The sequence below is a fragment of the Streptomyces sp. NPDC040405 genome (assembly GCF_055595765.1).
Genome location: NZ_JBVIVI010000014.1, coordinates 1 through 195,998, shown reverse-complemented (window position 1 = coordinate 195,998; position 195,998 = coordinate 1). Strand labels below are relative to the sequence as shown.

Sequence of the window (195,998 nt, the reverse complement as noted above, 5' to 3'; positions counted from 1 at the left end):
TCTCCACGTACATCGACGCGATCACTTCGGCGGCCTCCTGCACGAGTACCGGCACGCCGCGTGACCAGCACGGACGCAGTTCTTGGCACCTACAACCTCGCCCCGACCCCGGGCCATCCCCAGGGCCGGGGTCGAGCGATCCCCTGGTCCTCGTCAAGGTGCGGCGCGGCGCCTCGACCGAGACTGCAGGCCGTCAGCCGCCGCAACATAGACGACGATCACCGGTTACCCAAACCGGCGATCGTCGCGACACTTGAAGCTCCCCATCAGCCGCGAATCCCAGCGGCCTGACACGCGCGCGGCCTCTGCCGCCACGCCAGAGGAGTCGCTTCATACCACATCCACACCCGTGCGCCTTCAGAGAGCAGGACAGCGCACGCTACCCAGCGCTACCGCCCAAGCAGGAATCGCCAAGGATTCTGCTCATGATCAGGAGACGAACCCCGCAGTCAAGAGTGCTCACCAAACCCAACGCCCCAGGTAAGCAGACCGAGAATGCCCATGAAACTGCGGAACCTACAGACCTGTGTAGTTCCGCGATTCCGTGAGCGCTGTACCCGTGAGATGCGCACCGAATACGCAATTCCAGGAATCTGTGCGCGCTGACTCCGGACTGTAACTACAGTAGCTTCTCTCGTCCGGGGCTACGGCCCCACGCCTGCGTACGACGGTCTGCCCCGCCCGGAGGGCAAGAGCGGTGCGGCTCGACCTGTCCAAGTCGCCCCGGGTGACATGTGGTTGTCGGGGAGGGAGTCGCTACGATCTCCGCTCCCGAGTAGATGGAGGAGAGTCATGAGCGACCGTCCTGTCCGCACCGTGGAGGTTCCTCTGGGTGACGGCAGCAACGAGTCCGTCCGTGTTCAGATCCGGGAGGTGGACGAAACGCTCGTCCGCGTGGGCAGGGGAGGCCGCTCCATTGCGTGCGCCGAACGTTCGTTCGGGCAAATGCTGGATACGGTACGTCCCGTGGCGGAGAGCTTCGTCGGGCGGTTCAGGGGTCTTGCGAATGCGCCGGACGAGATCACGCTGGAGTTCGGGGTGTCACTGTCGGCCGAGGCTGACGTGGTGATTGCCAGCACGGCAACAGCGGCCAATTTCTCTGTGAGCCTGACCTGGAACAGGAGTGACGCTGCAGACTCCAACGGGGATACTTCCCAGGTTAGTTGACCCAGTCAGGGCGCCACGGGGCACGGAGATCACAGTGACGGAGTTTCAAGAGCGGGACACCGAGGCAGCGGAGCCAGCCTTGATCTCGGCGGTCGTCCGAGTCAAGGGGCCGGACGGCGTGATAGGCGGCGCAGGTTTCCTCATCGCTCCGGATCTGGTGCTGACCTGCGCCCACGTGGTGTCGGACGCGCTGGACCGGCGCCGGGAAGACACGGTTGAGGCCGGAACCGAGGTCACGATCGACGTGCCGCTGGCTGGGAACGCCGACGGTGTCGACGAGGGCGACCATGGCTCCGAGGTCCAGCGCTGGATACCGATCAGACCCGATCAGACCGGGGACATCGCCGTCCTGCGATTGCGGCACCGGATTCCCGGAGCCCGTCCGCTTCCCGTGATCGACTCCCATCGTGGCGTATGGGACCACGATGCCCGTGCCGTGGGCTTCACCGACGACAACCCGGATGGAATCTGGCAAAGCGGCAGGTTCCGTGGGCCCACCCGCCAGGGCTGGATCCAGCTCTCGCGGACCAACGGTGAGGCGGTTTACGTCAAGGGAGGCTTCAGCGGCAGCCCTGTCTGGGACAACGATCTGGGTGCCGCCGTCGGAATGATGGTAGCGGCGCAGCCGGTGCGCGAGGCCCAGCAGGCGTTCGTCCTGCGCATGAGAACCCTGCTGAAGGAAGCGCCCGAACTCGCCCCGTTCGTCAGCCCGGCCACGCCCTTCCGCGGCCTGTCCACCTTCCAGGAAGACGACACGGAGGTCTTCTTCGGCCGGGACGACGACATCGATCGAGTCGTCACCGCACTGCGGGGCGATCAGCCCATCATCACGGTGTACGGGCCGTCGGGCTGCGGCAAGTCGTCGCTCGCACTGGCCGGTGTGGTACCGAGGATGCGGCAGGACGGCTACCTGATTGTGCAGGTGAACGCCGCACATTTCTCTTCTCTGCGGGCCGCGCTCGCCACCGAACTGTTCGAGATCGTCAGGTCGAGGCAGCATGAGCCCCCGCGCGCGGAGAGCGCCGACCAAGTGGAGTCGTGGCTTGCCGAACTAGGGCTGGCAGACACCCTCCACCGTGCCCTCGGTTCGTCGGCCGGCCGACTCCTCGTCGTACTTGACCAGGCCGAAGCCCTCCTGGACGGATCCGATGCAGTGGCCGAGGAAGTCGCTGGTCTACTTTTCCCCGAGCGGCAGCAGAATATGTTAAAGGTGCTGGTCACGCTGCGGGCTGATTTCATGGAAGCGGCACTGAACCACGCTCGCCTCGGCTCCGCGCTGAAGAGGGGTGTGACGGTCCCGCTCACACCCATGTCCCGGGACCAGCTCGCACAAGTGATCAGTGAGCCGGTCAAGCGCATCTCGGCCGTGGAGTACGAGCCAGGCTTAGAGCGACGCATCGTCGACGACGCGGGCGACGAACCGGGAGTCCTGCCCCTGCTGGGATTCGTCCTGGCCCAGCTCTGGGAGCACCAGGCTGCTGGACGGCTGCGGACCTCGACCTATGAAGAGAACGACGGCGTATCCGGGGCCCTGAAACTCCATGCCGAGCAGGCGTGGAAAGAGTGCGTCGAGAAGCAACACAAGGGCAACGGCAGGGACAAAGCCGCGGAGACCGAGGACGAAGGCAAGGACGGGGACGGGGACAAGAAGGAAGCGTTGCGGCTACTCACCGGCCTGGTCCGGGTGCTCCCGGGCAGCGAGGCTCCCCTACGCCGCATGCTCACCCGGGAGGAAGCCGGGGAGGAGCGGTGGCGGATCGCAAAGTCACTCGCCGCGCGAAGGCTGCTCGTATTGCACGGGGACGAGGGAGAACCGCAGAGTGTCGAACTTGCCCACGAGGCGCTGATCAGCGCCTGGTCGACGCTCGCGCATCAGGTGAAGATCGACGGAGAGTTCCTGGCCGGCAGGGCGGAACTCGGGCACGACCTCGACCGCTGGCAGAAGGCGAACCGGTCACCAGACCTGCTGCCCGCCCCGCTGCAACTTCATTCCCTGCAAAGCCGGTTGCGTGCACATGAGACGGACATGACTGCGGCAGAGCGGGGCTTCCTCGACCTCGCCCGGCGGCATCACCGTACGCGGCGAAACCGCGTACGTGCAGCATGGACCGCTGCCGCACTGGTGCTTGCGCTGATCGTTGGCCTGGGTACCTTCCTCGTCTACCAGTCGCAGGTCAGCGCGCAGCGGGAGGCGGAAGGGCGGTCGCGGTCGCTGGCCTCCCTCTCGGAGGAGCTGGCGAGGCGGGACCCGGGGCTTGCCGCGCTGGTCGCCATCGCAGCTCATGACGTCGCACCGACCCGGGAGGCCCGCAACTCCCTGCTGCGCAGGTACGACCAGTTCAAGGACGACTCCTGGGTACTGACCGGCACCGAGTCACCGGTGAAAGACGTGGCGATGAGTACAGATGGGGCGGTGACCCTCGTGACGACCGAGATCGGAGGGTCGCTGAGCGGGAAGAGTGGGGCGGTGTTATTCGTCCGCCGTGCCGGGGGAAGGGTTCATCGCGAATATCTGCGTCTCGCCCGGGAGGTCCTCTACCCACTGGTCAGCAGGGACGGTCGGAGGATTGCCTACTTCTCGGCGCAGAAGGGTGGCGCCCTCGTCTGGCATGACGTCCATCGCGGCGCCGAGAAAATGCTGGGACCTGCGCATACGATCCGCAACAGCGACTTCGACATCGAGGTGAGGTCGTTCGGTCAGAACCTCGGCCTCGCGGACTTCTCCCCGGACGCCGGAGAAGTGGTCATGATGGTGGACGGGCAGGCCCGGATCTGGGACCTGGCCGCGGAAAAGGGGCGGGGGATGCCCTCAGGCGTGCCCGCGCTGGAGACGGCATGGTTCGGTCCGGACGAGAACACACTCGTGGCCCAGCCGCAGTACGGCGATGAGACGGATGCGGACTCGGCGGTGATGGCCGTCGACATCGGTACCGGAAAGACACGTGAGCTGGCGAGCGGCGTACGCACGTCGGTGAGGCCCAGCCTCGCCCTGTCGGGGAACGGCGGCGTGTTGGCCTTCTGCCAGAATGGGCAAGGCAAGCATGGTGCCGTCTACCGAGCGGTGCGCGTTGCGGACGGACGAGTGCTCACCGCGTATGAGCCCGACTCGACCAGTACCCACTGCAGCCGCATCGCCATGGACGCGACGGGAGAGCATTTCGCAGTGAAGAAGGCCGGGGCCGAGTGGGCACTCGTTGGCACTCGGCCGGGCAAGGAAGTGGAAGTGGCGGGGGGGCCCAGCGAGGTCCCCGAACTCGACGACTTGACCCTGGTCGGGGAGCCGGGGGATTTGGCCCTGGTCATCTGGGACGAGACCGCCGTGACCGCTCGGCCGCTGAGTGTCGGCTCCATGGACGCCGACAGTCCTCCGGTGCTACTCGGCAACAAGAACACGATGCTGTTGCGCGAAGGCGCCAACGGCGAGGGGCTGGCCCTCGTCAATATGGACGAACGCGGAAACACGAACACCCTCAAGAAGGTGAAGAGGCCCCCGAGGGACCAGTCGATGGACATGGTCCGAGAACCTCCGCGAATCAAGGTCAACCGGGCCCAGACACTCGCTGCCGACCTTGTCGGCCGAAACAAGGTCCGCATCTGGGAGGTCCCGTCCCTGCGGCAGGTCACGGAGATTACGACCGCCAGACCTCCGGTCGACAAAGCCGGGAAGGCAACGGACGGGGTGGAACTCTACTTTGTCGACGACGACGAGTTGCTCACGGTCTCTGGCAGCCGCATCGAGCACTGGAACACCCGGACCGGCCGACGTCTGTCGAAGACGATCGACGTACGCGACCTGGGACTCACCAAGAAAGACCCGCCGCAGTTCTTCCTGGACCCGTATCCAAAGCAGGGTTACACGCAGATCATGATCAAGGGAAGTCCGGTCGTCCATGCCGTGGACCTGCGAACGGGCAAGGAAGACAAGGCGCTTAGGCTCCGCTTCGATCCGATCGTCGACCATGCCGTACTTGACGGCAGCGGACGATACGCAGCCGTGCAGACCACGGGCGACATGGTGGAGGTGTGGTCTGTGGGACCCGGGCGACGCATGGAGAGGGTAGTCGGTCCCTTCGGTCCCCTCCAGGCGTACGACCGGTACCAAGCTGGGTTCCTGCAAGGCGGCCCGGAGTTCCTTCTGGCCAACGGAAACTCCGTGCGGTTTGAGAACGTGGCCGATCCCAGCGGCGGAGATTCCTACGACTTCGCGGAGGACCAGGAGTTCCTTGCCGCCTCGAAGGACGGGAAGACTCTGCTGCGGCTCACCAACCGCACTTCCGTGAACATCCTTCACCTCGCCCCCGAGCTATGGAAGGACCAACTGTGCGACATCTTCGGCCGCGACCTCACCGAAGATGAGCGCCAGGGCCTTCCCACATGGCTGCCGCACGGAATCTGCCCGGCCTGAACTTGGACAAATGCCTCACGCCTGAGCTACAAGCGCGGTTGCGCCGTACTGCCGCACAGATAAGCGATGCCGTCCCTACGAGTTCGAGCGAGTACCACGACAAGGGCAGGACGGTGGCCGACATCGCCCGCGAACTGGCCGCACCCGACACGAACGTCCCACAGCTCCTCGACGCGTGGGAGATCCCCCGCCACGCGGCTGGCCACAGTGCGCCTCCGGCGTGGCAGCCGAGCCCCTTCGCCGGCCTCGGCGTGCCGCTGTCGCCAGACATGGAACGGATCAGCACGCGCGCGGGCGCACTGGAAGAACTGCGGACTGCCCTGCTGCTTCCCGGGTCTCGCACCCTGTGCCGCTCGAAAAGTCATCGCCGCAGCTGAGCGGGGTGCGGCCAGTTCGCTGGGATCATGCCTTGCATGACCGTGTCCTTGTTGTACAAGGTGACCCGGAAGCTGCTGACCGTTCCATCGGTACTCCTCCGTCGTGGGACGGCGAAGGACGCGGAACTGCTGGTGCTGCGGCACGAGAACGCGGTCCTGCGCCGCCAATTGACCGGACCGGTCCGCTACGAGCCCGCCGACCGGTTCTGGTTCGCCGCCCTGTCCGGGCTGATACCCCGGCGTCACTGGCATGAGGTCTTCCCTGTCACTTCCGGCACCCTGCTGGCCTGGCATCGTCGGTTCGTCGCCGCGAAGTGGGACTCCACCGCGCGCCGACGCACCGGACGCCCGCCCACCCCGGCAGCGGTCAAGACACTCGTCCTACGGTTGGCCCGGGAGAATCCGCGGTGGGGGCACAGGCGGATCCAAGGAGAGTTGACCCGACTCGGGCATCGGATCGCCGCCTCGACGGTCTGGGAGATCCTCAACGCGGCCGGCATCGACCCCGCGCCACGTCGCTCAGGCCCCACGTGGCGCGAGTTCCTGACCGCACAAGCCGAGGGCATCATCGCCGCAGACTTCTTCCACATCGACACCGCCCTCGGCAGGCGGTTGTACGCGCTGGTGTTCCTCGAGCACGGCACCCGGCGGCTGCACATCACCGGGGTCACAGCCCACCCGGCCCGGGACTGGACGGTGCAGCAGGCGCGGAATCTCACCGCCGACCTGGGCCTACGCATCGAGTCCCTGCGCTTCTTGCTGCGCGACCGCGATGGCAAGTACGGCGAGGCCTTCGACGCCGTCTTTCAGGCCGAGGAGATGGAGATCCTCAACAGTGCGCCACAGGCTCCCCGTATGAACGCGCACTGCGAACGCATCATCGGCAGCATCCGACGCGAAGCCCTCGACCACGTCCTCATCATGAACGAGACCCACGCACGCCACATCCTCACGGCCTACGAGCGGCACTACAACGAGCACCGCCCTCACCAAGCACGCAACCAGTTACCACCCGACGCCCCCGAACATCCCGCCACGGCGCATGACCTCAACACTCACAAAATCCTGCGTACCCGGATCCTCGGCGGTCTCATCAACGAGTACAGATATGCAGCATGACGTGCAGCGATGACTTTTCGAGCGGCACAATCGCCAACGCCCGACCGCTGCACCCACTGCCCACACCGATCGACGATCCGGACAAGTTGAGCCGCCTCGACATACGCCGCCGCGACCACCTCGGCGGCATCCTCCACGAATACCAACATGCGGCATGACCTGCACGGATGAGGTATTCGGCAGGGACAACGCTCATCTCATGCTGCTGCCGTTGGGTTCACTGATTCGGCGTTGAGGCGCTGGGCTTCCTCGAGCTGGTCTTCGAGGATGACGATCCGGCAGGCGGCCTCGATGGGGGTCCCGTAATGGCCGTGCACGACGGCAGTCGGCAGGCGCCACGCATGCGCACCCCTGACCTGAGCGGCGGCACCGGGGGGTTCGGCTGGCCTATGGTCAACCGCCTCGCCCGCGCCACCGCGGTCACCCGCCGGGCCTCCGGCGGCAAGACCGTGAGTGCCCTTCTTGCCCGGTAGCGCCACCGCTCGAGCAGCCGGATGGCCGGTGAATACAATCTGCCTCATGTCAAAGCCTGACGAGCTCCTGGTTCACGTCGCCGCCTTGGTGGAGTCCGGGCGGAGCAATCAGATGTCCCTGACCGTGGTCACCGGTGGTGCTGTCATCACCGGTCGGCTGGCTTCCGAAGCAGTGTGGAGGCAGAGGGTGTCGGAGGTGCTGACGGATTCGGACCGCTTGGGCGAGTTCGCCGCCGTCTTCGACGCCCCCGTGAAGGAGGACGGGCCATCCACGCATCTGCACTTCCATGTCGCCCGGATCCTGCAGGGCACGGTGGGGATCCCGGAGACGGGCGGAATGTACCGTGTCGCGATTGAGGACGTCAGCGCCTGGACCGTGGGCGACTTCAGCTATTCCGACCACTGAGCGACGGCGACAGGAACCGGCTGCACGCAGTGTGGGCCCGACCGGCGTACCGGTCGGACCCACACTGCTGGCCAGGTGTCGGCTCGTGTCTGTCTACCCGGTCAGACCGTGACGGGGGTGCCGAGCATCGCGGAGGCGTGCTGCATCGGGCTGAGAATGCCCAGGGGCGCTGGCTTGGGAACGGCGCGGCAGGTGAAGCCGAGCTGAGCCATGGCCCGGAGGACTTCGGCGGCACTGAAGTCACGGCGGTCCTGGCGCGTGATGACCTGGCCGACCTGCTTGACGGGGTAGTGGCGGCGGCCGATGATCACCGATTCACCGGTGACCGGTTCGGGCTTGACGCCCTTCATCGATTCCAGCACGCCGCCCTTGGTGAGCTCGAAGGGGAAGCGGGCGATGACGCAGCGCATTTGGCCTCACAGGGAGAAGGGAAGAACGGTCCGACCAGGGGCGAGGCGTTTCAGCGGGAGAGGGCGAGGATGCCCAGGGCGCTGCCTTGCTCGTCGACCACCGGCAGGACACCGAGCCGACGGGTGCGCATCGCGTGCTCGGCTTCGGCCATCGTGGTCATGGGTGAGGTGAACGAGCCGTGGTCGCCGAGGATGTCGCGCAGGCGGACACGGTCCGTGTAGTCGGAGCTGTCACGGACGGCGGCGAGTTCGGTACGGGTGACCAGGCCGGTGCACTGGCCGTCCAGGTCGCAGACGACCAGTCGGCCCGTGCGGGCGGCGGCCATGACGGCCAGCGCCACCTCGACGCTCATGTCGTCACAGACCTGCGGCCCGGCCGCGTCCATGACCTCGACCACCGTCCTGCGCACGGGGTTGGCGCCCGCCGGGCGGGGCTGTGTCTGAACCAGCGTCAAAGGGTACCTCCTGCAGAGATGAGTCAGCTTCCTGATCACGAAAGTTCTAGGCCACCGCGCTGAAGCCGGACTGGCGTACGGGGGCGCGCCGGCTCGCCGAAGCGGGGCGGCGCCGGCCGCGCGAGGAGGCGCTGCGCTTGGGGCGTTCGGCCGCGGGTGCGGTGATGACGACCGGGATGCCGGACGGGGCCTGGGCGCCGGTGATCCGGCGCAGGGCCTCGTCGCCCAAGCGGATCTGCGTGGTCTGCGGCCGGATCCCGGCGTCCGACATGAGGCGGACCATGCCTCGGCGCTGGTTCGGTGTCACGAGGGTGACGACGCTGCCGGACTCGCCGGCGCGGGCGGTACGGCCGCCCCGGTGGAGGTAGTCCTTGTGGTCGGTCGGCGGATCGACGTTGACGACAAGGTCGAGGTTGTCGACGTGGATGCCGCGCGCCGCGACATTGGTCGCCACCAGCACAGTGACGTGCCCCGTCTTGAACTGCGCCAGCGTGCGGGTGCGTTGCGGCTGCGACTTGCCGCCGTGCAGCGCGGCGGCGCGTACCCCGCTGTTGAGCAGGTCCTGGGTCAGCCGGTCGACGGCGTGCTTGGTGTCCAGGAACATGATCACGCGTCCGTCGCGGGCGGCGATCTCGGTCGTGGCGGCGTGCTTGTCGGCACCGTGGACGTGCAGGACGTGGTGCTCCATCGTCGTGACCGCACCGGCCGACGGGTCGACCGAATGCACGACGGGGTCGGTCAGGTACCGGCGCACCAGCAGATCGACGTTACGGTCCAGGGTGGCGGAGAACAGCATTCGCTGCCCCTCCGGGCGCACCTGGTCGAGCAGCGCGGTGACCTGGGGCATGAAGCCCATGTCGGCCATCTGGTCGGCCTCGTCCAGCACGGTGATGCCCACGTGGTTCAGCCGGCATTCGCCGCGGTCGATGAGGTCCTTGAGCCGCCCCGGCGTCGCGACGACGACCTCGGCTCCGCCGCGCAGCGCGCTGGCCTGCCTGCCGATCGACATGCCGCCGACCACGGTGGCCAGCCGCAGCCGCACGGAGCGGGCGTACGGGGTCAGCGCGTCGGTCACCTGCTGTGCCAGCTCACGCGTGGGTACGAGGATCAGCCCCAGCGGCTGGCGGGGCTCGGCACGCTGTCCAGCGGTGCGGGCGAGCAGGGCGAGGCCGAAGGCCAGGGTCTTGCCGGAACCGGTGCGGCCGCGGCCCAGGACGTCACGGCCCGCCAAGGAGTTCGGCAGCGTCGCTCCCTGGATCGGGAACGGTGCGGTCACACCCTGCCTGCCGAGTTCGGTCAGCAGGTGCTCGGGCAGGTCGAGGTCGGCGAAGCCTTCAACGGCGGGCAGCGCGGGGGTGATCGTCCTGGGCGGCGCGAACTCACCTTGCACTGCGGCGGGCCGGCGGCCGTAACCGCCGGAACGGGCAGGCCCGCCGGAACGGCGCGGTGCCTGCGAGGCCCTGCGGCTGCCGCCCTTTCCGGCGTCGGCATTGCCATTACGGGCGCGGGCGGGGCGGTCGTTCGTGTATGTGTGGTTCATGCGGAACCTTCCTCGATGTGGCACATATCAAGGAATTCCCGCAGCGATGAGCGGCATGGAGAATTACAAGTATGGACCGGCGGCAAAAGAAAGCAGATCTGGCCGGCGGAAGATCTCCGGGGCGCAGGTGCTGAAATGAGTGACGCGATGGAAACCTTGAGATCCGGGCGTCGGCTGCGGTGCAGCTCGTCAGGATGCGCCTGCATCCCTGAAGGAAGAGCCGCGTGTGGTGAGACTGCGGATTCCTCAGAGTCGCCCCGCGGGTGAAACCGCTGCGGGAGATACGTGCAGCTGGGGCCCGCACCCCGAAGGATGCGGGCCCCAGCTACAGATGGTGCGTGAGCGTCAGGCCGGAACGATGTTCTCGGCCGTCAGGCCCTTCTGGCCCTGCGCGATGTCGAAGTTCACCTTCTGGCCTTCGAGCAGCTCACGGAAGCCCTGCGCCGCAATGTTCGAGTAGTGGGCGAACACGTCGGCGCCGCCACCGTCCTGCTCGATGAAGCCGAAGCCCTTTTCCGCGTTGAACCACTTCACGGTACCAGCAGCCATGTCATATCTCCTTTGGGGCAGTGCATCGGCATCCGCACTGCGCGGACGCCGTGTCGCCGCGATGATTACCCCGCCCGGAAATGACCGGAAATACAAAAGTGCTCCTGACCGGCAGAAGCCTGGTGGGGGCACTTGAAGTTTCGGGAACCACAACTGCAACTTGGATCGACAGTAGCACGCCGGAACGGCCCGTGCGCGTTGGATGATTCCACTCTACTCTTCGCGACAAAAACTCCCACTGCGCGGTCCGTCAAAATTTGATCTCCCGGGCACAGATATTAATTCACTCGGAGTGCAACGTTTCAGGAAGAGTCACCAACGGCACCAGAGCTCCCAGCGTCGGACGACGTACGCGGCTTTCCGTAAGACGCCACTCGGAAGGGGTCCAGCAGCTCGTATCGACATGCTGGGGGCCAGATCGCGCGGTACGACTACTCCCGCACTGACCGCCTGAGGATCTGCTTCAGCGGTGGGTTGCCACACCGGCCGGCCAATGAGCTGCCACGGCTGTACGTGCCAGAAACCTCATCCATGCTGGTCACGACGGGCGAGCGCTGCGGTGGGTCCGCCGGTCAACCGTGACCGTAGAGGCCCCCGTTGCCGACCTAGCCTCCCCACACCAGCATTGTGGAGTGCTGCTGCGACTGCTCTACCTGACCTTGACGAGCATGCTCACCCTGATACGGCTCCTACCGAAGAGTGACCGCAGCAAGGAGGCAGAGATTCTGGCGCTGCGCGACCAACTCGCCGCGCTGCAGCGACAGACCGACAAACCAAAGTTCACCTGGCCAGACCGCGCCCTGCTGGCCGCTCTCCTGCATCGCCTCCCCCGGGCACGTCTTCGCCAACTACCGCTGATCGTCACACCTGACACGGTGCTGCGATGGCACCGTGAGCTACTGCGCCACCGTCACGCGAAGGCATCCCGCCCCAAACGGCCCGGACGGCCCCGCACCGTACGTTCCATCCGTTGCGGCTCGCGCAGGAGAATTCCAGCTGGGGCTACCGGCGCATTCACGGCGAGCTCGCCTCCCTCGGCATCAAGGTCGCCGCCAGCACCGTGTGGAACATCCTCAAGGAGCACGGCATCGGCCCCGCACCCGAACGGGACCACACCACGTGGGCGACGTTCCTTCGCTCCCAGGCCCAGGCCATCCTCGCCGCAGACTTCTTCGAGACCAAGACCCTGACAGGGGCCAGGCTGTACGTCCTCGCGGTGATCGAGCACGCCACCCCCCGCGTGCGAGTCCTCGGCGCGACCGGAACGCGATCATGGAGCGTGGGGTCCGGTCATGCCGAACCGAGCTCCTCGACCGCACCCTCATCTGGAACCAGACCCACCTCCTCCGCGCACTGCGTGAGTACGAGGCGTTCTACAACGAGCACAGACCCCACCGCACTCTCGCAAGCGCCGCACCGCTCCACCCACTGCCCGAACCTGTCACCACCCCCGACCAGCTCGCCGATCTCCATGTCCATCGGCATGATCGTCTCGGCGGCATCCTGCACGAGTACCGACATACTGCGTGACCAGTACGGACGTATTTCTTGGCACCTACAGCGTTCGCGCTCGGTGGGTACCGGGAGTGCGGCGATCCGCGCGATCCGCGGGTTGAGGCGCTCGGTGACCCGTTTGATCGTGCCGCCCTTACCGGCCGCGTCCCGTCCTTCGAAGACCACCACGAGCCGTTCGTCCTCGGCCCGCACCCATTCCTGGAGCTTCACCAGCTCGATCTGGAGGCGAAGCAGCTCCCTCTGGTACCGGGATCGGGACAGCCGACCTGACCCGCTCCCGCCCTGCGGTGTGGCGCGCGCCATCCGTTCTCCCTTTCCTCAGGCGGACGACCGCGTGTCGTCAGTCATGGGGTACGACGGCGACGGGGCACGCGGCGTGGTGGAGGAGGGCGTGGGTGACATGGCCGAGGCGGGGGCTCACGGCGGGCCGGTGGGTGGGGCGGCCGACGACCACCAGGCCGGCCCGCGAGGCCGCCGTCAGCAGGACCTCCGCGGCGTGACCGTGCTCGACGTGCTCGGTCACCGGGACATCGGGATATTTCTCCTGCCACAGCTCCACCGCTTCGGCCAGCCGCTTAGGCTCCGCATGTCCGGCACCCTCGCCAGGAAGTGTCCGCGGGCCGTGGGGGAACACGGCCGGCGGCGCCAGTACCCGTACGGCACGCACCCCGGTCCCGTGTGCGGCGGCGGTGGCGAAGGCGAACTCGATCGGTACGGCCGACTCCGGCGGATCCTGGATGCCCACGACCACCTCGCCCCCTCCGGGCCCGGTCCGTTCCTCGCTGCCTCGGCGCACCATCACCACCGGGCTCGTCGAGGACCCCAGCACGTGCAGTCCGACGGATCCGAGCAGAAAGCCGGCTGCCCGGCCCTGCCCGTGCGACCCCAGCACCAGCATCTCCGAGGCAGCGCCGCGGGCCACAAGACCCTCGACGGCCGTGCGCGGGACGAGTTCGGCGGAGACCGGCACCTTTGGGTAGCGGGCCATGAGACGCGCTTTCGCCGCGTCCAGGGCCTCCTGTGCCCAGAGTTTGCGGATTTCGGGTGCCTGGGCGGTACGAGCCGTCTGCGCAGGCAGCATCCACGCGTGCATCAGGAGCAGCGGCACATGCCTGCACCGCGCTTCCCTCGCCGCCCAGTCGGCGGCGGCCAGGCTTTCGGGCGACCCGTCCAGCCCCACGGTGATCGGGCGCGCCAAGGGGGTCTCCGTCATCGGGTCTCGCCCTCCTCACGGATTCGGGTGCCGTCGTGGCCAAGCGATCGCCGCGGGTCCGCGCACGTCACCGCGCCGACGAGCCGACCATGGTGGTCCGTGACGAGTGACGAGTGGCCGCACGGGACGGGAGCGTGCGGCGATCCGGTCGGCCTCGGCGACCGGGTGGACCGTGACCGCGAGGTGGTTCCCCAGCTGTCCTCTCGGGGCTCCCGCCCTCGGGTATCCGGGGGCCGAGGGAAGAGCCGAGCAGGGTGCCCCGCCCGCGCCACGGCGCTCGGAGTCGCTCACGGCAGCCTCCCCACGAGTGCGGTCGGTCGCCTCTGCGGCCAGTGTCGCACCGATGGGGCGGCCACGCCGCCGAGCCGCGGCGCCCATGGACGGCCCAGACCGTCAGCCCGTCCGGGACGTACGGTCCCAGTGGCGGACCGCCCTCCCAACGGTGGACCATGGTCGTGCAAGCGGTTCGGTGAAGCGAGTTTTGAGGGCCGGACCATGGACCGAGAACAGCGCCGCGGCGCGTACGGACTCGACATCCGCACGTACATACGCCTGTCCGCGTCCGGAAATCCCCTGTTGCGGCGCTCCGACCGGGTCCAGTTCTGGGTGTCCGTTCTGCTGATGGTCCTTCTTGCTGTCGGGCTTCCCGCCGCATCCGTGAGCGCCGGACGGGCCGCCTACACGTCCCAGATGCACACGGCCCACGTCCAGGCGGCGCAACGGCACCAGGTCACCGCACACCTCATCGGCGATCCCCTGGACCCCGGAACCGGCAAGCGTCTGGGCCGGGTCCGCTGGACCGGAGCGGACGGCACAGAGCACACAGCCGTCGCCCACGTGGCACGCAGCGCAACCCGGGGCGCTGAGGTGACGGTCTGGGTGGACCGCCACGGAGACGTCGTCGAGGCACCCTTGCGACCGACTGCCGCGAGGACCACCGGATGGATCGCGGGCACCGTCACGGCTGGTGCCGTGACACTCGTCGTCCTCAACCTCCGGACGGGTGTCGGCCGTTCCATGGACCGCCGCAGGCAGGCCCAGTGGGGCGCCGAATGGGACCTGCTGGAGCCCCGGTGGTCCCGAAGGCTTCCCTGAACGTGAGGCACGGGCCCGCAGCCGAGCACGCCCGCACCCGGGCGTCGCCGCGGTCCCGTCCGCCCCGGCGCTCACGCGGCCGCGGAAGGGCCCTGTGTGTCATCGGTGCGGAAGGAGATGTGCTCGCTGACCGAGACCACCCCGTCCACGCTCCGGCACAGCCGGACGATGATCGGAATGAGACTCCTCATCTCCACCGATCCGCTCAGTGCGACCTCGCCTTCCCGCACCTCGGCCGTCACGGACGAGGGAGCCAGCCTAAGGGTCCGGTGAAGCACATCGCGGCAGATCTCGTCGTGGATCGCGTCGTCGTGGCGCAGGAAGATCCGCAGCAGGTCACCGCGGCTGACGATGCCCAGCAGCGTGTCGGTCTCGTCCACGACGGGAAGCCGTTTGATGTCGTGGACCGCCATCAGGCGAGCGGCCTCGGCGACCGTCCACTCGGGGCGTACGCACACGGCGGGGGCCGACATCAGCTCCTCCGCCCTCGCTCCCTCGGCCTTCGCCCGCTCCCATGCCTCCGGATGCGGGAGCAGTACCCGGCCGGACGGATCGGCCTGCCCCGACACCTTGCGCAACAGGTCGGCCTCGGACACCACGCCCATAGGGCGGTCGGAAGCGTCCACGACCGGCACCGCTGTGACGTCGTTCTCCGCGAGGAGCGTGACGAGTTCCTTGAACGGCATGTCGAGTGGAGCCCGGACCACCCCGCGGGTCATGAGTTCTCCGACTGTTCTGTGGTGCATCTGCCGCCTCCTTCTAGGGACTCGTACGCACGGTCGGCCCATTGCCAGCTGCCCGGAGTGGCAGCTCGCGACGGCCGCAGGATGAGCCTCACGGTCCCTCCGGCCGACCATTCGGCCCAGGACAGGGCCCGCCCGCCGTGCCATGGTGGAGGAAGGAGCGAAGGGGACGGGAGGCGGAAAAGTGATGCGTGCCCATGTCGGTGACCAACTGATCGTCGAAAGCCCGACCACAGGCGCGACCAGGCGGGACGGTGAGATCATCGGGCTTCATCATGACGACGGAACACCACCTTACGACGTGCGATGGTCGGATTCCGATCGAGTCAGCCTCGTGTTCCCCGGCCCGGACGCACACATTCACCACATCGAGCACGCGTCGGAAAGACCTCGGGGCCCCATGGCCCCCGGATATCAGTGAGGGTTCAACCGCCGTCCGACGAGGTCGTCACGGCGCTGGTACGGGACGCCGCAGCCGCCCCCTCGATGCACAACGCCCAGCCATGGCGGTTCCAGCACTTCCGAGACAGGCGCGTCTTCCACATACGCGGAGACCTCCGGGGTTCCCTGCCGCATTCCGATCCGGAACAGCGCGCCCTGCACATCGGCTGCGGCGCGGCCCTGATGAACCTGCGGGTCGCGGTCGCGCACCGGGGCTGGCAGACGGCGACCCGCTTGCTTCCCGTACCCGCCGACCCGATGCTGCTGGCCTCTGTGGCGCTGACCGGTCCGCTCGACGACGGCGACGACGATCCGGCGCCCCTGTACCCCGCTGTGCACACCCGGCACACCAGCCGTTACCCCTTCGCCGAGAGGGCCCTACCCGATCCGGTGCGCACCGCTCTTGCCGACGCCGCGCACCGGGAGCACGTATCGCTGTCGTTCGCGTCAGGCTGGCATCTGCAGGCCGTCCTGGACCTGGCGCTGGAGGCCGAAGCCCGCAATCTCACCGATCCCGGTGTTGCGGCGGACCTGGCCCGCTTCACCCGCCGGGCGGACGACACGCGACCCGCCACCGAAGGCGTCCCGGAGCACGCCTTCGGGCCCCGCCGCCGCATGGGCAAGGCCCCCATGCGGGACTTCGCGGGCGGCAAACCGATGCCCGGACGCCCGGACGCCGATTTCGAGACCGCCCCCCACCTGGCCCTGCTGAGCACCAGCCGCGACCGGCCCGAGGACTGGCTGCGCACCGGCCAGGCGATGGAACGGGTGCTGCTGCGGGCCACCCTCGACGGGCTGGCCACCTCGTTCGTCACCCAGGGCCCTGGAATGGCACGACCTGCGCTGGCCGCTGCGCGACCCGATGTCGGGCGAGGCGTATGTGCAGATGGCGCTCCGGCTGGGCTACGGACCTCCCGGCACACAGACCCCCCGACGACCGGTCCACGAGGTACTGGACATCGAGCCGTAGTCCTGTTGATGTCGCTACGAGAGCCGCCTTCAGGACGAGCGCGTCGCTTCGGCATGCCCAGCGGCCTTGAAGTGGCATTCGACGTCCACGACGCCTTCCACGGCCCGGGTGAGGCGTGCGGCCACGGGAATCAGCGTGGTGTCGCCGAGCTGCCCGCTGAGCGTGACCACGCCCTCGTCCACCGTTACGTGGACGGCGTCTCCGAAGCCGGGGAAGAGGTAGGACACCACCGTGCGGCGGACTTCCTCCGCGATGTCCTCATCCGGCCGGAGGAAGACCTTCAGCAGATCACCCCGGCTGACGATTCCTTGCAGCTTCCCCTCGGCATCGACCACGGGAAGCCGCTTGACCCGTCTGACGGCCATGATCCGCGCTGCTTCGGCCAACGTTGCGTCCATGTGCACGGTCACCGCCGGGGTGCTCATCAGCTCCTCCGCCGTCACCGCCCTCGCCTTCGCGAGGTCGGGCAGGCGCCGCATCTGCTCGAAACGGCCCGGATCGCTGTCCCGGAACTCCTCCTTGGGCAGCAGGTCCGCCTCGGAGACGACTCCGATCACCCGCCCTTCGCCCTCCAGGACCGGCATGGCACTCACATGCCACTGGCCCAGGGTCTGCACCATTTCCTTGAACGGCGCGTCCCGCCCGACGGCGACGACCGTTCGCGTCATCACATCGCTCACGATGTGCGGAGTCTCCGGCATGGGCCCCTCCTCGCGTCGGTTCCTCCGGTGTCTTTGATGCGCCACCACTGCAAGTGTCCGGCGGGCGGGTGCCCCCGGCCACAGGAAACGGCGGCCGATGGGGGTCGAAACCCTTCGTGAGCTGCGTCGCACGCTCAGCAGATCCGGGGCAGTTGCTCACCGAGCGGGAGGTCCACGATGCGGGTTCCGCCGAGGCCGGTGCGGGCCACGACCATGCCCGGATGTTCGGCCACGCACTCGCCGATGACGACCGCCTCCCGTCCGCCGGGGTGCGCGTGCATCGCGTCCACGACCGCTTCGGCGTGCCGCCGCGGCACGAATGCCACCAGACGGCCCTCATTGGCCACGTACATGGGGTCCAGGCCGAGGAGGATACAGGCGGTCGCCACCGCGTCCGGGACGGGCACCGCTCCCTCGTCCAGGACCACGCCGGTGTCCGACGCCGCCGCGATCTCGTTGAGCGCGGCGGCCAGGCCACCTCTCGTCGGGTCGCGTAGGACATGGATCTCAGGGGTGACGGCGAGCATCGCCTGGACCAGTCCGGCCAGGGGCTCCGTGTCACTGGCCACCTCGGTACCGAACGTCAGTCCTTCGCGGACGCTGAGGATGGCGATGCCGTGCTGACCGATCGGGCCGCTGACGATCACCGCGTCGCCCGGCCGGGCGCGCTGCGGACGGATGTCCACACCGTCGGGGATCAGCCCGATCCCCGACGTGTTCACGTACACGCCGTCGCCGTGGCCGGAGTCGACCACCTTGGTGTCGCCGGTGACGACGGTGACGCCCGCCGTACGGGCAGCGGCGCCGAGCGCCTGTGCGACGCGGCCGACGGTGTCCAGCTCCGTACCCTCCTCCAGGATGAAGGCGCAGGACAGGTACGCGGGAACGGCGCCGCTCATGGCGAGGTCGTTCACGGTGCCGTTGACGGCGAGATCCCCGATGGAGCCGCCGGGGAAGAACAGCGGGCGGACGACGTAGGAGTCGGTCGAGAAGGCCAGCCGGGCGCCGCCGAGCGTGACGGCGGCCGAGTCGGTGAGCCCTGCCGGTACCCCGGGGCCGTAGGCCGGGAGGAAGAGGTGCCGGATCAGCTCGGCGGACAGCGCTCCCCCGCCACCGTGGCCCATGACCACCAGCGGGTGGTCGCGCAGTGGCAGCGGACAGGACCAGCCGGTGGTGGTGTCAGTCAACGGACGTCGTCTCCTCCGTGCGGGGCATGGTCATGCGGCGGTACAGGTAGTAGGCGGCGCACGCGCCCTCGCTGGAGACCATGGTGGCGCCCAGCGGTGTGCGTGGCGTACAGGTGGTGCCGAAGGCCGCGCACTCGTACGGCTTGACCAGCCCCTGGAGCACCTCACCGCTGCGGCACACCGCGGACTCCTCGGCGACCAGACCGGTGACCTCGAACCGGTGCTCGGCGTCGTAGTCGCGGTAGGCGTCCGACAGCCGCCAGCCGCTGTCCGGAATGGTGCCGATACCTCGCCAGGCACGGTCGGTGGTGGTGAACACCTCCCTCAGCACGTCCAGCGCGACCGGGTTGCCCCGCGCGCGCACGGCGCGCGGGTAGGCGTTCTCGACGCGGTGTTCGCCCCGTTCGAGCTGGCGGACCGCCCTGCGGATGCCGTCCAGGATGTCCAGCGGCTCGAAACCGGTGACCACGATGGGCACCCGGTAGGCGTCGGCGAGGGCCGGATACTCGCTGGTGCCCATCACGCTGCACACGTGCCCGGCGGCGAGGAACGCCTGCACCCGGCAGTCCGGCGACCGCATGATCGCCTCGATGGCCGGTGGCACCCGCACGTGCGAGACCAGCAGGCTGAAATTGCCGACGCCGAGCCGCCTTGCCTGATGGGCCGTCATGGCGATGGCGGGGGCGGTGGTCTCGAAGCCGACGCCGAAGAACACCACCTGCCGGTCCGGGGTCTGCCGGGCGACCCGCAGCGCGTCCAGCGGTGAGTAGACGACCCGGACGTCACCGCCCTCGCTCTTGACGCGGAACAGGTCCCGGTCGGTCCCCGGCACCCGGAGCATGTCACCGAACGAGCAGAAGATCACGTCCGGGCGGGAGGCGATTTCCAGCGCCTTGTCGATCACTTCCAGCGGGGTGACGCAGACGGGACACCCCGGCCCGTGGATCAGCTCGATGTCCCCGGGCAGCAGCTGGTCGATGCCATGCCGGATGATCGAGTGGGTCTGCCCCCCGCAGACCTCCATCATCGCCCATGGGCGGGTGACGGTCCGGGCGATGTCGTCCAGGAGCCGCCGGGCCAGGTCCGGATCCTGGAACTCGTCGATGTACTTCACCGGTTCTCCTCCTCGTGCGGGCTTTCCGCCTCGGCCGCCGCTCGCGCCCAGGCGTCGCCGAACTCCTCCTCCAGTGCGCCGATCTCCTCGAAGAGCCGGAGGGTGGCCAGGGCCGACTCCTCGTCGAGCCGCTGGATCGCGAAGCCGACGTGCACGATCGCGTAGTCGCCCACTTCGATATCCGGCAGATAGGCCAGACAGACGTCCTTGACCACTCCGCCGAAGTCGACCCGCGCCATCGGCGTGCCGTCGCGTTCCTCGACGCCGACCACGCGGCCGGGTACCGCCAGGCACATGCGCTCCTCCTCGGTTCCTCAACGGTCGGCGAGACGGGCGGCGACGACTGCCTGCCCCAGGGCCAGACCGCCGTCGCCGGGCGGGACCATCGTGTGCCGGACGACGGTGAACCCGTCCTCCGCGAGCCCGGCGGTGCACATCTCGTCCAGGAGGGCGTTGGTGAACACCCCGCCGGTGAGCACGACCGTCCGCACGCCCGTGGCCCGGTACGCCGTGCGACAGGCGGCGCGCACCGCGCCGGCGACCGCCCGATGGAATCGGGCGGCGATCAGTGGGGGCTCCGTCCCCGCGCGCAGATCGGCCACGATCGCCGCCAGCAGCGGCGCGGGCTCGCCGAGTTCGAAGGCATAGCCCTCCCGCACCCGGCCGGCGGTCACCGCCGCGGCCTCCAGTTCCACGGCGGCCTGGGCCTCGTAGCCTGCCCGATGGCAGATGCCCACCAGCGAAGACACGGCATCGAACAGCCGCCCCACGCTGGACGTCGGCGTGCAGCCGAGGCCACGTGCCAACTGGATGTCCAGCAGGCTCAGTTCCTCCGGCGAGCAGGCGGTCGCACACGGCAGGTCGGACGACCAGGCGATACCGGCCGCGCGCAGGTGCGAGAGGGCCATCCGGTACGGGTTGCGCACCCCCGCGTCACCGCCGGGCAGGGGTACGTACGCCAGATGCGCCAGGCGGCGATAGCCCGCGTAGCCGGCCAGTAGCACCTCGCCGCCCCACACGGCGCCGTCGTCACCGTAACCGGTGCCGTCGAAGGCGACACCGATGACCGGCTCGTCCAGTCCGTGCTCCGCCATGGCGGAAGCGATGTGGGCGTGGTGATGCTGGACCAGGGTGAGCGGCCGGCCATCGCGGCGTGCCCAGCGCGTGGACCGGTAGCCGGGGTGGCGGTCGGCGGCGACGCGGACCGGCTCGACGCCGGTGAGCGCCCGCAGATGGCTCTCAGCGCGCTCGAAGGCCCGCTGGGCGGCCGGGCCGTCCAAGTCGCCGGTGTGGGCGGACAGCCAGGCGGAGTCGCCATCGGCCAGGCACAGGGTGTTCTTCAGGTCGCCACCGACCGCGAGAGTCGGCCGGACCGCCACCGGAAGGCGGATCCGCGCCGGGGCGTAGCCTCGCGAGCGGCGGATCGGCAGCGGCGAACCGTCCGCGCGGACCCGGACCACCGAGTCGTCACAGGCCACCGCGATGGGCCGGTCGTGCCACAGCCACGCGTCGGCCAGTCCGTCCAGGCGGAGCATCGACTCCCGGTCGTCGGTGACCAGTGGCTCGCCGGAGATGTTTCCGCTGGTCACGACCAGTACATCGGGGCCGGGTGGATCGCCCGGAAGGCCGAACAGAAGCCGGTGCACAGGGGTGTAGGGCAGCATGACCCCGATGTCCGGGCTGCCCGGACAGACCTGCGGTGCGAGCGGAGACGGGTCCCGGCGGCGCAGCAGCACGATGGGACGGGACCGCCCCACCAGAACGCGGCGCTCCCCCGGGCTGAGATGGCCGAGCCGGGCGGCGGTGCCGGGATCGGGCGTCATCACGGCGAACGGCTTGTCGCCACGGGCCTTCCGGCGTCGTAGTTCGCGCACGGCCGTCTGGTCGGTGGCGTCGCAGACCAGGTGGTAGCCGCCGATGCCCTTGACCGCGAGGATCGCTCCGGCCGCCAGCATCCGCCGGGCCTCGGCCGATGCGGCCCCGCCGTCCCGGCGTACGGCGCCGGTGAGTCTCAGGCGTGGCCCGCAGGCCCAGCAGGCGACCGGCTGGGCGTGGAACCGCCGGTCGGACGGGTCCGTGTACTCCGCCGCGCAGTGCGGACACTTCGGGAACGCCGCCATGGTGGTCGTGGCCCGGTCGTAGGGCGTCGCGGTGGTGATGGTGAAGCGCGGGCCGCAGTCGGTGCAGGTGATGAACGGGTGCCGGTGGCGGCGGTCGGCCGGATCGGCCAGCTCCGTCAGGCAGGCGTCGCAGGTGGCGGCGTCGGGTGGGACCAGGGTGCGGCCGTGGCCCGTCGTGGAGGCCACGATCGCGAAGCCGGTGGCGCCGGTCGGTGCCAGCTCGGATGTGGCCACCGAGACGATGTCCGCCAGCGGGGGTGCGTCCGCCGTCAGCCGGTGGCAGAAGGCGGCCACCGCGTCGGGACACCCCTCGATCTCGATGTGAGCCCCCGCTGGGTCGTTGGCCACCTGCCCGGACAGGCCCAGTTCGGTGGCCAGGGCATGGACGAAGGGACGGAAACCGACCCCTTGCACCACACCGCCGACCGCCACCAGACGTCGGACCGGCCGATGAGGCCCATTCGTCGTGTCCCGCTCCGCCGCGGCGGAGCGGGACACGACGAATGGCTGCTCCATGGGCACGGCGCTTCCGTCCGGTGTGGTCATGAGCCTGTTCGGGGTTCCGGCCATGGCACGAAGTCCGTCTGCCCAGGCCGTCCGTCATGTTAGGAACCGGACCAGCTGCCGTGGGAAACCACGCCCGCGCGGCGGCCCACGGCACCCCGAACGGCCCAGGCGGCGAACCACGTTGCCCAGCGGCGGACTACGCGCTTCCCCGGTCGTCGGTCAGCGCTCTCGCGTGCCGAAGCCGGTCGTGCGCATCGTCGACGGCCTCGGCCACGTGGCGGATCAGCTCGGGGAGCGCGTCGGCCACCGCGGTGCCGAGCCCGCGGCCGAGGCCGAAGTCGCCCCCTTCCACCGCGTGCACCACCAACTCTCGGGGCATCCGGCCGAGCGCGGCGGCCAGTGCGAACGTCTCGCCGAGCCCGAGAGCGTGGGTACTGGCGGAGCGTGCGGCGCATCGCGCGGCCTGCTCCGCCGTCAGGGTGTGCAGTCGCCCCGGCTGCCCGGGGTGGGCGTGCACCACCTCGACCACGACGACGGCGTCCTGAGGGCGCCACAGGCCGAGCATCCGGCCGGGCTCGCCATCGCTGTCGGTCAGCAGCGTGTCCTTGGGCGGGTTGGCACGCAGTGCCTCGATGACGGCCGGGCCGGCACCGTCGTCCCGGCGGAACGGATTGCCCACGCCGATGACCACCACCCGGCCCGTCATCCGTGCTCCACCGTCAGGTCCAGGAAGTGAGCGGAGCAGGAGATGCACGGGTCGTGGTTGCGGACGGCCCGCTCGCACAGTGCCGTCAGCTCCCCGTCGTCGGCCGGCTTCCCCGGCCCGTCCAGGCGGGACTGCACCTGGCGGCGGAGGTCGTCTTCGATGGCGGCCTGGTTCTGCGCGGTGGGCGGCACGATACGGGCGAGGGTCAGGCTGCCGTCCGCGTCCATGGCGTAGCGGTGGTAGAGCAGCCCGCGTGGTGCCTCGGTGGCCGCGCAGCCGGTCGCCCGGCGGGGTGGTACCTCGACGTACGGCCGCGGCGGCGGCTCGTAGGCGTCGGTGATCCGCAGCGCTTCGGCCACGGCGTGGACCACTTCGACGGCGCGGACGATGATGCTCCGGTACGGATTGCGGCACACCGCGCCGGTGGCCGGATCACCGAGCCCTGCCTCCCGCGCCGCGTCGAGGGCCGAGGGGTGGAGCCACTGTCCGCTGACCGCGTAGCGGGCCAGTGAGCCGGTCAGGTAGTGGTGGCCGTCCAGTCGGGACACCAGGGCGGTCGAGTGAGGGACCTGGTGTTCCACCACATGGCGCTCGAATTCCTCCACCGCGAACGCCCGTGCCGGGTCGGCGCCGGCCGAGCCCGCGTCGGCGGAGGCGGGCAGGACGGCCGGGGTTCCGGAGTCGATGGTGTACCGGCCGGGGTCGCACATCGCCAGCAGCGGGCCGTCGTAGGAGGCGTCGGGGAAGTCGAAGCCGGCCACCCAGCGCACGGTCTCCAGTGCGTCGTCGTGTGCCCGGCGCAGCCGCTCGGCCAGGGGAACCAGTTCGGCCGGGGCGGGCACCCGGTAGAAGCCTCCGACGCGAACGTTGATCGGGTGGATGGCGCGGCCGCCGAGCTGCTCCATGATGGCGTTGCCCGCTTGTTTGATCCGCAGACCGCGTTCCACCGCCGCGCGGTGCTCGCGGGCGAGTTCCACCGCGCTGGGGTGGCCGAGGAAGTCGGGAGCGTGCAGCAGATGGATGTGCAGGGACTGGCTCTCGATCCATTCGCCGTAGTAGAGCAGCCGCCGCAGCTCCGCGAGCCGGCCGTCGACCGTCACCCCGCAGGCCCGTTCGATGGCCTGGCAGGACGTCATCTGGTAGGCGACGGGACAGATCCCGCAGATCCGTGCGGTGATGTCGGGCGGCTCGTGGTGGCCGCGGCCGACCAGGAACGCTTCGAAGAAACGCGGCGGCTCGTAGATCCGCAACCGCGCCTCGGCGACCGCCCCGTCGCGGACGGCCAGGTGGAGGGCCGCTTCGCCCTCCACCCTGGCGAGTGCGTCCAGACGCAGAACACGGGATCCGCGGTGGCTCATCGGGGGCCTTCTTCCGCCGGGGGCTCGGGGACCTCCTGGGCCGCGAGTTCCGGTACGGGGCCGTATTCGGGTGAGGCCGCGTTGAAGGTGCGGAAGACCCGCACGATGTCCCGCTCGGTCATGCCGTCGTGCCGCAGCTGGCGCACCATGGACTCCAGATTGGGGTGGGTGACCGGCCCGAAGCAGCCGTAGCATCCGCGCCCGTAGGCGGGGCACAGGGCGCCGCACCCGGCGTGGGTGACCGGCCCCAGGCACGGGATGCCCTGCGCCACGGTGATACAGGTCGTGCCGCGCCGCTTGCACTCGAAACAGACGCTGTGGCCCGGGACGTTCGGCTTTCGCCCGGCCAGAAACGCGCTGATCACCTCCAGCAGCTGGCCACGGTCGATCGGGCAGCCGCGCAACTCGAAGTCGACCGGCACGTGCACCGAGATGGGGGTGGAGGTGTCCAGGGTGGCGATGTACTCCGGGCTGGCGTAGACCGCGGCCCGGAACTCCTCGACGTCCGCGAAGTTACGCAATGCCTGGACGCCCCCGGCGGTGGCGCAGGCACCGATGGTGACCAGGCGGCGGGAGATCCGCCGGATGTGGTGGATGCGCCGGACGTCCTCGGCGGTGGTGACGGACCCCTCCACCAGGGAGAGGTCATACGGCCCGGTCCCCGCGAGGGTGGCCGGCTCCCGGGAGTCCTCCGCGCCGGACATCTCCAGGAAGTGTGCGACGCGCACCCGGCCGGTGAGCGGCAGCAGTTCGTCCTCGCAGTCGAGCAGGGTGAGCTGGCAGCCGTCGCACGAGGCGAACTTCCACACGGCGAGGGAGGGACGGGGGTCGGGTTCCATGTCACAGCTCCCTGACGGCGAGCAGGGGCCGGGCGCGGTCGTAGCCGATCACCGGGCCGTCCCGGCACAGCAGCAGCGGTCCGAGCTGGCAGTGCCCGCAGTGGCCGGTGCCGCAGCGCATGTTCCGCTCCAGCGACACCTGGACGCGGTGTGCCGGGAGGCCGCGGGCGAGCAGCGCCCGGGCGGTGTGCCGGATCATCACCTCGGGTCCGCAGACCAGCGCGGTGGTCCGGTCCGGGGCCGGCTCGACCCGGTCCAGCAGGGTGGTGACCACGCCCACGCTCCCTCGCCAGCGGACGCCGGCCCGGTCCACGGTGACGTCCACCTGCGCCGAGGCGCGCCTCCAGTCCTCCAGTTCCTCCCGGTAGAGCAGGTCCTCGGGTGTGCGGGCCCCGATCAGCACGTGAAGGCGGCCGTAACGCTCCGGGTGGTCGAGTACGTGGCGCACCACGGGACGCAGCGGGGCGAGCCCGATACCGCCCGCGACCACCAGGAGGTCGGATCCGGCCGCCGCGTCGAGATCCCACCCGGTGCCGTAAGGGCCGCGCAGGCCCAGCGCGTCCCCCGGCCGGAGGCGGCTCAGCGCGCCGGTGACCGCGCCGACGGCGCGCACCGTGTGCACCAGGCGGTGGCCGCCCTGGATCGCGCTCACCGAGATCGGCACCTCGCCGACGCCGAAGGCGTACATCATGGCGAAGCGTCCCGGTGAGAAGCCGGGCAGCGCCCGTCCCGTGGGCGTCACCTCCAGCGAGACGCAGTCGGCGTTCTCCGCCGAGACGGCGCTCACCCGGTAGGGCAGGGGCACGGTGGTCATGGCGGAATGCTTCCGTGCGGTGTGTACAGGTCGAGCAGCCGCAGCCGGGTGGCCTGGAGCCGGTCGGCGATCAGCGCGGCGCAGCGCAGCATCAGCTCGTATCCGAGTTCCGGATCGGCCTCGCACAGCTCACGCACCTCGCCGGCGTCGAATTCCCAGGTCCGTACGGGTCCCAAGGCCCGGGCGCCCAGATGCCAGCGGTATGGCGGGAAGATCCACGACCATCCGAGCTGCTGCCGGGGCCCGAGGGTCTCCACCACTTGGGGCCGACGGCCGGGGACATACACGTCCAGGGCGACCTCGCCGGAGCGGATCAGCCAGAACCGGTCGGCGACGCCGCCCTCCTCGAACAGCCTGCTGTCCGGGCGGAAGTCGCGCTCGTCGGCGAGGCTGAACAGCCGTTCCCGCTGGAGTTGCGGGAGGGTGTCCAGCAGCAGTGGCCACGCGGTCATCGCGGCTCGTCCTCCGTGCGCCGGGTCCAGTCGTGCAGGGCCGCGGCCTCCTCGGTGATGTCGATGGCGACCGGACACCAGACGATGCACCGCCCGCAGCCGACACATCCCGACGAGCCGAACTGGTCGTACCAGGTGCCCAGTTTGTGGGTCAGCCACTGCCGGTAGCGGCTGCGCGGCGAGGCGCGCACCGGTCCGCCCGGCAGGTATGAGAAGTCCAGGTCGAAGCAGACGTCCCAGACTCGCCAGCGTTCGGCGTGGTCCCCGGTCAGGTCGGTGACGTCCTCGGTGGTGGTGCAGAAGCAGGTGGGGCACACCATGGTGCAGTTGCCGCAGGTCAGACACCGGGAGGCGACGTCGTCCCAGCGGGGTGCGTCCAGCGTCTCCGCCATGAGCCGGTGGAGGTCGGTCTCCGGCATCGTGCGGCCCATCCGGTCGGCCGCGGACGCGACGGCGCCCACGGCGGCCTGGCAGACGGCCTCGGATGCCGGTTCGCAGGGCAGCTCAGCGAGGATCTCGGCCCCCTCGGGGCTACCCGCGCGGATCCAGAACCGGTGCCCCTCGTCGTCGACCAGTTCGGTCAGCACCAGGTCGTAGCCGGGACCGGCGGCGGGCCCGGTGCCCATCGAGACGCAGAAGCAGGTCCCCCCGGGCTCGGTGCACTCGACCGCCACCAGGAACGCCCCGGACCGCCTGCCCTGATAGACCGGGTCGGTGTGCGGCCCGGCAGTGAGAATCCGGTCCTGGATGGCGATGGCCCGCAGATCGCAGGAGCGGACACCGAGGAACGCGAAGCGCGGAGGCGCGGTGTCGTCCGTCTCGATGACCAGCTCGCCGCCCGCCCGCTCGGCCTTCCACTGACGTACCCGGGCGGGGTGCAGGAAGGTCTTCCACGATTGGGGGCCGGCCGCGTTGGCGAAGGCCGCGCCGTCCGCCCGCGACCGCAGCCGGTACCGTCCGGCTTCGAGGTCCACGCCCCATCCGTAGGGCAATTGGCCGGCCGACTCCAGCTCGGCCAGCACGATGGCACCGTCCCGCACCGTGGGGCCGACCACGGTGAACCCGCGCGTCAGCAGTACGTCCACCAAGGCTGCCAGGCCGTCCTTGCCGAGCACGGCTCCGCCGGCCGGGGAGGAAATCGATGTGTTCACTCCGCCCCGCCCCACCCATCGACCGCGTTCGACAGGCACTCGCTGCCGCGGCCGGTGACTGTCCATGCCATCGTGCCCTCCTCGCCCGGCCGGACCCGCGTCCTGACGCCTCGGGGCTCGCCGTCAACACCTGCGGGACCCATCTGCGCACATCTCCCGTGAGACGCGCGGGAAGTCCGCCTCCGACACGGCCGTGATGGACCGGACCGGACCATCGGCACCACCCTGCGGGCGTATCGGCTCCCGCTCCCCCGCCGGCATGGTCGCTCGTGCCGTACCGACACGGACCGTGCGCCGCACCCCTGCCGGGGAACGGACGGGAGCGTCCGGGCCCCACGGCCGGGGCTGTGAGGAGGCACGGTTCGGGCCGAGGTCACCGGTCGCGCGCGTACGGGACGGTGATGACCGGGCAGCGCGCGTGGTGCAGGACGCCCTGACTGACGGAGCCCAGCAGCATGCCGGTGAAGCCGCCGTGCCCGCGTGTGCCCACGATCAGACCCAGGGCGTGTTCGGACGCCTCGGTGAGGACCTGGACCGGGTGTCCCCGCACGACCTCATGGTGCAGTTCAACCTCCGGATGAGTGGCGGTACGCCCGGCCACCGTCTCCGACAGCACTCGGCGGCACTCCTGGACGGCCGCCTCCTCGTCCAAGGCTCCGAGCATCGGAGGGTGCCACACGTAGAGGGCCCGCAGGACGGCGTTGCGCCGGGCGGCCTCATCGAAGGCGATGTCGACGGCGGCCGCGGAATGAGGGCTGCCGTCGACTCCGACCACGAAGTACGGCTGTTGCTGGGTGATGTGCTCCGGCTCCGGCACGACCACCACGGGGCAGGGCGCCTGGGCGATGAGCGGCAGTGTGACGGCGGCGGAGGCGAAGAGCTCCTGGAGAGCGCTCAGGCGCCAGGAACCGAGCACGACCTCGGTGGCGTTCTGCGCCTGCTCACGCAGCACCCACGCGGGGTGCCCCTCCGCCAGCAGCCCGGACACCCGCACCCGCGGGTGCCGGGACTCGACGAATTCCACCGCCTCGTTCAGCAGGCGATCCCCCGTCGCATGCAGCGCCTCGTTCCACTCCTCCCAGGTCGGGGGCCCGCCCGTCGGCCGGTAGCCGGGGGTCGGCACGTTCTGCGCGAGGACCAGCAGCAGCGGCAGGCGGCGCCGGTCCGCCGCGTCGGCGGCCCAGGCGAGCGCCGTGCGTTTGCCGGGGTCGGGATCGATACCGACCACGATCGGGGAAAGCCCTCCTGTACGCGTCATCGCCGACTCCCACGTTGGTTGTTCGACCGGCTCGTCGTCCCGGACCTACGGGCGGCGTCGGTCACGGCAGCCGTCTCTGTCCGGGCAGGGGGCCGGTCGTGGTCACGAACGGACATGCGCTTCCCGGCCCGATGGGCTCCGGTCGGCCCCTTCGCGGGCGGGGGTGCGAGGCATGCGCTGGAGAGCGGCATGGTTCCCATCTGGCGGGACGGACGAGGGCGTCCGTCCCCCCACAGTGCCGGTGCCGCGGCCGGCTCAGGCTTGGGTGATCTCAATGTGCTGCGGCTTGGCCGCCTGGGCCTTGGGCACGGTGACGGTCAGCACCCCGTCGACCAGCGTTGCCTTGATCTCGTCGGCCTTGACATCGGCCGGCAGCAGTGCCCGGTACTCGAAGCGGCCGGTGCGCCGGGTGCCGTGGCGCAGAACGCCTTCGCCCTCGCGTTCTTTGTACTCTCCGGAGATGCACAGCTCCCGCTGGCTGATTTCGACGTCGAGGTCCTCGCGCTTGATCCCGGGCAGCTCCGCCTCGACGAGGTAGGCGTCGTCCGTCTCCCGCAGGTCGGCCAGGGGCGGGAAGGCCCTGACCGTGGGCGCGGTACCGGTGGCCTCCAGGAAGCGGTTCATCCGCTCCACGATGTCGTCGAACTCGGCGGCCATCGGATCACCCCAGCCCAACGCGTGGAAGGGCCGTTCCAGCAACTGGCCGGGCCGGCGGTGTATGGGCAGTGCCATCGCGGTTCACCTCCGCGAAACAACGGGATTCGGATCATTTCCATGGTGCGCGCCTCCACCTGACCCGGCGAATCGAGCATCGAGGGCCGTGGCCACGCGCCTCTGCCCCGATTCCCGGCAAGCACGGAAGCCACGCCCTCGTCGTTCCTTCGCGCCCGGCCGGCGAACCGCCGGTCCATGAGCGAGCGGCTCATAGCGGTTGCGGCGCTGAACCGACGTCAATTTCTGCTCCGCGCCAGAAGCACCACTGTCGAGGAAGCCGGTCCGCGAGGGGCGGGGCGCTGGCCGTGCACGGAGAGCCTGTGGCGATGAGCATGGAAAGTGGAATATATCGATGCGAGGAGGGTGCCATGAAGCGATCGGCATCACTGCACGCTCCTGAGATCCACGTGGAGGCCCGGGGGCAGGTGCTGCCCGGCGCCGTCGAATACGCCCGAGAGAAGGTACGCACAGTCATCGGCCGGACACGGAGGCCAGTCCTGTTCGCCCGCATCAAGCTGACCCACATGGCCAACCCCGCCGTGGAACGACCGGCGCTCGCCCAGGCCAACCTGGACGTCAACGGGCAGCCCGCCCGCGCACACGTCGCCTCCGCAACCATGACCGAGGCCATCGACCTGCTCCAGGACCGGCTCGCCACACGGCTGGAGCGCCTGGAGGAGCGCTGGGAGGCTCGCCGAGGTCGCAGACCCGCGCCCGGCCCGCACGAGTGGCGGCACGGCAACGAGCCCGCCCACCGCCCCGACTACTTCCCACGCCCGGCCGAGGAACGCCAGGTCGTGCGGCACAAGTCCTTCTCCCTGGTCCGCGAGTCACCTGACGAGGCCGCCTTCGAGATGGAAATGATGGATTACGGCTTCCACCTGTTCACCGACATCGGCACCGGCGAGGACAGCGTGCTGTACCGGTCCGGCCCGACCGGCTACCGCCTCGCCCAGGCGCACCCCCACCCACACCTGGCCGGCCCGGTGGCCGTGCCGCTCACCGTCAGCGACGTTCCCGCCTCCCGGATGAACGTGGGCGAGGCGAAACAGCGGCTGGACATGACCGGGCTCCCGTTCGTGTTCTTCACCGACGACACCACCGGGCGGGGAAACGTCCTGTACCACCGCTACGACGGCCATTACGGCCTGATAGTCCCCACCGAGTAGCGGCCCCGGGACAACCGCCCCGCCGAACCCGTAAGGAGCCACGACATGGCACAGAACCACACCCCCGAAGCCGATGCCACCCCTGGGCTGGAAGCCCGCCTGAGCCAGCTTGAGGCACAGACGGCAACGCTGGCCGAGGCCGTGCGGGCACTCGCCCGCGGATTGGAGAACATCCCGTCCCAGGACACTCCGCCCGAGGAAGCGGCACACGGCGCACGACTCGCCCACGAGCTCCTGCTCTCCCAGGGACTGTAGCCGCGCTGTCGCGCCGCGAGACGACACCCAGCGGCCACACCGTCGCCCTCCGGCTGCCGGAACAGCTTCCCTACGTCCTGGCCGACACGGCCCTGCTCACTCGTTCAGAGAGGACCGGGGGATCGGGCAGCGTGCCCCGGGGACCGAGGTGCGGTCCGCCGAAGTCCCTCATAGTGGCCCAGGCGGAAGCGCCTTGGGCCCGGTCGGCAGGGTCGGCGGGGCCTTCGGCCCATGGCGCGTCCGTTCCCACCCGTCCGATCATGGGAGGGCGGGTCCGGAGACGAGGCGGTGAGGGACATGTCCGACGCGACCACGACCGACCTCTACGAGGTCACGATGGCGATGGCGTACCTGGACGAGGGCATGACGGCCCCGGCCACGTTCAGCCTCTTCGTCCGGGACCTGCCGCCCGACCGTGGTTTCCTGGTCAGTGCGGGTCTGGAGTCGGCTCTGGGCTTCCTCTCCGCCTTTCGCGTCAGATCCGAGGACGCGCGCACCTTCGCGGAGGTGCTGCACCGTCCGTCCCGGGACCTGGCGGCTCTGACCGGCCTGGAGTTCACCGGCGAGGTAAGGGCGATGCCCGAGGGGCGGATCGCGCTCGCGGGGGAACCACTGCTGGAGATCACGGCCCCGCTCCCCCAGGCGCAGCTGGTGGAAACGTACGTCCTCAACCAGCTCAGCCACCAGACGGCGATCGCCTCGAAGGCCGCGCGCTGTGTGCTCGCTGCGGCGGGCCACCCTGTCGTGGACTTCTCCCTGCGGCGGACGCACGGACCGGAGGCAGGATTCCAGTGCGCCAGGCTCGGCGCGATGGTGGGGTTCGCGGGGACCAGCAACGTGGCCGCGGCAGCCGCCTGCGGTCTGCCGGCCGTCGGCACGATGGCCCACTCGTTCGTGGAGGCGTTCGCGTCGGAGGAGGAGGCGTTCCGCGTCTTCGCCCGTACCCATCCCGGACCGGTGACCCTGCTGGTGGACACGTACGACACCAAGCAAGGCGTCCGCACGGCGGCACGCGTGCTGAGCGACCTGGGACGCGGCCCCGGCTCGGCCGTACGGCTGGACAGCGGCGACCTCGGCTCGCTGGCGGCCACGGCCCGCGCGATCCTGGACGCCGCCGGACTGCCGGAGGTGCGCATCATCGCCAGTGGCAGCCTCGACGAGCACGCGGTGGACCGGCTGGTCCGGTCCCAGGCTCCGATCGACGTCTACGCGGTAGGGACGCGGGTCGGCGTCTCGGCGGACGCCCCGTACCTGGACTCCGCGTACAAGATGGTCCAGTACGACGGTCGGCCGGTCATGAAACTCTCTACGGCCAAGGTGACCGCTCCGGGACCCAAACAGGTCTACCGCCGTCCGGGACACCCCGATCTGATCGCCCTCCGCGACGAACCGCCTCCACCTCACAGCACGCCCCTGCTGGAAACCGTGATGCGGCACGGACGGCGCACTGTCCCCCGCCCCACACTCGAGGAGGGCCACACGCGCTTGACCGCCGATCTGGCCGACCTCCCGCACGCAGCCCGGCTCATCGAGCACCCGATCGCGCCGGAAGCCGTCCAGTCCGCATCACTGACCGCACTCTCCCGGCAGGTACGCGACCGTATCCAGAGGCGCACTGCCACCGGCCTCCGTAGCGATCCGCATCGGCTTGACCGCGTCTGAAGCAATGCCCGCGGCCACCCCATGGAGCTCAGGCGGGTGCGTAGGTCAGGCAGTCGGCTTCGGTCTGCTGGTAGCCGACGGTGATGCCGGGGGCACGGCATTCGAAGTTGGCGTTGTGCCGGCAGTCGGACATCTTGCAGGCGCCGACCCGGCCGGTGGCGGACGCGTCGCCGCCCTTGGCCGGGGAGGTGAAGAAGGTATCGCAGTGTGCGTGACCGGGGTCGCCCACGGTGATGGCCAGAGCGTGGCAGGCGCGGTCCCTGTTGTAGGCGCAGTCCTCGACCGCGCATTCGCTCACGACGGGCATTTCCACGATGACGGTCTCCTCGTATCGGCAGGTCTCTGCGGCTCGTCGACGACGAGCGGCAAGCGGCTGATGTGAGCATGGGCCCACCTGGTCGAGCCTGGTCGTCAGCGCCGCCGACGACCGGCGGACTTCCTCCGAACGGGGCAACCGCGCCTGGACCGTCCCGGGTGCCCTGAACGGACGGCGTCCCTCGCGGCAGCGGCCCTGGCGGGGTGCCGGGCGGCGTGCGGCATGCCGCCGCGGCTCCTGTGACGGGGCAGTGGTGCAGCGCGGCGGAGTGCGCGGCCCACACCAGGGCACGCAGGCTGCGGCCGGAGCCGTCGACCCCGACCACGATCGGATCAGTCATTGCCTTGCTTCCAGCTACCGCAGGTGGTCCCCCAACTCCTCCGCGTCCGCGGTGCGGCGACGGCGGGGCCGCTCCGGCGGACCGTCATACTCGGGCGGCGGGTAGGGGCGCACGGAGTGGTGCCAGGTCCACGTCCACACCAGCAGCCCCCGACTCCGACGCCGGTCGGCGGCCCTGGGACGCCGCCGCGCGCACCGCGAGGCGCGACGTCAGCCGTCTCCTGTCCTCGGAACTCACCCCGTGCCAGAGGTGAGGAAGTCGGCGCAGCCGGACAGTGTGGTGAGCCGCGGCGTGTCCTCGTCCTCGATGCGGACTCCCGTGCGCTCGCTGAGCATCTCGATGAATCTCAGGAAGTCCAGCGAATCGAGTTCGAGGGCCTCGCGGAAGGGGGTGCCTGGGCGCAGTGCGGCGAGGTCGGCACCGGGCACGACCTGCGTAAGGGACTCCTTGACGACGTCGACTGCTTCGGTGCGGTTCACAGCTCCTCCGGATGCTGCAGGAAACGGTCGATCGCGGTCAGACAGCGGGCCCCGATGGCGCCGTCGGTCGCCCGGTGGTCGGCGGACAGGGTGGCAGTGACCGTCGGCCGCACGCCCAGCAGTCCGTCGACCGACGATGGGCGGTCGACGACGCGTCCGAACCCGATGAGGGCCACTTGCGGCGGGTAGATCACGCCGAAGACAGCTTCCACGCCCTGATCACCGAGGTTGGTGACGGTAACGGTGGGGTCGGAGACCTCGGACCCGCGCAGCCGCCCCTCACGGGCCCGGGTGACCAGGTCCTTCAGTCCGGCCATCAATTGCGGGAGGGCAAGTGTGTCGGCGTCGTGCAGCGCGGGGGCGACGAGTCCGCCACCGCGCAGGGAGACCGCCACGCCCAGATGCACACCATCACCCGCGGTGAAGTGGTCGTCGGTCCAGAAACCGTTCAGCTCGGGCACTTCCCGCGCCGCCAGGGCCGTGGCCTTCAGCAGCAGGGCCGCGGGGAGCAGCCGCTCACCCACCGGACTGCGCCTGTTGTGCTCACGCAGCCAGTCCATCGCGGTGGCCATGTCGACGGTCGTGGACAGGTAGTAGTGCGGGATGTCCCGTTTGGAACGCGCCATCAGGCCGGCGATCGTCCGGCGCATGGTTCCGGCTCGGTCGTCAGCCGTGCGCACCGGTGCCGCGCGGCCGCTCACCGGGGCGGCTACGGGACCGGGGGCAGCCTTGCGTACGTCATCGGCCCGGACAGCGCCGTTCTTACCGGTCCCCGTCACGGCGGCGAGGTCAACTCCCAGTTCACCGGCCAGCCGTCGCGCGAGCGGGGTGATCCGCACGCGTGACCCCCGGGCGGCGGCCCGCTCGACATCGGCGCGGGTGATGCGCCCCTGGGGCCCCGAGCCGAGGAGGGCCTCCAGGTCGACGCCACGCTCTTGCGCCAGTTGCCGGACCAGGGGCACGGCTTCATGAGGGGCGTGCCCTTCGGGGGGACGGGCGGCGGGCGGCTCGTGGACATCGGCGGAGACCGGCTCGGGCGGGGGTGGCGGGACCGGTTCCGGTGGGGGCGTGACCTTCGGCTTGCGGCGGTGCGGCCGTTTCCTCCCGGGCTCCTCCGGTTCCCCCGCCGCCGTTTCGATCAGCGCGAGCGGGGTGCCCACGGGCACCGTCGTTCCTGGCTCGACCAGCAGCTTTCCCACTGTTCCGGTCTCGAAGCACTCGACTTCGATCAAGGACTTCGCGGTTTCGACCACCGCGACCGCATCACCCCTCCGGACTCCCTCGCCGGGGCGCACCAGCCACTCCTGGAGCGTGCCCTCGTCCATGTCGGCTCCCAGTGACGGCATGGTGAACTCGGCCACGGTCAGTCCACCGCCCGGTGCGCCGCCGCCACGACATCGGCGGCCTGCGGCAACGCGGCCTCCTCCAGCCGTCGGGCATAGGGCATGGGGCACTCGGCGCTGCACACCCGTTCGACGGGCGCGTCCAGTTCGTAGAACGAACCCTCGGCGATCCGTGCGGACACTTCGGCGGCCAGGCTGCCGGTGCGCCAGGCTTCGTCGACGACCACCGCACGGTGCGTACGGGTCACCGAGGCGGCGATGGTCTCTCCGTCGAGTGGCCGCAGTGTCCGCAGGTCGACCACCTCTGCGCTGATGCCTTCGGCGGCCAGCTCGTCGGCTGCCATGAGCACCTTGGGCAGCGAACCGCCATAGGTGATCAGGGAGATGTCGGTGCCGGGTCTGCGGACCGCGGCGTGGTCCAGGTCCACCGGCGCGGCGGGCGGGCCGAGCTCGCCCGAGGCGTTGTAGAGAACGCCGTGCTCGAAAATCAGGACCGGGTCGGGGTCGGCCAGCGCGGCGGCCGGCATGTGGCGTGCGTCCTCAAGGGTCGCCGGGGCGACCACCCGGATGCCGGGAATGTGGGCGTACCAGCCCTCCAGGCTGTGCGAGTGCTGCGCCGCGAGCTGACGGCCCGCCCCCGTCGTCATGCGGATCACCAGGGGAACGGGCAACTGACCGCCGGACATGTGGAGCAGGGTGGCGGCGTTGTTGAGGATCTGGTCAAGGGCGAGCAGACTGAAGTTCACGGTCATGATCTCGACGATCGGCCGCATCCCGGCCAGAGCGGCGCCGATGCCCGCGCCGACGAACGCGGACTCCGACAGCGGGGTGTCGCGGACCCGCTCCGGTCCGAACTCCTCCAACAGTCCGAGGCTGACGCCGAAACAACCGCCGTACCGTCCCACGTCCTCCCCCATCAGGAACACGCGGTCGTCGGAGCGCATGGCCTCGCGGAGGGCCTCGCGCAGCGCTTCCCGGTAGGTGGTCTTCCGCTCATCCGTCCGGCTGGTTCCCATGGCCTCAGCTCACCTCCGCCGGTGCGCTGGTGACATGGCGCAGCAGGCTCTCGGCCGGCTCCTCCGGCGCCCGTTCGGCCGCTTCGACCGCGCGGTCCACCTCATCGCCGACCCGGCGTTGCCACGCGGCCAGCTCCTCGTCGTCCAGTTCGCCGCGGTCGCGCATCCGGTCCGTGAGCCGCCCGATCGGGTCCTGTGCCTTCCACTGCTCGATCTCCGCCTTGTCGCGGTAACGGTCCGGGTCGTACATCGAGTGCGCCCGGAACCGGTAGGTACGCAGTTCGAGGAAGTGGGGTCCGGCGCCCGCACGGATCGCCTCGGCGGCCCGGCGGGCCGCGGATTCGACGGCCTCGGCGTCCATGCCGTCCACGGCCCAGGAGACCATGCCGTACGAGGCGGCGCGCAAGGCAAGGTCGGTCTGTGCCTCGTGGCGCTCCAGGGCCGTACCCATGGCGTACCGGTTGTTCTCACAGACAAGGAGCAGCGGCAGATTCCACAGCGCGGCGAGGTTCGCGGTCTCGTGGAACTCGCCCTCCGCGAACGCGCCATCACCGAAGAAGCAACAGGTGACGAGAGGCTGTCCGCGCATCCGGTCGGCCAGCGCGAGCCCGGCAGCCAGCGGAATCCCGCCGGCGACGATCGCGTTCCCGCCGTAGAACCGGCGGCTGGCGTCGAAGAGGTGCATGGACCCGCCACGGCCCCCGCTGCACCCGGTCGTCCTGCCGTACATCTCGGCCATGACGGCTTCGGCCGGAATACCGCGGGCGAGTGCGTGGCCGTGCTCCCGATACGTGGAAACCACCGCGTCGTCCGGGGTCAGAGCCTCGTTGACGCCGACGGCAACGGCCTCCTCCCCGATGTAGAGGTGGACGAATCCCCGGATCTTCGCGGCGCTGTACAGCTCGACGCACCGCTCCTCGAAGCGGCGTATGCGCAGCATGGCGTGCAACAGGTCGCGGCGGTGTGCGGCCCCGGGCCGGCCGGCGGAAGAACCCTCGCCGCTCTTTCGCACGCTCTTCGATGGCCTGGCGTTCTTCGCCGGCTTCGACGCCTCGGTGGTTTTCGCGGTCTTGCGCGTCCGGGTCTCACGGGTCGGGCTCATGCTGGTCCCTCCAGGGTGGACAGGTCGCCGGTGGGCAGGCCGAGTTCCCGGGCGCGCAGCACTCGGCGCATGACCTTGCCGCTGCGGGTCTTGGGCAGGTTCTGGTCGAAGGCGATCTCGCGGGGCGCTACCGCCGGGCCCAGTCGCCGGCGGGCGAAGGCCAGCAGATCGCGTTCGAGAGCTGGGCTGGGCTCGATGCCGGGGCGCAGTGACACGTACGCCTTGACGAGGTTCCCCGCGACAGGATCAGGCCGTCCGATCACTCCGGCCTCGGCGACCGCGTGATGTTCCATGAGTGCGCTCTCCACCTCGAACGGCCCGATCAGATGGCCCGCGGACTTGATCACGTCGTCGGCACGGCCCACGAACCAGAACCAGCCGTCGGCGTCCTGGCTGACCAGGTCGCCCGTGAGATACCAGCCGTCGACGAACGCGGCCTCGTACCGCTCCTTGTCGTGCAGGTAGCCGCGGAACATCGACGGCCAGCCCGGCCGCAGCGCCAGTTCTCCCTCGGCCCCCGGTCGGTCCTCCACCCTCACCCGGCCGCCGGTGACCAGCGCCCGGCCGTCGTCCCCGCACTTCAGGACCGCCGCCTCGACACCTGGCAGCGGGCGTCCCATCGAGCCGGGGCGAATGTCACAGGCCACGAAGTTCGCGATCATGATGCAGCCGGTTTCGGTCTGCCACCAGTTGTCGTGAACCGGAAGTCCCAGCACCTCGCGTCCCCAGACCACCGCCTCGGGATTCAGCGGCTCGCCGACCGAGGCGATGAACCGCAGACGGGACAGGTCGTAGGAGGCCGGCAGGTCGTGGGAACCCTGGCGGGGCGTGGCCCGCATCAGCATGCGCAGCGCCGTGGGCGCGGTGTACCAGACGCTCACCCGCTGCTCCTCGAGGATCCGGTACCAGCGCCTGGCGTCGTAGTCGCCCTCGTCGACGACGAGCGTCACACCGTGGACGAGCGGGGCGATGATGCCGTACGACATGCCGGTGACCCACCCGGGGTCGGCGGTGCACCAATACACGTCCTCGGGGTGCAGGTCGAGCGCATAGGCGGCGGTGGCGTGGTGGGCGACCACCGCCTCGTGGACGTGTACCGCGCCCTTGGGGGTTCCGGTCGTGCCACTGGTGAAGTGCAGCAGCGCCATGTCCTCCGGTGAGGTCGGCGGGATGGTGAACCCTTCCGTGGCATCGGCCATCAGCTCGTGGAAGGAGAGTGTGCCGGGCAGTTCCTCGCCACCGGGACCGACGATCAGCACATGGTCCAGTCCCGCAAGGGACGCACGGCGTTCGCCTACCTTGCGCCGGTAGAGCGCCGCGGTGGTCACCAGGACCCGCGCATCGCCGAGCCTCAGCCGCTGTTCCACCGGGTCGGGGCCGAAAGCGGAGAACAGCGGACAGAGGACGCTGGTGTTCTTCAGCGTGCCCAACACCACCGTGTACAGCTCGGGGCAGCGGCCGAGCAATGTGAACACGCGGTCGCTCCGGCCGACGCCCAGCGAGCGCAGGACGTTCGCGAAGCGGGCGGTGCGCCGGGCCAGTTCGGCGTAGGTGACGGTGTGTACGCCGCCGTCCCGGGCAACACAGCGCAGCGCGCTCTTCTCGCCCTCGCCGGAGCCGACGTGCCGGTCCACCGCCTCATAGGCGATGTTCAGCCCGCCGCCGGGGAGCCCGGCCAGCGCGGCGCGCGCCCGCGACCAGGTGAACTGCGTCCGCGCCCGCTCGTAGTCGGCGAGATTCGGCGGGACCTGCGGCGCGGGGTCCTTCCGGAGCGTCTCCCAGGCCATACGGCGTCCTTCCAATCTCTGCCATGTACTCATTCGTGAGGGATCACGGCGACCGGGCACGGCGCATGGTGCGCGGCCGCCTGCACCACGGGGCCCAGGCGCGGCGCCAGAGCCTGCCGGTGCCTCCGCCGGCCGATCATCACCAGACCGCTGTCGCCAGCCGCCCGCACGACGGCCTGAGCCGGACTCTCGAGCCGGACCTCACCGATGGCACGCACCCGGGGAAACTTCTCGCGCCACGGCCGCAGCACCTCGTCCAGGTCCCGCTGGGCGCTCGCGGCGATGTCCTGGGCGGCACCGGCCTCCACACCCCACGGGCCGTACGCCTGCATCGGCAGGCTCCTGCCGTGGACGGCGAGCAGAGGCACGCCGCGGGTGAACGCGGTGACATAGGCAAACTCCAGGAGGTTGTCCTGAGGGCCGTGCAGGCTCAATCCGACCACCACAGGCCGCTCACGGCCATCGGATGCCCGTCCCTCCCCCTCCTCCGTGCCCGCGCGCACCAGGACTACCGGCCGCTCGGCCCGGGCCACGACGTACAAGCTGATGTCGCCGAAGAAGAAGCTCGCCGCCCGCTCCAGCCCTCTCGAGCCGAGCACCAGCATCCGGGACCGCGTCGCCGCGTCGAGCAGGGCCCTCTCGGCCTCCTCAGGGACCAGCTGCTCTTCGATGCGCAGAGCCGGGTGGAGTCCGCTGAGCTCCGCATGCGCGTCGTGCACGATCCGCTTCGCCCAGTAGTTCTGGTCATCCGCCGCAGGACTGTCGGGCGTGGGCGGGGACAGCAGAATCCAGGCATGCAAAAGCCTCAGCCCGAGTTCGCGCCGCTCCGCCTCATCGGCAGCCCAGCGAGCGGCGGCAAGGCTCTCGGCCGAGCCGTCGAGACCCACGGTGACGACTTGTTCCATGACGTTACTCCACCTCATGGGAAGCCCCTCACCTTGAGGAGTACCCCCGGGAACCGAAAAGCCTCGCACATCATGAAATGTGAATTTCGACACAAATAGGGTAATTCAGTCATCTCTGTGGGCCCCTTCGGCCCTGTCATGAGGTGCGCCCGTGCCCGACCGTAGGTGGGTAGGCAGCTCAGCTGCACGCGGTCGTCACCGTGGTCACCAATGTGCGAGCCGGCCTTGTCCACGTGCTGAACCGCCAGAGGTACGCGCGGTGGGGTACCGAGCGGGGATCTGCTGGAGCCTCAGTGGTCCGGGAGGCCACGCTGAGCGATGGCGTGCCTCGCCACCCACATCAGGCAAGGAGCGAACGATGCCGCACACGGTGGAATGGAAGGTCCGCCTTCACCTCTTCGAAGACGAGGGAATGACGAAGGCACGCGTGGTACTCGACACGAAAGACACCTCGCTCACCGGCCACGGGACGGCCCGGTGCAATCCCGAGGACACCGACGTGCCCGAGATCGGCGACGAGCTGGCGGCCGGGCGGGCACTGCACGATCTGGGTGACCAACTGATGGGCGCCGCGGAGCTCGATGTCAAGGGCGTCGGCGCCTCACCACGCCCCCAGGCTCATGCGGCGTGGGAATGGCCCGCCTGATCAACCGTCCCATCGCCGCATGCGACGTATCCCACCGGCCGCCGTCCTCTCAAGTGACGGTGGCGGGCCCCTCGGTGTCGCCGGTTCCGTAGGCGATGTGCTCCGAAATCAACACCACCCGTCCACTCCCGCCTGACGCGGGTGGAGCCGGAGCGCGGCAAGTCATCGCTGGGGGACGACCGCGACGGGGCAGCCAGCGTGGTGCGCCACGGCCTGCCCGACGGGCCCCAGCCGGGGCCCGAGGCCCGGCCGGTGCGGACCGCGGCCCACGACCATCAGCGCCGCCCCTGCCGAAGCGCCCACCAGTCGCCGGGACGGGCTGTCCGACACGATCTCCTCGAACACCCGCACACCGGGGAAGTTGTCCCGCCACCGCGCCAGCACATCACCCAGCGTCCGCTCCGCCTCCTCCTGCGCGTCACTCAGCTCCACGTCGACCGCCCAGGGCGCCACGTCCCGGATGGCGGGGACCTTGCCGGCGTACATGACCCGCAGCGCCGCACGACGCCAGGTGGCGGCCTCGAAAGCGAACTCCAGCACCTCGTCGTACGGCCCCCGGAGCTGTACGCCCACCACCACATCACCGCGCCGGATCTCGGCGCCCTGCGCCCGCACCAGAACGACGGGGCACGCGGCGCGGGCGGCGAGCTCCACTCCAACGGAACCGAGGAAGAACCCGGCGACCGACCCGATCGACCGGGAACCGACCACCACCATCTGCGAGCGCTCCGCCTCGCTCAGCAACACGGGCGCCGGGTGGCCGGGAATCTGGGCCGTGAGGATCTCCAGGCCGGGGTCCTCGATGTCCAGCTCAGCCCGTGCCGCGCGCAGAGCCTGTTCGGCCCAGTACTGCCAGGCCACCTCCCGGCCCGGGGCCGGCTCCCGCTGACCGGGTCCCGGCCATGCGTTCACCAGGCTCAGCGGCGCATCGCGCAGCCGCGCCTCACGGGCGGCCCAGCCGGCCGCGGCCAGGCTCTCGGGTGAACCGTCGAGTCCGACGGTGACGGGGCGCGCCATCGGTGCCTCCTTCATTGCGCAGACCTGGTTCCATGGGCCGCTTGACCGCGCGGCAGCCGGAGGGCGCAGTTGTCGCCGGGTGCGAGGGTGAGGGTCCGGTCGGGCAGCTCCAGCCGGATCGGCGCTTGCTCCGAATGGGGGACGTCGATGCGCAACCGGTCGCCGTCGAGGCGCAGGCTCACCCCCCGGTGTCCGCGGAACTGGAGGGAGAAGCGGAAGGCGGACAGTTCCGGCAGCGGGACCGGGTCCAGCCAGAGCGCTCCGTCGCGGGTCTCCAGGCCGGTGAGTCCGCGCTGCACGAGGTCCAGAGTGCCGGCCATGGCGCCCAGGTGGATTCCTTCCGGGGTGGTTCCCCCTTGGATGTCCGCGACATCGGACTCCAGCGCCTGTCGGCAGTACGTCCAGGCCGCCGAGCGCTTCGCCCGGGCGAGCACCCAGCCGTGCACCAGGCTGCTCAGGGTGGATCCGTGGCTGGTGCGGCTCAGGTAGTACTCCACGGTCCGGCGCCAGGTCTCGTCGTCCACCGCGTATCCCAGGCCGCGGAAGATTCCGGCCAGCTCCGCCGGTGGGAAGAGGTAGCCCAGCATGAGGACATCGGCCTGCTTCGACGCCTGGTAGCGGTTGACCGAGTCTCCCTCGGCCTCGAGGATGCGGTCGAGCCGTCGGATGTCGCCGTACCGCTCGCGGTAGGCGTCCCAGTCCAGCTCGGCGAGGTTGCCGTAGCGGTCGAACTGGCTGATGGTCCCCGCGTGGAAGGGGACGAACAGCCGCCGGGACACCTCGTCCCAGCGTTCGAGTTCACCGTGCTCCAGCTCCAGCCGCTCGAAGAGCTCCTGACGACGCCACGCCGGCAGGCTCCGGGCAACGTCGAGCGCCCGGCCGAGGACCCAGCCGGCGGTGACGTTGGTGTACGCGTTGTCGTCCAGGCCCGGCCGGGAGGCGCCGGGGTAGCCGTCGTGGTACTCGTCCGGGCCGACTACTCCCCGGATCCGGTAACGGCCGAGGGCGGTGTCGAATTCCGCTATGTCTGCCCAGAAACGGGCGATCTGCAGGACCATTTCGGCGCCCTCGGTGTGCAGGAACTCGGTGTCACCGGTGGCCTGGTAGTACTGCCACACGTCGTACGCCACCGCGGAGTTCACATGGTGCTGCAACCGGGAGTGGTCCGGCAGCCAGTGGCCCGACTTCGGGTTGTAGTGCAGCCGCGGTGTCTCCTCCCGGCCGTCGCTGCCGCTCTGCCACGGGTACATCGCTCCCCGGTGTCCCGCATCGCGGGCGGCGCGGCACGCCTGTGGCAGGCGCCGGTGGCGGTAGCGGAGCAGCCCCCTGGAGACCTCGGGAAAGTGCAGGTTCAGATAGGGCAGGACGAACAGCTCGTCCCAGAAGACGTGCCCCCGGTACGCCTCGCCGTGCAAGCCCCGTGCCGGGACGCCCACGTCCAGGTCGGCGGTGTGCGGTGAGAGGGTCTGGAGCACATGGAACAGATGGAGCCGGAGGATGCGGCCCGGTTCCCCGGGCACGTGGAGTTCGGCGCGCCGCCACAGCCTGGCCCAGGCCGCGGCGTGCGAGGTGAGCAGTTCCGGAAAGCCCCCGGCCGCCTCCGCACGCTCCACCGCCGCCCGCAGCGGATCGCCGATCGCGAGATCCCGTGACGTGTGCAGCGCGACGACCTTGTCCACGGTGACCGGCCGGCCCGGCTCGACGGGGATCACCAAGCCGTGGCCGATACGGCGGCGGCCGGTACGCAGACAGGACGACTCGGGCTCCGCCCCCACAACCCGTGTGCGCGCGGCGAGCGCGACGCCGACGTCCGACGTTCCGGTCCGACACCGCAGCCATACGGCGCCGGATTCGGCCTCACCGGTCCGCACCTCGGTCAGGTGCTGCTCGCTGAGCCCTTGGTAGCGGCGCACGTTTGCGTTGCGCACATCGCCGTCCAGCGCCGATTCGACCTCGACCCGTCCCGACCAGCCCTCCACCGTCAAAACGGTCCGCAGCGCGGCCACGTGGGGATCACCCATGTGGACCAGCCTGGTCTGCTCCACGCCCAGCCGGTGCCCGGAGTGGTCGCGGTAACTGATCGTCCGGGTGAGCGTCCCCATACCCATGTCCAGGACCTGCCGGTAGTCGAGCAGCAGGCAATGCTCCGGGGAGAACCACGCGCCGGTGGTGCCGTCCTCGGGCAGCGGCCGGAGGCGCAGCGGCAGCCAGTTCGGCAGGTTGACCATGTCCTCGTTCTCGACCTCGTGGCCCGAGATCTCAGAGCGCAGCCGGTCGTAGCAGCCCGCCACATACGTCCCCGGGTAGTGCACCGGGCCGGGCCTGCTCTCGGGCGCCGCGCCACGGGTCGCGGTATAGCCGTTCCCCAAGGTGCACAGCGCCTCCCGCAGCCGCTCGGCGGCGGGATCGTAGCCGCGGTACTCCCAGGTCCACTCCGACACGGGGCGCTCATCTCCTCGTCCAATGATGCGAACCCCGCGCCGTCGGCGCACGTCGGCTGCCTCGCCGGTGGCCGGCCTTCGGCTCGCAGCCACCGCCCGGCGAGCCTGCGTTCCCCGGTGGTCGCTGAGTCGTAGAGTCATGCCAGGCCGCCCTCGGTCGACGCGCCGAACAGCGCCGCGGGAGACGCGCATGGAGTGGTTGGTCTCGCTGACCGGAGCCGGGCTGGTCATGGCCGCGCTGCGGGACCTGTTCCATACACTCTGGCACCCGACTCGCCGGGGAGGCTTGAGCCGCCTGATCATGTCGGCATTATGGAGAGCGTCCCAGCATGTCCCTGCCCGCAAACGGGTGGCAGGGCTCGTCGGACCGCTGGCCATGGTCACCGTGGTCGTGATGTGGGCCTGCACCATCATCCTGGGGTGGGCCATCATCTACTGGCCACACATGCCGGAGGCGTTCTCCTTCGGAAGCGGCCTGAAAGCTGCCCAGCACGCGGACCTGCTGGACGCCCTCTACGTCTCACTCGTCACCATCGCCACCCTCGGGCTCGGGGACATCGTGCCGACCGAGGACTGGCTGCGCATCGTAGCGCCGCTGGAAGCCCTCATCGGCTTCGCACTGCTGACGGCCACGGTCACCTGGGTGCTCGAGATCTACCCGGCACTCGCCCGGAGGAGGGTCCTGGCGATCCGCTTGGCGCTGCTGCGCCAAGCGGACCCTTCGGCCCAACGACTGGATGGCGCTCTGGGAGCCTCGCTGCTGGAGAGTGTGGCAACCGAAGTGGTACGCGTCCGTGTCGACTTCACCCAGTACGCCGAGGCGTACTACTTCCACGACGGTGAAAACCACGCGTCCCTCGCCTCCAGCGTCGGGTACGCCGCTGAGCTCGCCCAGCGCGGGCAGGCGGCAGGTCGCCCCGACGTACGTCTGGCGGCGGGCATGCTCGCCGGTGCGCTGGAGGCCCTTGCCACCGTCCTCGACGAGCAGTTCCTCCACACCGGCGGAACACCGGCGGAGGTCTTCGCCGCGTACGAAGCCGACCACGCCTCAGGTCCCGTTCCCCCGCGGGGGTGAGCCGGTCGACGGTGGTCCGCCGGTCTTCGGGGAGAGCAACGCGGTGGTGGGCGGCACCCCGATCACCCGGCACGGCGCCGGCGGGCGGCCAGGAGACGGCGGGGTGACGGTTCTCCCGGGACTCGGACGACCGTGGCCCTCACTGGAAGGCGGCTTGGATTTCCTGCTCGGTCGCGGTGTGTGAGACCACCAGGAGTTCGTCACCCGGCCGCAGCCTCATCCCGGCGGCCGGGACGGTGGGTCGGCCGTCGCGGACGACGGTGGCGATGACCGAACCGGCGGGGAGACCGATATCGGCGAGGGCACGGCCGACGGCCCGGGACCGGTCGGTGATGGTGGTCTCGATCACGTTGACGCCCGCTTTGCTGAGCCGGAGAAGAGCGACGGTGTCGGTGACCCCGGTGGCTTCTTCGATGAGGGAGATCAGCGGTGTGGCGGCGGGGACGGCCACATCCACGCCCCACCGCCAGTCGAACAGCCAGGCGTTGTCCACGTCGTTGACGCGGGCGGCGACGCGCTCCACCTGGAACTGGCGCTTGGCGAGCAGGCTGATGACGAGATTGTCCTCGTCCCTGCCGGTGGCGGCGATCATCAGATCGGCGGTGAGCGCGCCCGCGTGTTCCAGGAAGGCCGGGTCACAGGCGTCCCCGACCACCAGGCGCACCGGAACACGGCCCCGGAGCTCGGCGATCCGGCCCTCGTCGACATCGACGAGGGTGACCTCGTTCCGTGCGGCGGCGAGCACCTGGGCGATCTGGGCGCCGAGCCGACCGGCGCCGGCGATGAGGGCTTTCACGTACCCAGCTCCTTGTCCAGGAAGGCCCGCAGCCTACCGAGCGCGGTGATGGCGACGGCGAAGGTGACCAGGTCGCCGGATTCCACCGGGGTGTCGTGGGCGGGCACGTGTGAACGGCCGGCCCGGGTGACCTCCACGACGCGGATCTCTCCGCCGACGTCGAACTCGGTCAGGCGCCGCCCCGTGAGGTAGGCCGGAAGCAGGCTGCGGACCAGCAGTGTCTCCCCGTTGCCGAAGGTGATCTCAGGGGTGAGATGGCGGTGCAGCAGCATCCGGTGGATCTCATGCACCGTCCAGCGCACGCTGGCGATGGTGGGGATGCCCAGGTCGCGGTAGATGTCGGCGCTGCGGGGGTCGTAGATGCGGGCCAGGACGAGCGGGACCCGGTAGGTCTCCTTGGCCGTCCGGGCGCTGACGATATTGCTGTTGTCCCCCGACGTGACGGCGACGAACGCGTCGGCGTGCTGGATTCCGGCGGCTTCCAGAACCGCCCGGCTGTATCCGTTGCCTTCGTGGAACTGACCGGGGAAACCGTCGGGCAGCAGCTTTCTGGCCCCGGGCGAGCGATCGATGAGCCGCACATCATGGCCTTCGGCGACGAGGTCGACGGCGAGCCTGGACCCCGCCCGCCCGCACCCCGCGATGATGACTCTCATCGTGCACTTCCCTTCGGATTCCGGGCGACGCGGCGTCGTACCCACCCCTTGCGGGTTTCCTCGGCGCCCAGGAGCAGAGCTCCGAACCCCGCCAGCACCGCCCAGTCAGACGGATCCAACGGAGCGGTGTTGAAGACGGCCTGGAGCGCGGGGAGGTAGCTGATCGCCGCCATCAGCGTGAGGGAGACGCATCCGCCGGCCAGCAGCCACGGGTTGGACAGCAGCCCGATCCGGAACACGCTCTGCTGCTCAGTGCGCACCGCCAGGGCGTTGAAGAACTGGCTGACCACGATTCCGCCCTGGACCATGGTGATCGCCTCCCGGTAGGCCGGGGTGTCCTTGGTGAAGTCCGCGTAAGGAATTCCGGAGGCGTGAATGTGCCAGAAGAACACCGCGCACACGCCGAGTGCCTGAATGCCGCCGAGGAACAGGATGCGGCCCACCACAGCGCCCGAGAACAGCCGCTCCCGCCGGGATCGGGGCGGCCGGTCCATCACATCGGGCTCCGGCGGCTCGGCCCCGAGCGCGAGGGCCGGCAGCACGTCGGAGCCGAGGTCGATCGCCAGGATCTGCACCGCGCTGATCGGGACCAGCGGAAACCCCGCGAAGGTGGCGGCGAGAATCGGGACGAGTTCGGCGAGGTTGTGGCTGAAGAGGTAGATCAGGAACTTACGGATGTTCTGGTAGACCGAGCGGCCGAGTTTCACCGCCGCGGCGATGGAGGCGAACGAATCGTCGAGCAGCACCATCACCGCGGCTTCCCGGGCGACATCGGTACCGGATGCGCCCATCGCGACGCCAATATCCGCGTGTTTGAGGGCGGGGGCGTCGTTGGCGCCGTCCCCGGTGACCGCGACGACCTCGCCGCGTCCCCGAAACGCGGTGACCACCCTCGTTTTGTGCTCGGGGCTCACCCGGCACAACAGCAGCTCACCCGACTCGGCGAGCAGCTTGTCCAGAGCCGGAGCGTCGAGCGCGTCCAGCCCGGCGCCCGTGATGACAGTGGGGGCGGGCCGCCGGACGATGCCCACCCGGCGGGCGACCGCCTCCGCGGTCAGCGGATGGTCCCCCGTGACCATGACGATCCGGACACCGGCCCGCCCGCATGCCTCGACCGCCTCGCGGACCTCCGGGCGCGGCGGGTCGAGCATGCCGACCAGGCCCAGGAGGGAGAGCCTCGATTCGACGTCGTACTGGGCCGGACGGCGATCGGGCACCGGACGCCATGCCACCCCGAGCACCCGCAGCCCTTGCGAGGCAAGTTCGTCGTTCGCGGCCATCACCGCCGCGCGCAGTTCATCCGTCAGTGGCAGCCGTTCGCCTCTCCAGTCGACAGTGTCACAGCGCGCGAGCAGTTCCTGCGGAGCGCCTTTGACAAAAGCGCGGTAGCTGCCCTCCGGGCCAGCGTGCACCGTGCTCATCAACTTGCGGACCGAGTCGAAGGGATACTCCGCCACCCGGGGGGACACGGCCTCCTCCCTCTCCAGGTCGAGGCCCGCCTTCGCCGCCACGACCAGCAACGCCCCCTCGGTGGTGTCGCCCAGGACGCGCCAGCCCTCCCGCCCGGACGGCGGGACCAGCCGCGCGTTGCAGCACAGCGCGGCCGCCCGGAGAACGGCCAGCACCGCCTCGGGGCCGGAGACGGCCCCCACCGGGGCATACCCGACACCGGAGACGGTGTGCGCCACTCCGCCGGCCCACACCTGGACGACGGTCATCTCCGCCCGGGTCAGCGTGCCCGTCTTGTCCGTGCACACCACCGTGGTGGATCCCAGAGTCTCGACGGCCAGCAGCTGTTTGATGAGCGCGTGCCGGCGTGCCATGCGCCGTACTCCGATGGCCAGCGAGACGGACAAGGTGGCGGGCAGCCCCTCGGGGACGAGTGCCACCATCACTCCGAGCGCGAAGATGAACGAGGAGACGAGCCCCTGCCCGGTGGGCAGACGCACCGCGAAGAGCGCCGCCCCGATCGCGAGCGCCGCCCCCGCCACCCGGCGGGCCATCGAGGCAACCTGGCTCTGAAGGGGTGTCCGCTGCCGCGGCGCCGCCGCGGCGAGCCGGAAGATGCGCCCGAACTCCGTTGCCGCACCCGTGGCGAACACCACGGCCTTCGCGGAGCCCGCCACGACATCGGTGCCCATGAAGACGCAGTTGCGGGCCTCGAGCACGGAGCCGGCCGCCACCGGTTCACCCGATCGGCCGACCGGATCGCTCTCCCCGGTCAGGGCGGCGTTGTTCACCATGACCTCGTGTGTCTCCACCAGCCGGCAGTCCGCCGACACCGCGTCCCCGGCCTCCAGTGCCACGACGTCCCCCGGCACCAGATCGCGAGCGGGCACCTCCACCCGCTCTCCGTCGCGCAGGACACGACTGGTGTGCGGCACCATCGCCCGCAGCGACTCGGCCGTGCGCTCCGCCGAGTACTCCTGGCCGAAGCCGATCGCCGCGTTCAGCACCACCACGCCGAGGATCGCCACGGCCAGCTGCAGCGTGCCCACATCATGGGGGCGTTCCAGTCCGTAGGCCAGAAAGGTGATGGCCGACGCGATGAGCAGCACGACCGCGAACAGATCGGTGAACTGCCTGAGGAGCCGCCGCCACACCCCCCGCCGCCGGGCATGCGGCAACTCGTTGGGCCCGAACCGTTCCCGCCTCGCCCGCGCCGCCGACGAAGCGAGCCCCCGCGGCGAGGATTCCAGGGCGGCGAAGACCTCCGCGGTCGGCAGGGTCTGTACCGCCGGGCCGTCCGCACCCGGAACGGCCGCCGGTCCGCGGCCGCCGTCACCGGGCATCAGCACATGGGGGCCGCTGCCCATCGGAAGGCATCGAGACAGGGAGCGGTGGCGGTCATGCGTTCATCCTCGTCTCGGCCGGTGGAAACCGCACCTGGGGCCGGTCCAGGCGGCGCATGCCTCCCGGTCACACAACCCGATCGGGTGTGGCGGGTTCGCCAGGAGCGGGCACGAGTGACCCGCGCCGGGCCGCCGCCTTGGAAGTGGCGACCGGGAAGGTCATCGGCTCCCTGCACCGCCGGCACCGGGCCGTGGAGTTCGAGAAGTTCCTGGCCAGGTTGGACAAGGAGATTCCAGCGGGTCTCGACGTGCACCTGATCCTGGACGACTACGCGACCCACAAGACGCCCGAGATCAAGAAGTGGCTGCTGGCGCACCCGCGCTTCCACCTGCACTTCACGCCCACGAGCTCATCCTGGCCGAACCTGGTCGAGCGGTGGTTCGCCGAACTCACGCAGAAGAAGCTCAAGCGCAGCGTCCACCGCTCCGTCCAGGCTCTCGAACGCGACATCCGGGCATGGCTAGCCGACTGGAACGAGCACTCGCGACCGTTCGTCTGGACGAAGACAGCCGACGAGATCCTCGACAAGATCGCCGCCTACTGACACCGAATCTCTGACTCAGGTCGCTAGATCGCCTCCTGCCGGTCAGCCGAGGCGTGGCGCAGGAACTCCTGCACCAGCGGCTCGTGCGTGTCGGCCCGGGAGACGAGGGACAGTTCGACGATGTCGGCAGGGTCGGTGAGGGGCCGGTAGACGATGGGTCCTTGGATCGAGCGGACGGCCACGTTCGGTACGAGGGTGACACCCAGGCCGCAGGCCACCATCGCAAGCTGGGTCAGGATCGAGTTGGCGATGTGGCGCGCCTCGGGGGTGAATCCGGCTCTGCGGCAGGTCGCCATGAGCTGATCGTGGTAGTCGGGGGACGCCTCGCGGCGAAGCCACGCCCAGGGCTCGTCCGCGAACCGCGCGAGATCGACGGGGTCCGGGGCGTCCCGGGCCAGCGCATGCCCGCTGGGTAGCGCGATCACGAACTGGTCGTGGCGCCAGGGCTGCACGCGCAGCCCGCGCACCGGCGCGCTGGGCCGGATGACGGCAAGGTCGATCTCGTGCCGGGCGACGGCTTCTTGGCCCTGACCGGTGTCGACTTCCGTGAGGTGCAGGTCGACGCGGGGCCGGGCGTGCCGAAAGGCTGCCAGCGTGCCCAGCAGGGGTTCGCTGAGGGCCGAGGTCACCACCCCGATCCGCAGCGTGCCCACCAGTCCGGCCTCGGCCTGGGCCGCCACCTCATGGGCGTGCCAGGCGGCCGCCACCAGCTTGCGGCACTCCTCGGCGAACACCCGGCCGGTCTCGGTGAGCCGGACCCTGCGTTCGTTGCGGTCGAACAGCCGCACGCCCAGTTGGCGTTCCAGCTGAAGGATCGCCTGACTCAGCGGCGGCTGCGACATGCCGAGCTGTTCCGCTGCCCGGCCGAAGTGGAGCGTCTCCGCGACAGCGAGGAAGTAGCGGGCCTGGCGGACCTCGATCATCAGTCGCTCCACATATCAGTAGGAGATGAAATCAGACCTTCAGCATATGAAGCCGCGTTGCTTGACTGAGGGGCATGACAGCTGGAACTTCCTTGTTGGCCCAGTTCGCGGCGTTGGACAGCGCGACCGTGTCCGATGCCCTCGATGCCTGCGGTCTCCCGCCCGGACAGGGCGGGCTGCGTCCGATGTGGGGCACGCCCAGCGTGACCGGGTTCGCGCGGACCGTCGAGCTCGAACCCCTGACCGGGGAGCAGGGCGGCGCCCACATCCTGACCGGCGCGATTGCCGAGGCCGGCCCCCAGGACGTCGTCGTGGTCGCCAACGGCGGCCGCACGGACGTGTCGTCGTGGGGCGGAATCGTCAGCGTCGGCGCCTCGGTGCGCGGCATCCGCTGCGTCGTCACGGACGGCGCCTGCCGGGACGTGAGGCAGGCGCGCGAACTCGGCTTTCCGGTGTTCGCCCGGGCCCAGGTGCCGGTGACCGCGCGCGGCCGGCTGCGGCAGAAGTCGTCCGGTGAGCCCATCCGGCTCGGAGAGGTGACCGTGCGGCAGGGAGATGTGCTGCTCGCGGACGAGGGGGGTGTCGTGGTCGTGCCCCGCGAGCGGGCTACCGAGGTACTGGAGGCCGCCCAGCGGCTCGCCGACCGGGAGGCGGTCATCGAGGCCGAGGTGCGGACCGGCGTACCGCTGTCACAGGCGATGCGAGACGCCCGCCTGGCGGGAACGGAGGCGAAGTGATGAGTGACCTCGTCGTGCGCCTGCGCGCGCTGCCCACCGCCGCGATCTCCGACGCCCTCGACCGAGCCGGGATCGAGGGCGCGTTGCACGGCCTCGCTCCCCTGTCCAACGACTTCCGCGCGGTGGGCCCGGCCTTCACTGTCCGCTACGCGCCCGTCGACGAGTCCAGCGCCGGCACGGTCGGCGACTTCCTCGACGACGTCCCGCCCGGAGCGGTCATCGTCATCGACAACGACGGCCGCACCGATGTCACAGTCTGGGGCGGGATCATGACCGGGGTCGCCGCCCACCGCGGCATCGCCGGTACCGTGATCAACGGCGTCTGCCGCGACGTGTCGGCCTCTCTGACGCAGAACTACCCGCTGTTCAGCCGCGGCCGGTTCATGCGCACGGGCAAGGACCGAGTGCGACTGGTCGCCGTCGGCGAGCCGGTGACCGTCTCCGGCATCGAGGTCCACCCCGGCACCCTGATCTGTGCCGACGCCGACGGCGTGGTCGCCGTGCCCGCCGACGAGGCCCAGCGGGTCACCGAGACCGCTGAACGCATCGAGCGCGTCGAGGCGGACATCGTCGCCGCCGCGCGCGCCGGCAGCCCCCTGCGCGAGGCGCGGGAGAAGTTCGGCTACCACAAGCTGCAGACCAGGAGGCCGGCATGACGGACGCGGCACGCGGACACAGCACGGCGACCCTGTACGAGGCGTCCACCTCGTCCGCCTACGCCTGCGACCCGGCCCTGCGCCCTGCTTGGCCGGGCGCCCGCGTGGCCGGTCCGGCGTTCACCGTGCAAGGCATCGCCGGCGACAACCTCGCCCTGCACCGCGCGGTGGCCGCTGCCCCGGCCGGCAGCGTCCTGGTGGTCGACCTCCAAGCAGCCGCGCACGGCCACTGGGGCGAGATCCTCGCCGTCGCCGCCCAGCAGCGGGGCATCCTCGGTCTGGTCGTGGACGGCGGCGTACGGGACACGGCGGAGCAGGCGGAGCTGGGCTTCCCGGTCTTCGCCCGCCACGTCACCGTGGTCGGCACCGGCAAGGACCACCCCGGCCAGTTCGACGTCCCCGTCCGCGTGGCCGACGTGGTCGTACACCCCGGAGACCTCGTCGTCGGCGACGCGGACGGCGTGGTGGTCGTACCGGCCGAGGCGGTGGCCAAGACCCTCGACCGGTCCGACGCCCGGGTCGCCGCCGAGCAGCGCGCGCTCGAAGCCATCCGCAGCGGTGTGACAACGCTCGAGTACTACGACTTGCCCAGCGACTCCGGGATCTCCGGGCCACGCACCTGAGAGAGGCTTTCTGCTGCTACCGGGCGCGGTGTCGGGCACGCCGCTCCCGGTTTCGGCTTTCGGCCGTGATCCCCGGGGTGCATCGACATGCACACAGCCCCCGGCCGCTCGTAGACGAGATCGGCATACGCCTCTCGCCGAGGACGATGTGTCTGTTGCCGTGATGGCCGTCGCCCCGCAGTGCCCGAGCGCGGGTGTGGAACATGCGAGGGAGAGGATCGGGCTCCGCGACAGATCCACGCACGTCGTCGCCCCGCACTCAGGTGCCTCGTAGGGAGGAACGGGCGCCCCGCGAAAGCGGGTGCCGCCTCAGTCCGACAGGGCCCGGCGATAGACCGCCGGATCGACGTTGCCGCCCGACGCCACGAGCGCCACGGTCCTGCCCCTTACGTCGGCTTTCCCGGACAGCAGCGCCGCCAGGGACGCGGCAGCGCCCGGTTCGACCACGATCTTCAGAAGGCGGTGGGCCACGCCCACCGCGGCCAGGGCCTGCTCGTCGGTGACCGTCAGGCCGGTCACGTCGTAGCCGCTGAGGATGGCCAGAGGGCGCGCGCCGGCCACCGGGCCGGAGATCGCGTCCATCACGCCGCCCGGCGGGCGCGGGTTGGAGCACACCTGGCCGGTCGCGAGGGACCGGGCCATCTTGTCGAAGCCGGCCGGCTCGACTACATGGTTGTCCAGGCTCTCGAACTCGTGGTTGAGGGCGGTGATCACACCGGAGGCAAGTCCGCCGCCGCTGCAGTTCACCAGGATCGTGTCCGGGGTCAGGCCCAGCTCGCGCGCCTGCTCGGCGATCTCCAGCCCGACGGTGCCCTGCCCCGCCATGACCCTGGGGTCGTCGAAGGGCGGGATCAGCGTCATGCCGCGCGTCTGGAGGATCTTCCCCGCGATCTCTTCGCGGTCCTCGGTCGCCGGGTCGTAGAAGACGGTCTCGGCGCCCCACCAGCGGCAGTTGTCGACCTTGGCGCGGGGGGCGGCGCGTGGCATGACGACGACCGCGGGGCAGCCAACGAGCCGCGCCGCGGCGGCCACGCCCTGCCCGTGGTTGCCGGCGGAGTAGGTCACGATCCCACTGCGGCGCGCTTCCTCGTCCAGGCTGAGCAGCGCGTTCAGCGCCCCACGCACCTTGAACGAGCCCGTCAGCTGGAGGCATTCGGCCTTGACCAGGACGCGGCCGCCGATGAGATCGTCCAGCATCGGGGAGTGCAGCAGCGGCGTCCGCACCACGCGGCCGGTCAGGCGCTGCGCGGCCTCGCGGATGGCGTCGATACCGAAGCCGGGCACGGTGTCGTCGGTCATTGCTCCACCTCGAAGAGGGTCTCGATCTCGACCGGCGCGCGGCGCGGCAGGGCCGCTGCCCCGACCGCGGCGCGGACGTGGCGGCCCCGTTCGCCCAGGGCCAGAACGAGTATGTCGGAGGCGCCGTCCATGACGAGCGGTGTGTCGGCGAAGTCGCTGCCGCACCGTACGAACCCGGTCACCTTCAGTACCCGCAGACGGTCGAAGTCGCCGTCGCAGGCGAGGCCGGCGATGGCCAGCGCGTTGAGCGCGCACAGCCCGGCGGCCTGCTGGGCCTCAGGGACGGTGAGGTCGACGCCCACGACCCCTTCGTACTGGAGCACTCCGTCGGTCAGACAAGTCTGTCCGGCCACGAGTATCTGGCGGCCCGACCGGGCGAAGGGGATGTAGTTCCCGTTGGGCTTCGGGGGCTCCGGGAGACGGAGCCCCCGTTCCATGAGACGGGTGTCGATGTCGGACAAGCCGCGTGTCCTTTCGGATGATCAGGGCCGAGGCCCTCGCCTGGGGGGAGACAACCAGCAGCGATTCCGCGCCCTCTGCCCCATCGTGATGGCAGGTGGCACCTCGCGGATGCTGTCGCCGCGCTCACTGCACCAGACGCCCGCCATAGAGGCAAAGTCTGATTCAGACTTTTATCGATATCGAGAGCGTCTTACTGGAGAGCCAGTCCTACATCCCCCCAGGTCAGCCCGGCTTCTCACGAGACCCTCAAAGGTTGGGCCTCCCACGCCTCGCGGACGTCGTCGGCGATCTCCTTCAGCAGCCCGACCAGGACATCGGCCAAGGGCACCAGGCCGGTGTCGGCCGGGGTGACGGCGTAGATCTCGCGTTTCAGACGCGGCTCGACCAGTTCCCTGTGCACGGCGCCGGGTGTGGGCGCGACGGTGAGTCTGGAGAGCATCGTCATCCCGATTCCGGTGCCCACGAGGGATTGGGCCACGTTGTAGTTCGCCGACTCGAAGGCGATGCGCGGAGTGAGTCCCGCCTGTTCGGCCGCTTCGTCGAACTGGCGCCGGGCGTCGTGGCCTGCCGTGATGACGATCCAGGGCTGATCGCCGAGTTGATCCAGACGTAGGCCACGCGGCTCCGGCTGACCGCGGATCACCGGGTGGTCGTCCGGCAGGCACAGGACGATCGGATCGCACAGCAGCCAGTGCGCCTGGAGACCGGGCGGAAGAGCCAATTCAGGACCCCAGCAGGCGACGATCGCCACATCCAGCACACCGGAGGCAACAAGGTCCAAGCCCTGCGCCGATCTGGTCTCGGAGATGGCCAGGTCCGCGTCGGGGTGCTGGTGGCGCAGCGCGGTCAGCGCGGGAGGCAGCAGATGCTCGGTCACAGCCTGGAAGGCACCCACGCGCAGTCGGCGCGACAGCGCACCCAGCAGTGAGGAGACCGTGTCAGCGACACGCTCGCACTGCTCGGCGATGACGTCTCCCGCGTCCGCCAACGCCTCGGCCAGTGGGGTGAGACGGGCACCGCGAGGCCCTCGCACCACCAGCGGCACCTTCCAGTCACGTTCCGCGCGGGCGAGTTGGCCCGTCACCGCGGCCGGACTGATCCCGAGGTCGCGCGCGGCTCCGGCCAAGGAGCCGTGCCGCCGTATGAGAGCCAGCATGACCAGCTGGGCCGGGTCCACCTGCATTAAGCCAGCTTAATGCTGACCGCCACATCCGCGACTTCTCCAGATGCCTGGCACGCCCCACCCTGTTCGGCAACAGACTGCAAGGGAAACAGCGGGCGCCTGCGCCGTACGGCTACCGCTCCGCTCACACCACCGAACAGCCCCCACGGGTGCCACCGGCCACAGCGCGGAAGCTCATGCGACCCACCTCCTCGCGCCCCTTCCGCCGACCAAAGTGCCCCGCCGCCGCGACCCGGCCGGATGAGGCTCCGCCGTCTGTTCCGCCCCGAGCCCGCACGTTCCCTCGCTCCCTACGGAGGCACCGGTATGAGCCCCACCGCCGAGCTCGTCGTCATCGACGGGGTAAACAAACACTTCGGTGAACTGCATGTGCTCAAGGACATCGACCTCACCGTGCACCGGGGCGAGGTCGTCGTCGTGATCGGCCCGTCGGGGTCCGGCAAGTCGACGCTGTGTCGCACCGTCAACCGTTTGGAGACCTTCGACAGCGGCACCGTGCTCATCGACGGCCTGCCCCTGCCCGAGGAGGGCGCGGAGCTGGCCCGATTGCGTGCGGACGTGGGCATGGTCTTCCAGTCCTTCAACCTCTTCGCCCACAAGACCGTGCTGGAGAACGTGATGCTCGGGCCCATGAAGGTTCGCAAGCAGGGCAAGGGCGAGGCCGAGGAACGCGCCCGTACGCTGCTGGACCGTGTCGGGGTCGCGGCCCAGGCCTACAAGTACCCCGCCCAGCTGTCCGGCGGACAGCAGCAACGGGTCGCGATCGCCCGGGCGCTGGCCATGGACCCGAAGGTGATGCTCTTCGACGAGCCCACCTCGGCATTGGACCCAGAGATGGTCAACGAGGTTCTCGAGGTCATGCAGCAACTCGCCCACGACGGCATGACCATGATCGTCGTCACGCATGAGATGGGGTTCGCCCGCCGGGCGGCCGACCGGGTCGTGTTCATGGCTGACGGCAAGATCGCCGAGTCCGACTCCCCCGACGCGTTCTTCCACTCCCCCCGCTCCGCACGAGCGCAGGACTTCCTCTCCAAGATCCTCAGCCACTGATCCTCCTCCCCCCCATGGCCCGGCACACGCACCGCCGCGACACGCTTCCATCGATACCCCGAGGATTTCCATGAACCTCCGCCGCACCCTCCCCGCCGTTGCCGGCGCCGCCGCGCTCTCCCTCGCGCTGACCGCCTGCGGTGGCGGCGATGACAGCAGCGCGCAGACGAAGGTCGCCGACGCGCCCACATTCCCCGCCGACACCACCATGGCGAGGATCGCCAAGGCCGGCGTACTGAAGGCGGGCATCAAGTTCGACCAGCCGGGCTTCGGCATGACCGGCCTGTCCGACAAGCCACAGGGCTTCGACGCCGAGATCGTCAAGATCATCGCGGCGAAGCTCGGGATCAGCCCCGACCGCATCGAGTACGCCGAAGCCCCCTCCGCCGTCCGCGAGGAGATCATCGACAGGAAGGAGGTCGACCTCGTCGCGGCGACCTACACCATCAACGACGAACGCAAAAAGCGGGTCTCCTTCGCCGGCCCCTACTACCAGGCCGGCCAGCGCCTGATGGTGAAAAAGGACAACAAGACCATCACCGGCCCGGACACCCTCACCAAGACGAAGGCCAAGGTGTGCAGCGCCACCGGCTCCACCCCTGCCGAAAACATCAAGCAATACCTGGCCGACAGCGGCCGGCTGGTGCTGTTCGACAACTTCAACAAGTGCGCCGACGCCCTGCGCACAGGCCAGGTGGACGCCGTCACCACGGACGACGTCGTACTCATGGGCCTGGCCGGCCAGTCGAACGGCGCGTTCAAAGTGGTCGGCCCCAGGTTCACCAAAGAGCCCTACGGCGTCGGCATCACCAAGGGCGACACCGCCTTCTGCAAGTTCATCAACGACACTCTTGCCGAGGCCGCCAAGTCCGGCGCCTACCAGAAGGCGTGGCAGGACACCGCCGGAAAGCTCGACAGCGCCCTCCCCGTCCCGCCCCTGCCGTCGCCCGACACCTGTAGCTGACCCGCGCTCACACACCACGAAGGAGGCGTCGCACATGGACGCCATCACCGACAATCTGAGCCTGTTCGGCTCCGGTTTCCTGCGGTCCCTCGGCATTGCGGCGTGGGGCCTGCTCGGCTCACTGACCCTGGGCGTCGTCCTGGCGGCCCTGCGCGTCTCCCCGATCCCCCCGCTGCGCACGTTCGCCGGCGGCTACGTCACGGTCCTGCGGAACACCCCGCTCACCATCGTCCTGTTCCTCATGGCCTTCGGCCTGCCCGAACTCGGCATCAACACCTCGTACTACGCCCTGGCAGTCACCGGGCTGGTGCTCTACAGCGCCGCGTTCGTCTGCGAAGCGGTCCGCTCCGGCATCAACGCCGTCCCCACCGGCCAGGCGGAGGCGGCACGTTCACTCGGACTGACCTTTCGCCAGTCCCTGACCACGGTGGTGCTGCCGCAGGCCCTGCGCACGGTGGTAGCGCCGCTCGGCGGCGTCCTCATCTCCATGTGCAAGAACTCCGCCGTCGTCGGCGCGTTCGGCGTGGGCCGCGACCTGTTCAGCGTCAGCGCCACCCTCACCAGCGCCCGGGGCTACGCCAACTTCCCGATCCTCGTCGGCATCACGTTCGGCTACCTGGCGATGACGCTGCCCGCCGCGCTGTTCCTCCACACCGTCGAGCGAAAGGTGGCGATCCTGCGATGAAGGCCGCACCGAGCGTCCTGTACGACGAGCCCGGCCCGAAGACCCGGCGACGCATCCGCAAGGGCAGCGCCGTCGCCTATGCCCTACTGCTCGCGCTGCTCGCCGCGGTTGTCGTACGCCTGGCCGACGCCGGGCAGTTCACCACCGAGAAGTGGAGCCCCCTCCTCTCGCCGGACGACGAGAACTTCGACGCGCTGTGGAGCGTGCTGGGCAACGGACTGCAGCGCACCCTGGTCGCGGCCGCTGTGGCCATCGTCTTCTCCCTGGCGATCGGCACGGCACTCGGAGTGCTCCGCCTCAGCCTCGGCCGCTTCAGCCGCATCCCGCTGATCGGCGCCATGGAAGTCGTCCGCGGCGTCCCTGTGGTGATCAGCATTTACTTCGCCTCACGCGTCCTGCCCGACCTGGGCCTGACCTTTGTCGAAGCACCCGGTGGCCGCTTCCTGTGGTACCTCGTCATCGGCCTGACCGCCTACAGCTCGGTGATCATCGCCGAGCTCGTCAGGGCGGGTGTCGAGTCACTGCCCCGGGGCCAGCGGGAGGCGGCGCTGGCCATCGGCCTCACCCACGGCCAGACACTACGGATGATCCTGCTTCCCCAGGCATTCCGAGTGATGCTGCCATCCCTCATCAGCCAACTGGTGGTCATCCTCAAGGACACCTCGCTGGCCGCCCTGATCCTCGGCCAGTACCAGGAGCTCCTCCGCGCCTCGAACCTCGCCGCCCAGCAGCTCGACAACCCCATCCCCATGTTCCTGGTGACCGGCGCGATCTACATCACCATCAACTGGCTGCTGTCCAAGCTGGCCCAGTACGCCGAACACCGTGGCGACCGAGTGGGGCGGATTGGCCGCAACCGGCAGCCTGAGGCCGCGCCCGGCAGCACACGGGGTCCGATCGCCGCTGCACAGCCCAAGGACAAGGTGGCCTCCTGACAAAACACAGGATTCGACCCGGCAAGCCACAGCACCAGGGCCGGACGCTGTCGCAACACGCTCACGTAGCTCCCCCACGTGGACGCGGTCTTGACGACCGTCCGGAGACGACGTGCCTTCTCCTCGTCCGTCTCTTCTTGACTGTCGAAGGTCCCTCATAGCCCGGGGTGCAAACGCCGCTATCGTTCCGGCACATGAACATCCCCTGGTCTGCTGTGGCCAGCTTCTCCGCCGCTGCCTTGAGTGCGGTCGCCGCAGTCGGTTCCTGGAAGGCGGCCAAGCGCGCGAACTCCACAGCCGATCCCGTTGCGCGCATCGAGCGGATCGATGGCACGCCGACCTCACGCCTCAGTTAGACATCACCGTCGAGCACGCTGAGGGCGACCGGGCCACGCTCAATGTTCAGCTCGTCGAGCCGACCGCGCTGACGTCAGTGGCCACACGGTGCGCCCGACCGCGATGAAGGTCGGCGGTCAGGCTCATACGATCAATCGTGTCCACCTGTGGCTGCGCCCGAAGCGTCCTCGCCAGGTGACGACGACGGCGTAGTTCAGCCGCGCTACCCATGTCGGGTGAGGGCCACCAGGTGGCTACCGACGCTACCCCCGCGATGACCCCTGCCGTGGAGCCAACCCATGTTGCCCAGTCCCCCAGTTCCACAGTTCGGCACGCTACCGGCTGAGGTGAGGAGACAGAACCTAGTGACGTGAGTCGGAGATTCTCTGGCAGTAGGCGGCGACTTTGTCGAGGATCTCGTCGGCGGTCTTTGTCCAGATGAAGGGTTTGGGGTGTTCGTTCCAGTCGGCGAGCCAGGCTCGGATGTCGCGTTCGAGGGCTTGGACGGAGCGGTGGACACCGCGGCGGAGCTTCTTCGCGGTCAGTTCGCCGAACCATCGTTCCACCAGGTTCAGCCACGATGAGCCGGTGGGCGTGAAGTGCAGGTGGAAGCGGGGATGCGCCAGCAGCCACTTCTTGATGGCGGGCGTCTTGTGGGTCGCGTAGTTGTCCAGGATCAGATGCACGTCGAGGTCTGCGGGTACTTCCTTGTCGAGCTTGGTCAGGAACTTCTTAAACTCGGCGGCCCGGTGCCGGCGGTGCAGTGAACCAATCACTTTGCCGCTGGCCACTTCCAGGGCCGCGAACAGGGTGGTGGTGCCGGCGCGGACGTAGTCGTGGCTGCGACGTTCGGGGACCCCGGGCATCGTCGCAACACCGGCTGCGAACGGTCCAGGGCCTGGATCTGCGACTTCTCGTCCACGCACAGCACCAGCGCCCTCTCCGGCGGGTCGAGGTAAAGGCCGACCACATCGCGAACTTTGTCGATGAACAGCGGGTCCGTGGACAGCTTGAACGTCTGGCAGCGGTGCGGGCCAGGGCGAAGGCCCGCCAGATCCTTGAGATGGCCGACTGGGACCTCCCGGTCGCCGCCGCCATCGACCGGGTCGACCAGTGCGTGGCGTTCGCCGGCTTCTCCTCCAGCGTCTTCACGATGACCCGCTCCACATCGGCATCGGTGATCTTCCGGGGGACACCCGGCCTGGGCTCGTCGGACAGGCCGTCCAGGCCACGGTCGAGGAAGCGCCTTCGCCAGGTGCGGACGGTGTCCGGAGCGACCTTCAGCTGCCTGGAGACCTCCATGATCGGGTGTCCCTCGGCGCACTCCAACACGATCCGGGACCGCAAGGCCAGAGCCTGGGCTGTCGAACGGCGACGCACCCACCCTTCAAGCACAGCCCGCTGGGCATCGGTTACCGGCAACGGCGGGATTTTCGGTCCACGGCGATTCACACCCAAACCCACGACGAACCTCTGACTCAGGTCACTAGCGACATTCCGCACCGCACGGGCCCATGTCCGCGAAGGTGTCTGGAAGTTGGCCGGAGAAGCGGGACCGAACGCTGGCGAGCAGGTGATCGCGTGCCATCGACGGGTGCTCGTGCTGGCCCACTCCGAGAAACAGGGTGCCGCCGCGACCTGGAAGTAGACGTTCGGGCACCACCCGCTGATGGCCTTCGTCGACCACGGCCGAGGCGGCAGCGGGGAGCCAGTCGCCGCCCTGCTGCGGCCCGGTAACGCGGGCAGCAACAGCGCCGTCGCCCACATCACCACCGCCCAACTCGCCCTGGCCCGACTGCCGAAGAAGTACCGGCGTGGGCGTCAGATACTGATCGGGACCGGCTCCGGTGGCGGTACCCACGAGTTCGTGGCCTGGCTGGCCAGACGCGGCCGGTGGCTGTCGTACTCGGTCGGCATGACCATCACCGAGCGGATCCACCACGCTGTCCTGTAGGTTCCCGCCTCGGCCTGGACGGCGGCCACCGAACCCGACGGAGAGATCCGTGACGGCGCCTGGGTCGCCGAACTCGACGGCGACGTGCTCAAGGGCTGGCCGAAGGCATGCGGCTGATCGTCCGCAAAGAACGCCCCTACCCCGGCGCCCAGTTGCGCTTCACCGACGCCGACGGACTGCGGCTGACCTGCTTCGCCACCAACACCACCGGCACGGCGATCGCCGCCCTCGGACTCCGCCACCGCCAGCGGGCGAGAGCAGAGGACCGCATTCGAGGAGCCCGTGCCACCGGCCTGCGCGACCTACCCCTCCACCACAGCGCGCAGAACCAGATCTGGCTGGAGATCGTCCAGCGTGCCCTGGAGCTGCTCGCCTGGATGCGGATGCTCGCCCTGATGGCAAGGCCCGGCTCTGGGAGCCCCGCCGCCGGTGGATCCGCCTGGTCTCCGCCGCCGCCCAGCTCGTCAGCACAGCTCGCCGCCCACACCTGGAATTCGCGACGCACTGGCCGTGGACCAACGTGATCACCAACGCGATCGAACGACTGCAGACCCTCCCGGACCCCGGCTGACCACCAGCGACAACCCACACCTACGACCAGAATCCGCACGCCGGATCCGTGGAACCCGGCTCCCACCCGACGCGACAGTCGGGCCACCGGCCTGCCCTCGCCCCACCCAACAAGCCAAAACGGCCTGCCAGATGAACCGGCAAGCCGTCACGCAAGATCGAGGCTAACGCGGCAGCCACTCCGGCCGCGAACTGCCCAGCCGCGGTGTCGTCCCCGACCAGCGGGGCGCCGTCTCCGACATGCGGATGACGGGGCCGAGGCTCTTCAGATCGCCGTAGGCGGTGGCGTCGTCGGCCACCGCGTAGCGCTCGAACTCCGTGGGCTCCAGCTGGCCCGCCGCGTCGTCGAAGTCGCTGATCCGCCCCTGCCGCTGGAGAAACATCGCGGACTGGCAGAGGGAGACGCTGACGCGGTACGTACCGCCTTCGCGGGCGCGGCGCGCGAGGGCAAGCATCGCGCCGTAGCTGCCCAGGAAGCCCGTGAGGAAGTCGCAGAGGAAGACCGGCGTGAGCTGTGGGCGGCCCGCCCCCGTCGCGCGTCCCTGGATGTCGCAGACGCCGGTCACGGCCTGCGCCACTTGGTCCCATCCGGCGCGGCCCCCGAACGGGCCGCCCGACCCGAAGCAGTTGACGCTGACGTACACCATTCCCGGACGTACGGCCGCGAGATCGGCCGGGCCGAAGCCGTGCGCCTCCAGGCGGTGCGGACGGTATCCTTCGATGAACACGTCTGCTTCGGAGGCGAGTTCGCGCAGGCGAGCGGCCTGGTCGGGGCGGGTGAAGTCCAGGTAGGCGCTGCGCTTGCCATGGCTGGTGTCGCGGACGAACGGCGGCACCTGGGGGAGGTGCGGCGCGGTGACCATGAGGACGTCGGCCCCGTGCTCGGCCATGCTGAGGGCGGCGGTGGGCCCCGCGAGAATGCGGGTGAGATCGAGTACGCGGAGGCCGGCGAGCGGTTCGGCGCCGGCGGGCAGGGGCTCGGGGGCGCTGTCACCGATCTTGGTGATCTCCACGACCGGGCGCCCGGCGAGATAGGCGCCCTGCGGGTGGTCCAGCCACTCCCGCGCGGTACGGACGACTCCGCCGCACGCGTCGGCGGCGGCGATCGCTTCTTCCAGGTCGTCCGCCTTCCACTTGCGGACCGCGGCCTCCACCGAGGCGGGCGTGGCCTCGCAGCCCAGCACGTCCAGCACGCGCTGTTCGAGGTGCGGAAGGTTGAAGTGCGGTACGAACCAGCGGTCGTCGGCGGTCCGCCAGGGCTGGGTGAGCGACGCCATGTGCTCGACGTCGGGCGATACCGGGATGGGCCGGTACGTGCCCGCCGCGTCGCGGACGAGAGTCATGTCCTCGCCGCCGAGGGCCGTGGCGGCCGCGGCCCGTACGTCGACCTCGGTCCGCTGCCGGCGGCCGGTCCGCATCTCCCACAGGTCGTTCGCGGCGACGGCACGGGCCGCGAGGGCGTCGGCGAGGGTCCGGCCGACGCGGAACGGCGAGGCGAACAGCGGGTCGGACCCCGTCGTCGTCACCTCGCCGGGCGTCGGCTGCTCGCCGCCCCGGAGCGCCATGAGTTCGTCGAAGGCGCGCGGCCTTTCCTCTGTGGTGGCCATGATGTTCTCCTTGTACGGTCCCTGCCTCGTCCGCCACGCGCGGTACCCCGTGGTGGTGTGCGGCAGGGGGCTGGTGCTTGAGTCGTCGGTTCCCGCGCGGCCGGGTCAGCGCGCGCGGACGTCGACGACGATGCGGCCCGTTCCCTGGCCGGCGAGCATGTCGGCGGCGGCGTCCTGAACGGCCGCGAGGGGGATGGTCCGGGTCACGCTGTCGAGCAGGGCCGGGTCGAGGTGGTGTGCGAGGAGCTGCCAGGCTGCCTCGCGACGCCCGCGCGGGGTGCGCACGGAGTCGATGCCGATCAGGCCGATGCCGCGCAGGATGAACGGCAGGACGTTCCCCGGGAATTCGGCGCTCGCGGCGAGTCCGCAGGTGGTGGCGGTGCCGGAGTACCGCACCCCGGCGAGCGCGCCCGCCAGGACGGGGCCGCCGACCGCGTCGACCACGCCCGCCCAGCGCTGCTTGGCGAGCGGCCTCCCCTTGGGGTCGAGTTCCGCACGGTCGACGATGTGGGCCGCGCCGATCGCGGTGAGCCGGTCGTGCAGGATCTCCGGACGGCCGGTCGCGGCGATCACCTCGTAGCCGGCGTGGGCCAGCAGCGCGACGGCGATCGAGCCGACGCCGCCGCCCGCCCCGGTGACCAGGACCGGCCCGTGCTCGGGGGCCAGCCCTTGCCGTTCGAGGGCGAGGAGGCTGAGCGCGGCGGTGAATCCGGCGGTGCCGATGGCCGCCGCCTGGGCCGGGGTGAAGGGGGCGGGCACGGGCACGAGGTCCCCGCCGTCGACGGCCGCGAGCCCGGCGAGGCCGCCGTGCCGGTCCTCACCGAGCCCGGCGCCGTTCAGCGTGACCAGGTCGCCCTGGCGCCAGCGGTGGTGCCTGCTGGTGAGGACCTCTCCGGTGACGTCGATGCCCGGCACCAGGGGATGGCGGCGGACCACGCCGGGACGGCCCTGGAGGGCGAGGGCGTCTTTGTAGTTGACGCTCGAATAGTGCACACGCACGGTGGTGTCGCGGTCCTCCAGCACGCCGCTGTCGAGTTCTTCGAGCGTGGCGCGGTGCCCGTCCGGGAGTTCGCGGGTGATCCAGCCGGTGAATCCAGTGAATGCAGTCATGGGGGCGGCCCTTCTGTCGCGGGTGCGGCGCGTGGCGGCCGGCCGGCCCCGGCTTCGTACGAGACCGGCCCGACGTACGGCAGCCCCGGCGCAGAGCCTCCGGCAGCCCTGCGGAGAACTCCCGGCAGCCCTACGGAGAGTGGGCCCAGCCGTCGTCAGGGGCCGGTGCCGCGCTGACCGCCAGTTGCACCCCCGACGCTAAAGACGGGCCGGGCCGGGGGGAAATGCCTGCCGCGACACATCCATGCGCGGCGGGCATGGCGGCTGGTGACCGGCCGGGCACGTCACTCGGACGCGCTCCGCAGGGCGGCGTCCAGAAAACGCCGGATCAGCGTCCGCTGGGCGTCGGGCAGATGGACGAGACGCACCGGGCTCGGGGGCGCGTTGGTGAGAGGGATGAAGCGCAGGGCCGGATGCTGCGTACGGCGCTCCGCGACCTCGGGGACGATGCCGATGCCCCGGCCCGCGGCCACCGTCTCCAGCCATTCGTCGTAGTTCGCCGTCTCGATGACCTGGGCCGGGCGCCGGCCGTCGGGCCACGACCCGGGGCCGGTGGTCCCGCTGACGGTGTTGACGACGAGAGCCCAGTGCGGGACGTCGGCCCACTCCAGATGGGTGAAACGGGTCAGGTCACTGTCGCGCGAGCAGACGGCGACCCGCGGCTCGTCGTACAGGCGCACCGTCCGCATCCCCGCGAGCACCTCGGCGTCCCCCCGGACGAGGGCGATGTCGATGGTGCGCTGCCGCAGCGCCTGGACCGGGGCGTCGGTGCGGCTCAGGCTGACCGAGGCGCCGGTGGCCTCCTCGAAGCGGCTGAACGTCCGCTGCGCCCAGGGGTCGGGCAGCAGCCAGCTGAAGCCGAGCCGGAGGGCGCCGCGGTGCTGGACCACGGCCAGGGCGTCGTCCAGGGCGGCGAGGACCCGCTCGGCGTGGTCCAGGAACCGCGCGCCGGTCTCGGTCACCTCGACGTGCCGGGAGGACCGGTCCAGAAGCAGGACGCTCAGCCTGTTCTCTAGCTGCGCGATCGTACGGCTGAGCGCCGGCTGCGTGATCAGGAGTTCCTCGGCGGCCCGTGAGAAGGAGCGGTGGCGGGCGACGGAGCTGAAGGCCCGCAGATGGCGCAGTTCGATGTCCATACCCGTAGCGGCCCCCTCACCGGCGTCCATGCGCGTCATGCATAGCGCCAGCCTATCGGGCATTTTTCAGGCGCGTACGGGCTGCCTAGCGTCGAAGGTGTCCCTGAACGCCACCAGGAAGGTGACCACAGCCGTGCACGTGTCAACCACGCCCCCGCCGCGTACGACATCTCCGTGGACGACCGTCGTCCAGGGAGCGGCGGCGCTCGCCGCGAGCATGGGGGTCGGCAGGTTCGTCTACACCCCCATCCTGCCGCTGATGCGCGATCAGGCCGGGCTCTCCTCGGCGCTCGGGGCGAACCTGGCCACGGCCAACTTCATCGGCTACCTCCTCGGCGCCCTCATCGGGATCGCCGCCCCCGCCGTCGTGCGGTCGGCGGCGGCGCTGCGCGGGTCGCTCCTCGTGCTGGTCGGCACGCTGGCGCTGATGCCGGCCACGCACGACGGCGCCCTGTGGTTCGCACTGCGGCTCGTGGCGGGCGCGGCCAGCGCGCTGACCTTCGTGATCGCCGTCAGCGCCATGCTCACCGGCCTACGGGCACACGCCCACCACCTGGTCGGCTGGGCCTTCGGCGGGGTCGGCGCCGGCATCGCCCTGTCCGGCCTGCTGGTCGTCGCCGTGCAGGCGGCGTCCACCTGGCAGGCGGCCTGGCTGACCTGCGCCGCCCTCGCCGCGGTGCTCGCCGCCCTCGCCTGGCCGCTGGCCCCACACCGGCATGCGAGCGAACACTCCGAAGGGGGCCGGCCGACCGACCGGCCGCGCACCCGCCGCTGGTTCATCGCCCTGCTGGCCAGCTACACCTTCGAGGGGATCGGCTACATCATCGCCGGCACCTTCCTCGTCGCGGCCATCCAGGAAGGCGTTCCGGGCCGGCTCGGCGGCGGGGCGTGGATCGTCGTCGGCCTCGCCGCCCTGCCCTCCTGCGCCGTATGGACCCGGCTGGCCCGCCGCTGGTCCCGGCCCGCCCTCCTGTTGACCGCGCTGATCATCCAGGCCGTCGGCATCGCGCTGCCGGCCGTCGTCGGCGGCGCGGTGCCCGCACTCGTCTCCGCGGTGATGTTCGGCGCCACCTTCATGGGCGTCAGCACGATCGCCCTGTCGATCGGCGCCCACCTGCGCGTGCCGCGCGCCGTGGCCCTGCTGACGGCCGGGTACAGCGCGGGCCAGATCCTCGGCCCGCTGCTCGCCGCGCCGCTGCTGAACCATGGCTACAACCAGGCCCTGCTGCTGGGCAGCGTCATGGTCGCCCTGGCCGGGGCCGCGGCGGCGGCCGTCTGCGTCCGCTTCCCGCACCACCTCGCCCCGGCGGCCCCGACCGCCTGACCTCGCACCTCAAGGAGCGCTCATGAGCACACTGCTGACCGGTCTCGGCATCGACCGTCCGATCCTCGCCGCGCCGATGGCCGGCGGGCCGAGCACACCCGCCCTGGTCGCCGCCGTCGCCCGCGCGGGCGGACTGGGCTTCCTGGCCGGAGGGTACAAAAGCGCGCAGGCGCTGGCCGGGCAGATCCACGCCGTCGAAGCCGAGGGGGTCCCGTTCGGCGTCAATCTCTTCGTAGGCAACCCCGTGCCCATCTCTCCCGAGGAGTACAGCCGTTACGCGCGTGAGCTGCGGGAAGAGGCCGACCGCTACGGGCTGACCCTGCCCGCCGCCGCACCGCTGGACGACGACCACTGGTCGGAGAAGATCGAACTGCTGAAGGCCCACCCCGTCCCCTGGGTGTCCTTCACCTTCGGCATCCCCGACGGCGACGTCATCACGAGCCTGCGCCGAGCCGGAACCACCGTCCTGCAGTGCGTCACCACGGCAGACGAGGCACGGCGGGCCGCCGATGCCGGGGCCGACGCGCTGATCGTGCAGGCGCCGGCCGCCGGGGGCCACTCGGCCACGCTCACCCCCGACCGGCCGCTCGCCCCCGCCGCCCTGCCCGACCTGGTCGCCGAGGTACGCCGCGCCACCGCCCTGCCGACCGTCGCCACCGGCGGGATCGCCGCCCCCACCGACGTGGCCGACGTCCTACGGGCCGGGGCGGACGCCGCCATGGTCGGCACCACGCTGCTGCGCACCGACGAGAGCGGGGCCTCCGCACCCCACAAGGCGGCGCTGGCGGACCCCGCCTTCGACTCCACCGTCCTCACCCGCGCCTTCACGGGACGGCCGGCCCGTGCCCTGCGCAACCACTTCACCGACCGGTACTCCGATCGCGCCCCGGCCGGCTACCCCGCCCTGCACCACCTCACCAGCGGGCTCCGCAAGGCCGCCACCGCGGCCGGCGACACGCGCCTGATCCACCTGTGGGCCGGAACCGGCTACCGAGAGGCCAGGATCGAACCCGTATTCCGCACCATCGAGCGGCTGACCAGCCGGCTCTGACAAGAACGGCCCGTACGGCCCACCCGGCGTGTCCGCCTCGTCGGGTGCGTCCTACGGGCCTGCTCCACCACCGTTCTCCTTCGAAGGGCTCCCCGTGCTGATCCGACGAAACGTCCACGTCCGCGGCCTCGTACAGGGCGTGTACTACCGCGACACTTGCCGCCGACTGGCCCGCGAAGCGGGCGTGAACGGATGGGTCCGCAACCTTCACAACGGCGACGTGGAAGCCGTCTTCGAGGGCTCACCGGGCGGCGTACAGCGCCTGGTGAACTGGGCCGCCGAGGGGCCGGGCGCCGCCGAGGTGACCGAGTGCGCCGTGGCCGCCGAGAGCCCTGAAGGCGATCGCGATTTCCGCGTCCTGGACGACGCTCCGGCCGCGTAGCGCGCGTTGCCCGCTCAGCGCGACCGGCGCCGTCAGGATATGTAGCGCCGTTCCAGCTGCTCGTACTCGGCGCGGCGGACCAGCCGCTGGCGTCCCGCCCAGGGGTGAGCCGGTCCATGACCGGCGCGAGGGAACCGGCGTCGCGTAGGCCGGTCAGCACGGTCCGGGTGCCGAGGATGGCTCCCTGCATCGCGGCGTTGGCGTACAGGAAGACGGAGTAGCCCATGGCCGTCAGCTCGTCGCGCGAGTGCAGCCCCTCGATGAACAGCTGGCGTCAACGTCACTTCCGCCAAGACCTGTCCCGTAAATGATCTGTGGCCCCAGGACCGAGACCCTGCCTCGGCCCGGCGAATAACCACGTGAGCGACCCGGTTCGAGATCCGTTTCGACCTCCTCAGATAAACGACGAGCTAAGCCAGCTGGGTAAATTGTGGTGGCACGACACCGGTCTATGGGAGGCACAGATGTCTGCAGAACCAGGCGAGTCGGCCGGGTTCATCAACTCGGCGGAAGGCGAACAGGAGAAGGGGGACCTCGTCGGTGAGGGATACGTCGGGACCGGCGGCTACGGGTACCCCCTCTCTGGGCTTACCGAGGTCGGGGTCACTGCTGTGGGCACTGCAGCCGTACTTCCCTTCATGCAGGCGCTTGCGACGCAGGCCGGCAACAGTACGTTCGAAGCAGCCCGCCGGATGGTGGCTCACTGGGTTCGGGATCCCGGATCGGGAACGCCTCCGGTGGTGGACGAAGGGGAGCGACTTCGAGTCACCGACGAAGGTGATGGGCGACTGTCCTTCGAGGTACCCGCGGGGCTTCCTGATGAGGCATTGGAAGCGCTGACTCAGGCCGACCTGGAGGCTCTTGCCGCCCCTTCTCCTGATGGCGGGCAGGTGCTGATCCGATGGGATCCCGAAGGCCGTGAATGGAAGAGGGCGGTCAATTAGCCGGCCTGCAGAAGACGTTCGGTGCTGGCCTGTGAGCACAGCGGGACAATCTGCCCTGTGAGCACGCCAACAAGGCTGCGAGACGTGCAGTATGGCCGGGGCCGTGGATTGCGGGGCATCCGACGGTGCCGTGGATGTCACCTGGGCTTGATGACGGCAAGAAGTGGGCCAGGCGGCACTCCACTCGTGTGCGAGGCCGCCGTGCCATATAACCCAGCAAGGAGACGGTCAGGAAGCGGTCTGGAAGGTGAGGTTTAGGTGGTCCACGCCGTATCCACCGACAGAGTCACACACCTTGAAGCGGCACGCGCGACCAGGAGCGAATCGGGCAATTCGTTGTCTGCCGTGGCCGACGCCTACCGCGCGACGGCCGGCCAAGCCGGTGCGCCCACCAGTGCCCGCAGTGTGACGCGGCAACGCGTGCCGAACTGGAGCAGAAGGAACAGGAGTGGCCCCTGCCGCGCAATGGTGGGCCACCTCCGGTGTCCTCGCAGTGCGACGCGAACCCGGGTCCGCGGGGGTCAAAGCTCGTGTACGCGGACATCCAACGGCCCGGCACTCTCGTGTAGGACGCGCGAGCTGAGTGACGTCATCGCTCCACCGCCACGAAGACCTTGAACTGGGGCAGCTCCGCGAGTTCCTGGCTCGCTCATCAGCACATTGAAGAGAAGCGGGCGCTGTTGTTATGACCGCTTCCGTCCACTAAGAGACCCACGGCGCCCGTGCCGCCGCCAAGTTCGGAGTTCCCGCAGTGCTTTTCCACGTCACCCGCAGCGAACTCGCCGACATCTTCGGCGAGGACCGGCTCGCGACCCTGCCCGCCAACGGCTTCCCGCCCTCCACCGGGGACACCGAGGGCACCCGCCTCCTGCAGACCGTCGGCGTCCCCACTGGGACGCTCCTGCTGCGTCAGCCCGACGAGGACGACGGCCTGCTGCCCCTCGTCCAGGACGTCGTCTACTTCGAGGACGCCGCAGAGGGTGCGGGTGGCTGGCCCGTCATCGGCTGGCTGCTCAACGCGCACCTCGCCCTCGACCCCGTATCCGGCAAGGTGCACGCTTTCGACCCCGCCGAGGAGACCGTGGTCGAACTCCACGCAGACGTCTCCTCCCTCGTCCAGGTCACCCTCCGGCTCCAGCGCCTGCTCGAGGAGTTCACCTTCAGCGGCGACGAGGACGAAGAGGAAGCCGACTTCGAGCGTTTGGACGGCGAGGTCAATCGCATCCGTGAGGAGACGAGCAGCATCGACCCACTCCCCTTCCAGGACGACGAGACCGTCTGGTCGGTGGTCGGCGAGGAGATCGCCGCGGGACAGCGCTTCAAGGGCAACAGCCCGGGAGCCCGCTCGCTCTACGGGTGATCGCCGGCCGATGTCGCCCACGAACAGCGCGGTCTGCGCGGTGCGCAGGCCGCCATCACTACAACCCTCACCACCCACCACACCTCCGGTGCTGTTGAGGACAACGTCACCCGGATCAAGCCCCTGAAGAGACAGATCCATGGGCGGGCAAACCTCGGCCGGCCGCCCGAACATGACCTGCGCGAGATCACGAACGCGATCCCGTACATGGACCGCACCGGCGTGCAGTGGCGCTATCTCCCGCATGACTTCCCGCCCTGGGAAACCGTCTACGGCTACTTCGCCAAGTGGCAGAAGGAAGGCATCTTTGCCCAGCTCAACGGCTTGCTACGCGAGTTAGTACGACGCCAGGGCGGCCAGAATGCCGAGCCGTCGGCATGCGTCATCGACGCGCAGAGAGTCAAGACATCCACCAGCGTTCCCGCCACGAGTCAGGGCATCGACGCCGGCAAGAAGATCGTCGGCAGGAAACGCAGCATCATCACCGACACCCTCGGACTGCTCCTGGCCATGCTGGTCACCGCGGCCGCTGTGCAGGACTCCGTGGCCGGCGCCCACCTGCTCGAACAGGTCGCCGCGGACCATCCCTCGATCCGCAAATTCTGAGCCGACGGCGGCTACCGCAAACACTTCGTCGAAACCCCGCCGCCCTCGGCATCGCCCTCGAAATCACCCCACGCACCCCCGGGACCAGAGGATTCACCCCGATCCCGAAACGCTGGGCGGTCGAGCGGACCCACGACCGGCTGATGCTCCACCGCCCCCGGGCCCGCGACTACGAAACCCTTCCCGCCCGCTCCGAATCCATCATCCACGCGGCTATGACCGCCCTCTCAGCACGGGCGCACCTTCCATTGCTCACCTTATGGCCACCTAAAGAACAGTGTGCGGGCCGCCAAGGAAGCCCGCAGTGAAGAAGCCGACGTGCACGAGATGCGGCCCGCGAAGAAGAAGACCACGGAGAAGAAGGCAGCCACGAAGCGGCTGGCGTCCTGAGTCACCCCCGAAGGGGTGGGCACATGGAAGGCACCGCATAGCGCCAAGGCCCCCTGCCGAAGCGAGGGCGCGACGGCGAGGCCCGTCCGGCTTGAGCCGATAGACCGGCGGGGACGAGCGGTCAGCAGATCCTGCGGCGGTGCGACGCACGGCGAATCCAGGCGGCGAGTCGACCAGCCTCCCCTGCCCGAGCCCGCTCCTCCCCCACCAGATGGTTCGGGATCGGGCGGAGCTCTCCGTCCGGCTCCAGCTGCGTATCGCTCGCCTCTCATGCGCGCCTAGAATGCCCGCTCTTCCCCGTGGAGTGCGCGGACCGCATCCCCGGCTACCAGCCACGACAGCGGCCCCAGCACGATGAGGATGCCCCCGAGGGCCACCACCACACCGGCGGCGCTCCCGAGACGGACACGATTACGGCGCACCCGATTCCCAAGGATGGTTCTGACACGTTGCCTGTGGTTCATGGCCAGCTATTCCACCGTATTGAGCAGCTCCCCCGTCGAGCGGCAAGCCACCAGTCCGTTTCAGCTGCTGCCGGCCTCCTGGAGCAGACGCGGTTGACATGCCTCCACCCATTCCAGAAGGTCGGTGGAGCGGTTCAGCAGGTCTTGTGCCTGGCGGCGCATTCCTGGGGCGATCCGTTGCTGTTCGGCCATGACCACGTAGGCGCGTCGCAATGCCTGGCGGAGTTCGTCGACGGCCCGCCGTTCGTTCTGAGGGTCGGTGAGCGGTGCGCGCAGGCGTGCAGGCGTGCAGGCGTGCAGGCGTGCAGGCGTGCAGGCGATACAGCTCACCCGAAAATGTCGGTGGTCGATGCCGTCCCAGGGCAAGACGGTGTATCCGGCGGCTTGCACGCTCGCGAGCATGCCAGGGCTGAGGAGTACCACTCCGGCACTGTCGGCATGGTCGGGCGGGGTGCCGTTTCGTAGGGGCGTTTGGTCTGTCGGCTCTTCTGCTTCGGTCTGCCAGACACGGTGTGCAGCAGTAGGCCACACCCGGCGTCGGAATCGTCCGCGAGACGCCGAAGAGCTGCCCCGTCAGCACCGCCTGGCTCCCTACCGGTATGCCATCGCGGGTGCGCGCTGACCGTCACCAGACTTCGGATCCGCTGCGTCTGCGTCACACGGCAGAGCAAAACACATGCCCCACCCGTACTATCACTACGACATTGCCATGCGGGAGCAGTACCTGCTCCCGCACACGTGGCAGCAGGCACTGACAGCACACGCATGAGATTCACACGCCGCGAGCTTCGCCCCCGTGGCGCCCAGAAAGGGACGTAACCACATGTCGAAGACCACTGCTCCGCCTACCCAGTTGACCTCGCAGTACAGCACACAGGTGGCGGATGACCTCAAGCGCAACCTCAAGGAACAGGAACGAATCAGCGGTGAAATCGAAGCACTGAAAGCACAGTTGGCCGCTCTGGAGCAGGACCACACCGTCCTGGTGAACATCCAGCAGGCCCTCGGAACCTCGGCAGCACCCGCTGCATCCGAGTCCACCACAGCAGTGCCCGCACCCCGCAAGAAGAAGACGGCCGCGTCGAAGGCCGACAAGCAGCCACGGGCCAAGAAGTCCGCCACGCCAGCCCCCAAGCAGACCCGTAAGAAGACCGCGCCCGAGGCACCCGCCGTACCATCGGCCCAGCCCACCCTCGTCGACCTGGTCCGCGAGCACCTGACAGGCCAGGGCGAGCCTCGCTCCGCAGCCGAAATCACCGCCGCGCTCGACAAGCAGCACCCCGAGCGCAACGTCAAGGCCACCGTCGTGCGCACCACGCTCGAAAACCTCGTGGCCAAGAACCAGGCCCAGCGCACCAAGCAGGGCGCGTCCGTCTTCTACACCGCCCCAGAGGCCACCGGAGCTGCCGCACAGGAGGAGTCTGCGAGCTGAACTGCGGTGACGGTGTCGTCGCCGATCTCGAGCAGGTCGGCCGCCTTGAGGTCGGGCCGATGGCTCCCGGGCGATCCACTTCGGGGGTGAGTCCGGCGACAGCCGTGCCTCACCTACGCCGAGCTCGATGGCCGCCAAGGCCCTGCTGGAGTTGGGCGTACAGGAGGGTGACCGGGTCGCCGTCTACATGCTGATGATCCCGGAGACGGCCGTCGCGATGCTGGCCTGCGCCCTGGTCGGTGCCGCGCACTCGGTCGTCTTCGGCGGGTTCTCGGCGGACGCCCTCGCCACCCCTATCCAGGCCGCAGACGCTAAGGTCGTCATCACCTCCGACGGCGGCTACCGGCGTGGCAAGCCATCTGCGCTCCCGCACACGCAACCGTCGTGGTGGACGAGGCCGCCGCGTCGAAGCTGAAGCTTGCCGACTACTTCAGGGCCACTATGCGGCCAAACCCGCGTGGCAGGGTCGTACCGCTGCGAAAGACTCCATGACCGGCACCACTGACCGGGCCCGCTGGCCTGACCGGTCGGCGGGTTGACACCGTCAGGCCGTCGAACGCAACTGATCCAATTCGCTGCTGATTGCATCCCGCAGCACGTCATGCTGCGGACCGAGCCAGCTGACGATCTCATGGTGATCCGATGGCTCGGCCGGTTCACGCCTGGAACTGGGTGAGATCGATGCTGTAGACGCGCAGCGGATAGCCGTACACGGGGTGTGCCGTCACGCGTTCCGGCACCATGTCCAGCTTCCGGATGACGTTCTCGGAGGCGTTGTTACCCACCCGGTTAATGCTGATCACGCGGTCGAGGCCACGGTCCTGGAGCGCGAACTCCATGGCGGCTTGGGCGGCTTCGGAGGCGTATCCCTGACCCCAGAACTGTGAGCCCAGCCGCCAGCTGATCGCCACGGCGGGCAGCACCTCCGGCAGGAACTCGGGCACGGACAGACCCGTGAAGCCAGCCAGTTCACCGGAGGCCAGCAGCTCGACGGCGAAGAGGCCGAAGCCCTCCTCGTCCCACTCTTCCTCCCAGCTCTCGATGGCCTCCGCCGTGTGGTCCAGGTCGCGCACCGAGCCGTCGTCGATCCAGTGCATGACTCGCGGGTCCGCGTTGACGTCCGCCATTGGCGCGAGGTCGTCGTCATGCCAGCGGCGGAGGAGGAGGCGGGGGGTGCGGATCTCGGTCATGGCGCCCATCCTGCCGAAGGCAAGGGCCTCATCGGTAATTGGCGCTTGTCCGTGTTGCCGTTCCGGGACCGCGAGGCATCAGGCTGCCCCCCACCACACGCCGTGGGTGAAGCGTCGACCTGATGGCCCGGGGGAGGCAGCCTGCCGCGTCACCAAGATCGTTCACGAAATCGCGGTCAGAGCCATTTTCAAGGAGTCCCATCACCCCTACGCCGTAGCGTCGGCAGGACCGTACACTGCGCGAACTCGTGGACCACCTGGATCCCCCCGACGATGTGGGCGTTGAAATCGTCCAGCTCCTCGGCCGGAACCCAGAGCTCGAGGATCGTCTGCCCGCCCGCCTGCTGGGTGGGATACCGGCTCAAGAACTCCGACTCGACCTCAAAACGAGTGACGAAGCCGGCCCCATCGTGCTTCACGTTCCAGTCCCGCGCGATCCTGATCGCGTAGTCCTCGTTGAGGACCGGGTAGAAGATCGGCTGCTCGGGCAGCCGGGGCGGCCACGCACGCCAGTTCAGCTCCTGAACCAGGTCCAGCTCCTTGGGGCCGATCGGACGCCACAAGGTCGTCGTCGCTTGCTGGCTGGTCATGTGCATCGCTCTCTGAACGTCGGCCGCTGATACGGCGGGCGGGAGACCGGACGATACCGGCATCGCGACCTCGGCAGCTACGCAGTTTCCGCCTGGCCAGCTCAGTCACCAGCAGTTACCGGACAGCCCCTAGCCGTGCTGTGGAGTTACGGATCCGCGCTGTCGAGCACGAGCTCAATCAGAGGGCGTGACCGGGGACCGCATACCAAGCCACTGCTCGGCGTCCCATGCCTGGAACCGCTCTGCCTCAATGAACCCCAGCTTCGCCGCGAGGCGCGTCGAGCCGACGTTGGCGGTCTGGGTGGTGAGCACCACCGGCTCGCCGGGAAGGACGCCGTCGAACCAGTCGAGTGCCGCCGCACACGCCTCGGCGGCGTACCGAATCCCCACGCCCGCGGCAGGAACAGGTAACCGAGATCGACCTTCCCCTCGGCAGCCGCGACGAGGATGTCGAGAACGCGCCACCGGCTCCGTCCCAGGGACATCAGCGGCCACCACCGGCCGCACGAGGAAGAAGGAGAAACCAGCATGGCGATTCAGCGGATGGACAACGTCGGCATCGTCGTCGAGGACATGGATGCCGCCATCGCGTTCTTCGTGGAACTCGGTATGGAGCTGGAGGGCAGGGCGGGGGTCGAGGGCCTCGTCGCCGACCAGTGCACCGGCCTCGACGGCGTCCGCTGTGACATCGCGATGGTCCGGACCCCGGACGGTCACAGCCGGCTCGAGCTGGCGAAGTACCGCAGCCCCGCGGTGATCAGCGCCGGGCCGCGCAACCGGCCGCACAACATTCTGGGCACGCACCGCGTCATGTTCGCCGTCGACGACCTCAAGGACACCGTTGCCCGCCTGCGCCCTCACGGCGCCGAACTCGTCGGCGAGATCGCCCGGTTCGAGGACAGCTATCTGCTCTGCTACGTCCGCGGCCCGGAGGGCATCATCGTCGGACTGGCCGAGCAACTGCGCTGAGAAGCCGCGGCACTCTCGGGCGCCGAGGCCGCCCCGGCCCGTTCCGCCTCGGCCCCAGCCCACGCGCCCCAGCCGCAGCCAGTGTCAACCGCCGGACCCCGGCCCCGTCGCCCTTACGAGGCTGTGAGCGAAGCTTCCGGCTCACGTGGGTCGTCGCCGACGCGGGTAGGGCCTGCAGTCTCAGGTGATGTCGTCACCCAGATGGGAGCTCCATGCAACGGGAACCGGCACGGTCAGCTGATCGTCATGCAGAGCATGCCTTCCGCTCTCATTCTTGGTTTCGACCCGCAAGCAGTGCCTGGTATGGACGGGGATGCCATGCGCGCGGTCCTGGACAAGGAACTGGCCCGTTTTGGCGAACATGGCATCGATGCCTCCACGGCGCTGATTGCGCCGGACGGATCAGCCGAGTCCATGGTGGTCACAGCGCTGTCCGAACGAGACTGGGACGTCGTCGTCATCGGGGGTGGGATACGCAAGCCTGAACCCCTGCTGACGTTCTTCGAGCAGGTCGTGAACCTGGTCCGGCAGCATGCGCCAGGGGCCGCGATCGCGTTCAACACCAGCATCGGCGACAGCGTCGAGGCAGCCATGCGGTGGCTCTGAGATCCGGCTGCTCGTCGGCGTCGGCGCCTTGGCGCTGCTGCTGCACCGCCTCGCTTGGGCCGCCCCGCTCGCCGGGGCCCTCACAGCGATGACACTCATGGCCACCCTCACCGGACTGCTGGTGACCGTCACCCGAAGCTGACCCCACCCCGGCGGCACGTCCACGCGTGCCTCACCTGGTCGGCACGCCTGAGGGCGCTGAACGAGGATCGGGACATGGCAATCGGCCCCTCGGATGAGGGGCCGATTGCGGAACCTGTCTAGGTCAGTCGTTCGGCCAGCACCTCCGGCAGCGCGCCGCGTCGGGGGACATCCTCAGGCGCCGGGGCCGGGCGCTCCCTCGCGGATGCCGGGCAGCCATCTGCGGCGCATCAACGAGAGCATGGGGCGCGTGCTGTACGTAGCCGTCGACGCCGTCGGGCCCTGCGAGGATCTGCAGCGCGGTCATGATGTCCCGCACGCTGCGGGCCATCGGGCCGACGTGCCAGTAACGGCGGGGAGCCTCGGGTCAGTGTCCGGTGGTCGGGATCCGTCCCCGGGTCGCCTTCAGCGCGACGATGCCGGTGTCGTGGGCCGGCCCTCGCACCGAAATGGCAACGTCGCTGCCCAGCCCGAGCGGCGACATCCCGGTGGCTATCGCGGCCGACTCTCCGCCGCTCGAACCGCCCGGAGTTCGCTCGTTGTCCCAGGGGGTGAGGGACCTGCCGGTGATCACGTTGTCGGTCTCGGTCCAGTAGGAGAACTCGGGCAGGTTGGTCTTGGCCAGCGGAATCCCGCCGACCGCCCGGAGCCGGGCCACCGCGGTCGCATCCCTGGCGGGAACCCGGTCCCGGAACAACGACGAGCCGCGCGCGGCCACCATCCCCCCGACATCCAGCGAGTCCTTGACCGTGAACGGAACACCGTGCAGCGCACCCACGGTGTCGCCTGCGGCCACCGCTCGATCGGCGGCGCGCGCGGCGGCGAGTGCCTGCTCGGCGGCCACCGTCACGACGGCGTTGACCCTCGGGTTGACCGCCTCGATGCGGTCCAGGTGCGCCTGCATCACCTCCGCCGCGGAAAGCCGCCGTTCGCGGATCAGTTCCGCCAGTTCGGGCGCGTCCCGGTAATGGATCTCGTTCTCGCCCATCGACACCCGCCCTTCCGCCGCACAGCAAGATCACGATACGCGCAGAACCCGCAGCGACATGCTAAAGCTCACCGGCTGTGTCACGGCGGCCCGGTCCTCGTCGTCTGTCACCGTTCCGGGCACCGTGGGCGCAGCAAAGCGGCTGCCAACAGGGCGGTAAGCAGACATCCGTATGCCGGCTCCGGCGGCGACGGTCACCAGGCGTGGCTGTTGCAGGCGGTCAGCGGTGGCCGGCCGGGCAACGCCAGGGCCCGCGCGGAGTGCACGGTCCGCGGAGCACATCCGGGGGAAGCCGGTGCAGCAGCGCCGCCAGAAATACCCGATCATTCGGGGTGAACCGCACCCGATCCTTACCGACTTGGCGCTCCAGCATTTTCGGCAACGTACCGCTGCCGCATGCGTTGATCACCGGCCCTTCGGACTCGGCAGCCCGAGCATCCACGGCCAGCAGCGTCAGAACTGTCACCCTGCACTGCCATGCGCCGGCCTTACCCACGCGCCGGTGATCCTCCATGGGGATGATCCACATGGTGCGGCCTCAATCGGTGTGCAACTCCCCCATTGCCTCGTGCGATTGCTCCCCCTCAGTATCTTGCGCACCTCGCCCTGCGATGGATCGGGCTGCCACAGAACGAAGTCGGACCAATCTCAAGGACACAGGCGACGGCGCGCGAAGCCGGGCAAAATCGAATGAACAGGAGCTCCGTATGGCCACGAACGACTTCAAGACATCGGGAGCGGAGGTGAGCGGCGGTGAGACCTGGCTTGCCCGTCTGGCGTTGCGGTTCACCCGCTTCTCCGAGAAGTGGCTGCCCGACGCTCTCGGCTTCGTCCTGATCGGCACCTTCGTGGTCCTCGTCCTGGGACTCGTCTCAGGGGAAAATCTGCTCGGCACGCCGAGCGACCCGGAAGCGACCAGCGGCTTCGGCCTCGTGGACGCATGGGGCAAAGGGTTCTGGTCACTCATAGAGTTCACCCTGCAGATGGCGATCATCGTCATCGCCGGCTACGCGGTCGCGGTCTCGCCGCCGGTCGCCCGCCTCATCGTCCGGCTCGCCGCCGTCCCCCGGACTCCGCGCGGCGCCATCACGTTCACCGCCGCCGTCGCCATGACCACCTCCTACGTGAACTGGGCCTTCAGCCTCGTCTTCACCGCCATCCTCGCCAAGGAGATCGCCCGCCGACTGCCCGGAGTCGACTACCGCGCCATCGGAGCCATGGCCTTCCTCGGGCTCGGCACAGTGTGGGCCCAGGGCCTGTCGGGATCGGCCGCGCTGCAGGTGGCCAGCGCAACCTCCAGCCCCGCCGCCGTGCAGAAGATCATCGCCGAGGAGCGTGGCAGCGGGGTCATTCCCCTGACCGACACCATCTTCCTCTGGCAGGGCATCGTGGCCACGGTGGCCGTCTTCGCGGTCGCGGTCACCATGGCGTGGTTCCTGTCCCCGTCTCCGGAGCGTGCGATGACCGCGGAGCGCCTCGGCATCGACCTCGGTCCCGCGCTCCGCACGAAGAGCCCGAGCTCCCGGCGCAGCCGCCCCGGCGAATGGGTCGAGTTCAGCCCGGCCCTCACGATCGCGCTCTTCGTTCTGGGCGTGTGGTATCTCGCCCGCCACTTCGCCCAGGCCGAGGGCAATCCGCTGAACGCGCTCGATCTGAACACCGTCAACCTGATCCTCATCCTGCTGGCGCTCATCCTGCACTGGCGGCCCGTCCATCTCGCCCGGGCCTTCAGGGAGGGAGCGCCGGCCGCCTCGGGCGTGTTGCTGCAATTTCCCTTGTACGGCGGCATCTTCGGGATGATCGCTTTCACCGGACTGCACCAGACCATCGCGGACTGGCTGGTGTCGGTGTCGAACGAGCACCTCTACCCGGCCCTCATCGGTGTCTACAGCTGTGTGCTCGGCGTGTTCGTACCCAGCGGCGGTGGCAAGTGGGTGGTCGAGGCGCCCTACGTCCTCGGTGCGGCCAACGAGCTCCACGTGAACCAGGGGTGGATGGTCGTGGTGTACGACCTCGGCGAGGCGAGCGCCAATCTGCTCCAGCCGTTCTGGATGCTTCCCACCCTCGCGATCCTCGGCCTGAAGGCGCGCGACATCATGGGCTACACCTTCGCCATGTTCCTCGCCTTGTTTCCCACGGTGCTCGTCCTCGTGACGTTGCTCGCTCAGACCCTGTCCTTTCCCTGACGGATCGAAGCACCGCCTGACCGCTGCCGGAATCGCCGAAGACGTCGGGGGCACCGAGGGGTTCGAGGCACCGGTGCCGCTGTGCCGGCGCCCGGGCCTGGGCACCGACGTCCGTCCCGATCACGCATTCCTCCAATGTCCCGGCCATGGCCGGCTCGTCGGTCACAGGAGCACGCACACCTGTGATCCGGCCGCCCGGACGCCACGGGATCTGCGCAGGTCGGCCACGGCGAAGCAGCGCCGCAACCACCGGTCGTGGCCGTCGTAGCGGGGCGTGAAGCCGGTGCGGCCGTGCACGGCGGCACGGTTGTCGATGACGATCAGGTCGCCGGCTTCGAGCACCGTGCCCACCAGCACGGCGCACATGGCGTCGTGGAGTTCGCCGAACGCCCGCGCCGCGGCCTCGTCCATCGGCTCCATGGCGTGGAAGTCGGCGACGAGTTCGGGGGCGGTGTCCGGTCCGGACAGGACGGGCAGCGGAGGTGAGACGGCGCCAGCGTCGCCGGTGTGGCCGAACGAACTGCTGTGCCGGATCTTGAACAAGGGCTCGCGCAGTACGGATACACACTCGGCGGACAGCCGGGGCAGCGCCCGGCTGATGGCACCGGAGGTGGTGCGCGCGCGGCGCTCGCGGTCGGCGCGCAGGCACAGCAGGGTCAGGAAGTCCGGCTTGAACGGGTGGAAGCCGTCCTCGGTGTGCATTTCGAGCATCACACTGCCGCTGTTCTCCTGCCGCGACTCGGCGCCCCTGACCGGGATGATGTCCTGGACGAGACGGCCGCCCTTCTCGTCGGCGTAGGCGATGACGTCGCCCAGCCAGGAGACCGCCGCGAGCTGGGCGAGGGTCGCCAGAGGCAGCAGTTTCCAGTCCGGGGCGACACCGTCGGCTGGTGTCGGGGGCAGTGTGCCGTCGAGGGGCACGTTCCGCACGATCAAGGTCCCGTACGGGTTGCCGGCCCGCCGGAAGTGGCTGAGCGCGCGGGCCATGCGGGGTGGCAGCCAGCGGGCCGCCACCTCTATCTCCGCGAGCAGTTCGGCGGCGTCGAGCGATGCCGGGCCGGGGTGTGGCAGCGTGTGGGCCATCTCGGTGACGAGCTCGCGGAACCCCTCGGCCTCGTCCGGAGTCAGCTCCAGCGTCACCTCTTCCACACCGCCGAGGGCGGTCTCCTGGGGGTGCGTGAGCAAACCGGTCCTCCTCACGGTCCGGTGCACAGTCCGGATCACGGTCTGATGCGGGTAAGCGGGCGGGTCAGGCCCCGGCCTCGTCCATGGCCCGGGCGAGGCTCGTCGGACGCATGTCGGTCCAGTGCTCCTCGACGTAGGCGACGCAGGCTTCCCGGGTGTCCTCGCCGTGGGCGACCGTCCAGCCGGCCGGGACCTCGGCGAAGGACGGCCACAGCGAGTGCTGGCCCTCGTCGTTGACCAGTACCAGGTATCTGCCGTCGGGGTTCTCGAAGGGATTGGTCATGAGTGTGTCTCCCTCTTTCCTGTCGCGGTGTCCCTGTCCGGGCTGTCGGTGCCGTTCAGCTTTCCGGCCAGCACGCGGCCGATGCGGGCCAGTGGTACGGCCCGGCACATCTGGTGGTGGGTGCAGTCCACCGCGTACCGCTCGACCGCTCCGGTGACCCTGGGTTCCCAGGCGGCCGCGGTGGGCATGCCGTCGGGGCGCTCGACGGTAGCCGTGAAGTGCACGAGGTCTCCGTCGAACCGGCCGGGGACGTACGCCGCCGAGAGCCTTCTGTGGTGCGCGTAGACCTCCGTCAGCGCCGTGACGCGTCGCTCCCCGATGTCCGCGAGGGGCCCGCCGCTTCGTCGCAGGAGTTCGACGGCGTCTTCGACGCTCAGGGGCTCACCGGTGTCCTGGTCGTGGCCCGCGAAGCTGAGCAGGGTCGACAGGATTTCCGCCACGTTCGTTTCGTCCACGGGCTCGACCGGGGTTCCGGCGTCCCGGGGGTAGGTGTCGAGCAGGGCGAGCAAGGCCACTTCTTCACCCTCCTGCTGGAGGCGCACCGCGATCGCGTGGGCGGCGAGACCGCCGAACGACCAGCCGAGGAGGTGGTAGGGGCCGGTGGGCTGTACCGAGCGGATCCGCTCGACGCAGTCGGTGACCAGGTCGTCCATCGTCTCCGGGTACGCCTCGGGCCGGGCGAGTCCACGGGCCTGCAGCCCGTACACCGGCCGGTCCGGGCCCAGATGCCGCAGCAGCCCGGTGTAGCACCAGCTCAGGCCGCCGCCCGGGGGAAGGCAGAACAGCGGCGGGCGGCCACCGGTGGCCCGCAGCGGGAGCAGGACGTCGAAGGCGTCGTCCGAGACTCCCAGGCGCAGCCTTTCCATGAGGCGGCTGACCGTCGGCGCCGCGAACAGGTCCCGGACCGAGAGGTCCAGGCCCATGGTGTCCCGGATCCGGCTCACCAGCCGGATCGCGGCCAGTGAGTCGCCTCCGAGTTCGAAGAAGTCGTCGTCGATCCCGGTGCCGGCCACGCCGAGAACGTCGTCGAACAGGCCGGTGAGGATCTCCTCCTCGGGTGTGCGGGCGGGCCGCCCGGCGGCCGTGAAGCCGGGACCCGGTTCGGGCAGGGCGCGCCGGTCCAGCTTGCCGCTGGTCGTCAGGGGGAAGGCGGGCAGCACGACCACGGTGGCCGGGACCATGAACTCCGGCAGCATCGCGGCGACATGGCCGCGCAGGTCGGCCGGGCGCGGTTCGGCGCCGCGGGCCGCGACCACGTACGCCACCAGCCGCCGCTGTCCGGGCCGGTCCTCACGGGCCACGACCGCGGCTTGGGCCACGGTCTCGTGCCGGGTCAGCACGGCCTCGACCTCACCGGGTTCGACGCGGAAGCCACGGATCTTGACCTGCTGGTCGGCCCGGCCGGCGAACTCCAGGACCCCGTCGCCGGTCCAGCGCACGAGGTCCCCGGTCCGGTACATCCGCTCCCCCGGCGCGCCGAACGGGCAGGCCACGAACCGCTCCGCCGTGAGGCCGCGCCGGTTCAGATAGCCCCGGGCGAGCTGGGCACCGGCCAGGTACAGCTCACCCGTCGCCCCGGGTGGCACCGGGCCGAGCCCCGCGTCCAGCACGTAGGCCCGCACGTTCCGCACGGGCCGCCCGATCGGCACCGGTCGGCGGCGGGCGTGTGCGGCCTCCGTGTCCGCCGCGCCGGTGTCCGGGCCGGGCAGGGGCGCGCAGGTCCAGGACGTCGTGTGGATGGCGGTTTCCGTCGGACCGTACAGGTGGTGCAGTTCCACGCCCAGCACGCTCAGGGTGCGGTCCCGCAGGTCCGCGGGGAGCGGCTCGCCGCCGGTCAGGACCTGCCGCAGGCCCGTGCATCCGGCCGCGGCGGGCTCGTCGAGGAAGACCCGCAGCATCGACGGTACGAAGTGCACGGTCGTCACCGCCTGCCGCTGGATCACCGACGCCAGGTACGCGGGGTCCCGGTGCCCCTCCGGATCGGCGACCACGATCCGGGCGCCGGTGGTCAGGGGCCAGAAGAACTCCCATACGGAGGCGTCGAAGGCGCCCGGCGCCTTGTACAGGACGATGTCGGAGGGCCCCAGCGTGAACTCGGCCGCCATGCCGAGCAGCCGGTTCACCACGGCGGCGTGCGGGACGACCACGCCCTTGGGGGTGCCGGTCGAGCCGGAGGTGTAGAGGACGTACGCGGGGTGCGACGGTCTCAGCGGTGCGGCGGCCGCGATGTCGCCCGGGTTCCGGTCCGGCAGGTCGCCGGGGTCGCGCACCAGGCCGTCGGCGTGCAGCACAAGGACGGGCCGGGCGTCGTCGAGCATCAGGCGGGTCCGCTCGGCCGGCTGGCTCACATCGACGGGCAGATAGGCCGCGCCGGTCTTGATCACGGCGAGCAGGGCCACCACCAGCTCGGCGGAGCGCGGCAGGGCGAGGGCCACCACCCGCTCCGGGCCGGCCCCGCGCTCGATCAGCGCGTGGGCGAGCCGGTTGGCCCGCGCGTTCAGCTGCGCGTACGTCAGGGTGATGTCCTCGGCGACCATGGCGACCGCGTCCGGGGTGCGGGCCGCCTGCGCCTCGAACATGTCTCGCAGCGTCACCGGGGGCAGCGGCCGCGCGGTGTCGTTCCACCCCGTCAGCACCCGCTCGCGTTCGGCCGGGGCGAGGAGGCCGAGCCGCCAGATCCGCTGGGCCGGGTCGGCGGCCGCGGCCTCCAGCAGCCGCAGGAACCTGGCCACCAGGCCCTCGACGGTGTCCCGGTCGAACAGGTCGGCGCTGTACTCGACGCCACCGGCCAGCCCGCCGGGCAGACCGTCCGGTCCACGCCGCTCGGTCAGTCTGAACAGCAGGTCGAACTTGGCCGACCGCGACGCCATCTCCTCGGCCCGGCACCGCAGGCCGGGAAGGTCCAGGGACAGGTCCCCGGCGTGCTGGAGGGCCAGCATCACCTGGAACACCGGGTGCCGGGCCACCGAGCGGGCCGGGTTCAGCACCTCGACCAGATGCTCGAAGGGCAGGTCCTGGTGGGCGTAGGCGGCCAGACCGGTCTCCCGCACCCGCTCCAGCAGCTCGGCGAAGCTCGGGTCCCCGCTGGTGTCGGTGCGCAGCACCAGGGTGTTGACGAAGCATCCGACGAGGTCGTCGAGGGCGTCGTCGGTGCGCCCGGCGACCGGTGTGCCGATGGGGATGTCGGTGCCCGCGCCGTCGCGGGTGAGCAGGGCCGCAAGCGCCGCCGACAGGACCATGAACAGGCTCGCGTCGCCCGCGCGCGCCAAGTCGGCGAGCCGGGCGTGGAGGTCCGGGCCCACGCGCAGCGGCACCACCCCGGCGCGGGAGCCGGCCGTCTCCGGGCGGGGCCGGTCCCGGCGCAGCTCCAGTTCGGCGGGCAGCCCGTCCAGCGTGCGGCGCCAGTGGGCGACCTGGCGGGACAGCACGCTGTCCGGGTCGTCCGCGTCGCCGAGGAACCGGCGCTGCCACAGGGTGTAGTCGGCGTATTGCGCGGGCAGCGGCGCGAAGGACGGGGCCCGGCCCGCGCACCGGGCGGTGTAGGCGGCGGACAGGTCGCGGGCGAGCGGACGGTTGGACCAGCCGTCCCCGGCGATGTGGTGGAGCACGAGCAGCAGGACGTGCTCGTCCGGGCCGAGCGCGAACAGCGCCGTGTGCAGGGGCGGTTCGTCCGTCAGGTCGAACCGGTGCGCCGCGGTGTCCGCGAGGGCCTCGGCGAGAGCGGCCTCCTCGACCCGCCGGACGGGCAGGTCGACCGTCGCGTCGGCTGGGTCCAGGATGTGCTGGCGCGGTACGCCCCCGGTGTCCGGGTAGACGGTGCGCAGCACCTCGTGCCGGGCCACCAGGTCGTTCAGGGCGGTGTGCAGCGCGGCGATGTCGAGGTCCCCGGTCAGGCGCAGCGCGTACGGCATGTGGTAGCCGGCCGACGTGGGGTCCAGCCGGTGCAGGAACCACAGGCGCGCCTGCGCGAAGGACAGGGGCAGTTCGGCGGGGCGTTCCACGGCACGCGGCGATGGCCGCCGCCCGTCCTGGGGCGCCGTGCCGAGCCGGGCCGCGAGCCCGGCCACGGTCGGGGCCTCGAACACGTCGCGTACGGCGAGTTCGGCGCCGAGCGCCGAGCGGATGCGCGACACCAGCCGGGTGGCGAGCAGCGAGTGCCCGCCGAGGGCGAAGAATCCGTCGTCGGTCCCGACCCCGGGAACGCCGAGCACCTCGGCGAACAGGCCGCACAGGACCTCCTCCGCGTGGCCGCGGGGCTCCCGGCCGCCGGCGCCGCGCCGGCCGGCGGCCGGTGCCGGGAGGTCCCGGCGCGACAGCTTGCCGCTCGGGGTGAGGGGCAGCGTGTCGAGCACGACGATCGCGGCGGGCACCATGAACTCGGGCAGCGCGGCGGCTACGTGTTCCCGCAGCTCCTCCGGATGCGGCGGCCGGACGCCGGGCGCGGGCACCACGTACGCCGTCAGACGCCGGTCGCCGGGCCGGTCCTCGCGCACCACCGCCACCGCGTGCCCGACCGTGGCGTGCCGGGCCAGCACGGCCTCCACCTCGCCCAGCTCGATCCGGAACCCGCGCACCTTCACCTGATCGTCCGCCCGCCCGGCGAACTCCAGGAGCCCGGCGGCGGTCCAGCGGGCCAGGTCACCGGTGCGGTACATCCGCTCCCCCGGCACGCCGAACGGGTCGGCGGTGAACCGCTCGGCGGTCAGGCCCGGCCGGTTGAGGTAGCCGCGGGCGAGTTGCGCGCCGGAGAGGTAGATCTCCCCGACCACACCGGGCGGCACCGGGCGCAGCCGTGCGTCGAGCACGTAGACCCGCATGTCGCGGATCGGCCGGCCGATCACCGGCCGGGAGCTGTCGCGGACCCGGGCGCCGACGGCGTCCACCGTGCATTCGCTGGGCGCGTAGTAGTTGTGCACCTCGGTGTCCGGGTGCTCCCGCAGTGTCTCCCACAGCGCGGCGCCCGTGGCCTCCGCGCCGAGGAGGATCACTCCCGGCCGGTGCCCGGTGCCCTCCAGCATGCCCAGTCCGGTCAGTTCGCGCAGCATGGACGGCGCGATGCCCAGATAGTCGATGCCCCGGTCACGTACCCAGGTCAGCAGCGCGGCGGGGTCGCGGCGGGTCTCGTCGTCCACGACGTGCAGTTCGTGGCCGGCCACGAGGCCGAGGAGCTGCCCCATGCTCGCGTCGAAGGAGAGCGAGGCGGTGTGCGCCACCCGCAGTCGCCGCCCGTCGGTGGCGGCCACCTTCGCCGCCGCCGGGGCGAAGACCAGCTCGCGGTGGCTGGCGCACAGGTTCGCCAGGCCCGCGTGGGTCACCACCACGCCCTTGGGCACACCCGTCGAGCCGGAGGTGTACACGACGTACGCCGCGTGGTCTCCGCACACCGCCGGCCGTGGGGTCCGGGCCGGCGGCGGGCCGGCGTCGAGGGCGTCGTCGAGCAGTACGACGTGCACCGCGCCGCCCGCCACGCGTCCGGTCAGCGCGCGTTCGGTCACCACCACGGGCACGGCCGCGTCGTCGAGCATGAACGCGAGCCGCTTCGCCGGGTAGCCGGGGTCCAGCGGCACGCACACCCCGCCGGCCTTCCATACGGCCAGAACGGCGGCGATCATCGCGGCCGACCGGCTCACACACAGCCCGACCAGGACATCGGGTCCCACACCGCGGCCGGTCAGGTGGCGCGCGAGCCGGTCCGCCCGCGCGTCCAGTTCCGCGAACGTCCACCGCGTCCCGCCGGACACCACGGCCACCTCGTCCGGGGTCCGCGCGGCCTGCGCCGCGAAGGACTCCGGCACCAGCGCGGCCGGGGTGTCGCCGACGGTGCCGTTCCACTCCACCAGGACCCGGTTCCGCTCCGCCGGGGCCAGCAGGTCCAGGGCGCCGATCCGCAGGTCCGGGTCCGAGGCGGCGGTCCGCAGGACCCGGACCACCCTGCCCAGGATGGCCTCCGCGGTGTCCCGGTCGAACAGGTCGGTCTGGTGGTCCAGGCGCAGCCGCAGCGGGCCGCCCGGCATCACCATGAAGTTGAGCGGGTAGTGGGTGACGCCGTGGCTCGGTCCCGCCGTCACCCGCAGCCCGCCGCCGAGCGCCGCGGCGGCGAGTCCGTCGCTCTGGGCCGGAAGGTTCTCGAACACGGTGGCCGTGTCGAACAGCTCGCCCGAACCCAGGGTGCGCTGGATGCCAGACAGCCCGACGTGCTGACAGGCCATCAGCCGCGTCTGGTCCCGCTGCAGACGGGCCAGCATGGCGGACAGGGGCTCCGCGGGGGTGAGCCGGACCCGGACGGGCAGGGTGTTGGCGAACAGGCCGATCATCTTCTCGGCGCCGGGCACCTGGGGCGGGCGGCCGGAGACCGTGGTGCCGAACACCACGTCCGTCCGTCCGGTCAGCTGGCCGAGCACGACCGCCCAGGCGCCCAGGAACACCGTGTTCAGGGTCAGGCCATGACGGCGGGCCAGTCCTTCGAGTGCCGTGGCGAGGTCGTCGGGCAGGTCGCGCAGGACCTGACCGGGCAGCCCGGGCGCCCGGGACGGGTCCGCCGGTGCGACCCTGGTGGGTTCGTCGACGCCCTTCAGCACGTCGCGCCACACGTCCTCGGCGGCCGCCCGGTCCTGGCCGGCCAGCCAGGCCAGGTAGTCACGGTACCGGGCCGCCGGGGGCATCCCGTCCTCCCGGCCGCCGCGCGTGTACAGCTGGAACAGCTCGTCCAGCAGCAACTGCGCGGACCACCCGTCGATCACCAGGTGATGGGCGGTGAGGAGGAACCGGTGGCGGTCCGGGCCGAACCGGATGAGGGTGAACCGCAGCAGGGGCGGGCGGGCCGGGTCGAAGCGACGCAGCCGGTCGTGCGCGGCGAGCCGCTCCGCCTCGGCCTCCCGCGCGCCGGGGTCCACGGCGCCGAGATCGTGCTCCTGCCAGGGCAGTTCCACCGCGCTCGGGATGATCTGCACCGGCTCGTCCAGGTCCTCGTGCCAGAAGCCGGCCCGCAGGCTCGCATGGCGGCGGAGGAGGGCCGACGCGGCGGCGCGCAGCGCCCCGGCGTCGAGGGCGCCGTCCAGGTCGAAGGCGCTCTGCACGGTGTAGAGGTCCAGCGCCGACTCGTCGTAGAGCGCGTGGAACAGCAGCCCCTCCTGCAGCGGTGCCAGCGGCAGGATGTCTTCCAGTTCCGTTTCCGCTTCCGCCCGCGTCATCGTGTTCTTCTCCTCCATGCGGCTTCGAGCTGCTCCAACTTGTTCTGACTCATCCGCACCAGCGGTACGTCGGACGGGGTGCGGCCGCCCGCGTCGGACCGGGCGGCGTGGGTGGCCAGGGCTTCCAGGGCGCGGCTCCAGGTGTCGGCCAGGTCGCGTACGACGGCCTCGGTCAGCGCCGCGCGGGGCCAGCCCCAGGCCGCGGTCAGCCGGGGGCCGTCCGGACCGTCCACGACGGCCACCCTCACCTCGGCCCGGTACTCCGGCGGCAGGCCGGACCCCTCCGGCCACGTGCCGGACGGAACGCGCGGAAGCCGCCCGAGGTAGTGGAATGCCACCTGGGGCGAGGGCCGCTCGGCGAGCGCCGGGGCGGTGGCGGGGTTGAGGTGGCGCAGCAGACCGAATCCCAGACCGCCCTCCGGCAGGGACCTCAGCTCCTCCTTGACCCGCTTGAGCGCCGTCCCGGCGGCGTGCCCGCCGTCCCACACCTCGCGCCGGTCCAGGCCGGTCAGGTCCAGGCGGACGGGATGGGTCGCGGTGAAGCGGCCCACGGTGCGGGACAGGTCGATGCCCTCGGCGATGTGTTCCCGGCCGGGCCGCCGGACGTCGGCCACCACGGCGTCTCCCCCGGCTTCCAGCGGGTCCGGGGCGGCCGAAGTGTCCCGGCGGCGCCGCCAGTCGGCCACCGCCAGCGCGAACGCGGTCAGCAGCACGTCCTCGGTATCGGCGTGGAATACCGCCGGCACGCTGGTGAGGAGCGCCTCGGTGCGCTCGGCGGACAGAGTGACGGTCAGCGTCCCGGCCCCGGGCCCCGGCTCCCGGCCGGCCTCCGGCCGTATGCCGGGCTCCTCACCCGGCGCGTCGGGCCCGGCGAGGATCGCGGTCCAGCGGGGCAGCTCCGCCACCTGCCGGACGTCCTGTGCCCGGGTGCGCAGGTGCTGGGCCCACCGCCGGAACGACGTGCCGACCGGGGCGAGTTCGGGGCGGCGGCCGGTGGCGGCCGCCGCACAGGCCGCGGCCACGTCGGCCAGCAGGATCCGCCAGGACTCCGCGTCCGCCACGAGGTGGTGCAGCACGAGCGTCAGCCGCCCGGCCCGGCCGGGACCGGCGTCCCACCAGACCGCCTGGAGCATCGTCCCGGTCTCCGGTGCGAGACGGGCCGCCGCGTCCCGCTCCGCCGCTTCGGGCCCGGGCCCGTCCGGTTCGGTGCCCGCCCGGCGGAGGCAGTCCGCGGCCCGGACCGTCCCGGGCGGCGTCACCTCCAGCAGCCACTCGTCCTGGCCCTCCCCGGCGGCTTCGCCGGGGATACGGGTCAGGCGCGCCCGCAGCGCGTCATGGTGGTCCAGGACCGCTTGCAGGGCCGCCTCCAGCCGTTCCGCGTCCAGCCCGGCCGGGACCTCCACGGCCATCGCCTCGTACCCGGTGCCGGGGTCGGCGCCGCGTTCCCGTAGCGCGTGCAGGGCCGGGGTCAGCGGCACCGCGCCGATGCCCGCCCGCGGCTCCCCGTCCGGGGCGGGCGCGGCGCCGGGCGTCCCGGCGGCGGTGGCCAGCGCCGCGACGGTCTTGTGCCGGAACACGTCCTGCGGGGCGATCGCCACCCCGGCGGCGCGGGCCCGGCTGACGACCTGGATGGAGACGATGCTGTCGCCGCCGAGGTCGAAGAAGTCGTCGTCGACGCCGGCGGACGGGAGTCCGAGCACATCGGCGAAGATCTCGCACAGCAGCCGCTCCCGCGCGGTCGCCGGCGGGCGGCCCGCCGGGGTACCGGCCGCCTCCGGTGCGGGCAGCGCCCTGCGGTCGGCCTTCCCGTTGGGCGTCAGCGGCAGTGCGTCGATGGTGACGACGGCCGAGGGCACGAGGTATTCCGGCAGCTTCTCCCGCAGCCAGGCGCGCACCGAGGCACCCAGGGTCACCGGTGGCGCCGAGGCGGGGTCGTTGGTGAAGGCCCGCAGCGACGACTGGTCCCCCGCCGTCGCGGCCACCGGGAGGTAGATCCCGGTGACGGCGGACCGGGTCGCGGTGTCCGCGTCGGCGAACACCGCGTCGAAGCGGCCCTCGCCGCCCTCGCCCGACCAGGTGACGGCCACCCAGTACCCGAGCCGCTCGCCCAGCTCGCACAGCGTCTCCGGGTCCACCGCGCCCTCGCCCGCCAGCCGGGCGTTGGGTATCCCGGTGATGCGCAGTGGCCGCGGCCGGCGCTCCGCCAGCAGCGTGGCGCATTCCTCGGCGCCTCCGGTCACCTCCCGCCAGCGCAGCACGGGCACGTCGGCGAACGACCGGGCCGGGGAGGTGAGCGGGGCACGGCGGAGCACGACGTCGTAGCGGTACCGGGACAGCTCGTTGTGGTACCGGCCGCGCTTGAGGCGGAGGTCCACGGCGCCGACTTCGGGCACGACCCCGGCCAGGGCGGGGAAGAAGTCCGGGTCGACCAGCAGCTCCCGTTCCGGCGCGGTGCTTCCGGTGGCCGCCCGCAGGGCCGGCAGGAGCCGCAGGTCGCGGATGTCGCCGAGGAACAGGGCGCCGCCGGGCGCGAGCAGCCTCATCGCGCCGCCGATCACCTCGGTCAGGTAGTCGGCGTCGGGGAAGTACTGGGCCACCGAGTTGAGCACGACGGTGTCGAAGTGGCCCTCCGGCAGCCCGGTGAAGTCGTCGGCCGGCTGGGCCCGGAGCACCACCCGGTGGGCGATGTCCGGTTCGTCCGCGACCTGCGCGGCCAGGGCTTCGACGGCGGCCGCTGACACGTCGGTGCCCCAGTACTCCGCGCACCCGGCGGCGAGCGGGGCGAGGATCAGGCCCCGGCCGACGCCGATCTCCAGGACGCGCCCGGAGCCCGGGGCCCCGCCGCGCGGGCCCAGGTCCCGGATCGTCGCGACGGTGGCGTCCCGCCACTGCCGCATCTCCGCGACCGGGATCGGCTTCCCGTCGTAGGCGCTGTTCCAGCCGGTGAAGTCCTCGCCGAACGGGGCGGGCTCCGATCCTCCGTAGAGCGTGTCGTAGAGCCGCCGCCACTCGCCGACGGCGGTCTCGGACTCCCTGGCCGTACCGGTCCCAGCACGGGTCCCGGTGTCCGCGGCCGGGACCACGTACCCGACCAGGCGGGTCCCGCCGGGGCCGTCGTCGCGGGCCGCCGCGACGGCCTGGGCGACGCCCGGGTGGCCCGCCATGACGGCCTCGACCTCGCCGAGTTCGATCCGGTGGCCCCGTACCTTCACCTGCTCGTCCGCCCGTCCGGCGAACTCCAGGTCGCCCGCCGCGTTCCAGCGGGCGAGGTCGCCGGTGCGGTACATCCGGGTGCCCGGCGCGCCGAACGGGTCGGCGGTGAACCGCTCGGCGGTCAGGCCGGGCCGCCGGAGGTAGCCACGGGCCAGGCCCGCCCCCGCCAGGTACAGCTCGCCGACCACGCCCGGCGGCACCGGGCACAGGGCGGCGTCCAGGACGTACGCGCGTGCGCCCGGGATCGGCGTGCCGATGGGCGGGACGCCGCCGTCGCCGGGCAGCGGACGGCTCATCGTGGCGCAGACCGTCGACTCGGTCGGCCCGTAGGCGTTGACCATCCGCCGGTCCCGGCTCCACGCCGCGGCCGTCTCCGGCGGGCAGGCCTCTCCCGCCACCACCAGGTCGGTCACCGGGGCGATCTGGTCGGGCGTCATCACGCCCAGCGCCACCGGCGGCACGGTCAGGTGCGTCACGCCGTGCTCGGCCACCACCGCGCCGAGGTCGGGGCCGGGCAGCAGCCGCTCGGCCGGGGCCACCACCAGCGCCGCACCGGTCAGCAGCGCCATGCACAGCTCCCAGAACGCCGCGTCGAAGCTCGGCGAGGCGAACTGCAGGACCCGGCTGCCCGGCCCCGCGCCGAGGGTCTCCCGGTGTGCGGACGCCAGGGCGGCCGCACCGGCGTGGGTGACGACCACGCCCTTGGGCAGTCCGGTCGAGCCGGAGGTGTAGAGCGCATAGGCCGGGTGTGCGGGCGTCAGCGGGCGGGCCCGGTCGGTGTCACCGGGGTCGGCGGCCGGGCGGGTGGCCAGGTCCGCGCGCGAGCGGCCCCGGGCGTCGTCCAGGTCCAGCCGGGGCAGGCCGTCGGCGCCGGGCACCCGGGCGCCGCCGGTGCCGCCCGTCAGCAGCAGCGCGGGGCGGGCGTCGTCGAGCATGAACGCGATGCGCTCGGCCGGGTAGTTCAGGTCGAGCGGGAGGTAGGCCGCCCCCGCCTTGAGCGTCGCGAGGACCGCCACGATCAGGTCGGCGGAGCGCGGGAAGGCCAGGGCGACGATCCGCTCGGGTCCCGCGCCCCGGGAGATCAGCAGATGGGCCAGGCGGTTGGCCCGGGCGTTCAGCTCCCCGTACGTCAGCACCTCGTCCCCCGAGAGGACCGCCGGTGCTCCGGGGTCGCGCGCCACCTGGCGCTCGAACAGCGCCGGGAGGCAGTCCGGCGGGATCGTCCGGTCGGCCCCGCCGCCCAGCATGCGGCCGCGTTCGGCGGCGTTGAGCAGGTCGGCCCGGCCGATGGGGAGGTGCGGATCCGCGCAGACCGCCTCCAGCAGCCGGATCCACCGCGCGACCATCGCCTCGACCGTCCCCCGGTCGAAGAGGTCGGTGCTGTACTCGACCGTTCCGCGCACTCCCCCGAAGGAGCCACCGGCCGCTCCCGGCGGCGCGGGGCGTTCGGTGAGGCTGAAGAACAGGTCGAACCGCGAGGCGCCCGCGCCCACGGGTTCGGGCGTCACCTCGACGCCGGGCAGGGCCAGCCCCGCCTCCGGGGTGTTCTGCAGGACCAGGGCCACCTGGAACAGCGGATGGCGGTTCGGGGTCCGGACCGGGTTCAGCACCTCCACCAGGTGCTCGAAGGGCACGTCCTGGTGGGAGTAGGCGGTCAGCGCCGTCTCCCGCACCCGGTCGAGCAAGGCGGCGAACGACGGATCGCCCGAGGTGTCGGTGCGCATCACCAGGGTGTTGACGAAGAGGCCGACCGCGTCGTCGAGCGCCTCGTCCCGGCGCCCGGCGACCCCGCTGCCGACCGGCAGGTCCGTACCGGCGCCGAGCCGGGTGAGCAGGGCCGCCAGACCGGCGTGCAGCACCATGTGCAGGCTGGCCTCCCCGGCCCTGGCGAGGCCCGCCAGCCGGCCGTGCAGCGCGGGGCTCAGGTCGAAGCCCAGCATCTCCCCGCGGTACGTGGAGACGGCGGGGCGGGGGCGGTCCACCGGGAGCGTGAGCTGCTCGGGCAGGCCGGCCAGGGCCTTCGTCCAGTACGCCACCTCCTGGGCGAACCGGCTGTCCGGGTCGTCCTCGTCGCCCAGCAGCGCGCGCTGCCAGAGCGTGTAGTCCACGTAGCCGACCGGCAGCGGCGCCCACGACGGCGCCCCGCCGCGGCACCGCGCGGCGTAGGCGGTGGCGAGGTCGCGGGACAGCGGGGCCATCGACCACCCGTCCCCGGCGATGTGGTGCACCACCAGCAGCAGGACGTGTTCGCGCTCGCCCATGACGAACAGCTCGGCCCGCAGCGGCAGGTCGGCCGCGAGGTCGAACGGGTAGCGTGCCGCCTCGCGCAGGGCGTCGCGCAGCCCCTCCTCGCCGATATGCCGAAGGATCAGTTCGGGGCGGGCGACGGCCGGGTCCAGGACGAGCTGCCGGGGCACCCCGCCGACCGCGGGGAACACGGTGCGCAGGCTCTCGTGCCGCGCCGCGACGTCCGCCAGCGCGCTCCGCAGCGCCGTCCGGTCCACCTCACCGCGCAGGCGCAGGGCGACCGGCATGTTGTACGTCGCGCCCGGCCCCTCCAGCCGGTGCAGGAACCACAGCCGCGCCTGCGCGAACGACAGCGGCACCACATCGGGCCTGGGCATCGGCCGCAGGGCCGGCCGGGCCGTGTCCGCCCGGTGCTCCGCCTCGTCCAGCCGCTCGGCGAGCCCGGCGGCCGTGGGCGCCTCGAACAGGGCCCGCACGGGCAGTTCGGTGCCGAGGGCGGAGCGGATGCGGCTGATCAGCCGGGTGGCCAGCAGCGAATGCCCGCCGAGGTCGAAGAAGTTGTCGTCCACGCCGACCGACGCCACGCCCAGCACCTGCGCGAACAGCTCGCACAGCGTCCGCTCGCGCGGGGAGGCGGGCGGGCGCGAGCCCGCCACGGAACCGAGGTACGGCGCGGGGAGCGCCGCCCGGTCGAGCTTGCCGTGGGCGGTCAGGGGAAGTTCACCGAGGACCGTCACCGCGGTCGGCACCATGTACGCGGGCAGCCGATCGCGCAGCGCCGTGGCCAGCTCGGCGGCCAGTCCGGCGCGCTGCCGCGAGGCCGCCGGGTCGTTCGCGAACGCCTCGGGCGGTGTGGTGGCGGCGGCCGGTGCCGGGCGGTGGACGCCACCGAGCGCGGTCGTCGCCCGGCCGGGGGCCTCCGGGGTCACGAAGAGCACGTCGAGGTGGTCGGCGGTGTCGCCGGACCGGGTCACCGCGACCCGGTGGCCGGTGCGCCCGCCCAGCGCGTGGAAGGCGTCCGGGCCGAGTTCCGGCGCCGACGACCGCTCCGCGGCGTCGAGGAGGCCGAGCAGTTCGGCGGGCGGGCGGCCCTCGTCCAGGGCGCGCAGGGCGGCGGCCTCGTCCGCGATCCGCTCGTCCGGTACGCCGGTCACCCGCAGCGCCTGCCCGCGGTGCCCGGTCAGGCGCCGTTCCAGGTCGTCCAGGCCGGACACGTCGTGGCCCCACCGCAGTCCCGGGGAGGTCTCCAGCGGGCGGGACACGGCGGGCGTCTTGTGCAGGACGGCGTCGTACCGGTAGCGGCTCAGCTCGTTGACGTAATCGCCGCGCTTCACCTGGAGGTCGACCCCGGCGATGTCGTCCCGTCGCGCCGCGAGCGCGGTGAAGAACGCGGGGTCCAGCAGCAGTTCCTTCTCCATCAGCAGGGCCTGGTCCACCGCCCGGCGCAGCACGGCGCCGTCGGTGGAGGGTGCGGCGCGGCGCAGCTGTGCCGCCGTGTGCAGGCACCGCAGCAGCCGCAGATCGCGCACGTCTCCGAGGAACACGGCCCCGCCGGGGGCCAGCAGCCCCAGCGCGGTGTCGATCACGCTGGTGAGGTAGCGGGCGTCCGGGAAGTACTGGGCGACCGAGTTGATCACCACCGTGTCGAAGAAGCCGGCCGGCAGGCCGCCCGTGTCCGCGGCGGACTGGACGCGCAGCTCCACCCGCCCGGCCAGCTCTTCCCGGGCGGCCACCTGGGCCCGCAGCCCTTCGACGGCGTCCGCCGAGATGTCGGTTCCCCAGTAGGCCTCGCAGTCCGGTGCGAGGCGGGAGAGCAGCAGGCCGCTGCCCACGCCGATCTCCAGCACCCGGCGCGGCCGCAGCTCACGGATCCGCGCGACCGTGGCGTCGCGCCACCGGCGCATCTGCCCGACCGGGATCGGCCGCCCGTCGTAGCTGCTGGTCCACCCGGCGAAGTCCTCGCCGAACGGGGCCGGTTCGGCGTCGGCGCGCCCGGGGCCGTAGAGGGAGTCGTACACCTCCTGCCACTCGGCGAGCTGGGTCCGTGCCGCCTCGCCGTCCCGCCGCTCGCCGGCCGCCGGGACGACGTAGGCCACCAGGTGGGTGCCGGACGCCCGGTCCTCCCACGCGACGACCGCCGCCCGCGCCACGGCCTCGTGCCGGGACAGCACCGCCTCGATCTCCGCCGGTTCGATCCGGTGGCCGCGTACCTTGACCTGCTCGTCGGCGCGGCCCGCGAAGACCAGGTGGCCGTCCGAAGTCCACCGGGCCAGGTCCCCGGTGCGGTACATCCGCTCCCCCCGCCCGCCGAACGGGTCGGCGACGAACCGCTCCGCCGTGAGCCCCGGCCGGTTCAGATAGCCGCGGGCGAGCTGCGCCCCGGCCAGGTACAGCTCCCCCGTCACGCCGGGCGGCACCAGCCGCAGTCCGGCGTCGAGCACGTAAGCCCGGGTGTTCGGGACGGGCCGCCCGACCGGCACCGGGCCGTCCGGGACGGCGGCGCCGGGCGGCACCCGGTAGGTGACGCAGCCCACCGTGGCCTCGGTCGGCCCGTACTCGTTGACCACCGTGGCCTGCGGCTGCGACCGCCGCCAGGGGCCCAGCAGTTCGCCGGTGAGCTGCTCGCCCCCGACGACCAGGTCCGCGACAGGAGCGAGGGTCCCGTCCTGCCCGGACGGGGCGGCGAGCGGGACGAGGTGGCTCGGCGTCGCCTTGAGGAACGTGTACGGTCCGGGCGCCGGCGCCCCGGGTGCCAGATCCCCGATCAGCACCCGCCCGCCGCCGGTGAGCGGTGCGAACAGCGCCGTGACGGTCAGGTCGAAGGTGACCGCCGAGTGCAGCAGCGCCGTCCCGGCCGTGCCCGGGTACGCCTCGCGGGCGAACGCCAGGTAGGCCGCCACCGCCCGGTGCTCGACGAGCACGCCCTTAGGACGGCCCGTGGAGCCCGAGGTGTGGATGACGTACGCGGGATGCGCGGGACGCAGGTCCGCCGTCCGGTCGGCGTCCGTCGGATCGCCCGGCGGTTGCTCCCCGGCGACCCGTACCACGTCGGGGGCGTCGATGGCGAGCCACCGCGAGCGCGGTCCTGGCAGGTCCGCGGCGAGAGCGCCCAGGGTGAGCCCGCAGGCCGCGCGGGTGTCGTCGAGCAGGAAGCGGAGCCGCTCGGCCGGGTGGTCCGGGTCCAGCGGCAGGTACGCGGCGCCCGCCTTGAGCACGGCGAGCAGCGCGACGACGAGACCGGCCGAGCGCGGCAGGGCGACCGCCACCACCTGCTCCGGGCCGGCGCCGCGGCCGATGAGCGCGTGCGCCAGCCGGTTGGCCCGCGCGTTCAGCTCGGCGTACGTCAGGTCGGTGCCGCCGTCGGTCACGGCGACCGCGTCCGGTGTCCGCGCGGCCTGTTCCTCGAACGCCCGCGGCAGGGTCGTGGGCGGCAGCGGGGACACCGCGCCGTTCCACGTCCCCAGCAGACGCTCGCGCTCGGCGGCGTCGGTGAGGCCGAAGGCGCTGATCGGCCGGTCCGGCCCGGCCGCCGCAGCCTCCAGCAGCCGCACCAGGCGCGCCGCCAGGGCCTCGGCGGTGGAGTGGTCGAACAGGTCGGCGCTGTACTCCAGCACCCCGTCGAGCCGGTCCGGGTGGCCGGTCTCGGTGTAGCGGTCGGTGAGGCTGAACAGCAGGTCGAACTTGGCCGCGTCGGTCTCGGCGACGTCGGGGGTCACCCGCAGGCCGGGCATGGCGAACTCGGGCTCGGCGTTGTTCTGCAGCGTAAGCATCACCTGGAACAGCGGGTGCCGGGCCGCCGACCGGGCCGGGTTGAGCAGCTCGACCAGGCGCTCGAACGGGACGTCCTGGTGGGCGTAGGCGGCCAGGCCGGTTTCCCGCACCCGCTCCAGCAGACCGGCGAAGGTGGGGTCCCCCGAGGTGTCCACGCGCATCACGAGGGTGTTGACGAAGAAACCGACGAGGTGGTCGAGGGCTTCGTCGGTGCGCCCGGCGATGGCGCTGCCGATGGGGATGTCGGTGCTGCCGCTGACCCTGCTGAGCAGGGCGGCGAGCCCGGCCTGCACCACCATGAACAGGGTCGTGCCGTGTGCGCGGGCCAGTTCCACGAGCCGCAGATGAGTTCCGGCGTCGAGGGTGAACAGCACCCGTCCGCCCCGGTGGCCGGCGACCGCCGGGCGGGGCCGGTCGGTGGGCAGACCCAGTTCCTCGGGCAGCCCGTCGAGGGTGCGTGTCCAGTGGGCGATCTGGGCGGAGATCAGGCTGCCGGGGTCGTCCTCGCTGCCGAGGAGGTCGTGCTGCCACAGGACGTAGTCGGCGTACTGGACGGGCAGCGGCGCCCACCCCGGGGCCCGGCCCTCGCGGTGCGCCGCATAGGCGGCGGACAGGTCCCGGGCGAACGGCACGTTCGACCAGCCGTCACCCGCGATGTGGTGCATCACCAGCAGCAACACGTGGTCATCAGGGGCGAGGGCGAACAACTCCGCGCGCAAAGGGAGTTCGGAAGTCAGATCGAACCGGTGCCCGGCCGCCGCGGCCAGCTTCCCGGCGAGCGCGGCCTCGTCGGCGCGGTGGACCGGAAGGGCGACGGAAGCCTCCCCCGGGGCGAACACGGCCTGGTGCGGGACCCCGGCGGCCTCGGGGTAGACCGTGCGCAGCGTCTCGTGCCGGGCGATCACGTCGTTCAGGGCGGCGTGCAGCGCGGCGATGTCGAGGTCCCCGGCCAGGCGCAGCGCGAACGGCATGTTGTACGTCGGTCCTGACGCCTCCAGCCGGTGCAGGAACCACAGCCGGGCCTGCGCGAACGACAGCGGCACGGTGTCCGGGCGGTGTGCCGTGGCGCGCAGGGCGGGCCGCCGGTCGTCTCCCCCGGTGTCGATCCGGGCGGCGAGCCCCGCCACCGTGGGCGCCTCGAAGACGTCCCGCACGGTCAGCTCCGCGCCGAGCACGGCGCGGACCCGCGAGATCAGCCGGGTAGCGAGCAGCGAATGCCCGCCCAGGGCGAAGAACCCGTCGTCGATCCCGGGACGGGCACACCCCAGCACCTCGGCGAACAGCCCGCACAGGATCTCCTCCCGCGCGGTGCGCGGCGCACGGCCACCGGTCGCCCCCGCCGGATCCGGGGCCGGGAGGTCCCGACGCGCTACCTTCCCGCTCGGCGTCAGCGGCAGCGTGTCGAGCACGACGATCGCGGCGGGCACCATGAACTCGGGCAGCGAGGCGGCTACGTGTTCCCGCAGCTCCTCCGGATGCGGCGGCCGGACGTCGGGCGCGGGCACCACGTACGCCGTCAGACGCCGGTCGCCGGGCCGGTCCTCGCGCACCACCGCGACCGCGTGCCCGACCGTGGCGTGCCGGGCCAGCACGGCCTCCACCTCGCCCAGCTCGATCCGGAACCCGCGCAGCTTCACCTGGTCGTCCGCCCGCCCGGCGAACTCCAGGACGCCGTCCGCCCGCCAGCGGGCCAGGTCGCCGGTCCGGTACATCCGCTCCCCCGGCGCGCCGAACGGACTGGCCACGAACCGTTCGGCGGTCAGACCGGTCTGGTTCAGGTAACCTCGGGCGAGCTGGATGCCCGCCAAGTACAGCTCTCCGGTGACGCCCGGCGGCACCGGGCGGAGGTCCGCGTCCAGCACGTAGGTCCGTGTGTTCCGGACCGGTCGGCCGATCGGCACCGCGCCCGGCTTGTCGTCGCAGGCCCAGGCGGTGACGTCGACGGACGCTTCGGTCGGCCCGTACAGGTTGTGCAACGGCGTGCCCAGGATCTCCCGCGCCCGCCCGGCCAGCTCGGCGGGGAGCACCTCCCCGCTGCACAGGACCCTGCGCAGTCCGGTGAGGCCGGCCACAGCGGGTTCGTCCAGTGTGTCGAGGAAGGCCCGCAGCATCGACGGGACGAAGTGCACGGTCGTCACGGCGTGTTCGCTGATCACCGACGCCAGGTACGCGGGGTCCTTGTGGCCCCCGGGGCGGGCGACGACCAGCCGGGCGCCGGTGATCAGCGGCCAGAAGAATTCCCACACCGAGACGTCGAACCCGGACGGGGTCTTCTGCAGGACGGCGTCGGAGGGCTCCAGCCGGTAGGTGTCCTGCATCCACAGGAGCCGGTTGACGATGCCCGCGTGCGGCACGGCCACGCCCTTGGGGCGGCCGGTGGAGCCGGAGGTGTAGATCACGTACGCGGGATGCGCGGGCGCCGGCGCGATGCCCGGATCGGTGTCCGGCTGGTCCTCGTGGTCCCGGATGTGCGCCGGGTGGTCCAGGACGAGGACCGGGCGGGCGTCGTCGAGCATGAGGCGGACCCGTTCGGCCGGGAGACCGGGGTCGACGGGGAGGTAGGCGGCGCCGGACTTGAGGACGGCGAGCAGCGCGACGACGAGTTCGGCCGAGCGGGGCAGGGCGACCGCCACCACCCGCTCGGGTCCGGCGCCCCGCGCGATGAGGCCGTGGGCGAGCCGGTTCGCCCACGCGTCCAGCTCCCGGTAGGACAGGGTGGTGCCGTCGGCGATCACGGCGACGGCATCCGGTGTGCGGGCGGCCTGTGCCGCGAGGAGTTCGGGCAGGGTGGTGGACGGGACCGGGTGCCCGGTGTCGTTCCACACCGTCACGACCCGCTCGCGCTCGGCCTCGTCGAGGACCGGAAGGTCGGCCAGGGTCCGCGCCGGGTCGGCGGCCACCGCCTCCAGCAGCGTGACGAAGCGGTCGGCGATGCCCCGGGCCGTGTCCGCGCCGAACAGGTCGCTCGCGTAGTCCAGGACGCCCCTGATCCCGGCCGGTCCGCCGTCCGGGCCGGTCTCCTCGGCCATCGTGAACGCGAGGTCGAACTTCACCGCCGTGGTCGGCACCGGCAGCGGGCCCGCCTCCAGTCCGGGCAGCAGGCCGAGCGGGACGGCGTCGGTGTTCTGGAGCGCCAGCATCACCTGGAACAGCGGGTGGCGGGCCAGCGAACGGGTCGGTTCGACCACGTCGACCAGGTGCTCGAACGGCACGTCCTGGTGGGCGTAGGCGGCCAGGCCGGTCTCGCGGACGCGTGCCACCAGTTCGGTGAAGGCCGGGTTGCCCGAGGTGCTGGTACGCAGGACGAGGGTGTTGACGAAGCAGCCGACGGCGTCGTCCAGCGCGTCGTCGGTGCGGCCCGCGACCGGGGTGCCGAGCGGGATGTCGGTACCCGCCCCCAGCCTGGTGAGCAGGGCGGCGAGCGCGGCCTGCACCACCATGAACAGGCTCGCGTCGCCCTCCCGGGCGAGGTCGCGGAGCCGGGTGTGGGTCGCCGCGCCCACGGTGAACGGCACCCGGCCGCCCCGGTGGGAGGCGACGGCGGGGCGCGGCCGGTCGGTGGGGAGGGTGAGCTGTTCCGGCAGGTCGGCCAGGGCCCGCGTCCAGTACGCCACCTGGCGGGAGAGCAGGCTGTCCGGGTCGTCCTCGCTGCCGAGGAGGTCGTGCTGCCACAGGACGTAGTCGGCGTACTGGACGGGCAGCGGCGCCCACCCCGGGGCCCGGCCGTCTCGGCGCGCCGCGTAGGCGGCGGAAAGGTCCCGGGCGAACGGCACGTTCGACCAGCCGTCACCCGCGATGTGGTGCATCACCACCAGCAGCACGTGCTCATCGGGGGCGAGGGCGAACAACTCCGCGCGCAACGGGAGTTCGGAGGTCAGGTCGAACCGGCGCCCGGATGCGGCGGCCAGCGCCCCGGCGAGCGCGGCCTCGTCGATCTCGCGGACCGGCAGGGCGGGAGCGGCCCGCTCGGGGTCGAGCACGAGCTGCCGGGGGGTGCCGCCGGTGTCGGGGTAGACCGTGCGCAGGATCTCGTGCCGCGCGGTCACATCGGCGAGGGCGGCGGTCAGCGCGGCACGGTCCAGGGCGCCGCGCAGCCGCAGCGCGAGCGGCATGGTGTACGCGGCGCCGGCGCCGTCGAGCTGGTGCAGGAACCACAGCCGCGCCTGCGCGTACGACAGCGGCATCGGGTCCGGGCGGTGCCCGGCCGGGAGCAGCGCGGGCCGCACCTGGCCGTCCGTGTCCTCGATCCGGGCGGCCAGGCCCGCCACCGTGGGTGCCTCGAACACGTCCCGCACGGCCAGTTCCACGCCGAGTACGGCGCGGACCCGCGAGATCAGCCGGGTGGCGAGCAGCGAATGCCCGCCCAGGGCGAAGAACCCGTCGTCGATCCCGGGACGGGCACACCCCAGCACCTCGGCGAACAGCCCGCACAGCATTTCCTCGCGCGGAGTGCGCGGCCCACGGCCGCCCACGGACGCGGTGGGGTCCGGGGCCGGAAGGTCCCGCCGCGCCACCTTCCCGCTCGGCGTCAGCGGCAGCGCGTCGAGCACGACGACCGCGGCGGGCACCATGAACTCCGGCAGGCTCCGGGCGGTGTGCGCCCGCAGGGCGGCCGGGTCCGGGACCGCTCCGGGCGCGGCGACCACGTAGGCGACCAGCCGCCGGTCGCCGGGTCGGTCCTCCCGTACGACGGCCACGGCGTGGGTCACGTCGCGGTGGCGCGACAGGACGGCCTCGACCTCGCCGAGTTCGACGCGGAAACCGCGGATCTGCACCTGGTCATCGGCTCGTCCGGCGAATTCCAGCGCCCCGCCGGCGGTCCAGCGGCCCAGGTCGCCGGTGCGGTACATCCGCGTCCCGGGCGGCCCGAACGGGTCGGCCACGAAGCGTACGGCGGTCAGTCCGGGGCGGCCGTGGTAGCCGCGGGCGAGCTGGGCGCCCGTGAGGTACAGCTCGCCCACCACACCGGGCGGGACCGGGCGCAGCCCGGCGTCGAGGACGTATGCCGCCATGCCGGGGATCGGCCGTCCGATGCGGGGCCGTTCGGCGCTCGCGACCGTGGCGCCGATGGCGTCGACGGTGCATTCGCTGGGCGCGTAGTAGTTGTGCACCTCGGTGGCGGGCAGGGCGCGCAGCTCCCGCCACAGCGCCGGGCCGGTGGGCTCCGCGCCGAGCACGATCGCGGCGGGCTGGTGTCCGTCGCCGCCGAGGTGGCCGAGGGCGAGGAGTTCCCGGGTGAGGGTCGGGGAGACGGCCAGGTAGCCGATCCGGTGCCGTCGTACGTAGGTGCCCAGCGCGGCGGGGTCGCGGCGGGTGTCCTCGTCGATCACGTGGAGTTCATGGCCTGCGAGGAGGCCGAGCAGCTGGCCGACGCCCAGGTCGAACGACAGCGACGCGGTGTGCGCCACCCGCAGCCGCCCTCCCGACGCCCGTGCCGCCGGGGCGAAGACGCGTGTCCGGTGGGAGGCGTAGAGGTTGGCGATGCCGCCGTGCCGCAGGACCACGCCCTTGGGCACCCCGGTCGATCCGGAGGTGTAGACGACGAACGCGGCGTGGTCGGGGCGGACGGCGCGCGGCGCGAGCGGCTCGCCGGACGGCTCCTCGTCGCCCGAGTCGCCGGAGTCGGCCAGGTCGGCCAGGTCGGCCAGGTCGGCCAGGTCGTCCAACGGGACCAGGTCCGCGGTGTGGCCGCCCAGCCGCGCGGTGGCCGCCTCCTCGGCCACCAGGACGCGCACCCCGGAGTCGGCGAGCATGAACGCCAGCCGCTCCTCGGGGTATCCAGGGTCCAGCGGTACGCACGCCCCGCCCGCCTTCCAGATGCCCAGCACCGCGGGCACCATCGCGGCCGAACGGGTCACGCACAGCCCGACCAGGGTGTCCGGGCCGACACCGCGCTCGGCCAGCCGCCGGGCCAGCCGGTCGGCCCGCGCGCGCAGCCGCGCGTACGTCAGCGTCTCGCCGCCGGCGACCACCGCCGACGCGTCCGGGGTCAGCGCCGCCTGCCGCTCGAAGAGTTCGGGGACGGTGAAGGCGGGCGCGGCGGCGGGGGTACCCGCCCAGTCGGTGAGGATCCGCCGCCGCTGCGACGGGGTCATGACCTCCAGCGTCCCGATGCGCGCCTCCGGCTCGTCCGCCGCGGCGCGCAGCAGCGTCACGAAACGGGCCAGCAGTTCCTCGGCGGTGACGTGGTCGTACAGGTCGGCGCTGTACTCCAGGAGGCCGCCGAGCCCTTCGGGTTCACCGGCCGGACCGCGCGCCTCGGTGAGGCCGAAGGAGAGGTCGAACTTGGCCGCGCCCACCTCGGCCATGTCCGGGCTCACCCGCAGCCCGGGCAGCTCCAGCCGGGGTTCGGCGTTGTTGTGCAGGGTCAGCATGGTCTGGAACAGCGGGTGCCGGGCCGCCGACCGGGCCGGGTTGACGACCTCCACCAGGTGCTCGAACGGCACGTCCTGGTGGGCGTAGGCGGCGAGCGCGGTCTCCCGTACCCGGGCCAGCAGATCGGTGAACCCGGGGTCGCCGGAGGTGTCCAGGCGCAGCACGAGGGTGTTGAGGAAGAAGCCCACGAGGCCGTCGAGGGCGTCGTCGGTGCGTCCGGCGATCGCGCTGCCGAGCGGGATGTCGGTGCCTGCGCCGAGGCGGGTGAACAGCGCCGCGAGACCGGCCTGCAACACCATGAACAGGCTCGCACCCGATGCGCGGGCCAGCGCGTCCAGCCGGGCGTGCAGGTCCGCGTCGATGCGGATCGGTAGGCTTCCGCCGGTGTATCCGGCGACCGCGGGGCGGGGCCGGTCGGTGGGCAGGGCCAGCTCCTCCGGCAGCCCGTCGAGGGTGCGCGTCCAGTAGGCGATCTGGCCGGAGATGAGGCTGTCGGGGTCGTCCTCGCCGCCCAGGAGTTCCCGCTGCCATAGCGTGTAGTCCGCGTACTGGACGGGCAGCGGGTCCCAGCGCGGCGGCTCGCCGCGCAGCCGGGCCGCGTAGGCGGTGGACAGGTCGCGGGCCAGCGGGCCGTTGGACCAGCCGTCACCGGCGATGTGGTGGATGACCACCACCAGCACATGGGTGTCCGGGGCGAGCGCGAGGAGTTCGGCGCGCAGCGGTGTCCGGTGGGTGAGCTGGAACCGGTGGGCCGCGGCGGCGGCGACGGCCTCGGCGAGGCGGGCCCGGCCCGGCTCCCCGGTGCCGTCGATCCGGCGCACCGGCAGCTCGACCGCGGCGGCGGCCGAACCGGCTTCGAGAACGACCTGGTGCGGTACGCCCCCGGTGTCGGGGAAGACGGTGCGCAGGCTCTCGTGGCGGGCCACCACGTCGCCCAGGGCGGCGGTGAGGGCGGCGTGGTCGAGGTCGCCTTCGAGGCGTACGACGAACGGCAGGTTGTAGTTGGGGGCGGCGCCCTCCAACTGGTGCAGGAACCACAGCCGGGCTTGCGCGTAGGACAGCGGGATCGCCTCGGGGCGGTGCGCGCGGGGGCGCACCGGGGGGCGTCTGCGGCCGTGGGCCCCGGTCAGCCGGGCGGCGAGACCGGCCACGGTGGGGGTCTCGAACACGGCGCGGATGGGGAGTTCCGCCCCGAGTACGGTGCGGACGCGGCTGACCAGGCGGGTGGCGAGGAGGGAGTGGCCGCCGAGGGTGAAGAACCCGTCGTCGATCCCGGCCCGGTCCACGCCGAGGACCTCGGCGAACAGCCCGCACAGGATCTCCTCCTCGGGGCCGCGCGGCGGGCGGCTCGCGCCGGTCCGGGCCCGGGCTGGCGCGGGGAGGGCGTGCCGGTCGACCTTGCCGTTGGCGGTCAGCGGAAGCGCGTCGAGCGTGGTGAACAGCGCCGGGACCATGGCCTCGGGCAGCCGCCGCGCCAGGTGCGCGCGTAAGCCCTCGGGATCCGGTTCCGCGTCACCGGCCGGGACGACGTAGGCCACCAGCCGCCGGTCGTCCTGCCGGTCCTCGCGGACCGCCACCGCCGCCTGGGCGACGGCGGGATGGGTGGTCAGCGCGGCCTCGACCTCGCCGGGTTCGATCCGGTGGCCCCGGACCTTGACCTGGTCGTCGGCGCGGCCGGCGAACATCAGCGTCCCGTCCGTGGCCCACCGGGCCAGGTCCCCGGTCCGGTACATCCGCTCCCCCGGCGCGCCGAAGGGGCCCGCCACGAACCGCTGCGCGGTCTGCCCCGGCCGGTTCAGGTAGCCGCGCGCGAGCTGGGGGCCGGCGATGTACAGCTCGCCGGTGACACCGGTCGGCACCGGGTGCAGCCGGTCGTCGAGCACATAGGCCCGCATGCCCGTCATGGGGCGGCCGATCGGAAGGGCTGTGGTGTGCGTGGTCTCGCCCGGGGCGAGGGGGAAGTCCAGGCATCCGACGGTGGTCTCGGTGGGACCGTAGTGGTTGACGACGGAAACCTGCGGGTGGCGGGCGCGCCAGGCGGCGAGCGGCCCGGCGGGCAGCGCCTCGCCGCCCAGCATCAGCTGCCTCACCGGAGCGAACGCCTCGGGCAGGGCGGCCAGGAGCGCCAGATGGCTCGGGGTGGCCTTCATGAACGTGACCGGGGTGCGGGCCAGCCGCGCCGTCAGCCAGGGGTCGTCGTCCAGCGCGGCCACGACCGCGCATCCGCCCGAGGTGAGGGCGCCGTACAGGCCCGTGACGGCCAGGTCGTAGGCGAGCGCGGTGGGGACCAGGACGGTCCCGTCCAGGCCGGTGTAGACGCGCCGGGCGCGGGCCACGTAATCCGCGAGGCCGCGGTGGCCGACCACCACGCCCTTGGGGGTGCCCGTGGAGCCGGAGGTGTAGATGACGTAGGCGGGGTGGTCGGGCAGCAGTGGAGCGATCCGGTCGGTGTCGCGGGGACACATGGCGGGCTGCCGTTCCAGCGCCCGTACGGTCCCGGGGTCGTCGAGCAACAGGGCGCCGGGGTCCGGGGGCAGGTCGGCAGCCGCCTGCCGGGTCGTCACCAGCAGGGCCGGGGCGGCGTCGCCGAGCAGGACGGAGACGCGCTCACGGGGCTGGGCGAGGTCGATCGGCAGATAGGCGGCGCCGGACTTGAGCACGGCGAGGAGGGTGACGACGAGTTCGGCGGAGCCGGGCAGCGCGACGGCGACCACCCGCTCCGGGCCGGCCCCGAGGGAGATCAGCAGCCGGGCCAGGCGGTTCGCCCGGGCGTCGGCCTCGGCGTACGACCATTCGGCGTCCGGCGCGGCCACCGCGGGGGCGTTCGGGGTGGCGCTGGCCTGCCGCGCGAACAGCTCCGGCAGCAGGGCGGGTGACCGCCGGCCGGGTGCGCCGGTGTCGTTCCACTCGGTCAGCAGGCGGTGGCGCTCGGCCTCGCTCAGCATCTCCAGGCGGGACAGGGGCCGGTCCGGGTCGGTGGCGGCCGCCTCCAGGAGCCGTACCCAGCGGTCCGCCAGGGCCCGGGCGGTGGCGCGGTCGAAGAGGTCGGCACGGTAAGAGGCGTAGCCCTCGATACCGGCCGGGTCGCCGTCGTCCGTGGTGGCCCCGGTCAGGTTGAGCGCCAGGTCGAACTTGGCGGTGTCCGACTCCACCCGCTCGGCGACGGCGCGCAGACCGGGCAGGTCGACGGCCGGTCGCAGCCCGCTGTTGAACGTCAGCAGCACCTGGAACAGCGGGTGGCGGCTCAGCGACCGGGCGGGGTTGAGCACGTCGACCAGGCGCTCGAAGGGCACGTCCTGGTGGGCGTGGGCGGCCAGGTCCGTCTCGCGTACGCGGGCGAGGAGTTCGCCGAACGCCGGGTCGCCGGAGGTGTCGGTGCGCAGCACCAGGGTGTTGACGAAGAAGCCGACCAGGTCGTCCAGGGCTTCGTCGGTACGGCCCGCGACGGGCGTGCCTACGGGGATGTCGGTGCCCGCGCCGTGCCGCGTGAGCAGCGCGGCGAGCCCGGCCCGCAGCACCATGAACAGCGTCACCCCGTGGCGTTCGGCCAGGGCCGCGAGCCGCCGGTGCGCGGCCGCGTCCAGGCGCACCGGCACCGTGCCGCCCCGGTGACCGGGCACGGCGGGGCGGGGGCGGTCGGTGGGGAGGTCGAGTTCGGCGGGGAGCCCGGCCAGCGCGCGGGCCCAGTAGGCGACCTGGCCCGCGACGGCGCTGTTCTCGTCGGCCTCGTCACCCAGCAGTTCCCGCTGCCACAGCGCGTAGTCGGCGTAGGCCACCGGCAGCGGGTCCCAGCGCGGCGGCCCGCCGCGCAGCCGGGCCGCGTAGGCCGTGGACAGGTCGCGGGCCAGGGGGACCATGGACCACGCGTCCCCGGCGATGTGGTGCACCACGACCGACAGCACGTACCTGTCCGGGCCGAGGGTGAACAGCTCGGCGCGCAGCGGGGTTTCGCGGGGCAGGTCGAAGGCGGTGGCGGCGCTCGCGGCCAGGGCACGGTCCAGTTCGGCCGGGCCGACGTGGCGTACGGGCAGGGTGACGGCGGCGTCGGCGGGGTCGAGCACGGCCTGCCGGGGCGCGCCGTCGGACTCGGGGAAGACCGTGCGCAGGGGCTCGTGGCGGCACACCACGTCGGTGAGCGCGGCCCGCAGGGCGGTCGGGTCGAGCGTGCCCTCCAGCCGCAGCACGAACGGCATGTTGTAGTCGGCCCCGGCCTCCGGCCCCTCCAGCCGGTTGAGGAACCACAGCCGGCGCTGGGCGGAGGAGAGGGGGACCACCTCGGGCCGCTCCATGGGGCGCAGCGGCGGCCGGGTGGATCCGTCCGCCGCACCGAGCGCCGCGGCGAGACCCGCCACGGTCGGGGCCTCGAACAGGGTGCGCAGCGGGAGTTCGGTGCCCAGCGCGGTCCGTATCCGGCTCAGCAGCCGGGTCGCCAGCAGGGAATCCCCGCCGAGGTCGAAGAAGCCGTCGTCGATCCCGGCCCGCTCCACGCCGAGGACGTCGGCGAACAGCCCGCACAGCAGCCGCTCGGTCGCGTCGCGCGCCTCGCGCCGGGCCCCCGCGGGGGTGAACTCCGGGGCCGGGAGTGCGGCCCGGTCGAGCTTGCCGTTGACCGTCAGCGGCAGCCGGTCCAGCACGACGACGGCTGCCGGGACCATGTGTGCGGGCAGGATCCGCGCCGCGTACGCCCGCAGCTCGGCCGCCTCGGGGCGGATGCCGGGCCCGGGGACCGCGTAGGCCACCAGCCGCTGGTCGCCGGGCCGGTCCTCCCGCAGGAGCACCACGGCCCGGGCGACCGCCTCGTGGCGGGCGAGCGCGGCCTCGATCTCCCCGGGCTCGATCCGGAACCCGCGCAACTTCACCTGGTCGTCGGCGCGTCCGGCGTAGTCCAGCCGGCCGTCCTCGTGGAGCCGGGCCCGGTCCCCGGTGCGGTACATCCGCGTCCCCGGCGGGCCGAACGGGTCGGCCACGAACCGTTCCGCGCTCAGCCCCGGGCGTCCCAGGTAGCCGCGCGCCAGACCGGGCCCCGCCACGTACAGCTCGCCGGTGACGCCGGGGGGAAGGGGCTGGAGGGCGCCGTCGAGCACGTAGGCGCGCAGGTCGGGGATCGGCTCGCCGATGACGCCGCGGGGCGACTCGGCCATGGCGTCGGCCTCGCCGAGCGGCGCCGCGGTGACGTGCACCGTGGTCTCGGTGATGCCGTACATGTTCACCAGCCGCGGGGCGTCGGCCGGGTGGCGCGCGTACCAGTCCCGCAGCCTGCCGGGGTCCAGCGCCTCGCCGCCGAAGATGACGGTGCGCAGGGCGAGTTCCGCCGGGCGCTGGGCCTCCTGGTCGGCGCGGATCAGTTGGTGGAAGGCGGACGGGGTCTGGTTGAGCACGGTGACCCGCTCGCGTACGAGCAGGTCCAGGAACTCCCCGGGGGCGCGGCCGACGTCGTGCGGTACGACGACCAGCCGGCCGCCGGACAGCAGCGGGCCCCACATCTCCCAGACGGAGAAGTCGAAGGCGAAGGAGTGGAACAGCGTCCACACGTCGTCCGCGCCGAAACCGAACCACGCCTCGGTCTCGGTGAACAGCCGCACCACGTTGCGGTGCGGGACGACCACGCCCTTGGGGGTGCCGGTCGATCCGGAGGTGTAGATCACGTACGCCGGGTGTGCGGGGTCCAGCGGCCCGGTGCGGTCGGCGTTGGTGAGGTCGCCGCCGGGCGTGGCGGCCAGGGCGCGGAGGGTGGTGTCCGCGTCGAGCGGCAGCGCGGCGTCCGTGCCGTGCGGCAGCCGTGCGGCCACTTCGCCCGTGGTGACCAGGCACACCGGGTCGGCGTCGGCCAGTGTGAGCGCGATCCGTTCGGGTGGATAGCCGGGGTCGACCGGCAGATACGCCGCGCCCGCCTTCACCACCGCGAGGAGGGCCACCACCAGGTCGGCGGAGCGTGGCAGTGCCACGGCCACCAGCCGTTCCGGCCCGGCCCCGCGCTCGATGAGCAGCCGGGCCAGCCGGTTGGCCCGGTTGCCCAGCTGTGCGTAGGTCAGGGCGGCGTCCCCGGCGGTCACCGCGATGGCGTCCGGGGTGCGAGCGGCCTGTTCGTCGAACAGTCGCGGCAGTGTGTGCGGCGGGGCGTCGTGGCGGGGTGCGGGGGCGGGTGACACCGCGCGTGCGCGCTCGTCGGGCGGCAGCAGGTCGAGCCGGCCGATCGGTGTCTCCGCGCCCGCCGTCGCGAAACTCTCCAGCAGGCGCAGGACGCGGCGCCCGTGGGCGGCGCCGTCGTCGGCGTCGTACACCGCCGGGTTGGTGTCCAGGTGGAGGCGCGGCGTGCCGTCACCGGCGCGGTCGTCGGCGCACAGGGAGAGGTCCTGGACCGGACCGATCGAAAGGTTGCCGGGGACGGCCCGCGCCTCGCCGAAGGCCAGGTCGTAAAAGAAGGGCATCACGTTCACCGTCGGGCCGAAGAGGCGCCGGCCACCGGCCACCGCCCCCAGCTCCCGGCTCAGATCCTCGTAGCGGTAGCGCTGGTGCCTGAGCAACTGCCGGGCCTCGTCGGTGACGTGCCGCAGCAGTTCCCGGCCGGTCATCGCGGGCCGGATGTCCAGCCGCAGTGGCAGTTCGTTGGACATCGGCCCGCGGATGCCGCGTCCGGCGCCGGTCCGCCCGGTCACCGGGATGCCGAGGGCCACGTCGCCGACGCCGGTGGTCCGGCTCAGGTACACGGCTGTGGCGGCCATCAGCACGGTGGGGAAACCGACCCGTAATCGGCGTGCCAGCGCCCGCAGTCCGGCCGTGGTCCCGGCCGGTATCCGGGCGGTGTGCCGGTGGAAGCTCCGCGAGACAGCACCGGTCCGCCCCGAGAGGCTCACCGGTTCGGGGCGGTCCGTCAGCCGGCCCAGCCAGTGGTCCCGGTCGCGTGTGATGCGTTCCGATCCGCGGTACGCCGCGTCGTCGGCCAGCAGCAGGTCCAGCGTGCCGCTGCCGTCCTCGCGCACCGGCTCGCCGCGCACCAGGGCGGTGTACACCTCGGCCACGCGGTGCGCGAACAGCGCGCACATGTATCCGTCGGTGACCAGGTGGTGGCCGCGCAGATAGAGGACGTGGCGGTCGTCCCCGGTCCGCAGGAGCGCGAGGACGAAGGTCCGGCCGGACTCCAGGCTCACCGGACCCGCCACCTCGGCCCGCATCCACGCGTCGGCGGCGGCGCGCGGATCAGGCTCCCCGGACACGTCGAGCACCGGGAACGGCCAGTCGGGCACCGGCGCGTACACCTGCCGGGGACCGTCGTCGCCCTCGGTGAAGCCGACATTGAGCGTGTCGGTCTCCGCCACCACCCGGCGCAGCGCGTCCTCCAGCGATGCCACCTCGAGCGGACCCGTGATCTCCAGGTACTCGGCGGTGTTGTAGGCCGGGCTCGTGGGATCGAGCCGCTGCGCGAACCAGATGCCTCGCTGCGCCACCGAAAGGGGCCAGCTGCGGCGCGGATCACCGGACACTACTCGTCCAATCTTCCGACACTCACCGAACGGCAAGGCGAGTGGAATCGATGATGATGTCCCAAGTCGGGACCAGCAGTGCGGTAGCGATGGCGCGCTTGGAGAGTACAAAGGCTCCGGTCAGGAGCTCCACGGTGACCTAGGCCACGTTTGACACGCCAACTTCCACATCGCACGGCTCCTCGCCCGGCCAACGCGGCGGCGAACCCGGCAGACCACGCGTTACCCGTGGTAGGACTTGGGAGGTCCTGACGTATTCTGTTCACTCATCTCATGTGATCAAGCCATAATGTGCCCACGGCAGTTGCCTCAAGCCCGAAGCCCGGCCCGAAGGAGTCCGAGGGTGTCGGTGAGCAGGTGGTGTTTGCGCCCGTTGATCTTCTTCCCGGCATCGAAACCTCGCGAGACATGGGTGACGGTGGCACATCGCCCGCCATTTGAGGCCGTTGTCGACCAGGTAGCGCACCGCGTCGATCATCTACCGATGGCAATAGCCTTCCGGACGGCCGCCCCGGCCCGCCAGCCACCCCGGTACCAGCAGCAGATCCCGCACCGACGCCCACTCTGTTTGTAAGCACTTCTTTGGGCGCCTGGTCAGCTGTGCCGGGCAGATGTCCGTGAAGGGCTTCTTCGGTGACTGGCACAGCCGTCGCAAGGAGGACGGCAGCGAGGTCACCGAAGTCGACGAAGCGGTTGAGGAACTGATCAGAGCCCAGCTAGGTTGCCGTGCCCCGGACGCCGATGGATCATCGACCCCATCAACGGCGTCAGCAGACGGTCGTGGCCGGGCGTGGTCTGGGGTGCTGGGTACTGCCTGGCCCGGAGCCGGACCTGCAGTCGGGATACCGTGTCCGGGTCACAGAACGGGCCAGCATTCGCGCAGCCAGGACCCAGATGCACAACCCGGTCGGCTGGCCGGAGGAACTCCTTATCGCTCTCCACCGTCAGGTCTTCCGCTGGAGGGCGACATGACGTTGCTGGCCACCAACGGTCGGCTCCATGACGCCTTCCTGCACCTGGTTGAGGGCTTGCCGCGCAGCCGTGCGCCGGGAAGCGAGGGGTTGTGCATCGGCAGGGAGGACCATATTGAACCAATATCAATTTAGTTTAGGGGCGCAACGGTAAGGCGTGGGCCTCATACGGCGTCATACGGCGGTGACGATTCTGACGGCGGCCTCCCGTCCCTCGGCGATCGCGTGCGCCACACGTCGCGGCACCACGGCGTCGCCGACCGTCAGCACCAGGGGGGCGGCGCAGTCCAGGTCGTCGTGCGGGCGCCGCTCCCCCACCACGACGACACCGTCCGCAGGCACGGTGGTGGTCCCTCCGGAGATGCGGTGGGCGACGGTGACGCCCTCGGGCCCGATGCCGTTCGCCGTGCACAACGGCAGGATCTCGAGTTCGCAGGTGCCCGACAGACGTTCCAGCAGTTGGACGCGGCTCTCGGGCGGGATCGCCCCGGCGAAGGCCGTGCCCGGGGTGACGAATGTGATGCGGGGAACTCCCGCGGCTACGGCCAGTTCTACGACGTCGCACCCTGGCCACCAGCCGAACCCGTCGTCTGCCACGAGCACATGTGCGGCACCGGCCAGCGACGGAACTCCCCGCGCCAGGGCGACCGACGAGGCCATGGCGCCGGCGTCCAGCAGCGGCGATGTCTCCACCGCGCCCGTGGCCAGCACCACGGCGTCGAATCCTTCGAGTTCAGCCGGCTCCGCGGTCTGCCCCAGCCGTACATCGACACGCGCGGCGGACAGCCCCCGTTGGTAGAAGCCGAGCAGCGCGGCCCAACCGGTGCGATGGGGTGCCAGAGCCGCCGTGGACATCTGTCCGCCCAGCCGGTCGGCGGCCTCGAAGAGGACGACATGCGTCACCCCGGCATGGGCAAGGCTCAGGGCACACTCCAGGCCCGCGGGTCCCGCCCCCACGACGGCGACGCGCCGGCCGGTGGCGCGTGCCGGGACCCACGCGCGCACCAGCGGTGCGGCCGGTCGACGCGGTTCGCCGGGCGGTGCGAGGTCCGGGTTGACCACGCACAGCAGCACCGGGTCGAACGTCCGGCAGTCCTCGTTGCAGGCCACGCAGGGCCGGACTTCCGTCGCACGTCCGGTGAGCACCTTGTGCGGCAGGTCCGGGTCGGCGATGAGTGCGCGCGCCATCCCCACCAGGTCGGCTCCGGCCGCCAGGGCGTCGCCGATCGAGGCCGCGGTGCGGAAGGCGTGGGAGGCCACGAGCGGCCGGGTGACGAGTGGCCGCAGGCGCGCCAGATCGTCCAGCACCGGGGGGCGTTCGGTGGCCATGTCACGGACGTACGTGGTCCGCACGCCGACGGTGACGTTGACGTAGTCGACCAGCGGATCCACGGCAGGCAGCAGCACGCCCAACTCGTCCGGCGTCAGCGCCACGTCCTCCGAGGCGTCGACGCTGAAACGGATGCCCAGCAATGCGTCGGCTGACAGCCCGCGAACCGCGGCGATCACACGTTCCAGTACCTCGAGTCCGTCACGGCGCGGGTTCGTGCGCGGCGAGAGGAACTGCTCCAGCAGATAGGCGTGAGCGGCGTGCAACTCGATGCCGTCGAACCCCGCCTCCAGTGCGTGGGCGGACGAAACGCGGAACGCCTCCACCACATCGTCGACATCGCCGGCGCGCAGAGCACGCGGCGCCGTCGGCTCACGGGGAGAGCGCACCGCCGAGGGGGCGACCGGCGCGTAGTACGACTGCGCACCGAGCGTCTCCCGGCCAAGATGGACAAGCTGGCAGACCGCGACCGCGCCTTCGGCATGGATGGCCTCCACCCGCTTCCGCAGCGGACCCACCGCCTCCGGACGATGGAGCTGAAGGATGTTCCCCTGCCGCGGCGCGGACTCCGGCGCCACCGTCGTACCGCCGCACACCAGCAGCGCCGCGCCACCGGCCGCCAGACGGCCCCAGTACTCGGCGTCGCCGCCAACCGGCAGCCCGTCCCGTACGAAACCGCTGGCGTGCGCCGTGGCGACCAGCCGGTTCCGCAGTGTCGACGAACCGACGGCCAGCGGCGCGGCGGCCGCCGGAAGATGTGAGTCGGCCATGCGCTCTCCGGCATCGGCCATGATCACGACTCCGCAGGGGTGACGGCGCTCTCGCCCGCGACGGGGCCGGCGAGACGTCCGCGGATGATGTCCGATATCCGTTCCGCGGCGGCGATGACCGGCAGGTTCGTGTTGGCCCGCGGCACCTCAGGGAACACGGAGGCGTCGGCGACCCAGAGCCCGTCGAGGCCGAGGACGCGGCCGGACGGATCGACCACCGCACGGGGGTCGTCGGGCGCGCCCATGCGGCAGGTTCCGCAGATATGGCCGGTGTCGCCTATGGTCTCCATCAGCCAGCGGTCGACCGTCGGGTCGTCGGACAGCGCGTCGAGGCTCCGGCCGGTGATGTCGATGGCGATGTGTTCGAAGGCGGTGTCGAACGGTCCGCTGCGCAGCAACTCCACGCAGTGCTTGACACCGTCGCGCATCCGTACGAGGTCCGAGGGGTCGCTCAGCAGATCCTGGTCCATCACCGGATGCGCGTCGGGGTCCGCGGAGGCCAGGCGCAGCACGCCGCGCGAGAACTGCTGGTTCGCCCACAGACAGAGCAGGCCAGGACCGCCCGCGGCGTGGCCGCCACCTGCGCCGCCCCAGGTTCCGCCGGTGCTTTTCGCGACGAGGTGGGAGTCGCCCGGGTTCGGCAGGGCGAGCGTCTGGTTGATCGAGGTGATCATCATGTCGTTCTCACCCGCTCCCGCCAGCCCGGAGGAGTAGCGCAGACAGCAGTTGGCATGCCGGGCATTGATGTCGGGCTGTTTTCCGGGCCGGGCGTACAGCCAGAACAGCGCCAGAGGATGTTCCTGCATCCCCTCACCGACCGGGAGCGCCGCCACCGGGCCGTTCGGCCCGATGCCGGATCGCAGCAGGATCGCCGGGGAGTGCACCGCTCCGGCACACAGGACGACGTGCTGGGCACGGACTTCCGTCCAGTCGTCCCCCCGGCGTACTCGCACCCCCACGGCCCGGCCGCCCTCGATGAGCACCGTGTCCACCGTCGCGCCGCCGAACACCCGCAGATTGGGACGCTGTCGGGCCGGCTCGAGGTAACCGTCGTTGGTCGTGACGCGCGCACCGTCGCGGGAGCTGATGGCGTACGGCGAGACACCGGTCCCGGTGGGCCCGTTGTGGTCGTCGCACCAAGCGTGACCCCGCCCCAGCGCGGCCTCGGCGAGCGCGTGGTCGGCGGGGCCCCAGTCCTCGCGGCCGAGCCGCTGCACCGGTATGGGCCCGCGATCGCCGTGGTGAGGGCGGTCACCGAAGTCCGCGTCGCTCTCCATGCGTCGCAGGTACGGCACCATGTCCGCGTACGACCAGCCGGGACAGCCGTACGCCGCCCATCGGTCGTAGTCGTCCGGCATGGCCCGGAAGGCGATCATGCCGTTGACCGACGACGAACCACCGAGGCCCCGTCCGCGCACATGCGGCCGCGGCGCCTGCGCGCGACTGCGCCGTGACGTAATGCCTGGCCACTGGAACTCCGCGCAGGCCGTCTCGTCCAGTGCCCGCCAGCCGTTCATACTGCGCAATTGCGGTGGGGCGTCGGCGGACCGCCAGTCGCGCCCGGCCTCCAGCAATACAACCTCGCTGGCGGGATCCTCGCTCAGGCGTGCCGCCAGCACGGACCCGGCGCTACCGCCGCCGACGACCACCCAGTCGGCTTCCAGTGCCGGCTTCATGATGCCCCCACCTTCATCCACACACTCTCTCCAACGGACAGATCCTCCAGCGAGGCGGCTCCGCGCCGGATCGCGCGCATACGACAGACATTGAACTAACTTCAATTCTGTGGGGAGCGTACTGGCCCGAAGGGAACAGCGGCAAGACTCGTACCGGGCCTTGATGTCGTACCACCCCGCCCACCCGTCAACTCCCCGCAGAGAACCCTGCGCTGGCAGGTCAGCCGCTGGTCTCGGCCTTTACGCGGTGGCGTGCGGCTGCTGGGGCGCGGGATGGGGCAGGGAGATCTTCTGCGTGAGCTTGTCGCCTTCGACGTCGAGGTCGGGCAGTAGGCGGTCCAGCCGGGCGGGCAGCCACCAGGCTTTCTCCTGCGCGAGTGCCATGGTGGCGGGGATGAGGGTCATGCGGATGACGAAGGCGTCGATGAGGATGCCGGCGGCCAGCGCGAAGCCGGCCTGTTTGATCATGGGCTGGGGGTTGAAGATGAATCCGGCGAAGACCGAGACCATGATGGTGGCCGCCGCGACGACGACGGAGCTGGCACGCGCGAATCCCGTGACGGTGGCCTCGAGCGGAGTGGCACCGTGGACATGGGCTTCCCGCATGGAGGTGACCAGGAACATCTGGTAGTCCATGGCGAGTCCGTACAGGACGCCGGTGATGATGATGGGCAGAAGGCCCACCACAGGGGCCCTGGCGTCGAGCCCGATCAGGCCCTGGAACCAGCCCCACTGGAAGATAGCCGTGGTCAGGCCGAAGGTGGCGCCGATGGAAAGCAGGAAGCCGAGCGTGGCCATCACCGGGATCATGAGGGAGCGGAAGACCAGGAGCAGGACGATCAGGGAGAGTGCGAGCACGGTTGCCACGTAGGCAACTGCGCGGCTTCAGCGATCGACTGCCAGTCGGGTTTCTCTGCCCAGCCGCTGTCTCATGACGGCCATCATGGGGTCTGCTTGCCGTGCGGTAGCTGGGCTCAGCAGCATCTGCCGTCACGCATCTCCGTCAGAACATCGAACTCGATCGGGATCTCGGCGATGCGCCGCTCCCTGTATGTCTTTTGCTCGTGGACGTGCTTGGGTCGGCGCGGGCAGGCGTCAGCCGACGAGCCGGTTGTACTTGCGGATCTGGCTGTAGAAGATCCGGGAGGGAGCGATGCGGCGCAGCGTGCTGATGCGTCCGGCCATCGGGCCGGCGGTGTACCGCACCTTCGGATGGGTATCTGTCGCTGCCGCCACGATCGCCTTGGCGACGGTGGCCGGGTCGTCACCGTCCCTGACGGCCGCGGCGATCACCTGATCGGCGACGCGACGCTGCTTGTCGTAGACGTGCAGGGGCGTGTCGGGCTGCGTGCTGTTCGCCTCGAACCCGGTGTTGGTCCCGCCGGGCTCGACGAGAAGGACCCGCACGCCGTGTTCCCGGACCTCGTGATCCAAGGACTCGGAGTACCCCTCGACCGCGTGCTTGGACGCGGCATGGGCAGCCAGGTACGGCGCCGGGATGAGCCCGAAGATGGAGGAGAGGTTGATGATGCGTCCGCCTCCCCGGGCTCGCATGTGCGGCAGCACCTCCTTCACCATGCGCATGACGCCGAAGACGTTGATGTCGAAGACGCCCTGGGCCTGCGCGACGGAGTTTTCCTCGGCCGCGCCCGTCAAGCCGATACCGGCGTTGTTGACCAGGACGTCAATCCGTCCGAACCGGTCGGCCACCTGCTGGACCGTCGCGCTGACCGACGTGTCACTGGCCACGTCGAGGTCGAGGAGGGCCACTCCGTCGACCGGGGCGACGCGCGAGGTGTCGCGGCTTGTGCCGACCACGTCGAAACCCGCTTCGACCAGCGCGAGCGCGGCCGCCTTCCCGATGCCGGATGACGCACCCGTCACGAGTGCGATCGGCCGATTTGTCGTCACCATGGACTCCCGAAGCCACTGAGAAACCGATCGGTTTCAGCCACGGTAAACCGATCGGTTTTCACGTGCAAGCCCGAGGAGGGAACTCATCGCGGACCGCGTCGCCGACTACGTCCGCCAATGAGCGCACGACCTTCCTGGCGCAGGGCATGCCACTCGCAGAACACCTCAGCCACGAAGAGTCGGTGCGTCAGCGCATGTCTGCAGCATCCAGCAGGGTGACCACAGTGGGCGCGATGAGTCCTGTGAGGTTGTCGGCTCCGATCCCCGCGCGAGCACTGGCGCCGTCGAAGACCAGACTGAGCTGCCGGGCCAGCAGGTCCGGATCGCTCGCGCCACCCTGCTCGGCCTCGGTCCGGAAAAAAGCTGTCAGATTCCCCTTGATCCGGTGCGCCACCTGACTCGCAGGGTGGCTCTGATCCTTGAGTTCGATCTGCACCGCCAGGTACCGACAGCCTCGGAACTCGGGAGCCCCCGCCTGCGATTCCACGTTCTCGAAGACGCGCAGGATCCGCTCGCGGGGTGAGCGGCCATCGTCCGCCGCAGGCAGGAGCCTCGCCACGAAGGCAGAAGCGCGCTCCTCCAGACTCGCCGCCAGCAGTTCCTCCTTGCTGTCGAACAGCATGTACATCGAGCGCTTCGAAACCCCCGCCGCCTTGCACAGCGCCTCGACACCGATGCCCACACCGTCTCGGTAGGTGAGCGTGGCCGCCGCCTCCAGCAGCCGCTCTCGGGAACTGGGCTTCGCCTCGGTGCTCATAGGAGCAGGATAACTCGATTTCAGCGAAATAAAAACCGATCGGTTTCCAGGGTGTCTCGGGCGAAATCCGGCGCCGCGCACAGTCGATCGGCCACCTGAACTGTGCCAGGGCTCCGCGCGACACGAGGACGCAGCCCCGCCGTGACGTTCCGCTACGCCGGGACGGCGGTCTTATCAGGCTTCGTCTCGACGGGGACGCGGTGCAGTCCCTTGCGGTCGTACCAGCCCGTCAGGCCGAAGCCGAACAGCACCGCCACCACGAGACCGACGGCCATCATCACCCATCCCCGGGCCAGGCCGGCGTCGGCCTGGGCGTCGTAGTAGAGGATCGAGCGGACACCGCCGGTGATCTGCCGCAGCGGCTCGAACTCCGCGAGGAAGCGGTAGAAGCCCGGCAGCGCCTCGATCGGGGTGGTGGCACCGGCCGTCGGCACCGCCATCCCGATGAAGACCAGCGTGACGACCAGCATGCCGGGCGTGCCGAACACGGCGAGGAGGGTGAGCGCACCGATACCGGAGACCGCGATGGCACACACCGAGTACAGCCACAGCAGCGGCAGGTGGGAGGCGGCCATCCCCATGATGCCGACGGCGCCGACCAGGACCAGGGTGCCCATTAGCAGCGACAGAGCGATCATGAGTGTGCTGCTGATGGCCAGGGTCTGCGCCCTGGTCGCCCGGATCAGCGGACGGTGCAGGCGCAATGGGCCCATGTCGTTGTGGGTGTAGCCGAGGGCGTGGTCCGTCTGGCCGCTGATGACATTGGCGGAGAGCATGCCGCAGACCACGAGGACGAGCGCGTAGTAGAACGCGGTCAGGCCGAGGCCGCTGTGCGGGTCGAGCGGATGGCCGTCCTCAACCGCGACGGCGGCCGGGTCGGCCAGCAGGACGCGCGCCGCGGCGGGCAGCTTCGCCTGCTCGGCCACGGTCTGCGCGGTCAGTTCCTTGCCCAGCTGGCGCGAGGCGCTCTCGGCCGCCGTAGTCGAAGCCGCCCGAGCCATGCTGGAGCCCAGGCTGCCGGCGGACTGGTTGGTCAGCACCGTCAATGTCGGGCGAACCGGGCTCTTGGGGCCTGCGGTGCCGGTCAGTGCGGTGACGGAGGAGGTGAAGTTGTCGGGCACGACGAGCGCGCCGTACAGCTTGCCCTCGCCGATCTCCTCCTTCACCTCCTCCTCGTCCATAATCTTCCAGTCGATCTTGTCCCCGCTCGTGATGGATTTCTTGATCGACCCGGTGATCCGCGCTCCCAGATTGACCTGCTTGCCGCCGACAGCGGCCCCCGCGTCAACGTTGACCAGACCTACGGGGAGCTTCTTCATGTGATCGGCCGGATCGATGTTGGCGCCGACGTAGAACACAGCGAACAGCAGCGCGAGGACGCCGGTGATGGCGCCGTTGACGATCCACAGCGGCTTGGCTCGCAGGACGCGGAAGGGGCGGATTTCATTCATGACTCACTCCGGTCTGGACAACACGGCTACATCGGGAGGAGACCGGACGGCGTCATCACCGAGTACGGGTGCGGGCACAGTGCGCCAGGTCAGGAGGACGCGGAGCGTTCCGCCGGGGGCTGCCACCCGCCGGTGACTTCCTTGACGGGCTTGTGGGGGAAGCGGCGCTGAGCGTATTCCTGCGCGTGTGAGCCCGGCAGGACGTAGAGGGTTTCCCTCTTCTCCTGGAGCGGTCGCAGCACGGTGTCCATGAAGGTCTTGCGGTCCTCCAGGTACGGGCCGAGGACGTCTTCGCCGCCGGGACAGACGGCCATGCAGTAGCCGGACTTGTAGCCGGGAGGAGAGGCCAGGCTCTGCCACATGGAGGCGCTTTCGGAATCGGTGACCCGGGAGCGGTAATCGGCGGCGTCCTGGCTGTCGGCCACGGTCTGCGCCCAGTCGGTGAACCCGCTCATGAACTCACGGTAGTTATGTGTGGTGCAGGCGAAGAAGTCGAAGTCTCCGTCCTTGCTGATGGCGCCGACCGGGCAGGAGGCGACGCACAACTTGCAGTCGATGCAGGGGTTGTAGTCCAGCGCCTGCCCGTACTCGCTCACCTGGGCATCCACCAGGACGGTGGCCAGCAGCACGAAATTGCCGAACTTGGGGTGGATGACGTTGCGGTGCAGACCCATCACGCCGAGCCCCGCTGCCACCGCGACGGTCTTGTGCGCCACCACCCAGATCCGCTCATTGGGGAAGCGGTCCATCTCCTGGGGGAAGCCGACAGACGGATTGAGCGCGCGGTAGCCGGCGTCCTGCAATGCTCGGGTGACGCCGCGGGCGGCATGGTTGGCCTGCTCGTCGGTCTGGTGGAACTCCTGGTTGGCCACACTGCGAGCCGGGGAGCGGCAGTTGTCGCGGTTCATCCGGACCACCATCGCGATCAGGGTCCGCGTGCCGGGCAACGCGGCCAGCGCGTGCTCCCGCTCGCCGGCCAGGTCGGGGTGGTCCAAACTGACCGCGGCCGCGTCGTCCGCACCAGCCGCCAGGCATAGTTCGCGCAGCCAGCCCGCGTCGATCACCGCCGATGGGCTCGCCACGTCACCGGCCCCTCGCCGGGCGAGTACGGCCTGCACCGACGGGTGCGCAGCCAGCTTCCTCGGAAGCTCCGGAGCCGGAGGTTGCCGATCGGCGTCGCGCGCGGTAGTCATCCGATCCCCTGGTCAGCGTAGTTTTCGATCCCGCCCCATGGCGGAAACCGATCAGTTTCCATCACCGTAAACCGATCAGTTTCATCACGCAAGCCCGAGCGGCGGGCGACTTTCGGCAGGGCACGTTGACGTTCACCGCCGGACAGGGCCGTGAACCGGCGGCCGGTGCACCCGTCCATGCCCGACGCCGGACAGCGCCTTGGCGACGGTGCCGCGATCGGTTGCGTCCTCTCCGGCGAAGGCCCTTTCGTACGGCGTGCGGCCCATGGCGACGACCTCGCGCACCGTCAGTTCGAAGTCGCTGCCCCGCTCCTGGGGCAGGGCGGCGATGTGCTTGGCCGACTGAAGCGGTGGCACCTGGCGCAGGTCGTTACCGTCCAGCAGTACCCGTCCGGCGGTGGGTTTCTGGGTCTGCTGACGGCGGGTGGACCGGCTCGCCACGCGCCCCGGCGGCACCGTCGAACCAACAGGTGCTTCCCCCGAGACCTGTCTACGACGCCACGGGCACGGTCGCCGATCGCCCGTGCAAGGGGCCGTACCGGAGGAATCCGGTACGGCCCCTTGATCATTTACGGCGACGAATGCCCTGGGCCCGCGGGCCAGGGCACCTACGGGGCGGCGGTGCCATCTTTGCGCACCAGCCGGCCGTAAGCGTCTTCGAGTCTGCCCGTGATCTGCTCGACGCCGACGGCGTCAAGGCCCTTCTGTCCCGCCACGCCAGCCTTCGCCGCCGATGACGCGGAGTCGAACAGGGCCCAGGAGTCGGCCGTGTAGTCCGTCTGCGCCGGGCTTCCGATCTTCTCCAGGCCGTCCCGGATCGGTGTCGTGTCCACAGTGCCGTCCACGTCCCCGGAGATGGCGTTGAACGCGTCGAGAACGATCTTTCCGGACTTGAGGACGAACCTCGCCGTGTGCGCGCCGTCGGACAGACCGCGGAGCGCGTACGTGGCGAGGCGCTTGTCGGTCGTGGCCGTCTTCGCGTCCCGTGCCATCAGCTTTCCGTCGACGTAGACATCGACGACGGCGGTGCCGTCGTTGCCGCCGATGACGTCGATGCCCGTGCCGGTGAACGGGACGCTGAACGATGCGCCGGCGGTCGTGCTGGTCGACGTCGACCGGTACCAGTCCATCGCGTCGCCGAGGGCGGCGTTCCTGCTCCACGTGCCGTCATAGGTGACCGAGCTGTCCATGTTGTCGAGCTGCGCGCGGGCGTAGGGCGTGTACCCGTCGGCCTTCTCGACCTTCAGGTTGTCGAACCCCGTCTTGTGGAAATCGGTTCCGAGCTTGACGCGCCCTTCCGTCTGCGGAGTCGGGTCCTGGTAAGTGGAGACAGCCTTGCCGTCGATGTAGGCCGTGATCGTCGCGCCCTTCGCCTCGATGGCGAGGCGGTAGCTGTCGGATGCCGCGACCGTTCCCGACTTGACGGCCGTGCCGTATTCGTAGAAGGTCCAGGCGCCGGTCGGTCCGATGCGCACGTTGTAGGCGGCGTCGCTGATCGCCATACCCTTCTGCTGACGGACGCCCAGGGCAGCAAGTCCGCCGTCCGGGTCCGGGAACGAGACGTCGACCGTGGCCCGGTAGTTCTCCCAGCGGAAGTCGCCGACCGTCGTGTTCGGGGTGTTGCGGTTCCAGGCGCCGGTGTCCTTCATGGACTGGTCCATGTACTGGTACAGGACGTTGTTGCCGCTCGCGTCCTCACCGACCTCCCAAGCGCCGGTCTGGTCGACCATGTAACGAGGCTGATTGCCGCGCGACCTCAGGTAGGGCTGGGACGCCTTGTGCGCGCCGTTGCCGGTGCCGACCCGGACCTTGGCCTCCTCCTCGTACCCGAAGTCGTCGGCATACAGGACGTTGTCGCGGGTGTTGTGCTTCTTGCCGGTCACGTCGGTGTCCAGCACCTTGCGGTCCCAGGACTCGGGCAGGCGTTGCTTCGTCGCCTTGTCGTGGCTCTTGTCGAGCGTCGTCAAGGTCACGATCGACCTCGGCTTGATCCTGTAGCTGTAGTATCCGTCGCCGCCGGGCCGGATTTCGTCGGCGAGGCGCTTGAAGTTCGCGTCGTAGGGCCGGCCCGCGTCCGGTCCGCGGGTTTCCCAGATCTCCATGGTCGGGTCGGAACCGAGTCGCATGTTCTCGGCTTTGATCCGGTAGGTCTTGGGCTGGTCGCTGTCGTTGACGACGATTGTCGAGAAGTCCTTCTTACGGGGATCCGCGAGCGTCATATAGCTGGGGGCCCCGTTGGAGCCGTCGATGTTGACGGTGCCGCTCGCCCCGCTGTAACTGGCCTCCGGCACGGTGCGCCAGATGCCCGCCGTGTTCGTGTCGTTCTCCCAGCCGGTCCTCGCGAACTGGGTGAAGTGCTGCATGACATAGAGGGCCGCGTCATAGTGGAGGTAGCCCGACCACGGGTCACGCGCGCTGACGAGTTCCTTGTGGCTGTACTGCGCGCCTTCGTAGAAGGAGCCGATCGCCGGCTGGAAGATGTAGTGCGTCCTCTTCGAGTTGGCGTAGCTCTTGACCTGACGGTTCGCGAGATCGAGGGCGCTCTGGACGCCGCCGATGCCGGTGCTCGTTCCGTTCGGGCCCTCGGTGTTGCTGACGCGGTAGTCGGTGTAGCCGAAGGAGGCGGTCCCCTCGCTATACCAGACTTCCTTGTCCTCGTCGTACTTGTTCTCACCGGTCGCCAGCCTGGTGTACGGCACATTGGTGTCGCTGCCGGCGGCCCCGTCGTGCCGGTCCTCGGTGGTGTAGTGGTAGCCCACAGCATCGACGATGCCGAAGAGTTCCGCATCGCTGAGAACTGACGGCCCGATATTGAGGGTGTCGTTCTCGTCGGAGGCGATGATCTTGATGTTGTGATAGGCCTTCTCGGTCTTCTTGCGCTTTTCCGCCGGGATGCCGTAGCGAGGATCAGCGAAGTCTGTGTCAGCAAGAATCGCATTCTTGTACCACTTGATGAAGGTCTCGTTCGGATCCCGCGTCTCGTTCGTGTCCGGGTCGACGTAGTCGACCATGTACCCGTATTTCTCGTAGGCGTCGAGGATCGTCTCCTTGTACCACTTGTACATCTCGTTGGCGCCGGTGCCCTTGTTCCATTCGTTCTGCACCCATTGGGGCATGACCCAGCGGAGAATCGAGACCTTGAGCTTCGGATTGACCGTCTTGGCGTCCGCCGCCAGTTGGAAGCCTGGGGAACGCGACGCGTCGGCGAGTTCGTCCGCTGCGCGCATGGTCGCCGGATCGGAACCGGTCGATGTGTTCGTGTCCGAACCCATCTCGATCTTGACATGGTTGATCAGGGGGTTCTTTCCACCGAACAGCACCCGGATGAGCTGCCAGTACCGGTCAGGGTGCTCCGCCTTGTAGTCCATCAGCAGGTTGCTCGTGCTGTTGCAGCTGAGAACGCCGAGGCCCTTGTAGGTCAAACCGTTCACGTTGTCGGCGCGAACGTCGGCCCCGTTGACCACCACCTCCACGGGATCGTCCGCGGCGTGGGCGGCGGGGGTGATCACTCCGGCCGCGAGTGCCATGGTGGTTGCCGCGACAAGCGACATCCAGCCGAGTCTTCGCTGTGAGCCCATTCCGCTTCGACTCCTTCGTCTCGTAGCGCGCACCGATGCCAGACGTTCGAGATACCGAAAGGTGTTCGCAATTCCGGAAGGACCGTAGATGGTAAGCGATTTCTACGTCAATCCCTGTGCAGGCCGGCGGTATCGCCGTCGGATCGCCATGGTGCTCAAGCCCATCTACCTGCTCGACCTGGGCGAACAAGGCGCCGTCGCGCGGGTGGACGCGCCAGGACGTCTGCCAGCCGCCGACCGGGAGGCAGAACAGCAGCCAGGCCCGTCGACGCCGGCCGCTGGGGCTGTGACTGCGTTGGCCGGGTTCGCGGCTGTGGCCTGGGCGGCAGAAGAACAGGAGGGTGCTGAAGACGAGGTGGGAGCATGACCGACCACGGGCTGGCCAAGGTGCGCGAGTACTACCGGTTGGTCGAGGCGGACGACGTGCGCCGCCGCGGACGGCGGCCGGTCCTCGTGAACGGCGTGTTCCATGGCGTCCTCAAGGACGGCAGCGAAGTCACCCTGAAATTCGCCGACTTCTTCGAACTCGACGAGGACCAGCGCTTCGCGAGGCGGGACACGTATTTATTCCTGCCGTTGGCCAGGGCGGCTTCAAGTTCCGGGATCGCGTAGATCGTCGGGGCCGTTCACGGGTGGGGCTGAGCTGGGGCTTTGACCGAACTCAAACCGCCGTTCCCCATCGAGTGGAGATCATCACCCGACTGCGCGCATAGTGCAATCATATATGTCTCCGGCCCTCCGCAGCAGTGCCGCTCCGCCGACCTGATCGGCTGCAGCGTCATGGGTTTTCCCGTTACTGCACAGTGCGGCCGATGAGTTCGTGGCTCCCGGCCGGTCCAAGCTCGTGACACCCCAGGAAAGGACACCGCCATGTCGGAGCTTCTCGTCGACTTCATCACCTCCCTCGACGGCTACGCATCGGGAGAGGGATGGCCCGGGTTCTGGGGCCTGGAGGGCCCGGAGTACCTCGCATGGCTCGGCGAGCAGCCCGAAGCCACCTACCTGATGGGAGCGAACACCTACCGCCTGATGTCGGGCTTCGCCGCAGGCGAGGTCCCGGATGGCCAAGACGAGTTCAGGCCCGAAGAAGAGGCGTCCGTCGACGAGCTCACGCAAGCGTCCAAGGTGGTGTTCTCCTCCTCACTCGAGGAGCCACTGACATGGGCCAACTCCACGCTCGTCCGCGACGACGCCGTCGAGGCGGTCCGCGCCATGAAGTCGAGTGGCTCAGGACTCCTCAGCACGATCGGCAGCCTCAGCCTGTGCCGGTCCCTGCTACGAGCCGGACTCGTCGACCGCTTCCGGGTCGTGATGTTCCCGGTGATCACCGGGGCCACGGGCGAAGAACGCATCTACGACGGCTATCCGGACGTTGCCCTCGAGATGATCGAGCACCGCACCTTCGACGGCCGCATCCAGCTGGTCGAGTACAAGCCCCGCGTGCTCGAGCACCCGCCGCTCGGCGTCCCTGCGTGACGTCGCCCCGTCCGCCGGTCTGGACGGCCGCCAGGCCGGCGCCGGCGGGCAGCCCGCGGAGCAAGACCTCATAGGGGGCGAAGGGCCAACGTCAGCACGCCCGGCCTGTCGATCGTTGTCGCCGCGGGAGCCGTCGTGGACGTCTACCGCATCGGCGACTCCGGCGCCGAGGCCACGTGGGCGCCGATGGCCGGAGCGAGGGGAGGGCCCCGGCGCGTCGGCGGGCTCCGGAAGCAGGGATCCCGCGCATCCCGCATTCTTCGACGCCTCCCGAGCGGATAACGGAGGCCGAGCAGGCGCTCGCCGCCTTCACACCCGGGCCGAACCCGCCGTGGGCCCGAGACGGTCGTACCCACCCCGCTGACGGACCTGGCCGCGGGGGGTGCCGCCACCCCGGGCCGACCGAACGCCCGCTGCCCGCGGAGGGTTTCGGCCCCGGATACCCCCACGGCCATGATTCATCTTTCTGACCAGATTTCAGATGACCGCTCTATTGACGCAGTCACGACACGTTTCTACGGTCTCAGAAAGCGCTTTCTCCCTGCTGTGTCAGCACGATCAGTTCAGCACCCCGAACAGCGCCCGCCCGGGCGTCATGGGCCAAGGCCACCTCATACCCCCACAACCGAAGAATCTGGAGACAGGCGATGCAATCGAGAGCCGCAACAGCATCGATCGGCCTGCTGGCAGGCGCGCTCATCACGCTGTCCGGCACCACAGCGCAGGCCGTTTCCGTTCACGGCGATCGCGGCAGCGCCACGCCCGCGACCGCGAACGTGAGTGCGGTGAAGGCGGCGAGCACCGTCCTCTACGTCGCGCCGGACGGCAAGGACAGCGCGTCCGGAACGCAGTCCACCCCGACCACGCTCACCTCGGCGATCAGCCGCATCTCGTCCGGCGGGACGATCTACCTGCGCGGCGGGACGTACACGTACTCCTCCACCGTCACGATCCCCGTCGGCAGCAACGGAACCTCCAGTGCCCGCACCACCCTGTCCGCCTACCCGGGCGAGAAGCCGGTGCTGGACTTCTCGGCACAGAGCGAGAGTTCGTCCAACCGGGGCATCCAGCTGAACGCCGACTACTGGCGTCTGTACGGCCTCACCGTCCAGCACGCCGGGGACAACGGCATCTACGTCGGCGGCAGCAACAACGTCGTCGAGCGCACGGTGACGGCGTACAACCGCGACACGGGGCTGCAACTCGGCCGGATCGCCAGCAGCACCCCCACGTCCCAGTGGCCGTCCAACAACCTGATCGTGAGCTCGGAGTCACACGACAACAAGGACTCCGGCGGCGAGAACGCCGACGGCTTCGCCGCGAAGCTCACCACCGGCACCGGGAACGTCTTCCGCTACGACGTGGCCCACAACAACATCGACGACGGCTGGGACCTCTACACCAAGACCGATACCGGCGCCATCGGACCGGTGACCATCGAGTACTCCCTCGCCTACAGCAACGGCACCCTCAGTGACGGCACCCAGAACAAGAACGGTGACCGCAACGGCTACAAGCTCGGCGGCTCGGACATCAAGGTCAACCACATCGTCCGGCACAACATCGCCTACAAGAACGGCCACCACGGTTTCACCTACAACAGCAACACCGGCACGATGACCGTCTCCGACAACGTCGGCATCGGCAATGTCCAGCGCAACTTCTCCTTCGACAAGGGAAGTTCGGTGTTCCGGAACAACACCTCGTGCCGCAGCGGCAGTGGCTCAAACGACAAGGTCGCCGGTGACGCAGATAGTTCGAACCAGTTCTGGCTCGGCTCGAACGGGTCGCACTGCTCCTCTTACGCCGGTGCCCTGGGCTGGTCCTTCGCCGGGGACGGCCACCTCGTCGTGACCTTCGGCAGCAAGGCGGTGACGCCGTGAGCAGTCAGTGTTCCCGTACCGGCGCGAGACGCCGACAGGAGCGACACCCAGCATCACGGACTCATGAGGAGGCGAAATGAAAAGACCACACGCAGTGCGACTCCGTGCGACGCTTGCCACGATGGCCCTCGCAGCCGCGGCCGGTGCGCTTCTGCCGGCGCCCGAGGCATCGGCGGCGGCCGGCGGAGCCACCGGCTACGCGACCCAGAACGGCGGAACCACCGGCGGCGCGGGCGGGCAGACGGTACGGGCCACCACGGGAACCGCGATCCACACAGCCCTGTGCAACCGGGCCAGCAGCAGCACGCCTATCACCATCGAAGTCCAGGGGACCATCAATCACGGCAACACCAAGAAGGTGTCCGGCGAGAGCTGCGACACCGCCGACGGAGTGATCGAGCTCAAGAAGGTCAGCAACGTCACGATCATCGGAGTCGGCAACGGCGCCGTCTTCGACCAACTGGGCATCCACCTCCGCGAGGCCAGCAACATCATCATCCAGAACGTGACCGTCCGCAACGTCAAGAAGTCGGGCTCCCCCACATCCAACGGCGGTGACGCCATCGGCATGGAGCGCAACATCCGCAACGTCTGGGTCGACCACACCACCCTGGAGGCGTCAGGCGGGGAGGCGCAGGGGTACGACGGCCTCTTCGACATCAAGGACAACACCCAGTACGTGACCCTCTCCTACAGCATCCTGCGTAACTCCGGCCGCGGCGGCCTCGTCGGGAACAGCGAGAGCGACCGCTCGAACAGCTTCATCACCTACCACCACAACCAGTACGAGAACATCGACTCCCGCGCGCCCCTGCTGCGCGGCGGAACCGCCCACATGTACAACAACCACTACACGCACCTCAACGAGTCCGGCATCAACTCCCGTGCCGGAGCTCGCGCCAAGGTGGACAACAACTACTTCGAGGACTCCAAGGACGTCCTGGGCACCTTCTACACCGATGTGGCCGGTTACTGGCAGGTCGGCGGCAACGTCTTCGACAACGTGACCTGGTCCGAGCCCGGCAGCGAGAACCACCCGGCCGGCCCCGACCCACAGTCCAACACCACGGTCAGCATCCCCTACTCCTACAGCCTCGACACGGCCGGCTGCGTGCCCAGCATCGTGAGCCGGACGGCCGGCGCCGACAAGGGCCTGCGGGTGTCGGACGGCAACTGCTCGTCGTAGACACCCGCACGACCGAACTCGGACCGGGTGAAGGGTGTCCGGAACCGTCCGCGAGACGCCGGGGAGCTGCCCCCATCAACCTGCCTGGCGCCCCACCGGTAGGCCATCGCAGTGCGCGCTGACCAGCACCGGACTTCGGATCCGCGGCGCCTCCGTCCTACGGCAGAGCAAACACATGCCTTTCCGTACTATCTACGACGTTGCCAAGCGGGAGTAGTTCCTGCTCCCGCACACGCATGAGATGCGCACACGCCGCGAGCGTCCGCCCACCCACTTGACCTCGCAGTACAGTTGAAGCGCCTCGTTACGTGAGCCGGTCTCCCGGGCAGACATGGGGCGGGCAGGCACCCTCCTCCCTCACGTCAGGGCTCTCGTGATCGCCGCCGCAGCGGCATGCAGTGCGCTGATCCACTCCGGCAGCCCTTCCCTGCTGAACCGCACACTGGGCATCGCCAGCGCGATCGGCGCCACGCCCCTCCCGGCGTGGTCCCGGATCTCGACGGCGGCCGCGGTGAGTCCGGCCTCGGCCTTCTGGTCATTGATGGCGAAGCCACGTTTGCGCACGAGAGCGAGCTCACGCCGCAGCCGCGGCAGATCCACCTCACCCACCGCCTCGTGGTTGCAGTCGTTGCGGTTGCCGGGCAGAGGCCGGCCGACCGCAACGACCAGCCGGGTATCGGCGTGGTCGGCGCGTCGGCTGCCGGTGCGGAGGGCTCAGCGGGACTGGTGAACAGCGCCATGGTCGGGCTGGGGGCGCGAGGTGATCGCCGCACTGCTCAACGGCTCAGGAGCGGGACGCGGGAGGACCCCGGACGCCGTTTTCCTTCCGCTGGACAGAAACCCGGCTTCCGGATGTCTTCAGCGCGCCTTACGGTGCTGTCACGCTGCGCGACCGGCAGCGCACCCGCGCCGCATCCTGGAGGTCCATCGATGCGTCCAACCCGTCGTTCGTCCAGAAGGACTTCGCCGTTACGGTCCCGGTCCCGTGCCGTGGCCGTGCTGATCGCCCTGGCGACCACCCTCGCCTCCGCACTGTTGACCGGCGCCGTCACACCCACCGCTGCCGCCGAGCGGCAGTCTCCGAGCAAGCCCACGGCCGCCTCGTCCACCGGGAACGGCTCCGTCCGCGCGACGATCCCGAACCCGACCACCGCTTCACTCGAGGCCACGAACGGGCCGCTGGCCACCGCTTCCTACACCGTTCCCCAACCGAGCGGGTACGGGTCCGGCACGATCACCTACCCGACGGCCGGCGGCTCCTACCCAAGCGTCGTACTGATGCCGGGCTATCAGGGCACCCAGCAGAACCTGCGGTGGCTCGCGCCCCGCCTGGCCTCCTGGGGCTTCGTCGTCATCAACGTCGGCACCTACACGCTGGGCGACGATCCCGCGTCGCGCGGCCGCCAGATCAGCGCCGCCGGCACCCAGCTGCTCTCACTCGGTTCCGCCTCCGGCAACCCGATCTACGGGAAGGTGAACGGCACGCTCGGTGCGGCCGGTCACTCGATGGGCGGCGGCGGGGTCATGGTGGCCCTCCGGGACGACTCCCGCTTCAAGGCGGGCGTGCCCCTGGCCCCGTACAACCCGAACCAGGACTTCTCCAAGGTCACCGACCCCACGTTCTTCATGACCTGTCAGAGCGACCCCGTCGCCCACGGCAACACCTACGCCCTGCCCTGGTACAACTCCATGTCCCAGGCCGAGAAGCTCTACATCGAGGTTCCCGGCGACCACCTCTGCCCGATGACCGGCTACGGCAACAAGGCCAAACAGGGCAAGTGGATCGTGTCGTTCTTCAGCCGCTGGCTGTACGGCGACACCCGCTTCAGCCCGTTCCTGTGCGGCGCCGCGCGGGAAGCGGACAAGAACAGCCCCTCCCTGGTCACGCGCTGGCAGGACACCTGCCCGTTCTGAGCGGACCCTCGCAGGGCTCCTGCGGTCCGCCGCAGGAGCCCTCCTCACGAGCCAGCCCTGGGCGCTCTGGACGCGTAGGCTCACGCACCGTGCCGCCGATGGGACAACGCCCGGGAGATGGTCCGGCCGGTGGCCATGACCATGGGCGCGAGCGCGCTCTGTCCGGCGCCGGAGGCCCCCGGGACGACGGACACGGCGGCCACGACCTCGCCCGTCGCGTCCCGCACAGGCGCCGCGGCCGACACCAGGCCCCCCGGACCGGGCCATCGGCCGGTCACCGCGAAGCCCGTTCCCTCCACCTCGGTGAGCACGCGACGCAGGACGGTCGCCGGGGCGTGGCGGGCCAGATAGCGTTCCTGGACGGCCGCCCCCGCGTACGCGAGGAGCACCAGGCCGTCACACGTGGCGTGCGCCGGGCGCCGGCCGCCGACCTGTTCACCCGCTCCGTCTGTGTCCGGGGCGCCGATCTGCTCGACGAGCACCGTCTCCATGCCGTCCAGCACCGCCAGCCGAACTCCCTGCCGTCCGGTCTTCTGGTACAGGCCCCGGAGGAAGGGCGTCGCCACGTCTCTCAGCTCCAGCCATCGTGGGGCCGTAGCCGCGACCGCCCACAAGTGCAGGCCGATCTCGTAACGGCTGTCCCGGGTCCGCTCGAGCGCGCCCCAGGACAACAGCTCGCCGACAAGCCGGTGAGTGGTGGCCAGCGGCATCCCGGTTCGCCGACTGATGTCCGAGAGAGTCAGCCGACGGCGTTCTCCGGCGAACGCGTCCAGCACGCTGAGAACCCGGCCGGTCACCGAGCGGGGAGCGGGTTCCTTTTCGGCGGGAGCACCGCCGGGCGGAGGCTGAGGCGACACTGAACGCATCTGGCGATCCTTCCGGCGAATAGGTCGTTATACCGTACGAGCAGGTCACACTGGCATGAATACAACAAGAGCTTCAGACGCGTGCGACGGCAGGGCCACCCCTCGCCCCCGGATATGAAGGTGTCGTTTGCGCATAAGAGCCATCCGCGCCTTGGCCGGAAGAGGCGAGCACTCTGCCGGATTCATGCATATGACGCATCAATAGATCCACGGTCCGATGCTGGACACCCTTTGCACACGGCTTGGAGACTCACTGGTGACGGGGCGACCCCCGCCATCTGACTTGCCCCGTAACGACGCCGCTCGGCCGCGCGTCGGCGCTCGCCACTCCGTACGGCTCATTCTCGGTTCACCGCTCCAAGGCAATCGGCTCCACGTCCGGCCCTCGCGGGCCGCCCGCCACCTTACGGAGGACCCATGAGAGGCATCAGCAGACGTACGGCGCTCACCATGGCCGCGGGTACCGTCACCGCCTCGACGGTGTCCAACGCGGCTACCGCGGCGGCCGATGCCCCGGCGCCGGGACGACCAGCGGCGTCCGGAGCCGGTCCCGCTCTGCGGACCGCACTCATCACACGGGTGACGCCCAGGAACAACTGGCGGGTGACCGCCGTCGCCATCCGCTACGCGCACCCCCTCCACCTGCGCGGCGGCGTCATCCCACCCTCCACGTTCCAGGTCACCACCGACCTCGGCAGGCAGAGCGCGGCCCGAACGGTCACCCGGGTCTACCCGAACACCGAGGCCAGGACCGACGACCGCCCCAAGGCGGGACGGCCGGGCAGCTACCTCATCATCGAGCTCGACCCGGACGACACCAATGCACAGGCAGCCGGCACCGACCCTCTTCCGCTCCATCGCGCGTACGCCGTCCGGCAGGTGGCCGACGTGCGGACCCCCGGCGGCGACCTGGTGCTCCCGGCCGGTCCGCTGGCGACCCGGAACGACGACGTCATCACCCCGGTGGTCGACGACTTCACCGCGGGATCGTTCACCGACTCCACGGGATTCGAGCTGGCCTTCCGGCTCTACCAGCCGGAAGGGTTCGTACAGCGTCCCGGGGCGGCCACCCGGTATCCGCTCGTCGTCACCCTGCACGGCGGCGGCGAAGTCGCCGACAACAACATGACCCAGCTCACCGCCAATCGCATCGCCGTCACCTTCGCCAAGCCCGAACGCCAGCGTCGGCACCCGGCGTTCGTACTCGCCCCCCAGATCCCACTGCCCCGCCCCACGGACGGACCCGACAACACGGACTGGACCGACCCCAAGGTCCGAGCGGCGCTGGTCGAACTCATCGACACCTTCACCACACAGCGCCCCGTCGACGCGGACCGGCTCTATCTCGTCGGCCTGTCATCGGGTGCGCGAGGCATCCTCAACCTGCTCCCGAGGCATCCCCACACCTTCGCCGCGGCCCTGGCCACCGCCGGCTGGGGCGAGGCGTCGGCCATGGACGGCATCACGCACATCCCGATCTGGGCCGATCACTCCATCGACGACCCGGTGGTCCCCTACCGCGAGGGACGGTTCGGCAAGCCCGGCACCTGGACGCTGATGAACGCGCTGGAGAGCGCCGGTGCACGGATCACCCGCGGGGAGTGGGCCAACGACCTGCCCGAGACGGAGTGCGAAGCCCGGTCCAGGGCCCTGCTGAAACAGGCACGCCGGGCCGGCAGCCATGTGCTGTTCACCAGCTACACGCCCGGAACCACGCCGGTGAACCCGCACTTCGCATGGGCACAGACATACGAGAACGATGTCGTCATCAACTGGCTCTTCGATCAGTCCCTTAGTGGTCGGCTCCGTAAATCCTTCGGGGGCTGATCACGTTGCCCGTCCGACACCTCGGGAAGTCGTTGGGGTGGACGACCTTGCGCTGCACGACGGAGAAGTAGATCTCCACTTGGTTCAGCCAGGAAGCGTGCATTGGGGTGTGAATCAGCACCGCGTTCGGGAAGGCGGCCGACAACCGGTCGGCAGCCTTCTTGCCGCGGTGGGAGGAGCCGTTGTCCACGGCCCGGAACACGCGTTTCGCGCTGACGTAGGGCTCGCGGGTCATGACCTGGGTGACCAGGTTCATGAACGGGTCGATGCCGGTGGCCTTCTCACAGCGGCCGTACACCTTCGCGGCGTGGACGTCGTAAGCGGCCAGGCAGGGCAGCGAGCCTGGATGGAGGTCTTTTCGTCGGCGCTGATGACGTACTCGTCGGCGTCCAGCGGGGCGCCCTGCCAGGTGCGGGCGTATCTCGGCGGGCAGCCGGCAGGCCAGCGCCTTGACCGCGGCAACCTGCAGCGGCGTGAACACCGGCGGGCGGCTGCAGCGTTGACGGTCTTTGAGCCCGGGCAATCCCTGTTCGGCGAACCGGCCACGCCAGCAGCGCACGGTGTCCAGGTGCAGCCCCGTCTCCTGGGCGACACGCGCGTTGGAGCGTCCGCGCGCGGCGTGTAGCACCACCTGTGCACGCACCCGCAACCGGTGCTCGGTCTTGTGGCCGTAGGCCATCGCCTTCATCCGCGCGCGTTCGGCGGCACTCGGGGCTATCGGACAGGCAGTGCGGAGGGGCATGGCGGGCGAGCCGATCGGCCGAAGTGGATCACTGGCAAGCCGCAGCCTTCCCCGCCCGCCGTGGCAGTGGAGCCCAGGCATCGCGGCCGTCAGCGGGCGCCCGAGCTTGGACTGACCAGATCACTCCGTCACGGGCAGACACTCGTCGAGCAGCTCGACGACATCGCGCCAGGCTCGCTGCGCGTGCCGTGGGTGGTAGCCGACGCCGGGGACCACGGGATGGTCGACCGGCGGGTGGTGGAAGGCGTGCAAGGCCCCGCCATAGACCACAAGGCGCCAGTCGACGCCCGCGGCCTGCATCTCGGCGGTGAACGCGTCCCGCGGCGCGGGCGGCATGATCGGGTCTTCCGACCCGACCCCGGCCCACACCGGACAGCGAATGCGCGCCGCCTCGCCCGGTCGGCCCGTGGTCACCGCGTTGACTGTCCCGATCGCGCGCAGGTTGACGCCATCGCGCCCGAGTTCCAGCCCGATGGCGCCCCCGGTGCCGTAGCCGACGGCGGCGATCCGGTCGGGGTCGGTCCGCGGTTCGGCGCGCAACACGTCGAGCGCCGCATGGCCGATGCCCCGCATCCGGTCGGGGTCGGCGAGCAGCGGCATGCAACGGGCCAGCATCTCCTCGGGGTCACCCAAATAGCGCCCGCCGTGAAGATCGAAGGCCAGCGCTACATATCCCAGCTCGGCCAGAGCATCGGCCCGGCGGCGCTCGACGTCGCTGAGCCCCATGCCCTCTGGTCCGAGCAGCACCGCGGGCCGGCGGTCGACACAGGCCGGGAGCGCGAGGTGCCCGATCATCGTCAAACCGTCCGCCGGGTACTCGACCGTGCGCGTGGTAATCGTCGTCATGAGACTGGACCGTAGTGATCGTCGAGTCCGGTCGGGCCGGGGTTCGCCGCTGGCAGAACAGCGCGGGTGCGCCTCTGAAATGCGGCGATGGCTCACAAGATCCGTCACAACCGCCGTTCCCACGGCAGCACCTGCCCCGGCACCACGCACGACACAGGTTCCGGACCCGCTCAATCTTATGCCGCGCAAAGGCAATGCCTGGCGACTGCACAGGAGACCGCCTGAACATCCGGGCCTGGGCAGCGGTGAACAACATCGAGCTGGTCTTCCTGCCGACCTACGGCTCGCAGAACGCCGCCACTGGCGCCTACATACGCTGGCGCAACTCCCTCGCCGAGCCGAAGACCCACTTCGCTCCCGACTCGCCAATCCGCCAGTGGACCGAATACCCGTCCAAAACTGCATGACAAGCCACAAGGAGTGGCCCGGTCACTCCTCGATCAACGCCTTGCGGGGAATGCCGCGCGTCGGCCGAGGCCGACCGTGACGAGGGGCGGTCAAGGCGGGGCCACGCGACGGCGAGCGCGCCCGGCCTGCCTTGCTCCTCAACATCCCTACTGAGAAGGAGAGTTGTGTCCCACCTGCTGATGGTCGAGAGCTGGGTCGGATCGATGAGCAGGTTGCTGCCACGGTCGATCCGTGAAGGTGGGCACGAGTTCACCTTCCTCACTCGCGACCTGCACCACTATCTGCGCTCGGCACCCGAGGGCACCGCCCATCCGCTGCTCGCGGCCCGCCATGTGCTGACCGCCGACACCAACGACACCGACTCCCTGCTGCCGATGGTGGAACGGCTGCACGGCACGCTGGGCTTCGACGGCGTCATCACCTCCTGCGACTACTACCTGCCGACGGTCGCGCGCATCGCCGACCGGCTCCAGCTGCCAGGCCCCTCCGCCGAAGCGGTGGAGAACGCCTGCCGCAAGGACGCCACTCGGCGCGTGCTCGAAGCCGCCGGGGTGGCCGGGCCGCGCTTCGCCGTCTGCGCCGACTGGGCACAGACCGCCGGGGCGGCACGGGACATCGGCTACCCGTTGGTGGTCAAGCCCGTGGACCTGTGCGCCGGGATGTACGTACGGCGGGTCGATGACGAACGCGGGTTGCTGGACGCCTTCCGGGCACTCGCCGACTTCCCCGTCAACGCCCGTGGTCAGCGCCGCTCCCCCGTCGTACTGCTCGAGGAGCTCCTCGACGGGCCGGAGGTCAGCGTCGAGACGGTGTCCTTCGACGGTGTGGCCGAGGTGGTCGGGGTGACCGACAAGAGTGTCGGCGGGGCGCCCGCGTTCATCGAGACCGGGCACATGTTCCCGGCCGCGCTGGCCCCGGGGGATGCCGAGGCGGCATGCGAGACCGCGCTGCTCGCCCTGAAGGGACTCGGCCTGGACGGGGTCGTGGCGCACACCGAGATCAAGCTGACCGCCGCCGGGCCGCGGGTGGTGGAGGTCAACCCCCGCCCCGCGGGCAACCGCATCACCGAACTGGTCCGCCATGTCACCGGGATCGATCTCGCGGCCGCCTTCGTGGAAGTCGCGCTCGGCCGGCGGCCCGATCTGCGGCGGTGGGACACGGGGCTGCGCAGCGCCGCCATCGGCTTCCTGATACCGGACACGGCGGGAACGCTGGTGTCGCTCGACGGTGGCGACGCGGTACGGGCGGAGCCGGACGTCCTGGAGGTCCGGCTCGCCGAGCCCGGCAAGAACGTCAAGGCGGCCGGCAGCAACAACGAATACCTCGGCCACGTCATGGCGGCCGACAGTGAGGGGTCCGGCGCCCGCGACCGTGTCGAGTTCCTGCTGGCAGGGCTGCGTCCGCAGGTGGTGGTCGCGTGACGGGCACGGAGCAAGCCGCCGCACCCGTGTGTTCCTCCCACGAAGAGTTGCTCGGCCGGGCTCTCGACGGCGCACTCGGGCCCGATCCGCGGTCCCTGCGGATCGCCGTGGCCTTCACCACGCGCCAGGCCGTACGCCACGACGGACGCGGTGGCGGCTACCGCAACGAGGTGCTCAGTCTGCGGCTGGGCGAGGCCGTCGGCTCGTGCGCGGTCGAGCCCGGCGCGCTGCCCGACGGCGCGATCGACGACTGCGTCGGCGCCGGCGTGGCCCGGTTGCTGCGTCACGACCTGATGCCGGTCCGGGTTGCCGCCCTCGACACCTACCTGATGCACGTGATGCCGCACTCCTCCGGCCATGGAGCCCGGCCGGTGACCCTCGCGGCAGGCAACTCCCTTGAGAAGTCCCGCGCGCGGGCCGCATCCGTGGCCGGGCTGCTGGACCTGGAGCCGGGCCGGACCGTCCTCGTCGTGGGAGTGGTCAACTCCCTTCTGGACGCCTTGCGTTCGCGAGGTGTGCGCTATGTGGCGTGCGATCTCAAGGGCGGTGCCACGGAGTGGGGTGAGCCGGTCGCCACCGACGCGCTCGCCCATCTGGACCGCTGCGACGCCGTACTGGCCTCCGGTATGACACTCGGCAACGGCAGCTTCGAGCCGCTGCGCGCACACGCCCTGCGCCACGGCAAGCAGCTGGTGATGTTCGCCCAGACCGGCAGCGCGATCCTGCCGCGGTTCCTGGGCTCCGGGGTCACGGCGGTGTGCGCCGAGCCCTACCCCTTCTTCTGGCTGGACGGCGGCCCCGGGCTCATCCACTGTTACGGGGGCGCCCGGTGACCACAGCCCTCCACCATGCCCCCGCGGACCATGGTCTCCTCGCCCTGCTCGGGCGTACCCCGCTGACCGTCTTCGCGCTGCGCCTGGGCTGGTTGCCGCCGACCGCCGTCGGCTACGGCACCGATCTGCTCGCCCACCCCGCCGCGCTGGTACTTCCCGTGCTCCTCCTGCTGTCCCGGCCGGTGTGCTCACTGGCCCGCATGGTGCGGGCCGGTATGATCGACGCGCTGGCCTCGCCGTACGCCGCCCAGGCGCCCCGGTACGGCATCCCCGGCGCCCGTATCCGCTATGCGCACGCCCTGCCCAACGCGGTGGGCCCGGCCGCCCAGCACCTCGCCCGCACGGTGGACTGGCTGCTGTGCGGTGTCATCGTCGTGGAGGCCCTGTTCGTGATCCCCGGCCTGGGAACCGTCCTGATGAACGCGGTCGCCGAGCGCGACGTGCCCGTCGTGCAGGGGCTCGCCGTGGTCTTCGGAGTCATCACCGTCGTCCTGAACACCGGCGCCGATCTGGTCACCCGCAGGTTCGCGCCCCGGGGCGAGGTGACGGCGTGACCGCGTATACCGGAAAGCGGCCGGGGCGGGGGCGCTGGGCACTTGCGATTCTGATCGTGGCCGTCCCCCTCGCCCTCGCGCTGCTCGGTCCGCTGTTGGCCGGTGCCCCCGGGCCGCGCGGCATCTCCTTCACGCTCGGCGGCGGCCACTGGCTCGGCACCGACTTCACCGGCCGCGACGTCTGGCGGCAGATCCTCCTCGGCGGGCGGCCAGTGGTCCTCACCGCGCTGGCCGCGACCGCGCTCGCATATCTGGTAGCGCTGCCGATCGGGCTCACCGCCGCGCTCACTCACCGCGGCTGGCTGGAGGAGTTGCTCATTCGCCCCCTGGACATCCTGCTCGCCGTGCCATCGCTGCTGCTGATCCTGCTGGTCGCCACCGTCCTCACCCCCGGCGCGGCGGGCTTGGCGCTGCTGGTGGCGCTGGCCAACATCCCGGACGCCGTCCGGCTGGTGCGCGCCGCGGCCGCGGACGCCGCCTCGCGCCCGGCGGTCGAGGCGATGCGCATGCAGGGCGAGACGTGGTGGCGCATGGGGGTCGGCTACGTCGGACGGTCGATCCTGCGCACGCTGGCCGCCGACGCCGGTATCCGGCTCACCGGAGTGCTCTACCTGGTGGCCACAGCGGCGTTTCTGGGCGTCGGCGTCGCGCCGGACGCGGCGGACTGGGCGGTGATGGTGGACCGCAACCGCACCGGGCTGTTCGTCCAGCCCTGCGCGGTCGTCGTGCCCGCGCTGCTGATCGTCGCCCTGACCAAGGGAACCAACCTGCTGTTCGACGCCGCACTGGACCGCGGCGGGAACCCGAAGAGGAAAAAGGGGAATCGGACGTGAACACGGTCGCCGAGCTCAAGGACCTGCGCGTCGAGATCGACGGCCGGGCCATTGTCGACAACGTGAGCCTCAGCGTGCCGCCAGGAAAGGTCACCGCGCTGGTGGGCCCGTCCGGCAGCGGCAAGACGACCACGGGGCTGGCGTTGCTCGGCGAGTACCCGCCAGGGGCCCATGTGACGGGCGATGTCCACGTGGCCGAGGGCCTGGTCGGCTACGTACCCCAGCATCCGGCCGCGGTTCTCAACCCCGCCCGCCGTGTCGGCGCGCTCCTCCACCACATAGCCCGCGGCCAGGTGCACGGCCCGCGGCGCTCCGAGCGCCGTGCCGAGGCTCACGAGCGGGTTCTCGCCGCCCTGGCATCGGCCGAGCTGCCGGACGGGAAAGCGCTGCTGCGCCGCTACCCGCACCAGCTGTCCGGAGGTCAGCAGCAGCGCGTCGTCCTCGCGCAGGCGCTGCTTCTCGGCGCGCGCGTCGTGGTCGCGGACGAACCGACCACGGGGCAGGACGCGTTGACCAAACGCCGCGTCGTCGAGCAGCTGTCCGCGGTCGCCGAGCGCGGTATCGCCGTCGTACTCCTCAGCCACGATCTGGACGTGGTGCGGGCGCTCGCCGACGAGGTCGTGATCATGCGCGCCGGCCGAGTGGTGGAGTCGGCCCCCGCCGAGCGGCTGTGGACAGCGCCCGCGCCCCCCTGGACCCGCGCGCTCCTCGCGGCACAGACGCCACCACCCGTGGCACGGGAGAGCGCCCCGCCGGGCGACGTACCACGGGACGAGCGGCGGTCCGGGGAGGCGGCCCCCGGGCTGCGGGTGCGCGGGCTGACCGCACGGCACGGCGCCACCACCGTGCTGCATACCGCCGAGCTGACCGTCCCGTCAGGCGCCTGCCTGGCCATCGTCGGCCGCTCCGGCAGCGGCAAGACCGCGCTCGCCCGGTGCCTGGCCGGACTCCACCGCGACCATGACGGAGACGTGCTGCTCGACGGTGTTCCGCTGCCCCGGAGCCTGCGCTCCCGCACCCGGGAGCAGCTCGCCGCCATCCAGTACGGCTTCCAGGACGCACGGGCCGCCTTCGACGAACACCGCCCGGTCCTGGACCAGGTGGCGCGCACGCCGGTACGGCTGCGAGGGGCCGTCCCGGCGGGGGCGCGGGCCGAGGCGGAGGCGACGCTGGACGGTCTCGGACTCGCGCACGACCTCGTACGACGCCTCCCGGGACAGCTGTCGGGCGGCGAGTTGCAGCGTGCCGCCCTCGCCCGCGCCCTGCTCGCCCGGCCCCGGGTGCTCGTATGCGACGAGGTCACCTCCGGACTCGATCCGATCACCCGGCGCGACATCCTCGGCCGGCTCACCGCCCTGCCCCGCGACCGTGACGGCCTGGCCCTGATCTTCATCACCCACGACCTGGACGCCGCGGCGCTCGCCACGCGGATCGCCGTGCTGGAAGCGGGCGAGGTGATCGAGCAGGGCCCGGCGCACCACGTGCTCACCGCACCGAGCCACTCGTTCACGGCCTCCCTGACGCACGCGTCGTCGGCGCTCTCCCGAGGTGCCGCACCGGAGGTCGATCGTCAGGCTCTGTCCCCCTAAGGCGAAGGCGGGAGCGTCGGTACGGGCCGCTCCGGCCGCGGGGATGCGTTGGCAACGACCGCGTCGGCGTGGTCGGCGAGGTATTGATGCACCACCGACGCGAAGTCCGGGTCGGGCTCAAGACCGAGCGCGGCGGCGCGCGCGTTGTCGAAGTCGGCGGGCCATGAGCCCACGATGGCCTCGACGCCGGGATCGGGTGCGGTCGTCACCCGGTCGGCGACGGCGTCGCCGGCCACCCGGCGCAGTGTGGTCAGCATGTCGGCGACCGAGACCGTGAGCGCCGGAAGGTTGACCGGCACCCCGCCGTCGAGGCGGCCCGGGCCGGCGCCGCGCTCGGCCTCCGCGATGCGCAGGATTCCCTCGACGGTGCGCCGTGGCGAGGCCAGGGCCACCCGCAGATCGGGGCGGACCGGGCAGGTCGCCGGGAGGCCCGCGAGCGGTTCTCGGATGATGCCGGACAGGAAGCCGGAGGCGGCCGCGTTCGGCTTGCCCGGCCGTACCGCCACGGTCATCAGGCGGGCGACGCGTCCGTCGATGAAACCGCGGCGGGTGTAGTCCGCGATCAGCTGCTCGCAGACGAGTTTCTGGACCCCGTAGCTCGACCGGGGGGTGGGCAGGGTCGCCTCGCTGACCACCGAGGGCAGCGGCAGGGCGGGGTCGGAACCGTAGACGGCGACGCTGCTGGAGAACACCACCCGCGGCGTCGGTCCGCCGGCGGCCGACTGGGCCCGGGCGGCTTCGAGCAGCGCACGGGTCGTGTCCACATTGGCGCGCATGCCGAGATCGAAGTCGGCCTCGCACTCGGCCGAGACCGCGGAGGCGAGGTGGATCAGCACATCGACGGACTGCGCGAACACCTCGTCGAGCCGGTCGGTCACATCACCCTGCACGATGTCCACGAGAGGGTCGGCCGCTGACGGATCGGATGACGGACCGGACGGCACGACGCGGTCGGCGAGCACCAGCCGGTCGATGGGTGCGCCACGGAACGTCCGTGTCGTGAGCAGTGTGCCCGCGACCTGGCGTCCCAGAAAGCCGAAACCACCCGTGATGACGATCCTCATGCGTTGTCTCCTCGGTAGTCGTCGAGCCAGCCGAGGGTTGCCGTGGCACCAAGACCATCCCCTCCCTCAGCGCCGCAAACCGCACCGGTCCGCCCACTCGTACCACACCCGCGCCGCGAGTTGCCTGCGCGGTGGCGCGTACTACAGGGGGACGGGACTCAGAACGCCGGCGCGGATCGCTCCTGCTGCGGGCTCTGGCTGCGTGCCCTGAGCACCACGTCCCGTAGGCGGTTGTGGGTCATGGCCAGGCCCGCGTACACCGCACCGCGTGCCGTCGAGAGGCCCAATACCTGGGTGACGGTCGCGATCTGGGGGACGGTGGGCAAGGTTCGGTCGAGTCGCCTTCGTACCTCGGGGAGCACCTCGTCCACGAGGGGGCGCAGCCGGCCGACGAAGTAGACGAACTCGGGGTCGAGCGTCACGGCGACGACGCTCACGCCCGTGGTGATCGCCGTGGTGAACGCCTCGACCACCTCCGTACGCGCTCGATCGTCCTGCGGCGCCTGCCACAGGTCCTCGACGCGTTGGAGGTCCAGTCCGTGTTCATGAGCGAACCTGAGAAGCCCTCTGGTGCTCAGCAGCCCGTCGAGGGTCTGGTCGTCGACGCCGGAGGAAAGGACGCCGAAGTCGCCGAACGCTGGAGTACGTCCTCGAGCGAGTTCATGATCCGTGCAGGTGGCGAAATTGAGGATGCTGCTGACGCTGAACAGAGCGGCGTTCCTGATGCTCGCGTCGTCCGTGAGCACCTCCAGCAGGGACGCGTTCGCGTCACTGTCGAAGGTCACTGGAGCACCGACGAGGTCCTCGACGGTTCGGTGGAGACCTCCGCCGGCGAAGATTTTCATGGGGCCGACAGGCCGGAAGATCTCGGTACCGCCACGGACACGGGCGGGCAGAGCCGCGACGACCTGGCGCAGTGGCCCTCGTACGGTTGCGCTGGTCTGCTCGATCAGGTCGACCAGCCACGCGCCGGCAGCGGAGGCGTCGTGGTGCTCGACCGTCGGAACGGTCACCTGCTTGAGCTCGCGGCCGCGCAGGTCGGTCACCAGCACACAGGTGGTCACGACGCCGAAACTGACACCCACGACGTGCCCCGTCGTCGGGGGCACATCAAGATACGTCGACGGACGGCCACGCCCGATGACGGCATCGACTCCCCCGTCCACGACGAACCCGTCGGCGCGCAGTTCCTCGACCGCCCTCGAGACGGTCGCCTTGCTCAGGGCCGTGAGTTCGATGAGCTTGTTCCGGGTCAACGGCGCGCGCGAAAGAACTACGTCAAGGACGTTCGCCTTGTTGTAGTCGCGTGGTGTGGGGTTGCTGCTGCTCACCTCATGACCCTAGCGAGTCCATGCGCGGTGCCGCCAAAGCCCGGCGCGTCTGCCGCACTTGCGCACGTGCCCGTCGCGTAGTCGAGGGTCCTGAGCCGCCTCTAGGCATGGTCGTGGCGGGCGCTCAGCAACCGGGCGACGACCTCGTCCATGGCGACGTCCATGGCCCGCTCCACGTTGTCCCAGTCGTCCTTGGCGTGCTCGCGCAGGTAGTCGCGGCGCTCCGGCACCTGGTCCGCGCGCCAGTCGGTGATCAGCGCGCGCAGTGTGAGGCGTGCCAGCGCGGCAACGGGAAGGAGGGGCAGCTCGCTGCCCCTGATCGGCTGTGCCAGCTCGTATCCCCCGACGAATGCGCAGGCTTCACGCCAGGGATCTGACGGAGTCCGGCCGAGAAGGTTCGCGAGCGACACGGCAGGATCGAAGATCAGGGCGCTGCGCACGCTGTCGCCGAAGTCGATCACTCCCGTGACGAAGCCGTCCGCGCGGGGATCCACGACGACGTTGTAGGGGCTGTAGTCGCCGTGGATCACCTGGGTCTCCAGATCCCCCAGCCTCGGCGCGATGGCCTCGTTGAAGAGGTGGAAGACCTCATGCGCCAGTCGACGGTGCGTGGCATGGGGCGTGTATTGGACGAGCTCCCGCAGGTGGTGGAAGTGGCGGATGTCCCAGACAAGGCGGCGCTCGTCCGCGGAGTGCCGGAATGTCCGCAGCGCCAGGTCCACACGCCCGAGCATCCGGCCGACCTGGGCAATCTGTTGCGCGTCGGGGTTCGTCCACGCCAGCACGGCACCTTCGATGAAGTCGAAGACGCGCAGGACTCGGAGCCTGCCGTCCTTGGTCTCGATCGCTACGTTGTCGCGGCCGTCGACGGTCATCTTGACCCGCTGGACGGGGAGGTAGGGGGCTTCGCATTCGAGGTGGCGCATCGCGGCCGTCTGCAGAGCCACGATAGCTACCGCCTCGTCGGGAGGGGAGACCTTGACCAGATACCCGGCCGTCCCCGTCCGGAGCCGGAAGGTGTCGTCCTTCTCGGTTGCCAGCCGCTCGAGATCTCCGCTCAGCCGATAGCGCCGGGTGAGCAGCCCGTCCACCAGCGCCGTGTCGATGGGCTCGTGCGACGATGCCAAGCCGCTCTCCTTGAACAGCTGCTGGGCGATACGTGCGGGAGGTGAGGTGCTCAACGTTCGGTCCCTTGGCTTCCGGCCCGCTACAGGCGGGTCTTGGCGATCTCCGCGAAGGTCTCGAGGAATCGCGTCACATCGGCCGAGTCGAAGGCCAGCGGCGGCCGGATCTTGAGGACGTTGGCCGCCTGCCCGGTGCCACAGATGAGGATGCGACGCTCGCGCATGTCATTGATGAGGTGCTCGGCCCGGGCTCGGTCGGGTTCCAGCGACTCCCGGTCCTTCACGAGCTCGATGCCCACGTAGAGACCACTGCCGCGGACCTCCGCGATGCGGGGAGACTCGCAGGTGATCTGCTCAAGGCCGTCTCGAAGCGCCTTGCCGCTGTCGCGGGCCCGTTGCTGCACGTTCTCCGCCTCGAAGACGTCCAGCACCGCGGCACCGGCGGCGATCGGGATCGAACTGCCGGCGAAGGTGTTGAAGTAGCGGACGCTCTGCCCGAACTCGTCGCACACCTCGGGCCTGAACACCACGCCGGAGATCGGCAGGCCGTTGCCCATGGGCTTGCCCATCGTGACGATGTCCGGCAGCACCCCGTGGCGGCTGAACCCCCACATCGTTTCTCCGAGCCTGGCGAAGCCCGATTGCACCTCGTCGGCGATGTACAGGCCGCCCGCGGCGTGCACCTCCTCGGCCACCTCGCGCATGTAACCGACGGGGTCGGTGATGAGCGCCGCGAGCCCGTAGCCGTGGTGCTCCAGATCATCGATCGCACCGCGGACCTGGCCACGCATGTACTCGGCGAGCGTCGAGCCGGCCGGGACGCGTCGCGGGTCGGGAGCATCGATGAGCCGGACATTCGGCCCCAGCGGTGACCCGGCGCCGAGTGTCGGCGAGAAGCTCGCGACTTCGCGGGTCAGGCCGTGGTACGCCCAGCGGGTCACGATGATTCCCTCGCCGCCCGTGTGGAAGCGGGCCACGCGCATGGCCAGGTCGTTCGCCTCCGACCCGCTGCACGCGAAGCTGACCTTCGAGAGCCCTTCGGGGAAGGTCGCGAGAAGCCGCTCGGCGTAGTCGACGAGTGCTTCCTGCACATAGCGAGTGTTGGTGTTGACCGCGCTCATCTGGCGGGACACGGCCTCGGCGACATGCGGGTGCGCGTGGCCGACGCACGGCACGTTGTTGTAGGCGTCGAGGTAGTCGTTGCCATCCCGGTCGAACAGGTGAGCACCTCGACCGGAGACGAACTCGACCGGCTCCCGGTAGATCAGCGTGTAGCCGGGACCCAGCACGTTGTTTCGCCGCTGGATGGTGGACTGCAACCGCGCAGCCACACGCCGCCCTACGGCCGAGCGCTGGCCGCGCCGGGTACTTTCCGGGCCACCAGGCGGGAGCTGTTCACGGTGAACCCGACCGCGGCACCTCCACCGGGCCGTGCGCCCGCGAAGACCGTGCCGCCGTGGATCTCGGCGACATCGCGCACGATCGCGAGGCCCAGCCCGGACCCGGGCAGGCCGCGGGCGGTGTCGGCCCGGTAGAACCGGTCGAACACGCGCGAAGTGTCGTCGGCGTCGATGCCGGGTCCGCGGTCGGAGACGGTGATCCTGCCCTGGCGGACGCGCACCTCGATGTGCTCGCGGTCGTCGGGGGCGAACTTCGCGGCGTTCTCCAGCAGGTTGCCCAGCGCGCGGTCGAGTCCCTCGGGGCGGCCGAGGACCACGGAGCCGTCGGCGTCGACGTGGACCAGGCGTCCGGTACGCCGGTAAAGGCGCCGGGCGGCGCGCCGGGCCAGCGCCGCCAGCTCCACGGGTTCCTCCGCCTCCTCGCGGTGACGGGCAAGGGCCAGCTCGACGAGTTCGTCGACCAGGCGACTCAGCTCGCGCGTCTCACCGTCGACGTCGTCCAGGAGCCGGTCGCGGGCTTCCGGGGAAAGTTCGGTGACGCGGCGCAGCACGTCGGCGTTGGCACATAGGCTGGTCAGCGGGGTCCGCAGCTCATGCGCGGCGTCCTGCACCAGCCTCTCCTGGGCCTCACGGGCAGCCGCGAGCCGAGCGAGCATCCTGCTGAACGAAGCCGATACGCGGCCGACTTCGTCGCGTCCGCCCACCAGAGCGTCGGCGGGGACCCGGCCGCCGGCGGGGATGCCTTCGGCGACTCCGGCCAACCGCTCCAGGCGCCGGGTGATGCGCTGCGCGAGCAGCCTGCCCGCACCCGCCGCCACGAGCATGACCACCAGACTGACCCCCGCGATCTCCCTGGCCATGCCGCCCAGTACGTAATGCGTCTTGTCGACTTGGACAGCCACCTGCAGGGCCCCGCGGTCGCCGCCCAGCGCGGTGGTCAGCTGTCGATAGGTGTGGCCGCCCACGACGACCTCGATGGTGTCGGACTGCCCGTACGTACCAGAGGCGGCCAGGTCACGCGTGGTGTCGGACACCGGCAGCGCCACGGCCGGACCGCCGAGGAAGGTGGGCGTGCCGTCACGAGCCACGCCCTGCACGGGGAACTGCCACTCGTCCTCGTCCCCCGGACCGGGTCTGTCCTGCCCGGGGTAGAGATCGGGGCCGCGCGCGGCCGCCTTCGAGAGGGCCGACGCCCGGTCCGGGTCGTGTGCCAGGGTCACCATGGCCGACCGCAGCGACCGGTCGATCTCCGCGATGACGCGGTCGGATGCGGCGTGGTAGCTCAGCACACCGACCGCCGTGGCCACCACGGCACCGACGGCGGCGAAGGCGAGCGCGAACCGCGCGCGCAGGCTCATGACCGCCGCACCGCGTAGCCCACGCCCCGCACCGTGTGGATCAGGCTCGGAGCACCGGCGGCGGCGAGCTTGCGCCGCAGATAGCCGACGTAGCCCGCCAGGTTCTTGGCGTCCACCACGGCATCGACGACCTCACGGCCCCAGACCTGCCGGTAGATCGTCACGTGGTCCATCACCAGCCCCTCGTTGCGCACCAAGAGCTCCAGCAGGTCGAACTCGGTACGCGACAGCCGTAATTCCTCATCGCCCCAGCAGGCACGCCGGGCAGCCGGGTCGACGCGCAGCGACGCGACCCACAGCACGGCGGCCGACCGGTCCGGCGCCCGGGCTTGCGGTGCGGCGTCGGCGCGACGCAGCAACGCCCTTAATCGAGCAAGCAGTTCCGGCACCCTGAAGGGCTTGGGCAGATAGTCGTCGGCACCGGCGTCCAGCCCGGCGATCCGGTCCCGGGTCCCGGCCCGCGCGGTGAGCAGCAGCACCGGAGTACGGTCACCGTCGGCGCGCAGCACGCGGCACACGGCGACGCCGTCCACATGGGGCATCATCACGTCGACCACCAGGACGCTGAAGGAGCCCCGACGGACGTGGGTGAGCGCCTCCACCCCGTCGGCGACGGCGACGACCTGATAACCCTCCAACTCCAGTGCACGCGTGAGGGATTCGCGGACCGCACGGTCGTCGTCGGCGATGAGGACACGATTCGGCACCCCCACATGATGGCCCACTGCCGGGCACCTCGTGAGCGCGAACCGGGCGCCGCGGCGGCGGGCCGGGATCCGGTTCGCCGCGGCCTCAGGGCTTCCGCCGGTGTCGGACTCCATTCTTTACCCGATTCCCGACCGGCTCCAGCCGAAGTCTCATACGGCTCGCCCACGATAGAGGTCCCTGACGGCCCCCCTTTCCCGCACAGGAGTCCCATGTCTTCCGTCCCCCGTACGGCCATCCTCTCCCCCGCACCCGGAGCGCCGTTACGCGTGCAAGGACACAAGCAGGCGCTCCTGGCCCGCGCCGTGGTCCTCGCCGCGTGTGTCGGCCTCGGCGTCACCGGCTGCTCCGCCCTCAACTCCGCGAACGACTCGGCGGCGCTGACGCCCCAGAAACGGATTCCGGCGTCCGCGGCCCGTACCGGCGCCGGCGGCGCGAACACCGCACAGGTCGTGGCCGCCGCCAACGCCTTCCTCGCGACGCTCTCCGACGAGCAGAAGGACGCGGTCCTCTACGACTTCGACGACCCGGCCAAGAAGACCGGCTGGTCGAACTTCCCGACCCCGGTCGTGGAGCGCAACGGCCTCAAGCTGGGCGATCTCACCGACGAGCAGCAGGCCGCGGCCCTGAAGGTCATGAAGGCCGCACTCAGCAAGAAGGGCTACGAGGAGCTCGTCGAGATCCGCAAGGCGGACGACTACCTCGCCTCGCTCCCGGACACCGGCGGACCCGGCGGCGGAAGCGGTGGTACGCCCAGCGCCACACCCACCGGCGGCCCCAGCGCCACACCCACCGGCGGCGGGCGCCCACCGGGCGGCGGCGCCAACTTCGGCTCGGAGTGGTACTACATCTCCTTCTTCGGCCGGCCGAGCGGCACCGGGGAGTTCACGGTCCAGTACGGCGGCCACCACGCGGCGTACACCCTCACCTACGCCGGCCAGAACGTGAGCATCTCGCCCACCCTGACCGCGGTCGAACCGATGGAGTTCAACTGGGAGGACCTGTACTACGCCCCGCTGGAGGACAAGCGGACCTCCACCATCGAGGCCATCCAGTCGCTCACCAAGACCGAGCTGGCCGCGGCCGGGATCGACGGGAGTTTCGACGACCTGTATCTGGGCCCCGGCCACGACGGGCCCTTCCCCGAGCAGCCCGAAGGCGTCCTCGTCAGCAGCCTCACCAAGAGGCAGCAGGCCAAGGTCACCGCGATGCTGAAGGCCTGGGTGGACGACCTGGACGAGAAGGCGGCGGCACGGCTCCTCGCCAAGTACGTCTCCGAGTACGACAGGACGTACATCGGCTGGAGCGGCGGGACGACACTCGACAACGACCAGACATACGTACGCCTTGACGGGCCATCCGCCTGGATCGAGTTCTCCAACCAGCCCGGCGCCTCCACCGACGGAGTCCACCAGCACACGATCTTCCGGGACGAGACCGCCGACTACGGCTGGGAATGACGGGATGCTCACCGTGCGCCGTCTCCTGCCCGCGCTCCTGTGCACGGCGCTGATGCTGGTCGGCGGCCTCGCGTCGCCGGCCGCCGCCCATCCGATGGCGACCTCGGCCGTCGTCCTCGACATCCGGGACGACCGGGTCGAGGGCGAGGTCCAGCTGCCCATCGACCGCCTGGCCATCGCCGTGCACCGCGACCTCACCCGCGCAAGCGTCCTCGGCACCGACCGCGCGTTCCTGGGGCGCTACGCCGCACAACACATCAGCGCCACCGGCGGCGACACCTCCCCTTGGACCGTCACACTCGGTACGGCGGCGGTCCGCACGATCGACGGGGCGGCCCACCTCGTCTACCCGCTGACGATCCGCCCGCCCGACGGACACGTCACCGACTTCGACCTGCGCTACGACGTCATCGTCGAGGAACTCGTCACCCACCAGGTCATCGCCACCGTCCGCTACGACTACGACCGCGGCATCCTCCGGGCCGACGACGCCCGAACCCTCGGAGTTCTCGACCGGGACACCAAGAGCCTGAAGGTCCCCGCTGGGGAAGGCTCATGGGTGCGGGGCTTCGCCGCCACCGCCGGCCTGGGCATCGAGCACATCGGTGAGGGCGCCGACCACCTGCTGTTCCTCCTCATGCTCCTCATCCCGGCCCCGCTGATGGCCACCGGAGGCCGATGGCGGGCCGCCGCCCCGTCGGTGCGACGCGGCGTCGTCCGCGTCGTCCACGTGGTGTCCGCGTTCGCCGTGGGCCACTCGCTCACCCTGGTGCTGGCGGCCAACGGAGTGATCGACCTGCCGACCCGGCCGGTCGAGACACTGATCGCCTTCTCGATCGCGGTGTCCGCGGTCCATGCCATCCGGCCGCTCGTGGCCCGCGGCGAGCCGCTCATCGCCGGCGGGTTCGGGCTCGTCCACGGGCTGGCGTTCGCCTCGCTCATCGGCGACCTCGGCCTCGACCGCGGATCGCTCGTGACCACGTTGCTGGGCTTCAACCTGGGTATCGAACTGACGCAGTTGCTCGTCGTCGCGCTGATGATGCCGTCACTGATCGTCCTGGCCCGCACCGCCTTCTACCCCGTGTTCCGCGTCGGCGTCGCCCTCGTCGGCCTGCTGTTCTCGGTGTCGTGGATGCTCGAACGTACGACGCTGACCCCCGCCGACCCGTTCGAAGGCGTCCAGACGTGGCTGGTCGGGCACCCGCTGCTCGTCGCCGCGGCGGTCGCGGCGCTCGCCGCCGTCGCCCGCGCCGTCGCCCCACGGACACCGTGGGGAGCTACCGAACACCCCGAGCCCACCGAAGGCGTCCCCGCCCGTCCCGCGCCCTCGACCACGTCCTGATCATGGACGAGGCCCACGCCCGCTCGGGCTGCCCGTGCAGCTGGGACGCGCGCTGCGGTGCGGGCGGTGGACCGGAGCGGTGCGGAACGCGCCGGATGGTGGCGGCGGCAATCCGATGACCGAGGCACAGCACGGTCAGCCCACGAGAACCACCGCCGCTCGACCTGTCCGCGAAGCACGGCGATCTCATGGCGAAGCGCGAGGATCTCGGCGTTGTTCCCGACGGTCGATCGGCCCGGCTCCGTGACCCGTGGCCGACGGTGCTCTCATTCGGGCCGGGCCGCACCGCCGACCGTGTGCATGTGCCGCAGCCCCTGCCGGTAGGAGTCGAGCAGCCCGGTCTCGGCGTACGGGATCCCCAGATTGCGGCAGTGTTCCCGGACCAGAGGCCGTACGAGCCTGAGGTGGGGCCGGGGCATACTCGGGAACAGGTGATGCTCGATCTGGTAGTTCAGCCCGCCCAGGAACCAGTCCGTGACCGGTCCGCCCCGGACATTCCGCGACGTCAGGACCTGGCGGCGCAGATGGCCCCAGCGCTCGCCCGCCTGGTCAGGCATCTCCATGCCCTTGTGGTTGGGCGCGAAGGCCATTCCCAGGTTCAGCCCGAAGAGCGCCTGATGGAGCAGCGCGAACGCGACGGCCTTGCCCACCGGCAGGCAGGTGAGCAGCAAGGCACCGTAACCGGCAGCGTGCAGCGCCAGCAGCGCGCCCTCGACTGCCCGCTCGCGCACCGGCTGCCGCCGCAGGTCCTGGACACTGCTCACCTTCAGGGCGATGCCTTCGAGCAGCAGCATCGGGAAGAACAGCCAGGCCTGGTGGCGGGTGACCCAGCGGGCGAATCCCCGGCGCACAGCGGCCTGCTCCGCTGTCCACACCAGTGCCCCGGCTCGGACATCCGGGTCCTTGTCGATGTGGTTGGGATTGGCGTGGTGGCGGTTGTGCTTGTCGTTCCACCACCCGTAGCTCATCCCCAGGAGCAGATTGGCGTGGAGGAGTCCGATGGCGCGGTTCGCCCGGCGGCCGACGGCGATCTGAGCGTGCCCGGCATCGTGACCCACGTAGGCGGTGCGGGCGGACAGGATGGCGAGCGGCACGGCCAGCAGCAGCGTCCACCAGCTGTCCCCGGCGATGACGATCCCTGTCACCACGGCCGCCAGGGCGAGGAGGTTCACGGTGATCATCCGCGCGTACCAGCCCCTGCGACGTTCCAGCAGCCCCCGCCCCCTGACCCTCCGCAGCAGAGGAGTGAACTCACTCCCCCGCTGCGCGGCGACGCCGACGGGCGCGGTAGACACAGACGGCGCGGCGGTCTGAGACATGGAGGACTCCGGTCCTGAATCGGCCAACAACGCTCTGACCTGCTTAAACGTACGGACCAGAGGCCATGCGGCGCCATGGCGTCAACACCCCGACCCCACCGGGGGCCAACCCCCGGAACCCGAAGGGGGCCAGCAACACCCCCGGTCCCGACCTCCAGACGACCACCACACCGGAACACCCCAGTCAACCCGCGGACCACTCCTGCGGCGCTGGTGAAGGTGCGCCGGAGCACGGGTCCGGGCGGGCACCGCGACGCCAGCGCTCGTCCACCCGTGTATCACTCAACGTCGACATGCCGCCGGATCCATGCGGCACACACCACCGAAACTAGATTGCGCACGACCCGTCCGGCGGGGTCGGGTGAGATCCGAGGGAGTTGAGCATGTCGACGCAACAGAGCGCACGGGCGGCCCAAGCGACGCCACAGGTGGCGTCGCCTCAGGTGGCGATGACTCTGGCTGGGATCGCGGCGACTGCCGCGACCCCGCGTCCGTCGGAGGAGTCGGTCGCCGAGCAGTGCACCCGGGTCATCCTGGGCATCAACCAGCAACTCGCCGACCCCGGTCTCGCCACCCAGGGCGACTGGAGCCTGCTGTGGGCCGCGCTGAGCGAGGGCAACGCGAACATGGCCTACCTGGCCAAGTCCACCGACGGATCCAACCAGTTCGCCGTGGTGCTGCGCGGCACGGTCGGCAACGTGACCGACCTGCTGGAGGACCTCGACGTCGGCACCGTCGTCCCGTTCACCGCCGTCGGCAAGCCGACGAGCCCGGTCTACGTCTCCAAGGGCGCGATGGAGGCGTTCAGCCAGGTCATGGCCATGAGCGCGGCGGGCCTGACTCTGGTGCAGGCGCTGTCCGGCGCGCTCGCCGCGGCGCCGGCGAACCCGACGGTCCTCGTGATCGGCCACAGCCTCGGCGGCTGCCTGGCCACCATGGTGGCCCCCTACCTGCAGACTCTGACCTGGCCCGGCGCCACCGCCCCGGCGTTCGGCCTCTACACCTTCGCCGCGCCCACCGCGGGCGGCCCGGACTTCGCGAGCTACCTCACCGGCCCCACCCTGTCCTGGGCCGTCAACCAACGCTACGTCAACTGCTACGACGTGGTGCCGCTGGCCTGGACCGGCATCGACACCGCCAAGGGCTGGTACCCGGGCAAGGGCCCGGTGGCCGACGTCGACGCCAAGGCCGTCATCACCGCGATCGCCTCCCTGCCCGGCCCCAACACCTACGCCCAGCCCGGCCCCTGCAGCGAGCTGAACAGCGGTTACGGGGTCAACGACCCGAACCTGCAGCGGAAGTCCCTGCAGGATTTCATGGGCCAAGCCGCCTACCAGCACGCCAACAACACCTACCTGAGCCTGCTCGGCGCCCCCGTCCTGCCCGCGGGCCCGCAGATCACCGGCATCAGCCCCGACACCGGCGGAGCCGGTACCCAGGTCACCCTCACCGGCACCGGCCTCGGCGCCGGCGCCATGGTCGACTTCGGCCCGTTCGCGTGCACGGACGTCACCGTCAGCGGGAGCGGCACCACGATCACCGCCACCGCGCCCGAGGGCGTCGGCGTGACGGCGGTGCGGGTCACCACCTGCCTGGGCACCTCCCCGGCCGTGCTCACCGCCCAGTTCGCCTACGGCGGCCCCTCCCCGGTGCGGGTCACCAGCATCAGCCCGGACTCCGGCACGGCCGGTACCTCCGTGCAGATCACCGGGGTCAACTTCGGCTCCGACGCCGCGGTCTTCTTCGCCGGTGTGCAGGCCACCGGCCCCAGCATCACCCCGCCCGACACGATCGTCGTCGACGCGCCCAAGGGGGTCACCGGCGTCGGCAAGCCCTCGACCGTCAACATCACCGTGGTGTCCAACGGCTATTCCTCCCCGGCCAGCCCCGCCGACGAGTTCGCGTACCCGGATCTGTGACCGCGTGGCCACGAGCGTCCCCGCCCGGGCGGATCGCGTTTTACAGGTTGTTCAAGTAAAAGTTGGCGAGCCGGTCGACGGCGGCGTCGACGTACTCGGGCTCGTCGTACATCTCGTAGTGACCGGCGCCGTCGACCACCATGAGGTCGACCGGGTTGGGTGCCAGCTTCCACAACTGCATGCCGGACTCGTAGGAGCCGGTGTTGCCGATGCGTCCGGCGAGGATGACCTGCAGCGGCTGGGTCATGAGCCGGTCGACCAGGTGATACGCGTCGTAGCCCAGCAGCAGCGAGTCGCTGCGCGAGAGGCGACGGTTCGTGGAGTGTTCGTTCCTGCCCCGCTCGGTGCGGTAGTAGGTGATTGCCTGGGTCGTGTCGATATCGGTCAGCCCGGCTGCTGTGGCTTCCTCCAAGGTGTCGGGCAGCCAGCTCACGCGGGTCGGCTCACCGGAGCGGGTCTCTTCGATGCGCGCGTCGGCCATCGTGTCGAGTGCGGCCGCCGCGCCGTCCGGCTGGAAGCTGCGGAACGACGTGCCTATGTTGGCTGGGACGACGGTGCCGACCGCCTTGATGCGGTGGTCCGTGCGGGCGGTGTGCACTGCGTAGCCTCCGCCGGCGCAGATGCCGAGGATGCCGATGCGCTCGGAGTCGATGCGGGGGATCGTGCTGAGCGTATCGATCGCGTAGGAGATGTCCTCGCCGCGGCGGTAGGGGTCTTCGAGGTCGCGGGGTTCTCCGCCGCTCTGACCTTGATGGGCGGGGTCGAAGACGAGCGCCGCGACGCCGCGGGCGGCAAGACGGGACGCGTAGTTCGCGCCGATCTGCTCCTTCACGCTGCTGCCGGGCGTGGAAAGCACCACGGCGCGCAGCGGCGCCGCGTCGTCGATGCTGTCGGGCAGGTAGAGGTCAGCCGCGAGATCGATCGGTCCGCGCGGGATCGCAATGTGCTGAAGCATCCGATGGCGCCTTTCGCGTCGGTGTTTGTTCCATAACCGTCCAGCACGAAGCACTATCTAGTACAGTTTGGAACTAGTTCAGAACTGTATCATCTGGATAGTTGGAGGGGCTTGCGTGGCGGTTGACGGGGCGCAGCTGTGGACGCTGAACCAGCGTCTGCTGAGCGTCGTGATGAGTGCCTGCGGCGCTGAACTGGCCGAACTCGGGCTGGAGACGAAGGAGTTCTTCGTGCTGGCCGAGGTGGCCGCGTCGCCGTACCCTGCCGAACTCGCGGCGGCGCTGATGATCCCTAAGGCGAGCGTGACGGTCTACGTCCGCAACCTCGCCGAAAAGGGGTTCATACGGCGCGAGATCGACGACGAAGACCTGCGGCGGCATCGGCTCATACTGACCGCCGAGGGCGAGGTGGCGCGGGACCGCGCGCTCTCAGCGCTCGCGGCGGAGTTCGACCGCAGGCTGGCGAGGATTACCCCGCAGGACCGCACCGATCTGCAGCGCATCCTTCTGGAGATGCTCAAGTCGCCAGAATGAGACCATATCGAAGGCACCACCCGCGGTCCGGGAAACGGTCAAGGACCTCCTCGATCCGGTCCCGCTTCGCCTCACGCAGAGCAGCCGGGATCGGGGGTGACGCGCAGCGCGCACCTGCGCGGGCTGCCTGATCTCCCTCGGCGAACAGCACTGTGGGCAGGTCGGACAACGCCTGGATCCGCCCTAACCGAGTGCCGGAGGGGGCTCGGCTGGACGGCGTCCCCAGGCCGAGATCAGCGGCGCGAGTGTCAGGTCGAGTTCGCCCGCGTGGATGGCGGCCAGGTGCGCGTCGATCTCGGCGTCGTCGGACAGGTCGGCCGCGAGCAGCTCGCCGCGCACGTGCTGGATGGTCGCCGCTTCCAGCCGGTCGCAGGCCAGCCCGCCGACCGGGAATGAGCCCGCCGCGGCGACGTCTACCAAGCCGGCCTCACGCAATGCCCGCGGCAGTGTCCGGCCGTAGCGCAGGTCCGCGCCGCGGCGCGTCAGCAGCTCCCGGACCGCGTCGCGCAGCCGGTTGGCCCGCCGCTGCGCAGGGCCGCTGTCGTCCAGGCATGCCAGTGGCTGCAGAGCGGTATCGGCGTCCTCGATCAGCAGCCAGCCGCCGGGCCGTAGCGCTGCCGCCATCGTGGCCAACGCGCGAGCCCGGTCGGGTACATGGACCAGCACGAGCCGGGCGTGCACCAGATCGAACGTCCCCGGCTCCGGGGGCGGATCAGCGGCGACGTCGTGCTGACGCACCTCGTACCCGTCGCCTGCCTTCAGCCACGACGGGGCGATGTCCGTGGCCAGCACGTGCCCGGTCGGACCGACGGCCGCCGCGAGCGCCTCCGGGATACTGGGGCCACCGGCCCCCACTTCCCAGCAGCGCGAGCCAGCCGTGATCCCCAGTCGGTCGAAGTGCCCGCGCGTCACACCGTCGAACAGCTCGGCCAGCCAGATGAATCGCTCGCCCGCCTCGGCGCGCGCGTTGTCCAGCAGGTACCCGCGGGCGGGAGCGGACTCTCCACCGAGCGAGGTAGTCCCGCCTGTCGGATCCGGTCGGCCACCGACGTGCGGCGGGCGGGGTGAGGAGGTCATGACTACATGGTCGGCCTTCCCCGGTCACCAGCGCCACGACGGCGGGAGAGGGATGCCTCACACAGCCAGCGAACTCCGCACGTCCTACAGCACGGTGTCTTCGGCCCCCACAGCCAGCGCACTGACCGGGCTGTCGGCCATGCGGGTTCGACTTCGTACCGGACGCCTTCGATCACGACCTAGAGTCGGGGCCAGCGGATCCAGCAGATGCACGTCCCCGTTCGTGACGGGTGGTACCTCTTCGCGATCAGGCCGTCGCCAGCGTGAACACGGCCGCGCCCGTGGTGTCCAGCGTGGCGTCTCCGCCGCTCAGCAGCGCGGCGTCGTAGCGGGACAGAGACAGCCCGGACACCGTGGTGGGCATGTCCAGCGCCACGACCAGCAGTTGCGCACCGGAAGCTACGGAGAGCGCACGGCGGCCACGGACGATGGCCACGGACACCTGGGCTCGTCCTCGGCGCCACATCACGTTGAGGTTGACGACTTTCCCATCGAGAAGGCGACACGCTGTGGGCGCGTCGCCGCTCAGCTCGTGTGGGACGTAACGGGTGTCGATGAGCCGCGGGTGTCCGTCCACGGTGAGTTCCATCCCCGCCCCCTCCACCATGGTCAGGATGCGGTCGACCTGCCCGAACACGGAGAAGGGGCCATCCGCATCGACATCTGCGAGGCTTACGCGCCAGATGAAGTCGTGCATATCGGCACCGGAAGGGAAGTGTGCGATCTCGCGGGTGGTTCCGCCACCGTTCTTCCAGGCGAGGGCCACATGCTCTGCGGCCGGCAGCAGACGTGTGCGCGCCGGGTCGTCAAGCGGCGTCTCTCGTCGCGTGCCACGGGTGGTCTTCGGCTCGGTGGCGGGTGAGTCGGGCATACGGAGATCCTATGGCGTGGAACGTTGCCGTGGCCTGTCCAACAGCGAGTCCGCAGGCAGCGTCGCCTCGGCCCGCCCCGGGGGCGACGTGCAGGCCCGGCTTTCCTGGAGCGACTGGCACAGGAGGTCCGCCACCAGGGCGGCGGCGTCCGAGAGGGGCTGTACCTCGGGGGTGCACAGGGACATGGCGGTACGCAGGCGGCCGTCGGCGAAGCGGTAGGCGCGTATCTCTTCGGGGGCGAAGTGGGTTCTGGCAGCGGACAGTGGCAGGACCGTGGCGCCGAGGCCGCTCACCACGGCGTCCCGCAGCACCATGCCGGGCTCGACTTCCGCCACGACCGAGCAGTGCAGTCCGGCGGTGTGGAAGGCGGCTTCGGTGATCCGCCGGACGGTGTGCAGTTCGTTCGGCAGGATGAAGCCCAGGCGGCTGGCCTCCTTGAGCGTGACGGTGTCACCGCGGCTCGCTACGGGCGGGATCTTGGCGCTGGTGATCAGGTGGAAGTCCTCCTCCAGGACCTGCTGGACCACCAGGCCCTTCACATAGCCGGGGTCGTAGATGAGGGCCATGTCCACTTGGCCGAGCAGCACCGCCTGGCTCATGACCACCGTCAGGTTCTGGATCAGCTGGAGGTGGATGTTCGGATATCGCTCGCGTACCTTCCGCAGCAGTGGCACGGCCAGGCCCGGCGCCATGCTGTACGAGGCGAGGCCGACGGTCACCAGTCCGGCCGGGGTGTCGTTGCCGGCGTGCAGATCGATCCGTGCGGCCTTTTCGAGGCGGAGGATGCCCTGTGCGTAGCGGTAGAGGGAGCGTCCGGACGGGGTAACCTCCACGCCGCGGCCGGTGCGTTCGAGCAGGCGGGTTTTGACGTCGCTCTCGAGCGCCGAGATGTGCTGGCTGAGCGCCGATTGCGTGATGTGCAGCGAGTCCGCGGCCCGGGTGATGTTGCCGATGTCCACCACCCGGACGAAGTAGGCGAGTCTGCGGGTGTCCATCGCGGTCCTCCTCGCCGGTCGATGCGGTGAACCTACCCTCCGCGGCCGGTCCGGGGAACGGGTGTGCGGGTCGCCCGCGAGACCACCTCGTAGACGGCCGCGTGGTCCGCGCCGCCGAGCCCGGCGTCGAGCAGTTCCTCGAACAAGGCGCCGGTACGTCGCGTCTGCGGCAGTCCGGCGCCCAGTTCGTCGGCGAGTTCTGCCGCGTACCGGACGTCCTTGACCTGGTTGGCCGCGCTTCCGCCGGGGCTGTATTCCCGGTGGAGGATCTTCGTGGCCTTGGCGTCGAGCACGGCACCGGCGGCCAGGCCGCCCTGGAGTACGCGGATCGCTGCTCGCCGTGGAGTCCGGCCCGCCGGGCCAGGTCGAGGGCTTCGGCGACGGACACCAGCGTCGCCGCCACGATCACCTGGTTGCACAGCTTCGCCACCGTGCCCGTTCTGGGCGGGCCCATGTGCTCGACTGTGGTGGCGAAGGTCCGCAGCACCGGCCTCACCAGGGCGTATGCCTCCGGGCTCGCACCGACCATGAGGCTCAGTGTGCCCGCGCGGGCCCCGGCGTCTCCCCCGCTCATCGGCGCGTCGACCAGCGTGACACCGGACCGGCCGAGCCGTTCGGCGAGCCCCCGGACCTTCTCCCGGGACGTGGTGCTGAGCACGACCACATGGGTGGTGCCGTGCTCGGCCCAGCGGCGCACCACCGGGTCGGGCGCGACCGTATCGAAATGGTCGACGTCGGGCAGGACCGACAGCACGATCTTCGCGCGAAGCTCCTCGGGATGTGCGACGGCACGGTCACCGAACGTGTCCGCCGTCGCGCGGGTCCGGTTCCATACCTGGACCGGGAAGCCCGCGCGGGCGAGGTGTCCGGCGACGGGCGCGCCCATCGGGCCGAGGCCGATCACACCGACAGCGGGTCCGTTCACTCCTCGACGACCAGACCCTTGGCCTTCAGCTTCTCCACGAGGCCGTGCACCTCGATCAGCGTCGCGTCGCCGCGGCGGTGCCGCTCCCGGATTCCGGCCTCGTGGTTCTCGCGCCGCTGGCAGAGCCGTACGACTTCTTCCGCCTCCTGCGGATCGATCACGACGATGCCATCGGCGTCGCCGCGCAGGATGTCGCCGGGCCGGACGATGCGGCCGCCGATGGAGATGGGGCGGTTGACCGGGCCCAGGGTTTCCTTGACCGTTCCCTCCATGCAGACGGAGCCGGAGAACACGGGGAAGCCCAGAGTCCGCAGGTCCGCGCTGTCGCGCACACCGGAGTCGGTGACGAACGCGGCCAGTCCCTTGCTCTTGCACGCGGTGGCGAGCACGTCTCCGAAGGAGCCCGCCTGCTCGAACTCCGAACCGGCGACGATCACGACGTCGCCGGGCTGGGCGTAGGAGATCGCGACCTGGACCATGATGTTGTCGCCTGCCTGCGCTTCGACGGTGAAGGCGGGGCCGCAGAACGACATGGCGGGGTCCACGGGCTTCAGCCGGTGCGCCAGCGCGCCCTTGCGGCCCTGTGCCTCGTGGATGGTGGCGGCGGAGAACTGGCCGAGTGCGGCCACCACGTCCGCGGACGGGCGGTCGATCTTGGTACGGACATGAATCATGGCGGGCTTCCCTTCAGACAGCGTTCGGTGGGCTCACTTCTGGGGGTCGGCGGACATCCGCAGCACCGTCTTGGACGACCGGGAGGCGTCCGCCGCGCAGCGGAAGGCCGCCGCGGTGTCGTCGATGCCGAACTCGTGGCTGAGCACCGCGTCGAGCGACGGGTCCGCGGCGAGGACGGCGATGGCGGCGTCGAGTTCGGTGTCGAAGCGCTGCGAGCCGTAGAGGGCGATCTCCTTGGCGATGACGGTCGACATGGCGACCGGCACGGGTTCGCGTGGCAGCATGCCGAGTTGGAGCACGGCGCCGCCGGGTCGCACCGCACTCAGCGCGGTGGCGAGCGAGGGCACGGCGCCCGCGGCCTCGACCACGACGTCGAAGGAGGACTCAGGAACGGAACCTCCGGCGGAGAGGTTCACGGTCTCCCCCGCGCCGACCGCCGCCGCGACCGTGAGCGGGAAGTCCTTGAGGTCGGCGGCGACGATCTGGGCGGCACCGGCGTGCCGGAGTCCGGCGATCGCGAGGGCGCCGATCGGGCCCGCGCCGCTGACCAGTGCCCGTGCGCCCCGTACCCGCTCGCCCAGCTGCGCCACCCCGTGCAGGGCGACGGCCAGCGGTTCGGCGAGCACGGCCCGGCGCAGCGGGAGTCCGTCGGGCAGTGGCCGCAGCTGTCCGGGCGCCACCTCCAGCAGTTCGGCGAAGCCGCCCTGGGTGTGCGGCTGGGTCGAGGCGCTGCCGAGGTAGGTGCCGCCGGGGCGCAGATGCAGTCCGGTGGCGGAGGTGGCGCCGGGCGGCGCGCAGGGTGTCGCCGGGTGGAGCGCGACGGGGGTGCCGACGGCCGGGGCGTCCCGTACGTCCTGGCCGGTCCGCGCGACGACGCCGACCACCTCGTGGCCGAGCACCAGTGGCTCGGTGACGGTGTACGGCCCGTTGCGGCCGTCCGCCGCGTAGTGCAGGTCCGATCCGCAGATGCCTCCGTACACGATGCGCACCGCGACCCGGTCCGGCGCCACCTTGAGGTCGGGCAGCGTGTCCACGCGCAGGTCTCCCGGTCCGTGGACGACGACGGCTTTCATGTGGATGGGCTCCTTTCAGCGGCCGAGGTAGCCGCCGTCGACGGGGATGACCGTCCCGTGGATGAACCGGGCGGCGTCGGAGGCGAGGAAGAGGGCGGCCCCGGCGATGTCCTGCGCCGTGCCCCATCTCCCCGCCGGGATGCGGTCGAGGATCTGGCGGTTGCGGGTCTCGTCGGCGACGAGCGCGGTGTTCATCTCGGTGGCGATGAACCCCGGCGCGATGGCGTTGACCCGTACGCCCTTCGGGGCCCATTCATTGGCCACCGACTTGGTGAACTGCCCGACGGCGCCCTTGGACGCGGCGTACGCGGAGGCCGTGAACCCGCCGGTGAAGGAGAGCATCGACGCCAGGTTGATGATCACCCCCGAGCCGCGTTCGAGCATCGGGCGGCCGAACGCCTGCGTCAGCTCCACCACCGTCCGGACGTTGAGCTGCTGCACCCGGTCCCAGTCCTCGACGGGGAAGTCCTCGACGGGGTGGCGGATGTTGAGCCCCGCGTTGTTGACCAGGATGTCGACCCGGTGGTCCCGCAGCACTTCGGCCGCGGTGGCGCGTACTTGCGCCGGGTCGCCGAGGTCGGCCACCACGGGGACGTAACGCCCCTCGTGGCCGGTGGTCTTGCGGCGGTGGATGCCCACGACGGTGGCGCCGTTGCGCAGATAGAGGTCGGCGATGGCGTGCCCGATGCCGCTGCTGGCTCCGGTGACGACAGCAGTCGTGCCGCTCAGGTCGGCGGTGAACGGAACGTCGTCCACGGTGGTCTCCTCGTCGTGTGTCATGCGATGTGCGACCCGCCGTTGACGTCGTAGGTGACGCCCGTGAGGTAGCCCGCGTGCTCGCTCAGCAGGAAGGCGATGACCGCCGCCACATCGCGTACGGTGCCGATCCGCCCCACGGGCAGCTCCTGGAGCAGCACCGCCTTGCGTTCGTCGGACAGTCGGCCGCCCATGATGTCGGTGTCGATGGAGCCGGGTGCCACGGAGTTGGCGGTGATGCCGTACGGGCCCAGCTCCCGGGCGAGCGTGCGGGCGAAGCCCAGCAGCGCCGCCTTCGAGGCCGAGTACGCGGCGCGCCCGTACACTCCGCCGCCGCGCTCGGCCGAGGCGGACGAGACGTTCACGATGCGGCCGAGCCGGTGCCCGGCCATGATCTGCGCCGCGGCGTGGGTGACGTGGAAGGTGCCGTTGAGGTTGACGTCGATCACCCGGTGCCATTCGGCCTCCGAGACCTCCAGGAACGGTACGGGCGAACTCACCCCGGCGTTGTTGACGAGGCCGACGAGCTGCGGCAGTGCCTCGTTCACCCGGTCCACGGCCGTCCGGACCGCGGCGCGGTCGCGGATGTCCACGCCGAGGCCCAGGCAGGGCACGCCGTGCTCGTTCTGGAGGTGTGTGGCGAGGTCGTGGCATGCCTCCTCGTCCAGGTCGAACACGGCGACCGACCAGCCTTCGGCCGCGAGCCAGGAGGCGGTGGCCCGGCCGATTCCTCGCTCGGAGGCGGCTCCGGTGACGATCGCGGTGCGGTCACGGGGGAATGTCACGGTTCTCCTGTCATTGGGTCGGGGCGGGGTCAGCGGGATCGCGGGAGGATGCGCCGGAGGTAGGCGGCGTTGGTGGCGCCCACGCTGAGGCCGTCGCCGCCGTAGTGCTCGACCACGAACGCGCCGCGGAACCCGTGGGCGATGGCGTAGCGGACGGCGGCGCGGTAGTTCACGATGCCGAGTTCGAGCGGGGTCGGGTGGGTGAGGACGGTGCCGGTGGCGGGGTCCTCCAGGCGCGCGTAGTTCTTGATGTGCCAGTAGTTGGTGCGCGGCGCGGTGACCGAGACCAGGTATTCCCAGGTGTCGATGGGCCGTTGCTGCCGGATGAGGTTGCCGAGGTCGGGGTTGAGCCCCACGGCGTGGTGTCCGATGTCGTCGAGGAAGCGGATCGCCTCGTCGGCGCTGCCCAGGTAGGTGTCCTCGTACAGCTCAAGGGACAGCTCCACACCGACGTCGGCGGCGTGGTCGCCGAGTTCCCGGAACCGGCGTACGGCCAGGTCGCGCACCTCGGGGTCGCCCGGTGCCACGTCCCCCGGCACCGTCCAGAACCACAGCGCCCGCTGCTGCTTCGGGGTCAGGGTGTCGTGGAGTCCGAGGCACACGATGTCCGAGCCGAGGGCGGCGGCCGCGTCGATGGTCCGGTGCGAGAAGGCGAGGTTGCGCTCCCCCCGCTCCGGGTGGATGACGCTCTGCCGGACCACGCCCACCCCGGGCACCGCGAGCCCGGCGTCGTCCAGGACGTCGCCGAGCGCCGTCAGCCGAGTCCGGTCGAGGTCGCCCAGCGGCAGCCAGGCGGTGGACAGCTCCAGGTGGGTGAACCCCTCGTCGACGACGGGCTGGAGGAGGCGGCGCCACTCGTCGGGGTCCAGCTTCTCCACCGGGGTGCCGTCGGCCGCGTGCGGCGGGAACTGGAGCATGGCGGCGGCGATCGGCCATTCCCCGGGCGTGTGGGGCGCGGGGAGCACGGAGGGAACGGCCAGGGACGGCCGCTCGGTGTGCACCGGGGGCACGGGAGACCTATCCAATGCGAAGACCTCCGTTGATGTTGTAGGTCGCGCCGGTGATGTATCCGGCCTCTTCGCCGAAGAGGAACTCGATCAGCGCGGCGACATCACGTGTCGTACCGAGCCGTCCGACCGGCAGTTGCGCCAGGAACGCGGGCTTGCGGTCGTCGGTGATCCGGCCGCCCATGATGTCGGTGTCGATGGTGGCCGGTGCGACCACGTTGACCGTCACTCCGTACGGGGCCACTTCCAGCGCGAGCGCGCGGCTGAACGCCTCCATCGCGCCCTTGGACGCGGCGTAGGTGGACTTGCTGTACGTACCGCCACCGTTCTGCATCGCCGTCGACCCGAGGCTCACCACCCGGCCGTAGCCGCGCTCCGCCATGCCGGGCACGACCCGCTTGCTCACGACGAAGGTGCCGGTGGCGTTGATCCGCAGGACGCGTTCCCACGTGGCGAGGTCCACGTCGAGGAAGGACACCGGTGAGCTGATGCCCGCGATGTTGGCCAGCGCGGCGACGGGCGGCAGTTCCGTCTCGAACGTGGCGACGGCGGTGTCCACGGAGGCGGGGTCGGCGATGTCCGCGGCCACGCCGACCGCCGCGACCCCGTGCTCGGCGCCCAGCGCGGCGGCCACCTTCTCGACCTCCGCGTCGACGTCGAGCAGGCCGAGGCTCCAGCCCGCGGCGGCCAGCCGCGCCGCCAGCGCGCGGCCGATGCCGCGCTCCGACGCCGCTCCGGTGATGACCGCCGTACCGCGGTGTCCAGGGTCGTCCGTCATGTCCTGCCCTTCTCGTCGTCGATTTCGTTCCGGCGCGGCCACGTACCGTCCGGGAAAGGCCCGTTGACCGTCTCGTCGGGCTGCTCGCCGCGGCTGGCCGCGATCAGTGACGCCATCACGCTCGCCGAGACGGCGGCGGTGTACTGGTCCGTCCAGCACAGGGAGTGCGGGGCGAGGGTGACGTTGTCCAGCGCGGTCAGCGGGCTGTCCGCCTTCAGCGGTTCCTCGGTGAACACGTCCAGGCCCGCCCCGGCCAGCCGTCCGTCCGACAGTCGCGCGGTGAGCGCCCCCTCGTCGACCACCACGCCACGCGAGACGTTGATCAGCCGGGCGGTCGGCCGCATCAGCGAGAGTTCACGTTCCCCGATGAGATGTCGCGTACCGGCGTTCGCGGCGACGGTGACCACCACATAGTCGCTCTCCATCAACAGCCCTTCCAGGGAACGGAGTTCGACACCGGCCTCGGCCGCCTCACGACCGCGGTCGCTCCGGTTGTACCCCAGCACCCGCAGTCCCTGCGCACGCACCCGGCGCGCGGTCTCCAGGCCGATGCCGCCGAGTCCGACGATGCCCACCGTCGCGCCGGTCAGCCCGGAGCCGCGCCACGCCCCGCGCTCCGCCCACCGGCCGTCCCGCACCAGGCGGTCCTTGACGACGAGGTGGTGCGACAGCGCGTACAGCAGCGCGATCACGGAGTCGGCCACCGGCCTTCGTACCGCGGCGGCCGTGTTGGTCACCAGCACCCCGCGCCGGGCGCAGGCACCGGTGTCCACGGCGTCGAAGCCCGCGCCGAAGCGCGCGACGTGCCGCAGCCGCCCGTTGCCCGGTATCGACTCGGCCGACACCCGCTCGTGGCCCAGGACGAGGACCGCGTCCGCCTCGTCGAGCTGGTCGGGCCGCAGCTCCTCGACCTCCTCGTCCAGCACCCGCCACGCCAGCCCGGCGTCGGTCAGCCGGGAGAGCCCGATGTCGCCGAAGATGGTCGAACCGTCCGGCTCGGCATAACCCCGTGTGACCACGACCTGATACACCACGGTGGCCTCCCTCACCCGTTCCCGCGGGCTCCGACGGTCGAGAGACCGTCGATCGCCGCGATGTCCGCCGGGTCGAGTACGAGGTCGACGGCGAGCAGGTTTTGCTCCATCCGCTGCCGGTGTGCGGACTTCACGGTCACGGCGACCCGGTGGTGCAGGTTCCAGGCCAGGACGATGTCGCGGGCCGAACGGCCGTACCGCCGCGCGATGTCGGCGAGCAGCGGATGGTCGAGGTCGGTGCTGCGCAGCGGGCTGTGCGCGCTGAGCACCACGCCGCGCCGGCGCAGCATTTGGGCGAAGTCCGCGTCGTAGTCGCCCGGCCCCCACTGCACCTGGTTGACGGCCGGGTACACCCCGGTGGCCTCGTGCAGGGCGTCGATGAGGTCGACGGAGTAGTTGCTGACGCCGATGGCCCGTACGAGTCCCTCGTCGCGGGCGCGGAGGAATTCGCGCCAGCTGGTGACGCCCGGGAAGCCGCCCGGTGGCCAGTGGATCAGCCATAGGTCGAGGTATTCGCAGCCGAGCGCGGCGAGGCTCTCCTCCAGCGTCAGCCGTTCCCGGCCGACCTGGTCGGGCGGCATCTTGGTGGTCACGAACAGGTCGGACCGGGGCAGGCCGGATGCCGTGAGGGCCGCGCCGACGGCCGCTTCGTTGCGGTAGCGGCTGGCGGTGTCCACGAGCCGGTAGCCGACCGAGAGCGCGGTCAGCACGGCCTCGGTGGCCTGGTCGCCGCGCATCGGGTGGGTGCCGAAGCCGAGCAGGGGCATGACGCGGCCGCCCGCGTCGGCAGTGGGCATCCGGCCCGCTCCGGGCTGGAGGGTCGTATCCATGGCGGTTCTCCTCGTTCGGTGGTGGCGGGTCGGTCGGTCAGTGCAGTTCGACCAGCCGCAGCGGGGTCCGCGCCTGGGGGTCGGCGCCCGCGGCGGTCACCACGACGGTCTCCGCCAGCTCGACCGCGCCACCGCCCGGCGCCGCGACCTTCGTCCGTACGCCGAGCACCATGCCGGGCTGGGCGGCCACCGCGCTGTCGCGGGGCAGCGGTGGCGCCGCCGCGGCGCCGCGCAGCGTGACGATCCGGCATGCCGCGGTGTGCCCAGCGGCCTCGCGGTCGAACGCCTCGTAGCCCTCGCGGAGCGGATCGCCCGGCCGCAGGGCGGCCAGCAGCGCGGCCGTCGCGGCGGCGCAGGCGTCCCCGGCGGCGCGCAGTGGGCCGTCGGGCTTGCCGAGTACGGCGCTGGCGGCGGCGTATCCGGCGACGCCCGCCAGGAGGGGGTGCAGGACGTAGCGGACCGGTGTCCCCGCGATCAGCCGGGCGGTGCCGGGGTCGTGGCCGCGGACGGTCACCAGATCCGATCCGGCGGCCCGGTCGGCCGTGCCGTCGCCGCTGTGGAGGCCATCGGTGCTGTCCGTGCCGTACGGGTCGTACCAGCCCAGCAGGCCACCGGCCCGGCGGATCGAGCGGTCGACGTTGCCCGACAGCTCCCGTACGTCCATGCCGACGCACAGGTGGTCCATGACCGCCGTGTAGCCGACGGCGGCGAGTTCGGCGGCCGCGGTGACCGCCGGTAGCTCGTCGGGCTCGTGGCTCGCCAGCTCGGCGAAGAGCAGGTCGGCGGCGGGGCGCAGCCGTATCCCCGCGGGGCCTGCCTGCTCGGCCACCTGCCATGGCGGAGCGGCGTCGACACCGACGGCGCCGTCCGCCACGCCGTCCGTCACGCCACCGGCGTGGAGCGCGGCCGCGATGGCGGTGGTGAGGTCGCCGTCCGCCGCGCTCGCCACCGTGCCGTCGGCGGTGACCAGGACGGCGGCCCCGTCGGCGAGGCCGGGAGCCGACCCGAGGGCGTACCGGCGTCCTGCGGGCGAGGTCAGCAGCAGGGCCGTGAGGCCCGCCTTGTCCATCTGTTCGCGGAGCCGGTCCAGTCCTGCTCCGGCCTGGCTCGTGGCCGCTGTCGCCACGGGACCACCGTCCTTTCGGATGTGCGGGGGTTGTGCGGGGGCGGGTCAGCGCTTGAGCGGTTCGAAGGCCGTCTCGCGGATGCGCAGCGCGGCGAACCCGGCGGCGGCGGAGGTGAGGACGAGGTAGATGGCCGGGATCCAGGTGCTGCCGGTGGCGACGATGAGCGCGGAGACGAGCAGCGGGGCGGCGCCACCGAAGATCGCGGTGCCGATGTTGTAGCCGAAGCCGTACGCCACGGTGCGGATGCGGGTGGGGAACAGCTCGGCGAGCGTCACCTGCATCACGCCGTTGGTTCCGGCGAAACACAGGGCCATGAGGACCGCGCCGACCGTCGCCACGGCGAAGGAGCCCTGCGTCAGCAGCCAGTAGCACGGGAAGCCGATGACGACCATGCCGAACGCCGAGACGGAGAGCATCCTCTTGCGGCCCACCCGGTCGGAGAGCCGTCCGGCGTAGAGCACGGCGAACGTGCCGACGGCCAGCATGATGCCCGTGACGAGCAGGCCCTGCAGGGCCGAGAAGTGCATGTCGTTCTTCATGAACGAGGGCATGTAGATGAACAGGATGAAGTAGCCGGAGCTGTTGAACAGCGGCAGCACGACCGTCATCGCCATCGCGCGGATGTTCTCGCGGGAGGAGAATGCCTCGCGGAGCGGGCTGCGGGTCACCCGGCCCTCCTCCTCGGCCTCGGCGAACTCGGGCGATTCGTCGGCCAGTCGTCGCACGATCAGGCCCACCAGCCCGAGGGGCAGGGCGAGGAGGAACGGCAGCCGCCAGCCCCACGCCTCCATGGACGAGGTGCTGAGTACCGCGGTCAGCAGGGCGGTGAACATGGTGCCGAGCAGCATCGCGACGAACGTGGCGGCGTTGGCGTAGCTGACCACCTGTCCCCGGCGCCCTTCTCCGGCGTGTTCGGCGAGGAAGGAGTTGCCGTTGCCGACCTCGCCGCCCATCGCGAACCCCTGCACGAAGCGCAGCAGCACCAGGGTGATCGGCGCCCAGGCGCCCGCCACGGCGTAGCTGGGCAGCACGCCGACCAGGCCGGTGGACAGGCTCATCAGGACGATGAGCACCAGCAGGACTCGTTTGCGGCCGATCCGGTCGCCCCACGACCCGGCGACCGCGGCGCCCAGCGGGCGGAAGAAGAACGGGATGGCGAAGGCCAGGAACGTCAGGAGGACGCTCGTGGCGGGGGCATCGCTGGGGAAGAACACGACGGCGAGCGTCCCGGCCACGAAGCCGTAGACGGCGTTGTCGTAGAGCTCGATGAAGACGCCGATGAGACCACCGAAGATCGATGCTCTCGTTGCTTTCGTCGTTTCCCTCTTCGGCGCCGGGGACATGGGTACGGCCGGCGGGGCTTCGGAGACCTTGCTGTTCACGAGGACTACCTTTCTCAAGGGTGACGTCATCGTCACCGGAAGGCTGGCCGTCATTGTTTCCTCGTCAGTGGCGGGAAATATACACGGCGGCGCAAGCCAGCTCTCTTTCCTGTTGCGTCATAAGGGGGACTTATGACTGTTGGGGCACCACAGGAATGGGCCGAGGCGGTTTCTTCAACTGCGCGACATCTTCAACCGCGCAGGAGGGATACCGAATGCGCGAGTCCGGAGACCGCCTCTCGAATGGTGTCGATGTCCAATGCGAAGCTGGCCCGGAAATGGCCGGGGCAGCCATAGGCGTCACCCGTGATCACCACGACGCCGGAGGTATCCAGAATGTGCTCGGCGAGGTCGGCGTCGGAGGTGAGCGTCGTCCCCGAGGGGGTCACGGCGCCCGTCAGCGCGGACGCGTCGGTCCATACGTAGAAGCCGCCCCGGGGGACCGACGGGCGCAGCCCCTCGATCGCGTCGAGCCCGGACACGAGCAGGTCCCGGCGCTCGCGGTAGATCCGTACCGTACGGTCGATGAACTCCCGGCCGCCGTCGAGCGCCGCGGCCGCGGCCGCTTGGCTCACGGACGACGGGCACGACGAACTCTGCGACTGGAGCGTCCCGATCGCCGCGCACAGCGGCGCGGCCCCGGCGGCGTAGCCGATCCGCCAGCCGGTCATGGCGTACGCCTTGGACACGCCGTTGACCAGGAAGATGCGGTCCCGCAGGTCGGGGGCGACGGTCACGGCGCTGGGGACGGGGTCCGTGCCGAAGTTGATCTCGTCGTAGATTTCGTCGCACAGCAGCGAGACGTGCGGGTGGGCGCGCAGGACGTCGGCGATCTGCCGCAGTTCTTCCTCGCTGTAGACCGCGCCGGTGGGGTTGTTGGGCGTATTGAGCACGACCCATTTCGTCCGGTCGGTGAGGGCCGCGCGCAGCCCGCCCGGGGTGAGCTTGTACCCGTCCGCCGCCGTGGTGCCGACGACCACGGGACACCCGCCGTTGACCTTGACCATGTCCGGGTAGGAAACCCAGTACGGTGCCGGGACGATCACCTCGTCGCCCTCGTCGAGCGTGGCCACGAACGCCAGGAAGATGAGTTGCTTGGCGCCGCCGCCCAGGCAGATCTCGCCGGTGCCGTAGGACTGTCCGGTCTTGCGCCGCAGCCGGGAAATGATCGATTTCTGGAGAGCGGGCGTGCCGTTCGCCGAGGTGTATTTCGTCTCGCCGTCGCGAATTGCCGCGATCGCCGCGTCCTTCACATGGTCCGGCGTATCGAAATCGGGCTCGCCGATCGTCAGCGGAAGAACCTTGCGGCCCGCCGCCTGAAATGCGCGCACCCGGTCCGCGACGCGGGAACTGGGCGATTCCTTGACGCGCGACATCCGCTCGGCGAGTGCGGGGGTTCGCAGTACCTCGGGAAAGGTCATCCCTTTCCTCCTTCGATGGAGATCGGTGGTGCCAGGAGATGGGGTGTTGTCAGGTGAGTGCGGCGAAGGCGGTGCGCGCGCGGTGCGCGACCCGGTCCAGGAGCCGCCGCCGCTCCAGGTAGGCGGCGGTGGCGGCGGTGGCGCTGGTCCGGCGGAAACGGATCTCCTGTCCGGGCCTGAGCTGCGCCGCGACATCCAGGGCGCGCGAGGTGAGCACCGCGAGCACCGGGTAGCCCGCGGTGATCCCGCGGCCGCGCATCAGGACGAGCAGCTCATCGCCCGCGGGGGCCTCGACCGCCCCGACCGGCACGCCCCGCGACAGCACCTCCCCGGTGACGGTGCGCTGCGGCACATGCCCGGCCACGCGGAGGCCGACATGGTTGATCCGTGGGGTGACCGTGTACGGGGAGTCGAACAGCCGCTGGAGCCCGGCGCCGAACTCGGCGGCGTCGGGTCCCTCGATCACCTCCAGCACCGCGGGCACCCGGCCGATGTCGCGGGGGATGCCGAAGTCGAAGACCGTGGCCCCGAAACACCGGTTGACCAGCGGTGGATGGGAGCGGTGCAAGGTCAGGGACATCCCGGCCGTCACCGGGGTGCCGAACTCGATCATCGAGTCCGGGGCGCAGCTCCCCATCAGCAGCGGCACGTCGAACGATCCGTGCACGGCGACGTACGCGCGCAGTCCCGCGTCGGAGATGCCCACCCGCACCGTCTCCCCCGCCCGCACCGACAGCGGTGACCACGCGGGGTGCGGCAGGCCCTCGACGGCCGGTTCTGCGGGCGCGCCGGTGACGGCCATGAGGATGTCGTGGCTGGGCCGGAGCGTGACACCGAAACCGGTGGCCTCGATGAGCGGTGCGGCCGGCGCGTTGCCGACCAGGGCGTTCGCGGCGCGCGCGGCGAACTGGTCGAGCGCGCCGTTGACCGCGAGCCCGCGCGCGGGCCCGGAGGTGCGGCCGAGGTCGGTGACCACACACGCTGTCGCGGCCTCCACGTACAGCCCGGGGCGGTCAGTCATGGTTCCGGTACCGCATCGGGACGCCGAGCAGGGCGGCGTACGTGCCCTCGTCGACCGGGAAGAAGCGGACCCGGTCCCCGGGCCGGTAGGGCACGACGGCCCCCGCGGTCTCATCGGTCCTGTCCGTCCGCAGGATGGTCAGCGGCGTACGGCCGATCTGCCGCCAGCCGCTCGGCGCGGCGACGGGCCCGATCACCGCCTGACGTCCAGCGACGGAGATCGCACCCGGCGGCACCCGCAGCCGGGGCGTGGCGAGCCGGGGAATCGGGACCCCGAATTCCGGCCCGTCCGTCATGGCCGACGCGGCGGGCCCGCCCAGACAGCGGATGAGGTGCTCCTTCGCGCAGACGAGCCGGATGACCTCCGCGACCGACGCGCCGACCACCCCGGCGACCCATTCCAGGTCGGGGCCCGCGTCGCCGCCGAACAGCACCGGCACGTCGATGACCCCGGACGGCGGGACCGCGCTCCCCACGCCGGGGGCGGCGTCCCAGGAGCGGATGTACGACATGATCGCGTCGCCCGTGGTGTGGTACGGGTCGAACTCCACGAGCACCGCGTCGTACGTCGGCACGGCGGACACCGTGGGGTGGATCTCGCCACGGTTCAGCCACCCCGCGAGCCGGTGCACGGTCGCCCACAACTGGTCGGTGTCCTCGCCGTCGACGGTGACCCGCAGCGCGGCGTCGCCGCACGGCGATATGTCGATCTTGGCCGTCGTCCGCATGACCGTCCCGCCCCTTCGGTCATGCTGCCTGAGCGCGGGCATCCAGCACCTCGTCCAGCGGCGCCAGTGCGACTCCGGCATCCAGCAGTTCGCCTCGGATGCGCCGCGCGAGCTCCAGCGCCGCGGGGCCGTCGCCGTGCAGCTGGACGCAGTCCGTGCGGACCGGCAGGTCCGTGCCGTGCCGACTGGTGATCACCCCCTCGGTCACCATCCGGATGGTCCGGCGGGTGACCTCGTCCGGGTCGTGCAGCACGGCGCCGGGCTCGGACCGGGACACCAGGGTGCCGTCGTCCTCGTACGCCCGGTCCGCGATGCCCACCATGGCCATCCGAAGACCCCGCTCGCGCGCGACGGCCGCCATCTCGCCCTCCTGCATCAGGATCACGAGGGACGGGTCGAACGCCTCCACCGCGTCCGCCACCGCCTCGGCGTAGTCACGCCGGACGACCACGAGGTTGCCGAGGCGGCCATGCGGTGCCAGGTGATTGACGCGGGTGCCGTGTGCGCGGGTGAACGCGGACAGCGCCCCGATCTGGTACAGGACGTCGGTGCGCACCTCGTCCGGCGTCAGGTCCATCGCCCGGCGGCCGAAGCCCACCAGATCGGGAAAGCTCGGATGCGCGCCGACGCCGACGCCACGCTCCACGCAGGCGCGCACCGTCGTGTCCATCACCCGCGGGTCTCCCGCGTGGAATCCGCACGCGACGTTCGCCGAGGTGAGCAGATTCAGCAGCTCGGCGTCATTGCCCATGGTGTAGGACCCGAAACTCTCTCCGAGGTCGGCCACCAGATCGACGACAGCCACAGCGAGGCTCCTTTCCCGCAGGGGTCGGGACGACGTCCGAACGGTGTCGGACGCTCACACGAACCGGTCCGGCAAGGGACCGTGTTCCGCTGGACACTAGGTCCGGCGCGACCCGGGAAAGAAGGGCACATCACAAAGGCCCATGGCTGTAGTACGGATCCTGATGGCTCCGGATGGCATCCGGCTGCCCGGCATCCGGCGCGGTGCCCTTGGCGCTCACTCGGGAGTTCCGCCGTCCCCCGGCTCCCAGGACCGTGGCGATGACGGAGGCACCGGCGACCGCGGCGATGCCGAGCCACTGCGGCCAGGCGAGCCGCTGGTCGAGGATGAGGAGTCCGAACAGGGCACCGGCGGCGGGCTCCAGGCTCGTCAGCACACCGAACACACGCGGCGGGATCCGGCGCAGCGCCTCCAGGTTGACGAGTACGGCAGCACGCTGGATGCCACCGCCACCACGGCCGCCACCCACAGCACATGGGGGTCCAGGACGGCGCTCCCGGCGCGGGCGACGCCGTACGGGGTGCTCAGCAGCGCCGCCCACAGCACCGCCAGCGCCAGGCCCTGGCCGCCGCTGAGGCGTCGCGCCATGTGGGAGGAGACCAGGATGTAGCCGCCCCAACAGCCCGCCGCCACCGCGGCCAGGGCCAGGCCACCCGGGTCGAGGGGGACGCCGCCCCCGCCGAGCAGGAGGACACCGGTGGCCGCCAGGCATGCGGGCAGGAGGTCGGCCGCTCGTCGCGATCCGGCCAGGGCGATGGCGAAGGGGCCGAGGAATTCGATCGTGGCCACGGCTCCCAGCGGGATGTGGTTCACCGCCTCGTAGAACGCGAGGTGATGCCCCGCCAACAGGGCCCCGGCGGCGATCACCGTCCCCCACTCGCCCTTCACCGAGTTCAGCGCCTGCCGCCGTGGGCGCCACACCAGGCACAGGAGCACACCCGCGATCAGCAGCCGGAGGAACACCACGCCCGGCGCGCCCACTTGCGGGTATATCCGGGGTGAGAAGGCCGCGCGAACTGGATGCCGCACACACCGCCCAGCACGAGCGCGGGAGCGGGTATGTTCCCCGCGACCCTGGTGAAGCCCCGGGTCACGCTGCCGTCAGTCATTCTCGGCCCACACTTCTCTCGCCTTGCGCACGTCGGTCGTCTTGCGCACGTCGGTCGCCGTCGCGTTCAACCGGCCATCCGCAGCAGCAACTTGCCTGTGGAGGTGCGCCCGCCCATCAGCCGGTGGGCCCCGGCCGCCTCCGGCAGCGGGAACTCCGCGGTGACCGGCAGGGTCACGGTGCCGTCGGTGGCCCTACGGAGGGCGCGTTCGGTCAGTGCGCGCAGCGCCTCGGGCGCCGTCTGTGCGAGGGCCAGGATGGAGAAGCCCGCGACCGAACGGCCCCGCGCGGCCAGGTCCGCCTGCCCCGCGTGCCACGGCTCGGCCCCGCTCGCGTTGCCGAAGGACACCAGCCGTCCGAAGACGGCCAGCGCGTCGAGGCCGCGACGCAGGGTGTCACCGCCGACCGGGTCGAGGACCAGGTCGACGCCCCTGCCGTCGGTGGCGCGGTGGACGTCGTCGGGGAAGGTGTCCGTGGTGAACACCTCGTCGTAGCCGTGCTCCAGAGCGTGCCGGGCCTTGGCCGTGGAGGAGACCACGCCGTACACGGCACCGGCACCCGCCGCCCGGGCCAGCTGTCCGGCCACCGTGCCGATGCCTCCGGCGGCGCCGTGCACCAGCACGCTCTCCCCGGCGCGCAGCCGCCCCACCTCGTGGAGCAGCGCGTGCGCGGTGGGCAGCACGGTGGGGAGCGTGGCCGCGGTCCGCAGGTCCAGGCCCTCGGGGAGCGGAAAGACGGTGGCGGCCTCGGCGGCCACCACCTCCGCGTACGCGCCGCCGCCGACGAGCGCGGCGACGTCCTGCCCCGGGCGCAGCCCGTCGACACCGGGTCCGACGGCCCGGACGCGCCCGGAGACCTCCAGGCCGGGGACGTAGGGCAGCGACGCCACCCGGTACCCCTCGGCCCGCGCCTTGAGGTCCGCGAAGTTCACGCCCGCGTAGGCGACGTCGATGGTCACCTGGCCCGGCCCCGGCTCGGGAGGTTCGGCCTCCACGACCTTCAGCACCTCGGGGCCGCCGTACTCCTGGAACGCGACCGTACGCATACGGAACACACACCTTTCCGGTCAGTGTTCAATGGAAAGCGAACACTGGAACTGTAAGATATTCATCGAACACCGGGCAAGGTGAGGAGGGTCGGCGGCACCGGAAGGTGCGTCAGCCGGCGGCCGCCACGGGGTCGCGGTCCGTTCCGGCCGCCGCCTTCGGGCCGTCGCCCACGGGCCTCTCGCCGGGGGCGGGCTCGCCCTCGGGTTCGGAGGCGTACGGAATCTCGCCACGCAGGACGGCCCTGGCACGCTCCTCGTCGAGCTGCCCCTCCCATTTGGCCACCGCCAGGGTGGCGACGCCGTTGCCGACCAGGCTGGTCAGGGCGCGGGCCTCGGACATGAAGCGGTCGATGCCGAAGATGAGCGCCAGGGCGGCGACGGGCACGTGCGGAACGGCGCTGAGGGTGGCGGCCAGGGCGACGAAGCCGGAACCGGTGACCCCGGCGGCGCCCTTGGAGGTGAGCAGCATGACGGCGAGCATGGACAGCTGCTGGGTGAGGCTGAGGTCGATACCGAGGGCCTGGGCGAGGAAGACCGAGCCCATGGTCAGGTAGATGGCGGTGCCGTCGAGATTGAAGGAGTACCCGGCGGGCAGCGTGATGCCGACCACCGGCTTGGAGGCGCCCACGTGTTGGAGCTTGCCCATCATGCGCGGCAGCACCGGCTCGGTGGACGAGGTGCCCAGGACGATCAGCAGCTCTTCCCTGATGTAGCGGAGGAAGGGCAGCAGGCGCAGGCCGTTGACGCGCATGACCGTGCCCAGGACCACCAGGACGAAGAACAGCGCGGTGAGCCAGAAGGAGCCGACCAGCAGGAAGAGGTGGCGCAGGGTGCCCAGGCCGTAGTTGCCGATGGTGAAGGCCATGGAACCGAAGGCCCCGGCCGGGGCCAGCCGCATGATCCAGCGGATGAGCGTGAACAGCACCTTGGACAGCTTCTCGATGCCCTGGGCGATCCCGAGGCCCGCCTCGCCGCTCGCGTGCAGGCCGAAGCCGAACAGCACCGAGATCACCAGCACCGGCAGGATCTCGTGGCCGGTCAGCGCGCTGAGCAGGGTGTCCGGGATCATGGCGAGGACGAAGGCGGCGAAACTCTCGTGGGTCGCGGTCGCCTCCGGCGGCAGGCCCTCGGCGGAGAGGGTGGAGGGGTCGACGTGCAGTCCGCTGCCGGGCTGGACGAGGTTGACGACGACCAGGCCGATCACCATGGCGACGGTGGTCAGCACCTCGAAGTAGAGCAGCGCCTTGAGGCTGACCCGGCCGACGGCGCGCGCGTTGCCCATGGAGGCGATGCCGTGGACGACGGTGCAGAAGATGATCGGCGCGATCATCATGCGCACCAGCGCGATGAAGCCGTCGCCGAGCGGCTTCAGATCGGCTCCGAAGGAGGGCCACAGCCAGCCGACGGCAGCCCCGGCGAGGACGCCGATCAGGCATTGGACGTAGAGCAGGGACAGCAGCCGGCGGATGCGGCGCGGTGGAGCGGTGACGGTACCCGGGGCGGCATCGTTGCGGCTCATGCGGGGCGTCCTTCCAGGACGGGAACGAGAAGTTCGGCTCGGGCGATGCGTCGGGCGGCGCGGTGCAGCAGCACCGTGGGGGACGCGCCGTCCGGCGCGGGGACGGCTTGGGCGGTGATGACACCTGCCGGGGTGCCCAGGCGCAGCGTGCCGTCGGCGGTCTGCCGGGCGACGCGGTGGGCGAGGGTGCCGGGGATGGCGGCCGCGGTGGCCAGCGCGACGGCCGAGGTGAGGCCGATCGCCGGGTGGGGTGCGTGCATGGAGACCATGCGTACGGCCAGGTCGTACTCGTCCTGACCGACGAAGGTGCCCTGGGTGGTGCGGTACGCGGCGGACCGGGCGACGACGCCGACCTTCGGCACGGCGTGGCTGACCGGGTCGCCCTCCTCGGCCAGGCCCATGGTCAGGGCGGCCTCGCGGCGCAGCGCGGTGAGCGCGGGCACCGCGGCGGCGAACGCGGTGAGGGATTCGGTGCCGTCGAGGCCGAATGCCTTGGCCTCGAAGAGCGCGGCCGGGGCTCCGGCGTCGACCAGGGACACCTCGACCGGGCCCGTCGGCCCGGTCAGGGTGCCCAGGGCGCGGCCGGTCGGCAGAGCGCGGCCCGTGCTCGTACCCGCGGGGTCCTCGAAGCCGAGCAGCACCGGCACACCGAGCGCGGTGGTGCCCGGCACCGCCGCCGCGCCCTCGTCGGGGGCGGTGTTGCCCGGGGTGGGGATGGTGCCGGTGAGGCGGGCTCCGGTGTTGACGTTGAGCATCCGCACCGTGGTGGCGTCCGAGGTGATCGGCACCAGGTGGTTGTGGACGGCGTACAGGGCGACGGCGGTGGCGCAGTTGCCGCAGTTGCTGGCCCACTCCACGCGCTCGTCACCGATGCCGACCTGTGCGAAGGCGTACTCGACATCGACGCCCGGCTCGGCCGACGTCCGGACGATCGCGGCTTTGGAGGTGGTGGAGGAGGCGCCGCCGACACCGTCGATCTGGCGGGGGTCGGCAGCGTTGTAGGCGGCGAGCAACAGGGTGTCGGCGTCCACGCCGGTCGCCGCCACCTCGTGGTGGTCGAAGATCCAGCACTTGCTGGTTCCTCCGCGGATCATCTCGCCCTGCAGACGCAGCACAACAGACTCCTCGTGAAAACCCGACGGCTTTTCCGTGCGGGGTGTGATCCACGGTGGGCGCAGAGAGCGTGAAGTACAATCTCGGAAATCTGCACGGGTATTAAGTTGTGGTTAATGCTGGAGGTGGCGCGGTGCTCGACGTGCGGCGCATTCTGCTCTTCACCGAGGTCGCCCGCCGTGGCTCGGTCACCGCCACCGCGCGGGCCCTCAACTACACGCCGTCCGCGGTGTCCCAGCAGGTCAGCCGCCTGGAGGCGGAGGCCGGGCAACCGCTGCTGGAGCGCCATGCCCGGGGCGTCACGCTCACCGACGCGGGACGCGCGCTCGCGATGCGCGGGGAGCGGATCGAGCGGGAGCTGACGGCCGCGGAGAACGAGCTCGCCGACTTCGCGGGCCTCCGCGCGGGCACCCTCCGCATCGGCACCTTCCCCACCGTCGGCGCCTCCCTCCTCCCCCGGGCCGTCATCGCCTTCCGGGAAGCACACCCCGACGTACGGCTGAACGTGCGCAGCGCGCGCATCGCGGGCCTGTGGGCGATGCTGGAGAACCGAGAGGTCGAGATGTCCCTGATGTGGGACTACGACTGGAACCGTATCGACCGCGAGGACATCGTCGTCACCTCACTCGTCGACGACCCCCCGGCCCTCCTCGTCAGCAAGGACCACCCCCTCGCCGACCGCCCCTTGGCCGCCCTCGCCGACTTCGCGAACGACCCCTGGATCACCCGCGCCGACCACCACCCGGTGGCCGAGGCCCTCGCCCGCAGTTGCCACACGGCCGGTTTCGAGCCGCAGATCGCCTACGAGGCCCACGACTACCAGGAGGCCCAGGCCATGGTCGCCGCCGGTATCGGCGTCGCCCTCGCCCCCACCCTGGCACTGGAAGGCATCCGCGGCGGCGTCAGCGTCCTGCCACTGCGACCCCCCGCCCCGGTACGCCGCATCCTCCTCGTACGCATGGCCGACCACGCCCTCACCCCCGCCGCCCATGCCTTCGCGGGCTTCCTGCGCGACAGCGCGGCGGCCAGCCTGCGCGTGACGCCGCCCTGACGGGCCAACTGCTCCGCGCCGGGTCGGGGACATCGCACCCGACGCCCCGTCCAAGTTGGCGTTACCGGACCGACGATGGGGCTCAGCGCTTACGCCACGCCCCGACGGACGCTTTGACGTAGTCGGTGAAGTCCCGCGGCTGTCGGCCGAGCGCGCGCCGCACTCCGTCGGAAAGGCTGCTGTCCATCCCGCGCCGGATCGGGAGTGTCCCGCGCCGCGCTCGCCCGCCGCTTCACCGCACAGGTCGGCGAACCACCGATGACCTACCTCGCCTCTTGGCGCGTCGACCTGTCGGCCGACCTGCTGCGCGAGACGGACGCCACGGTCGGCTCGATCGCCCGGAAGGTCGGCTACGCCAACACCTTCGCACTGAGCGTCGTCTTCAAACGGCTCCGCGGCATCACTCCGACCGAGCACCGCGCCGCGGCACCGGCCTCGAGGCCGTAGGCGGACTCCCTCGACCAACACGCTCATCAAAGAAAACTTAGATGAGAGCAATACCTCTTGTGGTCAGGCCGCAGCCTTGTTACGTTCCCGCCCATGACGAACAGGCAACTGGACTCCCCCGCCGGCGTCGGTAACCGCCTGCGGCGCCGCAGGCGGGCCCTCCGGTTAACGCTCAAGGACGTGGCCGACCGGACCGGGCTCACCGAGGGGCATCTCTCCCAGGTCGAGCGCGACCAGGTCAACGCGAGTGTGCGCACCCTGCAGCGGCTGTGCGAGGTGCTCAAGCTCAGCGTCGGCGACCTCTTCGACCAGGGTGGATCCGTGGCCAGCCCGGTTCTGCGGTTCCGCGACACCCATGGCATGTCCTTCGGCGAGGGCGCCACGAAGATCAAGCTCACCCCGGGGGCCTTCGACCATCTGGAAGTGCTCCTCGGCCACTTCTCGCCGGGTGGCTCGACCGGGGTGGAGCCCTACACCCACGGCAGCTCCGAAGAACTGCTCCTAGTGCTGTCCGGCGAGGTGGAGGTGTGGGTCCGCGAGCAGTCCCACAGGCTCTCCGCCTTCGACTCGATCCACTACCTCAGCAGCGAGCCCCACCGGGTCGTCGAGGTAACGGGCACGGAGGAGGCCCGGGTGCTGTGGGCGATCGCGCCGCCCACGTACTGAATCTCCGCACCACCGGAACACCGCTGGCCGCCCACCGTTGGAGGCACCCATGACCGCGTATCGAAACGGCGAGATATCGCACTGGATGGCGGCCTCCCGTACCGCGGACGGGGCGACCGCCGACCTGCCGCGGCGTCAGCACCGGGCCGCGGGCCTGCCCGAGGAGGAACAGGACCTCGTCATCGTCGGCGGCGGTCTGACCGGGCTCTGGGCCGCCTATCTCGCCGCCGTGGACTCCCCGACCGCGAAGATCACCGTCCTGGAGGCCGAAGAGGTCGGCTACGGCGCCTCCGGGCGCAACGGCGGCTGGCTCTCCCCGCTCATCCCGGGCAACCGGGCGGTGTACGCCAAGGCCGCTCGCGGGCGGGGGCAGGACGGGGCCGCCGCGATCGCCTCCTTCCAGCGGGAGATGAACGGGGCCATCGACGACACCCTCCGCATCCTCGAGGAGGAGGGCATCGAGGCGGACCAGCACCGGGGCGGGCACTTGCGCGTGGCCACCACTCCGGCCGCCATGAAGCGCCTCGAACTCACCCACGCCGCGGACCTCGCGGCCGGATACCGCGCGGAGGACATCGCACTCCTCGACGCCGAGGCCGTCCGGAAGCGGATCGCCATCCGCCCCGCGCTGGGCGGCATGCTCACCCGCACCACCGCGCGGGTCGACCCCGCCAAGCTCGTCCACGGCCTGGCGGCGGTGGCGGAGGCCAAGGGCGTACGTATTCTCGAAGGCACCCGCGCCACGCGCATCGCGCCCGGCGCCGTGACCACCGGGCGCGGAACCGTACGTGCCAAGACCATCCTGACCTGCCTGGAGGCGTACTCCGGACGGGTCGAGGGCGACGCCCGCGGCCTCGGCAGCCGTGACATCATCCCCGTGAACTCCTCGATGGTCGTGACCAACCAGCTCCCCGCCAGCGTCTGGGAGCGGATCGGCTGGCAGGACCGGGAATGCCTGGGCGACGCCGCGCACACCTTCGTCTACGCACAGCGCACCGCCGACGACCGCATCGCCATCGGCGGCCGCGGCACGCCGTACGCCTTCGACTCCGGTACTCCGGGCCGGGGCGCCGTGGACGCCCGTACGGTCCGTACCCTGCGGGAACGCCTCCACATGTTCTTCCCCGACGTGCGGTTCACCATCGAGCACGCGTGGCGGGGCGCCATCGGCGTGACCCGCGACTGGTGCGCCGGGATCACCTTCGACCCCGCCACCGGGATCGGGGTCGCGCGCGGTTTCGCCGGACACGAGGTGACCGCCACCCATCTCGCCGCGCGGACCCTGCTGGACCGGGCGGCCGGGCGCGACACCGCGCCGACCCGATTGCCCTGGAACGACCACGACTCCGGCCGCTGGGAGCCCGAACCGCTGCGCTGGATCGGCGTCCACGCCATGTACCGGCTCTTCGGCTTCGCCGACCGGTGGGAGGAGAGCCGGCACTCCCAGGACACCTCCCTCATCGCCCGTTTCGGCTCGCGACTGGCAGGACTCAGCGAATGAAGAACGCACCGCACCACACCACCACCACAGTCGACCGCGAGACCGGCGGGGCACCGGCCGAAGTGTCCGAACCCTCCTTCCGGCGCTCCCTGGTGAGCATGGCCTTCACCGAACTGTGGGAGCGCTACTCCTTCTACGGCCTCCAGGGAATCCTCTCGTTCTACCTGCTCTACGCGCTCCATGACGGCGGCCTGGCCCTGGCCCCGGCCGTCGCGACGGGCATCGTCGGCGCCTACGGCGGCGCCGTCTACCTCTCCCAGATCCTCGGCGCCTGGCTGGGCGACCGGCTCATCAGCCCGCAGAACATGGTGCTGTACGGCGCCGTCGTCATCACCGTCGGGCACCTGGTGCTCGCCTTCGCACCCGGCCTGACCGGACTCGCCGTCGGCCTGGTGTGCATCGTCCTCGGCACCGGCGCGCTGAAGACGAACATCACCTCGATCGTCGGCTTCGTCCTGGACCAGCACCAGGACGAGCGCTACCGGGACGCCGGGTTCTCGTACTTCTACATGGCCATCAACATCGGTGCCGTGGTCGGCCCGCTCACCACCGGGCTCGCCCAGAACGAGCTGGGCTTCCACTACGGATTCGGTCTGGCGGCGGCCGGCATGGGCGCGGCGCTCGTCCAGTACATCGTCTCGATGAAGAAGCTCCCCGAGCACGCCCGGACCGTCAACAACCCCCTCCCCGCGAGCCGCCGTCCACTTCTCGCCCTGGCAGCCCTCGCCTCCCTCGCGGCCCTCGGTGGCGCCGTCGCCACGGGCCTGCTGCGGGCGGAGAACCTGTCCACCGTGGTGACGATCGCCGCGCTGGTGGCCGCCGCCGTCTACTTCCTCACCATGACCACATCGTCGGCGGTCAGCCGCGACGAGCGGCGGCGCATCCTCGGCTACCTTCCCCTCTTCCTGGCGTCCGGGGTGTACTTCGGCTTCCTGTTCCAGAAGTTCACGGCGATCTCGGTCCTCATCACCGAACGCATCGACCTCCACATCGGCGGCTGGACCTTTCCGGTCGCCTGGGTCACGACCGTCAGCCCGCTGGCGGCCGTCCTCATCACCCCGCTCATCGCCAGGATGTGGAAGACCCTGGGGGACCGCCAGCCCGGCCCGGTGGTCAAGGTCGCCATCGGGCTGATCCAGATCGGCTGCGCGTATCTGTTCCTGCTCATCATCTCCGAGGCCACCGGGAACGCCGAGATCCCCTTGGCCCTCGTCCTGTTGTTCATGATGATGGCGGGCTCTTCGGAGGTCTTCGTCGGCCCGATCGGGCTGTCCCTGGCCACGCGCATCGGTCCCGAGACGTTCCGGTCCCAGATGGTCGGGCTCAACTTCCTCACCCTCGCCCTGGGTTCCTCCCTCGCGGGCCTGCTGGGGCAGCTATTCACCGCGATCGACAACGCCTCGTACTTCACCGTCACCGCCGTGTGCGGCATCGGCATCGGCCTGGCCCTGCTCGCCACGCGCCGCCCGGTGGGTCGTTTGCTGCGGGCGGGCCTGGAGCGCTGATCCGGCTTTCAGGCGATCACACGGCCGCGCGGCGCTGCGCCGCGCGGCCGTCCCGTCGAGGAGCAAGATTGTTCGCCCCTGGCGTTATGGCGGCGCTGCCCTTAAGCGGCGATGTTCGCGGCGGCGAGGACAGCGACGTGTAGTCCGGCCCGCGGATCGAGAACCATGTCGGGCAGGACGCGGGAAGAAGACCGGCTGGCGCTCCTGCATCACCGCAACCAAAATCGGCCAAATGCGGGGCAGGGCCCCCAGGTACGGACCCCGCCCAGTGGGGCTGCGGCTGCTGGTCCGCACGACATCGACGACCGGGCCCCGGGCGAAGGCGTTCGCCATCCGCTGGCATCAGTTGACCGCTCTGCCCGCCCTCACCTGACGACCAGACCACGGACCCGACCACACAAGGCAGGAAGGCTCACGCGTCAGGCTGATCAACCGCTGGTCGCAAATGTCTTAATTGCACCTGGATGGCCAGCGCACCCAAAGGCAAGATGTTGCTTGCGTAATCGATCGATCACAGGGAATCATGGGGGAGCCGCGTGAACCTCACGAAAAAGGTGACCGCCGTTGTCGCGCTCACGCTGTCGAGTGTGGTCATGGTCTTGCCGGCCGCGTATGCGTGGGAGTCGAATAACCATAAATGGAACGAGGGAGGGGAAACCCGCAGGTTCGATTACGTGAGCGGCACGGACGGTGGGATAATCAACTTATCAGGCTGCCGCACGAACTCGTCCTCCGGTTTCAAGTCGGCCTCGATCGTCATGTACAAGGTGAGGAACTTTCAACCCGACCCGAGGATGACATCGTGGAAGAATGAGTGCAACACCGACGCCATCACAGGTGAATACGGGAAGGACGTCTACTACTACAAGCTGGCGAAGCTTGACTACGGCGATCTTCTCACTATCAAGAAGCTCACCATCGAATAGGGAAAGCGGGGGCGATGATCACGATTTGATCCCGCCCTCAATTGCACATCTGCGGAGCCTGAAAAATCGTGTCTTTCGTCTTTGAGCGGTGCACATATAGGTACGCAAAAGCGGTGCCGGTGCTCGAATCCATCAGCCTGAGCCTCAATGAGGCGAACACTGTTCTTCTCGGTCCGAACGGGGCCGGGAAGTCGACCCTGATGAAGATCGCCGCATCGGCTCTACTGCCGCAACGTGGCCTGATCCGGCTCGGGCGGCTCGATTCTCGACGCCCTCGGGATCGAAGGTCTTGGCGTCGACGGGTCGGCTGGCTTCCGCAACGGGTCACGCCTATTCCTGGGCTGCGCGTCCAAGAGCAGGTGGCTTACGCTGGCTGGCTCAAGGGCATGGGGCGAGGTGAGGCGTGGGATGCCTCACTGCATGCCCTCGGTAAAGTCGATATGGCAGATCTGAAAGAAAAAAGAAACAGCGCCCTTTCAGGCGGCCAATTGAGGCGCCTCGGTATCGCCCAGGCGCTTGTGCACGATGCGACGGTATTGATTATGGATGAGCCGACTGCGGGCTTGGATCCCGTTCAGCGGCGCACCTTCCACGATATTGTCGGCGAATTATCGGGCAAGGTGCGATTCCTGACTGCCACACACGACATCGGAGACCTCGGCGACCTCTACGCGGACGTGGCGGTAATGGAAGAAGGTCGAATCCTCTTCCATGGGGCCGCCGCTGATTTTCTTCGGCGGGCACCCGAAGCGACCGAACCTCAGCACCAGGCCGAAGCCGCGTATCGACAGTTCATTACGGCGGAGGTTTGAACGTGCCGTGGATTAGGCGCTTGCGCATCTCGTCGGCCAGCCGGATCGTGATTTTCCTTTACCCCCTCCTCTGTTGGTACGCCCTCTCCGCAAGAGACATAAATACCAAGGGCTACTGGGTAGCCAGTGCAGGGATGGCCACGCTGTTGTTGAATTTTGCCGCTCCGGCATGCGCCATCTCTGGCGCTTGGGAAGGAAGTCGGTACAGGCGGGGAGCGCTGTCCGATACGGCTCCCGTGAGATCCGCGCTGCGAGTGGCCTCGGAGGCATTGACTCCGATTTTCACCGCCGGGCTACTGGGCATGCTGGCAGGGCTCGCGTTGTTGGCGCCGGAAAACGGGTGGCACGATGGCCCTCCCTTCGCGGTCGTTATCGTTTGGGCATGTGTTCTTGCCGCGCATACATGTGGTGGATACCTTCTGGGAAGGACACTCCCCACTGGCCTGGCGCTCGCGCTTGCTGGAGCGGTCAGCTGGGTTGTCAACGCTTATCCGCCCGCTTTGTATCCCTATTGGATTCGGCACTTGACGGGTGGCGGATTTCAGTCGTGCTGCGATCTCCAATCCGTCATCGAGCCGAAGACTGTAATGAGTCCGATCGTCTTGTCCGCCGGTGTGGTACTCGCGACCATGATGCTGGTTCACTTCGGTCGTCGGCTGCTGGCCCTCGTCGTTGCTCTGGGCGTATTGCTAGCCGCTCTTGCCGGGGCGGTCACCTTGGTGGACGGGCTGGGGAGCATGCCCGACACGCCTCGTGCAAGCGGGCAGCTGAAGTGCGCAGGCGTAAATCCGCAGGTTTGCCTGTGGCCGGAACAAGAGGCGCAACGCCAGGAAATCGAGCGACAGCTCCATCATGGTTATCAGAAACTACGGCCGCTGGGAGTCGGGCTCCCAGCGGCCGTCGGTGTCGTCCAGAGCCGAAAGGGAGTGGCATACCTACCGTTGGGTGGTGTCAATATGACTCCTGATGCCATCAATCTGACGCTGGCGCGCACTCTGGTGGCGGTGAACCCCCCGGCTTGTACTCAGGAACCGAACGCAGAATACCCCGGCGCCGTCGCACGCTTGCCTCTGCAGACGTGGATGGCTCTGAGCGCAGGCGTGAACCCCGATGGGGAAGTGGCTCGGGCTTGGAATCCTGATGTCCGGCAACTGGCCGAGCAGGTAAGGAGCCTTCCGCTATCTGACCAGCGTAAATGGTTCAAGCGCAACTGGGACAGCATCAACAGCTGCAATATAGAGCCGTTGCTCTGAAGCAGCTCTGTCTCAATCCCAAGGGCAAGGTTTATTCATGAATTGGTGGTGCCGGGTTCACGCATTCCCGGCTTTTGCCGCATGTCTTACCATCTGTCTTTCATGGGGAGTGCTCGGGCAGGATCGGGGCATATACCTGCCAAGTACCCTCGACCAATTGATGGTGGAGATCCCTACAAGATTCCTCATCCCCATGATTCCGGCCGTTTGCTGGCTGTATGGGGAAGAACGAGCCGAGAACTCCGGCGAAGAACTTACCGTGCGGCCACTCTGGCTTATCAAAACGACCGTGCTGTGCGGAGCCGTGGTCGCGTCAGTTGTGGTGTCCCTTGTGCAGTGGTCGCTGCTTGCCGAGTCTTACTCTCTGGGCATCACACGCAATTTGGCTGGCTACCTCGGAGTTGGCGTGATCTTGCGATTCTTTGCAGGCCCTCGGGTCGCGAGTCTCATCGTCGCGGTCTTACCATTTTCCTTCGCGATGCTCGGTGTGGGTGCGTCCGGTCCCGTTTGGTGGGCATGGCCATTAGCCGAATCCGGGTCCTGGCCATCGTGGGGAATCGCCGGAATCCTGTTCTTGACCGGGATCGCGGCGATGCGACGCGAAGTCATAACTGCCTCCAGCACAAGGCCCGGATGGGCTCGGTAGGGACCGTCAGCCGCTCCCACTTACAACGGCTAACACAATGAGGTGGGTCTGCCCTGACCGCCGTGTCCGGGGCGGTAGTTGAGCGTTCGGCTCCGTGTGGGGACGTCGCCGTGGAACGTGTCGGATGAGCTGTGGGACCGCCTGGAGCCGCTGCTGCCGCAGCGTGAGCGCAGGTTTCGATACCCCGGCCGCAAGCCGCTGCCGTCCCGCCGGTCCGCGGCCGCATCGGCCGTCCCCGCCGCAGGCCCGACTCGCTCTTCGCCGACCGCTGCTATGACCACGACCGCTACCGCGACCAGGTCCGCACCCGCGGCATCGTCCCGGCCATCGCCCGCCGCGACACCAGGCACGACACCGGCCTGGGAACCTACCGGCGGGTGGTCGAGCGGACTTTCGCGTGGCTGCGGTTTCCGCCGTCTGCGGATCCGCTGGGAACGCAGAGCCGACATCCACGAAGCGTTCCTCAAACTCGCCTGCTGCCTCATCACCCACCGACAACTCGGCTCTCTGTGTTGTTGCAGCGTGAGCCAGCGCACCAGGCAAGGGTGGCTCTCACAGTACCTGTCTCACCAGGGTCTCCCAGACGTCCAGGACGCCTGTCAACCTGTTTGAGTCGGCTCCCGGTTACACAGAGGAGAAGTAATCGATCCACGGGAGGCGCGCACGGCGGCCGCAGCTTTACCCCCCATCAGTTCAATTCAGCTGCACCGGACGCGCGACCGTATCAGCACATGCTTCCACGACAGAAGGGACGAAGACCAATGGCGGACAACCAGTTCACCACTCACGCAGATCTTTTCGATCTGAGTGGGAAGTACGCACTTGTCACTGGCGGCACCAGGGGCATTGGGATGATGATAGCGCGCGGCCTTCTGCAGGCGGGCGCCCGCGTCATTATCAGCTCACGCAAGGCAGACACGTGCGCGGAGGCACAGCATCTGCTGTCCGAATTCGGCGACGTTCAAGCATTCCCCGCCGACCTGTCCAGGTACGACGAGTGTCAGCGCCTCGCTGATCTTGTCAAGGTCGACTCGGAACGCCTGGACATCCTCGTCAACAACGCGGGAGCGATGTGGCGCGAGCCGCTAGAGACGTTCCCGGACGAGGCCTGGGACGCAGTGATCGACATCAACCTCAAGTCGCCGTTCTGGCTGGTGCAGGCGCTGCTCCCCGCACTTCGCAGGGCGGGCACCGCCGATGATCCCGCGCGGATCATTAACATCGGCAGTATCGCCGCCATCCACGTCGCCGATTCGCCCAACTACTCGTACGCCAGCAGCAAAGCGGCACTCCATCAACTCACCAGAGTGCTCGCCAGAGAACTGGGCCCACAGCACGTCACGGTGAACGCGGTAGCCCCAGGACCGTTCCCGTCGCAGATGATGGCGTCCACGCTCGATGCCATCGGCGACACGATCGTGGCGAAGGCCCCTCTGCGCCGGCTCGGCCGCGACGACGACATGGCAGGTATCGCCGTGTTCCTCGCTAGCCGGGCCGGAGCTTACCTCACGGGCACTGTCATCCCGATCGACGGCGGCATCGCCACGACCGCATCAGGTACCTAGGCGTCGGCGCGAGGCTTTGCCAGCGGCCGACGGGCCCCGTGAACACCTCCAAGTCGGGTCTCAACGCAGTCGTCGGGGTACCCGCAGTACCTCACTTGGTCCGGACGGGATGCAGCGGCTGCTGCGTCGCGCGGACTGGGACATCGCCGGTGTCCGCGACGACGTCCGGGCCCATGTGGTCGAGCGGCTCGGTGACCCGGGCGGGGTGCTGATCGTCGACGACACCGGCTTCCTCAAGAAGGGCAACGGGTCGGCGGGTGTGCAGCGCCGGTACTCCGGCACGGCCGGTCGGGTGGAGAACTGCCAGATCGGCACGTTCCTGGCCTACCGCTCAGCTCCCGGTCACGCGCTGATCGACCGGGAGCTCTACCTACCGAAGTCGTGGACCGACGACCGCGGCCGGGACGAGGTCATCGCCGAGCTCCCGGCGCGGTCGTGGCGGCGGCTCTCGGTGGGTGCGGGCTCCCATGGCCCGTGGGAGTACGCCTGGGCCCGGGTCCCGATCCTCATCTGCTGGGCGCCGGGCCGGGGCACTGGCTGCTCGCCCGACGGTCCACCTCGAGCGGCGAGATCGCCTACTACTTGGCCGCGACGACGACATGGCGGGCATCGCCGTGTTCCTCGCCAGTCGGGCCGGGGCCTGCCTGACAGGCGCCACTATCCCGGTCGACGGTGGCATTGCAACGACTGCTTCGGGTATCTAGGTGTCGACGCGGGCCTTTTCCTGCTACGACGCTGGGCGCATTCCGCGTGTAAGGGGGTGCGTAGCCATCGGGGTACCAGCAGAACCTCCCTTCGCCTGCGGACAGGGCCTATGGTGAAGGGGTGGCCACGATCGATCTGCGCACTGAAATCAAGGAATTCCTGAGCTCGCGTCGCGCGCGGATCGCGCCCGAGCGGGCCGGACTGCCCGCCTACGGCGGCAACCGCCGGGTCAAAGGTCTGCGTCGCGAAGAGGTAGCTCTACTAGCAGGGGTATCGGTCGACTACTACGTGCGTATGGAGCGCGGCAGCCTCACCGGCGCCTCCGACGGGGTGCTCGACGCGTTGGCCTCTGCCTTGCAACTTGACGAAGCCGAGCGCGATCACCTATTCCACCTTGCGCGGCAGTCCAGGGCGCCCAGCGGTCCACGCCGCCGGCGACCCGCCGTGACGGTGCGTCCGGCGCTTCAGCAGGTGCTCGACGCCATCACCGATGCGCCGGCTTGGATTTGCAACGGCCGTTATGACGTCCTGGCCATGAATCAACTTGCCCGCGCGCTGTATTCACCGGTGCTGGCCGACACGCGACGGCCGGCGAACACCGCGCGGTTCGTGTATCTGGATCCCGAAGCGGCAAAAACGTTCTTCGTCGACTATGACCGAATCGCCTGCGATGTGGCCGCGAAGCTACGCATGGAAGCCGGCCGCAATCCGCACGACGAGGAGCTGATCGCCCTAGTCGGTGAATTGTCAACACGCAGTGAACTATTTCGGCAGCGGTGGGCATCTCAGGACGTTCGGCTCCACCGGTCCGGGCGCAAGCGTGTGCACCATCCGGTAGTGGGCCAGCTCGACCTGGACGTCGAGTCGATGGAGATGCCTGCCGAACCCGGCCTGCTCCTGAACGTCTACACCGCGCCCGCTGGCACGGCGACCGCGGACGGTCTAGCCCTGTTGGTGTCGTGGGCGGCTAGCCAGGAGAGGCTAGCGACCGAGATTCAAGTACTCAGCTGATATTCCAACCTTTTCAGTCCGCCCGACAACGCCTAACAAAAAGAGCCGAGTTGTCGGTGGGTGATGAGGCAGCAGGCGAGTTTGAGGAACGCTTCGTGGATGTCGGCTCTGCGTTCCCAACGGATCCGCAGACGGCGGAAACCGTGCAGCCAGGCGAAAGTCCGCTCGACCACCCGTCGGAGCCAAGACCGGACGAAGCCCGGACGTGGTGCTGGGCGACCGCGGCTACGACCACGACCAGTACCGCCGCCCCTCGAGCGCGCGTTCGCTCACCTGCACTGGTTCCGCCGCCTGCGCAGCGCAGCGCCCGGACACTCACCCCTGCCTTCTCGGCAACCTCACCGATGCGTACCGGTCCCCCTCTGTCGGGCGGTCAGCCCGACTTGCACCTGACGTCAACGTCAGGTTCTAGCGTGGTGGGCGTCGGCACTCGCCGAACATTCACCCCACTGATCTCACGAACGGCCGGTTCAGGCCGCGCGGAAAGGCAGAACGTCATGCGCGCAGTCCGTTATCACGAGTACGGCGGTGTGGAGACCCTCGTGGTCGAGCAGGTGCCGGACCCGCATCCCGGGCCCGGCGAGATCCGCGTCCGCGTCGCGGCGGCCAGCGTCAATCCCATCGACTGGAAGGTGCGTTCCGGCGCGGTGCACGAGGTGCTCCCCGTGGACCTGCCCGCGATTCCTGGGCGTGACGCCGTCGGCGTGGTCGACGAGACCGGTGAGGGCGTGCAGGGCGTGAGCATCGGCGACCGTGTCTTCGGGCTGGGCGGCGTCACCGGCGCGACGGCGGAGCTGGCCGTGCTCTCCGCCTGGGCCCACGCGCCCGCCACGTGGACCGACGAGGAGGGCGCCGGCGCCGGTCTGGGATCCGTGACCGCGATGGGCGGGCTGAAGGCGCTCGGTCCCCTGCGGGGGCGCACCCTGCTCGTCGAGGGCGCCGCCGGAGGCGTGGGCAGTGCCGCGGTCGAGATCGCGGTGGCTCAGGGCGCCACCGTGATCGGGACGGCCAGCGAGCGCAACCACGAGTTCCTCACCTCTCTCGGAGCCGTTCCCACCACCTACGGCACCGGCCTCGCCGAACGCCTCGCCGCCCTGGCTCCGGACGGTGTCGACATCGCGCTCGACACTGCGGCCTCCGGGTCCCTGGCCGATCTCATCGCGATCGTGGGCGACCCTGCCCGCGTGTCGACGATCGCCGACTACGCCAACGCGCAACGCCTGGGTGTGCATCTGGCCAACGCGGAGAACGACTCCACGCTCCTTGCCGAAGCGGGCGAACTCGGCCGGCAAGGCCGCTACACACCGCGCATCGAGCGGACCTACCCGCTCGAACGGATCGCGGAAGCGCACGCATATGCCGAGCGCGGACACACGCGGGGGAAGATTGTGGTCTGCATCTGAGCTTCTCCCATCGTTGGTGCCGGGGCTGGCTACGGTCCGGTCGTGCCGGTGGAGTTTCCGACTGATGAGCAGGCTGAGGCGTACGGGAAGTTCGCCGAGGAGCCGACCCGCCCCGAGCTGGAGCGGTACTTCTTCCTGGACGACGTCGACCGGGATCCGATCGCGCTGCGGCGTTCGACGCACCACCAACTGGGCTTGGGTTTCGCGCTCCAGACGTGCACGGTGCGCTACATCGGCAGGTTCCTCCCGGACGACCCGCTCGATCCCCCGTGGCCGGTGGTCGAGCACTTGGCCGCGCAGCTCGGCATCGAGGACCGGGAGTGGTCGCGGCGGTTCCGCACGTTCCTGCACGGGCGGGCCACGCGGTGGCCTGGCCGCGCCGCAACCGCGACTGCTGCCCGGGGTGAGCATGCTGGCCCAGCAGGTGTCGGAAGTCCGCAGGGTCGCGGACAAGCGGCTGCACGTCACCGTCGCGGGAGCCGCCCGCCGCGCCGACGCGGACGACGGGCACGGCGTTCGCCCGTGCAGGAACGACGACGCCGAAACCGGTGGCCACGTGTGACACGGCGCCGCCCATGCGGCAGCAGGCCGACACCGGCCACTTGCGGTGACTCATCAGCGTGCGGGTGTGCTCAGCCTCGTAGACATACCGGGGCGTACACGGTGGCTTCCGAGAGACCGCCGCGGCAACTTCCTGGTGCCGATATGCCTGTGATGGGGCGCGACGATCAAGAGGAGGAGCCTGGGACGACAGCGGCTATCGCACGCCCCGGAGCTCGACGGTACTGACGTTCCGATCAGCCCCGGGGTGTGCTGAGGGTCAGGCCGCGGCGTGCGCCAGGGCCTCCGTCTCGCGAGCGCTTTCCCGGTCGCAGCTCTCCAGCGCGTCGATCAACGACGCCCTGGCTCGCGCCACGCGCGAACGTACGGTGCCAATGGGGCATCCGGCCACGGTGGCGGCTTCCGCGTATGGCAGACCGAGCACGCTCGTCAGGTAGAACGCTTCGCGTCGCTCATCCGGAAGCGCGGCCAGCAACTCGCTCAGGGCCACGCCCTCCTCGAAGCCCGGCAGCCCATACGGCTGGGCCAGCTCGACGGCGGACTGCCAGTCAGCGGTGGCGGACAGCCGGGGGCGGGCCGCAGCGGTCCGGATGCGGTCCGCCACGACGCGGCGGGCGATGGTCAGCAGCCAGGTGCGGGCCGAGGAACGGCCTTCGAAGCGGGGCAGGCTGCGCAGGACGCGGAGATAGGTCTCCTGTGTGAGGTCGTCCGCGGCCTGCGGATCGGCGCTGAGGTACGCGACGAATCGCCGTACGTCCTGGCGGGTCGCGCGGACGAACTGGTCGACCGCTTCGGCGTCGCCGTCGCGCGCGGCCAGGGCCAGCCGGGTGGTCAGGTCGTCGTCGTATGGCTTGGAGGGGCGTCCTGAGCAGCCTGCTCCGGTCCGGAGGGGCGGCAGGGCAGGGGTCATCACCTGAGGTCCTTTGTTGAATCCGGGCAGCCTTCCGGCAGCCCGGTGACAGGGAACGGCGACCGCGCTCGCGGCGCGGAGCGGGGCGGGGCACAGTGCCGCGCCCGCGCGGCCGTCTCGGGACTCGACACCGGTACATGCGGGTCGCGCACCCACATGCGGGTGCGTCGCTACGTATGACGAGGTCGGTGGCGTCAGCTGTCAGGCGACAGCGGTCCCGTGGGGCGGTCCCCGGGTGGTGATGGCGTGGACGAGGAGGCGCGAGCGCAGGCGATGCGCGCAGACGCGGCGATCGGCGCGGATCCGGGGCCGGTGTGGTGGCTCGGCGGTGCGGATCAGCAGCAGGAGCGGTGCGAACAGCCGGGCCGCCAGCGTCCGGCCGATCCGGAAGGCGGCGCGTTCGCCGTACGCGAGCCACAGCCCGCACACCAGCGCGGCCACGAGGTGGGCCGCGAGCATCCCGTACCCACTGTGACCGGCCATGTGGGAGGTCACAGTCGAGTGGGACATGTCCATCGAGTGCGTCCCGCCCATATGCCCTGTTCCCACCGTGGAACCCATGGCGGGCGCCCCTGGAGGTGGGTGGGCCAGATGGTGGCCGAGACCCGCGGAGCGCACCATGTGCTCGGCGTCCGCAGGGGATAGTGCCGCCGTCCGGCCAGGACCACACAGCAACTCCTTCGCCCACTGCTGAGCGAAGGAGCCCCCGCCGGACGCGGACGCCGCAGCCGAGGACTGGCCGAGCGAGAAGAGGGAGTGCAGCGCGATCTGGGCGGCGACGGTGACGGTGGTGACGAAGACGCGTCCGCGCTCACGCGCGGCGCAGAGCCAGCCGACGGCCCCGGTGGCGGCGAGCGCGGCGGTCAGGGACCACCACGGGACGCCGGTGCCGGACATCATGGCGTGCCCGAGGGCTGCGAGGGGCACGCAGACAGCCGCGAACACCGCAGCCCGTACCGCTCGAAGATCGCGCCCTGTGTCCATGACCGCCCATCTTCGCATTCGGAGTCCGGCCCGGCCGGAGCGCGGCCCGCCCGAGTACCAGCACCATGGACACGACGTTCGCCGACACCGCGAGCACGCCGATCGCGGCCGCCCCCACCCAGGCGAGCGGGTGGACGACCACGGCCACGGTCAGCAACGCGGCGGCAGCGGCCGACGACAGCCCGAGACATTGCGCGCCGAACAGCGCCGGATACGACGGACGCCATGCCGCACCCGAGCAGCAAGGAAAAGGCTGCCAGCCGCCTCACGACCGGACTGTGCGCCGACGCCGCACCGGGGCCCGCACCACGTGGCCAGACCGCGTCCGGCGGCAGCACCGCGGCGGCCCACACACCGGCCGGCGGCGCGATCGCCGCCGCAGTCCACACCGCGCCACGCCAGCCGATCCCGGCCGCCAGCAACGACAGCGGCAGCCCGGCCGCGAAATCACCTTGTTCGTCGCCGGATTGGCCAACGCCTGCGGCACCCCGCCCAGCGCGACCGTGGCGAGCAGCGCCCCCGCTCCGGTAGCTGCCACGATCAACGCCAGCTAGTAGGACTCCGTTAGGTCTGTCTGTTGGTCCTGTTTGGGGGAATGCTGAAGGTGTGGATGCACATGAAGTGAACCGGGCTCGGGTGAAGTTG

Annotated in this window: 149 protein-coding genes and 20 pseudogenes; 70 read left to right on the top strand and 99 right to left on the bottom strand. The window is 70.5% G+C overall.

Going from position 1 to position 195,998, the window contains the following annotated elements:
- Window positions 1-792: 792 nt before the first annotated feature.
- The 5 genes from ACZ59A_RS38725 to ACZ59A_RS38705 all read left to right on the top strand — a co-directional run bounded on the left by ACZ59A_RS38725 (window position 793) and on the right by ACZ59A_RS38705 (window position 7,226).
- Entirely contained in the window at window positions 793-1,167 is a 375-nt protein-coding gene (locus tag ACZ59A_RS38725) for a CU044_2847 family protein (protein ID WP_470968870.1), read from the top strand.
- A 34-nt stretch (window positions 1,168-1,201) separates the two neighbouring features.
- Window positions 1,202-5,572 (top strand): nSTAND1 domain-containing NTPase, encoded by a 4,371-nt coding sequence (locus ACZ59A_RS38720; protein WP_470968867.1) that lies wholly within the window; start codon window positions 1,202-1,204, stop codon window positions 5,570-5,572.
- A 113-nt stretch (window positions 5,573-5,685) separates the two neighbouring features.
- Window positions 5,686-5,949, top strand: coding sequence for a hypothetical protein (locus ACZ59A_RS38715; RefSeq protein ID WP_470968865.1), 264 nt, complete (start codon window positions 5,686-5,688; stop codon window positions 5,947-5,949).
- A 36-nt stretch (window positions 5,950-5,985) separates the two neighbouring features.
- Window positions 5,986-7,068 (top strand): integrase core domain-containing protein, encoded by a 1,083-nt coding sequence (locus tag ACZ59A_RS38710; RefSeq protein WP_470968863.1) that lies wholly within the window; start codon window positions 5,986-5,988, stop codon window positions 7,066-7,068.
- The gene (locus ACZ59A_RS38705; protein ID WP_470968861.1) at window positions 7,065-7,226 is read left to right on the top strand and encodes a hypothetical protein; all 162 of its coding nucleotides are present in this window, start codon (window positions 7,065-7,067) and stop codon (window positions 7,224-7,226) included. Before ACZ59A_RS38710 ends, ACZ59A_RS38705 begins: the two co-directional genes overlap by 4 nt.
- A gap of 39 nt (window positions 7,227-7,265) precedes the next feature.
- Here ACZ59A_RS38705 and ACZ59A_RS38700 read toward each other — a convergent pair whose 3' ends face one another.
- Complete coding sequence (locus ACZ59A_RS38700; RefSeq protein ID WP_470968887.1) at window positions 7,266-7,547, bottom strand: hypothetical protein; 282 nt, start codon at window positions 7,545-7,547, stop codon at window positions 7,266-7,268.
- Between the two features lie 40 nt (window positions 7,548-7,587).
- On the opposite strand from ACZ59A_RS38700, the gene ACZ59A_RS38695 reads away from it, so the two are divergent.
- Window positions 7,588-7,947, top strand: coding sequence for a hypothetical protein (locus ACZ59A_RS38695; RefSeq protein WP_468056201.1), 360 nt, complete (start codon window positions 7,588-7,590; stop codon window positions 7,945-7,947).
- A gap of 101 nt (window positions 7,948-8,048) precedes the next feature.
- Here ACZ59A_RS38695 and ACZ59A_RS38690 read toward each other — a convergent pair whose 3' ends face one another.
- From ACZ59A_RS38690 to ACZ59A_RS38675, 4 genes are all read right to left on the bottom strand, one after another.
- The gene (locus ACZ59A_RS38690) at window positions 8,049-8,357 is read right to left on the bottom strand and encodes an SCO5918 family protein (RefSeq protein ID WP_009719283.1); all 309 of its coding nucleotides are present in this window, start codon (window positions 8,355-8,357) and stop codon (window positions 8,049-8,051) included.
- Window positions 8,358-8,407: 50 nt separating this feature from the next.
- Window positions 8,408-8,812 (bottom strand): CBS domain-containing protein, encoded by a 405-nt coding sequence (locus tag ACZ59A_RS38685; protein ID WP_470968857.1) that lies wholly within the window; start codon window positions 8,810-8,812, stop codon window positions 8,408-8,410.
- A 46-nt stretch (window positions 8,813-8,858) separates the two neighbouring features.
- A complete protein-coding gene (locus ACZ59A_RS38680; RefSeq protein ID WP_468056861.1) occupies window positions 8,859-10,352 on the bottom strand; it encodes a DEAD/DEAH box helicase in 1,494 nt (497 codons plus the stop codon).
- Between the two features lie 345 nt (window positions 10,353-10,697).
- Window positions 10,698-10,901, bottom strand: coding sequence for a cold-shock protein (locus ACZ59A_RS38675; RefSeq protein ID WP_009719280.1), 204 nt, complete (start codon window positions 10,899-10,901; stop codon window positions 10,698-10,700).
- Window positions 10,902-11,533: 632 nt separating this feature from the next.
- Between ACZ59A_RS38675 and ACZ59A_RS38670 the strand changes: the two are divergent.
- Window positions 11,534-12,431, top strand: a pseudogene (locus ACZ59A_RS38670) (integrase core domain-containing protein).
- Between the two features lie 30 nt (window positions 12,432-12,461).
- On the opposite strand, the pseudogene ACZ59A_RS38665 reads toward ACZ59A_RS38670, so the two are convergent.
- Both ACZ59A_RS38665 and ACZ59A_RS38660 read right to left on the bottom strand, forming a co-directional pair.
- Window positions 12,462-12,719 (bottom strand): annotated as a pseudogene (locus ACZ59A_RS38665) (polyphosphate kinase 2); the annotation flags it as partial.
- Between the two features lie 37 nt (window positions 12,720-12,756).
- Entirely contained in the window at window positions 12,757-13,629 is an 873-nt protein-coding gene (locus tag ACZ59A_RS38660; RefSeq protein WP_470968853.1) for a universal stress protein, read from the bottom strand.
- 495 nt (window positions 13,630-14,124) lie between these two features.
- Between ACZ59A_RS38660 and ACZ59A_RS38655 the strand changes: the two genes are divergently transcribed.
- Complete coding sequence (locus ACZ59A_RS38655; protein ID WP_470968850.1) at window positions 14,125-14,724, top strand: Rv1733c family protein; 600 nt, start codon at window positions 14,125-14,127, stop codon at window positions 14,722-14,724.
- A 71-nt stretch (window positions 14,725-14,795) separates the two neighbouring features.
- Here the strand turns inward: ACZ59A_RS38655 and ACZ59A_RS38650 are convergent, their stop codons facing one another.
- Complete coding sequence (locus ACZ59A_RS38650; RefSeq protein ID WP_470968848.1) at window positions 14,796-15,470, bottom strand: CBS domain-containing protein; 675 nt, start codon at window positions 15,468-15,470, stop codon at window positions 14,796-14,798.
- Between the two features lie 184 nt (window positions 15,471-15,654).
- Between ACZ59A_RS38650 and ACZ59A_RS38645 the strand changes: the two are divergent.
- Window positions 15,655-15,858, top strand: a pseudogene (locus tag ACZ59A_RS38645) (DUF1918 domain-containing protein); the annotation flags it as partial.
- Between the two features lie 26 nt (window positions 15,859-15,884).
- Window positions 15,885-16,878: pseudogene (locus tag ACZ59A_RS38640) on the top strand (Acg family FMN-binding oxidoreductase).
- A 29-nt stretch (window positions 16,879-16,907) separates the two neighbouring features.
- On the opposite strand, the gene ACZ59A_RS38635 reads toward ACZ59A_RS38640, so the two are convergent.
- The 13 genes from ACZ59A_RS38635 to ACZ59A_RS38575 all read right to left on the bottom strand — a co-directional run bounded on the left by ACZ59A_RS38635 (window position 16,908) and on the right by ACZ59A_RS38575 (window position 29,817).
- Window positions 16,908-17,579 (bottom strand): CBS domain-containing protein, encoded by a 672-nt coding sequence (locus ACZ59A_RS38635; RefSeq protein WP_470968845.1) that lies wholly within the window; start codon window positions 17,577-17,579, stop codon window positions 16,908-16,910.
- Window positions 17,580-17,713: 134 nt separating this feature from the next.
- Window positions 17,714-18,703 carry a hydrogenase expression/formation protein HypE gene (gene hypE / locus ACZ59A_RS38630; RefSeq protein WP_470968885.1) on the bottom strand — a complete coding sequence of 330 codons (990 nt, stop codon included), beginning with the start codon at window positions 18,701-18,703 and terminating at the stop codon, window positions 17,714-17,716.
- A 55-nt stretch (window positions 18,704-18,758) separates the two neighbouring features.
- Entirely contained in the window at window positions 18,759-19,880 is a 1,122-nt protein-coding gene (gene hypD / locus ACZ59A_RS38625) for a hydrogenase formation protein HypD (protein ID WP_470968842.1), read from the bottom strand.
- Entirely contained in the window at window positions 19,877-20,176 is a 300-nt protein-coding gene (locus tag ACZ59A_RS38620) for a HypC/HybG/HupF family hydrogenase formation chaperone (RefSeq protein ID WP_470968840.1), read from the bottom strand. Before ACZ59A_RS38620 ends, hypD begins: the two co-directional genes overlap by 4 nt.
- 18 nt (window positions 20,177-20,194) lie before the next feature.
- Complete coding sequence (gene hypF, locus ACZ59A_RS38615; protein ID WP_470968838.1) at window positions 20,195-22,516, bottom strand: carbamoyltransferase HypF; 2,322 nt, start codon at window positions 22,514-22,516, stop codon at window positions 20,195-20,197.
- A gap of 187 nt (window positions 22,517-22,703) precedes the next feature.
- Window positions 22,704-23,213, bottom strand: coding sequence for a hydrogenase maturation protease (locus tag ACZ59A_RS38610; protein WP_470968835.1), 510 nt, complete (start codon window positions 23,211-23,213; stop codon window positions 22,704-22,706).
- Window positions 23,210-24,571, bottom strand: a complete 1,362-nt coding sequence (locus ACZ59A_RS38605; RefSeq protein WP_470968833.1) for a Ni/Fe hydrogenase subunit alpha — start codon at window positions 24,569-24,571, stop codon at window positions 23,210-23,212. The genes ACZ59A_RS38610 and ACZ59A_RS38605 overlap by 4 nt, the downstream gene beginning before the upstream one ends.
- A complete protein-coding gene (locus ACZ59A_RS38600; protein ID WP_470968830.1) occupies window positions 24,568-25,410 on the bottom strand; it encodes an NADH-quinone oxidoreductase subunit B family protein in 843 nt (280 codons plus the stop codon). The genes ACZ59A_RS38605 and ACZ59A_RS38600 overlap by 4 nt, the downstream gene beginning before the upstream one ends.
- Window position 25,411: 1 nt before the next feature.
- Window positions 25,412-26,224 carry an FAD/NAD(P)-binding protein gene (locus tag ACZ59A_RS38595; RefSeq protein ID WP_470968828.1) on the bottom strand — a complete coding sequence of 271 codons (813 nt, stop codon included), beginning with the start codon at window positions 26,222-26,224 and terminating at the stop codon, window positions 25,412-25,414.
- Window positions 26,221-26,676 (bottom strand): cyclic nucleotide-binding domain-containing protein, encoded by a 456-nt coding sequence (locus ACZ59A_RS38590; RefSeq protein WP_470968827.1) that lies wholly within the window; start codon window positions 26,674-26,676, stop codon window positions 26,221-26,223. The genes ACZ59A_RS38595 and ACZ59A_RS38590 overlap by 4 nt, the downstream gene beginning before the upstream one ends.
- Window positions 26,673-27,827, bottom strand: coding sequence for a 4Fe-4S dicluster domain-containing protein (locus ACZ59A_RS38585; protein ID WP_470968824.1), 1,155 nt, complete (start codon window positions 27,825-27,827; stop codon window positions 26,673-26,675). Before ACZ59A_RS38585 ends, ACZ59A_RS38590 begins: the two co-directional genes overlap by 4 nt.
- Before the next feature lie 373 nt (window positions 27,828-28,200).
- Window positions 28,201-29,085: a universal stress protein gene (locus tag ACZ59A_RS38580; protein WP_470968822.1), complete on the bottom strand. Its 885-nt coding sequence runs from the start codon at window positions 29,083-29,085 to the stop codon at window positions 28,201-28,203.
- A 255-nt stretch (window positions 29,086-29,340) separates the two neighbouring features.
- Window positions 29,341-29,817: an Hsp20/alpha crystallin family protein gene (locus ACZ59A_RS38575; RefSeq protein ID WP_470968819.1), complete on the bottom strand. Its 477-nt coding sequence runs from the start codon at window positions 29,815-29,817 to the stop codon at window positions 29,341-29,343.
- A 350-nt stretch (window positions 29,818-30,167) separates the two neighbouring features.
- On the opposite strand from ACZ59A_RS38575, the gene ACZ59A_RS38570 reads away from it, so the two are divergent.
- The 3 genes from ACZ59A_RS38570 to ACZ59A_RS38560 all read left to right on the top strand — a co-directional run bounded on the left by ACZ59A_RS38570 (window position 30,168) and on the right by ACZ59A_RS38560 (window position 32,885).
- Complete coding sequence (locus tag ACZ59A_RS38570; protein WP_470968817.1) at window positions 30,168-30,968, top strand: ribosome hibernation promotion factor; 801 nt, start codon at window positions 30,168-30,170, stop codon at window positions 30,966-30,968.
- A 45-nt stretch (window positions 30,969-31,013) separates the two neighbouring features.
- A complete protein-coding gene (locus tag ACZ59A_RS38565) occupies window positions 31,014-31,223 on the top strand; it encodes a hypothetical protein (RefSeq protein WP_470968814.1) in 210 nt (69 codons plus the stop codon).
- Between the two features lie 297 nt (window positions 31,224-31,520).
- Window positions 31,521-32,885 carry a nicotinate phosphoribosyltransferase gene (locus ACZ59A_RS38560; protein ID WP_470968811.1) on the top strand — a complete coding sequence of 455 codons (1,365 nt, stop codon included), beginning with the start codon at window positions 31,521-31,523 and terminating at the stop codon, window positions 32,883-32,885.
- 28 nt (window positions 32,886-32,913) lie between these two features.
- Here ACZ59A_RS38560 and ACZ59A_RS38555 read toward each other — a convergent pair whose 3' ends face one another.
- The 7 genes from ACZ59A_RS38555 to ACZ59A_RS38525 all read right to left on the bottom strand — a co-directional run bounded on the left by ACZ59A_RS38555 (window position 32,914) and on the right by ACZ59A_RS38525 (window position 40,173).
- Window positions 32,914-33,192, bottom strand: coding sequence for a DUF1540 domain-containing protein (locus tag ACZ59A_RS38555; protein ID WP_470968882.1), 279 nt, complete (start codon window positions 33,190-33,192; stop codon window positions 32,914-32,916).
- 582 nt (window positions 33,193-33,774) lie between these two features.
- Window positions 33,775-34,020, bottom strand: a complete 246-nt coding sequence (locus tag ACZ59A_RS38550) for an acyl carrier protein (protein WP_470968809.1) — start codon at window positions 34,018-34,020, stop codon at window positions 33,775-33,777.
- On the bottom strand, window positions 34,017-35,381 hold the full coding sequence (locus tag ACZ59A_RS38545) for a dihydrolipoamide acetyltransferase family protein (protein ID WP_470968807.1): 1,365 nt from the start codon (window positions 35,379-35,381) through the stop codon (window positions 34,017-34,019). The genes ACZ59A_RS38550 and ACZ59A_RS38545 overlap by 4 nt, the downstream gene beginning before the upstream one ends.
- A gap of 2 nt (window positions 35,382-35,383) precedes the next feature.
- A complete protein-coding gene (locus ACZ59A_RS38540; protein WP_470968804.1) occupies window positions 35,384-36,379 on the bottom strand; it encodes an alpha-ketoacid dehydrogenase subunit beta in 996 nt (331 codons plus the stop codon).
- A 4-nt stretch (window positions 36,380-36,383) separates the two neighbouring features.
- A complete protein-coding gene (pdhA, locus tag ACZ59A_RS38535; protein WP_470968880.1) occupies window positions 36,384-37,319 on the bottom strand; it encodes a pyruvate dehydrogenase (acetyl-transferring) E1 component subunit alpha in 936 nt (311 codons plus the stop codon).
- A gap of 158 nt (window positions 37,320-37,477) precedes the next feature.
- Window positions 37,478-39,268, bottom strand: coding sequence for an acetate--CoA ligase (gene acsA / locus ACZ59A_RS38530; protein ID WP_470968802.1), 1,791 nt, complete (start codon window positions 39,266-39,268; stop codon window positions 37,478-37,480).
- Window positions 39,269-39,297: 29 nt separating this feature from the next.
- On the bottom strand, window positions 39,298-40,173 hold the full coding sequence (locus tag ACZ59A_RS38525; protein ID WP_470968800.1) for a universal stress protein: 876 nt from the start codon (window positions 40,171-40,173) through the stop codon (window positions 39,298-39,300).
- A 358-nt stretch (window positions 40,174-40,531) separates the two neighbouring features.
- Here ACZ59A_RS38525 and ACZ59A_RS38520 point away from each other — a divergent pair, with 358 nt between their 5' ends.
- Window positions 40,532-40,819: a DUF1876 domain-containing protein gene (locus tag ACZ59A_RS38520; RefSeq protein WP_470968798.1), complete on the top strand. Its 288-nt coding sequence runs from the start codon at window positions 40,532-40,534 to the stop codon at window positions 40,817-40,819.
- Between the two features lie 162 nt (window positions 40,820-40,981).
- On the opposite strand, the gene ACZ59A_RS38515 is transcribed toward ACZ59A_RS38520, so the two are convergent.
- Both ACZ59A_RS38515 and ACZ59A_RS38510 read right to left on the bottom strand, forming a co-directional pair.
- Window positions 40,982-41,836: a universal stress protein gene (locus tag ACZ59A_RS38515; protein ID WP_470968796.1), complete on the bottom strand. Its 855-nt coding sequence runs from the start codon at window positions 41,834-41,836 to the stop codon at window positions 40,982-40,984.
- A gap of 11 nt (window positions 41,837-41,847) precedes the next feature.
- A complete protein-coding gene (locus ACZ59A_RS38510; RefSeq protein ID WP_470968793.1) occupies window positions 41,848-44,277 on the bottom strand; it encodes a glycoside hydrolase family 65 protein in 2,430 nt (809 codons plus the stop codon).
- A 190-nt stretch (window positions 44,278-44,467) separates the two neighbouring features.
- Between ACZ59A_RS38510 and ACZ59A_RS38505 the strand changes: the two genes are divergently transcribed.
- The gene (locus ACZ59A_RS38505; protein WP_470968790.1) at window positions 44,468-45,352 is read left to right on the top strand and encodes a potassium channel family protein; all 885 of its coding nucleotides are present in this window, start codon (window positions 44,468-44,470) and stop codon (window positions 45,350-45,352) included.
- 139 nt (window positions 45,353-45,491) lie between these two features.
- Here ACZ59A_RS38505 and ACZ59A_RS38500 read toward each other — a convergent pair whose 3' ends face one another.
- Genes ACZ59A_RS38500 through ACZ59A_RS38490 form a run of 3 tightly spaced genes read right to left on the bottom strand, consistent with a single transcriptional unit; the run spans window position 45,492 to window position 49,620 of the window.
- Entirely contained in the window at window positions 45,492-46,148 is a 657-nt protein-coding gene (locus ACZ59A_RS38500; protein WP_470968788.1) for a potassium channel family protein, read from the bottom strand.
- Complete coding sequence (locus ACZ59A_RS38495) at window positions 46,145-46,804, bottom strand: potassium channel family protein (protein WP_470968785.1); 660 nt, start codon at window positions 46,802-46,804, stop codon at window positions 46,145-46,147. The genes ACZ59A_RS38500 and ACZ59A_RS38495 overlap by 4 nt, the downstream gene beginning before the upstream one ends.
- Window positions 46,801-49,620, bottom strand: coding sequence for a cation-translocating P-type ATPase (locus tag ACZ59A_RS38490; RefSeq protein ID WP_470968782.1), 2,820 nt, complete (start codon window positions 49,618-49,620; stop codon window positions 46,801-46,803). Before ACZ59A_RS38490 ends, ACZ59A_RS38495 begins: the two co-directional genes overlap by 4 nt.
- Before the next feature lie 167 nt (window positions 49,621-49,787).
- Here ACZ59A_RS38490 and ACZ59A_RS38485 point away from each other — a divergent pair.
- Window positions 49,788-50,201 (top strand): annotated as a pseudogene (locus tag ACZ59A_RS38485) (IS630 family transposase); the annotation flags it as partial.
- Window positions 50,202-50,224: 23 nt separating this feature from the next.
- On the opposite strand, the gene ACZ59A_RS38480 reads toward ACZ59A_RS38485, so the two are convergent.
- A complete protein-coding gene (locus ACZ59A_RS38480; RefSeq protein WP_470968780.1) occupies window positions 50,225-51,124 on the bottom strand; it encodes a LysR family transcriptional regulator in 900 nt (299 codons plus the stop codon).
- Between the two features lie 74 nt (window positions 51,125-51,198).
- On the opposite strand from ACZ59A_RS38480, the gene ACZ59A_RS38475 reads away from it, so the two are divergent.
- Genes ACZ59A_RS38475 through ACZ59A_RS38465 form a run of 3 tightly spaced genes read left to right on the top strand, consistent with a single transcriptional unit; the run spans window position 51,199 to window position 53,140 of the window.
- Window positions 51,199-51,861, top strand: coding sequence for an RraA family protein (locus ACZ59A_RS38475; protein WP_470968778.1), 663 nt, complete (start codon window positions 51,199-51,201; stop codon window positions 51,859-51,861).
- Window positions 51,861-52,517 carry an RraA family protein gene (locus tag ACZ59A_RS38470; RefSeq protein ID WP_470968775.1) on the top strand — a complete coding sequence of 219 codons (657 nt, stop codon included), beginning with the start codon at window positions 51,861-51,863 and terminating at the stop codon, window positions 52,515-52,517. Before ACZ59A_RS38475 ends, ACZ59A_RS38470 begins: the two co-directional genes overlap by 1 nt.
- Window positions 52,514-53,140: an RraA family protein gene (locus ACZ59A_RS38465; protein WP_470968773.1), complete on the top strand. Its 627-nt coding sequence runs from the start codon at window positions 52,514-52,516 to the stop codon at window positions 53,138-53,140. Before ACZ59A_RS38470 ends, ACZ59A_RS38465 begins: the two co-directional genes overlap by 4 nt.
- Window positions 53,141-53,449: 309 nt before the next feature.
- On the opposite strand, the gene ACZ59A_RS38460 is transcribed toward ACZ59A_RS38465, so the two are convergent.
- From ACZ59A_RS38460 to ACZ59A_RS38450, 3 genes are all read right to left on the bottom strand, one after another.
- A complete protein-coding gene (locus tag ACZ59A_RS38460; RefSeq protein ID WP_470968770.1) occupies window positions 53,450-54,439 on the bottom strand; it encodes a threonine ammonia-lyase in 990 nt (329 codons plus the stop codon).
- Entirely contained in the window at window positions 54,436-54,900 is a 465-nt protein-coding gene (locus tag ACZ59A_RS38455) for a RidA family protein (protein WP_470968767.1), read from the bottom strand. Before ACZ59A_RS38455 ends, ACZ59A_RS38460 begins: the two co-directional genes overlap by 4 nt.
- A gap of 236 nt (window positions 54,901-55,136) precedes the next feature.
- Window positions 55,137-56,084, bottom strand: a complete 948-nt coding sequence (locus ACZ59A_RS38450; protein ID WP_470968764.1) for a LysR family transcriptional regulator — start codon at window positions 56,082-56,084, stop codon at window positions 55,137-55,139.
- A gap of 306 nt (window positions 56,085-56,390) precedes the next feature.
- On the opposite strand from ACZ59A_RS38450, the gene ACZ59A_RS38445 reads away from it, so the two are divergent.
- The 5 genes from ACZ59A_RS38445 to ACZ59A_RS38425 all read left to right on the top strand — a co-directional run bounded on the left by ACZ59A_RS38445 (window position 56,391) and on the right by ACZ59A_RS38425 (window position 60,077).
- The gene (locus tag ACZ59A_RS38445) at window positions 56,391-57,137 is read left to right on the top strand and encodes an amino acid ABC transporter ATP-binding protein (RefSeq protein WP_470968761.1); all 747 of its coding nucleotides are present in this window, start codon (window positions 56,391-56,393) and stop codon (window positions 57,135-57,137) included.
- A gap of 70 nt (window positions 57,138-57,207) precedes the next feature.
- Window positions 57,208-58,101, top strand: a complete 894-nt coding sequence (locus ACZ59A_RS38440) for a glutamate ABC transporter substrate-binding protein (RefSeq protein ID WP_470968758.1) — start codon at window positions 57,208-57,210, stop codon at window positions 58,099-58,101.
- A 34-nt stretch (window positions 58,102-58,135) separates the two neighbouring features.
- Window positions 58,136-58,786 (top strand): amino acid ABC transporter permease, encoded by a 651-nt coding sequence (locus ACZ59A_RS38435; RefSeq protein WP_470968756.1) that lies wholly within the window; start codon window positions 58,136-58,138, stop codon window positions 58,784-58,786.
- The gene (locus ACZ59A_RS38430; RefSeq protein WP_470968753.1) at window positions 58,783-59,721 is read left to right on the top strand and encodes an amino acid ABC transporter permease; all 939 of its coding nucleotides are present in this window, start codon (window positions 58,783-58,785) and stop codon (window positions 59,719-59,721) included. Before ACZ59A_RS38435 ends, ACZ59A_RS38430 begins: the two co-directional genes overlap by 4 nt.
- Before the next feature lie 194 nt (window positions 59,722-59,915).
- The gene (locus ACZ59A_RS38425; RefSeq protein ID WP_470968750.1) at window positions 59,916-60,077 is read left to right on the top strand and encodes a hypothetical protein; all 162 of its coding nucleotides are present in this window, start codon (window positions 59,916-59,918) and stop codon (window positions 60,075-60,077) included.
- A gap of 342 nt (window positions 60,078-60,419) precedes the next feature.
- Here ACZ59A_RS38425 and ACZ59A_RS38420 read toward each other — a convergent pair.
- Window positions 60,420-61,509, bottom strand: a pseudogene (locus ACZ59A_RS38420) (IS630 family transposase).
- A 28-nt stretch (window positions 61,510-61,537) separates the two neighbouring features.
- Between ACZ59A_RS38420 and ACZ59A_RS38415 the strand changes: the two are divergent.
- Window positions 61,538-62,582 (top strand): annotated as a pseudogene (locus ACZ59A_RS38415) (IS1380 family transposase); the annotation flags it as partial.
- Between the two features lie 163 nt (window positions 62,583-62,745).
- Here ACZ59A_RS38415 and ACZ59A_RS38410 read toward each other — a convergent pair.
- From ACZ59A_RS38410 to ACZ59A_RS38400, 3 genes are all read right to left on the bottom strand, one after another.
- On the bottom strand, window positions 62,746-64,188 hold the full coding sequence (locus tag ACZ59A_RS38410; protein ID WP_470968747.1) for a CoA transferase: 1,443 nt from the start codon (window positions 64,186-64,188) through the stop codon (window positions 62,746-62,748).
- 105 nt (window positions 64,189-64,293) lie between these two features.
- Complete coding sequence (locus tag ACZ59A_RS38405; protein WP_470968744.1) at window positions 64,294-65,298, bottom strand: MDR family oxidoreductase; 1,005 nt, start codon at window positions 65,296-65,298, stop codon at window positions 64,294-64,296.
- A 284-nt stretch (window positions 65,299-65,582) separates the two neighbouring features.
- The gene (locus ACZ59A_RS38400; protein WP_470968741.1) at window positions 65,583-66,473 is read right to left on the bottom strand and encodes a LysR family transcriptional regulator; all 891 of its coding nucleotides are present in this window, start codon (window positions 66,471-66,473) and stop codon (window positions 65,583-65,585) included.
- 178 nt (window positions 66,474-66,651) lie between these two features.
- Here ACZ59A_RS38400 and ACZ59A_RS38395 point away from each other — a divergent pair, with 178 nt between their 5' ends.
- From ACZ59A_RS38395 to ACZ59A_RS38370, 6 genes and pseudogenes are all read left to right on the top strand, one after another.
- The gene (locus tag ACZ59A_RS38395) at window positions 66,652-67,758 is read left to right on the top strand and encodes a YbfB/YjiJ family MFS transporter (RefSeq protein WP_470968877.1); all 1,107 of its coding nucleotides are present in this window, start codon (window positions 66,652-66,654) and stop codon (window positions 67,756-67,758) included.
- Between the two features lie 22 nt (window positions 67,759-67,780).
- Window positions 67,781-68,809 (top strand): nitronate monooxygenase, encoded by a 1,029-nt coding sequence (locus ACZ59A_RS38390; RefSeq protein WP_470968738.1) that lies wholly within the window; start codon window positions 67,781-67,783, stop codon window positions 68,807-68,809.
- 97 nt (window positions 68,810-68,906) lie between these two features.
- The gene (locus ACZ59A_RS38385) at window positions 68,907-69,191 is read left to right on the top strand and encodes an acylphosphatase (protein ID WP_470968875.1); all 285 of its coding nucleotides are present in this window, start codon (window positions 68,907-68,909) and stop codon (window positions 69,189-69,191) included.
- A 359-nt stretch (window positions 69,192-69,550) separates the two neighbouring features.
- Window positions 69,551-70,135, top strand: a complete 585-nt coding sequence (locus tag ACZ59A_RS38380) for a hypothetical protein (RefSeq protein ID WP_470968736.1) — start codon at window positions 69,551-69,553, stop codon at window positions 70,133-70,135.
- A 751-nt stretch (window positions 70,136-70,886) separates the two neighbouring features.
- Window positions 70,887-71,495, top strand: coding sequence for an SUKH-4 family immunity protein (locus ACZ59A_RS38375; RefSeq protein WP_470968733.1), 609 nt, complete (start codon window positions 70,887-70,889; stop codon window positions 71,493-71,495).
- 150 nt (window positions 71,496-71,645) lie between these two features.
- Window positions 71,646-72,409 (top strand): annotated as a pseudogene (locus tag ACZ59A_RS38370) (IS5 family transposase); the annotation flags it as partial.
- Between the two features lie 606 nt (window positions 72,410-73,015).
- Here ACZ59A_RS38370 and ACZ59A_RS38365 read toward each other — a convergent pair.
- Window positions 73,016-73,345 (bottom strand): hypothetical protein, encoded by a 330-nt coding sequence (locus tag ACZ59A_RS38365; protein ID WP_470968730.1) that lies wholly within the window; start codon window positions 73,343-73,345, stop codon window positions 73,016-73,018.
- Window positions 73,346-73,778: 433 nt separating this feature from the next.
- Here ACZ59A_RS38365 and ACZ59A_RS38360 point away from each other — a divergent pair, with 433 nt between their 5' ends.
- The 3 genes and pseudogenes from ACZ59A_RS38360 to ACZ59A_RS38350 form a co-directional block, all read left to right on the top strand.
- Window positions 73,779-74,387, top strand: coding sequence for a hypothetical protein (locus ACZ59A_RS38360; RefSeq protein ID WP_470968728.1), 609 nt, complete (start codon window positions 73,779-73,781; stop codon window positions 74,385-74,387).
- Between the two features lie 70 nt (window positions 74,388-74,457).
- Window positions 74,458-74,754: pseudogene (locus tag ACZ59A_RS38355) on the top strand (AMP-binding protein); the annotation flags it as partial.
- Between the two features lie 5 nt (window positions 74,755-74,759).
- Window positions 74,760-74,854, top strand: a pseudogene (locus ACZ59A_RS38350) (glucosamine-6-phosphate deaminase); the annotation flags it as partial.
- 189 nt (window positions 74,855-75,043) lie between these two features.
- Here ACZ59A_RS38350 and ACZ59A_RS38345 read toward each other — a convergent pair.
- From ACZ59A_RS38345 to ACZ59A_RS38335, 3 genes and pseudogenes are all read right to left on the bottom strand, one after another.
- Window positions 75,044-75,577 (bottom strand): GNAT family N-acetyltransferase, encoded by a 534-nt coding sequence (locus tag ACZ59A_RS38345; RefSeq protein ID WP_470968725.1) that lies wholly within the window; start codon window positions 75,575-75,577, stop codon window positions 75,044-75,046.
- A gap of 188 nt (window positions 75,578-75,765) precedes the next feature.
- Window positions 75,766-76,173, bottom strand: coding sequence for a hypothetical protein (locus ACZ59A_RS38340; RefSeq protein ID WP_470968722.1), 408 nt, complete (start codon window positions 76,171-76,173; stop codon window positions 75,766-75,768).
- A 168-nt stretch (window positions 76,174-76,341) separates the two neighbouring features.
- Window positions 76,342-76,604 (bottom strand): annotated as a pseudogene (locus ACZ59A_RS38335) (GNAT family N-acetyltransferase); the annotation flags it as partial.
- Between the two features lie 91 nt (window positions 76,605-76,695).
- On the opposite strand from ACZ59A_RS38335, the gene ACZ59A_RS38330 reads away from it, so the two are divergent.
- Together ACZ59A_RS38330 and ACZ59A_RS38325 are read left to right on the top strand one after the other, a co-directional pair.
- Complete coding sequence (locus ACZ59A_RS38330; RefSeq protein ID WP_470968719.1) at window positions 76,696-77,136, top strand: VOC family protein; 441 nt, start codon at window positions 76,696-76,698, stop codon at window positions 77,134-77,136.
- A 255-nt stretch (window positions 77,137-77,391) separates the two neighbouring features.
- Window positions 77,392-77,742, top strand: coding sequence for a hypothetical protein (locus ACZ59A_RS38325; RefSeq protein WP_470968872.1), 351 nt, complete (start codon window positions 77,392-77,394; stop codon window positions 77,740-77,742).
- Between the two features lie 508 nt (window positions 77,743-78,250).
- Here the strand turns inward: ACZ59A_RS38325 and ACZ59A_RS38320 are convergent.
- Together ACZ59A_RS38320 and ACZ59A_RS38315 are read right to left on the bottom strand one after the other, a co-directional pair.
- Window positions 78,251-78,871 carry an amidase gene (locus ACZ59A_RS38320; RefSeq protein ID WP_470968716.1) on the bottom strand — a complete coding sequence of 207 codons (621 nt, stop codon included), beginning with the start codon at window positions 78,869-78,871 and terminating at the stop codon, window positions 78,251-78,253.
- A 220-nt stretch (window positions 78,872-79,091) separates the two neighbouring features.
- Window positions 79,092-79,400: a hypothetical protein gene (locus tag ACZ59A_RS38315; RefSeq protein ID WP_470968714.1), complete on the bottom strand. Its 309-nt coding sequence runs from the start codon at window positions 79,398-79,400 to the stop codon at window positions 79,092-79,094.
- A 178-nt stretch (window positions 79,401-79,578) separates the two neighbouring features.
- Here ACZ59A_RS38315 and ACZ59A_RS38310 point away from each other — a divergent pair, with 178 nt between their 5' ends.
- Window positions 79,579-81,057, top strand: a complete 1,479-nt coding sequence (locus ACZ59A_RS38310) for a short-chain fatty acid transporter (protein ID WP_470968712.1) — start codon at window positions 79,579-79,581, stop codon at window positions 81,055-81,057.
- Between the two features lie 162 nt (window positions 81,058-81,219).
- Here the strand turns inward: ACZ59A_RS38310 and ACZ59A_RS38305 are convergent, their stop codons facing one another.
- The 13 genes and pseudogenes from ACZ59A_RS38305 to ACZ59A_RS38245 all read right to left on the bottom strand — a co-directional run bounded on the left by ACZ59A_RS38305 (window position 81,220) and on the right by ACZ59A_RS38245 (window position 126,415).
- Window positions 81,220-82,242, bottom strand: coding sequence for a TauD/TfdA family dioxygenase (locus tag ACZ59A_RS38305; protein ID WP_470968709.1), 1,023 nt, complete (start codon window positions 82,240-82,242; stop codon window positions 81,220-81,222).
- A 64-nt stretch (window positions 82,243-82,306) separates the two neighbouring features.
- Complete coding sequence (locus tag ACZ59A_RS38300) at window positions 82,307-82,525, bottom strand: MbtH family protein (protein WP_470968707.1); 219 nt, start codon at window positions 82,523-82,525, stop codon at window positions 82,307-82,309.
- Entirely contained in the window at window positions 82,522-89,715 is a 7,194-nt protein-coding gene (locus tag ACZ59A_RS38295; protein WP_470968704.1) for an amino acid adenylation domain-containing protein, read from the bottom strand. Before ACZ59A_RS38295 ends, ACZ59A_RS38300 begins: the two co-directional genes overlap by 4 nt.
- Window positions 89,712-112,802: a non-ribosomal peptide synthase/polyketide synthase gene (locus tag ACZ59A_RS38290; RefSeq protein WP_470968701.1), complete on the bottom strand. Its 23,091-nt coding sequence runs from the start codon at window positions 112,800-112,802 to the stop codon at window positions 89,712-89,714. The genes ACZ59A_RS38295 and ACZ59A_RS38290 overlap by 4 nt, the downstream gene beginning before the upstream one ends.
- 1,145 nt (window positions 112,803-113,947) lie before the next feature.
- Complete coding sequence (locus tag ACZ59A_RS38285; RefSeq protein ID WP_470968698.1) at window positions 113,948-115,894, bottom strand: oxidoreductase; 1,947 nt, start codon at window positions 115,892-115,894, stop codon at window positions 113,948-113,950.
- 2 nt (window positions 115,895-115,896) lie between these two features.
- Window positions 115,897-117,549 (bottom strand): GMC family oxidoreductase, encoded by a 1,653-nt coding sequence (locus tag ACZ59A_RS38280; protein WP_470968696.1) that lies wholly within the window; start codon window positions 117,547-117,549, stop codon window positions 115,897-115,899.
- Between the two features lie 240 nt (window positions 117,550-117,789).
- Entirely contained in the window at window positions 117,790-118,416 is a 627-nt protein-coding gene (locus ACZ59A_RS38275; protein WP_470968693.1) for an MMPL family transporter, read from the bottom strand.
- Window positions 118,417-118,644: 228 nt separating this feature from the next.
- Window positions 118,645-119,463: an oxidoreductase gene (locus ACZ59A_RS38270; protein ID WP_470968690.1), complete on the bottom strand. Its 819-nt coding sequence runs from the start codon at window positions 119,461-119,463 to the stop codon at window positions 118,645-118,647.
- Window positions 119,464-119,650: 187 nt separating this feature from the next.
- Entirely contained in the window at window positions 119,651-120,220 is a 570-nt protein-coding gene (locus ACZ59A_RS38265) for a TetR/AcrR family transcriptional regulator (protein WP_470968688.1), read from the bottom strand.
- Between the two features lie 152 nt (window positions 120,221-120,372).
- On the bottom strand, window positions 120,373-121,671 hold the full coding sequence (locus ACZ59A_RS38260) for a DUF3533 domain-containing protein (RefSeq protein ID WP_470968685.1): 1,299 nt from the start codon (window positions 121,669-121,671) through the stop codon (window positions 120,373-120,375).
- A gap of 89 nt (window positions 121,672-121,760) precedes the next feature.
- Window positions 121,761-122,753, bottom strand: coding sequence for a 4Fe-4S binding protein (locus ACZ59A_RS38255; protein ID WP_470968682.1), 993 nt, complete (start codon window positions 122,751-122,753; stop codon window positions 121,761-121,763).
- A gap of 227 nt (window positions 122,754-122,980) precedes the next feature.
- A pseudogene (locus ACZ59A_RS38250) lies at window positions 122,981-123,269 on the bottom strand (ATP-binding cassette domain-containing protein); the annotation flags it as partial.
- Between the two features lie 203 nt (window positions 123,270-123,472).
- Window positions 123,473-126,415, bottom strand: coding sequence for a GH59 galactosidase (locus ACZ59A_RS38245; protein ID WP_470968680.1), 2,943 nt, complete (start codon window positions 126,413-126,415; stop codon window positions 123,473-123,475).
- A 115-nt stretch (window positions 126,416-126,530) separates the two neighbouring features.
- Here ACZ59A_RS38245 and ACZ59A_RS38240 point away from each other — a divergent pair, with 115 nt between their 5' ends.
- From ACZ59A_RS38240 to ACZ59A_RS38220, 5 genes and pseudogenes are all read left to right on the top strand, one after another.
- On the top strand, window positions 126,531-126,809 hold the full coding sequence (locus ACZ59A_RS38240) for a hypothetical protein (RefSeq protein ID WP_470968677.1): 279 nt from the start codon (window positions 126,531-126,533) through the stop codon (window positions 126,807-126,809).
- Window positions 126,806-127,054 (top strand): hypothetical protein, encoded by a 249-nt coding sequence (locus ACZ59A_RS38235; protein WP_470968675.1) that lies wholly within the window; start codon window positions 126,806-126,808, stop codon window positions 127,052-127,054. Before ACZ59A_RS38240 ends, ACZ59A_RS38235 begins: the two co-directional genes overlap by 4 nt.
- 258 nt (window positions 127,055-127,312) lie before the next feature.
- Complete coding sequence (locus ACZ59A_RS38230; protein ID WP_466641623.1) at window positions 127,313-127,918, top strand: dihydrofolate reductase family protein; 606 nt, start codon at window positions 127,313-127,315, stop codon at window positions 127,916-127,918.
- Between the two features lie 647 nt (window positions 127,919-128,565).
- Window positions 128,566-129,801 carry a right-handed parallel beta-helix repeat-containing protein gene (locus ACZ59A_RS38225; RefSeq protein WP_470968673.1) on the top strand — a complete coding sequence of 412 codons (1,236 nt, stop codon included), beginning with the start codon at window positions 128,566-128,568 and terminating at the stop codon, window positions 129,799-129,801.
- A gap of 76 nt (window positions 129,802-129,877) precedes the next feature.
- Window positions 129,878-130,981, top strand: a pseudogene (locus tag ACZ59A_RS38220) (pectate lyase family protein); the annotation flags it as partial.
- Window positions 130,982-131,344: 363 nt separating this feature from the next.
- Here ACZ59A_RS38220 and ACZ59A_RS38215 read toward each other — a convergent pair.
- On the bottom strand, window positions 131,345-131,596 hold the full coding sequence (locus ACZ59A_RS38215) for an IclR family transcriptional regulator domain-containing protein (RefSeq protein ID WP_470968671.1): 252 nt from the start codon (window positions 131,594-131,596) through the stop codon (window positions 131,345-131,347).
- 381 nt (window positions 131,597-131,977) lie between these two features.
- Here ACZ59A_RS38215 and ACZ59A_RS38210 point away from each other — a divergent pair, with 381 nt between their 5' ends.
- On the top strand, window positions 131,978-132,901 hold the full coding sequence (locus ACZ59A_RS38210) for a poly(ethylene terephthalate) hydrolase family protein (RefSeq protein WP_470968668.1): 924 nt from the start codon (window positions 131,978-131,980) through the stop codon (window positions 132,899-132,901).
- 80 nt (window positions 132,902-132,981) lie between these two features.
- On the opposite strand, the gene ACZ59A_RS38205 is transcribed toward ACZ59A_RS38210, so the two are convergent.
- A complete protein-coding gene (locus ACZ59A_RS38205; RefSeq protein WP_470968665.1) occupies window positions 132,982-133,767 on the bottom strand; it encodes an IclR family transcriptional regulator in 786 nt (261 codons plus the stop codon).
- Between the two features lie 417 nt (window positions 133,768-134,184).
- Between ACZ59A_RS38205 and ACZ59A_RS38200 the strand changes: the two genes are divergently transcribed.
- Window positions 134,185-135,594: a PHB depolymerase family esterase gene (locus tag ACZ59A_RS38200; RefSeq protein WP_470968663.1), complete on the top strand. Its 1,410-nt coding sequence runs from the start codon at window positions 134,185-134,187 to the stop codon at window positions 135,592-135,594.
- Here ACZ59A_RS38200 and ACZ59A_RS38195 read toward each other — a convergent pair.
- Together ACZ59A_RS38195 and ACZ59A_RS38190 are read right to left on the bottom strand one after the other, a co-directional pair.
- Window positions 135,560-136,282: a helix-turn-helix domain-containing protein gene (locus ACZ59A_RS38195; RefSeq protein WP_470968661.1), complete on the bottom strand. Its 723-nt coding sequence runs from the start codon at window positions 136,280-136,282 to the stop codon at window positions 135,560-135,562. The genes ACZ59A_RS38200 and ACZ59A_RS38195 overlap by 35 nt on opposite strands.
- Before the next feature lie 174 nt (window positions 136,283-136,456).
- Window positions 136,457-137,182 carry a dienelactone hydrolase family protein gene (locus ACZ59A_RS38190; RefSeq protein ID WP_470968658.1) on the bottom strand — a complete coding sequence of 242 codons (726 nt, stop codon included), beginning with the start codon at window positions 137,180-137,182 and terminating at the stop codon, window positions 136,457-136,459.
- A 245-nt stretch (window positions 137,183-137,427) separates the two neighbouring features.
- Between ACZ59A_RS38190 and ACZ59A_RS38185 the strand changes: the two genes are divergently transcribed.
- From ACZ59A_RS38185 to ACZ59A_RS38160, 6 genes and pseudogenes are all read left to right on the top strand, one after another.
- Window positions 137,428-137,589, top strand: coding sequence for a hypothetical protein (locus ACZ59A_RS38185; RefSeq protein ID WP_470968655.1), 162 nt, complete (start codon window positions 137,428-137,430; stop codon window positions 137,587-137,589).
- Window positions 137,590-137,754: 165 nt separating this feature from the next.
- Complete coding sequence (locus ACZ59A_RS38180) at window positions 137,755-139,011, top strand: ATP-grasp domain-containing protein (RefSeq protein ID WP_470968653.1); 1,257 nt, start codon at window positions 137,755-137,757, stop codon at window positions 139,009-139,011.
- Window positions 139,008-139,844 carry a Rossmann-like domain-containing protein gene (locus tag ACZ59A_RS38175; protein ID WP_470968651.1) on the top strand — a complete coding sequence of 279 codons (837 nt, stop codon included), beginning with the start codon at window positions 139,008-139,010 and terminating at the stop codon, window positions 139,842-139,844. Before ACZ59A_RS38180 ends, ACZ59A_RS38175 begins: the two co-directional genes overlap by 4 nt.
- A gap of 47 nt (window positions 139,845-139,891) precedes the next feature.
- Window positions 139,892-140,398, top strand: a pseudogene (locus ACZ59A_RS38170) (ABC transporter permease subunit); the annotation flags it as partial.
- On the top strand, window positions 140,395-141,231 hold the full coding sequence (locus tag ACZ59A_RS38165; RefSeq protein WP_470968648.1) for an ABC transporter permease subunit: 837 nt from the start codon (window positions 140,395-140,397) through the stop codon (window positions 141,229-141,231). The pseudogene ACZ59A_RS38170 and the gene ACZ59A_RS38165, both read left to right, overlap by 4 nt.
- Window positions 141,228-142,820, top strand: a complete 1,593-nt coding sequence (locus ACZ59A_RS38160; RefSeq protein ID WP_470968646.1) for an ABC transporter ATP-binding protein — start codon at window positions 141,228-141,230, stop codon at window positions 142,818-142,820. The genes ACZ59A_RS38165 and ACZ59A_RS38160 overlap by 4 nt, the downstream gene beginning before the upstream one ends.
- Here ACZ59A_RS38160 and denD read toward each other — a convergent pair.
- The 6 genes from denD to ACZ59A_RS38130 form a co-directional block, all read right to left on the bottom strand.
- A complete protein-coding gene (denD, locus tag ACZ59A_RS38155; RefSeq protein ID WP_470968644.1) occupies window positions 142,817-143,884 on the bottom strand; it encodes a D-erythronate dehydrogenase in 1,068 nt (355 codons plus the stop codon). The genes ACZ59A_RS38160 and denD overlap by 4 nt on opposite strands.
- Before the next feature lie 158 nt (window positions 143,885-144,042).
- Window positions 144,043-145,215, bottom strand: coding sequence for an ROK family transcriptional regulator (locus ACZ59A_RS38150; protein WP_470968641.1), 1,173 nt, complete (start codon window positions 145,213-145,215; stop codon window positions 144,043-144,045).
- A 101-nt stretch (window positions 145,216-145,316) separates the two neighbouring features.
- Window positions 145,317-146,396: a phosphotransferase gene (locus ACZ59A_RS38145; RefSeq protein WP_470968639.1), complete on the bottom strand. Its 1,080-nt coding sequence runs from the start codon at window positions 146,394-146,396 to the stop codon at window positions 145,317-145,319.
- Window positions 146,397-146,422: 26 nt separating this feature from the next.
- Window positions 146,423-147,670: an aspartate aminotransferase family protein gene (locus tag ACZ59A_RS38140; RefSeq protein ID WP_470968637.1), complete on the bottom strand. Its 1,248-nt coding sequence runs from the start codon at window positions 147,668-147,670 to the stop codon at window positions 146,423-146,425.
- 8 nt (window positions 147,671-147,678) lie between these two features.
- Window positions 147,679-149,097, bottom strand: a complete 1,419-nt coding sequence (locus tag ACZ59A_RS38135) for a sensor histidine kinase (RefSeq protein ID WP_470968634.1) — start codon at window positions 149,095-149,097, stop codon at window positions 147,679-147,681.
- Window positions 149,094-149,804 (bottom strand): response regulator transcription factor, encoded by a 711-nt coding sequence (locus tag ACZ59A_RS38130; RefSeq protein WP_470968632.1) that lies wholly within the window; start codon window positions 149,802-149,804, stop codon window positions 149,094-149,096. Before ACZ59A_RS38130 ends, ACZ59A_RS38135 begins: the two co-directional genes overlap by 4 nt.
- A 210-nt stretch (window positions 149,805-150,014) precedes the next feature.
- On the opposite strand from ACZ59A_RS38130, the gene ACZ59A_RS38125 reads away from it, so the two are divergent.
- Window positions 150,015-151,262 (top strand): DUF3500 domain-containing protein, encoded by a 1,248-nt coding sequence (locus ACZ59A_RS38125; protein WP_470968629.1) that lies wholly within the window; start codon window positions 150,015-150,017, stop codon window positions 151,260-151,262.
- A gap of 4 nt (window positions 151,263-151,266) precedes the next feature.
- A complete protein-coding gene (locus ACZ59A_RS38120) occupies window positions 151,267-152,604 on the top strand; it encodes a HupE/UreJ family protein (protein WP_470968627.1) in 1,338 nt (445 codons plus the stop codon).
- A 266-nt stretch (window positions 152,605-152,870) separates the two neighbouring features.
- Here ACZ59A_RS38120 and ACZ59A_RS38115 read toward each other — a convergent pair whose 3' ends face one another.
- The gene (locus tag ACZ59A_RS38115) at window positions 152,871-153,923 is read right to left on the bottom strand and encodes a fatty acid desaturase family protein (RefSeq protein WP_470968624.1); all 1,053 of its coding nucleotides are present in this window, start codon (window positions 153,921-153,923) and stop codon (window positions 152,871-152,873) included.
- Window positions 153,924-154,306: 383 nt separating this feature from the next.
- Here ACZ59A_RS38115 and ACZ59A_RS38110 point away from each other — a divergent pair, with 383 nt between their 5' ends.
- The gene (locus ACZ59A_RS38110) at window positions 154,307-155,842 is read left to right on the top strand and encodes an IPT/TIG domain-containing protein (RefSeq protein WP_470968621.1); all 1,536 of its coding nucleotides are present in this window, start codon (window positions 154,307-154,309) and stop codon (window positions 155,840-155,842) included.
- A gap of 40 nt (window positions 155,843-155,882) precedes the next feature.
- Here ACZ59A_RS38110 and ACZ59A_RS38105 read toward each other — a convergent pair whose 3' ends face one another.
- Window positions 155,883-156,797 carry an alpha/beta hydrolase gene (locus ACZ59A_RS38105; RefSeq protein WP_470968619.1) on the bottom strand — a complete coding sequence of 305 codons (915 nt, stop codon included), beginning with the start codon at window positions 156,795-156,797 and terminating at the stop codon, window positions 155,883-155,885.
- A 115-nt stretch (window positions 156,798-156,912) separates the two neighbouring features.
- On the opposite strand from ACZ59A_RS38105, the gene ACZ59A_RS38100 reads away from it, so the two are divergent.
- On the top strand, window positions 156,913-157,329 hold the full coding sequence (locus tag ACZ59A_RS38100) for a MarR family winged helix-turn-helix transcriptional regulator (RefSeq protein ID WP_470968617.1): 417 nt from the start codon (window positions 156,913-156,915) through the stop codon (window positions 157,327-157,329).
- 183 nt (window positions 157,330-157,512) lie between these two features.
- On the opposite strand, the gene ACZ59A_RS38095 is transcribed toward ACZ59A_RS38100, so the two are convergent.
- From ACZ59A_RS38095 to ACZ59A_RS37980, 24 genes and pseudogenes are all read right to left on the bottom strand, one after another.
- Window positions 157,513-158,406: a methyltransferase domain-containing protein gene (locus ACZ59A_RS38095; protein ID WP_470968614.1), complete on the bottom strand. Its 894-nt coding sequence runs from the start codon at window positions 158,404-158,406 to the stop codon at window positions 157,513-157,515.
- Window positions 158,407-158,653: 247 nt separating this feature from the next.
- Window positions 158,654-159,277: a HutD/Ves family protein gene (locus ACZ59A_RS38090; RefSeq protein ID WP_470968611.1), complete on the bottom strand. Its 624-nt coding sequence runs from the start codon at window positions 159,275-159,277 to the stop codon at window positions 158,654-158,656.
- Window positions 159,278-159,286: 9 nt separating this feature from the next.
- The gene (locus ACZ59A_RS38085) at window positions 159,287-160,273 is read right to left on the bottom strand and encodes a LysR substrate-binding domain-containing protein (protein ID WP_470968608.1); all 987 of its coding nucleotides are present in this window, start codon (window positions 160,271-160,273) and stop codon (window positions 159,287-159,289) included.
- 32 nt (window positions 160,274-160,305) lie between these two features.
- Window positions 160,306-160,692 carry an NAD-binding protein gene (locus ACZ59A_RS38080; protein ID WP_470968606.1) on the bottom strand — a complete coding sequence of 129 codons (387 nt, stop codon included), beginning with the start codon at window positions 160,690-160,692 and terminating at the stop codon, window positions 160,306-160,308.
- Window positions 160,693-160,733: 41 nt separating this feature from the next.
- A pseudogene (locus ACZ59A_RS38075) lies at window positions 160,734-161,177 on the bottom strand (NAD(P)-dependent oxidoreductase); the annotation flags it as partial.
- Between the two features lie 17 nt (window positions 161,178-161,194).
- The gene (locus tag ACZ59A_RS38070) at window positions 161,195-161,872 is read right to left on the bottom strand and encodes a 4-carboxy-4-hydroxy-2-oxoadipate aldolase/oxaloacetate decarboxylase (protein WP_470968603.1); all 678 of its coding nucleotides are present in this window, start codon (window positions 161,870-161,872) and stop codon (window positions 161,195-161,197) included.
- A gap of 33 nt (window positions 161,873-161,905) precedes the next feature.
- Window positions 161,906-162,946: an L-idonate 5-dehydrogenase gene (locus ACZ59A_RS38065; RefSeq protein WP_470968600.1), complete on the bottom strand. Its 1,041-nt coding sequence runs from the start codon at window positions 162,944-162,946 to the stop codon at window positions 161,906-161,908.
- Between the two features lie 15 nt (window positions 162,947-162,961).
- On the bottom strand, window positions 162,962-163,726 hold the full coding sequence (locus ACZ59A_RS38060; protein ID WP_470968597.1) for an SDR family NAD(P)-dependent oxidoreductase: 765 nt from the start codon (window positions 163,724-163,726) through the stop codon (window positions 162,962-162,964).
- The gene (locus tag ACZ59A_RS38055) at window positions 163,723-164,487 is read right to left on the bottom strand and encodes an SDR family NAD(P)-dependent oxidoreductase (RefSeq protein ID WP_470968594.1); all 765 of its coding nucleotides are present in this window, start codon (window positions 164,485-164,487) and stop codon (window positions 163,723-163,725) included. The genes ACZ59A_RS38060 and ACZ59A_RS38055 overlap by 4 nt, the downstream gene beginning before the upstream one ends.
- A 29-nt stretch (window positions 164,488-164,516) precedes the next feature.
- Window positions 164,517-165,512, bottom strand: coding sequence for a sugar phosphate isomerase/epimerase family protein (locus tag ACZ59A_RS38050; RefSeq protein WP_470968591.1), 996 nt, complete (start codon window positions 165,510-165,512; stop codon window positions 164,517-164,519).
- Window positions 165,505-166,272: an SDR family NAD(P)-dependent oxidoreductase gene (locus tag ACZ59A_RS38045; RefSeq protein ID WP_470968588.1), complete on the bottom strand. Its 768-nt coding sequence runs from the start codon at window positions 166,270-166,272 to the stop codon at window positions 165,505-165,507. The genes ACZ59A_RS38050 and ACZ59A_RS38045 overlap by 8 nt, the downstream gene beginning before the upstream one ends.
- Entirely contained in the window at window positions 166,269-167,306 is a 1,038-nt protein-coding gene (locus ACZ59A_RS38040; protein ID WP_470968585.1) for an NAD(P)-dependent oxidoreductase, read from the bottom strand. Before ACZ59A_RS38040 ends, ACZ59A_RS38045 begins: the two co-directional genes overlap by 4 nt.
- Before the next feature lie 11 nt (window positions 167,307-167,317).
- Complete coding sequence (locus ACZ59A_RS38035) at window positions 167,318-168,136, bottom strand: aldo/keto reductase (RefSeq protein WP_470968583.1); 819 nt, start codon at window positions 168,134-168,136, stop codon at window positions 167,318-167,320.
- Window positions 168,137-168,173: 37 nt separating this feature from the next.
- On the bottom strand, window positions 168,174-169,262 hold the full coding sequence (locus ACZ59A_RS38030; RefSeq protein WP_470968580.1) for a M24 family metallopeptidase: 1,089 nt from the start codon (window positions 169,260-169,262) through the stop codon (window positions 168,174-168,176).
- Between the two features lie 45 nt (window positions 169,263-169,307).
- The gene (locus ACZ59A_RS38025) at window positions 169,308-170,645 is read right to left on the bottom strand and encodes an MFS transporter (protein WP_470968577.1); all 1,338 of its coding nucleotides are present in this window, start codon (window positions 170,643-170,645) and stop codon (window positions 169,308-169,310) included.
- Between the two features lie 191 nt (window positions 170,646-170,836).
- Window positions 170,837-172,066, bottom strand: coding sequence for an aminotransferase class I/II-fold pyridoxal phosphate-dependent enzyme (locus ACZ59A_RS38020; RefSeq protein ID WP_470968575.1), 1,230 nt, complete (start codon window positions 172,064-172,066; stop codon window positions 170,837-170,839).
- A 49-nt stretch (window positions 172,067-172,115) separates the two neighbouring features.
- A complete protein-coding gene (locus ACZ59A_RS38015) occupies window positions 172,116-173,087 on the bottom strand; it encodes a 5-oxoprolinase subunit C family protein (RefSeq protein WP_470968572.1) in 972 nt (323 codons plus the stop codon).
- The gene (locus tag ACZ59A_RS38010; protein ID WP_470968569.1) at window positions 173,080-173,814 is read right to left on the bottom strand and encodes a 5-oxoprolinase subunit B family protein; all 735 of its coding nucleotides are present in this window, start codon (window positions 173,812-173,814) and stop codon (window positions 173,080-173,082) included. Before ACZ59A_RS38010 ends, ACZ59A_RS38015 begins: the two co-directional genes overlap by 8 nt.
- Window positions 173,815-173,833: 19 nt before the next feature.
- Window positions 173,834-174,619 carry a LamB/YcsF family protein gene (locus ACZ59A_RS38005; protein ID WP_470968566.1) on the bottom strand — a complete coding sequence of 262 codons (786 nt, stop codon included), beginning with the start codon at window positions 174,617-174,619 and terminating at the stop codon, window positions 173,834-173,836.
- Window positions 174,620-174,749: 130 nt separating this feature from the next.
- Window positions 174,750-174,995 (bottom strand): hypothetical protein, encoded by a 246-nt coding sequence (locus ACZ59A_RS38000; RefSeq protein ID WP_470968564.1) that lies wholly within the window; start codon window positions 174,993-174,995, stop codon window positions 174,750-174,752.
- The gene (locus ACZ59A_RS37995; protein WP_470968561.1) at window positions 174,989-175,600 is read right to left on the bottom strand and encodes an EamA family transporter; all 612 of its coding nucleotides are present in this window, start codon (window positions 175,598-175,600) and stop codon (window positions 174,989-174,991) included. Before ACZ59A_RS37995 ends, ACZ59A_RS38000 begins: the two co-directional genes overlap by 7 nt.
- 194 nt (window positions 175,601-175,794) lie before the next feature.
- Window positions 175,795-176,772, bottom strand: a complete 978-nt coding sequence (locus tag ACZ59A_RS37990) for a quinone oxidoreductase family protein (protein WP_470968558.1) — start codon at window positions 176,770-176,772, stop codon at window positions 175,795-175,797.
- Window positions 176,773-176,884: 112 nt separating this feature from the next.
- Entirely contained in the window at window positions 176,885-178,294 is a 1,410-nt protein-coding gene (dctA, locus tag ACZ59A_RS37985; RefSeq protein ID WP_470968556.1) for a C4-dicarboxylate transporter DctA, read from the bottom strand.
- Entirely contained in the window at window positions 178,291-179,409 is a 1,119-nt protein-coding gene (locus ACZ59A_RS37980; RefSeq protein WP_470968553.1) for a PrpF domain-containing protein, read from the bottom strand. The genes dctA and ACZ59A_RS37980 overlap by 4 nt, the downstream gene beginning before the upstream one ends.
- 131 nt (window positions 179,410-179,540) lie before the next feature.
- Here ACZ59A_RS37980 and ACZ59A_RS37975 point away from each other — a divergent pair, with 131 nt between their 5' ends.
- From ACZ59A_RS37975 to ACZ59A_RS37915, 13 genes and pseudogenes are all read left to right on the top strand, one after another.
- Window positions 179,541-180,458, top strand: a complete 918-nt coding sequence (locus tag ACZ59A_RS37975; RefSeq protein WP_470968551.1) for a LysR family transcriptional regulator — start codon at window positions 179,541-179,543, stop codon at window positions 180,456-180,458.
- A 192-nt stretch (window positions 180,459-180,650) separates the two neighbouring features.
- Window positions 180,651-180,905 (top strand): annotated as a pseudogene (locus ACZ59A_RS37970) (helix-turn-helix transcriptional regulator); the annotation flags it as partial.
- Between the two features lie 93 nt (window positions 180,906-180,998).
- Window positions 180,999-181,571 carry an XRE family transcriptional regulator gene (locus ACZ59A_RS37965; protein WP_470968548.1) on the top strand — a complete coding sequence of 191 codons (573 nt, stop codon included), beginning with the start codon at window positions 180,999-181,001 and terminating at the stop codon, window positions 181,569-181,571.
- A 49-nt stretch (window positions 181,572-181,620) separates the two neighbouring features.
- Complete coding sequence (locus tag ACZ59A_RS37960) at window positions 181,621-183,072, top strand: NAD(P)/FAD-dependent oxidoreductase (RefSeq protein WP_470968545.1); 1,452 nt, start codon at window positions 181,621-181,623, stop codon at window positions 183,070-183,072.
- Window positions 183,069-184,577: a peptide MFS transporter gene (locus ACZ59A_RS37955; protein WP_470968543.1), complete on the top strand. Its 1,509-nt coding sequence runs from the start codon at window positions 183,069-183,071 to the stop codon at window positions 184,575-184,577. The genes ACZ59A_RS37960 and ACZ59A_RS37955 overlap by 4 nt, the downstream gene beginning before the upstream one ends.
- 232 nt (window positions 184,578-184,809) lie before the next feature.
- Entirely contained in the window at window positions 184,810-184,950 is a 141-nt protein-coding gene (locus ACZ59A_RS37950; protein ID WP_470968540.1) for a hypothetical protein, read from the top strand.
- A gap of 163 nt (window positions 184,951-185,113) precedes the next feature.
- Window positions 185,114-185,503, top strand: a complete 390-nt coding sequence (locus tag ACZ59A_RS37945; RefSeq protein ID WP_470968538.1) for a hypothetical protein — start codon at window positions 185,114-185,116, stop codon at window positions 185,501-185,503.
- A 113-nt stretch (window positions 185,504-185,616) separates the two neighbouring features.
- Window positions 185,617-186,315, top strand: a complete 699-nt coding sequence (locus ACZ59A_RS37940) for an ATP-binding cassette domain-containing protein (RefSeq protein ID WP_468055371.1) — start codon at window positions 185,617-185,619, stop codon at window positions 186,313-186,315.
- A 236-nt stretch (window positions 186,316-186,551) separates the two neighbouring features.
- Complete coding sequence (locus ACZ59A_RS37935; RefSeq protein WP_470968536.1) at window positions 186,552-187,568, top strand: DUF7224 domain-containing protein; 1,017 nt, start codon at window positions 186,552-186,554, stop codon at window positions 187,566-187,568.
- Window positions 187,569-188,402: 834 nt separating this feature from the next.
- Window positions 188,403-188,700: pseudogene (locus ACZ59A_RS37930) on the top strand (transposase); the annotation flags it as partial.
- 275 nt (window positions 188,701-188,975) lie between these two features.
- The gene (locus tag ACZ59A_RS37925) at window positions 188,976-189,779 is read left to right on the top strand and encodes an SDR family oxidoreductase (protein ID WP_470968535.1); all 804 of its coding nucleotides are present in this window, start codon (window positions 188,976-188,978) and stop codon (window positions 189,777-189,779) included.
- Window positions 189,730-190,500: pseudogene (locus ACZ59A_RS37920) on the top strand (transposase); the annotation flags it as partial. The gene ACZ59A_RS37925 and the pseudogene ACZ59A_RS37920, both read left to right, overlap by 50 nt.
- A gap of 104 nt (window positions 190,501-190,604) precedes the next feature.
- Window positions 190,605-191,495 (top strand): helix-turn-helix transcriptional regulator, encoded by an 891-nt coding sequence (locus tag ACZ59A_RS37915; protein WP_470968532.1) that lies wholly within the window; start codon window positions 190,605-190,607, stop codon window positions 191,493-191,495.
- Window positions 191,496-191,527: 32 nt separating this feature from the next.
- Here the strand turns inward: ACZ59A_RS37915 and ACZ59A_RS37910 are convergent.
- Window positions 191,528-191,701 (bottom strand): annotated as a pseudogene (locus ACZ59A_RS37910) (transposase); the annotation flags it as partial.
- A gap of 291 nt (window positions 191,702-191,992) precedes the next feature.
- Between ACZ59A_RS37910 and ACZ59A_RS37905 the strand changes: the two are divergent.
- Window positions 191,993-192,898, top strand: coding sequence for an NADP-dependent oxidoreductase (locus ACZ59A_RS37905; protein ID WP_470968529.1), 906 nt, complete (start codon window positions 191,993-191,995; stop codon window positions 192,896-192,898).
- A gap of 42 nt (window positions 192,899-192,940) precedes the next feature.
- Window positions 192,941-193,394 (top strand): annotated as a pseudogene (locus tag ACZ59A_RS37900) (DUF4158 domain-containing protein); the annotation flags it as partial.
- 324 nt (window positions 193,395-193,718) lie between these two features.
- Here the strand turns inward: ACZ59A_RS37900 and ACZ59A_RS37895 are convergent.
- Both ACZ59A_RS37895 and ACZ59A_RS37890 read right to left on the bottom strand, forming a co-directional pair.
- A complete protein-coding gene (locus tag ACZ59A_RS37895) occupies window positions 193,719-194,369 on the bottom strand; it encodes a sigma-70 family RNA polymerase sigma factor (RefSeq protein WP_468055362.1) in 651 nt (216 codons plus the stop codon).
- A gap of 201 nt (window positions 194,370-194,570) precedes the next feature.
- Window positions 194,571-195,296 (bottom strand): hypothetical protein, encoded by a 726-nt coding sequence (locus tag ACZ59A_RS37890; RefSeq protein ID WP_470968526.1) that lies wholly within the window; start codon window positions 195,294-195,296, stop codon window positions 194,571-194,573.
- 122 nt (window positions 195,297-195,418) lie between these two features.
- On the opposite strand from ACZ59A_RS37890, the gene ACZ59A_RS37885 reads away from it, so the two are divergent.
- Window positions 195,419-195,907: a hypothetical protein gene (locus ACZ59A_RS37885; RefSeq protein WP_470968523.1), complete on the top strand. Its 489-nt coding sequence runs from the start codon at window positions 195,419-195,421 to the stop codon at window positions 195,905-195,907.
- Window positions 195,908-195,998 lie beyond the last annotated feature (91 nt).

Coding starts and splice junctions, on each gene's coding strand:
- ACZ59A_RS38725 (WP_470968870.1), top strand. CDS start 793: ATGAGCGACCGTCCTGTCCGCACCGTGGAGGTTCCTCTGGGTGACGGC.
- ACZ59A_RS38710 (WP_470968863.1), top strand. CDS start 5,986: ATGACCGTGTCCTTGTTGTACAAGGTGACCCGGAAGCTGCTGACCGTT.
- ACZ59A_RS38705 (WP_470968861.1), top strand. CDS start 7,065: ATGACGTGCAGCGATGACTTTTCGAGCGGCACAATCGCCAACGCCCGA.
- ACZ59A_RS38695 (WP_468056201.1), top strand. CDS start 7,588: ATGTCAAAGCCTGACGAGCTCCTGGTTCACGTCGCCGCCTTGGTGGAG.
- ACZ59A_RS38690 (WP_009719283.1), bottom strand. CDS start 8,357: ATGCGCTGCGTCATCGCCCGCTTCCCCTTCGAGCTCACCAAGGGCGGC.
- ACZ59A_RS38680 (WP_468056861.1), bottom strand. CDS start 10,352: ATGAACCACACATACACGAACGACCGCCCCGCCCGCGCCCGTAATGGC.
- ACZ59A_RS38675 (WP_009719280.1), bottom strand. CDS start 10,901: ATGGCTGCTGGTACCGTGAAGTGGTTCAACGCGGAAAAGGGCTTCGGC.
- ACZ59A_RS38660 (WP_470968853.1), bottom strand. CDS start 13,629: ATGACGGAGACCCCCTTGGCGCGCCCGATCACCGTGGGGCTGGACGGG.
- ACZ59A_RS38655 (WP_470968850.1), top strand. CDS start 14,125: ATGGACCGAGAACAGCGCCGCGGCGCGTACGGACTCGACATCCGCACG.
- ACZ59A_RS38650 (WP_470968848.1), bottom strand. CDS start 15,470: ATGCACCACAGAACAGTCGGAGAACTCATGACCCGCGGGGTGGTCCGG.
- ACZ59A_RS38635 (WP_470968845.1), bottom strand. CDS start 17,579: ATGCCGGAGACTCCGCACATCGTGAGCGATGTGATGACGCGAACGGTC.
- hypE (WP_470968885.1), bottom strand. CDS start 18,703: ATGGGCCACGGTGGCGGGGGAGCGCTGTCCGCCGAGCTGATCCGGCAC.
- ACZ59A_RS38620 (WP_470968840.1), bottom strand. CDS start 20,176: ATGTGCCTGGCGGTACCCGGCCGCGTGGTCGGCGTCGAGGAACGCGAC.
- hypF (WP_470968838.1), bottom strand. CDS start 22,516: ATGGAGCAGCCATTCGTCGTGTCCCGCTCCGCCGCGGCGGAGCGGGAC.
- ACZ59A_RS38610 (WP_470968835.1), bottom strand. CDS start 23,213: ATGACGGGCCGGGTGGTGGTCATCGGCGTGGGCAATCCGTTCCGCCGG.
- ACZ59A_RS38605 (WP_470968833.1), bottom strand. CDS start 24,571: ATGAGCCACCGCGGATCCCGTGTTCTGCGTCTGGACGCACTCGCCAGG.
- ACZ59A_RS38600 (WP_470968830.1), bottom strand. CDS start 25,410: ATGGAACCCGACCCCCGTCCCTCCCTCGCCGTGTGGAAGTTCGCCTCG.
- ACZ59A_RS38595 (WP_470968828.1), bottom strand. CDS start 26,224: ATGACCACCGTGCCCCTGCCCTACCGGGTGAGCGCCGTCTCGGCGGAG.
- ACZ59A_RS38590 (WP_470968827.1), bottom strand. CDS start 26,676: ATGACCGCGTGGCCACTGCTGCTGGACACCCTCCCGCAACTCCAGCGG.
- ACZ59A_RS38580 (WP_470968822.1), bottom strand. CDS start 29,085: ATGACGCGTACAGGAGGGCTTTCCCCGATCGTGGTCGGTATCGATCCC.
- ACZ59A_RS38575 (WP_470968819.1), bottom strand. CDS start 29,817: ATGGCACTGCCCATACACCGCCGGCCCGGCCAGTTGCTGGAACGGCCC.
- ACZ59A_RS38570 (WP_470968817.1), top strand. CDS start 30,168: ATGAAGCGATCGGCATCACTGCACGCTCCTGAGATCCACGTGGAGGCC.
- ACZ59A_RS38565 (WP_470968814.1), top strand. CDS start 31,014: ATGGCACAGAACCACACCCCCGAAGCCGATGCCACCCCTGGGCTGGAA.
- ACZ59A_RS38560 (WP_470968811.1), top strand. CDS start 31,521: ATGTCCGACGCGACCACGACCGACCTCTACGAGGTCACGATGGCGATG.
- ACZ59A_RS38555 (WP_470968882.1), bottom strand. CDS start 33,192: ATGCCCGTCGTGAGCGAATGCGCGGTCGAGGACTGCGCCTACAACAGG.
- ACZ59A_RS38540 (WP_470968804.1), bottom strand. CDS start 36,379: ATGGGAACCAGCCGGACGGATGAGCGGAAGACCACCTACCGGGAAGCG.
- pdhA (WP_470968880.1), bottom strand. CDS start 37,319: ATGCTGCGCATACGCCGCTTCGAGGAGCGGTGCGTCGAGCTGTACAGC.
- acsA (WP_470968802.1), bottom strand. CDS start 39,268: ATGGCCTGGGAGACGCTCCGGAAGGACCCCGCGCCGCAGGTCCCGCCG.
- ACZ59A_RS38525 (WP_470968800.1), bottom strand. CDS start 40,173: ATGGAACAAGTCGTCACCGTGGGTCTCGACGGCTCGGCCGAGAGCCTT.
- ACZ59A_RS38520 (WP_470968798.1), top strand. CDS start 40,532: ATGCCGCACACGGTGGAATGGAAGGTCCGCCTTCACCTCTTCGAAGAC.
- ACZ59A_RS38515 (WP_470968796.1), bottom strand. CDS start 41,836: ATGGCGCGCCCCGTCACCGTCGGACTCGACGGTTCACCCGAGAGCCTG.
- ACZ59A_RS38505 (WP_470968790.1), top strand. CDS start 44,468: ATGGAGTGGTTGGTCTCGCTGACCGGAGCCGGGCTGGTCATGGCCGCG.
- ACZ59A_RS38495 (WP_470968785.1), bottom strand. CDS start 46,804: ATGAGAGTCATCATCGCGGGGTGCGGGCGGGCGGGGTCCAGGCTCGCC.
- ACZ59A_RS38490 (WP_470968782.1), bottom strand. CDS start 49,620: ATGGGCAGCGGCCCCCATGTGCTGATGCCCGGTGACGGCGGCCGCGGA.
- ACZ59A_RS38480 (WP_470968780.1), bottom strand. CDS start 51,124: ATGATCGAGGTCCGCCAGGCCCGCTACTTCCTCGCTGTCGCGGAGACG.
- ACZ59A_RS38475 (WP_470968778.1), top strand. CDS start 51,199: ATGACAGCTGGAACTTCCTTGTTGGCCCAGTTCGCGGCGTTGGACAGC.
- ACZ59A_RS38470 (WP_470968775.1), top strand. CDS start 51,861: ATGAGTGACCTCGTCGTGCGCCTGCGCGCGCTGCCCACCGCCGCGATC.
- ACZ59A_RS38465 (WP_470968773.1), top strand. CDS start 52,514: ATGACGGACGCGGCACGCGGACACAGCACGGCGACCCTGTACGAGGCG.
- ACZ59A_RS38460 (WP_470968770.1), bottom strand. CDS start 54,439: ATGACCGACGACACCGTGCCCGGCTTCGGTATCGACGCCATCCGCGAG.
- ACZ59A_RS38450 (WP_470968764.1), bottom strand. CDS start 56,084: ATGCAGGTGGACCCGGCCCAGCTGGTCATGCTGGCTCTCATACGGCGG.
- ACZ59A_RS38445 (WP_470968761.1), top strand. CDS start 56,391: ATGAGCCCCACCGCCGAGCTCGTCGTCATCGACGGGGTAAACAAACAC.
- ACZ59A_RS38440 (WP_470968758.1), top strand. CDS start 57,208: ATGAACCTCCGCCGCACCCTCCCCGCCGTTGCCGGCGCCGCCGCGCTC.
- ACZ59A_RS38435 (WP_470968756.1), top strand. CDS start 58,136: ATGGACGCCATCACCGACAATCTGAGCCTGTTCGGCTCCGGTTTCCTG.
- ACZ59A_RS38430 (WP_470968753.1), top strand. CDS start 58,783: ATGAAGGCCGCACCGAGCGTCCTGTACGACGAGCCCGGCCCGAAGACC.
- ACZ59A_RS38425 (WP_470968750.1), top strand. CDS start 59,916: ATGAACATCCCCTGGTCTGCTGTGGCCAGCTTCTCCGCCGCTGCCTTG.
- ACZ59A_RS38410 (WP_470968747.1), bottom strand. CDS start 64,188: ATGGCCACCACAGAGGAAAGGCCGCGCGCCTTCGACGAACTCATGGCG.
- ACZ59A_RS38405 (WP_470968744.1), bottom strand. CDS start 65,298: ATGACTGCATTCACTGGATTCACCGGCTGGATCACCCGCGAACTCCCG.
- ACZ59A_RS38400 (WP_470968741.1), bottom strand. CDS start 66,473: ATGACGCGCATGGACGCCGGTGAGGGGGCCGCTACGGGTATGGACATC.
- ACZ59A_RS38395 (WP_470968877.1), top strand. CDS start 66,652: ATGGGGGTCGGCAGGTTCGTCTACACCCCCATCCTGCCGCTGATGCGC.
- ACZ59A_RS38390 (WP_470968738.1), top strand. CDS start 67,781: ATGAGCACACTGCTGACCGGTCTCGGCATCGACCGTCCGATCCTCGCC.
- ACZ59A_RS38360 (WP_470968728.1), top strand. CDS start 73,779: ATGTCGAAGACCACTGCTCCGCCTACCCAGTTGACCTCGCAGTACAGC.
- ACZ59A_RS38345 (WP_470968725.1), bottom strand. CDS start 75,577: ATGACCGAGATCCGCACCCCCCGCCTCCTCCTCCGCCGCTGGCATGAC.
- ACZ59A_RS38340 (WP_470968722.1), bottom strand. CDS start 76,173: ATGCACATGACCAGCCAGCAAGCGACGACGACCTTGTGGCGTCCGATC.
- ACZ59A_RS38330 (WP_470968719.1), top strand. CDS start 76,696: ATGGCGATTCAGCGGATGGACAACGTCGGCATCGTCGTCGAGGACATG.
- ACZ59A_RS38325 (WP_470968872.1), top strand. CDS start 77,392: ATGCCTTCCGCTCTCATTCTTGGTTTCGACCCGCAAGCAGTGCCTGGT.
- ACZ59A_RS38320 (WP_470968716.1), bottom strand. CDS start 78,871: ATGGGCGAGAACGAGATCCATTACCGGGACGCGCCCGAACTGGCGGAA.
- ACZ59A_RS38315 (WP_470968714.1), bottom strand. CDS start 79,400: ATGTGGATCATCCCCATGGAGGATCACCGGCGCGTGGGTAAGGCCGGC.
- ACZ59A_RS38310 (WP_470968712.1), top strand. CDS start 79,579: ATGGCCACGAACGACTTCAAGACATCGGGAGCGGAGGTGAGCGGCGGT.
- ACZ59A_RS38300 (WP_470968707.1), bottom strand. CDS start 82,525: ATGACCAATCCCTTCGAGAACCCCGACGGCAGATACCTGGTACTGGTC.
- ACZ59A_RS38295 (WP_470968704.1), bottom strand. CDS start 89,715: ATGACGCGGGCGGAAGCGGAAACGGAACTGGAAGACATCCTGCCGCTG.
- ACZ59A_RS38285 (WP_470968698.1), bottom strand. CDS start 115,894: ATGGCCGATGCCGGAGAGCGCATGGCCGACTCACATCTTCCGGCGGCC.
- ACZ59A_RS38280 (WP_470968696.1), bottom strand. CDS start 117,549: ATGAAGCCGGCACTGGAAGCCGACTGGGTGGTCGTCGGCGGCGGTAGC.
- ACZ59A_RS38270 (WP_470968690.1), bottom strand. CDS start 119,463: ATGGTGACGACAAATCGGCCGATCGCACTCGTGACGGGTGCGTCATCC.
- ACZ59A_RS38265 (WP_470968688.1), bottom strand. CDS start 120,220: ATGAGCACCGAGGCGAAGCCCAGTTCCCGAGAGCGGCTGCTGGAGGCG.
- ACZ59A_RS38260 (WP_470968685.1), bottom strand. CDS start 121,671: ATGAATGAAATCCGCCCCTTCCGCGTCCTGCGAGCCAAGCCGCTGTGG.
- ACZ59A_RS38245 (WP_470968680.1), bottom strand. CDS start 126,415: ATGTCGCTTGTCGCGGCAACCACCATGGCACTCGCGGCCGGAGTGATC.
- ACZ59A_RS38240 (WP_470968677.1), top strand. CDS start 126,531: ATGGTAAGCGATTTCTACGTCAATCCCTGTGCAGGCCGGCGGTATCGC.
- ACZ59A_RS38235 (WP_470968675.1), top strand. CDS start 126,806: ATGACCGACCACGGGCTGGCCAAGGTGCGCGAGTACTACCGGTTGGTC.
- ACZ59A_RS38230 (WP_466641623.1), top strand. CDS start 127,313: ATGTCGGAGCTTCTCGTCGACTTCATCACCTCCCTCGACGGCTACGCA.
- ACZ59A_RS38225 (WP_470968673.1), top strand. CDS start 128,566: ATGCAATCGAGAGCCGCAACAGCATCGATCGGCCTGCTGGCAGGCGCG.
- ACZ59A_RS38205 (WP_470968665.1), bottom strand. CDS start 133,767: ATGCGTTCAGTGTCGCCTCAGCCTCCGCCCGGCGGTGCTCCCGCCGAA.
- ACZ59A_RS38200 (WP_470968663.1), top strand. CDS start 134,185: ATGAGAGGCATCAGCAGACGTACGGCGCTCACCATGGCCGCGGGTACC.
- ACZ59A_RS38195 (WP_470968661.1), bottom strand. CDS start 136,282: ATGAAGGCGATGGCCTACGGCCACAAGACCGAGCACCGGTTGCGGGTG.
- ACZ59A_RS38190 (WP_470968658.1), bottom strand. CDS start 137,182: ATGACGACGATTACCACGCGCACGGTCGAGTACCCGGCGGACGGTTTG.
- denD (WP_470968644.1), bottom strand. CDS start 143,884: ATGAGGATCGTCATCACGGGTGGTTTCGGCTTTCTGGGACGCCAGGTC.
- ACZ59A_RS38135 (WP_470968634.1), bottom strand. CDS start 149,097: ATGAGCCTGCGCGCGCGGTTCGCGCTCGCCTTCGCCGCCGTCGGTGCC.
- ACZ59A_RS38125 (WP_470968629.1), top strand. CDS start 150,015: ATGTCTTCCGTCCCCCGTACGGCCATCCTCTCCCCCGCACCCGGAGCG.
- ACZ59A_RS38120 (WP_470968627.1), top strand. CDS start 151,267: ATGCTCACCGTGCGCCGTCTCCTGCCCGCGCTCCTGTGCACGGCGCTG.
- ACZ59A_RS38115 (WP_470968624.1), bottom strand. CDS start 153,923: ATGTCTCAGACCGCCGCGCCGTCTGTGTCTACCGCGCCCGTCGGCGTC.
- ACZ59A_RS38110 (WP_470968621.1), top strand. CDS start 154,307: ATGTCGACGCAACAGAGCGCACGGGCGGCCCAAGCGACGCCACAGGTG.
- ACZ59A_RS38105 (WP_470968619.1), bottom strand. CDS start 156,797: ATGCTTCAGCACATTGCGATCCCGCGCGGACCGATCGATCTCGCGGCT.
- ACZ59A_RS38095 (WP_470968614.1), bottom strand. CDS start 158,406: ATGACCTCCTCACCCCGCCCGCCGCACGTCGGTGGCCGACCGGATCCG.
- ACZ59A_RS38090 (WP_470968611.1), bottom strand. CDS start 159,277: ATGCCCGACTCACCCGCCACCGAGCCGAAGACCACCCGTGGCACGCGA.
- ACZ59A_RS38085 (WP_470968608.1), bottom strand. CDS start 160,273: ATGGACACCCGCAGACTCGCCTACTTCGTCCGGGTGGTGGACATCGGC.
- ACZ59A_RS38070 (WP_470968603.1), bottom strand. CDS start 161,872: ATGATTCATGTCCGTACCAAGATCGACCGCCCGTCCGCGGACGTGGTG.
- ACZ59A_RS38065 (WP_470968600.1), bottom strand. CDS start 162,946: ATGAAAGCCGTCGTCGTCCACGGACCGGGAGACCTGCGCGTGGACACG.
- ACZ59A_RS38060 (WP_470968597.1), bottom strand. CDS start 163,726: ATGACACACGACGAGGAGACCACCGTGGACGACGTTCCGTTCACCGCC.
- ACZ59A_RS38045 (WP_470968588.1), bottom strand. CDS start 166,272: ATGACGGACGACCCTGGACACCGCGGTACGGCGGTCATCACCGGAGCG.
- ACZ59A_RS38035 (WP_470968583.1), bottom strand. CDS start 168,136: ATGGATACGACCCTCCAGCCCGGAGCGGGCCGGATGCCCACTGCCGAC.
- ACZ59A_RS38020 (WP_470968575.1), bottom strand. CDS start 172,066: ATGACCTTTCCCGAGGTACTGCGAACCCCCGCACTCGCCGAGCGGATG.
- ACZ59A_RS38015 (WP_470968572.1), bottom strand. CDS start 173,087: ATGACTGACCGCCCCGGGCTGTACGTGGAGGCCGCGACAGCGTGTGTG.
- ACZ59A_RS38010 (WP_470968569.1), bottom strand. CDS start 173,814: ATGCGGACGACGGCCAAGATCGACATATCGCCGTGCGGCGACGCCGCG.
- ACZ59A_RS37990 (WP_470968558.1), bottom strand. CDS start 176,772: ATGCGTACGGTCGCGTTCCAGGAGTACGGCGGCCCCGAGGTGCTGAAG.
- dctA (WP_470968556.1), bottom strand. CDS start 178,294: ATGAGCCGCAACGATGCCGCCCCGGGTACCGTCACCGCTCCACCGCGC.
- ACZ59A_RS37965 (WP_470968548.1), top strand. CDS start 180,999: ATGACGAACAGGCAACTGGACTCCCCCGCCGGCGTCGGTAACCGCCTG.
- ACZ59A_RS37960 (WP_470968545.1), top strand. CDS start 181,621: ATGACCGCGTATCGAAACGGCGAGATATCGCACTGGATGGCGGCCTCC.
- ACZ59A_RS37955 (WP_470968543.1), top strand. CDS start 183,069: ATGAAGAACGCACCGCACCACACCACCACCACAGTCGACCGCGAGACC.
- ACZ59A_RS37950 (WP_470968540.1), top strand. CDS start 184,810: ATGCGGGGCAGGGCCCCCAGGTACGGACCCCGCCCAGTGGGGCTGCGG.
- ACZ59A_RS37925 (WP_470968535.1), top strand. CDS start 188,976: ATGGCGGACAACCAGTTCACCACTCACGCAGATCTTTTCGATCTGAGT.
- ACZ59A_RS37905 (WP_470968529.1), top strand. CDS start 191,993: ATGCGCGCAGTCCGTTATCACGAGTACGGCGGTGTGGAGACCCTCGTG.
- ACZ59A_RS37895 (WP_468055362.1), bottom strand. CDS start 194,369: ATGACCCCTGCCCTGCCGCCCCTCCGGACCGGAGCAGGCTGCTCAGGA.
- ACZ59A_RS37885 (WP_470968523.1), top strand. CDS start 195,419: ATGGACACGACGTTCGCCGACACCGCGAGCACGCCGATCGCGGCCGCC.